The following is a 226,271-nucleotide window of genomic DNA, read 5'->3' as shown; positions in this document are numbered from 1 at the left end:
AGCGAATAGTCGCGGCCATAGGCATCGAGTACTTTCACGGCCTCGGACAGGGTGATGCCGGTGACCGCCGGATCGAACATCACCACGTCCGGCTCCAGCTCGTTCACGGCCGTCTGCAACTGCTCGATATTGGTGGCGCGGGCCGGTCGCACGGCGATGCCGGTATTGCGCAGCAGGCTGATGATCTGCTCCGCTTCCTCGAGCGAGCTCTCGATGAAGAGGATCTTGATGACGTAATCTTTTTTCATGGGGCGTTGAGCTGTCCGTTGATCAGCATGGGCTGTGCGAGTTGGTTTGCATGCTCGTCCGTCACTGATGTTTGTAACGGATTCCGCCACCAGCCGCCAGCGAAAAACCGCATAACAGTGACCGCCGCCTGCTCACACCGGTCGCTTGGAGGCGTCACCACCCACTTCACGGACCAGCCTGGGCACCAGATAGCCCGGCAGGCGCGCGCGCAGGGCATCCATCAATGCAAGCGCACGGGCGTCGTCGACCTCGAAATGCGCGGCGCCCTGCACACGGTCGAGCTGGTGCAGGTAGTAGGGCAGCACTCCACCGGCGAACAGTCGCTCGGACAACCCCGCCAACGCATCGACGTGGTCATTGACGCCGCGCAGCAGCACCGATTGATTGAGCAGCGTGGCGCCGGCGTCGCGCAGGCGGGCGCAGGCCGCGTCGACACTGGGGTCAAGTTCGTTCGCATGATTGACGTGCAGCACCATTACCTTCTGTATCGGCAGCGAACCGAACCAGTTGAGGAACGCGGAATCGATGCGCTCGGGCAACACGATGGGTAGTCGGCTGTGGATGCGCAAACGGATGACCTGCGGCAGCTCGGCCAGGCCTCGGCCCAGCTCCTCCAGCTTGCTGGTGGCCAGCGACAGCGGGTCCCCGCCGGAGAGAATCAGCTCGCTGATCGAGTCGTCCTGGCGCAGATGTTCCAGCGCCTGCCGCCACTGGCCGGCGGCGGCGATTTCCTCGCCATACGGGAAATGCCGGCGGAAACAGTAGCGGCAGTTGATCGCGCAGCTGCCGCTGGCGATCAGCAGCGCACGGCCATGGTACTTGTGCAGCAGGCCATGGGCGGCACGCGCATCCATGTCGCCCACCGCATCAGCCGTGAAGCCGGGCACCTCATCCAGCTCGGCCAGCTGCGGCAACACCTGCAGCAGCAGTGGGTCGCGTGCGTCGCCGTGGCGCATGCGTGCGACAAGGCCGCGCGGCACGCGCATCTGGAAACCCGCGTCCGCGGGCGGCAGGCGATCGGCGAGGTGCTGCAGCCCGAGCAGAGCGAGCAGTTCGCCGGCATCGGTAACAGCCTCGCGCCAGAGCTGGCGCCAGTCGGTCGAGGGTGAGGGCGGTGTAATGCGGGCACCGGGGCTTGCGGTTATCATGGCGGGCCTTGGGCGGGCGCTAGGCCCGTGACAGATACCCATTTTAGCCGTCCTGCGGGGCGGTTTTACCTCCGGAGCAGATAACGCATGGCGACCCTTGGCCTCAATGACGTCAAAACGGGTAAGAAGATCATTCACAACGGTGATCCGTGGCTCATCACCGAAGCGGACTTCGTCAAGCCGGGCAAGGGCCAGGCGTTCACCCGCATCCGCATCCGCAATCTGAAGGACGGCCGCACCACCGAGCAGACGCTGAAATCCAGCGATTCTTTTGAAGAAGCGGATGCCACCGATACCGACATGCAGCTTTCGTTTATCGATGGCATCGGCAAGGACCGCGTATGGAACTTCATGAACATGGAGACCTTCGAGATGACGCCCGCCTCCTTTGCCGCGATGGGCGATGCGTGGAAGTGGCTCAAGGGTGAGGAAGAGTGCGTCGTCACCGTGTTCAACGGCAGCATCATCGCCGTGCAGGCACCGAAGTTCGTCGAGCTGAAGATCACCGAGACCGATCCGGGCGTGCGTGGCGATACCTCGGGCGGCGGCGGCAAGCCGGCCACGTTGGAGACCGGCGCTGTGGTTCGCGTGCCGCTGTTCGTCAATCAGGACGAAATCATCAAGGTCGATACCCGCACCGGTGAGTACGACAGTCGGGTGAAGTGACGAACTGGCGCGCGAACACGGCTCACGCCTTTGCCGGCACATCATCTCCGGCGGAAGCAGAGATCCAGCGGACACCCGTGCGCAGCACACTTCGTCCTTCGCACAAGCAACTGCAGCGACACTGGATGACCAGCTTCACTGCGCTAAACCGCCTCCGGTCTTCGCCGGGGTGGCGGACATGGGGCGGGCGCCACAAGGTGTTCCGCCCCATCTTGTATCCATCCTTTGCAGAGTGAATGAGCGATGAGTCAAACCGTCCCCCAGCCCGTCGACCTGCTGATCGAAGCACGCTGGGTCGTGCCGGTCGAGCCGCACGCGGTGGTGTTGGAGAACCATGCGGTCGTGGTGCAGGGCGACCGCATCGTGGCGTTGCTGCCGATTGCCGATGCGCGCATCGCCTACACGCCGCGCGAGCGTGTCGAGTTACCCGAACACGCGCTGATCCCGGGCCTGATCAATAGTCACACACACAACCCGATGACCCTGCTGCGTGGGCTTGCCGACGACCTGCCGTTGATGGTGTGGCTGCAGCAGCACATCTGGCCGGCCGAGGCGAAGGTGATGGGGCCGGAGTTCGTGCGCGATGGCGTGGAGCTGGCCGTTGCCGAGATGCTGCGTGGCGGCACTACCTGCGCCAACGAAAACTATTTCTTCCCCGACGTGATCGGCGCGACCTATCGGCGCATGGGTTTTCGCGCGGTGGTCGGCCTGCCGGTGATCGAATTCCCGACTGCCTGGGCGAAGAGCCAGGACGAGTATTTCGAGCGCGCCAGCGAGGTGCACGACAGCTTTCTCGGCGACAACCTGGTCAGCACCGCCTTCGCACCGCACGCGCCGTACACGGTGTCGGACGAGAGTTTCGAGCGCATCCGCGTGCTGTCCGACCAGCTCGATATCCCGGTGCACCTGCACACGCACGAGACCGCGCACGAGGTCGAGGACGAGAAGGCCAAGAGCGGCCTGCGCCCGTTCCAGCGTCTGCAGAAGCTGGGTTTGGTCAACGACCGCCTGATCGCCGTGCACATGACCCAGCTGACCGACGGCGAGATCGCCGCCTGCGCCGCCGCCGGCGTGTCGGTCGTGCATTGCCCGGAGTCCAACCTCAAGCTGGCTTCCGGCTTCTGCCCGACAGAGAAACTGCGCCTGGCCGGGGTCAACGTGGCGCTCGGTACCGATGGCTGCGCGTCGAACAACGATCTGGACATGTTCGGCGAGATGCGCACCGCCGCGCTGCTGGCCAAGGCGGTCGCCGGCGACGCGGCAGCGTTCGATGCGGCATTCGCGCTGCGCGCCGCCACCCTCAACGGGGCGAAGGCAATCGGACTGGAAGCGAAGATCGGCTCGATCGAGGTCGGCAAGCAGGCCGACTTCGCCGCCGTGCGGCTGAGCGACCTGGAAACCCAGCCGATGTTCCACGTGATCTCGCAACTGGTCTACGCCACCGGCCGCCATCAGGTCAGCGACGTGTGGATTGCCGGCAGGCACAAACTGGCCGGGCGCGAACTGGTCGATGTCGATACTGCGGCGATCCTGAGCAAGACGCGCGCCTGGCGCGAACGCATTGCTGCCGTCTGAACCGGAGACTTCAATGAATCGCTACCTGATTCTGCTGAACCGTCGGCCCAGCCTTGATCCCGCGATGGTGCCGCTGCACCTGGCGTTTCTGGACGGGCTGCGTGAGGAAGGCCGCGTGGAGCTGTCCGGCGGGTTCAGCGACAAGTCCGGCGGCGCGTACCTGTTGCGCGCGGACGACCTGGCCGAGGCGACCGCGATCGCGCAGCGCGATCCCGCGCATGTCAGCGGCGGCTGGGATATCACGGTGCACGAATGGCTGGCGCATTAAACTCCCGGTGACCATAGAGGATCCCACGATGCAGACCGCGCCCAACGTCAGCCCCGCCGAAATTGCCCGCTTCGACAGCCTGGCCGCGCGCTGGTGGGATCCCGATGGCGAATCGCGACCGCTGCATGACCTCAACCCGGTGCGCGCTGCATATATCGCTGGACGCGTCGACCTGCGTGATGCAAAGGTCGCCGACGTCGGTTGCGGCGGCGGTCTACTCAGCGAAGCGCTGACCCGCGCCGGCGCCAGGGTCACCGGTGTCGATCTGGGCGAGAAGGTGATCGAGATCGCCAGGTTGCACCTGCACGAATCGCACCTCAGCGTCGACTACCGCGTGCTGTCCTCGGCCGAGCTCGCCGACGCCGAGCCGGAAAGTTTCGACGCGGTGTGCTGCATGGAACTGATCGAGCATGTACCCGATCCGGCCGCATTGGTGAATGACCTGGCCGCGATGCTGAAACCCGGCGGCCGGCTGTTCATGTCCACCATCAACCGCACCCCGGCCGCGTTCGGCGCAGCGATCCTGGGCGCGGAATACGTGATGCGCATGCTGCCGCGCGGCACCCATCACTACGCGCAATTCCTGAAGCCGTCCGAACTGGGCCGCCTGCTGCGTCATGCCGGGCTGGAACTGGAAGACGTCTCGGGGCTGGGCTACAACCCGCTCAATCGCAAGGCATGGCTGAGCAAGGTCACCGCGATCAACTACGTGCTCAGCGCCCGCAAACCCGCATGAAACCCCTTCCTGAAAATATCCGGGGCGTGCTGTTCGATCTGGATGGCACCTTGCTCGATAGCGCGCCCGACCTGTACGCCGCCTTGCTCGCGCAGTGCGCGGAAGAGGGCGTACCGCCGCCGCCGTATGCGCCGGTGCGTGAGGTGGTTTCGCGCGGCGCGCGCGCTGTCCTGCGCTGTGCCTTTGCCGATCGCGGCGAGCCGGCACTGGAGGCGCTGACGCCGCGCTACCTGCAGCTGTACCAGGACGTGATGGCACAGCAGACGCAGAGTTTCGAAGGCGTCGACGACCTGCTCGCAAGGATCGAGGCACACGGCCTGCGCTGGGGCATCGTCACCAACAAGGCGGCATTTCTCACCGACGAACTGATCCGGCGCATCGGCTGGGCCGAGCGCGCCAGCGCGGTGGTGTCCGGCGATACCTTGCCGGTGAAGAAACCCGATCCGGCGCCGGTGTTGCTGGCCTGCGAACGCGCCGGCGTGGAGCCTGCGCAGAGCCTGTTTGTCGGCGACGATCGTCGCGACATCCAGGCTGGCGCCGCCGCCGGCCTGTACACGGTTGCGGTGAGCTGGGGTTATCTCGACGGCGGCGACCCGCACAGCTGGGGCGCCGACATCGTGCTGGATCACCCGGCCGAGCTGGCCGGGCTGCTGCAGCTTCAACCGGTCGTCGCATGATCGAGCTGGTCGAACAGAATGCGGTGCTGCAAGGTTTCATCGACAAGTGGCTCGCGGTGCAGCCGCAGCAGCGCGTTGCGCTGGTGTTCGTCGATGGGCGGCGTTATCCCGGCCATGTCGCGCTGGCTGCGCTGGAACAGGAACTGCTTGGCGCTGCCTACGGCATCCGTGAGCCGCAGGTCGCCGCAGCCAAACTCAACTGGTGGGCCGAGGAACTGGCCGGCGCGGCAGCCAGCGGCGGTCGCCATCCGCTGACCCAGGTATTGTTCGACGACGAGCGCGCGCATGCCATCGCCGACGATCTCTGGCTGGCACCAGTGCTGGCCGCGATGGCTCAGCTGGAGCAGGGCACCGCCGCGGATTTCCCCGCACAGCTCGATGCTGCGATGCCACTACACGGCGCACTGGCCGCGCTGGAAACCGCATGGTGGTACGGCGCCGATGTGTCGCCTGCGCGGGCGGCGCGGCTCGCCACGCTCAATCACCTGCTGTACGCGCTGTTACGGCTGGAACAGGACGCCGAGCGCGATCGCCTGCCCCTGCCGATGGCACGGCTGGCCCGGCATGGCTTGAGTCGCACGCAACTGCGCTCACCCAGTGAAGCGCGGGAGCAGGCGGTCAAGGCGCAACTGGACGATTTGCTGGCCAGCTGGCGCGAGTCGGCCACGCTGGCTGGGCCGCTCAGCGTGTTTCGCGCGCTGGAATCGCGTCATGGCAACCAATTGGCCCGACGTGCGGCACACACTGGCGATGCGCTGGCCGTGTTGCAGACGGGACAGCCGCGCACCGGGTTGGTTACTACGCTGCATGCGTGGCAGGCTGCTCGTGCATGGCGCCGGCAACTGACCGAGTCGACCTGAGACGCAGTGTTTCCGTCACGCCACTATTGCGCACCGCTTCGCCTGCCCCAAAATTGATGTGCTTCGCGGCGATCGATTCGCCGATGCCAGGATCCAACGATGCCGAACCAGGAAAATACCGCCCGCCTGCTCCCCGACGTTGCCGTGCACGCGCAGCCCCATCTTGCCGGTGCGCTGGACTGGGTCGGCATGGCCGATATCCAGGTGCCGGTACTGTTTGACGCGGGCGATGGCGAGGTGCAGCGGGCGAGCGCACGGGTCGGTGCTTTCGTCAACCTGAGCCGGCCGGACAAGCGCGGCATCCACATGTCGCGCCTGTATCTGCAGGTCGAGCAGGCGCTTAGCACACAAAAGCTCACCGCCGATTCGCTGCATGCGCTGCTGCGCGGCTTCCTGGACTCGCACAAGGATCTGTCCGACCGCGCCTGCGTGAGCATCCGTTTCGAGCATCTGGTGCGCCGCCCCGCCTTGCGCAGTGCCAACAGCGGCTGGCGCGCGTATCCGGTGTGCATCGAAGCCAGCCTTACCGGTGACGAGTTCCTGCTCGAATTCGGCACCGAAGTGGTTTACTCCTCCACCTGTCCGGCCTCGGCGGCGCTGTCGCGTCAGTTGATCCAGGACCAGTTCGTCAGCGATTTCAGCGCGACTCAGCCGGTTGACCACGCGGCGGTGCTGGCCTGGCTCGGCAGCGAACGCGGCATCGTGGCCACCCCGCATGCCCAGCGCAGCGTGGCGCGCCTGCGCATACGCCTCGTGGCGGGAGCCGGCTTCCAGCTGATCGACTTGATCGACCGCGTCGAACATGCACTGGGCACACCGGTGCAGACCGCGGTGAAGCGCGAGGACGAGCAGGCTTTTGCGCTGGCCAACGGTGGCAACCTGATGTTCTGCGAGGACGCCGCCCGGCGCATCCAGAAGGCGCTGGACGCCGACGGACATCTCAGCGATTTCCACATCCGAGTCGAGCACCAGGAAAGCCTGCACCCGCACGATGCGGTGGCCTATGCCAGCAAGGGTGTGGCTGGAGGCTACGGCTCGACGCCGTGATGTGAGCCCCTTCTCTCCTTCAGGGAGAAGGTTAGGATGATGGGTGGGCGCTCGCGGTAACATTCCATCTTTGCCGAGTTTTCGGCGAACGTCGTGACCTAGCGGCCTCGCTCGCCTGCAAGCGGTCGAGCATCGTGGCCTGGTGTTCGGCATGTCCACGAAACCTGTGATACCGCTGGCTGCACGGGTCCTGCTCGTGCAACGTGTCGGCCTTGCAGGACAGGCCGGGTTCGCGGAAATGCACCTGGTCGTCGATCATGCTCGGCAGCAACCACCGGCCGCTGACGTCGATCACCGATTCCCCGGGTTGGCCATCGAGGTCGCCTCGATGCGGCCATCCTTCACACGCAGGTCGGCGTGGAGGGGGGCGGCCTTCATTGACGAGTTCGGTGTTTTTGACTCAGCCAGTCAGTGGACGTCGGGAGAATCTCCTTGGCAACGGCAATGGGGGTAGTGGAAGTGTTCGGGCACCGGGTCTTCACCACCCGTGCACAATGGCTGGCAGCGTAGTAGCCGCCAGCCAGCCAGCAGGCTGCCGCGCCACGGGCCGAAGCGGGTGACGGCAATCCGTGCATAATCGGAGCAGGTGGGCTGGAACCGACAGCGCGGGCCGAGCAATGGGCTGATCCAGCGCTTGTACAAACGGATCAACCACAGTATCAAATGGGTCAGGACATTCACGTTGCCGGGGCGGCTTGCGGCATGTAGTGGTACAAGTATTCCAGAAGCAGGCTTGCTGGTGTAGAACACATCGGCTATAACACCCGGCCGCCACGGCCAAAAACGGTGAAGGGATATGGCGAAAACGACACGTAGTTCGACCGCCGCCAAGGCGCAGAAAGGGAAGACTCCGGCCAGGGCGCGTGACGCCGGCACCGGCAAGTCGAAGACAACTGCTACAAAGGGGCGGACCGTGAAGAGCGCCAGCAAGACATCTGCAAAGAAAGCCAAGAACAAACCAGTCAGCAAGGCAGCAGCAAGGAAAGTCGTGGCCAAAGCGACCGCTGCCAGAAAGCCGGCCGCCAAGCCGGCGGCCAAGAAAGTCGTCGCCAAACCGCAGGCGAAAAAGGCCAGTCCGGCCAAGAAAGCCGCAGCCAAGAAAGTGGTAATGAAAAAAGTGGCCGCCAAGAAGGTCGCCGTCAAAAAGTCGGCGCCCAGGAAAGCTGCCATCAAGAACACCAAGGTCAAGAACAGCGCCGTCAAGAAATCGGCCGCGAAGCCCACCAAGCCTGTAGCCAAGAAAGCCGCCGCACCGGCCAAGTCGGCGGTGAAGCACGTTGCGAAACCGGTCAGCAAACCGGCCAAGCCAGCCCATGTTGCAGCCAAGTCCGCCGCCAAGCCCGCCGCCAAGCCCGTTCCGGCGCCGGCTCCGGCTCCGGTCGTCAAAAGCGTATCCCCGACACCCGCCAGCACGCTCTTCAAGGGCAAGGTGGCGAGTGCAACCGCCATGGTTACACCGCGAGCCGCTCCGGTTGCCGCGAGTCATGCCTCCTCTCACAAAAATCAGAAAAACTCGTCGTCCTCAATGAATAAACTTGCTACAAAAAAACTCGATAACGGCATCACCCGTGAAGACGGGCGATACGCGCTGCCCTCCACCAGCAACATCACGTTGCCCAAGGGTTATCACCCTTCCAGCAACGAGGAGTACATGAACCCGCAGCACCTGGCCTACTTCCGCAACAAGCTGCGCGACTGGCGCGACCAGTTGGTGGAGGAATCGCGCCAGACCATGGACAACCTGCGTGAGGAGGTGCGTGATGTCGGTGACGAAGCCGAGCGTGCCACTCGCGAAACTGAAAACTCGCTGGAGCTGCGTACCCGCGACCGTTACCGCAAGCTGATCTCCAAGATCGACAAGGCGCTGCGCCGGATCGAGGAAGGCAGCTACGGTTTCTGCGAGGAGACCGACGAGGAAATCGGGGTCGACCGGCTCGACGCACGTCCGATTGCGACGCTGTCGCTGGATGCGCAGGAGCGTCGCGAGCACCTGCAGAAGCAGATGGGCGACTGAGTTCAGCGGGTCATTCGGTAGAACGACAAAGCCCCGCTTCATGCGGGGCTTTGCTTTTCAGCGCCTTGATGTGCGGGTTAGGGAAGGGGGGCGCTCAGGCCAGTGCCTGCTCCGCGTAACCCTTCAGTTTTGCCAGCATCGCGGCCAGACCGTTGGAACGGGTGGGCGAGAGGTGCTTGGCAAGACCAATCGTGGCAATGAACTGCGGCTCGGTGGCGACGATCTCCTGCGCAGAACGATCCGAATACACGCGCAACACCAGCGCGATCAGACCGGAAACGATCGCCGAATCGCTGATCGCCTCGAAGTGCATCCTCGCCGCATTGCCGCTGGGAACCAGCCACACCATCGACTGGCAACCATGCACGCGATAGTCCTCGGTCTTGCATGCTTCCGGAAACGGCGGCAGCTGCTTGCCGAGATCAATCAGGTATTGGTAGCGGTCGGTCCAGTCGCCGAAGAACGCGAATTCCTCGGCGATATCCTGCTGTACCTGTGCGGCGCTGTTGATGGTGATGCTGTTCATGCGGGCATTATCGCGCGGACGAGCTGAATCCGCGCGCGGGCAGTAACTCAACTCTTCTGCACACTCCAGCGCGTGCCTTGGGCGCCATCCTCGATGGCGATGTTCATGGCCGCCAGCTCGTCGCGGATCGCGTCGGCGCGCTTGAAATCGCGGGTGGCGCGGGCGGCGCGGCGCTCTTCCAGCAGTGCGTCGATATGCGCGGCATCCACGACCTGTTCACCGCCGCGCTTGAACCACGCTTCCGCATCCTGCTGCAGCAGCCCGAGCAGGGCGCCGCCACCGAGCAGGGCAGCCTTCGCCTCAGCGGTACCGGACTGACGCGCGGCATCGGCCAGAACGGACAGTTCGGCCAGCGCTTGCGGCGTGTTGAGGTCATCGCACAGGGCCGCCTCGACCCGCTCGGGCACCGGCAAGTCGCCCGCAGGCAGTTTGACATCGGCCAGATCGCGCAGCACGCGATACCAGCCGTCCAGTGTGCTCACCGCTTGCTGGATGGCACTGTCGGACCAATCCAGCGGCTGCCGGTAATGGCCGCTCAACAGCCGTAGTCGCAATGCCTCGGCCGGGTGCAGTTTCAGCAGTTCGTGCACCAGCAGCACGTTGCCCAGCGACTTGGACATCTTGCGGCCGTCGAACGTCAGCATGCCGTTGTGCACCCACCAGCGCGCGAACACCTTGCCGCCATGCGCGCAGGTGGATTGGGCGATCTCGTTCTCGTGGTGCGGGAACAGCAGATCGATGCCGCCAGCATGGATGTCGATGGTGTCGCCCAGATGCGCTGCGCTCATCGCGGAGCATTCGATGTGCCAGCCGGGGCGGCCGATACCCCACGGGCTGTCCCAACCGGGCAGATCCGGTGTGGACGGCTTCCACAGCACGAAATCGCCGGGGCTGCGCTTGTACGGCGCCACTTCGATGCGCGAACCGGCGATCAACTCGTCGGTGTCGCGTCCGGACAGCTCGCCATAGGCGGGAAACGAACTGACATCGAACAGCACGTGTCCCTCGGCGACATAGGCGTGGCCGCTGTCGAGCAGGCTCTCGATCATCGTGATGATCGGGCCGATGTGGGTGGTAGCATGCGGTTCGATGTCCGGCGGAGCCACGCCGAGTCCGGCCATGTCCTCGCGATACGCCTGCGCAAAGCGCTCGGTGATCGTGCCGATCGGTACGCCCTGTTCTTGCGCGGCGGCGTTGATCTTGTCATCGACGTCAGTGATGTTGCGGGCATATATCACGTGCGGGTAGTGCTGGCGCAGCAGCCGGGCCAGCACGTCGAACACGACCGGGCCACGTGCATTGCCGATATGCACGTAGTTGTAGACCGTGGGGCCGCACAGGTACATGGTCACGCGCTCGGGATCGAGCGGGGCGAACGGCTCGGTGCGGCGGGTCAGGCTGTTGTAGAGCGAAATCGGCATCGTGGAATCCGCAGCGTGGGGCCGCGCGAAGGCGGAGCGCGGCCAGCCCGGCATCTTAACAAGGTGTAAGCGCGGTGGAGGGGCCGGGTCGATTCTAAGCGTGTATTCAGCGTGATTTTGCTGGAATGCAGACATTACGTGCATTGGCGCGTCCGATGTTTCTCGATGGGAGGTCGCAATGACCAGGTTATGGCTCTCCGCGCTCGTGTTCGCCTCGATCGCCACCGGCGTCTGCGCACAGGACGTGCGTGGTCCGAACGTTGACGACAATGCCCACTACGGTTGGGCCGATGTTCTGCGCGCCGATCCGGTCCAGGGCATTTCGCGCACGGAAGTGCCGCGCCAGGAATGCTACGAACAGCCGGTGGTACGCCATGAAGGCGGCAACAGCGCGGTAGGTACCGTACTGGGTGCCGTGATCGGCGGCGTGCTGGGCAATACCGTCGGCAAGGGTGATGGCCGCAAGGCTGCCACCGTGGTCGGTGCGGTAGCGGGTGGCGCAGTCGGCAACCGGGTTTCTGATCACGGCAGCGACTATGAAGGCTCGCAGACGCAGTGCCGTCAGGTCAGCGCGATCAGCGAGCAGCGCCGGATCATCGGCTATGACGTGGAATATCGCTACCGCGGCGAGGTCTACACTTCGCGCCTGAACTACGACCCAGGCGAGCGTCTGCGCGTGCGCGTGCAGGTCGACCCGGCCGACTGATCCGTCCCGCCCATCGCCGCCTCAGGGCGGCGATGGTGTTTCTGCCGCCTAATTTCTTGTTGCATGGCAGCGAAATTGTCGCCATCATGCGCACTCGTCACTTGGAATCTGCATGTCCGCAGCCGTCTATACCGCTACCGTACTCACCAGCGCCCGCGCGGCAGCTGGCATGACGTCGCGTGCGCGCCGACCGCTGGATGGATATTCGGCCGGGTAGGCAGTCGCACGCGTTTCATGTGCATGACGAAATAACCCGGCCATCGTGCCGGGTTTTTTGTTTTTGGATTTTGGATTTTGGATTTTGGAGTTATGCATTTCACGCGGATCCCTCCGCGAACCCCCAAACCGGCCAGCTACGGCCGGACTCTTCACCAAGAGCCTCACAACATGACCATCCGTCACTTCATCACCACCCAGGATTACAGCCGCGCCGAGATCGACGCGCTGTTGGAGCAGGCTGCTGCGTTCAAGCGTTCGCCGCGCGGCCAGCAACTGGCCGGCAAGTCCATTGCACTCTTGTTCTTCAACCCGTCGATGCGCACCCGTACCAGCTTCGAGCTGGGCGCGTTCCAGTTGGGTGGCCACGCGATCGTGCTGGCGCCGGGCAAGGACGCGTGGCCGATCGAGTTCGAGGTGGGCAGCGTGATGGACGGCGACACCGAAGAGCACATCGCCGAGGTGGCACGGGTGCTCAGCCGCTACGTCGACCTGATCGCCGTGCGCGCGTTCCCGAAGTTCCAGGACTGGGCGGTGGACCGGCAAGACAAGGTGATCAAGGCGTTCGCGCAGTACGCCACGGTGCCGGTGATCAACATGGAGACGATCACCCATCCCTGCCAGGAGCTGGCCCACGCACTGGCGCTGAAGGAGCATCTCGGCGACCTGCAGAACAGGAAGTACGTGCTCACCTGGACCTATCACCCGAAGCCGCTGAATACCGCAGTAGCGAATTCGGCGCTGCTGATCGCGACCAAGATGGGCATGGACGTGACTTTGCTGTGCCCCACGCCCGATTACGTACTGGACGAGCGCTACATGGCATTTGGCCGTCTGAACGCCGAGCAGAACGGTGGTTCGCTGAAGGTCAGTCACAATATCGAGGAAGCCTATGCCGGCGCCGACGTGGTCTACGCCAAGAGCTGGGGCGCGCTGCCGTTCTTCGGCCGCTGGGAGCAGGAAAAGCCGGTTCGCGAAGCGAGCAGGCACTTCATCGTCGACGAGGCGAAGATGGCGTTGACCAACCACGGCCTGTTCAGCCACTGCCTGCCGCTGCGCCGGAACATCAAGGCCACCGACGCGGTGATGGATTCGCCCGCCTGCATCGCCATCGACGAGGCCGAGAATCGCCTGCACGTGCAGAAGGCGGTGATGGCGGCATTGATCGGGCAGGGCTGAGCAGGACATGTATACGCCGAAGCATTTTGTGGAAACCCGCGTCGAGGCCTTGCACGGGCTGATCCGCGCGTATCCGTTCGCCACGCTGGTGACCCACGCGGCCGACGGGTTGACGGCCAATCACCTGCCGTTCGAACTCGTCGGCGAGGTGCTGCACGGTCATGTCGCCCGCGGCAACGAACTGGCGCAACTGGACGGCGCCGAGGTGCTGCTGGTGTTCCAGGGGCCGGACGGCTACATCAGCCCGAACTGGTATCCGAGCAAGCACGAGACCGGGCGCGAGGTGCCAACCTGGAACTACGCGGTGGTGCACGTGCACGGCCGGCTGCGCGTGATCGACGACGCGGCGTGGCTGCGCCGTCTGCTGGAAACCCTGACCGATCACCATGAGGCGGGCCAGTCGCAGCCGTGGAAGATCAGCGATGCGCCGGACGACCACATCGAGAAGTCGCTGCGCGCTATCGTCGGCCTCGAAGTCGCGGTCGATCGCATCGAGGGCAAGTTCAAGCTGAGCCAGAACCATCCCGCGCGCAACCGTGCCGGCGTGATCGTCGGGCTGCGTGAGCGCGACGGCGATGGCGACGCGGAATTGGCTGCATGGATGACTCAACAAGAGGAATCGAAACCGTGAACCATCAGCATCACTATCGCGTCGAGGTGGAGTGGACCGGCAACCTCGGCAGCGGCACGGACGGCTATCGCAACTACAGCCGCGACCACGTGATCCGCATCGACGGCAAGCCGGCAATCGCCGGTTCCTCCGACCCCACCTTCCGCGGCGATGCCGCGAAGCACAATCCCGAGGACATGCTGGTCACTGCATTGTCGACCTGCCACATGCTGTCCTACCTGCACATGGCCACCGTGGCTGGCGTGGTGGTGACGGCGTATGCCGATGCCGCCGAAGGCACGATGGCCACCGAGGGCAATGGCGGCCGCTTCGTCGAAGTGGTGTTGCGCCCCACGGTGACGATCACTGCCGCCAGCGACCCGGCCAAGGCCGAAGCCACGCACGAGGCGGCGCACCACGCTTGCTTCATCGCCAATTCCGTGAATTTCCCGGTGCGCTGCGAGCCGCGCATCGTCGTCGAATCCGCCTGACCACCCTTCTTTCCAGGATCTGCAAGCCATGAGCAAAGACATCGTCCTCGCCTTCTCCGGCGGCCTCGACACCAGTTTCTGCGTGCCTTATCTGCAGGAGCGCGGCTGGGCCGTGCATACCGTGTTTGCCGATACCGGCGGTGTCGACGCCGAGGAGCGCGCCTTCATCGAGAGCCGCGCGAAGGAGCTTGGCGTGGCCAGCCATGTCACCGTCGATGGCGGCCCGGCGATCTGGTCGGGTTTCGTCAAGCCGTTCGTATGGGCGGGCGAGGGCTATCAGGGCCAATATCCGCTGCTGGTATCCGACCGCTACCTGATCGTCGAGGCCGCGCTCAAGCGCGCCAACGAGCTGGGCACCAAGGTCTTTGCGCACGGTTGCACCGGCATGGGCAACGACCAGGTGCGTTTCGACCTGGCGGTGAAGGCGCTGGGCGACTACCAGATCGTGGCGCCGATCCGCGAGATCCAGAAGGAGCACACGCAGACGCGCGCCTACGAGCAGAAGTATCTGGAAGACCGCGGCTTCGGCGTGCGCGCCAAGCAGCAGGCGTACACCATCAACGAGAACCTGCTCGGCCTGACCATGTCCGGCGGCGAGATCGACAAGTGGCAGGCGCCCGGCGCCGGCGCCGTGGGCTGGTGCAAGCCGCGCGCCGAATGGCCGTCCAAACCGCTGCAGGTGAAGATCGGTTTCGTCAACGGCGAAGCGGTGACCTTTGACGGCGAGAAGATCGCCGGGCACACCATGCTGGCCAAGCTCAACGGCCTGTTCGCGCAGTACGGCGTGGGCCGCGGCCTCTACACCGGCGACACCACGATCGGCCTGAAGGGCCGCATCATTTTCGAGGCGCCGGGCCTGACCGCGTTGCTCACCGCGCACCGTGCGCTGGAAGAGGCCGTGCTCAGCAAGCAGCAGAACCGCTTCAAGCCGGAAGTGGCGCGCAAGTGGGTGGAACTGGTTTACGAGGGCTTCTTCCACGATCCGCTGAAGACCGACCTGGAGGCGTTCCTGGCGTCCAGCCAGTCCACCGTCAACGGCACGGTGACGCTGGAGACGAACGGCGGCAGCGTCGGCGCCGTGGCGGTCGAGTCGAAACACATCCTCAATGCCAAGGGTGCCACCTACGCGCAGTCGGCCGACTGGGGTGTGGAGGAGGCCGAGGGCTTCATCAAGCTGTTCGGCATGAGCAGCACGCTGTGGGCCGAGGTCAATCGCGGATGAGCGCACTGCTCGATGCCACGTTGAAACACCTGGAGGCGCTGGTCGGTTTCGACACGCGCAACCCGCCGCGTGCGATCGACACCGGCGGCATCTTCGACTACCTGCGCGCGCAGTTGCCCGGCTTCACGGTGACGGTGACCGATTTCGGCGCCGGCGCGGTGGCCTTGTGCGCGGTGCGCGGCGAGCCGAAGTACCTGTTCAACGTGCACCTGGACACCGTGCCGGATTCGCCGGCATGGACGGCCGACCCGCATACGCTGCGGATCACCGCCGATCGGGCGATCGGTCTCGGCGCGTGTGACATCAAGGGCGCGGCGGCGGCGCTGCTGGCGGCGGCGAATGCCAGCGATGGCGATCTCGCGCTGCTGTTTTCCACCGACGAGGAGGCGAACGATGCACGCTGCATCGCCGGCTTCCTGCGCGAACCGCATGCCTACGAAGCGGTGATCGTTGCCGAACCCACCAAGGGCGAGGCGGTGCTGGCGCATCGCGGTATCCAGTCGGTGCTGATGCGCTTCGCCGGCCACGCCGGGCATGCATCGGGCGAGCAGAAGCCCAGCGACAGTGCGCTGCACCAGGCCGTGCGCTGGGGTTCGGCAGCACTGGATTTCGTGGCGGCACAGTCGCACGAACGCTTCGGCGGACTCACTGGTTTGCGCTTCAACATCGGCCGCATCGAGGGTGGCATCAAGGCGAACATGATCGCGCCCACGGCGGACGTGCGCTTCGGCTTCCGTTCGCTGCCAACGATGGATCCGGACCAGTTGTTGAAACAGTTCCGCACGCTGGTGGAGCCGCAACCCGCGGAGTTCAGCGAAACCTTCCGCGGCGTCTCGCTGCCGGCCGGCGATACCGCCAACGCCGAGGCGAACCGGCTGGTCGCGCGCGACCTTGCCGACGAGCTGGGCATCCCGGTCGGCAACGCGGTGGATTTCTGGACCGAGGCCGCGCTGTTCTCCGACGCCGGCTACACCGCCTTCGTCTACGGCCCCGGCGACATCGCGCAGGCGCACAGTGCCGACGAATGGGTCGCGCTCGATCAATTGCAGCAGTACGCAGAAACCATCTACCGGATCGTCGAACGTGGAAACGCATAAGCACACCCGCAAGACCATCGTGCGCCTGCTTTCGAGCATGGGTAGCGCGAAGGAAATCCAGCAGTACCTCAAGCGTTTCTCGGAGATCGACGCCAAGCGTTTCGCGGTGGTGAAGGTGGGCGGTGCGGTGTTGCGCGACGAGCTGCCTGATCTCGCCTCGTCGCTGACCTTCCTGCAGCAGGTGGGGCTGACCCCGATCGTGCTGCATGGTGCCGGTCCGCAGCTGGACGAGGAGCTGGCTGCCGCCGGCATCGAGAAGCAGACCGTGGGCGGCCTGCGCGTGACTTCGCCGAAGGCGCTGGGCATCGTGCGCCGCGTGTTCCAGCAGCAGAACCTGAAGCTGGTCGAGGCGCTGCAGTCGATGGACACCCGCGCCACCTCGGTGGCGACCGGCGTGTTCATGGCCAGCTACCTGGATCGCGATGTCTACGGCATGGTCGGCAGGGTCGACAGCATCAACCTGGCGCCGATCGAGGCCAGCCTGCGCGCGAACTCGATCCCGGTGATCGCCAGCCTCGGTGAGACCGACGAAGGACAGATCCTCAACATCAACGCCGATTTCGCCGCGAACGAACTGGTGCGCGTGCTGCAGCCGTACAAGATTGTCTTCCTCACCGGCACCGGCGGCCTGCTCGACGAACAGGGCAAGCTGATCGATTCGATCAACCTCAGCACCGAGTTCGAGCACCTGATGGCGCAGCCGTGGATCAACGGTGGCATGCGGTTGAAGATCGAGCAGATCGCCGACCTGCTGGCTGACCTGCCGTTGACCTCGTCGGTGTCGATCACCCGGCCGTCCGAATTGGCCAAGGAGCTGTTCACCCACAAGGGTTCGGGCACCCTGGTTCGGCGCGGCGAGAAGGTGCTGCGCTTCGATTCGTGGGACGGCGTGGATGGCGCACGCATGCGTGAGCTGATCGAGTCGAGCTTCGGCCGCACGCTGGTGCCGGATTATTTCGAACGCACCCGGCCGTTGCGCATCTACGTGAGCGAAAACTATCGCGCCGCGATGATCCTCACCGAAGAAGACGGCCTTCCCTATCTCGACAAGTTCGCCGTGCTCGACGATGCCCAGGGCGAAGGCCTGGGACGCGCGGTGTGGCAGGTGATGCGCGAGGAGACCCCGCAACTGTTCTGGCGTTCGCGGCACGGCAACCCGGTCAATCCCTTCTATTACGCCGAATCGGACGGTTGCATCAAGCAGCCGCACTGGAAGGTGTTCTGGTACGGCATCGACGACCTCGACACCATCGCCCGCTGCGTGGCGCACTGCGCACAACGGCAACCGACACTGACGGATTGAACCATGGACACGAACAGCAAAAGTATCGGCATCGTCGGTGCGCGCGGGCATACCGGCACGGAGTTGATTCGTCTGATCGCAGCGCATCCGGCGTTGACGTTGAGCTTCGTGTCGTCGCGTGAGCTGGATGGTCAGCGCGTTGACGCACACGTGCCGGAGTATCGCGGTGAGCTGCGTTACAGCGCGCCGGCCCACGAGGATCTGCCCAAGCTCGGTGCGGACGTGGTGATCCTGGCGTTGCCCAATGGCAAGGCCGCCGCCTGCGTGGCGGCATTCGATGGTGCCGGTGTCGACCCGCTGATCCTTGACCTCTCCGCCGACTACCGTTTCGATCCGGCCTGGTATTACGGCTTGCCTGAGCTGATGCGCGAGCAATGGCGTGGCCAGCGGCGCATCAGCAACCCGGGCTGCTACGCCACGGCGATGCAGCTGTCGATCGCGCCGTTGAAGGATCTGCTGGCGGCGCCGCCGGTGTGCTTCGGCGTGTCGGGCTATTCCGGCGCAGGCACCACGCCGTCGGACAAGAATGATCCGGACAAGCTGCGCGACAACCTGATGCCGTATGCGCTCACCGGGCACATGCACGAGAAGGAAGCCTCGTTCCGGCTCGGCGTGCCGGTGGAATTCATGCCGCACGTGGCACCGCATTTTCGCGGGCTCACCGTCACCACCAACCTTTATCTCAGCCGCCCGCTGAAGCGTGAGGATGTGCTGCAGCGCTTTCACTCGGCGTACGACGGCGAGAAGCTGGTCCGCGTGACCGACGAAGCACCATGGGTCAGCCGCATCGCCCATCGGCACCACGCCGAGATCGGCGGCTTCACGCTTTCCGCGGATGGCAAGCGCGTGGTGATCGTGGCGACGCTGGACAACCTGCTGAAGGGCGCAGCGACTCAGGCCATGCAGAACATCAACCGTGCCATCGGTGTGGACGAATACACCGCCATTCCGTTGTGAACGACCCATCCAGGACATCACCATGACCCAGCCGCTCTGGCAAAAATCCGGCGTGCAGATCGACGCGAAGATCATGCAGTTCCTCGCCGGCGACGACGTGCTGCTGGATCGCGAATTCTTCCTGCACGACATCACCGCCAGCAAGGCGCATGTCGAGGGGTTGGCTCACATCGGCGTGGTCAGTGCCGACGAGGCGATGGCGCTGAAGCGTGAACTGGATGCGCTGGCCGGGGACTTTCGCAGCGGCGCGTTCGTGCTCGACGATCGCTACGAGGACGGCCATTCGGCGATCGAGGCACGGCTCACCGAACGGCTCGGCGATGCCGGCCGCCGCGTGCACACCGGGCGCAGCCGCAATGACCAGATCCTGGTCGCCACACGGCTGTGGCTGAAGGAGCAGCTGGCCACGCTGCAGGCGCATTGCCGCGCCATCGCGCAGGTCTGTCTGGATCGCGCGGCGCAGCCAGCCGTGCCGTTGCCCGGCTACACCCACCTGCAGCGCGCCGTGGTGTCGTCCACCGCGATGTGGTTTGCCGGGTTTGCCGAGGGTTTCATCGACAACGCGCTGCGCGCGCAGCAGACGTCAACGTGGATCGATGCGAATCCGCTCGGCACGGCTGCCGGCTACGGCGTCAACCTCAAGCTGGATCGCGAGCACACCACGCAGGTACTCGGTTTCGCACGCATGCAGATCTCGCCGGTCTACGCGCAGCTTTCGCGCGGCAAGTTCGAGATGGCGGTGCTGGAAGCGATCGCCAGCGCGCTGCTCGACTTGCGCCGGCTGGCGTGGGATCTGTCGCTGTTCACCACGGCCGAATTCAACTTCGTGAAGCTGCCGGGCGAGTACACCACCGGCAGCTCGATCATGCCGAACAAGCGCAACCCCGACGTGGTCGAGCTGCTGCGCGCCAGCTATGCCAGCGTCGCCGCGGCGCGTACCGAGATCGAGCAGTTGCTGTCGCTGCCGTCGGGCTATCAGCGTGACCTGCAGTTTTCCAAGGGTTCGCTGTTCCATGGTTGTCGCCATGGCTTGGCTGCACTGGAACTGGTGCCGGACCTGCTGGCACGGATGGAGTGGAATGAGCGCGCCATGCGCGCCGCGATCGAGCCGGCGATGTACGCCACCGACGTGGCGATCGAGCAGGCTGCCGCCGGCGTGCCGTTCCGCGACGCCTATCGCGCGGCGGCGGAAACCGCTGCATCTGCGGGGCAGGGGCGCACACCGGAATGCAGCCTCGCTGCGCGGGTGTCGCCAGGCGCTGGGCACGATCTGCGGCTGGACGAATTGCGCGGGCGCCTGCGCGCGCTCGATGACTGAGCGGAGCCATCGGCATGGCGGCGATCATCCCGGAAAATGCACACGCTGGCCTGCCCGAGCAGGCGTTGCCGCGATGGCGCCGAGCCGTGCTGAAAGTCGGCAGCAACCTGCTCGCCGCCGACGGCGGTGGTCTCACGCTGCGCTACGCCGACGCACTGGCCGGGTTCATCGCCGCCAGCCAGGCCGATGGGCGTCAGGTCGTGCTGGTGTCCTCCGGCGCGGTGGCGGCGGGGCGCGCGTTGTTGCGTCAGCATGCGGCGGACGGCAGCGGTCTCGCAGCGCGACAGGCGTTGGCCGCGCTGGGCCAGGCGCCGATGATCGCGTTGTGGCAGTCGCTGTCCGCGCGGCCGGTGGCGCAGGTGCTGCTCACCCATGACGACCTGCGCAACCGTCGCCGCTACCTCAACGCTCGCGCCACCCTGCGCGAGCTGCTGACGCTGGATGTGCTGCCGGTGGTGAACGAAAACGACACCGTGGCGGTGGACGAACTGAAGCTCGGCGACAACGACAATCTCGCCGCCATCGTCGCCGCGCTGGTCGATGCGGACCTGCTGCTGATCGCGTCCGATGTCGATGCGCTGTACAGCGCCGACCCGCGCCGCGATCCGGCGGCCACACCGATCGGCCACGTTGCCGCGCTGACGCCCCAGATCCTTGCCATGGCCGGCGGCAGCGGCAGTGCGGGTGGCACCGGCGGCATGCGTACCAAACTGGAGGCGGCGACCAAGGCTGCGGCGGCAGGCACTCCCACCGCGTTGTTCAGCGGCCGCGACGCCGCGACTGTGCAGGCGCTGCAGCACGGTCGCCTGCACGGCACTCTGATCGCCGCCGCGTCCAGCCGTATGCAGGCGCGCAAGTACTGGCTGCGGCACGCGCCGGCTGCGCCGGGGCGTATCCGCGTCGACGCCGGTGCCGCAAGCGCATTGGCCGGTGGCCGTGTCTCGCTGCTGCCAGGCGGCGTGCTCGGTGTGGATGGCGAGTTCCATCGCGGCGATCTGGTCGAGATTGTCGATGCCGATGGGCGACCCGTCGCGCGCGGTCTCAGCCAATACGGTGCCGCCGAGGTGCGCCGACTGGCCGGTCGTCACAGCCGCGAGATCGACGGTGTGCTCGGCTACAGCTATGGTGCCGAAGTGGTGCATCGCGACGATCTCGTCACCGTGGGCGAGCACGTCATGCCCGGCAAGGAGACCACCGCATGAACACCATTCGCGAACAGGCGCTAGCTTGCCGTGACGCCGCGCAGGTCGTCGCCGCGCTCGACAGCACGGCCAAGCGTGCGCTGTTGCGCGACATGGCGGCGGCGCTGGAAGCGCAGACCGCTGCGGTGCTGGATGCAAATACGCGCGACATGGCGGACGCCGAGGCGAAGGGCATGCAGGGAGCCATGCTCGATCGCCTGCGGCTGGATGAAGCTCGTGTGGTCAGCATCGCGAACGCGCTGCGCGAGGTGGCCGAGCTGGCCGATCCGGTGGGGGTGGTGACACGCCGCGAGACCCGGCCCAACGGTTTGTCGGTCGAACGCGTGCGCATTCCGCTTGGGGTGATCGCGATGATCTACGAGGCGCGTCCGAACGTCACCGCCGATGCGGCCGCGCTGTGCCTGATGGCCGGCAACGGCGTAATCCTGCGCGGCGGGTCCGAGGCAATCCATTCCAACACGGCGATCGCCGCCGCCTTGAAATCGGCATTGCAAGCACACGGTGTGCCGGTTGCCGCGCTGTCCCTGGTCGAAGATCTGCGCCGCGAGACGATGGTCGAGCTGCTGCAGCTGAGCGACATCGTCGACCTGGCGATTCCGCGTGGCGGCGAAGGCCTGATTCGTTTCGTCGCCGAACACGCGCGCGTGCCGGTGATCAAGCACTACAAGGGCGTCTGCCACCTGTACGTGGACCGCGCCGCCGACCTCGACCTGGCGCTGAATCTGCTGATCGACGGCAAGACCTCGCGCCCCGGCGTGTGCAACGCGCTGGAGACACTGCTGGTGCATCGCGACGTCGCCGAAGCGTTCCTGCCGCAGGCGGCACAGGCATTGCGCGAGCGGGGTGTCGAACTGCGCGGCGACGAACGCAGCCGCACGCTGATACCCGACATGCAGGCCACCAGCGATGACGACTACGCCGCCGAATTCCTCGACCTGATCCTCGCCGTGCGCGTAGTCGACAATCTCGACGACGCCATCGCCCACATCCGCCGCTACGGCTCCGACCACACCGAAGTCATCGCCACCGCCGACGAATCCGCCGCGCAACGCTTCGTGCAGGCGATTCGGTCGGCCGTAGTGATGATCAACGCGTCCTCACGCTTCAGCGACGGTGGCGAGCTGGGCCTGGGCGCCGAAATCGGCATCTCCACCACGCGCCTGCATGCGTACGGTCCTATGGGCGCCGAGGCGCTCACGGTGGAGCGCTTCGTGGTGCGCGGGGAAGGGCAGGTGCGGCATCCGCAGAGTCGGGTCTGAACCCTCGTCGATAAAGGACGGGGGTGGCTGCGCCGTCGCCCGAGCTCCATCATCGTCATGAAAGCGCCGTCGCGGGCGCTTTTTTTATGGGCGGCAGAGTCGAAAGAGCCGTGCCTGGCATCGTCAACGTCATACCCCGGCAACACCGGCTGCGCAGGATGTGGGGCTATCCACCCACCCGGAGATGTCGTGATGAAGTCGAAGCTCTGTTTGACGGTGTTGGCCGCGCTGGTCGCGGCCGGCAATGCCCAGGCCAGCGTGGATCTCGTGGCCACGGGCCAGATCGACGGTCATCTGCGCGACCGCTCGCCGCAGGCGGCTGCGGCGCTGGAGAACGGCGTGCCGGGCAACCTGCTTGGCGGTATCGGTTCGGGCCTGGCCTACGCCGGCTGCGACACCTTTCTGGCGCTGCCCGACCGCGGCCCCAACGCCACGCCGTACAACCGCTGGGTCGACGACACCGCGTCCTACATCGACCGTTTCCATACCCTGCAGATGCAATTGGCGCCGAACCCGGCCGGCAGCGCGCTGCCGTTCTCGCTGACCCCGCGGTTGCGCGATACCACCTTGCTGTCGGACCGCTCCTACCTGTATTACGGCGACGGTCGCAGCGTCGATCTGCCGGATGGCCGCCCACGCCTGGATCATCCGTTCCGTCACTACTTCACCGGCCGTTCGGACAACGCGGTGCCATCGATGAACTCGGGCTGGCCGCTCGATGCGCGGCTGGATCCGGAAAGCATCCGCGTCAGCGCCGACGGCGATACCGTGTACATCTCCGACGAATACGGCCCCTACGTGTATGCGTTCGACCGCAAGTCCGGCCAGCGCACGGCGGCCTACCCGCTGCCCGCCATGTTCTACGTGCCGAAGGTGGCGCCGGTGGGCGACGACGAGATTGCGCTGAACACCGTCGGCCGCCTCGCCAACAAGGGCATGGAAGGCTTGGCGATCACGCCGGACGGCCACACCCTCTACGGCGCGATGCAGAGCCCGCTGCTGCAGGACGGCGGCAAGAATGGCAGCGTCACCCGCATCGTGAAGATCGACCTGCGCACGCGCAAGGTCTCGCAGTACGCGTACGCCCTCACCAATATCGGCAAGGCGAGCAAGCCCAAGTACGGCACGATCAGCGAGATCGTGGCGGTCAACGATCACCAGCTGCTGGTCGACGAGCGCGACGGCAACGGCTTCGGCGACGGTTCGGAGGCCGCCTTCAAGCACCTGTTCCTGATCGATCTGGGCGATGCGCAGGACGTCAGCCAGCTGCAAGGCGAAGCCGAACTGGTTCCCGCCGCGGTGCCCAAGGCCGACTTCCTCGACGTGGTCGCCATGCTCGGCGAGCACGGCATCGCGCCGGCGGACGTGCCGGCCAAGCTGGAAGGCGTGGCGTTCGGCCCGGACATCGAGCAGGACGGCAAGCATCGGCACACGCTGTTCCTCGGTACCGACAACGACTTCCTGCCCACCGTCACCGACGACCTGCACCCGCAGGGCGCAGAGAACCCGAACCGCTTCTACGTGTTCGCCTTCGACGCGCAGGACCTGCCCGGCTACCAGCCGCAGCGCTTCGAGCATTTGCGCTGCCACGGTCACTGAGTAGGAGGAAGACCTGCCCTGCCGGGAGCCTCGTCGTGCTCCCGGTCGGCCCGGTTTATTGGCCTTCGCCGGCCCAGTCCCGCACGGCCTCGGCGAACGCAAGGCAATCCGCAAACCGGTTGTACAGCGGCGCCGGCGAGATGCGGATCACGTCGGGTTCGCGCCAGTCGCCGATGATGCCGTGCTCCATCAGGTACTCGAACAGCGCGCGGCCACGCTCGCGGCCGCCGATCACGCGGATGGACAGTTGTGCACCGCGGCGGCCCGGCTGGCTCGGCGTGACCACTTCCAGGACATCCGCCAACTGGGTCTGCACCAGCCACTCCAGGTAACCGGTGAGTTGCAGCGACTTCGCACGCAATCGCGGCATGCCGGCACGGCGGAAAATTTCCAGCGAAACACGCAGCGGCACCAGCGCCAGGATCGGCGGGTTGGACAACTGCCAGCCATCGGCACCGGGCGTGGGCACGAACTCGGGCCCCATCTGGAAGCGGGTGGTCTTGTCGTGGCCCCACCAGCCCGCGAAGCGAGGCAGCACAGCCTTGGCATGGCGCTCGTGCACGAATGCACCACCGACGGCGCCGGGGCCGCTGTTGAGGTATTTGTAGCTGCACCAGATCGCGAAGTCGGCGTCGCTGTCGTGCAGTTGCAACGGCAGGTTGCCAACGGCGTGGGCGAGATCGAAGCCGACGACGCAGCCGTGCCGGTGCGCCAATTCGGTGATCGCCTTGAGATCGAAGGCCTGGCCGTTGCGGTATTGCACGCCGGGCAGCATCACCAGGGCAATGCGTGCGCCGTGTTCGGTCAGCGCGCGCTCGATCGCGGCGGTGGAGATCAGCCCGTTCGGCTCGTCGGCTTCCAGTTCGATCAGCGCGGTGGCCGGATCGAGGCCGTGGAAACGGATCTGCGATTCCACCGCGTAGCGATCGGTGGGAAATGCGCCGGCCTCGATCAGGATCGCCGGGCGCTCTTTCGTTGGGCGGTAGAAGCTCACCATCATCAGGTGCAGGTTCACGCCGAGCGTATTCATCGCCACCACTTCGCTGGGCAGCGCGCCCACGATCGCGGCGAGGTCGTCGCGCACGAACTCGTGGTAATCCATCCACGGCAGGCGGCCCTTGAAATGGCCTTCCACGCCCAGCTCGCCCCAGTAGTCGAGTTCCGCGTTGACCGCTTCGCGCACCGCGCGCGGCTGCAGGCCGAGCGAGTTGCCGCAGAAGTACACACTGTCGCGCCCTTCATGCGGCGGGATCAGGAACTCGTCGCGGAACGCGCGCAGCGGATCGGCAGCGTCCTGGGCACAGGCCCAGTCGAGGTTGGCTTCAAAGCGTGGGGACATCGGGCGAGCTCTTCGGAGTGGCAGCCGGGCTTATTTCAATTGCGCTGCAATTGCTTCGCAGCCCTTGTCGAATTCGGCCTTCCACGCGGCGCCGGCCTGGGTCTGACTGGGACGCACGCAGCGCAACTGGATCGCGTGGCCGTTCTTGAACCAGTAGTGTTCGGTGTAGCTGAACTCGGTGGCGTTCTCCTGCGCGATGTAGATGTTGCTGTTCGGCCCCGGCGGCAATGCGGCCACCTTGTAGCCGGGCAACGCCATCGCCTTCGCGGTGGCCTCGCTCTTGTATTGATTGAAGCTGTTGACGTCGTTCACCAGTTTCACCGTCACGGTGACGCGGGCGAGGCTGTTCTTGCCGGTGGGCGAGGGGTCGGGCACCTGAAACACCTTCGCTTCGGGATCGCCCTGGGTTTCCATGATGCCGAGCCAGTTGTCCGGCGTGCTGAAGTTGACGCTGCCATCGGCCATGCTGACTTCGGTGGCGTGGACGCCGCCGGCCAACAGCACGGTGGCGGCAAGGGCGATGACGAGAGAGGTGGCGTTGCGCAGGAAACTCATGCTGATTCCTTGGAGATGGAGTCGGGGACGAAGCGATGGCGGGGCAGGCCAAGCCATTCCAGCGCGGTGCCGTGGAACAGCCGGGCGCGATCGGTATCGTTCAGGCCCAGTGCCTCGATGCCGCTGCCGGGCTCCTGCTCCCCCAGCGGGAAAGGATAGTCGGTGCCGAGCATCACCTGCTCGACGCCCGTCACATCCAGCAGATATCGCAGCGCCTGGTCGTCGTGCACGCAGGAGTCGAAATAGAAACGCTTGAGGTACTCGCGCGGGTTGCGCGGGTTGTCGGTGGCGACCAGGTCCGGGCGCATCTTGAAACCGTGCTCGATGCGACCGATCGACGACGGGAAACTGCCGCCGCCGTGGGCCAGCATCACGCGCAGTTTCGGCAGCCGCTCCAGCACGCCGCCGAAGGCGAGGCAGCACGCGGCGCGCGATTGCTCAGCCGGCATGCCGACCAGCCATGGCATCCAGTATTTCGGCATGCTGTCCGCGCCCATCATGTCCCACGGGTGCACCAGCACCGCGGCGCCGAGATCGGCGGCGGCTTCAAAGAATGGGAACAGCTCCGGCGCATCCAGGTTCCAGTCGCCGCAGTGCGAACCGATCTGCACGCCCTGCAGGCCCAGTTCGTCGATGCAGCGTTCCAGTTCGCGGATCGCCAGGTCGGGTGCCTGCAGCGGCACCGTGCCGATGCCGGCGTAGTGGCGCGGGTAGTCACGGCACAGGCCGGCCATGTGGTCGTTCAGATGACGATGCAGCTCCAGCGCCTGATACCCCGATGCCCAGTACGAGAACAGTACCGGCACGGTGGAGATCACCTGCACGCCGACGCCGAAGCGGGCGTAGTCGTCGATGCGGGTCTGCGGATCGAAGGCCGAGTCCCACACCTCGCGAAAGAACCGGCTGTCCTTGTAGATGCGGTGACGGCCATCGGTATGCGTCATCACCGGAAAGCGATCGTCGCCGTACTTGGCCGCCAGGTTTGGCCAGTCACGGGGCAGGATGTGCGCGTGGGTATCGATCTTGAGCATCCGTGCAGTGTAAAACCTCCGCGCCACGGCGTCGCGCTGCGGTTGCACGCTGGCCGCTGCGGGTCTACGCCGGAGGTTGCGCCGCGGTGGCTGCCACTTCCGGCTGACTGCGGTGCATCACATAGGCCAGGGCGTTGATGTTGTCGACCAGCCGGTCGCTGATCCGCGCCAGCAGCTCGCCGGCGGCACGGTCGGGGGCATCCTGCATCAGGGCAACCAGCGTGCGTTGCAGGCTGCGCAGGTCGGGCAAGGCATCGATGGGATGTTGCTCGCGCAGGGCGGCGGCGATCTTCTGCAGGGCGTCCGCGGCGTGTTCGGCGAAGCGGCTGATGTCGGCTTGCGCGGGCAGGGTGGCGACATCGTCGATCACAGCTTCCAGGGTCATCGCGGTGCGTGCCAGCCGATTGCTGTTGGCAAACAGCGCGCGCGCCAGTGCCAGCAGTTCCGGTGGGGTGGCCGGCTCGGTTCGCATGCGGTCGATCGACGCTTGCGCGTTGATGCGCGCGGTGCGCGCGGCGGTGCGCGCGTCGCGATGGGCATTGCGCTGATCGGACCGCGCCAGTGAGCGCAGGTAGCTGGCATATGCATCGAGCATCACCGCCAGCGCTGCGCGTGCGCGACCGCGCTCCCAGGTTGGCCACGCCACGTAGGCAAGCAGCGCCATGCCGCAGCCGAGCGCAGTGTTGATCACCCGGTCCGATACCGCCAGGCCGGGATTGACGCCCTCGAACGAAAGCAGGATCACCACCGTGCCGGTCAGCGCCGCCACCGCGATGCCGTAGTGCGCGGTGGCCAGGTAACGGAACGCCATGCACAGCACCGCCATCAGCGCCAGGTGCGCCCACGGTTCGTCCGGCGTGATGTGCAGCAGTACCGTGGTGAGTACAAGACCGAGCACGGTGCCGAGCACACGCTGCAAGCCGAAATTGAAGGTGGCGGCAAAGTCCGGCCGCAGCACGATGGCCGCCGTCATCGGCAGCCAGTAGCCATGCGGCAACTGCAGCATGCGCGAGATCCACAGTGCGGCACTGAGGCAGACCGCCATGCGTACGGCGTGGCGGAACGCCACCGAGCGCGGGGTGAGGCTGGCGCGCAGCGTGGCCCAGGTGGCGCTGCTGCGCAGGCTCTGGGGCAGCCGGGTTTCCGCCGCGCTGGCACGCAGTTCGCCGCGACTGCCGGCCCAGTCGGCATTGCGCACGGCCGCGGCAAGCTGGCCGGACAAGGCATGGATATGTGCCGGCATTCCGCCGGTATCGCTACTGCCTTCGAACAACGCCTGCTCGCTGGCGCGCAGGGTCTGCAGTGCATGGCTGGCCTGCTCGGGCGATTCGCCCTGTTCCAGCGCGTCGGCGATTGCGGCGAGCACGCGTGCGGCATCATCGCGGAACATGGCATGGGTGGTCGGATCGGCGTGCAGTTCGCCCATTGCGGTGAGTTCCAGCCGGATCCGTTCGGCCAGCTCCAGCAACACGCCGAACGCCTCCATCGCGCGGCCATGGGCGCGATGCCGCCCCAGCAGTGTGTGCTGCAGCGTGGTCATCGCCTCGGTCAGCGCGGGTACGTCGGCATCGTCGTGCGCCTGCTGCCTGGCCAGCTCGGCCAGTCCGGCATAGACACTGGCCAGCGCCTGGCGCTCGGGCCAGTAGCGCTGCAGCGGCCATGCCGCCAGCGAGAACACGGTAAGCAGCAGCCCGCCGGCGAAAATCAGTGTCGCGCCGCCGAGTGCTGCGCCAAACGACGTGGGCGTCGATGCGGTAATCACGAGCAGGATCATGCTGGTCATGCCGACTCGCGCGGTGTCGACGCCGAACACCACCAGCAAGCCACCAAAAAATCCGCATGCGGCGGTGGCGATCAGTATCGGCAACAGTTCGCCGCCGATCAGAAACCCCACCAGCGACGCCAGCCCCGCGGCCAGCGACGCCAGCACCAGTTGCCGCATGCGCTGACGGTAGGGTCCAGGCTGATCGGAGAACATGGTATCCAGCGCACCGGCTGCTACGCCAAGGCCGATCTGCGAGTGTCCCATCGCCATGCCGATGCCCAGCGGCAGCACCACCGCAGCGGTATTGCGCAACACCACGCGCAACGGCACATCCGGCCGTTTGATGACGGTCAGGCTTTCGATCGCATGCGCGCGTAGCGAATAACCGTTGGAGGGCATCGAAGTTTCGCTGGCATCGCGGGAGCGCTGATTCTGCACTATGCGGGCTGAATCCATGTGCGAGCGACTTCAGTCGCGATGTTTTCTGCGCCATGCGCAAGAACGATCGCGACTGAAGCCGCTCCCACAAAAAAACGGTGCCGCATCAGCGAACACCGTTCTTCATGTCGACGGCGCAATGAGTCAGGCTCGACCGGCAAACTCGCCGGTGAGCGTGTTCACCCACACCTTCTCGTCGTTGCTGATGTACTCGGGCACCTGCACCTCGATGCCGGTGTTGAGCTTGGCCGGCTTGTTGCGCTTGGTGGCGCTGGAGCCTTTCATTTCCGGCGCGGTATCGATCACGGTCAGGATCACGCTGGTCGGCACCTGCAGGCCGACCGGTGCATCGTCGATCACCTGCACGTAGTAACCCTCGATGCCTTCCACGATGTAGCCGGCGTTGTCGCCGACCAGTTCGGGCGAGAGCAGGTACTGGGTGTAATCCTCGGCGTCCATGAACACGAACGCGCCATCGTCCATGTACGAGAAATTCGCTGCGCGGCGCACCAGATCCATTTCGCGCAACTCATCGTCGGCGCGCAGGCTCAGGTCGAACTTGCGCCCGCCGGGGATCGAATACAGCGTGAAGCGGAAGGTGACGTTGCCGCCACGCGCGCTGGGCGAGCTGCGCTCGATGTCACGCACCTGGTAGACGGTGCCGTCGTGCTCGACCACGTTGCCTTTCTTGACGTCGGAAGCTTTCATGCGATGGATTCGTATGGAGTGGGGTTGGAAACTGGGAGATTACTTCGGCTGCAACCGCACCGCGCCATCGAGGCGGATGGTCTCGCCGTTGATGTAGCGGTTGCCGAGGATGAAGGCGACCGTGCTGGCGTATTCGTTCGGCTGACCGAGGCGCGCCGGGAACGGGATCGAGGCGCTGAGTGACTGCTGCACGGCTTCCGACATGCCATCGACCATCGGCGTCCAGAAAATGCCCGGCGCAATGGTTGCCACGCGGATGCCGAAACGCGCCAGCTCGCGCGCCATCGGCAGGGTCATGCCGACCACACCGCCCTTGGACGCGGAATACGCAGCCTGGCCGATCTGGCCTTCGTAGGCGGCGACCGAAGCGGTGTTGATGATCACGCCGCGCTCGCCGTCCTCGCCCGCCTCGTTGTTTTGCATCAGTGCGGCGACGGCCTTGGCCACGTTGAAGCTGCCGACCAGGTTCACCATCACGGTGCTGGCAAAGTTGGCCAGCGGCATCGGGCCCTCCTTGCCCAGCACGCGGCCAGCGCCGAGGATGCCGGCGCAGTTGATCAGTACGTTGAGGCCACCCATCGCATCGCGTGCGGCGGCCACGTTGGTGCTCACGCCGTCTTCGGAGGTGACATCGGTGCGGAAGAAACGCGCCGCGTCGCCCAGCTCCTTCGCGGCGGCGTGACCTTTCTCGTCGTTGACGTCGAACAGCGCGACCTTGCCGCCGTGCGCGACGAAATGCTGTGCTACCGCGTGGCCGAGACCGGAGGCGCCGCCGGTGATGATCGCCTTGACCTGATTCAACTGCATGACGGTATCCGGATGCCGAAAAACGCACATAGTAGCGGAGCCGCCCGTCCGCTGTGATCCAGGCTGCCGATCTGCAGGCGCAAGGTGGCGTTCAGCCTGGCGGATCGTTTGACCGGCGCCGTTCAGGAAGGCTTGATAGGCTTCAGCAACGGGAGCCATGTTGATTGGCAGCACGGCCAGCGTTCCCAACCTTTCCAGGGAGACACGTCATGAAAAAGTACCTGATTCTGCTTGCCGGCGGCCTGCTGTGTGCCGCCACTGCGGCGGCGGCCAGCCCGGCGCCGAAGCATGACGATCGCGGCCAGCAGGATGATCAGAGCTGGCATGGTGATCATGGCAACGGCAACGGCAACGGCAACCATGGCAGGCACGGCGACCAGGACAGGCATGGTCGCGGCGACAATGGCCATGACCGTGACCGTGACTGGAATGATCGCGGCGACCGTGGTCATGACCGGGATCGCCAGGTTCGCTACGACCGTGACGACCATCGCGGCTATTACGTGAGGCACGACCGTGGCCGGCACGAGGGCTGGTACAAGCGTGGCGGGTACATTCCGGCCGAATACCGCGACCGTCGCTACGTAGTCGATGACTGGCAGGTCTATCACCTGCGCCAGCCGCCATATGGCTATCGCTACGTGCGTGGTGACGATGGCCAGTTCCTGCTGGTGGCGATCGCCAGCGGCATCATCGCCGACATCCTGCTTTCGCACTGATGCCGGAACCCGATGTGAAATCGCTTCACGGAAATATTCACGTGCGCGAGGCTTCTCAACACAGATAGTGCTTGCAGGGTTGGCGATCTTTCGAGATCGCCAACCCTTCGGAATTCTCCGAACGCATCCCGGCAAGAGCTGCTGTCCGGCTCTCGTCCATCCCTGAGGTGAAGAGTCATGCACAAGCAACGGCGTATGTGGGTGGTCTGTGGCGCATTGTTGATGTTTTCCGTTGCCTCCGCGGTGGCGCAACCGTCGGCTCAGGATTATCGCGACCAGCAGCAGCATCAGGACCAGGGTAAGGATCAGGGCAATCACGGTCGGAACCGGGGTAATCGCGGTCAGTATCAGGACCGGGGGAATCACGACCAGAATCGCGGTAATCGCGGCCATGCCCGGAACTATCGCGGCATGTACGACCGCGGTCGTCATGAAGGCTGGTACAAGCGGGGCGGCTATGTGCCGAGAGAGTACCGTGGCGGCTCCTATGTCGTGACCGACTGGCGCAGCCATCATTTGCGCCAGCCGCCGCGCGGCTATCGTTATGTGCGCAGCGACAACGGGGACTTCCTGCTGGTCGCGATCACTACCGGCATCATCGCGAGCATCCTTGCGAATCATTGATGCGCGAACGTGCGAGCTCGCCGGTACGGTAAGTGCTGACGACAGGCCCGCCAATGGCGGGCCTGTCCTTTTCGGGGGTCAACCCGGCTGAGCGCACAGCAAGCGCTGCAGCGCAATTGACTCGATCATTTTCGGGAAAGCTGTTATCGGTTGCGGCGGAGATGCCGCAGGCTGCAATTCCTTCTGCCATACGCCGACGTCCCACCATTGCCCGAGCTTGTAGCCGCACTGGCGCCACACGCCAGCGGCGCTGAAACCCATCGCTTCGTGCATAGCCACGCTGATCGTGCCGGGTAGAGTGATCACACCGACGGCCTGGTTGATGCCCTGCAATCGCATCGTGTCCAGCAGTACGCCGTAGAGCCGACGTGCGATGCCGCGACGATGTGCGTCGCCGCGTACATAGATCGAGGTTTCGGCAATCCAGTCGTAGGCGGCGCGTTCGCGGAAACGCCCGGCATAGGCATAGGCCAGCACGTCACCATCTTCTTCCCACACCAGCCATGGGTAATGCCGCAGGCGGGTGCGAATACGCTCTCGCATCGCCGCCACGCCGGGCAGCTCGGTCTCGAACGTGGCTACACCGTCGGTGATCGAGGGTGCGTAGATTGCATGAATGGCGGCGGCGTCTTCGTCGCGGGCGATGCGGATAGTGGGTTTCAGCACGTCAGGTATTTCCAGTTGCGCGGTTTGCCTTCGGCCAGCCATTCCAGCGTGGTGGCGATGCGCTTCTGGCGGGTGGCGTCAGTCTTCGCCTCGCCGATCCAGTCGACGTATTCGCGTTGCGCGCTGGGGCTGAAGCTCGTGTAGGTCTTGCGCGCGGCCGCATGCTTTTTCTGTGCGAGCAGGGCAGCCAGATCGTCCGGCAAGGTCGGTGCTGGCTTGGTTGAGGCTTTCGGGCGCGCCAGCTTCACGCCGGCTTCGTTCAACGTCATCGCTTTCTTGATGTGCGCAGCGAGTTCTTTTTGGGACGGCAGATCCTTCAGCGTAGTGAGTTTGCCGAACTGGCCCATGCCGTCCTCAGCCGTGCTGCCGACGACTTGTCTGGACAGCCAGAAGCCGAAGCCACAGTGCTGTTTGAACGCGGCCATCATGCACATCGGTGCGCCGTTGTAGCTGAAGAACGGCATGCTCCATTTCAGGCTTTCCTCGACACTCGGACAGGTGGCGTGCACCACGGCGCGCAGGTGTTCGAGGATCGGCAGGGCGAACTCGGCCGATTTGGCGATATAGGCGTCGACGCGTGGATCGTGGCGGCTCATGGCTTGCTCACAGGTCGCGGATGAAGAAGCGGTCGCAGCTGAAATGTCCGGTGCCGCCCATCGGTGCGCACAGCGCAGTGAAGCCGCTGCGCTTGTACAGCGCCTGGGCCGCATCCATGCCGGTCAGGGTTTCCAGATAGCAACGGGCGAAGCCAAGCGTACGCGCTGCGTCGAGGCAACGCTGCATCATCGCGGAGCCGGCACCGATGCCGCGCGCCTGCGGCAGGAAATACATCTTGCGCAGTTCGCACACGTCCGCTTCGGCGTTCTCCAGCGGTGCGACGCCGCCACCACCGATCACCATGCCGTCGCGCTCGACCACGAAGTAGCTGGATCGTGGCTGCGCATACGCCTCGTACATGGTGTCGACTTCGGCATCGTGGATCGCGAAACCGGGGCCGTCGGCGCCGAACTCGGGCATCACGCTGCGGATGATCGCGGCCATCGCTGTGTTGTCGCACGGTTCGATCGGACGGATATGGAATGTGTCGTTCATGGATTTGCTTCGGGAGTGCGATAGGAGATGCCGTCCTTCATCACGAAGACCGGATGCTGCAGAGCGTCGATCTGCGTGCTGGGGTCGCCACTGAACGCGGCGAGGTCAGCGTCCATGCCGGGAGCGATGCGGCCGAGACGTGGCGACTGGCGCAGAATCTTCGCCGCCACGTCGGTGGCGGCATGCAGCGCCTGTACGGGCGTCATGCCATAGGCCACCATCGCGGCCGGCTCGCGCCAGTTGTCGCCGTGCCGGAACACGCCGACATCGCTGCCGTTGCCGATCGTCACGCCGAGCTTCAACGCGGTGCGGAAAGCCTGCTCGGCTTCGCGCATGCGTTCGGTCGGCGCACTCTTGCCCGGTACGTAATGTTCGAAATATTCGGCGGTGGATTCGACCGCGGTCAGCGTCGGTTCGTAAGCCGTACCGTGTTGCTTGAGCAACTTGAAGGTGGTTTCGCTGGCGCCGTAGCCGTGCTCCACGCTGTCCACGCCGGCTTCTACCGCCATGCGCACGCCGGCGTCGCTGGCCGCATGTACGGCCACCGGACGGCCGAGTTGATGCGCGGTGTCGACCAGCGCTTTCAGCTCCGCGGGCGTGAAGGTGGGCACGGTGGTACCGCCGGGGCCGACGCGATAGTCGCCATAGATCTTGATCCAGTCGGCGCCGCGTGCCGCCTGTTCGCGCACCGCGGCCATCGCGGCATCGACGCCGCTGATTTCCTGCGCGCCACCGGGCAGATCGAGGTCGGGACGGAATCCGCGCGGGCCAGGCCCGTAGCTGGCGGTGGCGACGATCGCGCGGGTCGCCACGAACAGTCGCGGGCCGGGGATCAGCCCTTCGTCGATCGCGCGCTTCACCGATACATCGGCATAGCCGGCGCCTTCGGTGCCGAGGTCACGCAAGCTGGTGAAGCCGGCCAGCAAGGTGGCTTTCGCATGGGCGGCGGCCTCCAGCGTGCGGTAATCCTGCGGCTCGGTCAGCACCTGGTCGTTCCACAGCGTCTCGTTGTACGGATGCAGGAACAGGTGCGAGTGCAGATCGATCAGGCCAGGGATGAGCGTGGCGCCGGGCAGTTCCACGCGCCGGACTCCGGCGGGTACGGTGACGGAGGCGATCGGGCCCACCGCAGCGATGGAACCGTCGTGCACCAGCACGGCCCAGCCGCTATGCGCGGCATCGCCATCGCCGGTCCACACGCGATCGGGCAGCAACAGCCAGTCGCCCTTCGCCGTGGCAGCGCTCGCGGAAAGGCTGCACAACAGGACCAGCAGGGCAGTCGCCGTCCGCCACCAGATCATCAGGCTCGTGCGCATCGCTTCATCCCGTCGGCCGAAAACCGATGATAGCGAGCGGGGTCGGGATTTCGCGAGTGACTCAGGTCATGGCCGTGCGGGCGCGGGTGACCCGGCTGGCCGTGTCCTTGTGCAGCTGCGCGGCCAGCCAGGCGCCAGTAGCGACCAGCAGGTCCAGGTCGATCCCGGTGTTGATGCCCATGCCGTGCAGCATGTAGACCACGTCCTCGCTGGCTACATTGCCAGTAGCGCCCTTCGCGTACGGGCAGCCGCCGGTGCCGGAGACCGAGCTGTCGACCACGCGCACGCCTTCTTCGAGGCAGGCCAGGATATTGGCCAGCGCCTGACCGTAGGTGTCGTGAAAATGTACGGCCAGCGCCGCCATCGGCACTTCCTGCGCCACCGCGTGCAGCATCGCGCGCGCTTTCGCCGGGGTGCCGACGCCGATGGTGTCGCCCAGCGAGATTTCGTGGCAACCGAGTTCGTGCATGCGACGCGCCACGCGCACCACATCGCTGATCGGCACCTCGCCCTGATAGGGGCAGCCGAGCACGGTGGAGACATAGCCGCGCACCTGCACGCCGTCAGCCCGGGCTTGTTCCATCACGGGAAGGAAGCGCTCGATCGACTCGTCGATCGAGGCGTTGATGTTCTTGCGGTTGAATGCTTCGGACGCTGCGGTGAAGATTGCGATCTCGCCGGCGCCGACTTCACGCGCCCGCGCATAACCTTGCAGGTTGGGCACGAGTACTGGATAGCTCACGCCCGGTACCTTGCGGATACCGCGGAACACCTCGGCCGCGTCGGCCAGCTGCGGCACCCATTTCGGGCTGACGAAGCTGGTGGCCTCGATAGTTTGCAGGCCGGTCGAGGACAGCCGGTCGATCAGCGCGATCTTCACCTCGGCTGGCAGCAGGGTCTTCTCGTTCTGCAGGCCGTCGCGGGCGCCGACTTCGACGATGCGGACGTGGTTGGATGGGGTCATGAAGAAGCTCCGAAGAACATGAGGCCGGGAGAAGGTGCCCCGAAGGGGCGGATGAGGGTTCGGTCTTGCCCGAATGTGTCGCGCTGGCCGAACCCTCACCCCAACCCCTCTCGCCCGCAAGGGGACTCCCTCAGGTAGCCACGCGGAGAGAGGCTCAAAAGCTCAGTCGGCGAACCGTACCAGCACGGTGTCGGCCTCGACGAATTCGCCCTGCATGGCACTGATGCTCTCGATGGTGCCGGCGCGCGGGGCTTTCAATGCCAGTTCCATCTTCATTGCCTCCATCACCAGCAACTCCTGGCCTTGTTCGACGACGTCACCGGCCTTGGCTTTCACCAGCACGATGCGGCCGGGCATTGGCGCGATGATCTGGTTGCCGCCGGCGGCGTCCTTCGATTTCCATGCAAAGGCAGCGGCACGGGCGAAGCTGTAGCGCTGGCCGTTGGCATCGTGCAGCAGCACATGGGTGGTGTCGCTGCGCAGGAGCATACGCCGCGATTCGCCGTCGAAACGCGCACTCAGGCTGTCGTCGACAAGGCGCGCGCCGCGCACCTCGCAGGTCGCCTCACCGTGGCGCAGTTGATAGCTGCCGTCGTGTCCATGCGCCTCGATGTCATGGCGTTGTTCGCGCAAGGTCAGCGCGATGATCCGCTTGCCGGCATGGCCGATGCGCCAGGCGTCGGCGCGGGCCCATGGTGAATGAGGATCGGGCGAATGAGGATCGGTTGCGGCGCTGCTCACGCTCAGCTCGTCGTGGAGCAGGGCGGCCGTGGCGGCGGCAAACAGCACATCGTCTGTCGCTGCGACTTCGCCAACCAGGAACTCTTCCAGGTGGCGATCCAGATAGCCGGTGTCGATGCGGCCCTCGACGACGGCCGGATGTCGGGAGAGCCGTTCGAGAAAACCGATATTCGACTTGGGGCCGATGATCTCGCACGCCGCCAGCGCCTCGCGCAGCCGCTGCAGGGCTTGCGCGCGGGTGGCGTCGAACACGATCAGCTTGGCGATCATTGGGTCGTAGAAAATCGTCACCGTGTCGCCTTCGATCACGCCGCCATCGATGCGCACATGTGGCGACGGCGCGGGAAGACGCAGTGTCTGCAGCTTGCCGGAGCCGGGCAGGAAGTTCTGGTCCGGATCTTCCGCATACAGACGCACCTCGATCGCGTGGCCGTGCGCGTGGACCTGCTCCTGGCGCAACGGCAGCGGTTCGCCGGAGGCCACCCGCAGCTGCCATTCGACCAGATCCAGCCCAAGCGTGAGCTCGGTGACCGGATGCTCGACCTGCAGGCGTGTGTTCATCTCCATGAAGAAGAACTCGCCACTCTGCGCGACGATGAATTCCACCGTGCCGGCGCCGACATAGTCGACTGCTTTCGCGGCTGCGACGGCCGCTGCGCCCATGGTTTTGCGACGTGACTCGTCGAGGAATGGCGACGGCGTTTCTTCAAGCACCTTCTGGTAGCGGCGCTGTGCCGAGCATTCGCGCTCGTTGAGGTGGATCACGTTGCCCAGTGTGTCGCCGAATACCTGAAACTCGATATGCCGCGGATGCTCGACATAGCGTTCGAGGATCACCCGCGTGTCGCCGAACGAGCTGGCCGCCTCGCGTTGCGCCGAGGCAAGCGCGTCGGCGAATTCACTCGCGTTGTGCACGATGCGCATGCCCTTGCCGCCGCCGCCGGAGGCGGCCTTGATCATCAGCGGGAAACCGGTCTTGCCGGCCTGTTCGGCGAGGAAGCCGGCGTCCTGGCTTTTACCGTGGTAGCCGGGCACCAGCGGCACGGCATGTTGTTCCATCAGCGCCTTGGCGGCAGCCTTGGAACCCATCGCGTCGATACTCTCCGGCCGGGGGCCGATGAACGCGATGCCGGCGTCCGTGCAGGCGCGGGCAAAGCCGGTGTTCTCCGAAAGAAAGCCGTAACCCGGATGGATCGCCTGCGCACCGGTCTTTTTCGCGACATCGAGAATGACATCGCCACGCAAGTACGAATCGGCTGGACGTGGCCCGCCGATCGGCCACGCCTCGTCGGCCAGCCGCACATGCTGCGCATCCCGATCCGCTTCCGAGTACACCGCGACGGTGTGGATGCCGAGGCGCCGGCAGGTGCGGATCACGCGGCAGGCAATCTCGCCGCGGTTGGCTATCAGTACGCGTTCGAACATGCAGAATCCTTGAAGCCGTTCGTGTCGATGCAAAGCCAGTAAAACTAACAGATTGCGGTGTTGCCGCCGATGCGCGGCGCAGCATGACAACGCGTGTCGGGGCTATTCGCCATCCCAGTAATCGAGCGATTGGGCCTGCCGTCCGAGTACCCGGAATTTTCGCGGCTTGCCGTCCGCATCACGCAGGCTGTCGTCGAAAACGAGGTACTTGCCGGAGTCTGGGTACTCGCAGATGTCCGGGGTTTCGTTGGTGCCGACGGCGAGATAGCGCAGCTCGACGCTGCCGGTGTTGATGATCTGGTGCGCGGTTTCCGGGCCGCCGGGCGGGCAGGCGATGATGTCGCCGGCACGCAGCGGATGGCGCGAGTCGCCGTAGCGCAGCTCGCCGTTGCCTTCGAGGATGAAGAACATCTCTTCTTCCACGCGATGGTTGTGGAACGGGCAATTGCGCTTGCCCGGCGCCACCACGGTGAGGTTGTAGCCGAGCTTGCGCGCGCCGATACGGCTGGCGATTTCGCCCCAGCGGATGTCGTAGCTTTCCGCGTTGCTGCCGGTGGGTGTCATCGCGGGATCGACCGACTGCAATTCGATCTGGTCGAGGTTGATGATGTGTTCGGTCATGCGGTGCTCCCACCGACCCACGCAGGCGCACGCTTGTCGAGAAACGCGCCGAGGCCGTGCTGGCCTTCCTCGGAAATGCGCAGGCGGGCGATCAGCTCGGCGTTGGCCGCGTCGATGCGTTCGGCTTGCGCCAGATCGGCACCGCCGATGCGCAGGGCCAGCTGCTTCGCTTCGCGCTGGGCTTGCGGGCCGGCCTTTGCCAGCAGATACAACTGGCGTTCGATGCTTTCATTCAGTTCGCTGGCTGGCACGGCGGCATGCAGCAGGCCGATGCGCGCCGCGGTGGCGGCATCGAATACTTCGCCGGTGATGAACAGCCGGCGCGCCTCGCGCAGGCCGATCGCGGCGATCACATACGGCGAGATCACCGCCGGCACCAGTCCCAGCTTTACTTCCGACAGCGCGAACTTGGCGGTGTCGACACCGATCGCGATGTCGCAGCAGGCGACCAGGCCGACGCCACCGCCATAGGCGGCGCCATTGACCCGCGCGACGGTCGGCTTGGACAGGAATTGGAGATTGCGCATCAGCCGCGCCAGACGCAGCGAATCCTCGCGGTTTTCCTGCTCGCTGGCGCTGGCCATGCCGCGCATCCAGTTGAGGTCGGCGCCGGCGGAGAAGCAGCTGCCGTTGCCGCTGAGCACCACCGCACGCACGGCCGGGTCGGCGTCTGCCTGGGCGAGTGCTTCGGTGAGTGCGGCGATCAGTGCATCGTCGAACGCGTTGTGGATCTGCGGACGGTTCAGGGTGAGCCAGGCGACCGCACCACGACGTTCGCTGAGGATGGAATCGGTCATCGGTCGTCCCCGCAAAGATTTCCATGATAAACGCTGCCCATCAACGGGACGTGGCCCTGATGCAGCGGAATGGACAAAGGGCTACAATGCGAACAATTCTTATTTGAGAGGCCGCCCCGTGCGCCTGTCCGATTTGCCCAAAGGAGCTCCCGCCGTGGTTGACCGCGTGCACGATGCGCATGCGGATGATCCGATTGCGCAACGCCTGCGTGACCTCGGTTTCGTGGATGGCGAGCCGGTGCGGGTGGTGGCGATCGGACCGATGGGCGGTGATCCGGTGCTGATCCAGATCGGCTACACCCGTTTTGCCCTGCGTCGCGCCGAGGCAGCCCGGGTCAGCGTGCACAGCGAGGTGGCAGCATGAGTGCCTCGACCCTGCGCATCGCCCTGGTCGGCAACCCGAATTGCGGCAAGACCGCGCTGTTCAACCAGCTCACCGGCGGTCGGCAGAAGGTGGCGAACTACGCCGGCGTCACCGTCGAGCGCAAGGAAGGCCGCTTCACCGCGCCATCCGGTCGGGTGCTGCAGATTCTCGATCTGCCGGGTACCTACAGCTTCGAGGCGAACAGCCCGGACGAACAGATCACCCGCGACGTCTGCGCCGGCACCTACCCGGGTGAGGCGGCGCCGGATCTGATCATCTGCGTGGCCGACGCCACCAACCTGCGCCTGCATTTGCGCTTCGTGCTGGAGGTCAAACGCCTTGGCCGGCCGGTGGTGCTGGCGCTGAACATGATGGACACCGCGCGTCAGCGCGGCATCGTCATCGACGTGCCGGAGCTGCAGCGCCGGCTCGGTCTGCCGGTGGTGGAGACCATCGCGGTGAAGCGTGGCGGCGCGAAGGCGCTGATCGAACGGGTTGACGGCGAAGTGCCCACCGCGGCGCTGGCGCAGCCGGATGACGCGGCCAGCCGTGCCGACCTGCATGCGCAGGTGCGCGAAATCCTGACGGCGACCGTGGCGATGCCGCGCACCACGGCGGTGTTCGACGATGCACTCGATCGCTGGGCGTTGCACCCGGTGTTCGGGCTGCTGATTCTCGCGGTGGTGATGTTCCTGGTGTTCCAGGCGGTGTATGCCGCGGGCAAGCCGATGAGCGACCTGATAGGCGGCGGCTTCGGCTGGCTGGGTGAGCACGTCGCCGCGTTGATGCCGGCGGGGCCGTTGCAGAGCCTGGTCACCAACGGCCTGTTCGGCGGCATCGGCACCGTGCTCGGCTTCCTGCCGGTCATCCTGGTGCTGTTCCTCTTTATCCTGATACTGGAGGAATCCGGCTACCTGCCGCGTGCGGCGTTCCTGCTCGATCGCCTGATGCTGTCGGTGGGGCTGACCGGGCGCTCGTTCATCCCGCTGCTGTCGAGTTTCGCCTGCGCGATCCCCGGCATCATGGGCACGCGCAGCATCCAGGATCCGCGCGATCGCCTGGCGACCATCCTGATCGCGCCGCTGATGACCTGCTCGGCACGGCTGCCGGTGTATGCGCTGCTGATCGGTGCCTTCATTCCCATTCGCTACGTGTTCGGCGTGTTCAACCTGCAGGGCATCGTGCTGTTCTTGCTGTACCTGGCGGGCATTCTCGGCGCGATGGCGGTCGGTTGGGTGATGAAACACATCCGTCGCGACAAGAGCGAGCACGCGCTGATGATGGAGCTGCCGTCGTATCGGATGCCTAAGCTGCGCGACGTGGCGATCGGCCTGTACGAGCGCGGCGCGATTTTCCTCAAGCGCCTGACTGGCGTGATCCTGGGGCTGACCGTGCTGATGTGGTTCATTTCCACGTTCCCGTCGCCGCCGGCAGGTGCAACCGGGCCGGCCATCAACTACAGCTTCGCCGGTTACATCGGGCGCGGCCTGCAATACATCTTTGCGCCGATCGGTTTCAACTGGCAGATCAGCCTGGCGCTGATCCCGGCATTCGCCGCGCGCGAGACGGCGGTGGCGGCGCTGGCCACCGTCTATCTGGTCGGCGGTGAGGCGGGTGGTGGCCTGGGTCATGCGCTGGCCGGACAGATCTCGCTGGCCAGCGCGCTGTCGCTGCTGGTGTGGTTTGCGTATGCGCCGCAATGCATGTCCACGCTGGCGGTGATCCGCCGCGAGACCAACTCCTGGCGCAACGTGGCGATCTCGTTCGGCTACATGTTCGGCATGGCTTACGCGGCGTCGTTCATCGTCTACCAGGTGGCGAGGGTGCTGTCATGAGCACGAGCCTGCTGGTGCAGTACGCGGTGATCGGCGTGGTTGTGTTGGCCAGTGTGCTGATCGTATTCCGCAAGCTGGCGCCCAAGCTCACCAACCGTTGGCTGGCGGCAGCATCGATCCGCTTCAGCCGTCCGGAGCGTGCTGGCTGGGTACGTGCGCTGGGTCGCCAGTTGCAGCCCAAGCAGGCTACCGGCAATTGCAGCGACGGGTGCAGCACCTGTGGTGCCTGCGGCCCGAAACGGCCGGCCGCTGCGCAAACCGATGCGGTGCCGCTGGAGTTTCGCCTGCGACAATGACACCGCAGCGCGATTCGTGAAGCGGGCAGGGGCCTGTAAAACCTGAACAAGAAAAAAGCCGGCTTGCGCCGGCTTTTTCGTGCAACTCGAATCGCGCCCCTGGCTTACGCCAGTTCGCGGATCTTCGCGTTGAGACGGCTCTTGTGGCGGGCAGCCTTGTTCTTGTGGATCAGGCCACGGGCAGCGTAACGATCCATCACCGGCTGGGCGATGGTGAACGCGGCGATGGCGCCGGCCTTGTCCTTGGCCTCGATGGCCTTGACGACCTTCTTCAGGGCGGTGCGGACCATGGAGCGGGCGCTGATGTTGCGCAGGCGGCGCTGTTCGGACTGGCGCGCGCGCTTCTTCGCGGACTTGATGTTGGCCAAGGTAGAACTCCGGAATGCAGTGTTGGGGTTGGAAAAAGACGCCAATTATGCGGTCGATTCGCCGTTGCGTCAATCATTTAGGCGACGACTGGCGGCCTGCGGCTGGCTTGTGGTCGATCCGGCGGACTGCGGCATCTGGATTCTGCCACATCGCAGGCTGTCATCCTGCCCGCGGCGGCTGTCAAACTACGCGCCCTCGCCCGGCCGATGCAGAAGGTAACAGAAGGCACATGAAGTCCCCCAGCATGTTCCGCGGGCTGCTCTCGTTCAGCAGCATGACGATGATTTCGCGGGTGCTCGGCCTGGTGCGCGACATGTCGATCAATGCCGCGTTCGGCGCCAACGGCGCCACTGACGCATTCTGGGTGGCGTTCCGCATTCCCAATTTCATGCGCCGGCTGTTTGCCGAGGGCTCGTTTTCCACCGCGTTCGTGCCGGTATTCACCGAGGTGAAGGAAAAGGGCACGCATGCGGATCTGAAAAACCTGATGTCGCGGGTGTCTGGCACGCTCGGTGGCGTGCTGCTGGTGATCACTGCGCTGGGCATCATCTTTGCGCCGCAGGTGACCACGCTGTTTTCGCCCGGCGCGATCGATGAGCCGCGCAAGTTCGAACTCACCGTCGAGCTGCTGCGGCTGACCTTTCCGTTCCTGCTGTTCGTGTCGCTGACCGCGCTGTCCGGCGGCGCGCTGAACAGTTTTCACCGTTTCGGCCTGCCGGCACTGACGCCGGTGATCCTCAACCTGTGCATGATCGTCGGCGCGCTGTGGCTGTCCAAGCGGTTGCAGACGCCGATCCTGGCGATGGGCTGGGCGATCATGGTCGCCGGTGTCCTGCAACTGCTGTTCCAGTTGCCGGCGTTGCGCGGGCTGGATCTGCTGACCTTGCCGCGCTGGGGCTGGAGTCACCCGGACGTGCGGAAGATCATGCGGCTGATGGTGCCGACCTTGTTTGGCTCCTCGGTGGCGCAAATCAACCTGTTGTTCGATACGGTGATCGCCTCGTACCTGATCGTCGGCTCGCAGAGCTGGCTGTCGCAGGCGGATCGTTTCCTGGAGCTGCCGCTGGGCGTGTTCGGCGTGGCGCTGGGCACGGTGATCCTGCCGTCGCTGTCGCGCCATCACGTGACCACCGACAAGGCCGGATTTTCGCGTGCGCTGGACTGGGGCCTGCGGGTCACTCTGCTGATCGCGGTGCCGGCGATGTTCGGGTTGATGCTGCTGGCCGGGCCGCTGGTGGCTACGTTGTTCCAGCACGGCCACTGGACCGCGCACGACACCGATATGGCGACGTTGTCGATCACCGCCCTGAGTTTCGGGTTGCCGGCGTTTGCGCTGGTGAAGGTGCTGCTGCCGGCGTTCTATGCGCGCCAGGACACGCGCACGCCGGTACGCGCGGGTGTGGCGTCGATGCTCACCAATATGCTGCTTAACGTGCTGTTTCTGGTGTTGCTGTTCGAGTTGTGGGCGCCTCCTGCGCTGAGGCAGCTGCCGTGGCTGGACGGCCTGGCGCAGTTGCCCGGCCTGCACATGGCGCTGGGTCTGGCCAGTGCGGTGGCTTCGTACGTCAACCTGTACCTGCTGTGGCATTGGCTGAAGAAGGCCGGCGTGTACCAGCACCAGCCGGGTTGGTCGCGCCATCTGCTGCGCCTGGTGCTGGCGTGCACGGTGATGGTGGCGGTACTGCTGCTGGGACGCTGGTTGTGGCCGGACTGGACCAGCCTGCGTTGGCCGACCCGGCTGTGGCATCTGCTGGTGCTGGTGACGGCCGGTGGCGCGGCCTATGTCGGCATGCTGTTTGCCGGTGGCTTCCGGCTGCGCGACCTGCGTGCCGCATGAGGCCAGCGGGCAGTCTCAACAGTGCTCACGTGACCGTTATACTCAGGCGATGATGAGACTTTCCAGGGATGTTGCGGGCCCTTGTTTGGCGCCGCGCGGCAGCGTGATTGCGATCGGTGCGTTCGATGGTCTGCATCGCGGGCATCAAGCGCTGCTGGCGCAGGTATGCGAGCACGCGCAGGCGCTCGACTGCAGCCCGGTGGTGGTTAGCTTCGAGCCGCTGCCCCGCGCATTCTTTTCCGCCGAACCTGTGCCGCGCCTGTCCAGCGTGCGCGAAAAACTGCGCGGCTTCGCCGCCGCCGGTATGGAGCACACGTTGTTGTTGCGCTTCAACCAGGCGTTGACGGCAATGTCGGCCGAGGATTTCGTGCAGCGCGTGCTGGTCGAACGACTGGCCGCACGCGAAGTATGGGTGGGCGGCGATTTTCGTTTCGGGCACAAGCGTGGCGGCGATGTCGCGCTGCTGGAGCGGATGGGCGCGCAGCTCGGCTTTGCCGCCTGCACGATGCCGCCGGTGCAGCTCGACGGTGCACGCGTCTCGGCCAGCCGCGTACGTGCTTTGCTGGCCGCCGGTGAATTTGCCGGCGCCGAACCGCTGCTGGGCCGACCGTTCGTGATCGACGGCAAGGTGGAGTACGGCAATCAGCTTGGCCGCACGCTCGGCTATCCCACCGCCAACATCCATCTGCAGCAGCGGGTCAGCCCGGTGCACGGCATCTTCGCAGTGCGCGTGGGGCTGGGCGAGGGCGAGTGCAGCTGGCCGGGCGTGGCCAGTCTCGGCGTGCGCCCGACCGTGAACCAGGTCAGCCAGCCGCTGCTGGAAGTACACCTGTTCGACTTCGATGGCGATCTGTACGGCCAGCGCATGGCGGTTGAGTTCGTCGCCAAGCTGCGCGACGAGCAGAAGTTCGACGGGCTGGAGCCGCTCAAGGCGCAGATGGCACTGGACTCGCGCAAGGCGCGCGAGCTGCTGGGCATGAACCCGCGACTGGTCGAATCGTGAGCCGGCTTCCGGCGCGCACCCGTATCGTTTAACTTTGAACTCTTTGTCTGCCAGCTGGCAGACGGCAACATTTCAGTGATGGCACCCACGCAATGACCCACGATTACAAGAGCACGATCAACCTGCCGCAGACGGCGTTCCCGATGCGCGGCGATTTGCCGAAGCGCGAGCCGGGCTGGCTGGCCGAGTGGGAGCGGGTCGACCGTTATGCGCAGATCCAGCAGAAAACCGCCCACCGCGACAGCGTGTTCGTGCTGCACGACGGTCCGCCGTACGCGAACGGCTCGATCCATATCGGCCACGCGGTCAACAAGATCCTCAAGGACATGGTGGTCAAGTCCAAGCTGCTCGCCGGCCATCGCGCGCCGTACGTGCCGGGCTGGGACTGCCACGGCCTGCCGATCGAGATCGCGGTGGAAAAGAAGTTCGGCAAGCCGGGCGACAAGCTCGATGCCGCCGCTTTCCGGCAGAAATGCCGCGAGTACGCGGCCGAGCAGGTCGACACGCAGCGCACCGACTTCAAGCGACTCGGCGTGCTCGGCGACTGGCAAAAGCCGTATCGCACGATGGACTTCAGCTACGAGGCCGACATGCTGCGCGCGCTGGCGCGCATCGTGTCGAACGGTCACGTGGTGCGCGGCGCCAAGCCGGTGTACTGGTGCTTCGACTGCGCTTCGGCCCTGGCCGAGGCGGAGATCGAATATGGCGACAAGATCTCGCCCGCGGTCGACGTGGCCTACGACGCAGTCGACGCGGAGGCATTGGCGGCGAAGTTCGGTGTGGACGCCGGCGATGCGATCGTCGCCATCCCGATCTGGACCACCACGCCATGGACACTGCCGGAAAGCCAGGCGGTGTCGCTGGGTGCCGAGCTGGAATACGCACTGATCGAAGGTCTGCAGCGCGACGGCAAGCGTGTACTGCTGGTGATCGCCAGTGCACTGGTCGACAAGGCGGCGCAGCGTTATGGCCTTGAGCAGGCGAGCGTACTCGGTCATGCGTCGGGCAAGGCGATGGAAGGCCTGAAACTGCGTCACCCGTTCTATTCACGCGAAGTGCCGGTAATCCTCGGCGAACACGTCAGCGCCGAGGACGGCACCGGCGCCGTGCATACCTCGCCCGACCACGGCGTCGAGGATTTCGTGGTGGCGCGCGAGTACGGCATCGGCCTGCTCAACTACATCGAGCCGCGCGGCACCTATCGGGCCGATACGCCGGCCGCCGACCCGCTCGAGCTGGGCGGCATGCATATCTGGAAGGCGAACGACGCCATCGTCGACCTGCTGCGCCAGCGCGGTGTATTGCTGGCGTTCGCAAAGATCGAACACAGCTACCCGAATTGCTGGCGCCACAAGACACCGGTGATCTACCGCACCACGCCGCAGTGGTTCATCTCGATGGAGCAGGCGTCGCTGCGCGAGACCGCGCTCACTTCGATCAAGAACGTGCGCTGGGTGCCGGGCTGGGGCGAGGAGCGCATCGCCGGCATGATCGCCGGACGCCCAGACTGGTGCGTCTCGCGCCAGCGCACCTGGGGCGTGCCGATCGCGCTGTTCGTGCACAAGGCCACGCAGGAGCCGCATCCGGATTCCGTGGCGCTGCTGGAGCAGGTCGCGCAGAAGGTGGAGCAGGGCGGTATCGATGCGTGGTTCACGCTGGATGCGGCCGAGCTGCTGGGCGACCAGGCGAACGACTATGAGAAGGTCACCGACGTGCTGGATGTCTGGTTCGATTCCGGCGTCACCCATTTTGCGGTGATCGGCCAGCGTCCGGAACTGCAGCAGGGCACGGCGTCGCACTACAAGGTGATGTACCTGGAGGGTTCCGACCAGCATCGCGGCTGGTTCCAGTCGTCGCTGCTGACTTCGTCCGCAATCTTCGGCAGAGCGCCTTATCAGGAAGTGCTTACCCATGGCTTCGCAGTCGACGCGAACGGCCGCAAGATGTCCAAGTCGCTCGGCAACGTGGTGGCGCCGCAGAAGGTGATGGATACGCTCGGCGCCGACGTGCTGCGCCTGTGGGTGGCCTCGGCCGACTACCGCAACGAGATGACCGTCTCTGACGAGATTCTCAAGCGCGTCTCCGACACCTACCGCCGTATCCGCAATACGGCAAAGTTCCTGCTCGGCAACCTGGACGGTTTCGATCCGGCCAAACACCTGATCCCGGTTGAAGACAGCCTGCTGCTGGACCAATGGGCGATCCAGCAGGCATGCGACGTGCAGCAGGCCGTGCTGGCCGCGTACGAGCGTTATGACTTCCCGGAAGTGGTGGCGCGCATCCAGAACTTCTGCACCAACGAGCTCGGTGCGTTGTATCTGGATATCACCAAGGATCGGTTGTACACCATGCCGACCGACAGCCGTGGCCGGCGCAGTGCGCAGAGCGCGATGTACCGCATCGCCGAGGCGCTGGTGCGCTGGCTGGCGCCGGTGCTGAGCTTCACTGCCGAGGAAATCTGGCAACAGTTGCCGGGCGAGCGCGGCGACAGCGTGCTGTTTGAAACCTGGTACGACGGCCTGGCCGCCACGCAAGGCTCGCCGGAACAGCGGCGCTACTGGGCCGAACTGCTGGCGATCCGTGACAGCGCTTCGCGCGTGCTCGAAGGCATGCGCAAGGCCGAGCAGATCGGTGCGGGGCTGGAAGCGAAGTTGGTGATCCATGCCGATACCGCCACGCAGGCGCGTTACACCGTGGCTGCCGAGGAACTGCGCTTCTTCTTCATCACGTCCGATCTCGATCTTGTGTCGTTGACGCCACGTCCGGATGGTGCGGTGAAAGTGGAACTGGATGGTGCCGAAGTGTGGGTATCCGCCAGTGTCAGCAATGCCGCGAAATGCGTGCGTTGCTGGCATCGCCGCGACGATGTCGGCAGACATGTCGAGCATCCCGAGTTGTGCGGCCGCTGCGTCAGCAATATCGAAGGCTCAGGCGAGGATCGCCGCTGGTTCTGAGCTTGAAGCCCCTCTCCCCCCTGTGGGAGAGGGGCTGGGGTGAGGGTTCGGCCATGACTCAGCCTCCGCTTCACCCGAGCCCTCATCCGCCCCTTTGGGGCACCTTCTCACCCGCAAGGGGACTCCTTTCAGTCGCCGGAGGGAGAAGGAAGCAAGTACACGAGACCTCTACTCTTATGACCACCAAACCCAACGCACTCATCTGGCTATGGCTGTCCGCCCTCGTCATCGCGCTCGACCAGCTCAGCAAGTGGTGGGCGGTGCAGACGCTGCAGCCGATGGGCGTGCCGCATGCGGTGATTCCCGGCTTCCTCAACTGGACGCTGGCATTCAACAGCGGCGCGGCCTTCAGCTTTCTGGCCGATGGCGCCGGCTGGCAACGCTGGTTCTTCGTGGTGCTGGCACTGGCGATCAGTGCGGTGCTGGCGGTGTGGCTGGCGCGCACACCGCGGCGCGACTGGCGCACCGGCATGCCGCTGGGGTTGATCGTGGGGGGCGCCATTGGCAACCTGGTCGATCGCCTGCATGCAGCCCAGGTCACCGACTTCATCCATGTGTATTTCCGTCAGTGGAACTATCCAGTCTTCAATGTTGCCGATTGCGGCATCAGCGTCGGTGCGGTGCTGCTGATCGTGTTCGGCCTGTTCGCCGGCAAGTCTGCGGACAGCGTGCGATAATCAGCCGGGTCCCCGGCTCTTGTGGGAGCGGCTTCAGCCGCGATATCCCGCAACCGGAGCCTGATCGCGGCTGAAGCCGTTCCCAATGGATTCAACCACCGAGACTCCATGGATATCCTGCTCGCCAATCCCCGTGGCTTCTGCGCCGGCGTCGATCGCGCCATCGCGATCGTCGAGCGCGCGCTGGAGTCGTACGGCGCTCCGATCTATGTGCGCCACGAGGTGGTGCACAACCGTTATGTGGTGGACAAGCTGCGCGCCGATGGCGCGGTGTTCGTCGAAGAATTGAACGAAGTGCCTGACGGCGCCACGGTGATCTTCAGTGCGCACGGCGTGTCGCAGGCAGTGCGCGAGGAGGCCGAGCAGCGTCACCTCAAGGTGTTCGATGCCACTTGCCCGCTGGTCACCAAGGTGCATATGGAGGTCGCGCGACTTGGCCGCATCGGTCGCAGCGTGGTGCTGATCGGTCACGCCGGCCACCCGGAAGTCGAAGGCACGATGGGCCAGTGGAATCCGGCCAACGCCGGCGAGATCCTGCTGGTCGAATCGCTGGAATGCGTAAGCAGGCTCGCCCCGAAATTTCCGCACCTGTTGTCCTATGTCACCCAGACCACGCTGTCGGTGGACGACACCAAGGCGATCATCGAGGCATTGCGTGCGAAGTTTTCCGACGTCGAAGGTCCGCGCAAGGACGATATCTGCTACGCCACCCAGAACCGCCAGGATGCCGTGCGCCGCCTCGCCGACGCGGTGGACCTGATGCTGGTGGTCGGCTCGGTCAACAGTTCCAACTCCAACCGCCTGCGCGAGCTGGCGCAGAAGCAGGGTGTGCGCTCATTCCTGATCGATGGCGCCGAACATATCGAACGCAGTTGGCTCGACGGCGTCTCCCGCATCGGCCTCACCGCGGGTGCTTCCGCCCCGGAGAAACTGGTGCGTGACGTGATCGCACGCCTGCAGTCCTGGGGTGCGGGCGATGTGCGCGAACTTGACGGCGAGCCGGAGAACATCACGTTCGCCCTACCCAAGGAACTGCGCATCGTCGGCGGCAGCTCCGCCAGCCTCTAGGCTGCGCGCTTGCGCCATAGCGCCCCGCACCGTAAAATCTGCGGCTCTTTGCCGGAATAGCTCAGTTGGTAGAGCGGCGCATTCGTAATGCGTAGGTCGTAGGTTCGATTCCTATTTCCGGCACCAGAACTTCAAAGGCCCGCCAACGCGGGCCTTTGCTTTTTTGGATCCCGGGCCGTGCAATGTTTCGTCGTGCGCCCGCAAGACACTGTCGCCCCGATTGAATTTGCGCCCGGGCGTGACCGCGATCATGTTTCCTGTGCCGTTGTTGGCCGCTTGTCGGGCAATTCCTACCGCTTGTCGGCTGGGGGCTGGTCAGGGATAGCCCTCTCAGTACAGTGCATGCAGGGGTATCAGGGAGAATTCCATGCAAGTCTTGTCGCGTCAGCGGGGTGTCTCGCTGATAGAAGTGATGATGTCCGTGTTGATCTTCAGCATCGGATTGATTGGCCTGGCCGGTCTCATGGTCATGTCCACGCGTTCCAATCATTCCGCCTATCTGCGTACCCAGGTGACGTTTCTGGCCAACAACATGGCTGACCGCATGAGCGCCAACCCGCGGGGTGTCTGGGTAGGCAGCTATAACAGCAGTGCCTATCCCGTTGCGGCTGCCACGGTCGGATGTGGTGCGGGCTCGCCCTGCAATTCCGCCAACCTGGCGATTCACGATCAGCAGCTGTGGAGCAGCCAGTTGAGGACGTTCCTGCCTAACCCAAGCGCCAGCATCGACTGCACCGGCACCAGCGATGTCGGTTACGACCCCACCGCACAGCTCGATCTGCGACCGCCATATGGCGGCTTGTGCACGATGAAGATCAGCTGGAGCGAGCAGAACAATGGCAGCATTGAAGATCAGACGAGCAAGCCCTCGATCGCACAACATTTTGACTGGGAGTTCCAGCCGTGATGGTCTTCAAGTTCCCGGGACGGCAGCACGGCCTCACCCTGATCGAATTGATGGTAGCGATGGTGCTGGGTCTGCTGGTGGCCGCCGGCATCGTCACCGTATTCGCTTCCACCTCCAGCAGCAGCAAAGCGCAGAATCAGCTGGCACGGTTGCAGGAAGAAGGGCGTTTTGCGATCACCCGCATCAGTGATGACCTTCACATGGCCAACGGCCAGTACTGCACCAATACCGGTGGCGTTGCCAAGCCGGCAACGGGTGGCACCTACCTTGACCAGCTGCGGTCGCCCAAGGTGTATGCCAAGGATCTTTCCGGCGCGGCCGGTGCGGTGAGCGGCGCCCTGGCAGACGTGACCACGGTATGGGGGGCCGCCAGCGGGTCGGGCGGCACTTATCCCGTCAAGCCGACGGCGTCGTATACCATGCCGTCCTTTTTGTTCATGCGCGGCTACGAATGCGGGCTTACCACCTGCACACCGGTCAATCCCACCACGGCGGGGTTGCCGGCCATGGGCACGGGCAACGGCAACCGGGTCAAGGGTGCCGATGTCATCACGGTGCGTTACGTCAAGCCGGGCAGTGGCTGGGCGATTGGCGGCACGGGCAGCTCGATAGCGGTCAGCTCCAGCGCAGGCACCATCAACACGATCCAGCTGGTGCAAGGTACCGGTGAGCCGCCGGTAACCAATTTCGTGGCGACGGATCTGGCGATGCTGGCTGATTGCTCGAATGCGCAAATCTTCGCTGTCAGCAATGTTTCCTCCGGTGCCCTGTTGACCGTGCCGGGGGCAGCGAACTGGACCGACAGCAATCCCGCCGCGCAGCAGCCGGAATCCGCGCCGAAGCTGTTCAATGTCAATCGCGATTTCCAGACGGTCACGTATTACCTGAAGGTGGTCAGCGTCAATAACGACGGCAACGCGCCGTTCACTGGTGCTCTGATGCGCCGCGTCAATGGTGCCAGCGCGGCCCGGGGCGGAAGCGAGGATGAACTCCTGCGCGGCATCGAGCGGCTCGATTTTCGCTACGGCGTCCAGGATTCCGCCGGCAACACCAGCTTTCTCGATGCCAACGACGTCGACGCGTCCACCGATTGTCCCCCGGCGGAAATCAACGCACTGACTCCATCGACCGGCTGTCTGTGGCGGGGCATCAAGAGCATCGAGGTCAGCGTCCTGATGGACGGTCAGGTGCCGCTCTACACGCTCGGCAGCAACGATCTGAATTACAGCTACAGCGCCGATACCAATACGGGACTGTTGCCACCCAGCGGTCATGCCACCAGGCCCAGTGATCAAGGTTTCCCCGATCAATTGCTGCGACGCGAGTTCACCACGCTGGTGGCGATACGTAACTACAACCCGTGATGCAGCCGCTGGCTATCCGTTGCAGCCGTTGAGAGAGTCCATGGAGTCGAGCATGTCGATGTCGAACAAGTTGCCTTCCATCCAACGACCCGTCCACGCACAGCGCGGTGCGGTGCTGGTGGTGGCGTTGATTTTCCTGATGTTGCTGACCATCCTCGCGATCAGCGCGTCCGGCCGCTCGTTGCTGCAGGAGCGTATGGCCGGTGGTCTGCACAACGCACAGCAGGCCGAGATGAATGCCCAGACGGCGTTGCGCGGCGCCGAGTGGAAATTGTGGACCAGCACCAGCAACGTCGGCTCGCATCTCAACTGTGGCAGCGGCATCTTCACCGATTGCTACATCTTCGATCCGGCCAGCCCGATCACCAACGTTGTCAACTTCCGCACCAAGCCCGGCTGGGTCACGCCCGGGGCTACGACTTACATGGGCGTGGCTGGTGCCACCGACTTCACCACGGGCAACGGCAAGTTGGCGAAGAATCCGTTGTACGTGATCGAGGATATGGGCGTCGAACTCCCGCCAGGAATCAGCGGAACGCTGCATGAGTCCGGTGCCACCGGAGCCAGCAACGGCGGCGCGGGGAGCACCAGTCGCCACATCTACCGCATTACGGCACGCGCCAGCGGTGCCAACGAAAATACTGTGCGCGTGCTCGAAAGCACGTTTGCCGCCAAAAGCAATTGAGTCGGAGTATCCAGGCCATGCTTAGTCTTCATTTTCTTGCCAAGCGCATACCGTCAGCCGTGATGGGTGGCCTGCTTACCCTGACGGGTGGCTTGTCCGCACCGGTGCCGGTGCAGACCTCGCTGTCGGTCATGGCGCTGGTTGCCGCCGGCAGCACTTTTGCATCTGCGCCTGCATCCGCGGCCACGGTGGCCACATCCGGCATCGTGGAACTCAGCCCGACGCCGCCGAACGTGACCCAGGCGGTGTCGCCGAACATCGTGGTGACCTTCGACAACTCCGGGTCGATGGCAAGCAACTACATGGGCGATAACCGGCCGTTCGATGGTGGCAGCTGGAGTGGGCCATGGCGTTGCGCCGGTCTGATCGATCCCCGCGTCACCAGCGCCTCCGACATTCTTTCCCGCGCTATGAATGGCGTGTACTACAACCCGAATGTCGTTTATACGCCACCGGTGAAGGCGGATGGAACCCGCTTTCCGCAAGCAGGAACAGAAAGTACCGGGACCTTCGACATGTCGAAAGTCCCGCTGGACAGCATCGGCATCAATCGGCCGTATCTCCCGGTGCCGATCGACACCACGTCTAGCTATCGCAACAACCCAAATGGATCGCAAGATCCCACCGGTCTGACCAATCTTACCGGCACGGTCAAGATTACCTATCCCTCGACGAAGACCTTGTACGCCACGTTCGGCACATCATGCCCATCGAATGCCGACTCGGGTTCCTGCAATACGCACTCATCAGGGACCACCGGAAGCGGTAACCCCAAGACCAATGTCTATTACGTCAAAAGCTTCGACGGTAGTACGGGTAGTGGAATCAGTACTGTCTATTACGGTGCCAACCTGCAAACCAGGAACAGCTCTTCGAGCAGCTACACGACGGTCACTGGTGACAAGACTAGTGCTACCAGTCAGTACATCACCTGGACGGTCACCGTTACGAACACGTCGGGCACGCCCACTTTAAGCAACGACAATCGCTGGAAATGCGGTTACGGCAGCTCACCCATGGATGGCCTGACGGCGGGCCCGGACGGTGCGGTCTACCCTAACGGTGGCCCTTATTACTACCGTTACAAATCGACGGCGCCAACCATCACAGTTGATGCCTACGGCAACCCTGACGCCGCCGGCTTGGGCAATTTGTACACCACCGGCAACTGGGAAGCCGTGTCCGTCCCCAACACTACGGTCACCATCAATGGCCAGTCGGTGAACCAGTGGCAAAACTTCGCCAATTGGTATGCGTACTACCGCACACGCAACCTGATGACGCGGACAGCGTTGTCGCGGGTGTTCGGTTCGCTCGGCGCTGCGACCGATACCGGCGGCTTCGGCAACAGCATCCGTGTCGCATGGCAGGTGTTGAAGAACGACAATTATTTGTTGCCAAGCAACGCCATCATTACGAGCTTGCTGGATGCCAACGGCTGCGATGCCACTGCGACAAACCCGCTGACGACCCAGCAGCAGACGGGCACGGTGACCACGCCGCCGCCTTGCTATCGCAGCGCGTTCTTCAACTGGATATTCCAGGTCTATGGCAGCAACGACACGCCGAATCGCGCAGCCACCATCCGCGCCGGTGAATTCTTCAAGCGCGGCAACGGCAACACGGGCGGTGCCAATTCCGGCGACCTGCACGACCCGTATTGGGATCCACCCAAGGTCAGTGGTGCCGACGGCCTGGAGCTGGTGTGCCGGCAGAATTACCACATGCTGGTGACGGATGGTTACTGGAACGAGAGTTCGAACTACACGGTGAGCGGGCTCCAGCCGGCCAGTACGGCGATCACCCAGTTGCCCGATGGCACGCCGTATTCGGTGACCGCCGCCGAATCACGGGTGTTCTGGGACGTGCAGGGCGCGAGCGAGTACACGCCCTCGTTGGCCGATATCGCATTCAATTACTGGGCCACGAACCTGCGGCCGGATCTTTACCCGTCCAAGGGGATCGTGCCGCCGTATATGCCGGACACGACGACGGGCGTGATTACCAGCGCCACCTCGCCGACGTTGGAGCAATACTTCAACCCGAAGAATGATCCTGCCAACTGGCCGCACCTCGTGCAGTACATGGTGACTCTGGGAGTGCCCGGCAAGCTCACGTATTCAGCCGACGCGGATTGTGTGGATGCGACCAACGATCTGTGCAAGTTGCGCATGGGGCAGGCCAACTCCACGGGCAAGACGGGTTGGACGGCACCCCTGAACAATGATCCGACGGGCATCGACGATACCTGGCATGCAGCCATCAACAGCCGTGGCGACTATTTCAATGCGGCGAACCCGCAGAACCTGGTCGACCAGCTGACCAACATCCTCACCAACATCACCGCCCGCAACGTGCCCGCCACGACCAGCGCACTCAATACCAGCGTGCTGGTGCAGGGTGCATTGGGTTTCTCGGCGGGCTATAGCTCAGGTGACTGGAGTGGCGTCTTCAAGGCGCTTACCGCCAACGCGGACGGCTCGGTGTCGCTGACGCCGGCGTGGGATGCGGCTGCGGATCTTACTGATCGGACCATCACCGACCCGACCCTGCTTACGGGGGTGAAGTCGCGCCAGATTCTCACCGCCACGGAAAAGGCGGACGGCAGTTTCAATGCGGGCATAGCATTTAGGACATGCACCGATCTGGACAATCTCACCGCCAGCACGGGCAGCGCCTATCTGAGCGCGCAGACGTTGTTGAGCGGTTCTCTGACCTGTGCTGGCGGTACCGATAACGGCCAGGCCCGCCTGGATTATCTGCGCGGCGTGCGCGGGCTGGAAGGCAGTACGTATCGTTCACGCACCAATCTGCTTGGCGCGATCATCAATTCGCAGGCGGTGTTTGTAAGTGCGCCGTCCAGCGGCTATCGCAACACATGGCCGACTGGTTCGCCCGAGGCATTGGCCATGGCGGGGGATTCGACAACCTGTGCCACGACCACGCCGACCACGTGCCATAGCTACGAAAGCTTCGTCAAGGACAATTTGGACCGTCTTCCGGTCGTTTATGTGGGCGCCAACGACGGCATGCTGCATGCGTTCAACGCCAAGGAAGTCATGAATACGGCCACGCCGCCACAGGCGGTACCGGATGCCAACGCGGGCAGGGAGGTGTTCGCATACGTGCCGCGCACGGTGTATCCCAACCTCGCCAACCTGACCGCGAAGAGCAATTTCAAGTTCGCACCGACGGTGGACGCTACCCCGGTGACGCGCGACGTGTTTTTTGGTGGTGCCTGGCACACCATATTGGTCGGCGGTTTACGTTTAGGCGGTCGCGGTGTGTATGCGCTGGATATCACCGACCCGAGCCAGGTCACCGAGGCCAACGCCAGCAGCAAGGTGCTGTGGGAGTTCAGTTCCGATACCAAGCCCAGCACGGAAGGCAACCCGGCCAACCTCGGCTATACCTACGGCCAACCGAATATCGGGCGCCTCAAGAATGGCAAGTGGGTGGTGCTGGTGCCGGGTGGCTATTTCCCCGATTGCAGCAAGTCGGACAAACCCGTTAATTGCACCACTCTGGCGGCTGCGTCCAACGGCTACAGTTCGCTGTTCATCCTGGACGCCGAGACCGGCGCCATGATCAAGGAACTGAAGACCCTCACCACGATCACTGGCGTGACCAGCGGCGGCTTGTCCTCCGTCGTGCTGGGTGACTACAACAACGACCAGGTGGATGACGTGGCATTCGCCGGTGATCTCAACGGCAATCTGTGGCGCTTCGATCTCACTGATGCCGATCCTGCCAACTGGCAGTCGCATGTGACGCTGGCCTACCAACCGGTCACCCAGGGAGCGCAGCCGATCACCGTGATGCCGCGACTGTTCCCCGATCCGGCGACCAACCGCTTCATCGTGGTGTTCGGCACCGGCAAATATATTGGCGCCGCCGACAACACCAGCAACAGCGCGTCCACACAGTCGATCTACGGTATCCGCGACAAGCTCGATAGCAGCAGCGGTACACCCATCACGGCCGTGCACGCCGATCTGCAGCAGCAGACGTTGTATCAGGCAACCTCTGCCAATGGCGTCAATACGGTGCGCGGCCTGACTGACAACGCACTCGCCGTGACCCAGAATGGTTGGTATATCGATCTGAACCTCACCAGTTCACCGGGCGAGCGGGTGGTGGTGACAGCCGGTGCGTTGTTCGACACCAACCGCGCGATCGTCACCACCTTGATCCCGGGCAGCCAGGATCCCTGCACTGCCACCATCGCCGGCGCGCTGATGGTATTGAATGCTGCAACTGGTGGTTCGGGTGGAGGCCTTTCCGGTCCGCCGGCGCCCACCACATGGGGTACGGCGGTCACTGGTGTCAGCGTGGTCGGCGGTCTGGTCAACAATCCGCCAACCGGTGGCTCGGTACCGGTGGCCACGGTGATCGGTGGCGGCAAACTCCTGATTCCAGGCCTGCAACTGCAAGGTGGCGGCAACCTGAACATCGACGATGCCATCTGGCGTCGGCGCGCGTGGCGGGAATTGAACAATGACCAGTAATGCCGGCAGAGGGATACAGGCTATGGCACGTGTACGCGGTTTCACCTTGCTCGAACTGATGATCGTGGTGGTGATCATTGCGATACTCGCGGCTATCGCGATACCCACGTACAGCCGTTACGCGATTCGCGCACATCGGGTGGACGGGCAGGAGTGGTTGTTGCGCATTGCCAATGCGCAGGAGCGGTTCTACGCGACCAATAATCACTATGGTGCATTGACCGAGCTGGGCTACACCAATCCGTTGTCCGAGAAGGGTTATTACAGCGTCAGCATGGATCCCGCCGCGGCCAGCACCACGCAGGTGTTCACCGCAACGGCAGCACCGGTCGGGGGGCAGGCCAAGGACGATTGCCAGAGCCTCACGATCAACAATGCGGGCGTGAAGGCTTCCTTCGGCACCACCACCAACGGCAGCTGCTGGTGAACGCGATGACTCCTATGCCTAGCCACCAACGCGGTTTCAGCCTGCTCGAGCTGATGATCACGCTGGCCGTGGCGGCGATCCTGCTGGTGATCGCCGTGCCAAGCTTTCGTGATCTGATGCATCGAAGCCAGGTCAGTTCGGCCAGCAACGAACTGCTGGCAAGCCTGTCATATGCCCGCGCCGAGGCGATCAACCGCGGTCAGTTGGTGTCGATGTGTCCGAGCGCAAACGGTGCTGCAGCATGCGCCGGCGGCACGGCCTTTGACACGGGCTGGATCGTGTATACCTACCCGACGGGCGCGGCGTCTGCCAATGTGGCCTATGCGGCTTCGTCGATCCTGTTGCGTGCCACGACAGTGCGTACCGGCGTATCCGTGCAGTCGAATAATGCCGCGGTCATCACGTTCGGCCAGCAAGGGCAGCTCAGGCCCAGCAGTCCGGCACTGACCTTCGTGACCTGCTACCGCAACGGCAGCAGCGGTACCGGGCAAAGTACCGCGAAGGTTCCTGGGGCGCAGCTCGACGTGAATGGCTCCGGCAGCGTGACCACCAAGTCGTTGGCAGATGGGGATAGCTGCACGCCGTAATCGCCGCGCATGAGTGACGCAGCTTCCCGGCAAGCTCGGCTTGCCGGGAAGTGATCAACGGCAATCTGTCCAGAGGCAATGCGCCCAGTGCCCTCACTCGCTCACTCCGCTCAATCGCGTGCCAGCCGTTCGGCCAGCCCTGAATAGCGGCGGGTGCGCCGCTCGGTTGCGCCGTCAATGATGGCCGGACTGCCAAGCAGGCTGAACCAGTGGCGCGCGCGGGTAATTCCGGTGTACAGCAATTCGCGGGTCAGCACGTTGCTCGGCTCGGCGGGCAACACCAAGGCCGTATGTTCGAACTCGGAGCCCTGCGATTTGTGCACGGTCATCGCGTATACCGTGCTGACTTCGCCCAGGCGCGAGGGCAGCACGTGGCGGATGCGGGTGGTTGCGCCGGCGCCGGTGCTGGCCAGGAATGCCACCGACAGGCGCGGCTTGCCGCTGTCATCGGGCATGCGCAGGCAGATGCCGACGTCACCGTTGGCGAGGCCGAGACCGTAGTCGTTGCGGGTGACCATCACCGGACGTCCCTCGTACCAGCCAAGGCTGGTTTCGATCAGCCCCCGCGCGTGCAGCGCTTCGGCGATCAGCTGGTTGAGCCCTTCCACACCGTAGGGGCCGTGCCGCAAGGCGCAAAGCAACTGGAAGCGGTTGAACGCCTGCAGCACATCACGTGCCCAGTGATCGTGCGCGCTGGCATCCGCATCGGGTGCAGGACGATCGCACTGGAGCAGTTCCAGATAGTGGCGATAGCCCCGAGGTGCCGCAGCATTGCCAGGGTCGAGGAAATGTTCGTGGTTGCCATCGATGGCCATGCAGGCCAGCTGGGCGTGAGTGGCTGACGACGCCCATGCAAGATCGATTGAAGGCACGCCGAGCAACTCGCGTACCGCGCGAGTGTCCCCGCGGTTTACTGCGCGGGCGAGTTGACCGATGCCGCTGGCGTCGCCGAAACGGTGGCTGTGGCGCAACAGGGCCAGCTGCTGATCCAGCGGCTGTGCATCATCACGCATGAACGAGCGGATGTCGTCGCCGGTGGTCGCGCGCAACCAGTGAGCGGTGGCGTCGTCGTAATGGCCATCGTCGGCGCGGCGGCAAAGGTCGCCCAGCACGGCGCCGGCCTCCACTGAGGAAAGCTGATCCTTGTCACCGATCAGGATCAGTCGCGCTGCCGCAGGCAATGCGGCGAGCACGGCAGACATCATTTCCAGATCGATCATCGATGCTTCGTCGATGACCAGCACATCCAGATGCAGTGGATTGGCGCGGTCGTGGTGGAAGCGGCGCGTATCCGGTCGCGCACCGAGCAGGCGATGCAGAGTGTCGACCTCGGCGGGTATCGCGGCACGCACGATGTCGTCCACGTCCAGCTGGGCCAGTTGCGCGGCGATGGAGGCGTTCAATCGGGCGGCGGCCTTGCCGGTAGGTGCGGCAAGACGGATGCGCAGCGGCCGCGTGTGTTCGCGCAGATGCAGGGTCTGCAGCAGGCCAAGCAGACGCACCACCGTCGTGGTCTTGCCGGTGCCGGGACCGCCGGTGATGACGGTGAATGCACCGCGTGCCGCCAGTGCGCAGGCAATCTTTGGCCAGTTGGGCGCCGAATATGTGGGAGCGGCTTCAGTCGCGATGCTCTCCGGTCGGTTGGCAGCGAAAGCATCGCGACTGAAGTCGCTCCCGCCGGTGCCGGGGAACAATCGCGCCAATTCGTCAGGGAGTTGAGCGGGCACCTCCTGTGATCGGCTCAGCCGTTCGCGGATCGCCGTTGCCACCAGGCATTCGTGATCCCAGTAACGGCGCAGGTACAGCCGCGAGCCATCCAGCACCAGTGGCGCGGTGGCGGGGCGGCCGTCGCGACCGTCGGCGACTAATGGCGAATTCATCAGTGCGACTCGCTGATCGTCGAGACTGCGCAACCGGTTGCGCCAGCTCGATGGCCAATCCTGTTCATCGGCCTGTTCGGCGAGCGCATCAAGATCGAGGCACAGATGGCCGTCGGCCAGCTGGCGACTGAGCAGTGCGGTCAACCACAGCAGCGACGGCGAAGCATTGCTGTCGCGTTCGGCCATGAAGTGTGCCAGTGCAGCATCCAGCGGGCGCAGCCGATGCTGCTCGATGTCCAGGTCGAACATGCGCTCATGCGGCATCGTGCAACCCTCCGTGGCTGAACAGCTGATCCATCGCTTCGATAAGCGCGAACGGCAGGTGCTCGCGATGCACGCCATGTCCGGCATCGTCGACGCCGCGCAGGTACAGGTAAAGCACGCCACCGATGTGCCGCGCATAGTCATAGCCGGGCAGGCGCGCATGCAGTTGTCGGTGCAGCGCCAGCGTGTAGATCGCGTATTGCAGGTCGTAGCGGCTGTGCAGCACCGAGTCGCACATGGCTTCCACGGTATAGGCCGCGTTGTCGCTGCCGAGCCAGTTGGATTTGTAGTCGACGATGTAATAGCGGCCGTCGTGTTCGAGCACGAGATCGATGAATCCCTTGAGCATGCCGTTGAGGCGGTCGGGCAACAGCGGTGGGCGCGGTGCCCCGTTCAATGTGTGGCTGGTGACCAGGTGATCCAGCGCGCGGGTGTCGACCCGATGGGCCTCGAACCAGAATTCCAGCTCGGCGCGGACGGCTTCGGTATCGGTCAGTGCGGCCAGCGAAAGCGCGCCTCCATCGGGCAGCGGCAGCGCCGCGCCAAGGAAAGCCGGCAGCCATGTCGTCAGCGCTTCGCTCCAGGCCTGCCAGCCGTGACGCTGGCAACGATGGGCGATCAGTTCCCTCAGCGTGGATGGCGCGCCGGCAGTGCTGGCGAAGCCTTCATCGGCAGCCCACTCCAGCAGGCCATGCAGGAAGGTGCCGGGTTCGGCACCACGCGGGAAGGTGTGGATGCTGGGCGTGGCATCCGGCTTGATCGGCATGCGTGGCTCGACCCGTTCGGCGCTCACCTCAGCCAGCACATCCTGCTGTGCGGTTTCCGGCGCGGTTTGCCGCGGTGCGTGTTCGGTTTCGGCAACTTTGAGGGCACTGTAGCTGGCGATCCACCATGGCTCGACTGGCTGGCCGCGGTACTCGCGAGCGGACTGGTTCGGCGCGAGCTGGCTGGCGGGCTGATGGCGTGACGTATCCACGACAGCAGGCAAGGTATCGATATGGATGTCTGGATGTCCATTTCGAAGCTCTTCCAGTCGCGTGCGTAGCGCATCCTCGTCGATCGGTTCGCCGCCGGCGAGCACGTAGCCGAACGCGGACTTGTGCAGGCCGGAAGATTTCCGTTGACCGTCCTTGAGGTTGGCAATGCCCAGCCAGCAGGCGTGGCGGGCGCGGGTCAGCGCCACGTACAACAGGCGCAGATCCTCCTGCAGGCGCTCCCGTTCGGCCTGCTCCAGCGCGAACGCGGAGGGTTGCAGATCCAGTGCAGGGCGGTCATCGCGATCGTGCCAGACAAAACTGTCGCTGGACTTCACCTCGCGCAGGCTGCATGCGAACGGCAGCAGCACCAGTGGGTATTCCAGGCCTTTCGACTTGTGGATGGTGACCACCTTGATCAGTGCCGCCTCGCTTTCCAGCCGCACGATCTGCTCGTCGGCGGTGTCGGCCTGGGCATCATCGGCCTGGGCGATCTGGGTGGCGAGATGGCGGATCAGCGCGTGTTCGCCGTCCAGCGTGGCGGCGGCCTGCTGCAGCAGTTCGGCCAGGTGCAGCAGGTTGGTCAACGCACGCTCGCCATCGCTGCGCGCCAGCAGTTGCGCCGGCAAATCGAACAAGTGCAGCAGGTCGTGCAGCATGGCCAGCACGCCATGTCGCAGCCAGCTGTCGTGCAACTGCCGAAAGCGCTCGCTGCTGCGCTCCCAGTGCCGCTCGTCGAGGTTGAGCCGATCGAGTTCGGCATAGCTCTGGCCCAGGGTAGGGCTGGCCAGCGCGGCGCGCATGGCGCGATCGGAGCCGGGCTCGGCGCAGGCGTGCAGCCACAGCAGCAGGTCGCGCGCCTCGGCCGAGGCATACACCGAGTCGCGATCGGACAGGTACACGCTGGCCAGCCCGCGCGCCTGCAATGCGCGGCGCATGTCCGCTGCTTCGGCCCCCTTGCGGACCAGGATCGCGATGTCACCGGCGACCAGTGGAGTGAATATCCCATCCTCGGTGGCGAAGCCGCAGTGCCCTCGCAGGGCTGCATCGAGCCATAGCACCAGCGTGGCCGCGGCGTGTTCGGCCATCAGTTTCTGATAGGCGCCCTTGCTCATCAGTTCGGCATGGGGGGGCACCGCCAATTGCAGGGCAGGCATGGGCTGGCCGTGCAGCAGCAACTGCTCCTTGCGGCCCTGTGCGGTGACCGGCAGGAACGGCAGCCCCTGTTCGCCCTTGCCGAACAGGAACGCGCCTTGCGGATGCCGCTCGGCAAAGTCGAATACGCGATTGACCGCCTTCACCATCGAGCCGGTTGATCGGTAGTTGGTAGCCAGCGTCCAGGTCGGCTTGGCAGCGCTGCTGCGCGCCTGCAGATAGGTATGGATGTCCGCACCGCGAAAGCCGTAGATCGCCTGCTTGGGGTCGCCGATCAGCAGCAGGCCGGTGTCGGCCTGGCGGCCGTAGATGCGCTGGAAGATGCGCCACTGCAGCGGGTCGGTGTCCTGGAACTCGTCGATCAGCGCGACCGGATACTGGGTGGCGATGGTTTGCACCAGCCGTTCGCCGCTGTTGCCGTGCAGCGCGGTGTCGAGCCGCTTGAGCATATCGTCGAAGCCGAGCTGGGCGAGGCGTTGCTTGGTGGCTTCCAGGCGTGCGCTGACCCGCGGCACGGCGTGGGCGAGAATCAGCGCGCGCAGGTCGCCAAGCAGCGCGGCAGGTGCAGGCAGCTCACCGATGGCGGCAAACGCGGCGTGTTCGGGTGGGCTGAATTTTGACTTGGTGGCGCTGACGAGCTTGGCCTGCGCGTAGCGCGCCAGCACAGCCGTATCCACCTCGGCACCGGTGGCCCAGCCGCGCATCGCGAGCAGGTCGCCGGCGAAGTTTTCCGGCTTCATCATGTTGGCCTTGAAGGCGCCAGCCTGCATCGTTTTATCCAACAGCGCTTCGATCGCCTCGGCATCGGCCAGCCACAGCGCACGCGCCTGTTGCTGCGCTTGCCGCAGCGGCGACAGCTGCGCCTGCATCGCAGCAGCGAGATCGGCGACAACGGGCAGCGGATGGCCGTCCAGACGCAGGTTTTCCGCAGGCTGACGCAGCAGCGGGCGTAGCGATGCCTGCAGGTGCTGCGGGGTTTTCCACAGCGAGGTGATCTGCGCGGCATCCGCACTGTCGAGCGCAAAGAACTGCTGGCGCCAGTAGTCGCGCACGGCTTCGGCGAGCAGTTCGCTTTCGTCGCTGGTGGCGGTCTGCACGAAGGCGTGGCCGCTGTCGAAAGCATGCTGGCTGAGCATGCGCTGGCACCAGCCGTGGATGGTGTGCACCGCGGCCTCGTCCATCCATTGCGCAGCCAGCTCCAGCTGGCGCGCGGCGCGGGCGCGGGCATCGGCGTCGGGATATTCGGCGACCAGCGCAGTGAGGAAATCGTCTGCCGCGCCGCGTCCGCGAAATGCCTCGGCGGCCTCGCTCAATCGCGTGCGGATGCGTTCGCGCAGCTCGGCGGTGGCGGCCTTGGTGAAGGTGACCACCAGGATCTGGGGCGGCAGCAGCGCAGCGGCGTGTTCGCCGTGACCGAGTACCAGCCGCAGGTACAGTGCGGCGATGGTCCAGGTCTTGCCGGTGCCGGCGCTGGCCTCGATCAGCTGGATGCCGTGCAGCGGCAGCTGCAGCGGATCGAGTGGGGCGATGCGGCTCATGCGCCGACCTCCGTCGGCAGCACGGCGTCGGCCAGTGCCTGATACAGAGGCAGCCAGTGTTCGAAACCGCCGGCGTGCAACGCGCTGAAATCGGGCCACGCGCGGGCGAGGCAGGCATCCTCATCGCGCTCGCCCGGTATCGGCACGAAACTGTTGCCTTCGTAGCTGAGTGTGGCGGCGGCAACCGGGTTGCGCTCGACCGAGCGCAGCCACGCATAGGCGGTCTTGCGTGCGATCGGCAACGGTGCCTGCATGCCCGCCTGCAACGCCGCCAGCAGCCGATCGAGCCGCTCGGCGGCGTCTTCGCGCGACAGCGCACGCAGCACCGGCTGCGCATCCGCGCTGATCACGCGGGTCTGCATGGCCAGGCCATTGGCATTGGCCAGCAGGTGGATGATCCACGCCGGGATCAGCTTTTCATGGCGCAGCGCGCCGTCCTTCGTCAGCAGCGCGCCGTTGAGCAGTTCCAGCCGGCCATGGCGGCCGGCATCGTCGTGGCGCAGGTCGGTCAGCCAGTCCTCGATCAGCAGGCCTGCGCCGGCATGACGCAGCTCATGCTGTGCGTCGGTCAGCGGCCAGTGTCGGCAGGCCTCATGCCAGCTCGCGGCGAGCGCGCTGATCTGCTCGGTGATCTGCATCTGCACCAGGGCGCCGAAACCGGCCGGCGGCAAGCGGCCTTCGTCGTGCAGGCGCCGGGTGGCGCCGGCGATGCTGCGATCGACGTCGACCACGGCCGGATCGATCGCGGCATGCAGCACCGACTGGCTGGCGCCGTAACGCTGCAGGCCGTCGAGCGCAAACGGCTCGTCGTCGATGGCGTCGTCGCCGGCCTGGCTGAAATACACCTTCAGCCGCTGGTTGAAGAAATACGCCACCGGCTTGCTCAGGAAGCGTTGCAGCTGGCCGATGCCCAGCGCGGTATCGGGCTGCCATGGCGCGAGTGTGGCCGGCGCGGGTGAGGCGGTTGCGCCACGATGAACCTGCTGCCATTCGCGTGCATAGGTGAATACATGCGGCTCGTCGCCCGCGCTGAAATAGCGCCGGCTGAACGGTTGCAGCGGGTACTCGGTGGTGAGCGCGCCGAGCAGACGTGTGCCCGACTGGCCGTCATCCAGCGTGTCGCCCTCCCGATGCCAGCCGGCGGCCAGGTAATCGCGCAGCTGGCCGACCAGCACCGATGGCGGCAACACGCTGTTGTCGCGCGCACTGCGGCCGACCCAGCTCACGTGCAGCGCATCGCGGGCGGACAGCAGGGCTTCCAGAAAGAGATAGCGATCGTCCTCGCGCCGCGAGCGATCGCCGGGACGGCTGTGCCCGGGTTGCGCCATCAGATCGAAGTCGACCGGCGTCTGCTGTCGCGGGTAAGCGCCGTCGTCCATGCCGAGCAGGCAGACCACGCGAAAGGGAATGGCGCGCATCGGCATCAGCGTGCCGAAACTTACCGCGCCGCCCATGAATCGCTGCGACAGCCGGCTCTCGTCGATCGCCTGCAGCCAGTGCTCGCGCACGATGGTGAGCGGGATGGCATCGGCAAAGCCGGCCTCGGTACAGGCCTGTTGCCATTCGTCCAGCGCATCGTCGAGGCGGCCCAGCCGCAGCGCGTCCTGGTCGTCGCTGCGGTCGAAGAAATCGGTCAGCAGGGCGTGCAGGCGCGTGCTCCACCCGGTCGGTGTGGCTGGCGTGCGGAACTCTTGCCAGCAGTGTTCCAGCCGGTCCAGCAGCAGGCTCAACGGGCCGAGCAGAACGGCGTCGAGGCCACCGACTTCGGCGTACGGCGCGATGCCGTCCAGCGACTCGCCGTCACCGACGGCATAGCCGAGCAACATGCGGCGCAGGCCGAAACGCCAGCTGTTCTGCTCCAGCGCCGGCAGTTGCAGGCTGCGCTTCTGTTCGCCATCCAGCCCCCAGCGGATGCCGGTGTCCTCGATCCAGCGTCGCAGCGTGGGCAGGCCCGATTCGTCGAAACCGAAGCGCGCGCGCAGCGCAGGCACGTCGAGCAGATCCAGTATTTCGCTCACGGTGAAGCGCGATTCGGGCAGCGCCAGCAGATGCTCCAGCGCCACGATCAATGGCTCGCTGCCGCGCGCGGATTGATCGGCCACGCTGCAGGGCAGATGACGCGGGTCGCTGGCAGGCAGCCGCCCGAACACCGCCTGCACGTGCGGTGCGTAGGTCTGGATATCCGGCACCATCACCATCACGTCGCGCGGCACCAGCGGCTTGCCGTCGCGCGCGGCGCGCTCGAACATCGCCAGCAGCTGGTCGTGCAGCACCTCCACTTCGCGCTGCGGGCTGTGCGCGATGTGGAAGCGCAGCGAGGCATCGCCCTCGTGCCACGGCCTGCGCTGCGCAGCATCGGCCGGCAGCGGTTCAAGATCGAGAATGGCCTGCTGCACTTGCTGCAGCAGGCCATCGCCATCCACGTCCTGGAACAGGTCGATGCCGCGATCGATGGCGGCGAATTGCTGGCGATAGCGATCCGGCTGGTCGCAGGCATCGAGCAGGCGGATGTAGTCGCGGCCCTGCTTGCCCCAGGCGGCGAGCAGCGGATGGGCGTGCAGATGCAAGTCTTCGTAACGCGGCTGGGCGGGCAGGCCTGGCTTGTCGGGCTGCCGGCGCTGGCTGGCCTTGAGCAGTTCGCGTTCCTCGATGATGTCGGCCCAGTAGTGCCGGCACGGGTTGGCCACCACCAGCAACACCTGGCAGAAACGCGCCAGCGCGGTGAGTGCCTCCAGTGTCTGCTGCGGCAGCGAGGACAGGCCGAACACCACGATGCGCCGCGGCAGCGCCGCGGGTCGCACATCGAGCGACTGCACGCGTTCGACGAATGCCTGGTGCACGGCGGCGCGGTGACCATGGTGCTGCGCCAGGCCGACATCCTCCAGCAGCAGGCGCCACAGTCGCGGTTGCCAGCGCTGATCGGTGGCCAGCGGAGTGCGGCGGGCACGCAGTGCATCGTGCAGTTCGTCGCGACCGTGCTCCCAGTCGTCCAGCCAGTCGGCGCGATAGACCTGGTACTGGTCGAACAGGTCGGCGACGCGGGCAGCCAGCTGATGACGCTTCTGCCAGTCCGGATCGTCGCCGAGGAAATCGCGCAGCGGGGTGAAGTCATCCTCCTGCAGGTGTTGCGGGATCAGCCGCAGCAGTCGCCAGACGAGTCGCGACTTGTCGAACGGCGAGGTCGCCGGTACCGCGTCGCGGCCCAGCACCGCGCGATACGCCGCCCACAGGAACCGACCTGGCAGTTGCACGTCGATTGCTGCGCTGATGCCAAGCCCGCCGCTGGCGGGTGCGCGTGCCAGCGCCAGCTTCAGCCACTGCGCAATGCCGTTGCTCTGCACCAGCATCAGCTCGTTTTCCAGCGGCCGCAACGGCGCGCGCGCCAGCCACGCCGTGAGCAGGTCGCGCAGATCCTCCAGCCGGTTGCCGTGCAGCACCATCAGGCCCGGTTCGATCAGGACAGTGCGGTGAGGCGAAAGGGGCGGGGTCACAGCTGGCGGTGCTCGTCGTCGCTCATGCGGGGATTGTCTCCGAGTGTGTGCAGATTGTCGCCGCCAATGTGGCCGGCGGCCGTCTCAGCGTCTGCGCCGCCGGGCCGGAAAGATCCGGAATGTGAATTCACCCGCCTGTCGATCCGGCAGTCGCCCGTTCGTCGCATTGCAGAACACGGGAGTTCGGCGCGTGCATTCACCGAACTTCCGTGCCCGTCAACGCAAACCCACGGGAGAGACGACGATGCGATTCATGGTGATAGTCAAGGCGAACGAGGACTCGGAAGCCGGCGTGATGCCGAGCGAACAACTGCTGACCGAGATGAGCAAGTTCAACGAGGAGCTGGTGAAGGCCGGCATCATGCTGGCGGGCGAGGGCCTGCAGCCCAGCTCGAAGGGCGTGCGGGTGAAATTCTCCGGCCACCAGCGCACGGTGATCGACGGGCCGTTCGCCGAGACGAAGGAGCTGATCGCCGGTTTCTGGTTGTGGCAGGTGAAGTCGCAGCAGGAGGCGATCGAATGGCTCAAGCGCGCGCCGTTCGACGGCGGCACCGAGATCGAGCTGCGCCAGGTGTTCGAGGCGGAGGATTTCGGCGCCGAATTCACCCCCGAATTGCGCGAACAGGAAGAACGGTTGCGCGCGCAGGTGGCCGCCAAATCATGAGTCGGGCATCAGCCTGGCTTGACCGGAAGACCGACGGAGTATTCCCATGCAATTGACCAACTATCTCATCTTCAACGGCCAGGCCGAGGCCGCATTCAAGTTCTACGAGAAATGCCTGCGCGGCAAGATCGCCATGATGATGCGCTTCGGCGAAGGCCCTGGTTGCGAGCAGATGCCGGCGGAAAACCGTGACTGGCTCATGCATGTGCGACTGGAGATCGGCGACCAGGTGCTGATGGCTTCGGATTGTCCGCCTGACCGTCCTTACGACGGCATCAAGGGCTGCTCGGTGTCGATCCAGATTCACGACAAGGCGGAAGGCGAGCGCATCTTCAACGCGCTGAAGGAAAACGGCACGGTGCAGATGCTGTATGAGAAGACCTTCTGGGCCGAGCGCTTCGGCATGCTGGTCGATCAATTCGGCGTGCCGTGGATGGTCAATTGCGAGAAAGACCAGTAAGCCAGCGCTGGCTGGATCCCAGCGCCGGTTTCACCAGCCCCGGGACGATGGCAGCAAGGCGGGCAGCAAGGTTTCCGACCTTGCGTTCGCGCGATGCAGATGGTGTGATCGGTCGCCATGACTACCGACACCCATCGCACCATCGAAGCGGTCTGGCGAATCGAATCGGCGCGGCTCATTGCCAGCCTCGCGCGCATGCTGCGCGACGTCGGCCTGGCCGAGGAGCTGGCGCAGGACGCGCTGGTGGTGGCGCTGGAGCAATGGCCGCAATCGGGCGTGCCGGACAACCCCGGCGCCTGGCTGATGACCACCGCGAAACATCGCGCGATCGACCGGCTGCGCCGCAGCAAGTTGCTCGAACGCAAGCACGTCCAGCTGATGCACGAACTGGAGTCGGAACAGGAGCAGCAGGTGTCGGCGATCGAGACGAGCCTCGACGACCCCATCGGTGACGATCTGCTGCGGCTGATGTTCACCGCGTGCCATCCGGTGCTCACGGTCGAGGCCCGCGTGGCACTCACCTTGCGCCTGCTCGGCGGCCTCACCACCGAGGAGATCGCGCGGGCGTTCCTGGTGTCCGATTCGACGATCGCCCAGCGCATCGTTCGCGCCAAACGCAGTCTCGCCAAAGCCGAGGTTCCGTTCGAGGTGCCGCGGGGAGACGAGCTTGCCGCGCGGTTGTCATCGGTACTCGGCGTCATCTACCTGGTCTTCAACGAAGGCTATTCGGCCACCGCCGGTGACGACTGGATGCGTCCCGGGCTATGCGAGGAAGCATTGCGTCTGGGCCGCGTACTGGCCGGTTTGATGCCGCGTGAGCCGGAAGTGCATGGGCTGGTCGCGTTGATGGAAATCCAGGCGTCGCGCAGCAAGGCGCGGGTGCGTCCGACGGGCGAGCCCGTGCTGTTGCTGGAGCAGAATCGCGCGCAATGGGATCGCCTGTTGATCGGTCGTGGCCTGCTCGCGCTGGAGCGCGCCGAGAAGCTGGGCGGTGCAGGCGGGCCGTATGCGCTGCAGGCAGCGATCGCCGCCTGTCATGCGCGCGCGCTGACGGCAGATGCGACGGATTGGGCGCGCATCGCGACACTCTATGCGACGCTTGCGCAACTGGCACCATCTCCCGTGGTCGAACTGAACCGTGCCGTGGCCTTGTCGATGGCATTCGGCCCGGCCGCGGGTCTCGCACTGGTGGATACGCTCACCACCGAGCCCTCGCTGGCGAATTACCACCTGTTGCCGACCGTGCGGGGCGATCTGCTGACCAAGCTCGGTCGCTTCGACGAAGCCCACGTGGAGTTCGAGCGCGCCGCGGCGCTCACCCAGAACATGCGCGAGCGCGAACTGCTGCAGGAACGTGCGCGGGTGTGCGCAGCCAAGCCCGCCGTCTGAGTCGGGTGATGCGGGTAAAAGTTGAACGGTGCCGGGCCAAGCCCTTGATCCTTGGGCGAATGAAAATGCTGTTGTCATTCGGGCTTCATTTTCACCACAAAAGGTGAAAACATGGCGACATGAGCCTGCAGCTGACCACCCGCCAATCCAACATCCTGGACTTCATTCGCGATCGTCTTGAACACGCCGGCCAGGCGCCGACGCTGGAGGAGATCGGCCAGGCGATGGGTCTGGCCAACGTCAGCGCGGTGCTGAAGCATGTCCGTTCGCTGGAAGCGAAAGGGCGATTGCAGATCGAGCCGAACCGTTCGCGCGGCATCCGGCTGGTGGCCACGCTGGATCCGGCCGATGCCGACACCATGGAGCTGCCGTTGGTCGGCCGCATCGCGGCGGGCGAGCCGCTGTTTTCCGGCTCGCGGGTCGAGCGCACGCTGCGCGTATCGCGCTGGGTGTTTCCGCTGAAGCCGGATTACCTGGTGCGCGTGGTCGGCGATTCGATGCGCGACGAAGGCATCCTCGACCAGGACATCGTGGGCGTGCATGCCACGCCGGTGGCGCGGCACGGTCAGGTGGTCGCGGCGCGGATCGGCGGCGACCGTTTCACCATCAAGCGGCTGTACTGGCAGGGCGACGTGATCCGCCTGTTGCCGAACAGTCCGGGTTATCAGCCGATCACGCCCGACCCCAGCGACGACTTCGCCATCGAAGGCCTGTTTGCCGGCTTGCTGAGGGGCGCCTGATGGGCGCGCGCGTGGCCTTGTCGAACCTGCTCGATGCGCGCCAGATCTGGCGTGGCCGGGCCATGCCGGTGCCGGCCGGTGACCAGCCGACCGGATGGCTGGCGCTGGACGCCGCGCTTCCCGCCGGCGGCTGGCCCGATGCGGCATTGACGGAGATTCTGCTGCCGGTCGATGGCGTCGGCGAGTTGTCGCTGCTGCTGCCCACGCTGGCGCGGCTCAGCCAGGGCAAGCGTGCGGTGCTCATCGTGGCGCCGCCGTATGTGCCGTGCGTAGCCGGCTGGCAACAGCATGGGGTCGACATGCGGCGGGTGGAAATCGTGGCGGCGCCGCCAGCCGACGTGTTGTGGGCCACCGAGCAATGCCTGCGCTCGGGCAGCTGCGCCGCGGTGCTGGTGTGGCCACGTCAGGCCGACGATCGTGCCTTGCGCCGATTGCAGGTGGCGGCCGATGCGGGAAAAGCGCTGGGGTTTGCGTTTCGCGATCGCAAGCACTTGTCGGCGGCGTCGCCAGCGGCCTTGCGGCTGGAGATCGAAGCCGCGCCGCGCGCCCGGGTGTGGGTACGCAAGTGTCGCGGCGGCGCTGTGCCGCCGCAGCCTTTCGCGCTGTCCCGCTCCCTGCATTGATGGCCGCCGATCATGTTGTGGGCTTGTATACTGTTGCCGCATCTCGCGCTGGATGGCGTTCTGCGCCGCCGCGCGAATCACGATCCGCTGGTGCTGGTGGACGGCGCCGTCAATGCGCGCAGCATCGTGGCGGTCAATGCCTCGGCGCGCGAGGCAGGTCTGCGCGTGGGCCAGCGCCTGATCGCCGCCCGCGCGCTGCTCGTGAAATTCGAGGCGCTGCCCTGCGACCATCAGGCGGCTGATCGCTGGCAGCGATTCCTGGCGGCGGTGGCCTACCGCTACAGCTCAGAGGTGAGCTTGCTGCCGCATGCAATCGTGCTGGAGGTGAGCGGCAGCCTTGGCCTGTTCGGCCCGTGGCCGCGACTCGAGGCGACGCTGCGCAGCGACTTCAGCGCGCTGGGTTTTCGTCATCGCATCGCGGTGGCACCCACGCCGCAGGCGGCCTATGTGCTGGCCGGGGTCGAGGATGGCCAGGCGGTGTTGACGCCCGATCATCTGCATCGTGCATTGCAGTCCGTGTCGACACGCAAGAGCCGCTTGCCGGCGGCTTCGATCGAGGCGTTGTCGGGCATGGGCATCCGCACGCTGGGGCAGTTGCTGAAGTTGCCGCGTGATGGCCTGCGCCGCCGTTTCGGCGTCGAACTGCTGCAGGCGATCGATCGCCTGCTCGGCGATCTGCCGGCCGGGCTCGACACCTATCGTCCGCCGGATGTTTTCGATCTGCGCGTCGAGCTGAGCCACGAGGTGGAGAACATCGCCGCGCTGGTGTTTCCGCTGCGCCGCATGACGAGTGACCTGGCCGCCTACCTGGCGGGCAGGGACGGTGGCGTGCAGCGGTTCGTGTTGCGGCTGGAGCATCGCGAAGGCCGGCTGACCGAGGTGCCGGTGGGCCTGCTCTCGCCCGAGCGTGGCGAAGGCATGCTGTTCGAACTGGCTCGCGGCCGGCTGGAACAGGTGCAACTGCCCGAGCCCGTGCTGGCCCTGCGACTGATCGCGCGTGATCTGCCCGGCTTCGTGCCAGCTGGCCGCGATCTGTTCGACGAACGTCCCGCCAACGCCTTGCCGATCGAGCAATTGCGCGAACGCCTGCGCGCAAAGCTTGGCGATCAGGCCGTTTACCGATTGGGCAGCACCACCGACCCGCGACCCGAACGTGCGCAAGTCGTGTCGCGCGAGGCTTCGACTTCCTCGCTCCTCAAAGCCGCAACCGTCCCTGGTCGCTCCCCACGTGCGCGCCTTCGGCACTACGCTCAGCCCGAACGGAATCAAGTTCGAAGCGCGTCGGGATCAGGTGCGTTCCAGCCCGAATCCGCTGCCGTATACGCCGAGCCGCATCCCCGCCCGACCTGGCTGCTCGATCGCCCGATCCCACTGCGCGGCCCGGCGCCACGCATCCTGGCCGGCCCCGAGCGGCTGGAAACCGGCTGGTGGGATGGCGCCGAAGCGTGCCGCGACTACTACGTGGTCGAGACCTCACTGGGTCAGCACGCATGGGCGTTCTGCCAGCCCGGCGAACAGAGCGGCTGGATGCTGCAGGGCTGGTTCGCATGAACCATGCTTGTATGAGTTCGTACGCCGAGCTGCATTGTCTGTCCAATTTTTCCTTCGGGCGTGGGGCCTCCAGCGCGCGCGAATTGTTCGAGCGCGCCAAGGCGTGCGGCTACAGCGCGCTGGCGATCACCGACGAATGCTCGCTGGCCGGCATCGTGCGTGCGTTCGAGGCATCGCGCGACGCCGGCATGAAACTGATCGTGGGCGCCGAGTTTCAGCTCGACGATGGTCCGCAGCTGGTGCTGCTGTGCGAAAACCGGCAAGGCTATGCCGCGCTCTGCGGATTGATCACGCGTGGCCGGCGGGCGTCGAAAAAAGGCACGTATCGGCTCACCCGCGCCGACATGGTTGACGGCTTGCCGGGCACGCTGGCCTTGTGGATACCCGGGCCGCGGCCCGACATCGCGCACGGGCACTGGCTGCGCTCGACCTTTGGCGAGCGCGCGTGGCTGGCGGTGGAACTGCATCACGGCCCCGATGATGCGGCGCGCCTGCGCGAACTGCAGGCGCTCGGCCACGCACTCGATCTGCCGCTGCTGGCCAGCGGCGACGTACACATGCACGTGCGTCGCCGGCTGGCGTTGCAGCACACGCTCACTGCAATTCGCCATCGCGTGCCGATCGCCGAGGCTGGCGCGCTGATCTTCCGCAACGGCGAGCGCCACCTGCGCCGGCGCGATGCGCTGGCGGTGATCTATCCCGCGGCGCTGCTGCAGGAAAGCGTGCACATCGCCGCGCGCTGCACGTTCCAGCTGGGCGAACTTGAATACCGCTACCCGAAGGAACTGGTGCCCGAAGGCCATACGCCCACCAGCTGGCTACGCCACCTTGCCGGGCAGGGCATGCGCTGGCGCTGGCCGCAAGGTGCCAGCGACAAGGTGTGCCAACTGATCGATGACGAGCTGGCGCTGATCGCCTCGAAGAAGTACGAACCGTTCTTCCTCACCGTGCACGACATCGTCCGCTTCGCGCGCAGCCAGGGCATCCTCTGTCAGGGTCGCGGCTCGGCCGCCAACTCCGCCGTGTGTTTCGCGCTGGGCGTGACCGAGGTGGATCCGGAAATCAACAAGCTGCTGGTCGCGCGTTTCATCAGCGAGGACCGTGACGAGCCGCCCGACATCGACGTCGATTTCGAGCACGAGCGGCGCGAAGAGGTGATCCAGTACATCTACGGGAAGTACGGACGCGAGCGCGCCGCGCTGGCCGCCACGGTGATCTGCTATCGCGGGCGCAGCGCGGTGCGTGATGTGGCCAAGGCGCTCGGTCTTCCGCTGGATCAGGTGGATCAGCTCAGCGATATTTTCGCGCGCGGCTGGGGCGACAGTACGCCGGGCGAGCGGCTGCGCGAGTGCGGTTTCGATCCGGACAGCCCAGTTATCCGCCGCGTGTTGAAACTGACCGATGAACTGCGTGGCATGCCGAGACACCTGTCGCAGCACGTCGGCGGCTTCGTGATCTCCGATGCGTCGCTGAGCGAGATGGTGCCGGTGGAAAACGCGGCGATGCCGGATCGCACGATCATCCAGTGGGACAAGGACGACCTGGACAGCATGCGCATGCTGAAGGTCGATTGCCTGGCGCTCGGTATGCTCACCTGCGTACGCAAGTGCCTTGATCTGCTGCGTACGCACGCTGGCGTGGATCATGCGTTGGCGACGATCCCGCCGGACGACGGCACCACTTACGACATGATCCAGCGTGCCGACACGGTGGGCGTGTTCCAGATCGAAAGCCGTGCGCAAATGGCGATGCTGCCGCGGCATCGGCCGGCGAATTTCTACGACCTGGTGATCCAGGTGGCGATCGTGCGGCCCGGCCCGATCCAGGGCGACATGGTGCATCCCTACCTGCGCCGCCGAAACGGCGAAGAACCGGTGGTCTACCCGTCGCCGGCTTTCAGGGAAGTACTGGAACGCACGCTCGGCGTGCCGCTGTTCCAGGAGCAGGTGATGAAACTGGCCATGGTGGCCGCTGACTTCACTGCCGGCGAGGCCGACAAATTGCGCCGCTCGATGGCCGCATGGAAACGCCATGGCGGGCTGGAGCCGCATCGCGAAAAACTGATGCAGGGCATGCTCGGGAACGGTTATACGGCGGCCTTTGCCGAGCGCATCTTCGAGCAGATCAAAGGGTTTGGCTCCTATGGTTTTCCCGAATCGCACGCGGCGAGTTTTGCGAACATCGTCTACGCGTCGTGCTGGCTGAAATGCCATTACCCGGCAGCGTTCGCCTGCGCGCTGCTCAACGCGCAGCCGATGGGTTTCTACGCGCCGAGCCAGATCGTGCAGGACGTGCAACGTCATCGCGTGGTCGTGCGCCCGGTCGACGTGCGCTGCAGCGACTGGGATTGCACGCTGGAAACCGATCTGCGCCATGCGGCGGAACCGGCCATCCGGCTGGGCCTGCGCATGGTGCGGGGCTTTGCGGAAACCGCGGCGCGGCGGTTGATCGAGGCGCGCGCGAGTGAGGCTTTCGTCGACATTGCCGATCTGTGTGCCCGCGCCAACCTGGATCGGCGACAGCAGGATCAGCTGGCCGATGCGGCGGCGTTGCGCGGACTGGCCGGTCATCGCCATCGCGCCCGCTGGGCCGTCGCCGGTGTCGAGGCACAACTGCCGCTGTTCGGCAACGACAGCCCGGGCGAACCACCGGTCGTGCTGCCGCTTCCCACGCAGGCCGAGGATACGCTGGCCGATTACGCGCGCGTCGGGTTGAGTCTCGGCCCGCATCCGATGCGACAGGTGCGTTCGAGGTTGCGGGCGGCCCGCTGCATCGACGCGAAAGCGCTGCGCATACGACCGCACCACAGCCATGTGCGGGTGGCCGGCATTGTCACCTCACGGCAGCAACCGCAGACCGCCAGTGGCGTGACGTTCCTGACGCTCGAAGACGAATGCGGCCTGGTCAACGTCATCGTGTGGCGTCATGTCGCCGAGGCGCAACGGCGGGTGTTGCTCGAAGCGCGCCTGCTCGCCGTGGAAGGGCAATGGGAAAACGTGGAAGGCGTCAGCCATCTGATCGCGCATCGGCTGATGGATATGAGCCCCCTGCTCGGTGCGCTGGATGCCCGCTCACGCGACTTCCACTGATTTTCGCGATTGATTCGACGGGACGCGCTTCGTGGCGGGTGACGCCGGGATAGAACCCGATGATCAGGATCGCGATCAACCACGGCCACCAGAAACAGCAGGGCGAGCCAGCGGCTGCGCTTCATGGCGAGCACCCGGACGGTTAGTCACATGGACAGGTGCGTGGATGCAACCGCGCAGCCATCGGCCCGGCGACGCGAGAGGTCGCCAAGACGATGACTGGGGTCTTCACTGCCGGGATGGTCGGTGCTGGCCTCGTGATTTCGGTCGCGCCGCAACGTCCGGGGTCAGATTCTTCCCATCAACAGCAGCACCACGACGATGATGAGGATGATGCCGAGACCCCCCACGGGACGATAACCCCACGATCGGCTGTAACCCCAGGAGGGCAACGCACCGATCAGCAGAAGGACAAGCACGATGATCAGCAGTAATGAAAGCGACATGGCTGGTTCCTTGTCTTGAGCGAATACCTCAGGCCAGGTTCGCGGTGGACGGATCTTCGCGCTGAGTACGTGCCTGGCGCGACGCAGCCACCATCGCAGCTTGCCGGTGCAGGAACCGTCAACAGTTTGCATGGGGTCACGGGCGGCTCACGGCGAACTGACGTCGCCTGCATGTGCCCGGCGTGATGCTTGGGGTTCATCCCATCGGAGCGCGTCATGACATCACCCAGACTGAAAGGCCGCAGGATCGCCATACTGGCCACTGACGGCTTCGAGCAATCGGAGCTGACCGAACCGAAACGCCTGCTGGAGGAGGCTGGTGCCAGGACGGACGTGATCGCGCCCGGCGGTGCCGCGCAGATCAAGGGCTGGAGCAAGAAGGACTGGGGCGATTCGGTGAAGGTCGATGTGGCGCTGAAAGATGCGCGGGTCGACGACTACGACGCGCTGGTCCTGCCCGGCGGCGTGATGAATCCCGACTTGCTGCGGCTGGAGCCGGCCGCGATTGTGCTGATCAAGTCGTTCGGTGATGCCGGCAAGACCATCGCAGCCATCTGCCACGGGCCGTGGACGCTGATCGACGCCGGGCTGGTCAAGGATCGCAAGATCACCTCATGGCCGTCGCTTCGCAAGGACCTGGAGAACGCCGGTGCGCACTGGGAGGATCGCGAAGTGGTGTGTGATGGCCAGCTGATAACCAGCCGCAAGCCGGACGATATTCCCGCATTTGCCGAGGCCATCGTCGATGCGCTCGGTGGTGCTTTGGCGTAGTTGCCCTTCGACTTCGGCCCTGCGGGCCTACGCTCAGAGAGGTCGGGCTCTGAAGGATTCCGAACCCCTCACCGTTCACCCTGAGCGTAGCGCAGCGAAGTCGAAGGGCCAGCACCTGAATCAGCCCAGCTCCCCCATCAAGTCATCCAGCCCCTGCCGCAACTCATCCATGCCAGCCCACGGATCCGAGCGCTGTCGCGCCAGCCGTTTCGGTGCGGAGCGGATATCGAAATCATGCCCGCTCTTCAGCTTGCCCAGTTCGCTCCAGCGCAGCGGCATGGCCACTGGCGCGCCGCTGCGTGCACGCAGGGAATACGAAGCCACGCTGGTGGCGCCGCGGCTGTTGCGCAGGTAGTCAACGTAGATCAGGCCGTTGCGCTGCGACTTGCTGGCGGTGGCGATGAACTCCAGCGGGTGCGCCTGTGCCAGCGTGCTGGCAAAGGCGTGCGCGAAGTCCTTCACCTGCGGCCAGGAGCAGCCGGGATTGAGCGGCACCACCACGTGCAGCCCCTTGCCGCCGGTGGTGCGCAGGAACGATTCGAGACCCAGTTGCGCGAGCAGCTTGCGCACCCGTCGCGCGGCGGCCACCACGCGCGCCCACGCCACGTCGGTACCGGGATCGAGATCGAAGACCATCCGGTTGGCCAGGTCGGGCTGATCGATGTTCGCGCCCCAGGGATGAAATTCGAGCGCACCGAATTGCACCAGCTCGATCACCGAGCTGGCATCCAGCGGATAGATGTAGGTCGCCTGCGCGCCGGATTCCTCCTTGAGCTTGGCGCTGCCGACATGCTTCAGCCCCTGGATCAGATGTTTCTGGAAGAAGCACGCCTTGGCCGTGCCCTCCGGGCAACGAATCACCGAGGTCGGGCGATTTACCACGCCGGGCAGGAACCACTTCATCACGCTGGTGTAGTAGTCGGCCACGTCCTGCTTGGTGTAGCCGTCGTCGGGAAATACCACGCGGTCGGGATGGCTGATCACGATGGCGGCTGGCTTCGTCTTGGTAGATGATTTTGGGCGCGCCGCGGCAGACTTGCCGGCCGGCGTGGGCGCGGCACGATCCGAATCGGCGAGGTCGGCGGCGATCTTGTCGGTACGCATGGTCTTCAAGCTCGGTTGGCGCAACAGGTTCTTGTTGCCGATACCGCGGTAATACACCTCGGCCACGGCCGCTGGCTTGACCCAGCGCGCGTCGCGCAACAGCGGGTCGATCGCGGTCAGCTTCACGGTGGGTTTGCGGCTGCCTTTGCCAGCGATGGTCTCGCCCAGTTGCCGCAGCTGCTCGCCGGAAAAGCCGGTGCCGACACGGCCGACGTAAATCCAGCCAGAGGCCACATCCGGATCGGGCCGCGCCAGCAGCAGCGAGCCGAACCCGTTGCGGCTGCCCTTGGGCGGTGTGTAACCGACCACGGCGAACTCGTCGCTTTCCAGTCGCTTGATTTTCAGCCAGTCATCGCCGCGGCCGGCGTGATAGGCGGAGTCGACGCGCTTGGAGATGATCCCTTCCAGTTGCTGCTCGGTCGCCATCCGGAACGCGCCTTCGCCGTCGCCGATCGCATGGGTGCTGAAAGCGAGATGCCTCGGCGCATGCGCCAGCAACTGCTGCAGCAGCGCCTTGCGCTCCAGCAGGCTGACCCGCGACAGGTCGTTGCCTTCGAAGTAGGGCAGGTCGAACAGCATGTAGACCAGCGGCAGTTGCGCTTCGCCGGACAGGGTCTGCTGCAGCCCGTTGAAGTCGCTGTGACCGTGGCCATCCAGCGCGATCAGCTCCCCGTCCAGCCGCGCCGAGCGCAGACCGAGCGATGCCAGCGATTGCATGATGTCGGGCAGCCGGTCGTTCCATGGCAGCGCATTGCGCGACCACAGTTTCACTTCGCCGTCGGCGATCGCGGCGAGGATGCGGTAGCCGTCCCACTTGACCTCATGCAGCCATTGCTCACCGTCCGGCGGAAAATCGCGCAGGCGTGCCAGCTCCGGTTTGAAGAAGGCATTGTCGGCGGGCGCCGTGCGCGCACCGTCCAGCGCGGCGGCCGCCTTGGCCAGGCGCAGTCGCGGCGCCTTCCTTTCTTGGGGAATGGGCTTCTTGCGGGCGATGGACTTCTTCGCGGCGGCTTGGGTGGCAGCCGTCTTCGCAGCGGCGCGGGTACTGCGGATCATCGTCGCATCGAGCAGGTCATCGGCCTCGACGTCGCCGGCAAACGCATCCTTCGCCTTGATCAGAAACCACGCCGGCTGGCGTTCCTTGCGGCCGCTGCGGACCAGATGCCAGCCGCCCTTGAGCCGCGTGCCGAACAGTTCGAAGCGCAGGTGGCCTTTCTGCAACTGGGCTTCGGCATCGCCGGCGGTCGTCCATACGCCATGGTCGAACTGATCGACGTGGCCCTTGCCGTAGCCGTGTTCGATGTCACCCTCGAAGTCGGCGTACGAAACGGGATGATCCTCGACCTCGACCGCCAGACGTTTCACCTGCGGGTCGTAGCTCGGCCCTTTCGGCACCGCCCAGCTTTTCAGCACATCGCCTACCTGCAGTCGGAAATCGAAGTGCCGTCGGCTGGCGTGGTGCAGCTGCACCACGAAGATCGCACGCCGGTCCGACGCGGTGACGTCGTCGGCAGCAGGTTCGCGTGTCTTCGAGAAGTTACGCTTGCGCTGATAGTCCCGCAGGCTGTTCATCGTCATGCGCGCGACGCTAGCGGCTGGATCGTGCGCCCCAGGTGAAGCGTTCATCATGGGCTGGTGCCATTGACAGCATCTCCACAACGCCATGGGAATAGTTCGTCAAGCCCGCGCTGCGGCGGGATCGATCGCGCCGCCGCGGTGACCGGCGGTAGCGAAGAGCCGCGCAAACCATCGCCCTGATCGAAGTTCCACTACGGAGATTGCAAGCCATGGCACGTCCCATTTGGACCGGAACACTTTCGTTCGGGCTGCTCAACGTACCGGTATCGTTGATGTCGGGCGAGCGCAGTGTCGACCTGCATTTCCGCATGCTGGACAGCCGCAGTAACACGCCGGTGCGCTACGAGCGCGTCAACGCGGAAACCGGGGAGGAGGTGCCGTGGAAGGAAATCGTCAAGGCGTTCGAGTACGCCAAGGGCAGCTACGTCGTGCTGGAGCCGGCGGACATCAAATCGGCCTCATCCGAGGGCCGCGAGGTGGTCGAGGTTAAGGCCTTCGTCGATGCGGACTCGATCGGTCCGGAGTATTTCGAGAAGCCGTACATCCTGGTTCCCGGCAAGAAGGCGGAGAAGGGCTATGTGCTGTTGCGCGAAACGCTCAAGCGCACCGGCAGGATCGGCATCGCACGGGTGGTGATCCGCACGCGCGAATACCTGTCGGCGGTGATACCGCGCGACAACGCGTTGATGCTGGTGTTGTTGCGCTATCCGCAGGAACTGGTCGACGTGGAGGACTACAAGATCCCCCAGGGTGCGGCGTCGCAGTACCGGATATCGGCCAAGGAGATCCAGATGGCCGAGCAACTGATTGCGTCGATGAGCGATGAGTGGGCGCCCAACGATTACAAGGACGAGTTTCGCGACCGCTTGCGCAAGGTCATCGAAAAACGCATGAAGTCCAAGGGCGTGGTCACCGCGCCCTCCGACGAGGAAGCCGAGATACCGGAGAATGCCACCACCAACGTGGTGGATTTCATGGCCCTTCTGCAGCAGAGCCTGGCGAGCAAGAAGCGCACGCCGCCGAAGAAGGCGGCTGCAAAGACTGCACGCAAGGCCGCAGTCAAGAAAGGCGCCGTCGCTGCCAAGAAAAAGGTGCCGTCGAAAAAAGCGTCGAAGCGCGCAGCGATCCGCAAGGAGGGCTGAGCCCGGCGATCGAGACGCCGGACGCGTGGATCAGATCAGGTCTGATCCACGCGTCGCAATGCTTCCTCGACGATGCAGTCGGAATGGCCGCAGGCACACGCTCCATCGGCGGTAGGTTGCTGACGTTGCAGACGGCAGTCGTCGCTGCAGTATTGCTGCGGCTCGCTGACCTTGCAGCCGCATCCGGGGTGGGCACAGGGTTCGGTGGGAACTGGTGCATTCATGATTTCTGTCCTCTCGATGGGGCACGACGACATCGCCGCCGGGCAAGCCACATCCTGCCCGGCCGGGTCGTCAGCAGTGCGTGAACCCGGATCGGTCCCGCACGATCTTCCCTGCACGATATTTCCTGTGATCGCACGGGAAACGGGGCAACCCCGTCCCACTGAGCCCGCAAAAAGCGGCGGGCACCTGAAGTGCCCGCCCGCTCCACAAATTGCAGCTCAGCCTATTCGGCGTGGAATGCCTTCTTGATGTCGCGCATCTGGTCGTGGCCATGGCGCACCGTGGTGTAGACATCGGTGATCACCGACATGGTGCCCGGTGACATCTCCTTGTCCTTCATCGCGTCCTCGAACTTGGCCTTGATGTGATCCTCGCCGCGCTCGACTTCATCCACCACCGCCTTGTTGTCGGCCGAGGTGAGGCTGGTGCGCAGGTTCACGAACGTGCGATGGGCCGATGCCAGCACCGTGCCATCGTCCGCGGGCTCGCCACCGAGTGAGCGCACGCTCTGCTGCAGCGCCGATGCGGCAGTGCGACGTTCGCCCGAACGCGCGCGAAACAACGAAATCAGCTGCTCGCTTTTTGCATCCTTGGCTGCTTCGGCGTAACCATCGGCACTGTCGAGCGTGGTTTCGATCAGGCTGTTGAGTGTCTTGATGTCGTGCTTGTTGTTCATCTGATGCTCTCCTTGGGAATTCCGATGGGACCCGTGTCGATGGGGGAACCCGTGGTTGGCAGGGGAATCGCCGTGAAGCAGTGAACGGCATGGCACGTGATGGCTGCGACAGAGATTTGTTCAGGCGTGTTGCAGCTATTCATGTCGTGCTGGCGATGGAATGCGATGCGCCGTTCGCACGGCGACGAAACGCGCTGCCACCCTCACGCACTGGTCACTGCAGCGTCGCGAGAATTAGCGGGGTCAGCCATCGCAGCAGGAGCGGACATGAAGACGCGTCATGTATTCAGCACCCACGATATCGGCGCCGCCGAGTCCGCGGTTCGCGCGCTGCGCCAGGCCGGTCTGGCGGACGACTGCATCTCGCTGATCGCGCAGCACGATATCGAGAACCAGCAGATTCCCGAGGACCGGCAGGACGCCAGCGACGATTTCGGTCGCGGCGGCATCAAAGGTGTGCTGACCGGCGGCGGCAGTGGCTTGCTGGTGGGGCTTGTCGCCCTGGCGGTGCCACCGCTGGGACTCACCCTCGCCGGTGCCGCCGTGATGACCATCGCCGGTGCGGCGGTGGGGGGCTGGGTCGGCATGCTTACGGGCGCCTCCGAACCCGGCGCGGTGCGGCGCAAGTTCGAGGACGAAATCGCCGCCGGCCGCGTGCTTGTCATCATCGATGGGGACGCGGCGTCGCTGGCCGTCGCCGATGCGGCCCTGGTTGCCACGGGCGCCACCGCGCTGCCATTCGACGCTCCCACCGCCGTGTCCTGATCGGGGCAAGTCTGCGCAGCCGGCTGGCATCGTTTCACGCACCGCGTTGCTCGTCGACCGGCGAAGTCTCCTGAAGCACGATCCGTTCACGCCCATGCATGTCCACGCCGCGAAGACGGCAGCGGGATGACACTCGGGCAGCGCGGCCTGCGGCCGTCCATTTGGAGAAGAGCATGGGCAACACGAATATTCCCCAGTTCGGCGCCGCCGATGCCGACAACAGCAGGGACACCCTGACGGGCGAACATCAACTTACGGACGAGCAGCAGCATGCGGCGCACAAGCAGGGCGGCATCGGCCCCGCGCCGGGACGTCCGAAAAATGCGCCTGAGCGCATACCCGGCCAGCTGCGCGATCCCGCAGAGGCCGACGATGTGGAAGGCGGCGGCGACGAGCAGCAGCGGCGCGACGGCGATACCGATGTCGAGCGCCCCGGCAATACGGATGACCCGGAACACGTCAGCGTGGACACGGCAGCATTGGCAGGGCATGCCAACACGGGCCATTCTCCGTCCGATGCCACCTAGGCAGGTGGTGCGAACTGGGGCGCGAGCTTACCCGGGAACGGGATAGGGCCTGTCCCGCAACAGTGCCGCGAGATGTGCGGCGTTGCATGCCAGCGTTCTGATCGTGCTGGCGAGTTTCTTCGGCGTGCGCTTGAGATCCTCGTAGTTGACGCTGCCCGTCGCCTCGCCGACCCAGTAGGCGGAGCTGCCGCCGGGGATGGCATGTCTTTGCATGATTCGCGCCCTTGTTGCCTGATCGTCGGAGCAGGGAAACAATCGGACACGTCGTCACGTGACGAAGAAGGAAACGGCCGGTCGAAGGTGCTCCCGTGAACGAGGAAGCGATCTATCCGCGCTTCGCCAGTCGTGGACGCACGTTCGTCTACGTATTGCCCTGCCGCGACGAGGACATCCTGAAGGTCGGTTTCTCGCGTGACCCGCTGGACCGATTCCGTACGCTGCATCGGCGCTACTTCGAGTTCTTCGACCTGGAGCGCGGCCTGCTTGTCCACACCGACCATCTGCGCGATGCCCGGCGCATTGAGCGTCTGCTGATCACCACGTTCGCCGACTGCCGTGCACCGGCGCCGCTGGTGGTGCCGCCATCGGCGGCTGGACATACCGAGTGGTTTCGCGGCGTGTCGGCGCAAGTGGATGCGCTGGCGCGCCAAGTATGTGCGGAGCAGGGCTTCACCCTGCATGCGCCGCTGAGCTCATGGCTGCGTGACAGATTTGGCGACTGGAGCGAACTGCTGTTTGGCTGGTCCATGCGCATGCTTGAGATGATCGAGTACGAGCACTTCAATGTGCCGCCGGATCAAAGAAGCGGGCGCGCCGACACCGTGTTGCGCGACGTGCTTGATGCCTACGTGGCGCTGGGCATGGCCATGGAGAAGCTGGTCCCGGCGCCCGTGCTCGCCTGGTACCGCAGCGACGACTATTTCGGCAACCGTTGAGCGGGCTTGGTGGGCGCCGGCGTCTGCGCATCGGCACGCGCGCCAAAGCATGCCGCATGGCCGCACTGGCAACCCTCGGGTTGGTCGGATAACGGCGACTCCACCCGTTTTCGACAATGTTCGCTGCAGTAGGCATCGCCAGCGCGAACCGTGCAAACGCATGCAGGGTGGGCGCATTGCGGGTCGGTGGTATTCATGTCATGGCTGCGGCAACCGCGGGTGGTTGCGGCTGCCGTGCGCCGACGGCAGCTCGGGCAAAGGGTCGGCTGGACGTGGCGACATCCTGGGTTTCGGGTTCAGCAAGAAGAGCCGAAGTTGGGCGAATGCCACGTGATTTTCAGGCGCAACGGACCATGGCATCCCGCGGTGGCTGCTGCAGGACTACTCTATCCGGGAGGCCTTCACGGTGAATCGTCGACCCATGGTTGATTCAGGACTCGGATCCGCCGCCGATAACCAGCCTTGAGGCGTTTGCGAATTAGCGGCATCGTTCCTGCGTGGGGTTGGTACGTGCCATTCCCGGCCAGGGCTCGTTGGGGCGAATGTTGCGGGCAAGGCGGGAGCGGCGGCTGGCGCGCCGACACATCGAACGCAGGTGAGCAAATTCACCGACCACGCGACGGGTGCGCGGTCGCAGCGGCTGGGGAGGGTGATGACGAGTAGGAGACAGGCACGTGGCGAGCTTCGCGAGCGCTTCTACCGGAGCGTGGCAGAGACGTTGTCGCTGCTGCACACGGCGCCTGGCTATGACCGTCAGCTTGCGCTGGCCGAAGTGGCAAGGATTCTCGCCGCCACCATGGATCTGCCGCTGGTCTGGATCGGCCGGCGGGAGCCGGGTCAGGCTGCGCTCGATGTTTTGGCGGCGGCGGGTCCGGAGGCCGCCTACGCGGCGAACCTGAAGATCAGCGCCGATGAACGCGAGCCGGGCGGCGATGGTCCCATGGCCAGTGTATTGCGCGCGGGCAAGGCGCGCGCGGTCACCATCGAGGCACTGGAGTTTGCGCCTTGGCGCGAGGCCGCCCGGCAGCACGGGCTGGGATCGTGCATCGCGGCTACTGCCACCATTCGTGACAACGGCCAGCTCACGTTGGCGGCCTACGCTCGCGTTGGTGCCCCGCTGCTCAGCGATGAACTGCTCGACTGGGCCCAGCGGCTGGCCGACGAGCTCGCGCGGTTCTGGGATCACCAGGCGCTGCTTGAGCGCAATCTCAGGATGAATCGTTACCGCGACGCCCAGCGGACGATCCAGCGTGCACTGCTGGATCAGCCGGACCCCGCTGCGGTCTACCGCACACTGGCTGCGGCACTGGCCGATATTGCCGGCGCCGCTGCGGTCGAGGTATTCGCCGCGGAAGGTACTTGCGACCTGCTGCAGCGGATGGCACTGGTCGGCCCGATGGCCGAGGCCATGCAGTTGCTTCCGATGCCCACTCGGCACAGCGATGGACCGGTCATCTTTACCCCCACGCTCGCGTTCATGCAGGGCACGCCGGTGGTGCGGGTGCACCCCGCCGCCCATGCCGAGGCTGCGCCTGCGTGGAAGCTCGAACCGCTTGCGCAAATCGGTGCGGTGGGCTGCTGGCCGCTGTTCGCAGCAGCGGATGCAGCCGGAGCCGTTCGCGTGGCATCAGGCGTCTTCGCCGTGGTTACCACCGAAGCCGATGCTTTCGATGCGGAAATGTGCCTGCTGCTTGACGAGATCGCCGACGCTGCCGGGCTCGCGCTGCGCCAGCACCAGCAGCGCAGTGCGTTGTTGCAGAAGCAGGAGCTGCAGACCTATCTCGCGCTGCATGACGCGTTGACCGATGTTCCCAACCGGCGCGCGCTGGACCAGCACCTTGCCAGCGTGCTGGCTCGGGCCGAGCAGCACGGGCGCATCGTGGCGATCGGCTTGCTCGACCTGGATGACCTCAAGCCGATCAACGACCGCCACGGCCACGCCGCGGGCGACCAGATCCTGGTGGAGGTGGCCGCACGCCTGCGCGGGGCACTGCGTGCCGAAGACTACGTCGCGCGGCTGGGCGGCGACGAATTCGTGCTGGTGTTTGAGGACCTCGAGCGCGAGCAGGATCTGGATTTGCTGCTGGCCCGCGTCTGGCAGGCGTTGCAGCAGCCGCTGTTCATCGACGGAGTCACCTTTCAGCTTTCGGCGAGCCTGGGCGTGGCGCTGTATCCGATCCACGCGCAGGCAAACGGCGAGCAACTGCTCCGATGCGCCGATCAGGCGATGTACCAGGTCAAGGCACGCAAACGACAGCGCGACCGATGGTGGGCGTTGCCAGCCCGGCCGGCGGACGCCGATGCGTCCGTCGGGCATGACGGGCGCGGGCCACCGCCGTACGGGGAGCTGGCGGCAGAGTTGCTGGGGCCGTGGTTCATCGCACTGGAAGCACAACTGCCCCGCATGGCGGAAGGCTATTACGCCGAACTGCAGGCGCACGACGGGCTGGCCAGCCTGCTCGTTGCCTTGCCGCCGGCTGACGTGGCGACCGTCAAGCAGCGCCTGTGCTGGCACCTGTCGCTGCTGCTGCGTCCCGACCTCGACTCGGCCACGCACCAGACGGCGGCGATGCAGGCGGGGTTCTTCCATGCGGCCTGCGGGGTCGAAGAGGTGTGGCTGCTGGAGGCGATCGAGGCACTTCGCGACATCTTCGTCACCACGCTTGGCTCCGGCATCCATCGCGACCACCGGCCGTTGGCCATCGTGCTGCAGCGACTCGCGCTGGATCGGCAATGGCAGCTGGCGAGCATGCGCGAGACGCAGCGCCGCCGGGTTGCGCTACTGGCCAGGCTCAATGCCCTGGCATGGTCAGCCGACGGGTACCTGGAGCTTATCCAGGGTGCGGTCGATGCGCTGATGGCTCATGAGGAGATCATCGCCTGCGCGGTGGGGCGTCCGGATGCGACAGGCCGGCTGACCTACGAGGCTGTGGCGGGCGAGGCATTTGCCGACTACCTGCGCGCGCTGGGGCGTGGCGAGACGTCGCCGATCGGTGTGCAGGGCGGCTCGGCCGAAGGCGGTGGTCCGACTGGCCGCGCCTGGCGCACGGCCACGATCCAGCGGTGCGCGCACTACGGCAGCGACCCGGCCATGCTGAACTGGCGCGAGATCGCTGCCCGCGTAGGCATCGTCTCCAATGTCGCGGTGCCACTGTGTCCGCTGCCACGTACGCCAGCGGCCGTGCTCACCATCTACAGCGCCTATGCCGGCGGATTCCAGAGCGAGGACCAGCAAGCGTTCGTCGAGCAGATCAAGACGGTGCTGGATCTGGCCCTGGCAAGGCTGGCGCCGCCGCGGCCGGGAACCGAGCTGTTGCCGTTCTTCGTGCGCGAACGCTGGCGGGCGATGATCGCCACCGATGCGGTGCAGATGCATTACCAGCCAGTGGTCAGGCTGGCCGATGGCCGCGTCACCGAGCTCGAGGCGCTGGCGCGGTTGCGCGACGACGACGGCAGCATCCTGCCGCCGGCGAGATTCCTGCCGGCGCTGGGCGATGCCGACCTGATCGTGCTGTTCCGGCAGGGATTGCGGCAGGCAACGGCGTGCCGTCAGGCGCTGCTGCGGGCAGGCTATGCGCTGGACGTGTCGGTCAATGCGCCGGCCGCCGCGCTGACCGATCCGCGTTATGCCGAGACGGCGGCCGCCGTGCTGACCAACAATGCCTGCCCGGCCGAGGCGCTGCTGTTCGAAATTCTCGAATCGCCGATCGGCACCGAGCATACGGCGCCCGCCGGCATGGCCGGCATGCAGGCGCTCAAGGCACTCGGCGTGCGCCTGGTCGAGGATGACCTCGGTGCGGGCTACAGCACCCTGATCCGGCTGCGCCAGTGGCCGTTCGATCGGGTGAAGATCGATCAAGCCATCGTTCGCCAGATTGGCGACGATCCACTGCCTACCCTGCGCTTCATCAGGCAGCTGATCCGGCTCGGTCACGACCTCGGTCTGGAGGTCGTGGTGGAGGGTCTGGAAACCCTGGGCTCAGTGGAGGCCGCACTGATTCTGGGCGCGGATCTGGGGCAGGGCTATGTGCTGGCGCGGCCGATGCCGGGCGATGCGCTGGCAGGCTGGCTGGCCGGCTTCGAGGCGGCTTGGGATGCAACGCGTCCGGTCACTGCCGTGGGTGTGCTGGCTGGGGTATTGCTGTGGGAAGAGCAGTTTCTTGCCCTGCCGTCCGGGCCGTCGGCCTGGGCAGCGCATGCGGCGTTGAGCTGTGCGGCGGATGGTTACCTGCATCTCGACGGGCAAACGCCGACGGCATTGCACAGCAGTCATGTCGAGATGCATGCGGCAGCCATCGGCGGCCCGAGGGATCCTGCCTATCGTCAGGCACGCGAGACATTCCTTGCGCCGCTGATCGAGCGCGTACGCGTCGAAGAGCGTCGCCTTGAAACAGGAATGGTCGATACGGGCGCCGGAAACAACGAAGGGCCCGGCGTTGCCGAGCCCTTCGTTGTCGATCAGTGGTGGGCGGTACAAGGATCGAACTTGTGACACCTGCCGTGTGAAGGCAGTGCTCTACCGCTGAGCTAACCGCCCGCCGGGAACGCGAGATTTTAGGGGCAGCTGCGGTTTGGGTCAATGGCTGGCGCTGGCATTTCCTCCGAGGGGCGCGCACGGCGGACTGTTTGGCTGGCTGGGCGGTGGCGCGGATGGAGGGTTGTAAACTCGCCGCTCTTCCAACACCAAAGCGCCCGACCATGGACTTTCTCAGCACTCAACTCGCCCACATCTTGCACGCGCTGCAGAATTTCCAGCTGACGCCGTGGAAGACTGTCGGCCTGCTCGGCTCGGTGATGTTCACCAGCCGCTGGTTCGTGCAGCTGTACTACACCCGCAAGCACAAGCGGGTGGTGATGCCATTGTCGTTCTGGTGGTTGTCGGTGGTGGGCAGTGCGTTGTTGCTGGCCTATTTCACCATCGGAAAGAACGATTCAGTGGGCATCATCTCGAATTTCTTTCCGGCCTTCGTCTCGATCTACAACCTGATCGTGCATCTGCGCCATCACAAGAACAGCATCACCGGCGACACGATTGCGTGACTCGGCCGGGCAGGCATGCAAGCCTGCCCGGGATCGCGGCAGCACCTATTCGGTTTCGTAATCGAGGTTGGAGGAAAGCCAGCGTTCGGCTTCGGCCAGGGTCCAGCCCTTGCGGCGGGCATAGTCCTCGACCTGATCTTTCCCGAGTCGTCCGACCACGAAGTACTGGCTGTCCGGGTGCGAGTAGTACCAGCCGGAAACGGCGGCGGCGGGGTACATCGAGAAACCTTCGGTCAGTTCGATGCCGGTGTTGCGGGTGACATCGAGCAGTTCGAACAGGGTGGCCTTTTCGGTGTGTTCGGGGCAGGCCGGGTAGCCGGGTGCAGGGCGGATGCCGCGGTATTTTTCGGCGATCAGTTCGTCGTTGCCCAGTGTCTCGTCTGGCACGAACCCCCAGAACTCCCGCCGCACGCGCTCGTGCATGTGCTCGGCGAATGCCTCGGCGAGGCGATCGGCCAGCGCCTTGAGGATGATCGACGAATAGTCGTCGTAGTCAGCCTGGAAGCGCGCCAGGTGCTCCTCGATGCCGAGCCCGGCAGTGACCGCGAAACCGCCGATCCAGTCAGGCTTGTCGAACTCCTTCGGTGTGATGAAATCGGCCAGGCAGAGGTTCGGTCGCTCGATCGGCTTGTCGGCCTGCTGGCGCAGGCTGTGCAGGGTGGCGAGTCGTGTCGTGCGGGTGGTGTCGGTGTATACCTCGACGTCGTCGAGGATGTTGGCGGCCGGCCACAGGCCGATCACGGCGCGGGCGGTCAGCCATTTCTCGGCAATGATCCGGTCCATCATCGCCTGTGCGTCATTGAACAGTTCGCTGGCCTGGGTGCCGACCACGGCGTCGGTGAGGATCGCCGGGTAGTGGCCGGCCAGTTCCCAGGCCTGGAAGAACGGCGTCCAGTCGATGTACTGGCGAATGACGGCGAGGTCGTAATCGTCAAACACGGTGACGCCAGGCTGGTTCGGCTGTGGCGGTTCGTATGTCGCCCAGTCGCAGCGGAAACGCTGCGCACGGGCTTTTTCCAGCGGCACCAGTTTCTTGCCGGGGCCGCGGTTGCGATGGCGTTCGCGCACATCGGCGTAGTCGGCACGCACCTTGGCCAGGAAATCTTCGACCAGATCCTTGCTGACCAGCGACTGCGCCACGCCGACCGCGCGCGAGGCGTCCTTCACCCACACGGTGCCAGCCTTGTAGTGCGGCTCGATCTTCAGCGCGGTGTGCGCACGCGAGGTGGTGGCACCGCCGATCAGCAGCGGGATATGGAAATTCTGCCGCTGCATTTCGCGCGCGACCTGGCTCATTTCCTCCAGCGACGGCGTGATCAGCCCGGACAGGCCGATCATGTCGGCGTTCTCGGCGATCGCGGTTTCCAGGATCTTCTGCGCGGGCACCATCACGCCCAGATCGATCACCTCGAAGTTGTTGCAGCGGAGCACCACGCCGACGATGTTCTTGCCGATGTCGTGCACGTCGCCCTTGACCGTGGCCATGATGATCTTGCCGTTGTTCTTGCCCATGTCGCCGGTGCGCAGCTTTTCCGCCTCGATGTACGGCAGCAGGTAGGCCACCGCCTTCTTCATCACGCGGGCGGACTTCACTACCTGCGGCAGGAACATCTTGCCGGCACCGAACAGGTCGCCGACCACATTCATGCCGTCCATCAGCGGGCCCTCGATCACGTCGAGCGGACGCGTCGACATCTGGCGCGCTTCCTCGGTGTCCTCGACCACGTACTGGTCGACACCGTGCACCAAGGCATGACTGAGCCGCTCGCGCACGGGCTTCTCGCGCCAGGCCAGCGTCTCGACCACGGCTTCGCCGCGCTTGCCCTTGTAGTTGTCGGCGATCTCCAGCAGACGCTCGGTGGCGTCGTCGCGGCGGTTGAGCACCACGTCTTCGACGCGCTCGCGCAGCGGCGGGTCGATATCGTCCATGATCGTCAACGCCCCGGCGTTGACGATGCCCATGTCCATGCCGGCACGGATCGCGTGGTACAGGAACACCGAGTGGATCGCCTCGCGCACGATGTTGTTGCCGCGGAACGAGAACGACACGTTGGAGACGCCGCCGGAGATATGGCAGTCGGGAAAGCGCTTTTTAAGCTCGCGCGTGGCCTCGATGAAATCCACCGCGTAGTTGTTGTGCTCCTCGATGCCGGTGGCGATGGCGAAGATGTTGGGGTCGAAGATGATGTCTTCGGGTGCGAAGTCGAGCTTTTCGGTCAGCAGCTTGTAGGCCCGCGCGCTGATCTCCACCTTGCGCTCGCAGGTATCGGCCTGGCCCTGTTCGTCGAATGCCATCACCACGGCGGCAGCGCCGTATTGCTGCACCTTGCGCGCCTGTTCGAGGAACGCCGCCTCGCCTTCCTTCATCGAGATCGAGTTGACGATGCCCTTGCCCTGCAGGCAGCGCAGGCCAGCCTCGATCACCGTCCACTTCGACGAGTCGATCATGAATGGCACGCGGGCGATGTCCGGCTCGGCGGCGATCAGGTTGACGAAGCGGGTCATCGCTGCTTCGGAATCGATCAGCCCTTCGTCCATGTTGATGTCGATGATCTGCGCACCGTTGGCGACCTGCTGGCGGGCGACTTCCACCGCCTCGTCGTAACGGTCTTCCTTGATCAGCTTCTTGAACTGCGCCGAGCCGGTGACATTGGTGCGTTCGCCGACGTTGATGAACAGCAGGTCGGGTGTGATGACCAGCGGTTCAAGGCCGGACAGGCGAGTGTGACGCGACATGTTATGCGGCCTCCACTTGGGTGGTTGAAGGCAGCGCTCGTGGCGCGTGGCCGCGTACCGCTTCGGCAATCGCCTTGATATGTGCCGGGGTGGTGCCGCAGCAGCCGCCGACCAGGTTGAGCAGGCCATCGCTGGCAAAGCTGCCGATCACACTGGCCATGTGTTCGGGGGTCTCGTCGTATTCGCCGAACGCGTTCGGCAGGCCGGCATTCGGGTGCGTGCTGACGAAGCTGTCGGCGATGTTCGCCAGGGTCTGGATATGCGGGCGCAGGTCGTCCGCACCCAATGCGCAGTTGAAGCCGACCGAGAGCGGCTGCGCATGGCGCACCGAGTAGTAGAACGCCTCGGCCGTCTGGCCCGACAGGGTACGGCCGGAGCGGTCGGTGATGGTGCCGGAGATCATCACCGGCATGCGTGCGCCGCGCTGATGGAACAGCTCGCTCAGCGCGTACAGCGCGGCCTTGGCGTTCAGCGTGTCGAAGATCGTCTCGACCATGATCACGTCGGCACCGCCGTCGATCAGGCCGTTGGTGGATTCGGTGTAGTTCTCCGCCAGTTCCTCGAAGGTGACGTTGCGAAAGCCCGGGTCGTTGACGTCCGGCGACAGCGAGGCGGTGCGGCTGGTGGGGCCGAGCACGCCGATCACGAAACGCGGCCGGTCCGGCGTCTTTGCCGTCATCGCGTCACAGGCAGCGCGCGCCAGACGAGCGCCCTCGAGGTTCAACTCGTACGCCAGATGCTGCAGCTTGTAGTCGGCCTGACTGATGCGGGTGGAGTTGAAGGTATTGGTTTCGATCAGGTCGGCACCGGCTTCCAGATAGGCATCGTGCACGCCGCGGATGATCTCGGGCTTGGTCAGCGTCAGCAGGTCGTTGTTCCCCTTGAGGTCGCAACTGGGGTGGTCGTGGGCATGCGCATGACCATCGTGGCCGTGTTCGAAACGCTCGCCGCGAAAGCCGTGTTCGTCCAGTTCGTGCGCCTGCAGCATGGTGCCCATGCCGCCGTCGAGAATCAGGATGCGTTGGCGCAGCGCCTGCTCCAGCAGGGCGACGCGTTCGGGGTGGAGCCAGGGCAGAGTACTCATCAAACGTCCTTTCATGAAACATGGTTTGCGGCAGGCCGAATTCAGGCGGGCTTGCGCGCCAGCAGACTGATCACTTCGAAATGCGGCGCCTTGCGCTCGCGGCTGAGCCGGTTGCAGCTCAGTACGTCGAGGCCGGCGGCGCGGGCGTAGCTGTCGAGCTGTTCGCCGCTGAAGCCGAGATTGCGATGGTCGAACGGTTCGACGGCGGCACGATGGTCGTGCTGACCCAGCGTCACCGCGAGCAGACGGCCGCCAGGGCGCAGCAGTCGCGCCGCTTCGGCCACAGCCTTCGCCGGATGCTCGGCATAAGTCAGTGCGTGCAGCATCAGCACCAGGTCAAAGCGCTGTTCGCCGAGTTCCAGTGCATGCATGTCGCCCTGACGTACCTGCACGTTGGCGAATGACTTGAGCCGCTTTGCGGCGGCCTCGACCACGCGATCGCTTGAATCGACGCAAACGATGGAGTGCGCATGCGGCGCCAGCAGCTCGGCGGTGATGCCGTCGCCGGAGGCGATGTCGAGCACGTCGCCGGTGCCCAGCAACTGCAACAGCGAGCGCGCCAGCGTTTCCCAGGTGCGGCCGGGCGAGTAGTGGCGCTCCATGTCGCCGGCAACGGTGTCGGCCCAACCTTCCTCGCGGGCGCGATTGGCCAGGACGCCGGGCAGGCGCGCGCTGTCTTCGCGCAGCAGCGCATCGTCGATGCTTTCTCGCAGCGAGCCGAGCAGGCTGTGCTGGGCCTCGTCACCTTCGTTGTTGGCGCGGTAATACGCGGACACGCCGGCGCGGCGGTCGCGCACGAGTCCGGCCTCCTTCAATTTGGCCAGATGCGTGGACACACGCGGCTGCGCCAGATGCAGCACCGCGGCCAGCTCGGCGACGGTGAGTTCTTCATGTTCGAGCAGCGCCAGCAAGCGCACGCGGGTGGGGTCGGCCAGCAGCCGGAGCACGCTGGAGGCTGTCGCCAGATCCATCGGGCATCCTTGTATCGCGATAAAGAGATAACAAGTCTGGCCGCGGTTTGTCGGGGCGTCAAGCGGAAGCTGTCTTGAAGGGCAGGCACGACGTCGGCCACTTGGGTCGCTAGAATAGTCGGCTGGCCTGTGGCCTCGCATTCCCGTCTTGATCAGCTGCCTCTGGCGGCGCCAGGAGTAGTTCATGGATTTTCGTTTCACTGAAGACCAGCTGTCGATCCAGTCGATCGCCCGCGATTTTGCGCAGAAACGCATCGTGCCGGTGGCGGCGGAGCTGGATGCCAAGGCCGAGTTTCCGCTGGAGAACATCCGCGAGATGGGCCAGCTCGGCCTGATGGGCATCGAGGTGCCGGAGGAGTACGGCGGTGCCGGCATGGACCCGATTGCCTATGTGCTGGCGGTCATCGAGATCGCGGCAGCCGACGCGGCCACCTCGACCATCATGTCAGTGAACAATTCGCTGTTCTGCAACGGCATCCTCAAGCATGGCAACGAGGAGCAGAAGCAGAAGTACGTGCGCGCGATCGCCACCGGCGAGGCGATTGGCGCCTATGCGCTGACCGAGCCGCAGTCCGGTTCGGACGCTTCGGCCATGCACACCCGTGCCACCAGGAACGCGGACGGCGACTGGGTGATCAATGGCAAGAAGAGCTGGATCACCTCCGGCCCGGTGGCGCGCTACATCGTGCTGTTCGCGATATCGACTCCTGGTATCGGTGCGAAGGGCGTTTCGGCCTTCATCATTGACACCCGGCTGCCAGGCTTCCACGCCGGCAAGACCGAACCCAAGCTCGGCATCCGCGCCTCGGCGACGTGCGAGATCGAATTCGCCGACTACGTCTGCCCGAAGGAAAATCTGCTCGGCGACGAAGGCAAGGGTTTTTCGATCGCGATGGGCGTGCTCGACGCCGGCCGCATCGGCATCGCCTCGCAGGCTGTCGGCATCGCTCGCGCCGCGTACGAGGCGACCTTGCAGTGGTCGCGTGACCGCAAGGCGTTTGGCGCACCGATCGGCACGTTCCAGATGACCCAGTCGAAGATCGCCGACATGAAGTGCAAGCTGGATGCAGCGACGCTGCTGACCCTGCGTGCAGCATGGGCCAAGGGCGAAGCCGAAAAGAACGGTGGCCGTTTCGGCACCGAGGCTGCGGTGGCCAAGCTCACCGCGTCGGAAGCGGCGATGTGGATCAGCCATCAGGCCGTGCAGATCCATGGCGGCATGGGCTACTCGAAGGAGATGCCGCTGGAGCGCTATTTTCGCGACGCCAAGATCACCGAGATCTACGAAGGCACCAGCGAGATTCAGCGCCTGGTGATTGCGCGGGCAGAGACCGGTCTGCGCTGAGCCCGCGCCGCGCTCCAGCGCACCGCCTGCGGCGGTGCTCGCTGGAACGCTCAACCGTGACGCCAAGATCACCCCAGATCTACGAAGGCACCTGCGAAATCCGGCGGTTGGTGATCGCGCGCGCGGAAACAGGTTTGCGCTGAGCTGGAACGCCCCCTCTCCGACGAATGTCGGGGAGATGAAGCGATCTATCGTTCCGGCGGAACCACGGCTTTCACTAGCCGGTTTCGTGGGACTACTCCATCAGGCCGCGGCGTTGGGAAACCACCGGCGCAAACGATGTTTCAGCCGCAGCGAGGGTGCTTCGACAGCGTGCCAAGAGCACCACGCCACCATTACGGTCGCAAGAGTGGCAATGGTGACTGAAGCACCAAACGATGGCTGGCCAGGCCAGAGCCTCACGGTCAACTGTTGCAGGAAATAGGCATACAGATAGATGCCGTAGGAAAGATCGCCAAACCGGTTTGCCGAGCGGATGACCGGGGTGCTCAAGGAACCTAAGACCAGGGTCAGCGGCGCGATTACCGCCCACTCACCGAGGCGGGGCTGGTCGAATGCGACCGCAGTAACGATCACGACGGCAATCGCGCCCAGTAATGCCAGGCGATGGCGTTGAAGTTCTTCGATGTACTGCCGCGCACACACGCCCGTCATGAAGAACGCGGTGTAGAAGAACGAAATGTTGTCGAACGGGTCTGCCTTCGAGTGCCCCGGAAGAGTCTTGACGTACATCAGAGTGACCAGGCCCAGCACCACCACAGACAGCAGCCGGCGACGCATCCCGATGGCGCCGAGGACGGCCAGGTAGGCATAGCATCGTGCCTCGACGGGAATGGTCCACCAGCTGCCGTTGACGGCGGACAGCGAGGGATTGGCCGGCACGGTGTCGAAGACGCCGGGTAGCCGATAAATCGTCTCGAACTTGAAATTGGCAAGGATGAACTTGCGCGTGCCGCTGCCAAAATAATCATGCAGGGGAAGCACCGTGATGGCGGCTGACACCAAGGCTATCGCCACGGCGGCCGCAGCCAGCCCCGGCCATATCCGCAGCAATCGCCGCGAGGCAAAGCGCATCAGGTGCGGGTCGCGGTACCAGCTTTCCGAAACGAGATACCCGCTCATGACGAAAAACATCATGACCGCGACCATGCCCAGCGAGTCGCCGACGGGTGCCGGCTCGGTGCTGCCAAGGAATACGAACTGGTGGGAGAAGAGCACAAGCAGTGCCGCAAAAAGCCGCAGACCATCGAAATTATTGAGCTTATCGTGATCCGGGATCGGTTCACGCATGACGATGGGACGACGTTAGGCCGAAAGCTGACATGGTGCTACCACTGGCGATGTTGGGCGGGATTCTACGCGTTGAAGAGAGTCGCTTGCGACCGGGTGCCAGGGCACTTTTGTTCTGGCAACGTAGCGGGTCACCTGTCGCAAAGTTCGTCGACGCGCGATCAACGATTCTGATGACGTACAAAAAAGCCCCGCAATACCCGCGGGGCTTTCGTTGTCCTAGCGGATCGGATCATGCGCCGCGGCGCGGATCCGAGTCGAACGACTGTATTCCATGGCGTGTCTGCGTGCTCGCTGGCGTATCGCCGTCCAGCTTGTCGCCGAGCAGGCGGCGCACCACCACGTAGAACACCGGGATCAGCAGCACGCCGAGGAAGGTGGCGAACAGCATGCCACCGATCACGCCGGTGCCGATCGCATGACGCGCATTGGCGCCAGCGCCGCTGGAAATGAACAGCGGGAACACGCCGAGGATGAAGGCCAGCGAGGTCATCAGGATCGGCCGCAGTCGCAACCGGGACGCGGTGACCACTGCATCGCGCAAGGTCTTGCCGGCCTGTTGCTGCTCCACCGCGAACTCGACGATCAGGATCGCGTTCTTCGCGGCCAGGCCGATCACCGTGATCAGGCCGATCTTGAAGTAGATGTCATCGGGCAGGCCTCGCAGCAGGGTGAACACCACCGTGCCGAGCAGGCCCAGCGGCACCACCAGCAAGACCGCAACCGGGATCGACCAGCTTTCGTACAACGCGGCCAGCGCCAGGAACACGATCACGATCGACAGCACCATCAGCAGCGTGGCCGCATTGCCGGACAGGATTTCCTGATACGACTGGCCAGTCCAGTCGAAGCCGAAGCCCTTCGGCAGGTCGTTGTTGACGATCTTCTCCATCTCGCTCATCGCTTCGCCCGAGGCATGCCCCGGCGCCGGCGAACCGACGATCTCGACCGCCGAGTAGCCGTTGTAGCGGGTCAGCGACGGTGACGAGACGTCCCAGCGCGTGCGCACCACGTTGGACAACGGGATCATCTGCGGCGTGCTGCTGCCGCTGGCGGTCGGGCCGGGTGTGAAGATGTGCTGCAACGCTTCCGGGCCCATGCGGTACGGCGCGTCGGCCTGCATGATGACGCGCTTGACGCGGCCGCCATAGGTGAAGTCGTTGACGTATACCGGCGCCAGCATCAGGCCGATCGCGTTGTAGATGTCACCGATCGACAGCCCCATCGACTGCGCCTGCACGCGATCCACGTCCAGGTGCAGCTGCGGTGCATCTTCCAGCGAGTTCGGACGCACGCCGGTCAGCAGTTTGTCCTGGCTGGCCTTGCCGAGCAGGGTGTTGCGTGCCTGGGTGAGTGCATCGCGGCCAGCCCCGCCGCGATCCTGCAGGTACATGTCGAAGCCGCCGAACTGGCCCAGACCTTGCACCGTGGGGATATTGACCACGAAGATGCGTGCGTCGTGTACCTGCTGCATCGCACCGTTGGCGCGCTGGATGAACTGCGCAGCCGTCACATCGCGCTTGGCCCAGTCCTTGAGCTTGATGAAGGCCATGCCGGCGTTCTCGCCCGAGCCGATGAAGCTGAAGCCGGTGACCTGCAGCACACCCTCCACCGCGCTGTCCTTGTTGAGGATGTCGCGCATCTGCGCCATCACGGCACTGGTGCGCTGCTTGGTGGCGCCCGGTGGCAACTGGATCACCGATAGCGCATAACCCTGGTCTTCCTCCGGCAGGAAACTGCCGGGCAGGCGCGTGTACAGGAAGCCGCCGAGTACCGCGACCAGCACGAAGGCCAGCATCCAGCGCGGTGCATGCCGCACCGCGCCACCGACATGGCCGGTATAGGTGTGCGTGACCCAGTTGAAGAAATCGTTGAACTTGCGATAGACGATGTTCTTTTTCTTGTCGTGTTCCGGCTTCAGGAAGCTTGCGCACAGCGCCGGCGTGAACGACAGCGCGAGGAACGCGGAGAAACCCATCGACACTGCGATGGTCAGCGCGAACTGCTTGTAGATCACGCCGGTGGCGCCGGGCTGCAGCGACGACGGCACGAACACCGCCGCCAGTACCACGGTGATCGCCACCACCGCGCCGGTGATCTGGCCCATCGCCTTGCGCGTGGCGTCCTTCGGCGACAGACCTTCCTCGGTCATGATGCGTTCGACGTTCTCGATCACCACGATCGCGTCGTCCACCACGATGCCGATCGCCAGCACCATGCCGAACAGGGTCAGCTGGTTGATGCTGAAGCCGAGCACGAGCATGCCCAGGAACGTGCCGAGCAAGGCCACCGGAATCACCAGGGTCGGGATGATCGTGGCGCGGATGTTCTGCAGGAACAGCAGCATCACCAGGAACACCAGGATGATCGCCTCGATCAGGGTGTGCACCACCTCGTTGATCGAGATCTTGACGAAACTGGTGCTGTCGTACGGGCTGAACCAGCTCACACCCGGCGGAAAGCTGGGTGCCAGTTCGTCCATCTTGGCGCGTGCGGCGGTGGCCACGTCCAGCGCATTCGCGCCGGGCAGCAGTTGGATCGCGAACGCGCCGATCGGCTTGCCGTCCCACTGGGTGTCGAAGCCGTAGCCCGCCGCGCCGAAGCTGATCCTTGCCACGTCGCCGAGGGTGACCGTGGTGCCATCCGTATTCGCGCGCAGGATGATCCCGGCGAACTGCCCGGGCGTGGTGAAGCGACCTTCGGTCGACACGGTAGCGTTGAAGCCTTGGCCGGCAGGCGCCGGATCGGCGCCGAGCGAACCGGCGGCGAATTGCACGTTCTGTGCCTTGATCGCGGCCAGCACCTGGGTGGCCGACAGATTGTAGCCCTGCAGCTTGTCCGGGTTGAGCCAGATCCGCATCGCGTATTCGGCACCGAACTGCTGGGTGCTGCCGACGCCGGGCACGCGCGAGATCTGATCGAGCACCTGCGAGCCGACGATGTCGTTGAGGCGGTCGCGGTCGATGCTCGGGTTGTCCGATTTCAGCGCCAGCACCATCAGGAAGCCGGCGTTGGCCTTGGCCACCACCACGCCCTGCTGGGTCACATCGGACGGCAGCCGCGGCGTGGCCAGGGCAACCTTGTTCTGCACCTGCACCTGGGCGATGTCGGGATCGGTGCCGTTCTCGAAGGTGAGCGTGATGCTGGAGCGACCGCTGGCGCTGGACGACGAATTGAAATACAGCAGATGGTCGATGCCGGTGAGCTGCTGCTCGATCACCTGGGTGACGGTCTTCTCGGTGGTGTCGGCGCTGGCGCCCGGATAGCTGGCGGATACCGTGACCGATGGCGGGGCAATCGTGGGATACGACTCCACACCCAGGTTGAGGATGGCCAGTACGCCACCCAGGGAAATCAGGATGGCGACCACCCAGGCGAAGATCGGGCGGTCGATGAAGAAACTCGGCATGGTCTGCGCTCCGTTACTTGCGGCTCGGGGCGGTGCCCGGAGCGTTCGCTGCGGAGGCGGCGCCGGCGGGAGCGGCATGCCATGGGCTGGCCTTGGCCGGCGCACCGTCTTTCACGTTCTGGATACCCGATACCACCACCTGGTCGCCGGCTTTGAGGCCGTTCGTAACCACCCAGTTGCCGCCGCTCATGTCGGTCGTGGTGACGTCCTTGCGCGCGACCTTGCCGTCGCTGCCGACGGTCATCACATAGGCGCCTACTGTGTCGCGCAGCACTGCCGGTTGCGGGATCAGGAACACCTTGTGCTGCTGGCCGAGATTCGCCTTCAGCGTTACATACATGCCGGGCAGCAGGCTGTGCTTCGGGTTCGGAATGGTGGCGCGCAGATTGACCGAGCCGGTGGCAGGATTGACCGTGGTGTCGGAGAAGTCCAGCACGCCCGGCTCGCCGTATGCGCTGCCGTCGGGCAGGGTGACCTGCACGCTGGCCTTGTTCGGATCGGCGAGGGTGACGTTGCCGCTGCTCTGTGCGCTGCGCATCTGTTCCAGCGACGCCACGCTCATGGTGAAGTTCACGTACAGCGAATCGATCTGGTCGACGGTGGTGAGCAAGGTGGCTTCGGCGTTGCCGACCAGCGCGCCTTCGGTGACCTGTTGCTGGCCGGCGCGACCATCGATCGGCGATGTGACGTTGGCATACCCAAGGTTGATGCGGGCAGTCTGCACGTTGGCCTGGGCTGCCTGTACCGCGGCTGCCGAGTTGCGTTCGGCGGCCAGAGCATTGTCCAGGTCCGACTTGGAGACGTAGCCCTTGGGCGCCAGCTCACGCACGCGCTGCGCGGTGATCTTGTCATTGGTATGGGTTGCCTGGGCCTGGGCCAGCGCAGCGGAACTGGCGGCCAGCACGGCTTTCAGCGGAGCCGGATCGATCTGGAACAGCAGCTGGCCTTTCTTGACGTTGGTACCTTCGTCGTAAGTGCGCTTGAGTAGCACGCCGGGTACGCGGGCACGCACGTCGGCACTGCGGTACGGCGACAGTCGTCCAACGAGGTCGCGGGTCAGTGGCGAGCTTTGCGGCTGTGCCGTGAACACGCCCACTTCCGGTGGCGGCATCTGCGGCGGCCCCTGTTCCTTGCCTTTGCTGCAGGCGGCCAGCGCCAGCAGGCTCAGGCACAACAAGGGCGTGCTCAGTAACGAGGACTTCATGGGAGCTCCAGAACTTGCTTGATCGGGGGAATGGGTATGGCAAGGAGCGATGCAGCAATTCCGGAAACCAGATACTGCATCGCGACCTTCGTGTCTTGTGTCATAAGTTGGCCGGACGGTCAGGCGTCTGACCACCGGTGTGCTCACGTGCGGCCGCAGGCGCCATGTCCGGCGCCTTGGACGGCCAGACTATACCGGGCAGTTTACATTTTGTTGGCGGCGAGAATCCAGCCATTGACAGGCCTCGCTGCGATGTGGACAGCCTGACGACGACTCGCCTGTCTGCCCGGAGTCGGGTTACCCGTCACGCCATGGCGTGACGTTTGCTTCGTGGCAGCCGTGATCGCGCGGTCAATGGCCAGGGCGCCAGCCCACCTCGATCAGGATGCGGCCCGGTGCCATGCAGTAGAACATCCAGCCCCCGCGGATCGCCTGCGGTGCCTCCCACAGTTCTGCCTCGGCGGCTCGCAAGCGTTCGTACAGCCGGTCCACGTCGGCCTTGTCCGGCAGGATGAAGCCGATGTGGTAAGTGTTGGCACCGACGCTGCCTGCATCCGCACCACCAAATTTCGATGACGGATGACTGATGACCAGCTCCAGGCCGGCAGAATCGTGCAGGATCGCCAGCCCGTCGCGACCGCGGGTTTCGATGTGTCGAAAATCGAAATGGTGGACGAGGAAGTCGCGGGTTGCCGCGACGTCGGCGACGTGCAGGTCGAGATGATTCAAACGCATGGCAAAGGCTCCCGTTGGATTGAGCCCGCGTGAGAGCCAAGGACGAAGGCCTTGTCGAAACACCCACGCGAGCGCCCGGCATATCGCCGGATCGTCGCCGTGGGTACTCGCGCATGGCGCGGAACAGAGCTTCTCGCCTGAAGGGAGAAGGGGACGGGCTTACCAAAACCGTCCCTGCCTTTTTCGACCCGCGGAGCATAGGCGAGCGTCGGCAAAAAAGTCCAGAAAGCACGAACTGTCGTTTTGGGCGATGCCGTTTCGATCCGTGCCGCGGATGAGAGCGGCACGGATCGAGTTGATCTGCATCGCTGCCCGGGACAATGCAGTGACACACGCATGAACTCAGGCGCGCATTGCACGTGTGCAACCGCACACTCCGGTGCAGACAGCAGCGGTGGTTCACATGAACCCATGCGCATGGGCATGGTGCAAACCGCGCTGCGTGGGTGGATTCGCCATGTCACGCAGCGTATCCTTTCAAGGCTTTTTACCCACCATTCTCAATCCTTGTCTCCACTGACCAGTAGATGCCATGAATGCGACCCATGCGGCGAATGATCCCTCCCTTCCGTCTGTAGTACTTGCAGAGCTGAAAAAGGGCGGTCTGTCGCCCCAGCGTCTGAATGAGGCGCAGGTTTTCTGCCAGGCGTTCTTTGCGCGTATCGACGGCAGCGACGTGGCCCTGCACACACCGGCGCAATGGGCTGCCCTCGTGGGCGGCCTGCTCGAATTCATGCAGCAACGCCAGGGCGGTCGCGCGTCGATCCGCGTACTCAACTCCGCGGACATGCATGCCGGCCGCAGCCTGTTGCAGATCGTCACCGACGACATGCCGTTCCTGGTCGACACGGTAAGCATGATCGTGTCGGCGAAACTGCAGATCCACGCCGTGATCCATCCGGTGTTGAAGGTGACGCGCGATGCTTCCGGCAAGCTGCTGGGCCTCGGCGACGAGGCGGGCGCCGCCGAATCCATCATGCATTTCGAGATCGACCGGGTTGCCGATGACGCCGAGCAGGCACAGCTGAAGAGCTCGATCGAAGCCGCGCTGGATGATGTGCGTGCAGCGGTGAGCGACTGGGCGGCGATTCGCGACAAGGCGTTGGCGATCGCCAACGAGCTGCCGCAACGCCAGCTGCCGCTGGATGCCGCGTCGGTGCTTGAGGCCAGCGAGTTCCTGCGCTGGATCGCCGACGACAACTTCACCTTTCTCGGCTATCGCGAGTACGAAGTCGCCGACGCCGATGGCGACCGCGTGCTGCGTGCGATCGATTCGTCCGGCCTGGGCATCCTGCGCAACAACGAGCGCGTGATGGCGCCGCGTTCCCTGCGCACGCTGGCGGCCAGCGAACTGCCGCAGTCCGGTGCCACCGATGCGATCATCCTGACCAAGACCAACGCGCGCTCGCATGTGCACCGCGCCGGTTACATGGATTACATCGGCGTGCTGCAATTCGGTGCCGATGGCCGGGCGGTCGCCGAGCAGCGTTTCCTGGGCCTGTTCTCTTCCAATGCCTACATGGCGCGTCCGCAGGATGTGCCGCTGGTGCGGCACAAGGTGGAGGCGGTGCTGGCTCGTTCGGGCCTGAAGCGCGATTCGTATTCCGGCAAATCGCTGCGCCACATTCTGGAAATGCTGCCGCGCGAGGAGTTGCTGCAGAGCAGCGAGGACGAACTGTTCGCGACCGCCATGGGCATTCTCGAACTGCGCCAGCGGGCGCGCACGCGATTGTTCATGCGCCGCGACCGCTACGGTCGCTTCTTCACCTGCATGGTGTTCGTGCCGCGCGACCGCTTCAACACCTCGGTGCGCGAGCGCATCGAGGCACTGCTGGGTTCGGCGCTGCACGCCGAGCAGAGCGATTCCTCGGTGCAGATGGGCGAGGCTGCGCTGGCGCGGCTGACCATCGTGCTGCGCCCGAAGATCGGCGACCAGCCCACATACGACCTGGCCGCACTGGAGCAGGGCGTGGCCAGCATCGTGCGCAACTGGCACGACGAGGTGCGCGACGCACTGGTGCAGCAGCGCGGCGACCATGAAGGTGTGGTGCTGGCCAACCGATATGCCAAGTCGTTGCCGGCAGGTTACGTCGAGGATGTCAGCCCGGCAGTGGCTGCCGAAGACGTGTACCAGCTGTCGCTGCTGGATGGCGACAACGCGCTGCGGATGTCGTTCTACCATCCGCCGAAGGCGCCCGAGACGCTGCGCTTCAAGGTCTACCGCTCGGGCGGCGACATCGCCCTGTCCGAGGTGCTGCCGCAGCTGGAGAACCTCGGCCTGCGCGTGCTGACCGAACACGTCTACGACATGCCCGGTGATGCGCCGCGATCGATCCAGGATTTCGAAGTGCAGCCGGTGGGCAAGCTTACCTTCAGCGTCGAGCAGGTCGGTGCGCTGTTCGAGGATGCATTCGAGCAGATCTGGCGTGGCAACGCCGAGAACGACGGCTTCAACCGCCTGGTGCTGGGCGCCAAGCTCGGCTGGCGTCAGGTGGCGATGCTGCGCGGCTACTGCAAGTACCTGCTGCAGACCGGCGCGACGTTCTCGCAGGCGTACATGGAGGAAACCCTCAACCGCTATCCGGCGATCGCCGGCCTGCTGGTGGAACTGTTCCTGGCGAAATTCGACCCGCGCCGCGAGGCACTTTCCGCCGATGAACTGAAGGTGGCCGGCGCTACCCTGGCCACAGAGATGCAGGTGCTGATCCCGGCCAATGTTCAGAGCGCACATCCGGCGTTGATCCACGAACTGAGCGCGGCACTTTCAGCGCCGCGCGATGAACAGGTCCGCACCGTCGAGCACACCATCGGCGTGCTGCTGGAGAACGTCGCCAGTCTCGACGAGGATCGCATCCTGCGCAGCTTCGTGTCGCTGATCCGGGCCACCCTGCGCACCAGTTTCTTCCAGTTGTGGGACGGCGCGCATCGCGGCTACATCAGCTACAAGCTCGATTCGCACATGGTGCCCGAGCTGCCCAAGCCGGTGCCGTATCGCGAGATCTGGGTATGCGCACCGCGCGTCGAAGGCATCCATCTGCGCTTCGGCGCGGTGGCGCGCGGCGGCCTGCGCTGGTCCGACCGGCGCGAGGATTTCCGCACCGAGGTGCTGGGCCTGGTCAAGGCGCAGATGGTCAAGAACACGGTCATCGTGCCGGTCGGCTCCAAGGGCGGCTTTTTCGTCAAGAAGGCGCCTGTCGGCGGCGATCGCGACGCGCAGCTGGCCGAGGGCATTGCCTGCTACCGCCTGTTCATCAACGGCCTGCTCGACATCACCGACAACCTGGTCGAAGGCAAGGTGGTCAATCCGCACGACGTGGTGCGCCACGATGCGGACGATCCCTACCTGGTGGTGGCAGCCGACAAGGGCACCGCCACGTTCTCCGACATCGCCAACGCGATCTCGATCGAGCACAACTACTGGCTCGGTGATGCGTTTGCCTCCGGCGGTTCGTACGGCTACGACCACAAGGGCATGGGCATCACTGCGAAGGGTGCGTGGGAATCGGTCAAGCGCCACTTCCGCTCGCTCAACCGCGATTGCCAGACCCAGGACTTCACCTGCGTCGGCATCGGCGACATGTCCGGTGACGTGTTCGGCAACGGCATGATGCTGTCCGAGCACATCCGTCTGCTGGCCGCGTTCGATCACCGCCATGTGTTCCTCGATCCGAATCCGGATACCGCGCGCTCGTTCGCCGAGCGCCAGCGCATGTTCACGGTGCCGCGTTCGAGCTGGGACGATTACGACAAGTCGCTGATCTCCACTGGCGGCGGCATCTATCCGCGCAGCGCCAAGTCGATCCCGATCTCACCGGAAGTGCGCGCGGTGCTGGGCCTGAAGCCCGACGTCGAGCACATGGCGCCGACCGATCTGCTCAGTGCCATCCTCAAGGCGCCGGTCGACCTGCTGTGGAACGGCGGCATCGGCACCTATGTGAAGTCCTCCGCCGAGACGCATGCCGACGTAGGCGATCGCGCCAACAACGCGCTGCGCGTCAACGGCGCCGACCTGCGCTGCAAGATCGTGGGCGAGGGCGGCAACCTGGGCATGACCCAGAAAGGCCGCATCGAGGCGGCCCAGAAGGGCGTGTTGCTGAACACCGACTTCATCGACAACTCCGCCGGCGTGGACACTTCCGATCACGAGGTGAACATCAAGATCCTGCTCAACGATGCCGTGCAGCGTGGCGAACTGAGCTTCGATGCGCGCAATGCGCAGCTCGCCGCGATGACCGACGAAGTGGGCCAGCTGGTGCTGTGGGACAACTACCGCCAGAACCAGGCGATCACCCTGATGGAACATCAGTCGGTAAGCCGCATCGGCTCGATGGCGCACTTCATCCGTACGCTGGAAGCCGAAGGCACGCTGGATCGCCAGGTCGAGAACCTGCCGTCCGAGGCCGAGCTGACCGAGCGCAAGACGCGCGGGCTCGGGCTTACCCGACCGGAGCTGGCGGTGCTGCTCTCGTACGACAAGATCCGCCTGTTCCAGCAGATGCTGGATTCGGATGTACCGGAAGATCCGTATCTGTCCAAGGAGCTGGTGCGCTACTTCCCCGAGCCGCTGCACGTGAAGTATGCAGAGCACATGCAGCGCCATCGCCTGAAGCGCGAGATCATCGCCACCGCGGTGACCAACTCGACGATCAACCGCATGGGCGCCACCTTCATGATGCGCATGCAGGAAGACACCGGCCAGCGCCCGGCGGCGATTGCCAAGGCGTACACCGCGGCGCGCGAGATCCTCGAGGCGCGCGAGCTGTGGGCGCATATCGAGGCGCTCGACAGCAAGGTCGCCGAGGACACCCAGATCGACGCGATCAAGCAGATCTGGTCGCTGTTGCGGCACATGACGCGCTGGCTGCTCAATCGTCCAGGCGGTTCGCTGGATATCGCCGCGAATGTCGAGCGTTACCAGGCCAGCGTGTCGGCCCTGCGCAAGGCATTGCCGGAAGTGCTGACGCCGACCGGCAAGGGTGATTTCTCGTGCAGCCAGGAGAAATGGGAAGGCCTTGGCATGCCTGCCGAACTGGCCTTGCGGCTGGCCCGCATGCCGGAGCTGCGCGCGGCGCTGGACATGGTCGAGGTGGCGCAGCAGGGCGGTCAGCCGATCGAGAAGGTCGCCGGCGTGTTCTACGAACTGGGCGAGGCGCTGGATCTGGAATGGCTGCGTGACCAGATCGAGGCGCTGCCGGTGGAGGGCCACTGGCACGCACAGGCGCGTGGCTCGCTGCTGGACGAACTCAATCACCAGCATCGCGCGCTGGCGCTGCAGGTACTCGCGTTGTCCGGCGATCGCAAGGACATTTCGCCGGTGCAGGCGTGGTTGCAGCGCGACGACGCCACGCTGCAGTACACCCGCAGCATGCTGGCGGAAATCCTCACCCAGAACGCGGATTACCCGATCGCTTCGGTCGCCGTACGCCGCCTGGCCCAGCTGGCGCAGGTGCCGGTGAGCTGAGTTCGTACGGGCCGGCAGGTTGAATCACGAAGGCGCCGGATCAGACATGGTCTTGCGCCTTCATGCTGTGTAATCTCGGCTGACCTCCGCCACGGATTCTCGCGCATGCGTTTCGCCTTCGTCGCCAGCGACACCAGCATCGCCCAGCAGGCGCGACGCAAGCTGGTGGATCGTTATGGCGACGTGCCGCCCGAACAGGCCGAGCTGATCGTCGCGCTGGGCGGCGATGGATTCATGCTGCGCACCCTGCACGTGCATCGCGCGTTGGAGGTGCCGGTGTATGGCATGAAGCTGGGCCGGGTCGGTTTCCTGATGAACAAGCACAGGCTCGACGGCTTGCCGGAGCGGATCGCACGCGCGCATACGGCCTCGCTGTTCCCACTGCAGATGCAGGTGACCGATGCGGCCGGCAATGAACACACGGCGCTGGCGTTCAACGAGGTTTCGCTGTTGCGGCAGAGCAATCAGGCTGCCCATCTCGAAGTGCAACTCAACGACACCGTGAAACTGGCTGCGCTGGTGTGCGACGGCATCATGGTCGCCACTCCGGCCGGCTCCACCGCGTACAACCTTTCCGCACACGGGCCGATCCTTCCGCTGGACGCGAACGTGCTGGCGCTGACCCCGATCAGCCCGTTTCGACCACGTCGCTGGCGCGGCGCGATCCTGCCGCATCGCACCGAAGTCATTCTGCGCGTGCTCGATCCGGGCAAGCGGCCGGTCAGCGCCACTGCCGATTTTCACGAGGTGCGCGACGTGCGCACGGTGGCGATCCGGCAGTCCGGCGGGCAGGGCGTGCGGCTGCTGTTCGATCCGGAACACAATCTCGAACAACGCATCCTCGACGAACAGTTCGCTGCGGAGTGATACCGGTCGCGTGCTAGATTGATCGGCAACGACCCATCGTCGATCCGCATGTGCCGCCACCCGTGAACAAGCTGTCCTCGTCCACCGACGCCCACGATCCCGCCGCTGCCGGCGATCAGCGGTTGGTCGTCGCGATTTCCTCGCGCGCACTGTTCGATCTGGGCGACAGTCATGCGCTGTTCGAGCGCGACGGGCTAGATGCGTACCGCGAGTTTCAGATCGATCATGAGAACGAGATCCTGCAACCCGGCGTGGCGTTTCCGCTGGTGCAGAAACTGCTCGGCCTGAACAAGCTGGCCGGCGACGTGCCGCCGGTCGAGGTGATCCTGCTGTCGCGCAACTCCGGCGACACCGGCCTGCGCATCTTCAATGCGATCCAGCACTACGGCCTGGAAATCAGCCGCGCCGCGTTCACCAGCGGCGCCCCCACCTCCGACTACATCGCGCCGTTCAAGGCCGACCTGTTCCTGTCCGCCAACGCCGAAGATGTCGGGCGCGCGCTGGCCGCCGGCGTGGCGGCGGCAACGATCCTGCCCAGCACCGCGCCCCCGCGCGCCAGCGAGCAGCTGCGCATCGCGTTCGACGGCGACGCGGTGCTGTTCGGCGACGAAGGCGAGCGCGTGTCGCGCGAGGAAGGCCTGGAAGCGTTCCATCGCAGCGAAACCGAACACGCCGCCGAACCGTTGTCGGTCGGCCCGTTTCGCGGTTTCCTCACCGCACTGCATCGCCTGCAGATCGCGTTCCCGGCCGAAGACTCACCCATCCGCACCGCCCTGGTCACCGCCCGCTCCGCGCCTGCGCACAAGCGCGTGATCCTCACCTTGCGCAAGTGGGGCGTGCGCATCGACGAGGCGCTGTTCCTGGGCGGCCGCGACAAGGGGCCGTTCCTGGACGCGTTCGGCGCCGATATTTTCTTCGACGACTCGCCGGCCAACGTCGAGTCCGCACGCAAGCATGTGGCGACCGGCCATGTGCCGCATGGGGTCAGCAACCGCTGACGCCGTGCGTGCATGAACTTGAACAGGTCGCCTTCAGACGTGAAATACCCGGCTGTCTGATGGTGCCTGCCCGCGATCGTGCATGCCGTAATCGCGGCTGACGCTGGCCACGCGCAGCCGATAGTCGCTGAATGTCGTGGCGCGGCCGCGGGCTTGGGCGATCCTGTGCGGTTCCATGACCCGCCATCGCGCCACCGCTTCCTCGTCGTGCCAGAACGACAGCGACAGGATCTTTCCGGGCACCGTGAGGCTTTGAAAACGCTCGATCGAGATGAAGCCGTCGATGTCGTCGAGCAGGGGCCGAAGCCTCGCTGCCATGTCGAGGTACTCCTGCCGATGCCCATCCGTCGGTGTGAGTTCGAAGATCACGGCGATCATGGCTGCACCGTATTCGCCGCGCGGATGAACGCATCCACGCCTTGGTACAGCGAACGCCGGTTGTGTTCCAGGTGCATCACATGGGTGCCGTGGTCGATGCGCATGCGCCATCTGAGCGGGCTGGCGGTGAACTTCGCCAGGAATGCCGCAGCTCCGGCGTCGTTCGTTACGGTGTCGTAATCGCCGTACACCACAAAGATCGGCACCTTGATGGAGGCCGCGTTGTAGGGATAGTTGCCGCTGGCAGCCACTGCCTCGATGTCCGCCGCCGGGCCGGCGGGAATGCGCAGATCTCCCGGCTTGTCGCCTTCGATATGCGGAACGGAGGCGTCGAATCTGGCTGCCCATCGCTGCGCAACCGCCGGCTCCAGCAAGCTCTGTTCCGGCGGCAGGACGTCCTTGAATCGCAGTTGCTGGTAGCGTGCCTCGGCGGTGATGGTCCACCACGCGGCGTGAACCGGCTCGGCCTTCTCGCCCGGCTTCGGCACGACGGGGCCGAACAAGGTCAGTGAAGCCAGCGCGCCGGGATGGGTAGCAGCAAAGGCGGCGGCCGGGATGGTGCCCCAGGAATGGGCGACCAGATGGACGTGGCCCATCCCGCGTTCCCGTTGCAGATAATCGATCGCTGTGGCGATCTCCCGTGCGGCTTCGGCTGCCCGGGTCACCGGTGCCGCGCCTTCGGCCGCGCCGGCCATCGCTGCGGGGCGACTGGACGCGCCAAACCCCAGGAAGTCGAGGCCGCAGGCGAGAAAGCCCTGCCGCGCCATGAAATCCATCCATGAATCGCCCGGCGCAAATTCGAAGCCGAAGGCCAGCATGGTGGGGAAGCTCGCGCCATGCACGAACAGCACGCTCTGGCCGTTGGCATGGGCCGGGGCCACGCAATGCAGGGCAAGCCGTTGCCCGGGTTCCTGCGCAACCGGCAGGTAGGTGGTGCTTGTGGAAATTGCCGCGATCAATCCGAGTGCGAGTAATGCCGACATGCGTACAGCCTTCATGGTGGGGCGGGGCCGTCATCCTGACGCCCACGCGCCACCGAACGTTTCGCCGGCCGACGAAACATGCACGTGATCATCCGTGCCCGCGGCAGCCACAGCGACGTCAATGAATCCCGCGCCAGCCCTCGAAGCCGGTGAACATCGCTGCCGCCATCAGCAGCAGGCCCACGCAGCGGGTGGCCACGAGCCCCGCGGCAGGCTTGCCCTGCAACCAGAGCCGGGCTCGATCGGCCATCAAGGTCAGGCCGCCGTACACGCACAATTGAGTGAGCGCGATGATGAGCCACATGACCGCTGCCTGCACCCAGATCGCGCCGTACTCCGGGCGCAGGAACTGCGGAAAGATCGCCAGCATGAACAGGTACGCCTTGGGGTTGAGCAGACTGGTGAGCATGCCCTGGCGAAAGGTGGTCGCCCGGGAGCGCACGCTGTGGTCAGGCTGCACACCAAACGAGGACTCGCTGCGGATCAGCGACATGCCGATCCATGCGATGTACAGCGCGCCGCCCAGCAGCAGGGCGTTGAACGCGCCGGGAATCAGCCGGATCAGCACGCTGATGCCCAACGCGGTCATCAGTACGTGGCACACCCCGCCGGCGATGATGCCGGCGACCGCGGCCATTCCCCGGCTGCGGCCACCCGTCAATGCGCTGCCCATGACGAAGGCCATGTCGAGCCCCGGCAGCACGATGATGCCGAAGACCAGCACGAAGAACAGCCACAGTTGTTCGTAGTGGTTCATGGCGACGTACCCATGGTGGCGTCGGATAGCCAGCGCAGGCGCGAGCGCGGTGTCGGATCCATCACCACGCGTTCGGGCGCATTGCGCAGCAGGCCGGTGGCGAATAGCGATTGTTCGGCGGCAGTCAGCCGTGGTGCCAATTGCCTGTCGACGACGGCATCGTCCCTGACTACGCCCAGCCAGACCAGGAACGGTCCGTCCGTGCGGATCGGCAGTTGCGGAAAGTTGTTTGGCACATCCAGCGTCACCAGCACGCCGGCCGGATGCACGCCTTCGATGCGGTAGGTGGAAAACGCGGCCTCTGCCAGTTTCGCAAACGCTTCCTCGCTGCCTTTCTTCACCGTGAAAATCTGCGCCACCACGATGCCCTGCGCACCCTGATCTTCGATCACCGGATCGACTGCCGGCAGCACCGTGATGCCCTGGTCCGGATGCAACGGACGCAACAGCATCACGTTGTCGCTGTCCGGAAGGATCGCGTTTACCTTGACGCGATGTTCCTTCCACAGCGGCCCGTAATAGAAAGCCGCGTTGATGATCGGGCGCGCATTGATGTCCCTGAATCCGCGCAGCCAGGTGAAACGTTTCGGATTGCCCCGCTCGGTGAATTGCCCGAACACCATGGCGCCGAGTTGCTCGAACGCTTCGGGAAAATACGCGTCGAAGTACTTCACGAAGTTCGCCCGCTTGCCGTCTGCGGTGACGTAGCGACGGAACTCGACGACCTCGTAGTCCCGCAGGTGCTGCACGCTTTCCATGAGGGTGGCCTCGCTCGCTGGTTTGTCATGTGCGGCCATCGCCGCACCCGATGCCATGCACACGGCGATACCGAACAACAGCTGCTTGAAGTGCCGCATGAGGATTCTCCCGTTGTGCCGGATGGCTGCGCGTACGGTACGGGGCATACAGGTCAGATTTGGCCCTGATTTACCGATACCATGACCACATGGCCAAACCCACCACCCGCGTACTGGCTGTACTGGATCTGCTGCAGAGCCACGGCCGCATGAGCGGCCCGGAGCTGGCGCAGAGGGTCGGCGTCGATGTGCGTACGCTGCGGCGCTACATGGTGATGCTGGAGGATCTGGGCATTCCGCTCACCACCGAACGTGGCCGCCACGGTGCCTACATGCTGGTCGCCGGGTTCAAGCTGCCGCCGATGATGTTCACCAATGACGAGGCGGTGGCTCTTTCGGTGGGCATGGTGGCGGCGCGTGGCCTGGGGCTGGCCGACGCCGCGCCCGCAGTGGCCAGCGTGCAGGCCAAGCTGGCCCGCGTCATGCCTGACAGCTTGAAGCGCCACGTGAGCGCGATTGCCGATACGGTGAAGGTCGATCTGCAGACGTCGTCAACGACACCCGGCAGCAATGCGGCGTTGATGGCCCTGACCACGGCGGCGCAAAGCCAGCAGCGCGTGAGCATGAGCTACGACTCGGCGCAAGGCAGCCATACCGAGCGGCAGTTCGATCCTTATGGGCTGGTTTATCGGGCAGGTGGCTGGTACGCGCTGGGCATGTGCCATCTGCGCAACGGCTTGCGCTCATTCCGACTGGATCGGGTGGGCAAGGTCACTCTGCTGGATCGACACTTCAAGCGGCCAGCAAACTTCGATGCGCTGGATCAGCTGGTGCAGAGCATTGCGAGCATGCCGCGTGGCCGCACGATCGAGGTGCTGCTGCGTACCGAACTGCAGACTGCACAGAACTCGTTCTCGCTCGCTTTCGGTGTGTTCGAGCCGGTGAAGGACGGTGTGCTGCTGCATACCAGCGCCGATGACCTGGCCTGGTTCGCACGCCGGCTCGCTGCGCTGCCGTTCGATTTCGAGATACGCACTCCCGCCGAGCTGCGCACCGAACTCACGATCTGCGCCGTGCGGTTGCAGGCGCTGGCCGAGGATGGGTCGCGAGGCTGACTGTCGGCCAGCAGCCCGCAGACCGGCGTCGTGCAGGTCATTTTCTGGGCATCCAGATTGGGCTGCGGCGTCCGGGTGCCTTCGCATGAAATTGCGATGATCGGATGGATTGCCGAAAACATTATCGACCCATATGCTCGGGCTTCTCCGAGGGGCGTCGCGACAAGGCGTGTTGCGATGCGGAGAGAAATTCCGGCGAACATTGCGATCTGGTTGCGACAGGAACTGGCTCGTCGTATGTGCACCCGGTTCGAGAAAGTCAAACGATCTTTCTGGAGGGGAAATACATGCCATTTTCCAAACCCTGCGGCCTCAGCCTTGCGCTGTGTGTCGCCATCGGCCTCGCTGCCGCCAGCAGCGTGAATGCCACCGATACCACCGGCCCCGAGGTCACTCCGGCCGTCCAGCACGACACGTTGCATTCGTTGCGCGGCGTGATGCCGCGACCCGATGATTTCAGCAAGAACTCGCACGCCCACCCGGCTCACCCGCTGCCGTTCATCGATGGTCCGGGTAACCCGACCGACAGCGCCGTGCAGGGTTCCGTCACGGGCAGCTTCGCTCCCGCGCTTGGTGCCGGCTTCGACGGTGTGGGCCAGGGTTTCAGCGGGCCGCAGGGCACGTTCACCGTCAACAGCGCTCCACCGGATACCAACGGTGCCGTCGGTGCGACCCAGTACGTGCAGATCGTCAACAGCGCCTTCGCCGTATTCGACAAGTCGACCAAGGCGGTGAGCTACGGTCCGGTAACCACCAACACGCTGTGGGCCGGCTTCGGCGGCCCCTGCGAGGCGGACAACGACGGCGATGCCACCGTGGTCTACGACAAGGCGGCCGGCCGCTGGATCATCGCCCAGTTCGCGGTGACCGCGGCGCCGTACTACCAGTGCGTGGCGGTATCGGCGACCAGCGATGCCACCGGTGCCTACTACCGCTACGCGTTCCCGTACGGCAGCGTCTTTCCGGACTATCCGAAGATGGGCGTCTGGCCGGATGCTTACTACGAGACGTTCAACATGTTCAGCGGCAATACGTTCTCCGGCGCGAAGCTGTGCGCGTACGACCGCAACGCGATGTTGAGCGGCGCCGCGGCCACCCAGCAGTGCTTCCAGCTGTCGTCGAGTTACGGCGGTGTGCTGCCGGCGGATCTTGACGGTGCGACCGCGCCGCCGGCCGGCTCGCCGAACTACCTGATGAACTTCGGCAGCAGTTCGCTGAACCTGTGGAAGTTCCATGTCGACTGGGCCAATACCGCCAACACCACGCTGACGGGTCCGACCAACATTCCGGTGGCTTCGTTCGCCGCGGCCTGCGGTGGCGGTACCTGCATTCCGCAGTCCGGTACCCGTCAAAAACTCGATTCGCTGGCCGATCGCCTGATGCTGCGTCTGGCCTATCGCAACTTTGGCGATCACGAGTCGCTGGTGGTCAACCATTCGGTCAAGGTCGGTACCACACGCAAGAACCCGTACACCGGGGTGCGCTGGTACGAGATCCGCAGTCCGGGCGGCACGCCAGTGGTCTACCAGCAGTCCACCTTCTCGCCGGACACCAGCTACCGCTGGATGGGTTCGGTGGCGATGGACAAGGTGGGCGACATGGCGCTTGGCTACAGCGTGTCCAGCAGCACACTTCATCCGGCGATCCGTTACACCGCACGGCTGGCCAGTGACACGCTGAGCACGATGCAGTCCGAGAACAGCATCATCGAGGGACTCGGCTCGCAGAGCGGCAACAACCTTTCGCGTTGGGGCGATTACAGCGCGATGACCGTCGATCCGGTCGATGACTGCACGTTCTGGTACACCACCGAGTACTTGAAGAACACCGGCTCGTTCAACTGGAACACGCGCATCGCGTCGTTCAAGTTTCCGACCTGTCAGTAAGGGTGACGCGCCGTCCAGCCGCGCAGGCTGGACGGCTGTCGATGCATGACGATAAACGTGGCCACCTTCGGGTGGCCACGTTTATTCAGCGGCGTTGCCGGAAATACGGTCTGATGCGTTCGATGGATCGTCGTGCATACGCGCCGTCACACCATCCGCATGCGCTTCCACCAGCGCGTGACCTTGTCCTCGCGCACGAACGTGAACAGGCCGGCGCCAAGAATGATTGCGATGCCGACCGCCATTGGCCAGTCCAGCCGGTCGTCGAACAGCACATAACCGAGTACCACCGCCCATAGCATCTGGCTGTACTGGGTGGGCGCGACGTGGTTGGCCGGTGCCTTCTGCGTAGCCAGCATCAACAGCACGGAAGCGAGCGCCGCGAGCAGGCCGTAGCCAAGCAGCAGGCCGATCTGCGCAAGGGTCGGCCAGCGGAAATCGGCGAGCATCAACACGCCGGTGAACAGCATCGAGCCCACCATGCCGGCGCCGTACAGCGTGATGCGTTTTTCGTGTGGCCCGGACAGGCGCAGCGCGATCATCGAGATGGCGCCGGCCAGGCCGCAGATGATGGCGGCCAGGTGGCCGATGCCGAGTACCCGAAAGCCCGGGCGCAGCACCACCAGCACGCCGATGAAACCAGCCACCACGGCCGACCAGCGGCGCCAGCCGACATGCTCCTTGAGCACCAGTACCGACAGGATGGTGACGAAGATCGGCAACAGGAAGATCAGTGCGAATGCCTCGGCCATCGGCAGGGCGGTGAACGCGATGACCGCGGCGATGCTGCCGACCGCGCTGGCAACGGCACGCACCAGGTACAGGCCCCGACGCTGGGCGAACAGCACCTCATGCCAGCGGCCGCCGTTGCCTTTGATGAACGGCAACGCGGTCAGGCCCAGTGCGGCGCCGAAGAAGACCGCCTCGTAGGCCGGCAGCGAACCACGCAGCGATTTCACGAACGCATCGCTGAGCGCGTAGGCGGCAAAGGCCATGAAGCCGAGCAGTACACCTTTGAACATGGTTTTCCGGCGATGGGGTGGAAGAGGGGCCGGCCTGGCAGGGTCGGTTTTCGCCCCAGCCCGACTGGCTTCCGGGCGCCTGTGCGCAGCCGGGTCCCGCGCTACAATAACGGTTTTACGCGCCCGCCTCCGGAGCTTCCATGGCTGTCAGTCTGAATCCGCTCGATCTGTACGATGTCCGCTCGCTGCTCACCGACGAGGAGCGCATGGTGCAGGACACCGTTGGCCGTTTCGTCGACGAGCGCGTGCTGCCGATCATCGGCGACTGCTTCGACCAGGCGCGCTTTCCGAAGGAGCTGATCCCGGAGATCGCCGCGCTTGGCCTGCTCGGCGCGACCATTCCCGAGGCATACGGTGGCGCCGGCATGAACGGGGTCAGCTACGGTCTGATCTGCCAGGAGCTGGAGCGCGGCGATTCTGGTCTACGCAGCTTCGCCTCGGTGCAGAGCTCGCTGTGCATGTACCCGATCTACGCCTACGGCAGCGAGGAGCAGAAACAGCAGTACCTGCCGCGCATGTCGGCCGGCGAAGTGATCGGCTGTTTCGGCCTGACCGAGCCGCACGGTGGCTCCGATCCGGCCAACATGAAGACGCACGCGAAGAAGGACGGCGGCGACTGGGTGATCAACGGCGCCAAGATGTGGATCACCAACGGCAACCTGGCGCACATCGCGATCGTGTGGGCGCAGACCGATGACGGCATCCAGGGCTTCGTGGTGCCGACCGACACGGCGGGCTTCAAGGCACAGGAAATCCACAAGAAGATGAGCCTGCGCGCCTCGGTGACCTCGGCGCTGTTCTTCGACAACGTGCGCGTGCCGGACAGCGCGCGGCTGCCAAACGTGAAAGGTCTGAAGGGGCCGCTGGGTTGCCTCACCCAGGCGCGCTACGGCATCACCTGGGGCCCGATCGGCGCGGCGCAGGCCTGCCTCAAGGAAGTGCTCGATTACACCAGGGAGCGAATCCTGTTCGGCAAGCCGCTGGCCTCGAACCAGGCGGTGCAGCTGAAGCTGGCCGACATGGCCCGCCGCATCACCACCGCGCAGTTGCTGTCGTTGCAGCTCGGTCGCCTGAAGGACGCCGGCAAGATGCAGCCGACCCAGGTCTCGCTGGCGAAGTGGAACAACTGCCGCATGGCGATCGACATTGCGCGCCAGTGCCGCGACATCCTCGGCGGCGCCGGCATCACCACCGAGCATGGCGCGATCCGCCACGCGCTGAACCTGGAATCGGTGATCACCTATGAAGGCACCGAGACGGTGCACGAGCTGGTGGTCGGTCGCGAACTGACCGGCATCAACGCATTCTGAACCGGACAAGTTGCACATGGATTCCGATTCGCTGCGCATCGAAACCGAGCGGCTGATCCTCCGCCCCACCCGGGTGGAGGATTTCGACGCCTACGCAGCCAACATGGCGGATGCCGAGGCTGCGCGCTTCATCGGCGGCCAGCAAAGTCGCGCCGCCGCCTGGCGCGGGTTTCTCAGCATGGCCGGCGCCTGGTCGATGCAGGGTTTCGCGATGTTCTCGGTGATCGAGAAAAGCAGCGGCCAGTGGATCGGCCGCCTCGGGCCATGGCATCCGGTCGACTGGCCCGGTACGGAGGTGGGCTGGGGTTTGGCGCGCGCGGCATGGGGCAAGGGCTACGCGCTGGAAGGCTGCATCGCGGCCATCGACTGGACGTTCGACCAGTTGAACTGGGGCGAGATGATCCATTCGATCCATCCGGACAACCATGCCTCACAGGTGCTGGCGAAGCGGCTCGGCTCGACCTGCCGCGGCCCGGGCAAGCTGCCTGCGCCATACGAGGATTCCCCGACCGAAATCTGGGCGCAGACGCGCGAACAATGGCGCCGGCGTCGCGCGCAGTCATGAATGCATCCGCCCACGTCGATACCGCTGTGGTCGTGCGTGAGGTGCTCGCCCTGGCGGTGCCGGACCTGCATCGATGCTGCCGTGATCCCTGGTTCCTGATCGGCAGCGGCGCAGCCTGGCTGGCCGGTGCAAGCGTGACGGTGGCGGATCTGGACGTGCTGACCAGCCGCCGCGACGCTGAAACCCTGATCGGCCACTGGCAGGCGCGACTGCAGACTACGCAGGCATCGGCAGGCGCCGAACGCTTTCGTTCGCGCTTCGCCCGGTTCGGATTTCCTGGACTGGCGGTAGAGGTCATGGGTGGGCTCGAAGTGTCCGGCGAGGCGGGCTGGGAGCCGGTGGCGGTGGCTGAAATCGTCATGGTGGATGTCGCCGGACTGGACGTGTCCACGCCATCGGTGGCCGAACAGATCCGTGTGCTGGAAAGTTTTGGACGTCCAAAGGACCTGCAGCGTGCAGTGCTGTTGAAACGTCTGTGCGAGGAGCGGTTGTGATCACCATCTACGGCATGCGCGCCTCCGGCAACTGCTACAAGCTGCAACTGCTGCTGGACCAGCTGGGCCACGACTATCGCTGGGTGGACGTGGACAGCGCAGGTGGCGAAACACGCACACCCGCGTACCTGGCGAAGAACCCGAACGGCAAGGTGCCGCTGCTGGAGCTGGACGATGGCCGCCGGCTGGCCGAATCCGATGCGATCCTGTGTTACCTCGCCGAGGGCACGCCGTTCCTGCCGGACGATCGCTGGCTGCGCGCACAGACGCTGCAGTGGCTGTTCTTCGAGCAGTACAGTCACGAGCCTTGCATCGCGGTGGCGCGTTTCATCCGCGGCTGGCTGCCACAGGATCACCCGCGCCAGGCTGAAGTGCCGACGCTGTTGCAGAAAGGCGCGCAGGTGCTGGCGGTGATGGAGCAGCATCTCGCCGGACGCGAGTGGTTCGTCGGCGAGCGCTACGGCATCGCCGATATCGCGCTGTACGCGTATACCCATTGTGCCGGTGACGGCGGTTTTGAACTCGCGGATTTTCCAGATATCCGCGCCTGGCTCGCCCGCGTGCAGGCGCAGCCGGGCCACACCCCGATGCGGCGCTGAAAGCGGTCAGCAACACCCACCTTCCACTTTATCGATATCGAGCCCATGTCCATTCCGTTTGCCATCAGCGCCCGCCACAAGGGCTTCAACCGTGCCGAGATCGTCGACCAGAACTTCATCGAGTTCGTGCAGTTGTGGCATGGGGACGTGCGCGCGGTGCCGCGCGCCGATGAGGCGGTGTTGCCGGGCAGCGCGCTCGATGCGCGCGGCTTTCGCGAGCTGTTCGAATCGCAGCTGATCTCGCGCCATCTCGACCTGATGGCGCGCGTGCTGCGGGTGCAGAACAAGGTGTTCTACACGATCGGCTCCAGTGGTCATGAGGGTAACGCGATGGTGGCGCGGCTCGCGCGGCATACCGATCCGGCGTTCCTGCATTACCGCTCCGGCGGCTTCATGGCCGAACGCTTCCGCAAGTTGCCGGGGATGGACCCGGTAACGGATTCGGCACTGAGCTTTGCTGCCAGCAAGGACGATCCCGCTTCCGGCGGTCGCCACAAGGTGTGGGGCAGCAAGCCGTTGTGGGTATTGCCGCAGACGTCGACGATCGCCTCGCACCTGCCCAAGGCGCTGGGCACCGCGGTGGCGATCGAGCAGGCGCGGCGGATCGGCCACCAGCTGCCGATTCCCGATGACAGCATCACGATCTGCTCGTTTGGCGATGCCTCCAGCAACCACGCTACTGCACAGACCGCGTTCAACACGGCGGCATGGACGGCGTACCAGAAGCTGCCCGCGCCGGTGCTGTTCGTGTGCGAAGACAACGGCATCGGTATCTCGGTGAAGACCCCCAGCGGCTGGATCGCGAACAACTACCAGCATCGCTCCAACCTCGACTACTTTTTTGCCGACGGTCTCGATCTGGCCGAAGGTTACGCGCAGGTGCAGCGCGCGGTGGAACATTGCCGCGGCACGCGTCGGCCGACCTTCCTGCATCTCAAGACCACTCGCGTGATGGGCCATGCCGGCACCGATTTCGAGATCGAGTGGCGCAGCATCGAGGAATTGTTCGCGGTCGAAGCGACCGATCCGTTGCTGCGCTCGGCAGGCATCGCGCTGGAGTCCGGGCTGTACTCGAAGGACGAGTTGTTGAACCTGTATGAGGCTACCCGCAAGCGCTGCTTCGCCGCCGCCGAGGATGCGGACTCGCGCCATCGGCTGACCACGCTGGAAGATGTCATGAAACCGCTGGCGCCCTACACGCCGGCCGCAGTCAAGGCCGAGGCCACGCGTGCCGACTACGCCGAGAAACGCCTTGCGGTATTCGGCGGCGAAGCGAAGCTTCCAGAAAACCTGCCTCCGCGGCACATGGCGATCCAGATCGGCCAGGCGCTGCACGACCTGCTGGCGAAGTATCCGCAGGCACTGCTGTTCGGCGAGGACGTGGCGCAGAAAGGCGGCGTCTATACCGTCACCAAGGGTCTCAACAAGACCTTCAAGGGCAGCCGCGTGTTCAACACGTTGCTGGACGAGACGATGATTCTCGGCCTGGCCCAGGGCTACGCGAACATGGGGATGCTGCCGATCCCGGAGATCCAGTACCTGGCGTACTTCCACAACGCCTGCGACCAGATCCGCGGCGAGGCGGCGTCGCTGCAGTTCTTCTCCAACGACCAATACCGCAACCCGATGGTGATGCGGGTGGCTTCGCTCGGCTACCAGAAGGGTTTCGGCGGCCACTTCCACAACGACAACTCGATCACTCCGCTGCGCGACATTCCCGGCCTGATCGTGGGCTGTCCCAGCCGCGGCGACGACGCGGCCACGATGCTGCGCACATTGATGGCGCTGGCGAAAGTCGACGGTCGCGTCTGCGCGTTCCTCGAACCGATCGCGCTGTACATGACCAAGGATCTGTACGAGGCCGGCGACGGCCAGTGGCAGTTCGACTATCCGTCACTGGATCAGGCGATGACGCTGGGCGAGGGTCGCATCTACAACGAGACAGCGAATGATCTGGTGATCTTCACCTTCGGCAACGGCGTGCCGATGGCCTTGCGCGCCGCGCGAACGATCGAGAGCGAGCAAGGCTGGCAGGTTCGTGTCGTCGATCTGCGCTGGCTGGCTCCGCTCAACGATGCGTTTATCGCGGCACAGGCGCGGACGGCCAAACGCATCCTGGTGCTGGACGAAGGCCGCAAGAGTGCCGGCGTGGGTGAGGGCGTGATCACCGCGATCGTCGAGGGTGGCTGCGGTGCCACACCGATGCGGCGAGTGGTCGGTGCCGACACGTTCACCCCGCTGGCCGGTGCGGCCCTGCTGGTATTGCCAGGTGAGGCCGACGTGGCGGCGGCGGCGCGGGAGCTGGCCAAACGCTGAAGCCGTCAGCTGGCCCGGCCAGCGCTACTCGCGCTTTTCCACGACATGCAGGCGGGAGCTGGCCGGTGCGTTTGGCGACACGGTCTCCTCGTGCAGGCAAACGCGGTTGCGGCCGTTGAGCTTGGCGTCGTACATGGCCTGGTCGGCACGTTCGACCAGCGACTCCACATCGTCGCCCTCCCGCCGGATGGCGACGCCGATGCTGACGCTGAGCAGTAGCGGCTCGTCGCTGACCGGAATCTCCAGCCGGTGCACGCGCCGGCACAGGCGGATCGCCACGTGCATGGCCTGTTGCGGCATGGCGCCATCGAGCAAGGCGACGAACTCTTCTCCACCGTAACGGCCGAGCAGATCGGATGGTCTCAATTCGGCGGCCAGTGCCTTGGCCACGGCGACCAGGGCGCGATCGCCCGTGTTGTGGCCCTGGCGATCGTTGAGCAGCTTGAAATGATCCAGGTCGAGAAACAGCAAGGCGATCGGCTGCGGCGATCCGCTTGCCAGCAGGGCACTGGCGCGTTCCGTCCAGGCGCGACGATTGAGTACATTGGTGAGCGCGTCGCGGTCGGCCAGCACACGCACGATGTCACGGTCGTGGCGCAGGATGAGGGCACGGTCGGCCAGGCCCAGCGACAGCACGATCGCCTCGAATGCACCGCCGGCAAGGCTGGCATCGTTGAGCCAGTCCAGTTGGGGCAGGGCGCCGCTGACCTGGGCACTGGTCGACGCGGTAAGCAGCAGCAGCGGCGTCCATCCGATCAGGAAGAACCACGCCTGACGCGAGCCGCGTGCGACAGCGACGATGGCGGCGACCAGCAGTAGCACGGCGCCGATCATCAGCAGCGGATTGAGCAGGATCTGCGCCACTTCGACCAGCAGCGCGATGTGGCTGCAACGCATCAATACCAACTGGATCATGCCGACGGCCAGCGCCATGATCGGCACCCGCAACAGCGGCGCATGACGTTGCAATTCGCAGAACCGCATCATGAACAGCGACGCAAACGCCACCGACAGCGCGACGGCGGCCGGGCCGGCCATCAGGGCGACGCCGGATAACCAGCTCCACTCCAGCGGGTGAAACATGAAGCCGGTCTGGATGCCCTGGATCAACGTGTAGCAGAGGATGTAGCCGGCGTACCACGCATACGCGACGTCACGCAGCATCAGCGCGAAACACAGCGCCATCAGCACCATCGCCAGCATCACCGCAAAGCAGGCGCTGGCGAATACCAGCCACCGTGCATCCTGCCGCAGATATTCGCTCCAGGTCTGTATCTGGAACCGCACCGGTGCACTGAGCATCAGGTTCGGTTCGAACCTGAGCAGGATCAGCGCCGATGCCGCTTGCGTCGCTGGCACACGCCATGCCAGCCGGCCATGACCGTGAAGCGTCTCGCTGAAGTCGTCAAGCGCCAGGGACTGCGTCTCGCCCGTTCCAAGTACGGTGACGGTGCCCATCGGAGGTGGGTAAATCGTCAGCACGCGTTCGTCATTGTTCCATGGCGGCTGCGGCGCGATGACCACCCAGCTGCCGGTGCTGCTGCGCGGAAACTGCTGCAACAAGGATGGGTCGAAATTCTTCAGCAGGCCGGCACGGTATTCGTCCAGCACGGTCTGTGCCGTGTCATCGGTGCGGACTTCACGCCATGCGCCATTCAGCGGAGTCGCCGCATGCGACACGCCCAGACCCAGCAGCCACAGCAAGCCGAGCACAAGGCCGGGCCATGGCCGCCCATGGCGACTTCGTGCCGGTACTGTGATCAGCCTCTCCATTTGCCTCACTCCGTTCAGTCAATCTCTTGCGAGATTGCCAATGAACTTTGCGTACATTTGCCAGATCATTGGGACACGCCGGCGGGTTGTCCGCGCTTGCCGACCACCGGTTCAACTGCCCGCCGACAGGGCACGTCGTAATGGGTAATTGTTGAACCTGCATCACCCGCCGTACTCATGTCAAGCATGGGTCGTGCCAGTGCGCATCCGGGCGATGCAAGACATGACCATGCTCATTGCCAGGACGGACGCCGTGCCCGACGGCTTCGCTGCGCCACGGCTGGCCTGGCCGGCATGAGTCAATCCGGACGCGGAGGGTCACTTCGATAAGATGCGCACGGCGCAGGCCGCTGGTACATGGCGCTCGCGCATGGTCGTGGTTGCAGCCCAAATCGAGCAGAGCGACTGCAGGCGGCAACCGCCAGGCAGGTAGGCAACAACATGCCGAGTATCAGCCCGGCCGGCGCGCGCCCAGCAAGATCAGCACTTCCTGCGCGCTACGGATGCGTTCGGTGGCGCCGGGCAGGTCCAGCGTGATCTTCAGCTTGTCCTGGCCGTCCAGTTTGTATACACGCGGCAGTTGCTGGATCAGCTTGATGATCGCCATGGGATCGATTTCCGGTTTTTCGCGAAACACGATGCGCCCGCCGGTGGCGCCGAAGTCGAGTTTGCGGATACCCAGCGGGGTAGCCATCAGCTTCAGGCTGGCCACGACGAACAATTGCTTCGTGCTGTCCGGGAGCAGACCGAATCTATCGATCATCTCCACCTGCAGATCGCGCAGGTCGTCCTCGCTGCGCGCGCTGGCGATGCGCTTGTACAGGGTCAGGCGCGCGTGCACGTCGCCGAGGTAATCGTTGGGGATCAGCGCGGGCAGGTGCAGTTCGACTTCGGTTTCGTGTTCGCTGCTGAGGTCGAAGTCGGGGATCCTGCCGGACTTCAATGCGCGCACGGCGCGATCGAGCAGTTCGGTGTAGAGGCCGAAACCGATCTCCTGGATCTGGCCGGACTGTTCGTCGCCGAGCAGTTCGCCGGCACCCCGGATTTCCAGGTCGTGCGTGGCCAGGGTGAAGCCGGCGCCGAGTTCTTCCAGCGAGGCCAGCGCTTCCAGGCGCTTCTGCGCATCGGCGGTGATCGACTTGCGGTCGGGCACCACCAGATACGCATAGGCGCGGTGATGCGAACGGCCGACCCGGCCGCGCAGCTGATGCAGCTGCGCGAGGCCGAAACGATCGGCGCGGTCGATGATGATCGTGTTGGCGGTAGGTATGTCGATGCCGGTTTCGATGATCGTGGTGCACACGAGCACGTTGAAGCGCTGGCGATGGAAGTCCGCCATCACGCCTTCCAGTTCGCGCTCCGGCATCTGGCCGTGGGCGATGCGGATGCGCGCCTCGGGCACCAGTTCCTCCAGCTCACGCACGGTGCGCTCGATGCTCTGCACTTCGTTGTGCAGGAAATACACCTGGCCGCCGCGCGACAGCTCGCGTTGCAGCGCTTCGCGGATCGTCGCCGGATCCCATACCGAGATGAAGGTGCGCACGGCGCTGCGATGCGCCGGCGGCGTGGCGATCAGCGAGAGGTCGCGCAGGCCGGCCATCGCCATGTTCAGCGTGCGCGGGATCGGCGTGGCGGTCATCGTCAGCAAGTCGACTTCGGCGCGCAGCTTCTTCAGCTGTTCCTTCTGGCGCACGCCGAAGCGCTGTTCCTCGTCGACGATGACCAGGCCGAGATTCTTGAACTTGATGTCCGGCTGCAGCAGCTTGTGCGTGCCCACGATCACGTCGATCTGGCCGTCGGCGAGCCGCTTCAGCGCGTCGTTCACTTCCTTGCTCGACTTGAAGCGCGACAGCACATCCACGCGCACCGGCCAGTCGGCGAACCTATCGGCGAAGTTGCGGTAATGCTGCTGTGCGAGCAGGGTGGTGGGTACCAGTACGGCGACCTGTTTGCCGGCGGTGGCGGTAGCGAACGCGGCGCGCAACGCAACCTCGGTCTTGCCGAAACCGACGTCGCCGCAGATCACCCGGTCCATCGCGCGCGGTGCGGCCAGATCGTTGAGCACAGCCTCGATCGCGCTTTCCTGGTCGGGGGTTTCCTCGAACGGAAAGGTGCTGCCGAATTCTTCCACCAATTGGCGGTCGATCGGCATGGACTCGCCACCGCGCGCTTCGCGCTGGGCGTAGATCGCCAGCAGCTCGGCAGCGACGTCGCGGACCTTCTCGGCAGCCTTCCTGCGCGCGCGTTCCCACGCATCGCCGCCGAGCGAGTGCAGCGGTGCCAGCTCCGGTGCGGTACCGCTGTAACGGCTGACCAGGCCCAGTTGCGACACCGGCACGTACAGCTTGTCGCCCTTGGCATACTCGATGGTGAGGAACTCGCCATCCATGCCGCCGACGTCCATCGAAACCAGCCCCTGATAGCGGCCCACGCCATGATCGACGTGCACGATCGGTGCGCCGAGGGTGAGCTCGGTGAGATCGCGGATGATGCTTTCCGGATCGCGCGCGGTACCGCGGCGACGCTTGCGGTCGCGCTCGCTGCGCACCCGCTCGCCGTAAAGCTCACGCTCGGTGAGCACGGTGAGCGGTGGTTTGGTCAGCGCGAAACCCTGTTCCAGACCGGCGATGGTGATGGCGAAGCGTGGCGTATCGGTGGCGAGGAAGGACGTCCAGCCGTCCACGATGTCCGGCTTCATGCCGGCGCCGGCCAGCGTCTCGATCAACGCTTCGCGTCGCCCGGCCGAATCGGCGGCGATCAGCACGCGCCCCGGATAGCTGGCAAGGAAATGTCGCAGCGACGTGCCCGGTTCCTCGCCCTTGCGATTGAGCGGCAGTTCCGGCGCCGGCTGGGTGCCGACGGCGATGGCGTGCTCGTGGCCGGCGTCGACCACTTCCACGCGCAGCCGTTTGTTGAGCTGTTCGCGCAACTGCTCCGGCGGCAGGTAGAGCTCGGCCGGCGGCAGCACCGGGCGCTCGATATCGTGCGCGCGCTGGTCGTAGCGTTCGGCGGTCTGGCTCCAGAACTGGTCGGCCGCGTCGCCGGCGCCTTCGCCGAGCACGAACAGCGCATCGTCGGCGAGGTAGTCGAACAGTGTGGCGGTCTGCTTGAAGAACAGCGGCAGGTAGTATTCGATGCCGCCGGGCGTGACGCCTTCCTTCATGTCCTGGTACAGCGGGCAGCGGCGTACGTCGATCGGGAAGCGCTCGCGCAGGTTGCCGCGAAACTCCTTCGCTGCCTCATCAGTGAGCGGGAACTCGCGCGCGGGCAGCAGCTCGATCTTCTCCACCTGCTGCTGCGAGCGCTGGGTTTCCGGGTCGAAGCTGCGGATCGATTCCACCTCGTCGTCGAACAGCTCGATGCGGTACGGCTCGGCCGTGCCCATCGGGAAGATGTCGAGCAGCGCACCACGGACGGCGAAGTCGCCTGGCTCGGCCACTTGTGGCACGTTGCGATAACCGGAGGCTTCGAGCCGGCGTTGCTCGCTGGCGAGGTCGAGCTTCTGGCGCTTGGCCAGCACCAGCCCGGAGCCGGTGATGTGCGCACGCGGTGCGATCCGCTGCATCAGCGTGGCCACCGGCACCACCAGCACGCCGCGTTTCACGTTCGGCAACTGGTACAGCGTGGCGATGCGTTGCGAGACGATCTCCGGGTGCGGGCTGAACACGTCGTAGGGCAGCGTTTCCCAGTCCGGGAAATGCAGCACCGGCAGGCCACCGGCGAAGATCTTCAGCTCGGTTTCCAGTGCTTGCGCGCGCTGGGTGTCGCGCGTCACCGCCACCAGCAGGCCATCGTGCGTGCGCGCCGCCTCGGCAATCAGCAGCGCTCGCCCGGAGCCGTGCGGTGGCGTCCAGTAGCGGCGTTGCTTGGGGGTGGTCGGCAGGGGCGGGTGCTTGATCAGGCTGGACATAGGGGACGCGTGTTCAGGGCGCCGCCATCGAGCTGCGCCGGGGAAAGCGGGCAAGTGTAACGCGACAGCCCCGGCTGGCCGGGGCGGTTTCGGCCATTCGACGCGTTGTCGAAGCCCATGGCTCGGGAAACAGCCGTTCGCCCCAAGCGTGGCTCGCGTCAGCGGGCGTGCGCGGAGAGCAGCCACAGGTGGCCGTGGTTTTGAGGAACGAGGAAGTCGAAGTGCAGACCCGGAGCCCCTTCGACTTCGGCCCGTGGCCTGCGCCCATAGCCTGCTCCCGGGCTCGATCCGGGGGCGAGGCGAATGGGGTGTGGTGCGGGTTGTGCCGCGACTGTCAGAGCTTCAGCGTGATCAGCGCGGTGCCCGGCTCGTCCGGCATCATCCGCTGGACGAAGCCCAGTTCCCGGCACAACTGCAGCATCGGGCGGTTCTCCAGCAGCACATAGCCCCACAGCTCGCCCAGGCCGCGGCGACGGCTGTCGTCGACCAGTCGCTGCATCAGCAGCGCGCCCAGGCCGAGGCGACTCCAGTCCTGTTCCACCAGCACCGAGAACTCGGCGCTGTCGATGGCCTCGTCGACATAGATCCGGCCCACGCCGCGCATTTCCGCGGGCTGCACCGATTCGTCCATCAGCACATATGCAGTCTCCAGCGCCGGGTCGATCCGGCATAACCGCTGCGCCATCGGCGCGGGCAGTTCGGACATTGCATGCAGGAATCGGCGGCGGATGTCTTCCGGCGACAGCCGGGTAAAACAACGCTGCATCGCGGCCACGTCGCCCGCCTCGATCGGACGCAACACCAGCTCGCGGCCATCCTCGGTGCGCACCTGCTCGCCATGCGGCGACGGCGCCACGCGCGGACGGGCGAAGCGTTCGCTGCTGCGCGGGGGCAACGAGGCGAAGCGGGACGGCGCGGAGAAGTCGATGGCAGGGATCATGGCAGCTCCATACTTTTGCGTATTGTGTGCAACGCAACATGAATTTGCAATGACGATTCATTCATTTGACCAAGGCTTGAGCCCGGTACGGGCACGAGCCATGTTGCGGTACGGGATGCTGCTGGCTTGGCAGACAGTCATTGCGGCGCAACGCACAATGCGATCTGGATTTCGATGGAGCAAGGCATGACCCGCAAACAGGCCAGCGGCCTCACCGCTGCACAGCTGGAGACTTTGTGCGGCCATTGGCCCGGGGTGACGCGTGACATCAAATGGGGCGCCGCCCTGGTATTCAGTGTCGGCGGCAAGATGTTTGCGGTAACCCCGTCCGACGGCAGCGAGGGCGGCCGGCTGTCGTTCAAGGTGGCAGACGATCGCTTCCTCGAACTCACCGACCAGCCCGGCATCACCCCGGCGCCGTACATGGCGCGGGCGCACTGGATATCGATCGCCGAGCCGCAGCGCTTCGGCACTGTCGAGCTGGAGGCGTTCATCCTCGATGCGTACATGCTGGCGCGTGCGAAGCTGACGAAAAAACTGCAGGCGGAGTTGGGTCCGCAACCGACAATCAAGGCAAATAAGAAATGAAACAGCATCTCGGCGCATTGGCGCTACTGGTCGCCGACTACGACGAGGCGATTGCCTGGTACACCCGCGCACTCGGCTTCGAGCTGATCGAGGACACCGACATGGGCGGCGGCAAGCGCTGGGTGCTGCTGGCGCCGCCTGGTTCCAGCGAGACCCGTCTGCTGCTGGCCAAGGCGAAGGGCGACGAACAGGCTTCGCGCATCGGCAACCAGACCGGTGGCCGCGTGTTCCTGCTGCTCAACACCGATGATTTCCAGCGTGACTGGCAATGCATGCGCGCCGCCGGCGTGCACTTTCGCGAGGAACCGCGCTATGAGGCTTACGGTACCGTCGCGGTGTTCGAGGATCTGTACGGCAATGGCTGGGACCTGCTGGAACTGAAGCGCTGACGCACTACCAGATCAGGTCGTCCGGCACTTCAAACTGTTTGTAGTACTCGTCGTCCTCGCCGTTGCCACTACCAGCCTCGGCGCGGCCGTGATCAAGCACGATCATCGCCGCATCGCGCGCATACACCTTGTCGGCTGCTATCCGCGGCAACAATTCGTAGCCCTGGTCGTGACGCACGATCACCAGCGAACCACTGGCCAGCTGTGCCCGCAGTGCTTCGTTGACCAGTACGTCCTTGATCGTTTCGCCGTCGGTAAAGCGATAGGCAATCTCACCCTCACGCTTCACCTTGTGCGCCTCGACGATCTGCCGTACCTGCGCATGCGCCTCGTTGACACGCACCTGTGCATTGCGCTCCGCCGCCAATGCGCGATCGCGCTCAGCCTTCTCGGCCTGCAACCGCAGCGCATCAATATGCTCGGCGCTCGGCGTCGCCGGCCCCTTGCCTTTGTGTTTCTTCGCCTGCTCACGCACCACCTGCGCTGCCTTGGCCTTGTTGACCAGACCGGCCTTGAGCAGTTGTTCTTGCAGGGGATTGCGCATGGGATGGTAAGGGCTGGGTTATGTCAGGGGCAGGAATTGTAGCGCGGCGGTTCGTGTGCAACCGTCTGATGGATTGCGCAGGCAAGTCGATCGGTTACAAGTTCGTTTGTCATCGAACGCCATCGATATCAGGGCTCAATCGCCACGACTCAATCCGCAAAGTCCGGCTCGAAGAAACTCCAGCGCACATCAGCGAACTCCGCCTTCATCGCGGCCTCGACGGTGTTGATCGCCTCGATCAGTTGTTGGTCTCCGCTGGCTGGCTGCATGCGTGCCTTTACCGCCACCATCACGTCGGAGCCCATCTGCAGCGTGATCAGGTTCAGCACCTCGGCGACTTCCGGGCGGCTCTTCAGGAAGGCCATCAGTTCGTCGCGGCGGCGCGGCTCCATGCCCTGACCGATCAGCAATGCCTTGACCTCGATCGCGACCAGCACAGCCACCACGATCAGCAGCACGCCGATGGCGATGGTGCCGGCGGCATCGAACATCAGGTTGCCAGTGAGCATGGTCATGCCGACCGCCAGTGTGGCCAGGCACAAGCCGATCAGCGCAGCGAGGTCTTCGCCGAAGATCACCAGCAGTTCGCTGGAACGGGTTTCGCGGAACCACGTCCACAGGTTCTGATCGCCGCGAGCCTTGTTGACTTCCTGCATGCAGCCGCGCATCGAGATGCCTTCGACGACGATGCCGAACACCAACACGCCGAGCGCCAGCCACGGCCATTTCAGCGGCTCGGGATTCGTGAGTTTGTGGATGCCCTCGTAGATCGAGAACATGCCGCCCACGCTGAACAACAGGATCGCGACGAGGAACGACCAGAAGTACAGCGCGCGGCCCCAGCCCAGCGGGAATTCGTCGGAGGGCGGGCGCTTGGCCTGGCGGATGCCGAGCAGCAGCAAGCCCTGGTTGCCGCAGTCGGCCAGTGAGTGCACCGCCTCGGCCATCATCGCGCCGGAGCCGGTGACGATGGCGGCGAACAGCTTGGCCACGAAGATGGCGAAGTTGGCGCCCAGCGCGAGCAGGATGGCCTTGATGGGATTGGCGGCGTGGCCTGACATGTTCGGTTCCTTCGAGGTTGGCCCCGAAGTGTAGGCTACCGAGGGAAATTCCGGCCACCCCACTGGACACGTCGCGAGAGAGGCCGATACAAGGCGCAGCGCACGCGGCATGCTGGCGTTTTCATCCCTTCGAGGAGTTGCTCCATGGTGTTACCGGTTTGCCGCAAGGCCACGCCCGTGCTGTTTGTCGAAACGATTGCTCCGAGCCTCGCGTTCTGGCGCGACCGGCTGGGTTACGCGGTGACGGCGGAGGTGCCGGGCGAGGGCGGGCCGGCGTTCGTGATCCTCGTCGGCAACGGCATCGAGTTGATGCTGCAGACCATCGCTTCGCTGATGGCCGATCCGCATGTGGCGGGGATGCACTGGCGGAGTGATCGCAGCTGCCTGTTCGTCGAGGTGGACGACATCGACGTGCTGGCCGCGGCGCTGGAAGGCTGCGAGATCGTGGCGCCGCGGCACGACACGTTCTATGGCGCCACCGAGATCGGCTATCGCGAACCGGGTGGCCACTTCGTCACGTTCGCGCAATTCCAGGGCTGATTCGGTGGCGGGCTGGCGAAGCGCCCGCCCGCCAGAAGGATCAGTGAATACCGACGCCCACGCCCAGGCCGAAGCGCACGTTGTTGCGGCCCTTGTTCATTTCTTCGGCCGTCCAGACGTGCGATTGCGCCGCGCTGACCAGCGGGAACACATAGTCAGCCTGGCCGACCTTGCCGGCGCGGCTGCCGTTGAGCTTGCCGCTGACCGTCATCAGGGCGCCAGCCGGGTAATCGAGCGGTTCGGCGTAGCCGGGCAGTACCGCGATGAAGCGACCGCTGCCGCTGTCGTTCGCCTTCGGACGCTGCGAGGCATCCAGCGGATAGGAGAGCAGCTCGACCTCGCTGTGGTCGGTGAAATTCATCACCTGCACGATGCGGCCACCCCAGATCACGTCGCCGCCGGCATAGCGTTCGGGTGACTGTGCTACCTGCTGCGGAGTGGCGACAACAGCTTGGGGAGCCGCCTTGTAGATGGGTGCCGGGGCGCAGGCAGCCAGGGTCAGCAAAACCAGCAGGGCAGGCAGGCAGAGCAGGGCGCGGGCAGCGGTACGCATGGCAGACTCCAGTGGCGACGTGACGGGGGAACTCGGGTCAATGGTCGTTACGCTACAACAAGCCGTGTCGGCGCAGCGCGTGCCGACAGCATCAGCGCCTGCGTGGGGGCGGCGGCCCGGGACGCAGCAGCCGTGACGGTGGCAGCGGACTCGGCGCGGGAGGTTCGGCGCCTTCCTGCAGCAGCCAGTCCAGTCTTACTTCGGCCGGGCGCTCCTGCGACAGCAGGCTGGCCAGCGCGCGCAGCGGCTCACGCAGCACGTCATCGAAGTTCCATGGTGCGTTGAGGATCACCATGCCCGAGCCATTGAGGCGCAGCGGTGAATCGTCCGGATGCACCAGCAGTTCGACGCGCAGCACGCGTTTGGCGTCGCTGCGTTGCAGGCCGCGCAGGAACGGTTGCACCTGGCTGCGCAGCTTGATCGGATACCACACGGCATAGACGCCAGTGGGCCAACGCTGCAGCGCCTCCTTCAGCGCCTTTTCGATCAGTTTGTATTCGGCTTCCTGCGCTTCGTACGGCGGGTCGATCAGTACCAGGCCGCGTTTTTCCTTCGGCGGCAGCAGCGCCTTCAGCGCCTCGTAGCCATCGCGTTGATGCACGTGCACCTGCGGATTTCCGCGGAACAGATCGCGCAGCTTGGAGGCTTCCTCCGTGTGCAGCTCGCACAGTTGCGCGCTGTCGTCGGGGCGCAGCAGCCGGGCGACCTGCAGCGGCGAGCCGGGGTAATGCTTCAGTCCCTGCTCGTTGCCTTCGCCACCGAGGATGCTGGCGCGCCAGCGTTGCAGCAGCGGCGGCACCTTTTCGGCCGGATGCAGCCGGGTGATGCCATCCTTGTACTCACTGGTCTTTTTCGCCTCGAAACCGTCCAGCAGGTAGTTGCCACTGCCGGCGTGGGTGTCGATGTAGCAGAACGGCGTCGGCTTGGCCTGCATTGCCTCGATCAGCGCGAACAGCACGGTGTGTTTCAGGACGTCGGCGAAATTGCCGGCGTGATAGGCGTGGCGATAATTCATGGCGGTCACGGCGGGCGGGAAGGCCCAGTATAGATGCGCCGGCGCCCAGCTCCCGGTCATGCATCACACGGCGCATAACCTTTCCTGCACATCAGGCGGTGCAGGCTCGGCGTGTTGCACAGCTGCAACCGGTCAGGCATTCGGCCCGACTGCCCATCAAGCGGAGCACCCTCATGAAGTTCTCACCGAAAATCATTGTTGCGACGGCCGCGCTTGGCCTTTGCATGGCGGCCACCACCGTGTATGCCCAGGATGCCGGAAGCATGAGCCCGGCATCTGCTTCGAGCAGCATGGGGCACATGGACAAGGGCATGATGCACAAGATGCATCGCGACAAGAACGGCAGCATGCACAAGATGGCTGCCTCCGTGACTACGGTCGACGCCAAGACCGGCATGGTCGGCGTGGATGCCGGGGGCATGGCGCTGACCGTGCATTTCCCACCCAAGTCGATGGCGGATCTCAAGGTCGGCGACAAGATCACGCTGCATATGGGCTTCAGCAAGCCTTGAGTCATTTGAACCCATCTCCAGAGTTGAGGGCGTCAGGTCACACCGGTAAGCTCGTCAGATGATCTTCTCGCTGCGCCTGCTCGCCCGTTCACGTCGCCTTCGGGCGATGGGCGTGCTGGCGTGGCTAATGCTGGTCATCAACTCATTGGCCGCTGCACCGATGGGCATGTCGGGGGTGCCTCACTCCCACCCCATGCACGCAACGGTTGCGGCGGCCAGTGAACACGGTCATCACCATGTGGCCGTCAACAAGGCGTCCGGGTCCTGCTGCGACAATCAGGCCGGTTTGTGCGGCGGCATGACAGGTCATGCCTGCAGTTGTACTGCGATGTGCAGCACGACCTTGCTACCCGGGGGGGCTGTTGTTCCGACCCCGACTGCGATCGTCGCCAGCTACGCCATGCCGCTACCCGGCAGCGCGCCATCGTTGAATACCGCCCCTCCATTGCGACCGCCGGCGGTCTGACTCTCCCTCGTTTTTGATGAGCTTTGCTCGTGGTCGTCGCGTGTCGGCGATCGTGGCAATCGGCTGTGATCAGTACGAACGCTCGATATCGCTTGCCCTGGAGAGATTCCATGAACCTGTTTTCCCCGCCCCCGGCAGATCTGTCGCGGCGTCGCTTCGTGCAGGGTGTCGCCTTCGGCAGCGCCCTGGCCGGTTTGGGCCTGCTGCGCCCCTCGAACGTCTGGGCGCTGACCAGCCCCGGCCAGCCCACGGTGCTGAGCGGCACCGACTTCGCGCTCGACATCGCCGAAACACCCGTCAGCTACACCGGCGCCACGCGCCTGGCGACCACCGTCAACGGCGGTATTCCTGGTCCGATCCTGCGTTGGAAGGAAGGCACCACGGTGAACCTGCGCGTGACCAATCGGTTGCGCGTGCCGACCTCCATTCACTGGCACGGCATCATTCTGCCGACCGGCATGGATGGCGTGCCGGGTCTCAGCTTCGATGGCATTGCACCCGGCGAAACCTTTCTCTACCAGTTCCAGGTGCGTCAGGCGGGCACCTATTGGTACCACTCGCACTCGGGCTTCCAGGAGCAGACCGGGCTATACGGCCCATTGGTGATTGAGCCAGCCGGTCCGCATCGCCATCCGGCCGATCGCGACTATGTCGTGATGCTCAACGACTGGACCGACGAAAATCCCGAGCGCATCTACGCCAGGCTGAAGAAGCAGAGCGATTACTACAACTTCGCCCAGCCGACGGTGCCGGATTTCTTTCGCGATGTGCACGAGAAGGGTCTGAGTCAGGCGCTCGCCATGCGCAAGATGTGGAACGAGATGCGCATGAACCCGACCGATTTCGCCGACGTCTCCGGTTACACCTATACCTACCTGATGAACGGTGCGGCGCCGGCCGGCAACTGGACCGGCATCTTCAAACCCGGCGAAAAGATCCGCCTGCGTTTCATCAACGGTTCGGCGCAGACGATTTTCGACGTGCGGATTCCGGGGCTGAAGATGACGGTGATCTCGGCCGACGGCCAGGATGTCGAGCCGGTGTCGGTCGACGAATTCCGCATCTCCGTGGCCGAAACTTACGACGTGATCGTCGAGCCGCAGGACGAGCGCGCCTACACGCTGTTCGCCCAGTCGATCGACCGCTCGGGTTACGCCCGCGGCACCTTGGCACCACGCGCTGGGATGCAAGCGGAAGTGCCCAAGCCCGATCCCGTCCAGTGGCTGGGCATGCAGGACATGATGGGCGCGATGGTGATGGGTGATGCCGGTCACGGCAACATGCAAGGGATGTCGGGGGCTGGCATGGACCATGGTTCGATGCCCGGCATGCCATCCGCTGCTGCACCCGTGGTGCGCCACGCCCGCACCGAATACGGCCCCGGCGTGGACATGCATGTGGACATGCCACGCACCAGCCTCGACGACCCGGGTATCGGCCTGCGCGACAACGGCCGACGCGTGCTGACCTACGCCGACCTGCACACGATCGGTGGTCCGATCGACGTGCGCGAACCCAGCCGTGAAATCGAGCTGCACCTGACCGGCAACATGGAGCGCTTCATCTGGTCGTTCGATGGCGTGAAGTTCTCCGACGCCAAGCCGGTGCATTTCAACAGTGGTGAGCGTCTGCGCATCGTGCTGGTCAACGACACCATGATGAACCACCCGATCCATCTGCATGGCATGTGGAGCGAGCTGGAGAATCCGGACGGCCAGTTCCAGGTGCGCAAGCACACCATCAACGTGCAGCCGGCGCAGCGCATCACCTATGCCGTGTCGGCCGACAATCCCGGCCACTGGGCGTACCACTGCCATCTGATGTATCACATGGAGGCAGGCATGTTCCGCGAGGTGGTGGTGTCATGAAAATGAGTCGCTGTAACACCTCATTCGTTCCGCCGCATTCCGCGTTGCTGGTCGCGCTGCTGCTGGCATTGCCGCTGACGGCATCGGCCCAAAGCACACCTGCCTCGTCCACCGGCACGGTGCCGATGGACATGAGCGCCATGCCGGGCATGGCGGCCCCGACCCAGGTCGGCAGTACCACAAGACCGGCAACGAAAGCGCCCGGCGCGAAGGAGAGGAAGAAATACGCGCCTGCCGAATCCACCTCCTCGTCCCATGAAATGAAGAGCATGAGCGACATGGATCATGATTCGATGCCAGGCATGGACCACGCAGCCATGCCAGGCATGAACCACGCAGCCATGCCAGGCATGAACCATGACGCTGGGCGAGACATGGGTTCGATCCCAGGCATGACCATGGGGCCGATGCAGGGTGGCAGTGCGCCGGCGGATGCACGCAGTGACGATTATTCCGACGGCGTTGCGGGCGGCTCCGTGCACGGGTTACACATGCACGGCAGCGCGCCGTTCGGCATGCTGCTGATTGACCAACTCGAAGCGTTCCACGGCCGCGATGCCAACGGCCAGAGCTGGGAGGCCGAAGGTTGGTACGGTAACGACGAGAACAAATTGTGGGTACGCACCGAAGGCGAGCGCAGCCGCGGCAGGCTCGAAGACGGTGACCTCGAAGCGTTCTGGAACCACAACGTGGCCACGTTCTGGAGCACCCAGCTGGGCTTGCGCCACGATGCCGGATTCGGGCCGGCGCGCGAGTGGGCTGCATTCGGCATCCAGGGGCTGGCAACCTACTGGTTCGACATCGAGGCGACTGCTTATGTCGGTCCCTCCGGGCGTACCGCCGCACGCCTGCGTGCCGGCTACGAACTGCTGTTCACCCAGCGGCTGATCCTGCGGCCGGAGCTGGAAGTCAATCTCCATGGCAAGTCCGATGCCGCGCGCGGCATTGGAAGCGGTCTCACGGATGCGAAGCTGGGGTTGCGTCTGCGTTACGAGGTCCGGCGGGAATTCGCGCCGTACATCGGCGTAGTCTGGACACGCCGCTTCGCTGCCACGGCAGATTTCGTCCGCGACGAGCATCAGGCCGTTTTCGACCGGCAATGGGTGGCCGGCGTCCGTATCTGGTTCTGAGGAAAGGTCATGAAACGATTTATCGTCACCCTCGCGATTCTCTGCGTCATCGTTGTCGCCGTTGTCGGCGCATTCGTCGAGTCGGGCGTCTACAACATCGGTGCCGACGACCACCACACCAAGCCCGTGTACGCGCTGATGCAGACCTTGCGTGCGCGCTCGATCGCGCATCACGCGCGGGACATCAAGGTGCCGAACCTCGACGACCAGCAACTGATCCTCAAGGGTGCCGGCCAATACGCGGCGATGTGCACCGGCTGTCACCTCAAGCCGGGCATGGCCGATTCCGAGATCCGCCCGGGTCTGTACCCGCAGCCGCCGAATCTGTCGCGGGAGCGAATCGAGCCGCGCGAGGCGTTCTGGGTCATCAAGCACGGCATCAAGATGAGCGCGATGCCGGCGTGGGGTGCCAGCCATGACGACGCCACGATCTGGAGCATGGTGGCGTTCCTGCGGAAACTGCCCGGCATGACCCCGGAGCAATACAAGGACATCGTGGCCAGGGCGCCGCCGGATGAAGACATGGACATGGACGATGACAACCAGGGCGAGACGCATCCCCACGATGCGGCGGACATGAAAGGCATGCTCATGCCCGGCGACGCTGCGCACAACGCCAACCCGGAAAAAACACAACCATGATCGCGCTGCCGGGATCGACGTGTCGTTCATCCGGACATGGCCTGCGGCGCATGAACGACCATCAAAGCCAGGTCGTACGACGGGGTTTTCCATCGTTCCGGGACCACGCCGAATGACCCTGTCGAGCATAGCGCCGTGAACCGGCCGCCGTTTTGGATGGCGGCGGAGTCGTGCGCCGTCGACTGTGCCTCCGTCGCGTCGATCGAGGCATTCAATAGCGAGTGCTTCTGCATGGCGGTCGACCCGCAAGCGCTGCATGCATCGCTTGACGCCGTGCTTGCCGAGCACGGGCTGTCCGCAACGCTGGCCGAATCGCACCCGCATTTGTTCTCGGCGCTGCCTGTCTACGTCTCACGTCGGCAGATCGACCAGATGGCCAGAGTGGTCGCCGCCGTCGAGGAGACGACCGCGTTGCCGGTCTACCAGTCGGCCGTGCTGGCATGGGCGCCGGAAATCGCCCGCTTCGATCCGGGCTCGCCGGGTGGATTGCTGGGGCTGGATTTTCATCTGGGTACGGACGGCCCGCGGCTCATCGAAATCAACACCAATCCGGGCGGCGTGTTGCTCAACGCGCTGCTCGGGCAGGCGCAGCGTGTGTGCATGCCCAAGACGACCAAACCGCCTACCGACGCGGCGCGGGTGGACGATGCGGTGCGACGATGCATGCTGACCGAGTGGAAGCTGCAACGTGGCTCCGCGCCGATGGGCTTCGTGGCTATCGTCGATGAGTCGCCGAAACAGCAATACCTTTACGCGGAATTCGTGCTGTTCCGCGAACTCTTTCGCCGGCATGGCTACCGCGCCGAAATTTGCGCGCCCGAGGAACTGCGGCTCGAACGCGGCCACCTGCGGCTGGGCGACAACCGGGTCGATCTGATCTACAACCGGCTGACCGACTTCGCGTTGCAGCAGCCTGCGCACGCCGTCATGCGCACGGCTTATCTGACTGGCGCCGTGGCCGTCAGCCCGCATCCACGTGCGCATGCGCTGTACGCGGACAAACGCAATTTGAGCCTGCTCGGCAACCGCGATTTCCTGGAGTCTGCTGGCGCAAGTCCGACCTCGACAGCGACCTTGAGCGCGGCCGTCCCCGAGACTCGTCTGCTGACGGCACAGAACCGCGACAGCATGTGGGCCGAGCGGCGCCACTATTTCTTCAAGCCAGCTGCTGGTTTCGGCAGCAAGGCCTCCTACCGCGGCGACAAGCTCACGCGTCGGGTATGGGACGACATCGCCGGTGCCAACTACGTCGCACAGGAAGTCGTGGCACCCAGCGAACGGCTTGGCGGGGCAAATACGGCTGCATTCAAGGTCGACATCCGCTGCTATGCCTATCGTGGCGAGGCATTGCTCTACGCCGCACGCATCTATCAGGGGCAGACCACCAATTTCCGGCCTCCCGGTGGCGGTTTTGCGCCCGTGTTGACGGACAAGGACGGTTGAGCATGCCGGGCCTGCGGCCGATTCGGCCACGCAGCAGTCAATCCACCATGCTGTGGCTTTCTGTGGTGCCGAGCAGCTCCGGTTGCTTCGTGCCGCGTTGCTGGCGATTCAGCAGCGGATGCACGAACACCGCGGCGAGGATCACCGCCACGCCGACGTAGAACCAGCGATCCAGTTCGTGTTGCTCGCCGAGCAGCACGATCGCCAGCACGATGGCGTAGACCGGTTCCAGGTTAGTCACCATCTGCGTGCCGAACGCACTCATGTGGCGCAACGCCACCAGTGCCAGCGCAAACGGCAGCAGCGTGCAGCCGAACGACAGCGCCAGCAGCAGCAGCGCGTCGTGCAGGCTCGGCAGCACGAAGGCCGGCCCGGCGTGCGGCAGCAAGGGCGCGAGCAGGGTGAGAAACACGGTGCCGGTGCCCAGTTCGATGAAGGTCACTGTCAGCGGATCGCCGTGTTCCACCAGCCGCTTGTTGAGCGCGCCGAAGAACGCCACTAATAACGCGGACAACACACCGACCGCGATGCCAAGGCGCATGTCGTGCGGCACGCCACCGACCACCAGCACCACCCCGGGAACCACCGCCACGCCGATCATCAGCTCGCGTGGGTCGAACTTGCGCCTGGCGATCCACGGTTCGATGAAGGCCAGAAATACCGGGCCCAACGCAATACACGTTGCCCCGACGGAAGCATTCGACAGCTTGATCGCGGCATAGAAACTCAGCCAGTGCAGCGATACCAGCACGCCGATGCCGGCATAGGCCCAGCGCAGTCGGGCGGGCATCGCAAACAGGCCGCGCCACACCTTTGGTATCAGCAGCAAGGTCACCACCACCAGCAGCATGCGCCACCACACCAGCGGCAACGCCGGCAGCGTGATCAGCTTGCCGAGGATCGCGGTGAAGCCCCACAGCAACACGCAGAAGTGAATCTGCAGACGGGCCTGGCTGACGGGTTGCATGGGGAGTTCGCGCGAAGGGGATACCGGCATTCTAGCGCCGGCATCGGTTGTTCAACGCACGACGGATCGGTTACTTCTTTCGTGGTGCAGCGTTGCGTTTGGCCGAAGGCATCATCTTGCCGGAGCTGCGCAACTGCTGCAGCACGGTGCGGCAGGTATTGTCGGTGTCGTTGTCATGGCTGGGCGCGATCAGCGCGAGCAGGGCGACCGGCGCGGCCACCGCGCCGAGTGCGATGGCGCCGGCACCACGGATCAACAGCGGGCCCTTCTGCACGCCCACGTTCGGATTCTTCAGCGTGCCTTTGACGTACAGCGGCGAACGCAGCGAGAAAACGCGGAAGCCCTTGGTATGCGGTTGCACGTCGAGGTCGAGTTTTTCGCTGGCAAAATCGATCGTGCCGTCCACGTTGATCACTGCGTCGTCGGTGTCGAACACGAACAGGCGCATGTCGAACAACCCTTTGCTGGCGGCCATGTCGCTGGCGGCGCAGTTGATCTTCACCGTCTTGTCGCCGAACAGCTTGCCGATGACGATGTTGCCCACGTTGAGTCCGGCCGTTTCCAGCAGATTCTTGCTGATCGCACCGTCATTCATCAGCAACTTCAGCTCGCCGTTCGCGCTGCCCAGCAACGCGGCGACCGAATTGCCGCGTGCATCGAGCGCCACATCGCCATTGATCTCGCCGAAACTCGTACGCATCGGCGCAAAGGTGGGAAACAACTGCTTGAGCTTGAGATGCCGCGCATTGAGTTTCAGCAGGCCGCGCATCGGTGTCTGGCTGCCGTCAAGGGTGAGGTTGCTGCTGACCGAGCCGCCGGCGAGGCCGAAGCGCAGCGGATCCAGGTACAGCGCGCCATTGTTCATGACCAGGTGCGTACTGAGCGAATCGATCGGCAGCGCCTCGCCGTGCACGATACGGGCGCCGGTGAAGTTCACGTCGGCATCCATCGCCTGCCAGCGCTCCGTGCGGAACGGTTCGACCGGCAGCAGCTTGTCGGCAGGTTGTAGCGTGCCGTCGCCGCGTTGCTGTTTTTCGGTATTTGAATCGGCGCCGATCAATGGCGCCAGATCGGCGAATTGCAACAGGTTCGAATGCAGGTCGCCGCTCAGCTTCGGGCGCGCGCCGCCGGTGACGAACAACAGATTGCCGGCCAGGTCGCTGCCACCCACGCGGCCGCGGAAATCCTGGTAGTTGAAGCGGCTGCCATGGCGATGCAGCTCGGCCTTCAGATGACCCTCGGTGGCGTACGGCGGCGTGTCGGGCAGGGTGATGCCGGTGATCGGGTACAATTTGGCCATGCTGGAGCCGGAAAACCACAGCCGCACGTCGAGCGCGCCCAGCTGCATCGGGTCGGTCAGCGTGCCGACCAGCGCGACGTGGCTGTCGCCGATATGCACGTCGGCCTGCACGGGGAAGGGTTCAGTCGTTTTCTGCAGCGCCAGCATGGCACCGGTCTTGCCGTGGCCCTTGAACGGGCTGCCCTGGTAGCTGCCTTCGGCGTGCCAGCCGAACTGATAGGCCGTCGCCGCGCTGGCGTGGCCGACCTGGTCCTCGCGGTCTTTCCCGGCATCGCGGCCCGCCATGGTTTTCTTTGCCGCAGCGCCGGCGGTCTTGCCCGCCTGCTCGCGCGCATCGGCGGACTGCTGCACCACGATCTGGTCGTACGGGATCGCCTCCTGCAGCGGCTCCACCGTCACCTTGAGTTTCACGCGGCTGACCGCGTCGTCGAGTGTGATGAACCCTCGATCGAAACCGATCGTGCCCAGATTCAACGTCCACGCCGATGGCGTCTGGCCCTGCGGCAGCACAAACGTCCAGGTGGCGCGCGATGACTTGTCGCGCTCCAGGTCGACGGTGGGATGCACCAGCTGCAGTGACGGCACGTCGATGCGGTGAACCAGCAGCGCCAGTGGCGATAGCCAGAAGCGCAACGCATCCAGCTGGGCAAATTGCGGTTGCGCCGCCCAGGCCGGATTGCCGATGCTGACCTTGTTCGCGGTGAACTGCGGCCACGGCAGCAGGGAGGCAAACCAGCCGCCACTGCGGTCGCGCTGCCAGGCCACCGTGAGATCGCCATTGATCGCGAACGGCCGTCCGATCGCCTGGCTCACCTTGTCGCTGATGAACGGCCGCATGCGGTTCCAGTCGAAGGTGGCGATCACGATCACCAGCACCGCGATCAGTGCCAGCAGCACCCCTGCCATCCAGCTCAGCACTTTCCTGCTGCGTTTCATCCGGTCACTCCGCGCATCGACTTCAGACAAATCAACCCTCCGCGCATTTCAGGCGTTGCGGGCACTGCCCATACTCATAACCGGTGGGATGAAAAGGTTATGTGGTGATGCCGGGCTGCTTTCATGCAGTGTTCACGCCAGCGTGCTCGCAAAGGGTTTGGCCAGGGCGTGCTTCTCCGGCGCTGATCGAGCGGCAGCGAAGAAGAAATTGTCCGTGTTGCCCGATGGTGAAGTCCGCCGGTGGCTTGATCAGAAGCCGTGGGCGTCAGACGGCGACCTGGATGTCGACGCAGCGGGTGATCCGGTAGACGGCGGCGGGCGGCAGGTTCAACAGCGCGCTGCCGACACGTTGCGCCTGCAGGTTCAGTCGTTTCAGCAGTGCGGCTGGCAGCGGGCAACGCGGGCCGTAGGTGAACTGGTAGAACATGCCGTCGCTGCGCAGCTGGCGTTCGAACACGCCTTGCACGATGGCAGCAACCTGCAGCGCCGGCATCGACAGCAGTGGCAGTCCGCTGACCACGGCGCAGGCGCGCTCCTCGCCGAACAGTGACTCGGTATTCCCCAGCTGCGCGGCGTCCATGCGCAGGATCGTGGCCTTCGGATAACGCCGGGCCAGCGCATCGGCGAAATGCGGGTCGGCCTCGATCAGCGCCAGCCGATGCGGCGGCACACCACGAGCCAGCAACGCCCGGGTCAGCGCGCCGGTGCCGGGACCCAGCTCGATCACCGGGCCATCCAGCTGGCTGACGTGGGCAGTCATCAGCCGGGCCAACGCTGCACCGGATGGCGTGACCGCGCCGATCCCGCGCGGATCGCGCAGCCATGCACGCAGAAAGCTCAGGGTGTCGTTCAACGCCATGCCACGATTTCCGCAGTGGACCACATGGTTTGCAAGGTAACCGACGCGGCTGAACAGAATGTTTGCCGGGTCGCGCTTGCGGGCATCAGTGGGTCGTCTTGATCGCTGGCGTCGGCTCACGTACCGGAACGTCGATGCTGCACAGGTCGACCTTGCCGGCCGGCAAGGCATAGAACGCGTTGCGGCCATTGCGTTTGGCGTCGATCAGCGTCGCGAAGGTGGGGCTGTCGGTGCGCAGCACTTCAATCGCCGGGCGATCTTTGGCCGGGATATCGGCGGCAAGCCGGACCGACCCGATGGTGATGCGCTGCGCCGGCTTGGTGTAGAAGCCCATCGGCTCGGCACCGCGCGGCAGGCCGGACAGCAGCGGCATGCCTTCGAGCACGCGGCCGGCGATCGCGAGGTTGCGATCCAGCCGGCGCGGCGCCTGGCCGATCACCGCGTACAGCGAACTGCCGCTGCCAGTCTGTGGATCGACGTCGCGCGCCACGCCGACGGCGCCGTAGCAATGGGTCAGCCATTCCTGTCCACTGGCCGGATCGCGCGCGGCCGGGAAGCCCTCGGAGAAGCCGACCTCGGGCGCGTACACATCGCCATCCGGCAACGCGGTCCACGCCAGTTTCGGATCGATCGGGCGGGTATATTCCGGCGGCAGCGTCTTGCTGGCCTTGCCCAGCGAACGGATCTTGCTCTTGTCGCCATTGTCGTCATCGTTGGGATCGCCCCACTGGGTGACGAAATTGTCCTGCACCCGGATGATCGCCAGCCCGTCGAAGTAGTGCTCGCGCACCAGGGTGCGGATGTTCGCCGCATGCAGCGGAGTGAAATCCGGTGCCAGCTCGATCACCACGCGGCCCTGCGGCAGCTGCATGTAGATCAGGTTTTGCGGATCGGGCTTGCGCCACTCGGCCGGTGTGGACTTGGCGAGGATCTCCTTCGCCGTGGGCGTGACCTTGGTCTGTTCGGCGGTCAGGGCCGGAAACGCCAGCAGAGTGCTGGTCAGCGCGAGCAAGGCAACGAGAGGGCGGCGGAGCATGGTGTTTCCCCTGGGCAACGAATGGCAAGACAGGCAACTTAGCAGGACAGGCCCGGGCATGGCACCCAACTGGAGGCATGCGTGGATATTCGCGGCCATGGGGCTGGCATGTGCGTGGCGGGCTTGTGCATGAACGGCAAGGCGAGCCCATGCGCGGCTGGAGTTGGCCGCGACCGCAGCGCGTCGTCTCGAAAACCGGGAGAATCGGGTCTGGAAACAGTCCGCAGAAGGATAAGGTGACGCGCCGTGACCCCCAACGATCGAAAAATCGAAAAGCTGCGTCAGCGCATTCCTTCCTTCACCTGCGTCGTCGGCTGCCACGACTGCTGCGGCCCGGTGACCGCATCCGCGGAGGAGGTGGCAAGGCTGCCGGTCAAAACCGAAAGCGAACACACCGCTGCGCTGGACCGCCTGGACTGCGTCTACCTCGGCCAGCACGGTTGCGAGGTCTACGGCCAACGCCCGCTCATCTGCCGACTGTTCGGAACCACCCCGCGCCTCGCATGCCCCAACGGCAAGCGGCCGGTCTACATGATCGACCCGGGAACCGAGCGGGAAATCCACCATTTCCTGGCCAACACGCGGCAGGTATTGCTGTGAGGTCGAGGGCACCTTCGGCAGGATCACGCGCGACCACATTCGCCACCACTACCCGACTCTGGCCGAGGCACGGTCGGGTGTCTTTGATTACATCGAACGTCCCCCAAGCCCCGCGTACAACGCGGAATCGAGGTTCGGGGTCGGGCCCTCAAGGCCTTGACTCAACAGTCCGCGAAAACGGGGTAGAACCCGATCGGCCTCACCCACTGAAAAGGCAATGTGTTGATAGGAGCGTTGGGCCAGCGGCTCGCCCTCCATGGCCGCGATCCACACACCGCCAAGGAGAAAAAACTTCTCTCGGGACAGCGAGTGATTTTGGCCAGCACTGTCATAGATCTCTCGTGCACCAAGCCCTTGGCACAGAAAGGTGGCCATACGCTCAAGGTCTTTGACGATGAAGGTGATGTGGCTGATGCCTTCCATTGGGGCTAACGCCTGAATTAAGCCGACCCGCGAAGCGGGTTCGGCTTGAATGAATTGTTAGGTGTCTGGCTGCACAGCCGGACATGCCTGCTTGAGTGCAGAAAATGCCAGCGTGTGCATTGACTCATGCCACCTTACGGGATTGGCGCGCACATACTGGTCGAGTACTGCGACCAGTTGCGAATCTGGCATGCCCGTGACGCACGTCTCCAGCCAAGTGACCTTCACCTTTGGTGCTCCAAAGAACGGCGACAGGAACATGCCATCTACAACGCCCATGGCATAGGCAGAGCGCTGAGGTTGGGTCATCTGTAGATAGGCTTGGCCGGTGACGAAGCCAGTCTTGATCTCGTAGGTCTGAGCTGGGGCAGGACCTGTTATCGCGAGCAAAGCCAATAGAAGCAACACGCGTCTCATAACTTCCTCCAGATGCCTAACTACCTAATAGACCGACCTGGGTCGGGTTATACATCTCGCATCAAGCGATACCCGCAGGTGCCAACCCATTGCACCACTTGACGTTGCCGACCCTGCGTCGGGTTATACATCCATCGCAGACCCCGATGAGGATCGTCCCACAATGAGCCTCATCGTGTCTTCGTGACCGGCTGCTTCGGGTCGCATGGCGACCATCGGGGGACCCTACCTACCGGTCATTCGATGGTCACCGGGCAAGGGGCACCATCCGGCCAGGAGCTGTCGGTTGCGGCTTCCACAAAGTTGCCGAATAGCAGTCGTTGGAAGGTTGCTTATTTGGTGCTTGCGGCGCCGCGAGGAAGCCTCCTTCCAGCCTCAGCTTTGTCCGGCTATACCGCTTATGGTTAGCCGGACGCTGCTCCGCGACGTTCCTTCTACATCATGGGGTTGTGCTACCGTTCGCGGAGTCAAGCACAGGATGTATAACCGGACCAACGGGTCCGTATATTCAATAGTTAGGCGCCAAGGACAGGAATGCGCATCCCAACGCAACTACGTCAAACACTGGTCGGCACCACGGTAGTTGGCGCGTTCTTTGGTGTGCTCTGCGCGCTTGGTAGCTTCGCGTTCTACTCCGAGTACGGTCCACGTATCGCAGGTGCGCCGCACGATGCTTGGGCCAATACGCTCCACGCCATCGGTACTTTCTTCTGGGTTACAGTTGGCATCGTTGTCGCGTTCGGCCTCCTGCCATCAGCCATTTCGTACGCGCTTACCAGGCTCTCCCGCAAGGCGTCTAACTCATCGTCCAAGCGGACGCGCGAAAAGCCGCGCGCCGCTTAACTCAGGCGTTAACTCCCACTGCCCATGCGCGAAGCAACCGCTCTTTCCAATATCGTCAATCAATCCGGATTCCCACTGCAACTCGCCATCGATCGCATGATTGGAGAGCGGGCACAGGAAATCCGATGGTCAGTGCTGTATCGCGAGCACGGATGGAAGGCACCAAATGGCGAGTCAGGTTTCGCCGATCTAGTCTTGGAGAACGCGTACAAATCCTCGGTGCTCGTAGTTGAGTGCAAACGGGTCCTCGACTCGGACTGGCTTTTTCTTGAAGAGACTGGGAAGACAAACGAGACACTGCAGACTAGAGCTTGGGTAAATAACACCCCAGATCATGGTAAGGCGTACCACGGATACTTCGACCTTCTAGCAAAGCCCGCATCCCCCAGCTCTATGTATTGTGTTGTCGCAGGGCAAGACACAAAAAGCCGCCCTTTGCTGGAACGAGTCGCTGCCGATATCACAAGCGCTACCGAAGCCATCGCCATCGAAGAGCACCCTCACATGCTGGCGAGGAAATACGGCTTCCGTACCTATTTGGCAGCAATCGTAACCACAGCTAGGCTTTCGGTAACTTCCGTTGATTCATCAAAGATCTCACTAGAGACAGGCGAAGCGCTCGATCTGCAGCATCGCGAGGTACCTTGGATTCGCTTCCGTAAGCAATTGTCCGCAGACTATGCCATCCCCCCACAGGATCTTGATTGGAGTTTCTCGGATCTAGCAACCGCCCGAGAAAAATCTATATTCGTAATCAATGCTAGTCATCTTGCTGATTTTATTAAGTCCTGGGACATCATAGATCGCAGCTTGCGGACTGTAATGTGAGGGCTATCAATTCATTCAAGCCGAACGCGGTTCGCGTGTCGGCTTAACTCAGGTGATGCCCTATGGAGGCTCCAGCAGTTCTTGGCTACGGGGATTTTCATGTTGAACCGTTCATTGAATATGTTCTACGTTGGCCCACCGAGCTAGAAGCGTTTCCCCGCTGCCTCATCGAGAACTGGGTATATCGTCACTGGTCGCAATTTCGCGATGATTGGATGCCTCAAGGGGCTCTTGAATGGTTATACGAGAAGGAAACCTTATCAAACGACGAAATCATGCAGATAGCCCACTTTGAAAACGATCTAAGAACGATGGATTACTGGGGTGATCAATTGTTCGTCGATAAGATGCGCAGGGACACTTGGCTGGCTAATTTCATGCTTGGATATGGAACATCACCTGTACCAATTCTAGTACTGCGGGCCGGCACAGACGTACGTCATCCACGGGCATTAGATGGAGAGAAGATCCTGGAGCCGTTTCAAATCGTTGAAGGACACATGCGCCTGTCATACCTTCGCGGAATGATTCGGCACGACCACGAACTTATAAGAGAGGAACACGATGTATGGGTCGCAACAGCGGGCATCTAGTAAGTCCATCGAGTCCGACGTGCACCATGTGCGCGCGGTTCAATTCCAGCGGTAGATCTTCGCTCTATGACTGAAACTGGTTACTTCTTGGCCGCCGACGTTCTCGGCTTCGGTCGCATCGTTAGAAACTCGAACGAGGCCGCGTTGGAACAGCGTGTTCAACGCTGGTCTGATCTCGTGGAGATGTTGGCCGATCGCCACGAGATTGCCCGCTTCCAACTAATCTCCGACACCCTATTCATTGGAGAGACTTCAACAGAGGGCGGACTCGCCAGACTTCTGAGCTTCTCGCGAGAACTCTTGACTGCTAGCTTGGCGAAGTCGCTTCCTATTCGCGGCGGCATCGTGCACGGCAGGTTTATGTGGGGAAAGCTCACGTTCGGGCAAGCTGTCATTGCGGCGCATCAGCTTGAACAGTCGCAAAACTGGGTGGGCGTCTCTTGCGCAGGCAATCTCCCGCTTATCGAGCGCTTCTGGTCCGTCGATCGTGTGGTTTGCTATCCACCTCCTTTGAAACGGGCACCGATGCAACTGCACCCGGTTGTCGCCTGGGAGGTCCCTAACAGTAGCGAGCTATTGCGCCTTCTAGTAGGCGGCGGTCTCACGAATGAAGGTGAACATGTGACCTGGGAGCTTGGCGAGAAGGCGAACAACACGGCGATGTTTGCTATGTACATCTCACTTCTCCGTGCGCAGGGCCTCGACTGCTCGAATTTCTATGGGTCTCTACCGGTTCAAGCTGTCGAGGCGGAGCTCGCAAAGACTCTGCGATGACATGACGATCGAACCACTCCATCGGCTGGCCGTCATCCAGTCAACTTCACCGTTTGGGCGCCGCCGCTCTGTCAAACCTTGAAGACGGGCCTGCCTGAAAGCAGCCGTTCGCGACCGGCTGTCATGGGTCGACTACGGTCACTCCTGCCGACGCCCTCAAGGCCTACTGACCGCCGAAGGCAAAAGCCCACCAGATGCCTGCATAGCAATCCCAGCGATGCTAAAGCTCATTACTAGCCGAGCCGGATGAAACCAATGTCTGTACACCCGCTCGAAACCAATGTTTGTACAACGCGTACATACATTGGTTTCATGCCCACCAGTCACCTGCGCGCGCAGGCATGACTTCAGGCCCATACACTAGTGTCAAGTTCACACTATGATTCACTCAACGCCAAGTGGCATTGCAGGTGAGCGCCGTGGATGACAGCAGCAGTCAGCTGAAGAAGTTCCAGAAGGAGCTTTCCAGCGGCACCGTGTCGCTGGTGCTGCTGGCCGTGCTGGCCCAGTCGCGCCAGCCGATGTACGGCTACCAGATCGCCAAGCGGCTGGAGGAAGTGGGCGAGGGCGTGCTGGCCGGCAAGCAGAGCGCGTTGTATCCGGTGCTGCGCAATCTGGAAGGCGCCGGCCTGCTCGTCAGCGAGGTCGAGCCTTCCGTCAGCGGTCCGCCACGTCGCTATTACCGCATCACCAAGCCGGGGCGCGAGGTGCTGCGCGAGTGGGTCGCTGCCTGGACGGCTACCCGCGATTCCGTCGATAACGTCTTGCAAGGAGGAGTGTAATGAACGCACCACGCACCATCAATGATTATCTTGACCAGTTGCGCAGTGCCTTGCGTGGCGCCGATCCTGCCCTGGTCCAGGACGCGTTGTACGACGCCGAGGAGCATCTGCGCGCCGAACTGGCCGAACAGCCCGACCGCGATGAAGCGACGATGCTGGAACATGTCGTCGGCAGCTACGGCGCGCCGGACGAAGTGGCGGAGATCTATCGCGATCAGGAGATAAAGATCCAGCGCGCGATCCGCCCGCCGCCGGCGCCGCCACGTCGCTCGCTGGCAGGCCGATTCTTCGGCGTGGCGACCGATCCGCATACTTATGGCGCGCTGTTCTACATGGTGCTCGCACTGGCTACCGGGATCTTCTATTTCACCTGGGCGGTGACTGGTCTGTCACTGTCGGCCGGCCTGGCCGTGCTGATCATCGGCATCCCGTTCATGGTGCTGTTCCTGGGCAGCGTGCGCGGGTTGTCGCTGCTGGAAGGGCGCATCGTGGAAACCATGCTCGGCGTGCGCATGCCGCGCCGGCCGCCGTATCCGTCGCAGCAGGGGCTGCCGTTGATGAAGCGGATCGGTGCGATGTTCACTGATGGCCGTACCTGGGGCACGCTGTTCTACATGCTGCTGATGCTGCCGCTGGGCATCGTCTATTTCACGGTCACGGTGACCTTGCTCAGCGTGTCGCTCAGCTTCGTTGCGGCACCCATCCTGAGGTGGGTATCGGATCAGTTCCACTGGCAGACCGATACGTGCACCGGGGCACCCGCCGGGATCTGTGCCGGTGTCGAGTGGCTGAACAGCTGGAGCGGTTCCGTCACCCTGTGCATCCTCGGCGTCGCGTTGCTGTTCGCCACCCTGCATCTGGTGCGCGGCATGGGCCGGCTGCACGGGCAGATCGCGAAGCAGTTGCTGGTGCGCGGGAGCTGAGCGCCGTCACACCAGTTGCAGATCCTTCGGTTTTGACGCCGGAAAGACGGACTGCAACTGGCTGCCCGACAGGCCCCACACGCGACCGAGCACACCACCGAGCACGTCGCGGTAATTGTTGAGCGCGGGATAGTCGCGGTCCTGCAGCAGGTTCTGCTGGTTGACCACGATCTGTTCGCCGGCGATGCGGCCGCCGTTGACCTTGCCGCCAAGCACCCAGTGCACGGTGCCGTGGCCGTGATCGGTACCCTTGTCGCCGTTCTCGCGGAAGGTGCGCCCGAATTCGGAAATCACCACGACCACGGTGTTGTTCCACTCGTCACCCAACGCATCGGCATAGGCGGCCAGCCCGCCGCCGAGATTGCGCAGGTTGTTGGCGAGACCGCCGGTGACGCTGCCCTGGTTCACGTGGGTATCCCAGCCGCCGATGTCGATGAAGCCGAGCCGGTAGCGGTCGCGCATCAGCGTGGCGATGCGCTGCGTTTCGCTGGCAAAGCCTTTTGCGCTGGGCGCGCCGCGACTGGCGTGAACCATCTCGTCGCGCAGATCCTGCGAGACGGTGTTCGGCAGGGCCAGGCCATCCGCGGTGGCGGCGGCCAATGAGGTGCCCTGATACATCTGGCTGAGGATCGCCGACTGGCGCGCGTCGAAATGCGATTTGGTGTCGCCTTTCAGCGAGATGTTGGGAATGTCCGTGGTCGCGCCCTGAAAACTCAGCGGCAGCGATTTGGTGAACGCGATCGGCGGCGTGCCTGGCAAAGCTCCAGCCAGCCGGGCGAGAAAGCCGGAACGGAAGCCGCCGCGATTTGCGGTGGGTTCGCCGGATTCGATGTTGTCCTGGGTTTCGAAATGGCTGCGCGAAAGATCGTCGGTGCCGGCAAACGGCACGAAGGCGATCTGCTTGCGTTGCCACAGCGGGTAGATCGAATCGCGCAACACCGGGTTGAGTCCCCAGTTCGCATCCAGCGCGATCGCGCTATCGGGATTGCCCGGATCGGGTCGGGCAATCGCCAGCGTGGGTCGCGATGCGTAGTAGAAGTCGCTGCCGTGCGGCACCAGCAGGTTGTTGCAGTCATAGCCACCACGCAGGAACACCAGCAGAAAACGTGGCGCGTTGGCCGGTGTGGCGAACAGTTTCCCGGAGAACGACAGGGCCGGTAACACCGCAGCGGCACTGGCAGCGGCGAGCAGGAATTCACGGCGGTTCATGGCATGCCTCGATGAGGTGATTACGGTTGGCGCGTCAGCGGTAATTGAAATCGGGCGAGGACAGCAGGAACGTGTTCCATTCCGCCGGCGACTGCGCCTTGCCCAGCGCCGTGCGGGTGGCGTCGGACAGATGGGGCTCGATCGCAGCGCGATACAACGGTGTGTTCAACGTGGGTGCGCCGGGACGTGGTCCGGTAGCATCATCGTCACTCATGAACAGGCGATTCCTGCCGCTGCCGATCGCACGCGCCACATCGAAACGCTTGGCCATCTGGCCGGAGCCCGACCAGCTGGCACCGTCGAGTGGCCAGCCATCCGGCGTGATCCGGCCGAATACCGGTTCACCCATCTGGTTGAGCCAGTTGACCAGCGGTGCGGCGTTGCCGATCGGCTTGCCGTCATAGGTGAGCCGGATGGCCGAAACCAGGAACTGGGTCGGGTCCTTGAATTTCTTGCCGTGACTGGCCGCCAGCGCGGGCGAGTCGAACATCGTGCGCAGCACCGCGGCGATGTCGCCATCAGTGCGCTGGAATGTCTGTGTCATCGCCGCCACCAGTGCCGGCGGTGGCTGGTCGGCGACGAAATACTCAGCGAGCTGGCGCGAGACGAACCGCGCGCAGGCGGGCTGACGGGTGATCAGCGTCACTGCCTGTTCGATCTCGTCGTAGCCGCTGCCTTTGATCGTGTGGCCAAGCAAGGTCTTGTCGCTGAAGTCATGCCGGTTCGGGTTGAACACGAACAGGCCATCGCGCACGAAGCCGGCTCGCCCGCGTTCGCCGAAGCGGCCCGGTCGCCCCTCGCGCAGCGGCGCGATGCCGGCACCGGTGAGGATCAGCGCCAGCTGCTGCACGTCCTGCTGGGTATAACCGGCGCCCACGCCCAGCGTATGCAGCTCCATCAGCTCGCGTGCGTAGTTCTCGTTGGTCTTGCCCTTGATGTTCTGTGCGTTGTCGAGAAACTCCAGCATCGCCGGGCTTTTCAGCGTGGCCATCAGCAGCTCGCGGAACTTGCCCAGCGCATGCGGGCGGATCGCGTGCTCGGCGTAATCGGTGGCGACCAGTCGCACCCGTCCCTTGGCCGCGTACACGCTGAAGTGGTTGAGCCAGAACCACACCATCTGTTCCTTCAGCTGATCGCGGCCGTAGATGGCGTGCAGCAGTTCGACCTGTGCGTCCTGCTGATACAGCTTCTTCCGGTACTCCTGCAGGGTTTTCCTGGTGGCCTCCTTGTCGGTACCTTCGGCGGCGTTCTTGAATTGCTGCCGGTGGTCCCGGTAAGCCATCAACAGCTGTGCCGGCGGCGTGCGGACCACGTCGTAGCTGTTGATCAGCGCATCGATCGCCGGCGGCAAGGTGCTGTCGCGCGCAGCGAGCTCTTCGTCCAGGTAGCGGGCGCGGCCGAGCTGCTGATAACGCGCCACGCTGGCCGAGTCGATGCCGAAACCGACGCGCTGCAGCCACGCAACATCGTCATGGCTCAACGGCCTGTTGCTTTGCGCCGATACCGCCAGCGGCGCGAGACTGACCAGCGCAGCCGACAACCAGCGCAATACCCGGGTGATCCCTGAACGACGGATGGCATCTGACGGCATGTGGCATGTCCACGCTGGTTCGGGGCGACAGGCTGATGCCCGGTCCTTCGATTCAACGCAGGGAGGGCCATGTCGGATGACACGACCCGATTTTCCGCATGTTCTTGTCGAGCCGGTCAGAACTCGTCGACAAATTCGATACCGGCGTCGCGATCATTCGCGATCACCTCGGCACTCCCGCGCACGGTGTCGGCAAGCTGGTCATTGGGGGTGTCCACTTCAATGGAATAGACCTGGCCTTCGCTGTCGCTTACCGACTCGCTGGAACTGGAGTCGTCGCGCATGCCGGGGATCAGGTCGTCGATTTCCTCGACGTGCTCGATGCCGTCGATACCGTGCACGGTGGCGATGACAGCATCGGCGTCGGCGCGGTTGCCGATCAGGCGAAAACGGACCATGGGCATGGGGTGCTCCTCAATGCGATGTGCGGGAGGCCATGCTGGCAAGTGCAACGCATGCAGAAGGTGATGCCGTCACGGCAAGGCGGCATCATGGCAAGGGTGATTGACCCGCTATCATGCGACCTGGCCACCCAGACGAACTTCGACACCGATGCCCAAGACCTACGACCGCGACTATTTCGACAAGTGGTATCGCGATCCGCAGCACTCGATTGCCTCGCCGGCCGAGCTCAGGCGCAAGGTGGCGATGGTGGTGGCGCAGGCCGAGTACTACCTCGGCCGGCCGATTCGCAATGTGCTCGATGTCGGTTGCGGTGAGGCGCCATGGCGCGCGTCGCTGCGCGCGTTGCGCCCGGACATCGCCTATCGCGGGCTGGACGCCAGCGAGTATGCGGTGGCGCGCTACGGCCGCAGCCGCAATATCGGCCTGGCGCGTTTCGGCCAGCTGGAACAGCTGCGTTTCGACACGCGCTTCGACCTGATCGTGTGCACCGACGTGCTGCATTACCTGAAGCCGGCCGAGATCCGCGCGGGCCTGCAGGGCATCGGCGAGATGCTGGAGGGCGTCGCGTTTCTGGAGGTGTTCACCAGTCGCGACGATGTGGCCGGCGACCATCATGGTTTCCTGTCGCGCGCTCCGGTTTGGTATCTGCGCGAGTTCGGCAAGGTCGGGTTGCTGCCATGCGGTTCGCATTGTTACCTCGGGCCGAGACTGGAGCGTCACATCGCGGCGCTGGAACGGGCGCAACTGCCGGCCTGATCACGGGGCCAGTCAATTGGCGACGGTCTTGTCCTTGTAACGGCACAGGTCGCGGATCGCACAGTGCGGGCAATCCGGTTTGCGTGCCTTGCATACATAGCGGCCGTGCAGGATCAGCCAGTGGTGCGCGTCCTGCTTGAACTCGGCGGGGATCACCTTCTCCAGTTTGTCCTCGACCGCGCGCACGTCCTTGCCGGGTGCCAGCCCGGTGCGATTGGCGACGCGGAAGATATGCGTATCGACCGCAATGGTCGGCTCACCAAAGGCGGTGTTGAGCACCACGTTGGCAGTCTTGCGGCCGACACCAGGCAGCGCTTCCAGCGCCTCACGACTGTGCGGCACTTCGCCGTCGTGCTGCTCGATCAGCAGCCGGCACAGCGCGATCACGTTCTTCGCCTTCGCGTTGTACAGGCCGATCGTGCTGATGTAACGCTTCAGGCCTTCCTCGCCAACCTTGAGGATCGCCTGCGGCGTGTTCGCCACGGGATAGAGTTTCTTTGTTGCCTTGTTCACGCCGACATCGGTGGCTTGCGCCGACAACACCACCGCGACCAGCAGTTCGAACGGCGTGGTGTAGACGAGCTCGGTGGTCGGATGCGGATTGAGTTCGCGCAGGCGCGAGAACAGCTCGATGACATCGGCGCGCTTCAAGGCTTGGGCTCCTGCTGCCTGGCCTTGGCACGGGCCAGTGCGGCCAGCACGGGGTTGACCGGACCGGCAGCGGCATCGACTGCCGCCTTGCGTGCTGCCAGTTCCGTCTCGCGTTCGGCACGCAGGCGTTCCAGCCGTGCTTCGCGGCGCTGGAAATGCACACGCGCTGCATCGGCATGAGCGATGTCGATCTGCGCTTCCGGCATCGGCAGCAGCACGATGCAGTCGACCGGGCAGGCCGGCACGCACAGCTCGCAGCCGGTGCAGTCGTCGGCGATCACCGTATGCATCAACTTCGCCGCGCCAACGATCGCATCGACCGGACAGGCCTGGATGCATTTGGTGCAGCCGATGCAATCGGCCTCGACGATGCGCGCCAGCGTGCGCGGCTTTTCGGTGCCGTTCTCGGGATTCAGTCGCAGCACCGGTTGCTGCAACAGTGCGGCGAGCTTCTCGATGCCGATCACGCCGCCCGGCGGGCATTGATTGATCTTTGCTTCACCACGCGCGATCGCTTCGGCATACGGTCGGCAGCCGTGATAACCGCACTGCTCGCACTGCGTCTGCGGCAATAGCGCGTCGATACGGTCGGCCAGGGTCATGGCGATATCAGCGAACGGTGGCGCCCGGCTTCGCACCCTGGTCGGCGTCGAGCAGGAACAGGTCGCTGCCGCCGTCGCCGGCCGACAGGATCATGCCTTCGGAGAGGCCGAAGCGCATCTTGCGCGGGGCGAGGTTGGCGATGAACACCACGTTGCGGCCGACCAGTTTTTCCGGCTCGGCATAGGCGGCGCGAATGCCGGAGAAGATTTGCCGCGTGCCCAGCGGGCCGGCGTCCAGTTCGAAACGCAGCAGCTTGTCCGAGCCCTCGACGAACTCGCAGGCATTGACCTTGCCGATGCGCAGATCGAGCCGGGCGAAGTCGTCGATCGCGATCGTCGCTGGCACTGTGGCGGTTTCGTGGCTGGCGGGGACGTTCTCGCTCATGGGCTTGACCGGTTCCTTTGCTTTCTTGTGCTTAATCGGTGCGGCAACGGGCTCGGCGGGGCCGCCAAGCGAATCCTTCGAAGCCTCGACCATTGCCTCGATGCGCTTGGGATCGATGCGACCGAGCAACGGCTCGAAGGCGTGGATGGCGTGGTTGCGCAGCGCGGCGCGGGCGTCGTCGAAGTCGGCTATCGGCGCGGCCAGGAACTGTTCGGCCGCGGCCACGGTGGCCGGCAGCATCGGCTTGAGCATGCCGGCCAGCAGACGGAATGCGGTCAACGCGAACGAGCACACTTGATGCAGTTCATCGCGCAGGCTCTCGTCCCTGGCCATCGCCCATGGTGCCTTGGCCGCGATGTGGCCGTTGACGATGTCCGCCATCAACACGAAGCGGCGGGTGACCTCGGCGAAGTCACCGCTGTCGTACAGCGCAGCGATGCCGTCGTAGTGTTCAAGCAGGGTGTTCCACAACGCAGCTTCCTGGGTGCCGAACTGCGGTGCCAGGCGGCCGCCGAAAAACTTGTGCACGAAGCCGGCGGTGCGGCTGGCGATGTTCACCCACTTGCCGACCAGATGCGAGTTGACGCGTTCCTCGAACGCCTTGAGGTCGAGATCCACGTCGACCGGCGCTTCGCTGAGCATGGTGGCGAAGTAGTAGCGCAGGAACTCCGGATGGATGCCGGCATCGAGGTAGGTGCGCGCCTGGATGAAGGTGCCGCGCGACTTGGACATCTTGGCGCCGTTCACGGTCAGGTAGCCGTTGACGTGCAGCGCGGTGGGCGTGCGGAAGCCGGCGCCGTGCAGCATCGCCGGCCAGAACAGGCCGTGGAAGTTGATGATGTCCTTGCCGATGAAATGGTGCATCTCGGCGCTGCTGTCGGCGGCGAGGAAATCGTCGAACTTCAGACGGGTTTTGTCGCACAGCGCCTTGAAGCTGGCCAGGTAACCGACCGGTGCGTCCAGCCACACGTAGAGGAACTTGCCTGGCGCGTCGGGGATCGGGAAGCCGAAGTAGGGCGCATCGCGCGAGATATCCCAGTCCTTCAGGCCGCCGTCCAGCCATTCCTTCAACTTGGCCACCACGCCGCTGTTCGCCACCGGCATGCCATGCGTGAACTTGCCGGCGAACCAGTCGCGCAGCAGTGCCTCGAACTTGCCCAGTTCGAAGAAGTAGTGCTCGGAATCGCGCAGCACCGGCGTGGCGCCGGACATCACCGAGACCGGGTTGATCAGGTCGGTCGGCGCATAGGTGGCGCCGCAATGCTCGCAGTTGTCGCCGTACTGATCCGGTGTGCCGCAGTTCGGGCAGATGCCCTTGATGTAGCGGTCCGGCAGGAACATTTCTTTTTCGGGATCGAACAGCTGCTGGATGCTGCGCCTGGCGATGTAGCCGGCATCACGCAGGCGTGTGTAGATCAATGTCGACAGCTCGCGATTCTCTTCCGAATGAGTGGTGTGGTAGTGATCGAACGCCACGCCGAACGCGGCGAAGTCCGCCTCGTGGCCCTCGCGGATACCGGCGATGAAAGCCTCCGGCGTCATGCCGGCTTTTTCCGCGGCCAGCATGATCGGCGTGCCGTGCGCATCATCAGCGCAGACATAGACCACCTTGCTGCCGGCCATTCGCTGCGCGCGCACCCAGATATCGGCCTGGATGTAGCCCAGCAGATGGCCCATGTGCAGCGGGCCGTTGGCATAGGGCAGGGCGTTGGTGACGAGCAGGCGACGACTCATGGCAGGCAATCAATCAGGATGACTGCGCATTATGGCATGGCCGTCCAAATCCATGCCTGGTGCGGGCTGCCGCGCGCGTACAAAAACGGAGCGCGCCATCGGCGCGCTCCGGGTCGCACTGATGGAGTCAGCGATTATTCCTGACGTTCCCAGGTCTGGCTGCGGCCGAGCAGGGCGAAGCCGATGTAGCCGTGTACGTCGAGCTTCTGGCCACCGTCCGTCAATTTGAGTTTCACTTTGTAGATCTTGCCGCTCTTGGGATCGAGGATCTTGCCACCGTCCCACACGTCGTCGTCCTTGCTGACGCCCCACATGATGGTCATGCCCTCGATGGGCTTGTCCTTGCGCTCACCATCGCATTTGGTGCAGTTCGGGTGTTCGCCGTCCTTGGCCACGTCTTCGGGCGAGCGGTTCAGCAGCTTCACGATCCTGGCCTGGAACTCGCCGTTGTTCTCGGTGATCTGCACGATCGACTTCGGCTGGTGAGTGCTGTCGTCGATGGTTTTCCATGTGCCGGCCGGCGTGTCATTGGCAGCAATGGCAGTGCCGGCGGCCAGCAACAGGCTGGCGGCAAGGGTGAGGCGAAAAGCATGCTTCATGGTGTTCCTCCCGTACGAAAGCGTATGGATGCGAGACTGGCGAGGTTCCGCGGGGGCGTCAAGCTGCATTGCGCAAACGATCGCAGGCCGTGGCGCGGCGCGATCCGCGCCCTGATCCAAGTCAGCGGATCGCGCCCGGCGGGCTGGCATAATGGGCGCTTCCCGCACATACCCGAGCCGACATGACACAGGCGAATGAAGCCCTGGTTCGCCAGATCCTAGGCGACCTCATCGACACCCATACCGGCGCGCCGCTGGTCGAGGCCGTGCGCGCGATCGGCGTGGACGGCGCGAAGGTGTCGGTGGATCTGCAACTGGGCTATCCGGCGGCCGGTGCGATCGACGATCTCACTGCACGCGTGCGCCAGGCGCTGGAAGCCGATCCCGCGATCGACTCGGCCGCCGTGTCGATCACCAGCCGCATCCACGTGCACAAGGTGCAGGGCACGCTGGGTCCGTTGCCGAACGTGAAGAACATCATCGTGGTGGCATCCGGCAAGGGCGGGGTGGGCAAGTCCACGGTGTCGGCGAACCTGGCGCTGGCGTTGCAGGCCGAAGGTGCGAAGGTCGGCGTGATGGATGCGGACATCTACGGGCCCAGCCAGCCGACCATGCTGGGCGTGCACGGCAAGCCGGCCTCGCCCGACGGCAAGAGCATCACGCCGATGCAGGCGCACGGCATGCCGGTGATGTCGATCGGCTTCCTGGTGGAAGAGGACACGCCGATGATCTGGCGCGGCCCGATGGTGACCCAGGCGATGATGCAACTGCTCACAGACACCCGCTGGGAGCAGCTCGACTACCTGATCGTCGACCTGCCGCCGGGTACCGGCGACATCCAGCTCACGCTGTCGCAGAAGGTGCCGGTGGCCGGCGCGGTGATCGTCACCACGCCGCAGGACATCGCCCTGCTGGATGCGCGCAAAGCGCTGAAGATGTTCGAGAAGGTCGAGGTGCCGGTGCTCGGCGTGGTGGAGAATATGGCCACCCATATTTGCTCGAACTGCGGCCATGAGGAACACATCTTCGGCGAGGGCGGCGGCGAGAGGATGTCCTCGCAGTACGGCGTGCCGTACCTGGGTTCGCTGCCACTGGATATCCGCATCCGCGAGCAGGCCGACAGCGGCAATCCCACGGTGGCGGCGATGCCGGATTCCGACCTCGCCGCGCGCTATCGCGAAATCGCCCGCAACGCCGCCGGTCGGCTGTCGCGGCAGCCGCGCAACAAGTCGCTGGGGCTGGGCAAGATCGTGGTGCAGGGCGCGCCGGCGGCATGATGATGCGACGGGTGCTGTGCCTGTCGGGCAGCCTGCGCCGGATCTCGACGAATACGGCGGTGCTGCAGGCAGCGCGGCAGCTGGCTCCGGCCGGGCTCGATCTCATCTTGTACGAGGGGCTCGCGACGTTGCCGCTGTTCAATCCCGATGACGAGATCGAGCCATTGCCCGCTCCTGCGCAGGCGTTGCGGACTGCCGTCGGCGCCAGCGACGCCTTGCTGATCGCCTGCCCCGAATACGCCCACGGCGTGCCCGGTGCATTCAAGAACCTGCTCGACTGGCTGGTCGGCAGCCTGGAGTTTCCGGGCAAGCCGGTAGCCTTGCTGAATGCTTCCGGCCGCGGTTCGCACCACGCGCAGGACGCGCTGCGCGAGATCCTTCTTACCATGTCGGCACAGTTGCTGGACGAGGCCTGCGCCACCGTGCCGTTGCCGGGCGCCGGTTGCGAAGTGGCCGCGATATTGCGGGACGAAGCACGCTGCGCTGAATTGCGCGCAGTGCTGGCGGCACTCGCCGCGGAGCTGTCCGGCCTCTGAGGCTCGGGCCGTGGTATTTTGCGCATCTTTGGCCGGACGCCGTCCTGGCCGCAGCCGATTCGAGACTGGAGATCGCGTGAGCATCAAACCCGACAAGTGGATCCGTCGCATGGCCGAGCAGCACGGCATGATCGAGCCGTTCGAACCCGGCCAGGTCAAGTTGCGCGACGGCCAGAAGCTGGTGTCCTACGGCACCTCCAGCTACGGCTACGACGTGCGTTGCGCGCGCGAGTTCAAGATCTTCACCAACATCAACTCGACCATTGTCGATCCGAAGGCATTCGATCCATCCAGCTTCGTCGATGTGGAGGCGGACGTATGCATCATTCCGCCGAATTCATTTGCGCTGGCCCGTACCGTCGAATTCTTCCGTATCCCGCGCAAGGTGCTGACTATCTGCCTCGGCAAGAGCACGTACGCGCGCTGCGGCATCATCGTCAACGTGACGCCGCTGGAGCCGGAGTGGGAAGGCCATGTGACGCTGGAGTTCTCCAACACCACACCGCTGCCCGCAAAAATCTACGCCAACGAAGGCGTGGCGCAGATGTTGTTTCTGGAGTCCGACGAGGAGTGCGAGACCAGCTACAAGGACCGCGGCGGCAAGTACCAGGGCCAGCAGGGCGTGACTCTGCCGCGCACCTGAGCACCCGAGCTGAACGGCGTGCGCCCACGGCCCCGCCGTTGCCGCGACACGGCGTTACACTCCACCCGATACCACCCGAACGATTGCAAGGAGACCCGCATGATCCGAATTTCCACATTGCTGACGCGCGCCACGGCCGCGCTCATGCTGGGCAGCCTGCTCGTACTCGCCGGCTGCCATCGCGGCAGTACCAAGGATGAAGTCAGCGCGGCCTCGATGAAGGGGCAGTTTGACGCCACGATCAAGGCCTACAAGGGCGGCCAGTTCCTGATCGACGGTGCAGTGCTTTCTGCGCTGGATACCGGCAGCCATTTTGCCTACCTGAAGGACCAGGGCCAGCTGCCGAAGACCGTGCTGCTCGAACGCAGCGACGACTCGAAGATTCGCAAGCAGCATCTCGAATACATGGCGCGCATGCAGCTCGACTACGGTTTCATCGTGTATTACGACGATGACGGTACGTTGAAGAAGATCAACCCGGTAGCGATGAAGGCACGTCAGCTCGAGGACTATCACGCACCGGCCGCCATGCCTGACCAGATGAAGGGCAAGGACGCTGCCGGCAGCAGCCCTATGGAGCAGCAGCAACAACAGCAACAGCAGCAATACTGATTCCAGCCAAGGCCACAAACGGAAACGCCCGCGTCTCGCTCGCGGGCGTTTCCGTTTCCGGAGCATGGATCCTGGCTGTTACGGGGCGAACGCCTTGCGCAAACCGTCGATCAGCGCTTCTCGTGCCATCGGGCTATATGGCTCGGCGTCCCCGTACCCCCATACCGGTCCTGGCCAGGCTGCGTCGCCTTGATTGCGCGCGACCACATGGATATGCAACTGCCGAACGATGATGCCTAGAGCACCGATGTTGAGCTTCTCGCAGGGAGCAACCAGACGAAGTGCCGCTGCCGCGCGGTTGACCTCCGACCACAACGCGATCTGGTCTCCATCGCCCAAGTCGGCAATCTCGACCAGATCGGCCTGGCGCGGCACCAGAATCAGCCATGGGTAGCGCGCATCGTTCATCAGCAGCACGTCGCACAGGGGCAACGATGTGACCGGGCAGGTATCTTCGGTCAGTCGTGGGTCGAGCACGAAACCGGTGCCGCTCATGCACTGATCAGATGCTGGTCGAAGAAGGCCAGCGTGCGCTGTAGCGCCAGTTGCGCGCTCGCCTCGTGGTAGGGCTTGCTGCCATCGCGGTTGAACGCGTGGCCGGCCGGATAGGTGAAGGTCTCCATCTGCGGCAGCAGTTCGCGATGTTTCGCGACCGCCTCTGGCGGGATGCTGGAGTCCTTCTCGCCAAAGTGGAACATCACCGGCGCCTTCGGCTGCTCATGCAGGAACGGCAGGTTGCGCGCACCGTAATAGCTCACTGAAGGCAGGCCCAGCCGCAGTGCGGCGAGCAGCGCCACGGTACCGCCCCAGCAGTAGCCGACCGTGCCGATCCTGCCGGATGACGAAATGGCTTCGGCGGCGCTGGCGACATCTTCCAGCGCACGTTCCAGGCCCAGTTCGTTGACCAGTTGCTTGCCCTTGGCAGAGCCGGCCTCGTCGTAGCCCAACTCCACGCCGGTTTCCAGGTGATCGAAGAAAGCCGGCGCGATCGCGGTGTAGCCATGTTCGGCGAAGCGATCGACGACGCTGCGCATGTGTGCGTTGACGCCGAAGATTTCCTGGATCACCACGATGCCGCCTTTCGGTTTGCCCTGTGGCTGGGCCAGATAGGCGCCGATGCACTGGGTGCGCGTGGTGGGTAGGTTGATCTGTTGGCCCATGGTGGTTTCCACGTGGTTGAAGAGGCAGAGCTTAGCGGTCCGGCCACTTCGCCGATGCTGACGTATAATCGCCTGTTTCCCCAAACGTTTTCACGGTAACCCAAGCCCATGTCCCAGGCCGCACACAAGATCGGTTTCGTCAGCCTCGGCTGCCCCAAGGCGCTGGTCGATTCCGAGCGCATCCTGACCCAGTTGAAGGTTGAGGGTTACGAAATCGTGCCCAGCTACGGCGAGGCGGATGCCGTGGTGGTGAACACCTGCGGCTTCATCGACGCGGCCGTACAGGAGTCGCTGGATTCGATCGGCACGGCACTGAACGAGAACGGCAAGGTGATCGTCACCGGCTGCCTGGGCAAGCGCGAAGGGCTGATTCGCGAGGCGTATCCGGACGTGCTGTCGATCAGCGGACCGCAGGACTACGTCAGCGTGATGAATGCGGTGCACACTGCGCTGCCGCCGCAACGCAATCGTTTCCTCGATATCGTGCCGGACACCGGCGTCAAGCTGACCCCGAAGCATTACGCGTATCTGAAGATTTCCGAAGGCTGCAATCACCGCTGCAGCTTCTGCATCATCCCGTCGATGCGCGGCAACCTGGTCTCGCGGCCAGTCGACGAGGTATTGCTGGAAGCCGAGCGGCTGGTCAAGGGTGGCGTCAAGGAGTTGCTGGTGATCTCGCAGGACACCAGTGCCTACGGTGTCGACCTGAAGTACGCCGAGCGCGAATGGCGCGGCAAGTCATACCGCACGCGCATGACCGAACTGTGCGAGGGCCTGTCCGAACTGGGCGTGTGGACGCGGCTGCATTACGTCTACCCGTACCCGCACGTGGACGAGGTGATGCCGCTGATGGCGGAAGGGAAAATCCTGCCGTACCTGGACATCCCGTTCCAGCACGCCAGTCCCCGTATCCTGAAACTGATGAAGCGGCCCGGCAACATCGACCGGACGCTGGAGCGCATCAACAACTGGCGCAAGGTCGTGCCGGACCTGACCATCCGCAGCACCTTCATCGTGGGTTTCCCCGGCGAGACCGACGCCGAGTTCGCGGAACTGCTCGATTTCCTGCGCGAGGCAAAACTCGATCGTGTCGGCGCGTTTGCGTATTCGGCTGTCGATGGCGCCAGGGCGAACGAACTACCCGATCCGGTACCGGAAGAATTGAAGGAAGATCGCCTCGAACAGTTCATGGCGGTGCAGGCGGAAATCTCGGCCGCCAAGCTGCAGCACAAGATCGGTCGCACCATCAAGGTGCTGGTCGACGAGGCCGGTAGCGACGGTGCAGTCGCGCGCTCCGCAGCCGACGCGCCGGAGATCGACGGCACGGTGTTGATCGCCGATGGCCAGAGACTGAAGCCCGGTCAGTTCGTCGACGTCGTGGTCGAGGGTGCCAGCGAACACGACCTGCACGCGCGCCTCGCCGGCTGATCGCATGCGCTACCACGCGCCGTCGCGCGAGGCAGTCGATCCGGCGGTGTTCGGCCGGTTGCCGCTGGCGGCATGGCATGAATATGCCGCGCTGCTCGAGGGCGCCGAATGGCCGTCCATCGAGCTACTCAACCGTCGCCTGCCTGCAGGCGCGGCACATCGTTTCGTGGCACAGACGCCGGACTTGCTGGCCGATGGCCTGCACTACGAACAGCGCATCGCCGAGCATGGCGAGATCGCCACCCGCGAAGGCAACTGGCATGACCTGCTCAATGCGCTGGTGTGGCTGCGCTATCCGACGTTGAAGCAGGTGTTGAACCAGCGTCAGATGGCCGAGATCGCCTGCATGGGGCCGAAGCAGCGTTCGCGTGCCCAATACGCGATGACCCACTTCGACGAAGGTGGTGTCATCGTCGAAGTGCGTGATCCGGCGTTGCTGGCGCTGTGGGATGCACACGACTGGTACGACTTGTTCTGGCGCCACCGGCAGGCGTGGCTGGACGGTTCAATACGGCTGGAGCTGTTCGGGCATGCGTTGCTGGAACATGCGTTGAGCCCGGACAAGTTGCTGGTGGGCAAGGCGCTGGTGTTCGAGTCGACCGGCGACGTCGACGTCGATGTCGGAAGAGTGTCCGTCCATTGCGCCGAGGCGATTTTGTCGGGCCGATTGCTGCACGATCCACTGGAATTGCGCCCGCTGCCGCTGTCGGGGATTCCCGGTTGGCATGCTGACAACGCGGATGAGGCATTCCATCGCAGCACCGCCTGTTACCAGCCGCGCCGCGCCGGCCGCGAATATCCGCCAGCCTGTTCGCCATCTTGCTGAAACGTTCCCGACGCAGCTTGCCCCGATCGGCGTTCGCGACTATATACACAGAACAGGGAGCGGATCAGGGGAGCAAGGGCATTGAATATCGCAAGATCGTGGTTTCGCCCCGGATTCGGCAAAGGTTGCCTGCAGTGCATCGCTCTGGGGGTGCTGATGCTGGGTCTGTTGCTGTGCACTGACAGTGCGACGGCAGCTGGCAAGAGCGCTGCATCCGCGTCACCGATCCGCTTCGGCATCCTGCCGATCGGCAGTGCCGCCGAATCACTGGAACAATGGCGACCGCTGCTGGACGATCTGCAGAAGCGGCTGGGCCATCCAGTGACGACAGTATCGGTGGGCAGCTATGCCGGTCTTTCCGACGCGATCGGTGCGCAACGGGTGGATATCGCGTTTCTCTCCGGCAAGCTGGCGGTCGAGGCGGTGACGCATCAGCACATGCAGGTATTCGCCCAGTTTGTGCGCAGCGACGGCGCCAAGGGCAATGTCGCCATGCTGGTGGTACGTGCCGACAGTTCCATCCACAGTCTCGACGACCTGCTGGCCATGCCGGGAGACTGGCGTTACGCGCGCAGCGAGCACCTGTCGGTCACTGGCTATACCGCGCCGGAAGCCTATGTGTTCGCGCCGCACGGCCTCAACTCCGACACGTTTTTTGCCAGCGTGAGGATCGGCGATCATCAGAGCAATCTGCTGGCCGTGGCCAATCGCGAAGTGGACGTGGCCAGCAGCAACAACCCGGACATGGACTTGTTCCGGCGCAACTTTCCGCAGGAAGCGGCACAGCTCAAGGTGCTCTGGCGCTCGTCGCTGATTCCTTCCGGCGTGCTGGTGCTGCGCGATGGCATGCCCGCATCGCTGCGCCGGCAGTTGACCGACTTTCTGCTCGCCTATGGCAAGGGCAGCGGCGAAGCCGGTGTGCGCGAGCGCGCCAACCTGGCGCGCATCCCCGACCTTGGCGGCTTCGCGCCGGAGAACAACCACGTGCTGCAGCCGTTCGTCGACATGCAGTACACGCTGTTGCGGCAACAGGCCGAGCACGGCCAATGGGTCAGCCGGCAGGCGCAGCAGGCAAGGCTGGTGCAGATCGAGAAGGACTATCAGCGCGCTTTGCAGCCGCTGTTGTCGCATTAGGTGCGGACGTCCAAACGATTTCAGCGGGAGTGGATTCCCGCGCGGAAGTATTCGTTCTCGCAGCGCGCTAGTCGTAGTCCACCGCAATCACCGCAAACTCTGCAGGGCCGCCCGGCAGTTCGGCGAGGAACTCATCGTCGACACGCCTCTTCAAGGCGGCCCGGGCCAGCGGCGAGTCGATGCTGATCCAGCCGAGCTTGGCATCGGTCTCGTCGGGGCCGACGATGCGGTAATGGAGGATCTCGCCGGTGTCGGCGTTTTCCAGTTTGATTCGGGCACCGAAGAACACCATGCCGCGATCCCCTGGCGCACCTTCGGCCACCTTGAGTGAAGGGATCCGCTTGCTGAGGTAGCGGGCGCGGCGATCGATCTCGCCGAGCTGTTTCTTGCGATAGATGTATTCCGCGTTCTCCGAACGGTCGCCTTCGGCCGCTGCGGCCGCGAGCGCTTTCACCACTTCCGGGCGCAGCACGTGCCATAGATGATCGAGTTCGGCCTTGAGCCGCTCGAAACCTTCGCGGGTGATGATCGCGGTCGAGCCGGGTGAAGGTGGGCGCCAGCGACTCATGCGGGGCCGGCCAGCTGTCGTCGTTGCGCATCGATCTCGGCGCGCAGTGGATGATTGGGCCATGCGTCGGCAAGCCGATCCAGCAGCGCTGTCGCTTCGGCATGTTGATCGGGGTGTTCGGCGAGCTGGCGTGCGGCCAGCAGGCCGTAATGCGGCGCCTGTGGATCGCGCGGCCAGTGCGCGAGAAAGCCATTGCACAGATGCAGCGCGATCCGGTTGATGCCCAGCCGCGCCGCCAGATCGGCCAGCTCGCCACAGGTACGCGGGTCGTCCGGAACGAAGCCGGCATCAATGCCACAACATTCCTGCAGCAGGCCCAGCGCCCGACGCGATTCGCCCTGTGCGATCAGCGCGGCGATCCAGATCTGGCCGTGCATCAGCAGACCATCACGCAGGTTCTGTCGCTGCAGCAAGCGACGATAGGCCAGGTGCAACGATGCTGGCGCGACCCGATCCCGCATTCGTGCGACCAGCAGCGCGGTGGCGGCGGCCGGGTCGGTATGGGCGAGTGCATCGACTACAGCCAGCAAGGCCTCGTCGGCGTCCTGTCCACCGGCCTTGGCCAGTTTCGGTGCCTCAGGCTCCAGTCCGAAACGTTCGTGACGCTGGTGGATCATCACGCCCATCAGGTGGAACGCGAGCACGATCAGATAGGTATAGGCGAAGGCAAACAGCGGCAACGCCAGCAGCCGTGGCAGCAGCGCGGTGCCGATCGAGGCGAGCGCGATCAGCACACCGAGCAGCAGGTTGATCGCCACGGGTATCAGGTAAGCCGCACCGAAGCTGCCGATGACGCGGCCCCAGTTGAACGGGTTGAGCGCCAGCGCCAGGTTGCCGTCGAACGCCAGCGACATGTCGATCGCCGGCAATGCCAGTGCGGACACGATCAGCACCGGCCACAGCAGGCGCGGAAAGAACACGATGGCGATCACGCAGAAAGCGACAACCAACAGGTGAATTGCAGTGAGTCCCCAGCCACTGGAATCGTTGCCCTCGCTGCCGACATCGGGCGGATCGGCATAGCCGTTGGCGGTGTGCAGCATGCAGTCGGCGGCGTAACGCCAGGTGGCGGCCCATACGAGCGCGCTGGCCAGCGCGCCGACGTACGACGGCAACAAACCGACGTAGTGCAGCAATGCCATGACCACGCAGGTGGGTAGCGCTGCACCGCGAAGGGGATAGCTGAAGCCTGTTCTCAGGCGTTCCTCGAACGGCGTGTCGGCAGCGACTGTTTCAACGCGCGGCATGCCGTCGCGCGCTCAGCGCTTGCCGCCGAAGATGCCGCCCAGCACACCGCGCAGGATCTGCCGGCCAAGCTGGCTGCCGGCGGTGCGCACCATCTGCTTGCCCATGGTTTCGATCATGCCCTGCCGGCGTTTGGTACCGAACAGCGCATCGTGCACGGCGCCGCCCCATGCCGAACCTGCCGCGGGTTCGCCATCGGCCGCCTTGCCGGATGCGCCGGCGGCCACGGTGTCGGCATCGGCGGCCTTGTCGCTGGCACGCTTGGCCAGCATCTCGGCAGCGGATTCGCGATTGATGGTGGTGTCGTATTTCGTGCCAACCGGCGAGCGCTGGCGGATGGTGGCGCGTTCGGCGTCGGTGATCGCGCCGATGCGGCAGCACGGCGTGCTGACCAGCACCTGCTCCACCGGCGTCGGCACACCGCCATTGGCGAGCGTGGAAGCCAGCGCCTCACCGACGGCGAGCTTGGTGATTGCCTCGGTGACATCGAGTTTCGGGTTGGCGACGAAAGTTTCCGCCGCGGCCTTCACGGCCTTCTGGTCGCGTGGAGTGAAGGCGCGCAGTGCGTGCTGGATGCGATTGCCGAGCTGACCCAGGATCACGCCCGGCACGTCGTCCGGATTCTGCGAGCAGAAGTACACGCCGACGCCCTTGGAGCGGATCAGCCGCACGACCTGTTCGACCCGTTGTTGCAGCGCCGGCGAGGCGTCGTCGAACAGCAGGTGCGCCTCGTCGAAGAAGAACACCATCTTCGGCTGGTCGAGGTCGCCCACTTCCGGCAACTGCTCGAACAGTTCGGATAGCAGCCACAGCAGGAAGGTGGAGTACAGCCGCGGCTTCATGATCAGCTGGTCGGCGGCCAGCACGTTGATGATGCCGCGCCCGCTCATGTCCTGGCGCATCAGGTCGGCCAGTTCCAGCGCCGGCTCGCCGAAGAACTGGTCGGCGCCGTCGCCTTCGAGTTTCAGGATCGCGCGCTGGATCGCCGCGATGCTGGTGGTGCTGATCAGGCCGTAATGGGCCGAGATGTCCTTGGCGTTGTCGGCGGCATAGGTGAGCAGCGCGCGCAGGTCGGCCAGGTCCAGCAGCAGCCAGCCCTGGTCGTCGGCGGCCTTGAACACCACCTCCAGCACGCCCTCCTGGGTGTCGTTCAGTTCCAGCACGCGGCCGAGCAGGGTCGGGCCCATCTCGCTGATGGTGGCGCGCACCGGATGGCCGAGCTTGCCGTAGATGTCCCAGAACACCACCGGGTTGGCCTGCGCCTTCCAGTCCGTCAGCTTGAGTTTGTCCAGCCGCGCCTTGAGCTTGTCGCCCGGTTCGCCGGCGGCCATCGAGAGGCCAGCAAGGTCGCCCTTGGCGTCAGCCAGGAAGCACGGCACGCCAAGTCGCGAGAACCCTTCGGCCAACACCATCAGCGAGACCGATTTGCCGGTGCCGGTGGCGCCGGCGATCATGCCGTGGCGATTGCCGTAATGCGGGTCGAGGCTGACGCTGGCATTGTCGTTGCGGCCGATCAGGATGTCAGTCATGGCGTTCAGTCCGTTGGTGGTCGAGCGATTGTAGCCAACCCGGTGATGCCGTCGCGCGGTGACGTGGCCGCATTGAGTCGAAACGCCGCGCCCGCTATGGTGGGCGTTTTCCGCGGGTGAAGTTTCCGATGTCGTTGTGTTCCGTGGTTCGTTCCATGCGCATGGTGCCGTTTGGCGTGGCGCTCGGTCTGCTCGGCGCCTGCGCCAGTGCCGGCAACAGCAAACCCTCGGCTCCGGTCAACGCGCTCTACAGCCAGCTCGATCAGGCCGGCAAGGGCTATGAGACCGCCTTGCAACAGTCGCGCGAAGGCAACCTGGACGCTTCGCAATTGACGCTGACCCGGTCGCTTGACCAGCTGAAGGCCGCTGCGGCGCAATGTGGCAACACCGCGGGCTGCGATACCCAGCGATTCTTCTCGGTATTCGATCGGCTGTTGCGATTGAAGGACGGTGATTTCAGTGGCGACCTGGATCTCAACAGCGATGTGGATCCGGCGCAGAGGTCATTGGCGAGCGGCAAGGCTGGCGCGGCCACCCTGCCGCAAGCGCAGCGCAGCGTGACCCTGCTGCATGGGCAGAAACTGTCGGAACTGATTGCGATGAACGGCCCGGTCAAGGCGGCGCTGGAAATGTGGCTGACCCAGTGGCGCCCCCAGCTGATGGACGCCTACGTCAACTATCAGTACATGCGCTACCAGATGTGGCCCCAGTATGAAAAAGCGGACCTGCCCGAGGCGCTGCTGTTCGGCATCATGGCGAAGGAGTCCGGCGGCAAGGTGCATGCCGTTTCGCGTTCGGGCGCAGCCGGGCCACTGCAGTTCATGTATGCCACCGGCATGCGTTTTGGCCTGACCAGCGACGACGGTTTCGACATGCGCTTCGACCCGGCGGCATCGGCGCGAGCGAATGCCGAATACATCAACGAGCAGTTGAGAATATTCAACAACAATCTCGAGCTCACCATTGGCGCGTACAACGGCGGCGAAGGCCGCATGCGCCGCGCGGTCGGCGATAACACCTCGGTGAGCTTCTACGATCCGCGCATCTACAACCAGCTGTCGCCGGAAACCCGCGACTACGTGCCGTCCGTGCTCGCCGCAGCCTGGCTGTTCCTGCATCCGCAGAGTTACAACCTGCGGTTTCCGCGGATTGACGGTGCGCCCGGCAAGGTCACCCTGAAGCGCCCGGCGTCATTGTCCGAGCTGACCGTGTGCCTGGGCTCGGCTGGCGGCATGAACGATGGCTGGTTCCGTACCTTGCGCAACCTCAATCCCAGGCTCGATCCCCAGGTGATCCAGCCGGTGGGCACCGCGTTGCAATTGCCCAAACCGCTGGAGCAGGCCTACGCATCGCGCTGTGTCGATGGCCCGTGGCCGATTCTCGCCGGCGACCTGCATCGCGCCGTGGTGCCGGTGGTGCCGGCGCCGGTGGTCAGCGCGCCGGCGGCGCCCGAAACCAGCCGTTACAAGGTTCGTCGCGGCGATACCCTGGTCAGCATCGTGCGCAAGCTGCATTGCTCGAGCGTGCAGGAAGTGGCCGAGTTGAACGGGCTGAAGCACCATCGCATTGGCATCGGCCAGGCGCTGAAATTGCCGGTGTGCCGCTGAGTCAGTCAGGCGGTTGCCTGGCGTCAGGCAACCGCGCTTTCCTGCATCCAGCTGTCGACGGCATGGCCACTGCTGTGAACTTCCTTCAGCTCGCGCAACAGCTGCATCACCTGCCGATGCTGCGGCTGCAGGCTGGCGTGCGGAGAGTTCTTGGTTTCGTGGTAAGCCACCGCCAGCCATAACGCGATGCCACGCAGCGCCACCTCGGAGTTGTTCGAGCGGGCGCGCTCATAGCCGGCATCGGTGCCTTGGCCCCAAGGCAGATACCGTGCTTCGGGGGCGGTGCCGTACAGGTGTGGGAAGTCGCTGCGCGAAGCCTGGCCGATCTCGCGCAGGGTAAGCGAACTCAGACGCTCGCAATTGCGTTTGGGCAACGCGCGGACACTGCGCTCGATATCACGGAACTGGCGGCCAAGCTGGCGCGCCCGCATCATCACGAAGAATGGAGTGAGTAGTTGCATGAGTCCCCTCGACGCTTGAAGTCGGCGGCACGCAAGATGCGCGGCGAAGGTGCAAGCGTAGCGAAGCGATTCCCGGAATAGCGCCTAAAGCGTCACAAAAGGACGCGCAACGTCAGTTTTCCGGGTGCGTGGGATATGAAAGCCGTGATTTCTCAGCCGTGCCCGAGCCGCTGGCCGACGTGCACCGCTTGCTGCGGCTGCAGGGCATCCAGCTCGACCATGCCCGCGGGCAATAGCACGATCACGGTGGAACCCATGTTGAAGCGTGCCATCTCGGCGAAGCGCTCCAGTGTGATGTCCTGCCCGGCGAACGACTTGCGCCGGATCGACGAGGCATACGGCGGAATCACCAGCCCGTCCCATACCGTGGCCACCGACGAGACCAGGATCGCGCCGACCATCACCACCACGAACGGGCCGTGTTCGCCCTCGAAGTGACAGACCAGCCGCTCGTTGCGCGCGAACAGACGGGGGATCGCTGCCACCGCGAACGGCGCCACGCTGAAGATGCGCCCGGGCACATGCACGGTTTCCTTCAGCGTGCCTTTCAGCGGCATGTGCACGCGGTGGTAGTCGCGCGGCGACAGGTAGACGGTGACGAAGCGGCCGTCGCGATATGGCTCGGCGGCAGCCTGGTCGCCACCGAGCAGTTCGACCGCGGTGTACTCCTGTCCCTTGGCCTGGAAGATGCGGCCATCGATGATCGCGCCGGACTGGCTGATGCGCCCATCGGCGGGGCTCAGCAGCGCGACCGGATCTGTATCGGCGCGGCGTGCGTCGGCGCGCAGCTTGCGCGTAAAGAACGCATTGAAGTGCTGGTAGGCCAAAGGATCCGGCTGCACAGCCTCGGCCATGTTCACGTTGTAATTGCGCACGATGGTGCCGATCAGCCAGTTCTTCCACGGCGCGAACGTCCAGCGGGTGGCCCGGTAGACGATGCGCGACAGGAAGCGGTGCGGCAGGATGTACTGCAGGAATACGTTGAAAGTCATCGGCCCAGTATAAGGGGTGCCGACCGCTGCAGGCCTTATAATCGCCGGCCATTCCGTTGCACCCTGGATCGCCGTGACCGCCGAGCTTGCCACCATCATCGACTTCATCCGTTATGGCGCCAGCCGCTTCTCGGCCGCCGGGCTCACCTTCGGGCACAGCCACGACAACCCGATCGACGAGGCCACACACCTGATCCTCGCCAGCCTGCACCTGCCGCCGGACATCCCGCCGGCATACGGCGCCGGCCGGCTCACCGCAGCCGAGCGCGAAAACGTGTTGGCGCTGATCGAGCGCCGCGTCAATGAACGTCTGCCAGTGGCCTACCTGGTCGGTGAAACCTGGTTCGCCGGGCTGAAGTTCAAGAGCGACCGCCGCGCCCTGGTGCCGCGTTCGCCGATCGCCGAACTGATCGAGTCGGGCTTCGCGCCGTGGCTGGACGAACGCCATATCGAGCGTGTGCTGGACCTGTGCACCGGTTCGGGCTGCATCGGCATCGCGATGGCCGAGTACAACCCGGAGTGGCAGGTCGACATCGTCGACATCAGCGACGAGGCATTGTCACTGGCGCGCGAGAACATCGTGTTCCAGCACGTCGAGAAACGCGTCAATGCGATCCAGTCGGACCTGTTCGCCGGGGTGCGCGGGCAGCGATATGACCTGATCGTCTCCAACCCGCCGTACGTCACTGACGACGAATACGCGGCTTTGCCGGGCGAGTACGCTCACGAACCGAAGCTGGGCCTCACCTCCGGCGCCGATGGCCTGGACCTGTGCCTGCGCATGCTGGATGAGGCCGCGGACCAGCTCACCGACGATGGCCTGCTGATCGTCGAGGTCGGTGAGAGCGAACATGCGCTGGCCGCGCTGCTGCCGGAGGTCCCGTTCATATGGATCGAGTTCAAAGTGGGACAGATGGGTGTGTTTGCACTGGAACGACGCGACCTGATCGAACACGCCGCGTCCATCCATGCAGTGGCCGCTGCGCGTCGCGCCGGCTGACGAAATTCGTTGCATGGAAATGAATACACCGCGCCTGCGACTGGACGCATTGCATCCGGCAGATGCCGCGGCATTGTTCGGCTATCGCGCCGATCCGGACGTGTCCCGCTTCCAGGGCTGGCGTCCAACCAGCGTGGCCGAGGCTGCGGGCTTCATCGAACGCCAGGCCGGCGCTACGCTGGATACGCCGGACAACTGGTTCCAGCGCGCGATCCGCCTGCACGAGGACGAATCGCTGATCGGCGATCTCGGCATACACCTGCCTGGAGGGGTCGGCGGCTCGATCGAATTCGGGATCAGCATTGCGCCGGCGCATCAGGGCAACGGCTACGCCAGCGAAGCTGTGCGTGCGGTGTTCGACCTGGTGTTCGGTCGGCTCGGGAGGCATCGCACCCATGCCTCGGTCGATCCGCGCAATCTCGCCAGCATGGCCATGCTGCGCGGGCTCGGCATGCGCCAGGAGGCCCATCACCGCGAAAGCCTGTGGTTGCAGGGCGAATGGGTCGATGACGTGATTTTCGCCATGCTGGGCCGCGAATGGCTGGCGCAACAGGCAGCGGAGCGCCATCGCGGTTAAGCTGTGGCGGTTTCCCTATGGACGTCCAAACCTCGTGTCCAGCAACTCCTTCGGCAAACTCTTCACCGTCACCACCTTCGGCGAGAGCCATGGGCCTGCGATCGGCTGCGTGATCGACGGGTGTCCGCCGGGGCTGTCGATCAGCGCGGAGGAGTTTCGCGGCGACCTCGACCGGCGCGCCACCGGCAGGAGCCGCTACACCTCGCAACGGCATGAAGCCGACGAGGTCGAGATTCTCTCCGGCGTGTACGAGGGCAGGACCACCGGCACGCCGATCGCGCTGCTGATCCGCAATACGGATCAGCGCAGCAAGGATTACGGCGAGATCGTGCAGACCTTCCGTCCCGGTCATGCCGACTACACCTATTGGCAGAAATATGGCATCCGCGACCCGCGCGGCGGCGGACGTTCGTCGGCGCGCGAGACCACCATGCGCGTGGCTGCCGCGGTGATCGCCAAGAAGTGGCTGGCCGAGCGTTACGGCGTGCGGGTGCGCGGTTACCTGGCGCAGATCGGCGAGGTTACGCCGGATGCGTTCGACTGGGACGCGGTGGAACACAACCCGTTCTTCTGGCCCGACACGGCCCAGGTGCCGGCACTGGAAAGCTATATCAATGCATTGCGCAAATCCGGCGATTCGGTGGGCGCACGCGTCAACGTGGTGGCCGATGGCGTGCCGCCGGGCTGGGGCGAGCCGATCTACGGCAAGCTCGATGGCGACCTGGCCAGTGCGCTGATGTCGATCAATGCGGTCAAGGGCGTGGAGATCGGCGACGGGTTCGCGGCGGTCAGCCAGCGCGGCAGCCAGCATCGCGACGAGATGAGCATGGAGGGTTTCGCCTCCAACCACGCCGGCGGCATTCTCGGCGGCATCAGCAGCGGCCAGCCGGTGGCTGCCTCGATCGTGCTCAAGCCCACGTCGAGCATCCTGATTCCCGGCCACAGCGTGAACCTCGCCGGCGAGCCGACCGAGGTGGTGACCAAGGGCCGCCACGATCCCTGCGTCGGCATCCGCGCCACCCCGATCGCCGAGGCGATGATGGCGCTGGTGCTGGTCGATCACGCGCTGCGTCACCGTGCGCAATGCGGCGATGTGGGTCACGTGACACCGCGCATCCCGTGATGGGTCGAACACTGCAGCCGGAGCCGTGCCAATGAGCGACAAGCCGCGCGTATGGGTCTCGCGACCCACCTTTCCGGGCATCATCGCCCGGCTCGAACCGCATTTCGAAGTGGCGGTCGAGCCGGAGGAACGCAAGTTCAGTCCCTCCGAGCTGGCGGCCAGGCTGGCGACGCAGGATGCCGCGATCGTGGGCCTGAAGGACCGCATCGGCGCGGCGGAAATCGCCGGTGCGCATCGGCTGCGCATCGTCGCCAACCTCGGCGTCGGCTACGACAACCTCGATCTGGACGCGCTCAGCGCCGCCGGCATCACCGCTTCCAACACCGCCGACGTGCTCAACGAAAGCGTGGCCGACTATGCCTGGGCACTGCTGCTCGGCGCGGCGCGGCGCATGAATGCGGCCGAGCGCTGGCTGCGTGCCGGGCACTGGAAGGCCACCGAGTTCAAGGCGTGGCTGGGCACCGATGTGCGCGGCCGTACCCTGGGCATCCTCGGCATGGGCCGGATCGGCCAGGCCATCGCGCACCGCGCGGTCGGCTTCGGCATGCCGGTGCTGTACCACAACCGCTCGCCGCTGCCCGAGGCGACCGAACGGGCCTGCAACGCGCGCTTCGTCGACAAGCAGCAATTGCTGCGCGAATCCGATTTTCTGGTGCTGATACTGCCGCTGACGCCTCAGACCCGGCATGCGATCGGTGCGCCCGAGCTGGCGCAGATGAAGCCGACCGCGATGCTGGTGAACGTGGCTCGCGGCGGCATCGTGGACGACAAGGCGCTGGCTGTGGCGTTGCGCGAGCGGCGGCTGGCCGGTGCTGCGCTGGATGTGTTCGAGGGCGAGCCTGCGGTGCATCCGGCCTTGCTCGCACTGGACAACGTCGTGCTCAGCCCGCATATCGCCAGCGCCAGTCACGAAACGCGCCGCGCGATGACCGCCCTGGCGGTCGACAATGTACTGGCGTTGTTCGGACATGGCCCACATGCTGGGCGGCCACCGAGCATTCTCAATCCGAACGTGCTGGCTCAGTGACTGAGTCAGCAATCCGTCCTTAGAGCAAAGAGCCCCATCCATGAGTCAGAAGAGCAGTTACAAAGTTGCCATGGTCGGCGCCACCGGCGCGGTTGGCGAGACCTTGCTGGCGATCCTCGCCCAGCGCGATTTTCCGGTCAGCGAGCTGGTGCCGCTGGCGAGCGAGCGTTCGGCCGGAGGCAAGGTCACGTTTGGCGGACAGGACATCACCGTGCAGTTGCTGGACACCTACGATTTCGCGGGTGTCGACATCGCGTTCTTCTCGGCCGGTGGTTCAGTCAGCCGCGAGCACGCGCCGCGGGCGGCGGCGGCCGGCGCGGTGGTGATCGACAACACCTCGGAGTTCCGCTACCAGGACGACATCCCGCTGGTGATCAGCGAAGTCAACCCGCACGCCATCGCCCAGTACACCAATCGCGGCATCATCGCGAACCCGAACTGCTCGACGATGCAGATGCTGGTGGCGCTGGCACCGATCCATCGTGCGGTACAGATCGAGCGGATCAATGTGGCCACCTATCAGTCGGTATCCGGCGCCGGCCGTAGCGGCATGGAAGAGCTGGGCCGGCAGACCGCGGCGCTGCTGAACTTCCAAAGCGTGGAACCGGGCAAGAAATTTCCCGCGCAGATCGCGTTCAATGTGATTCCGCAGATCGACGATTTCCAACCGAACGGCTACACGAAAGAAGAGATGAAGCTGGTGTGGGAGACCCGCAAGATCCTTGAGGACGAGTCGATCCAGGTCAACCCGACCGCGGTGCGCGTACCGGTGTTTTATGGCCACTCCGAGGCCGTACACATCGAAACCAGCGACAAGATCACCGCCGAACAGGCCCGCGAGCTGCTGCGCCAGGCGCCGGGTGTGGTGCTGGTGGACGAGCGCAAGCCCGGTGGCTATCCGACCCCGGTGGGCGAGGCTGCGGGCAACGATGCGGTGTTTGTCGGGCGCATCCGTGAGGATATCTCGCACGAACGCGGGCTCGATCTGTGGATCGTGTCGGACAATATCCGCAAGGGCGCGGCATTGAATGCCGTGCAGATCGCCGAACTGTTGATCGAGGACTATCTCTGAAGATGCGTTGTCTGCAACTCATTGGTGTGATTGGTTTTGTGATGATCTCAGCCGCCTGGGCCAGCCCTGACCAGGCCGGACCGGCAGCATCGTCGCTGCCCTTGGTTCATCAGCGCGTGGTCCGAAGCCAGGCCGAAGTGAAACGACTGGAACGGGATCTGGCCAGGCAGGAATCGGACAGCAAGCAGGCCAGCAAGCGTCTGCAGCAGCAGGATCAGGCCATCGCCGAACTGCAGAAACAGCTGCATGAGCTGCAGGCCGGGTCGTCTGCTGGCCAGCATTGAACCTGTCGTTGCGGTGAGAACACACCGCAGCAATGCACTGCAAGTATTCGCCGCAGCTATTGTTGATTGGCCTGCATATAACTAAAGTGGCACCTCGTTTGCCGCTGTAGCCGCCACGGCGGCGACACCACAAGAGTTGCGCCAAGATCGTTCGGGGGAACACGCATGAATCGTTCGTTGAAGTTGTCGATGCTGATGACACTGGCACTGGGCAGCAGTCAGGCCATCGCATTGGACCTTGGCCAGATCCAGGTCAAGTCGGCGCTGGGACAGCCGCTGCTGGCGGAAATCCCACTCCACCCGGCCAATCCGGCGGAGTTGCAGAATCTCACCGTCCAGCTCGCCTCCAGCGAGGAGTTTGCCCGTGCCGGCATCGTCGGCGGTCGCACCACGATTCCGCTGCATTTCAGTGTGGCGAACATCGCTGGCGGCAAGGTCATTCGCATCACCAGCAGTCAGGCAGTGGACGATCCCTATCTCGATCTGCTGCTCGAAGTGAACAGCAACGCGGGCAGGAGCGTGCGCGAATTCGCCATCCTGCTTGACCCGTCCAGCGCACCGACCGCCGCTCCGGCCGCCGCCGCACCGACGCGGGCGCCAACGCCAGCTCGGTCCGCACAACCACGGGCGACGCAGGCACGCGCCGCGCCGGCCCCCAAAACCGCTGCAACGGTCAGCAACGGCCAGTATGGTCCGGTCGAGCGTGGCCAGACGCTGTCGTCGATCGCACGCAGCAGCGCACCGGCAGGTGTCGATATCCAGCAGATGATGCTGGCGTTGAAGCAGGCCAACCCGGATGCGTTCTACCGCGACAACATCAATGCGCTGAAGAGCGGCGCGGTCTTGCGCGTACCAACCTCCGCCGAGGCGCAGGCCATGACGATCGCCGCTGCGATGGCCGAAGTGCGCCGCCAGAACAGCGACTGGCGCGCCGGGACCCCGGGCAAGCCCGCGGTCGTGGCCGATACGGCGACGCGTGCGTCTGCCTCCAGTGCGCCCAGCAACACGGCCAGTGACGCGGGCGATCGCCTTGCCCTGGTGCAGGCGAAAGATGGTAACAACGCCGGCGCCCCGGGCAGCCAAGCTGCCGGCAAGGGCGACAAGGCTTCCGCCGGCATTCGTCAGGATCTTCTGCGCAGCCAGGAAAGCCTGGCCAGCCTGCAGCAGCAAAGCACCGAGCTGAAAACCCGCCTGAAGGATCTGGCGGACATCAACAGCAAGAATGAACACCTGTTGTCGCTGAAGGACAGCGAGATCGCCGACCTTCAGGCCAAACTGGCCGCCGCGCGCAAGTCCGGTGGCCTTCCGGCCGCCGCGCCGGAAACCGCGCCAACGCCATCGCCGGCAACCAGTGTGCAGAAGACGCCGCTGTCGGAAGCTCGTATGGAAACCGCCGCGGCCAGCACCTCGGCCAGCGCGAACACGGTGCCTGCCGTGACCAGTTCCAGCACCATGACGACGACTCCCGCTGTTGCATCCACGGCTGCCGTGGCCAGCAACACCTCCGCGCCGAGCACCGCCGCCGTCACCCCGGAGCCCGCCAAACCAGCCGCCAAGCCCGTCAGCAAACCCACTCCCGTGTCTGTGGTCGAGCAGCCCTGGTACATGCAGACATGGACCTGGGCCGCGGCTGCCGGTGCGATCGTGCTGCTGGTGCTGTTGGCGCTGCTCGGTCGTCGTCGCAAGCCTGCAACGGCGTCATCGAAGGGTGCATCGTCGCTGGCCGATCGTTTCGGTTCGGCATCGGTCGACCGCGACCTGGTCGACGGCGAGGACGTCGACCAGGAAGAACTGCTGGACCAGTTGGCCGAACATCCGGACGACATCGGCCTGCATCTGGAACTGGTCACGCTGTATTACTCACGGCGCGATATCGAGCATTTCGAGGCGGCTGCCGAAGCCATGCATGCCCACATCACCGATCCGCAGCAGGACGAGTGGCAGGACGTGATGCACATGGGTGAGGATCTGGTGCCCGCGCACCCGCTGTTCGACCACCATCCCGAATTGCCGGTGCATGACGAAACCGAGGCCCGACGCGAGTTTGATATCGATGACTACGCGGACGAAAGCGATGCGCCCACCGTCGTTTCGACGATGCCGCCATTGCCGTCCGGTGCGCCGAAGAAGGTCAGCGAATACAACTTCAACTTCGACCTGACCAAACCGGTTGGCGCCGAACCGCCGCATCCGCCGGCAGCAGGGGACGATGCCACCGTGGTGGCGCCGCTGGCAGCGAATACTCCCGCACCGGATACCCGTGCGGCACCCGCTGCCGAAGCGGCTTCGAGCTGGCATTTCGACGATTCGGACAGCGCGCACCAGACAGCCGGGCAGGGTCAGGATCCGGATGAGTTCAACGACGATCCGATCGACACCAAGCTCGACCTCGCCCGCGCCTATCTGGATATGGGCGACGCCGATGGCGCGCGCGCCATGCTGGGTGAAGTGATGAAGGAAGGCAGCCAGATGCAGCGGGACACCGCCAAGCGTTTGCTTGAGAACCTGCACTGATCGCGGCGGAACTCAGCCTGCAAGGAATCGTCGGGCCGGCCTTGCCGGCCCGATTTCGTTGCGGGCTGCTAATCTGCAGCATCCTTACATCGAGCTTTTGTACCACTTCATGCGTATCGCCCTGGGCATCGAATACGACGGCACCGATTTCTTCGGCTGGCAGCGGCTGACGCAGGGCCCCAGTGTGCAGGCGAAGCTGGAGCAGGCGTTGTCGCGGGTGGCCGCACATCCGGTCGAGGTCAGCTGTGCCGGGCGTACCGATGCCGGTGTGCATGGTCGATGCCAGGTTGTGCATTTCGACACCGAGGCCAGGCGGGACATGCGGGGCTGGATGCTCGGCGCCTGTTCCAACCTGCCTGCCAGCGTGGCAGTGCTGTGGGCGCAGCCGGTACTGGATAGTTTCCATGCGCGCTACGCGGCGCGCAGCCGGCGCTATCGTTATCACATCCTCAACCGGCCGGTGCGCGCGGCACTGGAGGCACGCTACGTCACCTGGGAACGCCTGCCGCTGGATGCCGAACGCATGCACGCTGCCGCGCAGGCGCTGCTCGGCGAGCATGACTTCAGCGCGTTCCGCGCGTTGTCGTGCCAGGCCGCGCATCCGCGCCGCACGATGTTGGCGGTGAGCGTGCGGCGCGAGGGCGAGCAGGTATTCGTCGACATCGAGGCGAATGCGTTCCTGCATCACATGGTGCGCAACATTGTTGGCTCCCTGTTGATGATCGGTCGTCACGAACAACCTATCGAATGGATGGCCGAATTGCTGGCCGGCTGCGATCGCCAGGTGGCCGGGCCCACGGCAGCAGCCTCGGGCCTGACCTTCGTTGGACCGCGCTACGAGACGCACTGGGGCTTGCCGCAGGAAGTGTGTCTGACAGGAGCAGGCCAATGACCCGCATCAAGTGTTGTGGCATGACTCGCGTGGAGGATGCGCTACTCGCCGCGCGCCTCGGTGCGGATGCGATCGGGCTGGTGTTCACTGCGCGCAGCAAGCGGCAGGTGACGCTTGCACGGGCGCGGGAGATCGTCGCGGTGCTGCCGCCGTTTGTCAGCACCGTCGCGTTGTTCATGGATGACGAGGCGAGCCTGGTGCGGCAGGTCATCGAGGAAGTGCGGCCGAGCCTGTTGCAGTTTCACGGCGGCGAACAGGACGAGTGGTGCGCGCAGTTCGGCCGTCCATTCCTGAAAGCCATCGCGATGGGCGAGGGTGCCGCCGCATTGCCACGGCTGCGCGATTACCCGCATGCCACCGGCCTGTTGCTCGATGGCCATGGTTTCGGCGAAGCCGGTGGCAGCGGCAAGGCCTTCGTCTGGTCGTTGCTGCCGGCGGGTCTGGCGCAACCGGTGATCCTGGCCGGCGGTCTGAATCCGGACAACGTCGCTGACGCGCTGCACGCAGTGCACCCATGGGCGGTGGATGTGGCCAGCGGGGTCGAGTCGGCGCCCGGCATCAAGGATCCGGACAAGCTGGCAGCCTTCATTCGTGCGGTGCGGACGACGGACGCGGCATGACCGATACGCCAGCCGCGATCGAGGAGCATGCCGATACGGGCCGGCCGATCGAACTCGGCGACATCATCGGGTTCGATCGGCCGCTGGTGATCCGCGGCCTGTGCCGGGACTGGCCGCTGGTGAAACTCGCCGCCCAGTCGGATACGACGTTTGCCCAGGGGCTGGCCGCGCTCGACAACGGCACCGAGGTCGATGCGTTGCTGATGCCACCAGGCGAAGACGGCATCATCGGCTACAACGCGAACTTCGACGGTTTCAACTACGAGCATCACCGCGTCTCGATCACCCAGGGCCTGCAGCGACTGGCACGGTACAGTCGCCAGGAGAATTCGCCAGGGCTGGCGATGCAGAGCGCACCGATTTCCGCCTGCCTGCCAGGGCTGCTGAACAACCACACCATCCCCTTTCTCGACCGCGCCATCCAGCCGCGCATATGGATCGGGAACAGGGTCACCACACCGGCCCACTTCGACGAATATCACAACGTCGCCTGCGTGATGTGCGGCAGCCGACGCTTCACGCTTTTCGCGCCGGATCAGGCGCCAAACCTGTATGTCGGACCACTGGATTTCGCACCGACCGGCGCGGCGATCAGCATCGCCCGGCTCGATCGCCCCGACGATCCCCGGTTTCCACGGCTGAAGCTGGCGCTGGCCCAGGCGCAGGTGGCCGAGCTGCGCCCGGGCGATGCGATCTATATCCCCCCGATGTGGTGGCATCACGTCGAGTCGCTGCAGCGGATCAACGCGCTGGTGAACTACTGGTGGAAGCACACACCGGCCAACGGCTATGTGCCGGAAACCGCGCTGGGATGCCTGCTTCATTGCATTCTCACGTTCAGGTCGCTGCCGCCGGCAGAACGCGCCGCATGGAAGGGGTTGCTGGACCACTACGTTTTTGACGAGGCAGATCCCGCCGCACACATTCCCGCCGAACGTCGCGGCATGCTCGGTGCTCTCACCCCCGAAATGGTTACGCAACTGAGGGAAACCATTCGCCGCTACTTGTGAGTGCAGCCCGGCCGACGTCGTTGCACATGCGGTCCCGCAGGCTCGGTTCCTGATTTCCCCGACACCGGGGATGCCGCTAAGATGGCTGCTTGCCGCAGTGCGGCATATGTCTTCGCAGGAGCGCACCTCCGCCGTTCCTGCCTTCCGGATCGAATGAGAGCATGAGCAAGATCGTGGATTTCAACGCTTACCCCGATGCGCAGGGTCGCTTCGGCAACTACGGCGGCAGCTACGTCGCCGAAACCCTGATGGCGCCGCTGGCCGAGTTGACCGAGGCGTATCTGCGCCTGCGTGATGACCCGGGGTTCATCGCCGAACTCGACCGCGACCTGAAGCATTACGTCGGCCGGCCCAGCCCGATCTATCACGCCGAGCGCCTGTCGCGGCACGTCGGCGGCGCGCGCATCCTGTTCAAGCGCGAGGACCTGAACCACACCGGCGCGCACAAGATCAACAACACCGTGGGCCAGGCCCTGGTCGCCAAACGCATGGGCAAGCCGCGCATCATCGCCGAGACCGGTGCCGGTCAGCACGGCGTGGCCAGCGCCACGGTGGCCGCGCGGCTGGGCCTGAAATGCGTGGTCTACATGGGCGCGGTCGACATCGAGCGACAGAAGATCAATGTCTACCGCATGAAGCTGCTCGGCGCGGAAGTCGTGCCGGTCACGTCGGGCTCGAAGACGTTGAAGGATGCGCTGAACGAGGCGATGCGCGACTGGGTGACCAACGTCGCCGACACCTTCTACATCATCGGCACGGTCGCCGGCCCGCATCCGTACCCGCTGATGGTTCGCGATTTCAACGCCATCGTCGGCCGCGAAGCGCGCGCGCAGATGCTGGAGGAATACGGCCGCCTGCCCGATGTGCTGACCGCCTGCGTCGGTGGCGGCTCCAACGCGATCGGCCTGTTTCATGCCTTCCTCAACGATGCGGATGTGCGCATCGTCGGCGCCGAGGCGGCAGGCTTGGGTCTGGCCACCGGGCATCACGCGGCGTCGCTGGCCGCCGGCCGGCCCGGCGTGCTGCACGGCAATCGCACCTACGTGTTGTGCGACGACAACGGTCAGATCACCGAGACACATTCAATCTCGGCCGGGCTCGATTATCCGGGGGTGGGCCCCGAACATGCGTTCCTGAAGGATGTCGGCCGCGCCGAGTACGTGGGTATCACCGATGACGAGGCGATGGAGGCATTCCATTTGCTGGCCCGGCAAGAGGGCATTCTCGCCGCGCTCGAATCGAGCCACGCAGTAGCCCAGGCGATCAAGCTGGCGCGCGAGATGCCGAAGGACGGCATAGTGTTGTGCAACCTGTCCGGCCGCGGCGACAAGGACGTGCACACCATCGCTGCACGCGAAGGAGTGCAGGTATGAGCCGCATCGATCGTCGTTTCGCCGCATTGAAAGCGACCCATCGCACCGGCCTGATTCCGTTCGTCACCGCCGGCGATCCGTCACCGCAACACATGGTGGCGTTGATGCATGCACTGGTCGATGCCGGCGCCGACCTGATCGAACTGGGCGTGCCGTTTTCCGATCCGATGGCCGATGGTCCGGTGATCCAGCACGCCAGCGAGCGGGCGATCGCAAAAGGTGTTGGCCTCAACGAAGTACTGGGCTGGGTCGCCGCGTTCCGCCAGCGTGATACGGACACACCGATCGTGCTGATGGGTTACCTGAATCCGGTCGAGATCCACGGCTATGCGCGCTTCGCGCTGGAAGCCGTGCAGGCCGGGGTCGATGGCGTGTTGCTGGTCGATTGCCCACTGGAAGAAGCGGCCGTCTTGAAGCCGCTGCGCGACGCCGGATTGCAGCAGATCCTGCTCGCCGCACCGACCACCGCACCCGCGCGTATGGCGCAGCTGTGCGGTTCCGCAGAGGGTTTCCTGTACTATGTCTCGTTTGCCGGCATCACTGGTGCGGCACACTTGAGTACCGGCGATATCGCTGTGCGTGTGGCGGATATCCGTGCTCGTGCGAGCGCGCCGGTGGCGGTGGGCTTCGGCATCCGCGATGCGACGAGTGCCAAGGCGATTGCCGGTTTCGCCGATGCGGTAGTGATTGGCAGCGCGCTGGTCGAACGGCTGGCCGGGGCGATGGACGCCGAAGAAATAACCGCGCGGACGCGTACTTTTCTCGCGCCGATCCGCGCAGCGCTCGACGCGCACTGAACAACAACGCTGCCCATGGCGGCGCGCACGAATGGCAGGGTGATGCGATGAATTGGCTGCAGAAAATCATGAACCCGCGCACCCGCCCGCAGAGTACGAACGGCGGCAAGGGTTCGGTGCCCGAAGGCGTGTGGGAGAAATGCGGTGGTTGCGGCACCGTGCTGTACCGGCCGGAGCTCGAGCGCAATCTGATGGTCTGCCCGAAGTGCGGGCATCATCACTACATCAGTGCGCGCATGCGACTGGACGCATTGCTCGATGAAGGCTCCGGTCAGGAATTGTGGGCCAGCCTGGAGCCCACCGATCCGCTGAAATTCCGTGACACCAAGAAGTACCGCGATCGCATCACCGCGACCCAGAAAAAGCTCGGCGAGAAGGACGCGATGGTCGCGATGAGCGGCAAGCTCAAGGGGCGCCCGCTGATGGCGGTGGCGTTCGAGTTTGCCTACATGGGTGGCTCGATGGGCTCGGTGGTCGGCGAGAAATTCGCCCGCGCCGCCGAGCGCGCGCTGGCCGATCACAGTGCACTGGTGTGCTTCTCCGCCACCGGCGGTGCACGCATGCAGGAGGCGCTGTTCTCGCTGATGCAGATGGCCAAGACTTCGGCTGCGCTGGCGCGTTTGCGTGATGCCGGCGTGCCGTATATCAGCGTGTTGACCAACCCGACCACCGGTGGCGTGTCCGCCAGTCTGGCGATGCTGGGCGATATCAATATCGGCGAGCCGAAGGCGCTGATCGGTTTTGCCGGCCCCCGCGTGATCGAGCAGACGGTACGCGAGACCTTGCCTGAAGGTTTCCAGCGTTCGGAATTCCTGGTCGACCACGGTGCGATCGACCTGATCGTCGATCGTCGCGAGATGCGCGACAAACTGGCCGATCTGTTCGGCGTTCTGATGAAGGCGCCGCGCGCGGCCTGATGCATGTCGGGTATTGCTGCGAAACGATGCCGCCGTCAGGCGGCATCGTTGTTTTCACCGTGAAGTTTTCCACAGCCACTGTGGACGCATCCCGGTAAAGCCTGTGGACAAGCTCTGTTTGCGGCTTGCCCATCAGGCACTTGCTACGGGCTGATCATGGATTGCGCACGACGAACCTGTCAGTGCCGGCGTGCCTGATTGCAGTTGGCCTGGCAGTTTTCCACAGCGTTTGTGCGCGCCTTCTGTACAAGCCTGTGGACAACACCAGCACGGCCCTTTGTCGACAACCACTTGCTACGCGCTGTCGATGTTTTGCCCAGCGGCGACGTGCTGATGCAAAGTTCTCCACAGCGTCTGTGGAGCACGGCCTGTAAAGCCTGTGGAGAAGTAGGCTATCTGCCTGACCGCAAAGGCGCTTGTGACGGCGTGCGCACGTGCTGCCCAATGCTGGCCCGGTTCGGCAAACTCAGATCAGCGGTGGCATCAGCCACAACGATGCCGTACCAAGGCCGCTGCCGATGGCGATGGCCGCCAGTACATCGCTGGGATAGTGCAGCCCGAGGATCACCCGCGAGGCTGCTACCAGCGCGGTGAAGCCCAGCAACAGCGGCGCAAGCGGCGGATACCACACCAGCGCCACGATGCTGAAACTCACCGCCTGCAGGGTGTGGCCCGAGGGAAAGCTGAATTCATCCAGTGGCGGCACGTGTGCGATCACACCCGGGCAGACGCGGTAGGGGCGCGGGCGCCGCGTCCAGCGCTTGAGCAATCGATAGAGCAGCAGCGCGGTGAGTCCGGTGGCGGCCATGTGTGCGGCGGCGAGCAGTCCGCGATGGCCGCCGAGCAACGCCATGACCACCATCAGCGCGTACCAGAACACGCCATCGCCAAGTCGGCTGATGGCACCGAAGAACAGGCCGACCAGTCGGCGGGTTCCCCAGCGATTGGCCATCACGCAGACACGCCCGTCAAGGGCGAACCGTGGCCCGGGCGAGAGCTCAGGCGTGGGCGACGGTACTCGCATGCTCATGTTGGTTCTCCTGGGCCATCTCGCGCAGCAGGGTTTCGAAATCGCGGATGACCGCCTCCGGCGAAAGTCCCGCCATCTGGACATGGGCTGCACGGCCCATGTGCCGGATCAGGCCCGGGTTGCTGGCCAGCCGGGCCGCCGCGTCGATGAATGCCGCCGCGTTGCCTGATTCGACGCAGTAGCCGTTGACGCCGTCCACGAGATGTTCGCGTGCGGCGCCTTCGGCATACGCCACTACCGGCAGGCCGGCGGCCATGGCTTCGATGATCACGTTGCCAAAGGTCTCGCTGAGGCTGGGGAACAGGAACAGGTCGGCGCTGGCGTAGTGTCGCGCCAGCGCCATGCCACGCTGCACGCCGGCGAAGATGAAATCCGGATGCGCAGCTTCCAGCGCCGCGCGTGCGGGGCCGTCACCCACCCACACATGGCGTGCCTGGGGAACGCGTTGCTGGATGACACGGTACGCCCGTACCGCGAGTTCGAGATTCTTTTCCGGCGCCAGGCGCCCCACGTAAAGCACCACCGGCGTGGCGGCGTCGACGCCCCAGGCGGCCCGCAGTTCGTCATCGCGACGGCATGGATGGAACAGCTGCGTATCAACCGCGCGACGCAACAGGCGCGCATTGGATATGCCCATGTCATGCAGCTCCCGTGCGAGTGCGTCGGTTGGCACGAGGGTTGCCGCCCCGCGCTGGTGGAACCGGCGCAGATAGCCGCGCACCAGCGGCGTGAGCAGGCCGATGCCATAGTGATCGGCATAACGGTCGAAGCGCGTATGGAACCCGCTGACGAGCGGGATGCCCAGTTGCCGGGCGACACGTACGGCGGACCAGCCCAACGGGCCCTCGGTGGCAACGTAGATGGCGTCGGGTCGCTGTTGTGACCAATGCCGGCGCAGCGTGCGAGCCGCAGGCAGGCCGAAGCGCAAGCCGGGATAACGGGGCAGGGCGCTACCGCGCACATGCAGCACGTCGATGCCGGGTTCGTCGAGGTGGGGTTGTGCCTGTCGTGGCCGGATCAGGTCCACGCTGTGGCCGCGACTGGCCAGGCCGGCGGCGAGGCTGTGCACGGTCAGTGCGACGCCGTTGATTTCCGGTGGATAGGTTTCGCTGACGATGCCGATGCGCATGACCTTACCCGTGCTGGCTTGGCCCAGCTTGGTCGGGCGGGGTTGCGGCGGCATGGCGGGTGCGTGACGTTGCGGTGACGTTGGGCAGATCCGATGGGTGGTCCATGTGCCGTGCGCGCGCCTACACTGGCGGGACCTTGTCCCAGTGGAGACTGTTGATGAAACGCATCCTGCTCGCTCTTGCACTGACCACGTTCGCCGCAGGCGCAATCGCCGCCCAGGCTCCCGCCCTGCCAACCACCAAGGCTACCGGCGGCGCCGAGGTCTACATCATTTCGCCCAGCGATGGGGCCACTGTGGGTCAGCATGTCGTCGTGCGCTTCGGCCTCAAAGGCATGGGCGTGGCGCCCGCCGGCATGGCGAAGGAGGGTACGGGTCACCATCACCTGCTGGTCGACGTGAAAGATCTGCCAGCCGCCGGCCAGCCGATCGCGAAGGACGACAACCACATCCATTTCGGTGGCGGCCAGACCGAGACAACGCTCACGTTGAAACCTGGCAAGCACACCTTGCAACTAGAACTTGGTGACGCGAACCATATCCCGTTCGACCCGGCCGTGGTGTCGAAGAAGATCACCATCCACGTGAAGTGAGATCGCGCGGTATGCGCGTGTCGGGATCGCGTAGGGAAGTCAGTGGCCGAGGTAGACCGATACGCCGAGATTGCTCTGCCATTCGGCAGCGGTTCCACCCAGGCGATGATCGAAGCCCGCGTCGACCTGCACGCGCGGGTTGACCATCCAGGTCAGGCCGGCACCCGCAACGGTGCCACTGGCCTGGTTCGCCGAATGCAGCAAGGCAGCTTCTGTGTAGAGCGTCAGTGTTCGGGTCAGCGTGTAGTTGTCGCTGAACGCCATCGTGGTGCTGTCCCGGCCACCGCTGCGCACTTCTTCAAGGTATGCGCCCAGTGAGTTGCGCTGGTTCGCCTGCAGATTGAACTGCGCGCCGAGCAGATACTGGCGCTCGTCGCTGCGGAAATCCTTCGCACCATCGGTGAATTCGACACTGCTCAGCAAGCCCCAGCTGAAGGCCTCGCCAGCCGAGGGCAGGGCGAGTTTCAGGCCCAGCCGGGTGTCACCGTGGCCGCGGCTGCGGGAGTGGATGCCATCGGCGTTTTGTCGAAGATAATTCCATGGCGAACTGCCCAGTTGCAGCTCCACTGGGCCTCCGATGCCGAGGCGTAGCAGGCTGTCGGTGCTGTACTGCGAGCTGACTGCTCCATCGCTGCGGTCGCGGCTCCAGTCTGGCAGCCCCTGTTCGATGGTCATCTCACCCGCTGCCAGCGCGACCGGCGTGAAGCCATAGCCGGGGCGATCATAGCCGGGGTTGTCCGCCAGCGCCGGCAGGGCGATGCCGAACCAGACCCACAGCAGCACGACAAACGAGCGCGATAAGCAACGTGCCGGTTTCGCCTTAGCTCGGTTGCTGCCACCGTATCGGCTAAAATCCATGACTTGCCCCGCACCTTTTGAAAAGACCCCATGACCGTCCGCACCCGCTTCGCTCCCAGCCCCACCGGTTTCCTGCATATCGGCGGCGCCCGCACCGCACTGTACTGCTGGCTGGAATCGCGCCGTCGCGGCGGCGAATTCATCCTGCGCATCGAGGATACCGATCGCGAGCGCTCGACCGATGCCGCGGTGCAGGCGATTCTCGACGCCATGCACTGGCTTGGTCTGGACGCCGATGAAGGCCCGTTTTACCAGACCCAGCGGCTGGATCGCTACAAGCAAGTGGCCGATGAACTGGTTGCCGCCGGCAAGGCGTACTACGCCTACGAGAGCAAGGCCGAGATCGAGGCCATGCGCGAGGCTGCGATGGCGAAGGGTGAGAAGCCGCGCTACAACGGTTACTACCGCGACCGCAACGAGCCTTTCCGTGAAGATCCCAATCGCGTGATCCGTTTCCGCAATCCGAGCGAAGGCTCGGTGGTGTTCGACGACAAGGTCAAGGGCCGTATCGAGTGGGCGAACAACGAGCTGGACGATCTGGTGATCTTCCGTTCCGACGGCTGGCCGACCTACAACTTCGCCGTGGTGGTCGACGATATCGACATGGGCATCACCGAAGTGATCCGCGGCGACGACCACGTCAATAACACCCCGCGGCAGATCAACATCTATCACGCGCTCGGTGCGAAGGTCCCGGAGTTCGCGCACCTGCCGATGATCCTCGACAAGGAAGGCAAGAAGCTGTCCAAGCGCACCAGTGCGGTCAGCGTGATGGAGTATCGCGACGACGGCTTCCTGCCGCATGCGCTGCTCAACTACCTGGTGCGGCTGGGCTGGTCGCACGGCGACCAGGAGATATTTTCGCGCGAGGAAATGATCGCGCTGTTCGACATCGCCGACGTCAACAAGGCCGCTTCGCGCTTCGATACCGAGAAGCTGGCGTGGCTCAACCAGCATTACCTGAAGACCGACGAGCCACAGTCGCTGGCGCCGGAGTTCGCCTGGCATCTGGCGCGCGCGGGCGTCGACACGTCGCATGGCCCGGCACCTGCCGACGTCATCGTGGCGCTGCGCGATCGCGTGCATACGTTCAAGGAAATGGTCGAGAAGGCCATGATCTGGTACGCGCCGATTGCCGAATGGGACGACAAGGCGGTCGCCAAGCATCTGAAGAACGACAGCGCGGTGGCCGTGCTCGAGGCGGCGAAACCGCTGCTGGCCGGGTGCGAGTGGCAGCCGGGGCCGATCCATCAGGTGATCGAGCAGGTGGCTGCCCAGCTCGAACTGGGTATGGGCAAGATCGCCCAGCCGCTACGTGTGGCGATGACCGGCACGCAGGTATCCCCGTCGATCGATCACACGATCTATCTGGCTGGCCGCGTCGAAGCGCTCAAGCGCATCGATGACGCGATCGTCATGGCGCGCGGTTGATCCTCATCATGTCGCTGACGAACTGACGTCGGCATGGACGAATGGCTGGCCAGGGCTACCCAGGGCGTCGATCTCGATGCGCCGGGTGCGTTCTGGCACGTATTCTTCAACCTGTTGAATATGGTGCCGTGGGCAGCCATGTTCTGGTGGAATCTGTTGTTCGTCGCAGTCGGCGCGTTGCTCGGCTGGTGGCGTGGCCGGTTGTCGGAAAGCATCATGTGGGCAGCGGTGCTGGGTCCGATCGGCTGGATCGTGATCCTGCTGAAGCCCCGCCAGCTGCCCCGCACGAAGCCGCCGCCGTTGCCCGCTGAGCGCCGCCGGGCTCGCTAAGGCGGCGGTGTATGATCGAAAAAAGAGGTATGACCCTTGAGCCGTGACGCCACCGACAATCTGCACGCGCACCCCAAGCATCACCACGATGCCAGGGGTTTCGTGCGCGCGGTGGAACATGCCAGCGAGGAGCGCGGCCTGCGGCTGACCCCGCTGCGCAAGGAAGTGTTGGAGCTGATCGCGGCCGCGCACAAACCGGTCAAGGCCTACGACCTCCTTGATCAGCTGCGCGAGAAGCACGGCAACGCGGCGCCGCCCACGGTCTATCGCGCGCTCGATTTCCTGCTCGAAAATGGCTTTATCCACAAGCTGGAATCGATCAATGCGTTCGTCTCCTGCCATCACCCGGCAGAGGCGCACCAGGTGCCATTCCTGATCTGCGATACCTGCTCCAGTGCGCAGGAAGTCTGCGATGAGCGGGTGGCCGAGCTGATCGAGGCACAGGCCAGGGCGCTTGGCTTTCGTCCGCAGGCGCAGACGCTGGAAGTGCACGGCACCTGCAAGCACTGCCACAAGGCCTGAAAGGCACGCTTCCCGGGTATGGCTTCGTGAAGTGTTATAAAGTAACATGGTCATCACCGGGCATAGAGTCACCACGTTTGGCGGCGCCGGGGCAGGCCGATGGATTCCGAGCAGGCGAACAAATCCCGTGCATGGCAGGTAGCTGATCGCATCGGCGCGACAGCTTCGTTCCTGTGCGCGATCCATTGCGCGCTGTTGCCGTTCGTGCTGGTGCTGTTGCCGGTCGTGGGGCTGGAGTTTCTGGCCGACCAGCGTTTTGAACGTGGCTTTGTGCTGTTTGCCTGCGCGTTGGCGCTGGTGGCGTTGATCCGCGGCTTCCGTCGCCATCAGCGACCGTTGCCGTTGTTGCTTGCCGTCCCGGGCCTGGCGTTGCTGCTGCTCGGCGTCACCTACGCCGAAGGCTATTCGGTGATGCTGCACAGCGTGCTGGTGACCTGCGGCGGCCTGTTGCTGGCCAGCGCGCATTTCGTCAACCTGCGCCGGGACAGCGGCCACAGCGATGACCACGTGCACGACGCGCAATGCGCGCACTGAAGGTTGCCGGCATGCGGTGCGTTCGGACAGCGGGTGATTGTGTAACGGCAAGCGCCGTTCCTAGCATGTGCGGATGAGCATGCCCGCCACACACCCGCACGACCATCCGCATTCACACGAACATGCCCGCTCCGGCGATGGGCGCAGTCGCAAGCTGCTGTTCGCATTTGTCCTGACTACCGTGATGATGGTGGTCGAAGTGGTCGGTGGCATGTGGTCCGGCTCGCTGGCCTTGCTGGCCGATGCCGGCCACATGATGGTCGATGCGCTGGCCCTGCTGCTGGCGGTGGTCGGTGCGTGGATGGCCACCAAGCCGGCGGATGCGCGACGCAGCTATGGCTACGGGCGGATGGAAGTGCTGGTCGGCTTCGTCAATGCGCTGAGCCAGTTCGTGCTGGTCGGCTGGATCGTCTACGAAGCGATCACCCGGTTGCTGCACCCAATGCAAATTCTGTCCGGGATGATGCTGGTGGTGGCTATCGTTGGCCTGCTGGTGAACCTTTTGGTGCTGCGCACGCTGCACGGACATGCGCATGACGATGTCAATCTGGCCGGCGCGAGCCTGCATGTGCTGGGCGACCTTCTGGGTTCGCTGGCCGCGGTACTGGCCGCGCTGGCCATCCGCTGGTTTGGCTGGCTGTGGGCCGATCCGCTACTGTCGCTGCTGGTGTCGCTGCTGATCCTCAGCAGCGCCTGGCGCTTGCTGCGGTTGTCCGCGCACATCCTGCTGGAAGGCGTGCCCGACGGCATGGACAGCGCGCTGGTGGAAGCGTCACTGCGCGGCGCCGATCCCTCGATCCGCGATATCCACCATCTACATGTGTGGCAGCTGGCGTCAGGTTCGCGCATGGCCACCCTGCATGCCGAACTGCACGAGCCTGCCAACAGCGCGCAAGCCCTGCAAGCGATCAAGCAGATGCTGCTTGATCGCTTCCACATCCAGCATGTGACAGTGCAGATTGACCCCGGCAAATGCCTGGACCAGATGCGGGACTGTTCGGGCCAAGGCCATCCCTGACTATGGCCGGTCGGGTTGACCTGCTATGATGTCCGATCATTCATCCCACGATTCAAGGAGTTCCCATGGGTAAGGGCGATCGCAAGACCCGTCGCGGCAAGACCTACCGCGGCAGCTATGGCAATACCCGTGCACATACCGTGTCGCCGGCAGTCGTTGGCGCCAAGCCGACCGTGACCAAGCCGGTTGCTGCGAAGAAGGCTGCGCCGAAAAAGAAATCGGCCTGAGCCTGTTGCTCGCGCCGGTTCGACAAGACCCCCCGCCTAGGCGGGGGTTTTTGTTGGTGGGTACGCCGAGGAAGTGTCGATCGCGGATCACGCGCAGCGGCCGTATTCCGTAAGGCCGCGAAACTGAATGCCGCTGCATGATGCATGGCGGCAGGTTTGTATCCATGCAAAACCATGTGTATGATGCGATCCATTGTATTAATGCGTTAACACATCATGAAGCGTCGTTCGCTGGATCCCGAGACCCCTGACGAGTCCGCCGAGCTCAGTCTCTGCGAGGCACTGTTGTCCCTGAAGAATGCCAATGAAATGGCCGCGTTCCTGCGCGACCTGTGCACTCCGGCGGAAATGGAGGTGCTGGTGGATCGCTGGCGGGTGGTGCCGTATCTGCTTGATGGCGTGGCCTATCGGGAGATACACGAGCGCACCGCGGTGAGCATCACCACGATCGGTCGGGTGGCGCGCTATCTCAATCAGGGCAACGGTGGCTATCTTGCCGCGGCGGCACATGCCTCGCGCCGCGGTGTCCCCGGCAAGAAGGCAAGGGCATGAAGGCCCGCGATCGGTTGCGCATCGCGATGCAGAAATCCGGCCGGCTCACCGAGCCGGCACTCGACCTTCTCAATCGTTGCGGGCTGAGCTTTCGCCAAAGCCGCGACAAGCTGTTCTGCTTCGGCGAGGGCGAGCCGGTCGACCTGCTGCTGGTGCGCGACGACGACATCCCCGGGTTGATCGCGCAGGGGGTATGCGACCTCGGCATCGTCGGACGCAATGTGCTGGGCGAATTCCAGCTCACCGCCGGACGCGAGGCCGAGCCGCTGGCCGAGCTTCGCCCGCTCGGCTTCGGGCGTTGCCGGCTGTCGATCGCGGTGCCACAGGAGCTGGATTACCACGAGCCGCAGCAACTGGAGGGCCGGCGCATTGCCACGTCCTATCCGGGCCTGCTCGGCGAATGGTTGCGCACGCATGGCGTGAACGCTGGCGTGGTGACCCTGACCGGCTCGGTCGAGATTGCGCCGAAGCTGGGTACCGCCGACGCGATCTGCGACCTGGTGCAGAGCGGCGGCACCCTGGTGGCGAACCAGCTGCGCGAAGCCGATGTGCTGCTTGAAAGCGAGGCCGTGCTGGCCGGCCCGCTGACCCTGCCGGTGGACGAGCGCGGCGACATGCTGGAGCTGCTGCTGAAGCGGCTGGATGGGGTGATCCAGGTGCGCGAGTCGCGCCTGCTGCTGTTGCAGACCTCACGCCACACGCTGGAAGCGGTCACCCGCCTGCTGCCGGGCGGTCCGCAGCCGACCCTGCTGGCGGTAGCTGGCCAGCCGGATCAGCTGATGCTGCAGGCGCTGTGCGCCGGCGAGGTGAGCTGGCGGCAGCTGGAGGAAATCAAGAAGGCCGGCGCGCGCGAGATGTTCGTGCTGCCGGTGGAGAAGATGCTGGCATGAAGCAGGTTGGCATGAATCGGGCTCGCATGAAGAACTGGCTGGCATGAAACTTCTGGACTGGAACACACTGGATGAAGCGGCACGCCGCGATGCGCTGGCACGGCCCGCGCAGTCGCGCGCGGATGAATTGCGCCGCGGTGTCGAGCGGATCATCGCCGCCGTGCGCGAGCACGGCGACACGGCACTGCGCGAACTCAGCGCGAAATACGACCGCTGCACACTGGACGCGATCGAAGTGGACGAGGCCGAGTTCGCGGCGGCCGAGGCCTTTCTCGATCCGGCCCTGAAGGCGGCGATCCGCGAAGCGGCCGCACGCATCGAACTGTTCCATCGCGCGGCGGCACCGCAACCGGTGGTGGTGGATACCGCGCCCGGCGTGCGGGTGGAGCGGATGTTGCGCCCGATCAGCCGGGTCGGCTTGTACGTGCCGGCCGGCAGCGCGCCGCTGCCGTCGACCGCCCTGATGCTGGGTGTGCCGGCGCAAATCGCCGGTTGCCGCCACGTGGTGCTGTGCTCGCCGGCGCGCGCCGATGGGCGTTGCGACGAGGCGGTGCTGTATGCCGCGCGTCTCACTGGCGTGCACAAAGTATTCAAGCTAGGCGGCGCGCAGGCGATCGCCGCGATGGCCTACGGCACCGCCAGCGTGCCGAAGTGCGACAAGCTGTTCGGCCCCGGCAATGCCTGGGTCACGGAGGCGAAGCTGCAGGTGTCGTCCGACCCGGACGGCGCCGCGATCGACATGCCGGCCGGCCCGTCGGAAGTGCTGGTGATCGCCGACGCCGACGCGAACCCGGTGTTCGTCGCCGCCGACCTGTTGTCGCAGGCCGAGCACGGACCGGATTCGCAGGTGATCCTGCTGAGCCCGTCCGCCGAATTGCTGGATCAGGCGGCCGCCGAGGTCGAGCGCCAATGTGCCGAATTGCCGCGCGGTGCGATCGCCAGCCAGGCGTTGGCGCAGAGCCGGCTGATTGCGGTCGATTCGCTGGCGCAGGCGGTCGAAGTGAGCAACCGCTACGCGCCCGAGCACCTGATCCTGCAAGTGGCCGCGCCGCGCGCCTTGCTCGACGGCATCGACAGCGCCGGCTCGATCTTCCTCGGCCAGTGGACGCCCGAATCGGTGGGCGACTACTGCAGCGGCAGCAACCACGTGCTGCCGACCTACGGTTATGCGCGCAGCTACAGCGGGGTGTCGGTGGCCAGTTACCAGAAGCAGATCAGCGTGCAGGAAGTCAGCGAAGAAGGGTTGCGCAACATCGGGCCCTGCACGGCGACGCTGGCGGCGGCCGAACAACTGGAGGCGCACCGCCGCGCGGTGACCTTGCGATTGGCCACATTGGAGGCACGATCATGAGCGTGCTCGATCTGGCCCGGCCGGAGATCCTCGCGATGCAGCCGTATTCCTCGGCACGGATGGAGGCCAGCGGCGGCGAGGTCTTCCTCAACGCGAACGAGTCGGCGTGGGCCCCGGTGGGCGACGACGGCCTCGGTTGCAACCGCTATCCCGAACCGCAGCCCGCGGCCCTGGTCGACGCGCTGGCGGCACTCTATGGCGTGCGGCGCGAACAGTTGCTGGTCGGCCGCGGCAGCGACGAGGCGATCGACCTGCTGGTGCGCGCGTTCTGCCGGGCTGGGCGTGACGCGATCCTGATCCAGCCGCCGACATTCGGCATGTACGCGGTGTGCGCACGGGTGCAGGATGCGGGCATCGTCGAGGTGCCGCTGGCGGCGGATTTCACCCTGGACGTGGACGCCGTGCTGACAGCACTGACCCCGGCGGTGAAGCTGGTCTTCATCTGCACCCCGAACAACCCCACCGGCCAGCCGGTGCCGCGCGCTGCGGTCGAGCGGCTGGCGCAGGCGCTGAGTGGTCGCGCCTTGCTGGTGGTGGACGAGGCCTATGTCGAGTTCAGCGACGCGGGCAGCGTGGCGGACCTGATCGACCGCTACGACAACCTTGCCGTGTTGCGCACCTTGTCCAAGGCCTGGGCGCTGGCCGGTGCGCGCATCGGCAGTTTGCTGGCGAATGCCGAGGTGATCGCGCTGCTGCGCCGGATCATGGCGCCGTACCCGTTGCCGCTGCCATGCGTGGAGGCAGCGCTTATGGCGCTGTCCGGCTGGGGCCAGGCGAACGCGCGTGAACGCATCGGCATCGTGCGCGAGCAACGCGTGCGCATGCAGACGGCGCTGCGTCGGTTGCCCGGGGTGCGCGAGGTGTTGCCATCGCAGGCGAACTTTCTGGCCGTGCGCTTCGACGAAGCCAGTGTCGTCTATCAAGGTCTGCTTGCCGCCGGCATCGTGGTGCGCGACGTGCGTCGTTACCCGAACCTCGGCGATGCACTGCGCATCACCATCGGCACGCCGGCAGAGAATGATCGGGTACTCGCCGTACTGAAAAGTCCGGCCATGGATGGACGGGGTGTTGCCGAGGGGGCGGCATGAACAAGCGCAAGATACTTTTCGTCGACCGCGACGGCTGTCTGATCGAGGAGCCGGCCGATGAGCAGATCGACAGCTACGAAAAGCTGGCCCTGCTGCCGGGCGTGATCGCCGCGCTGCAGCGTTTTGTCGCGGCCGGCTACGAACTGGTGATGGTGACGAACCAAGATGGCCTTGGTACGGACAGTTTCCCCGAGCCACATTTCAGCGGACCACATGAACTGTTGTTGCACATCCTCGCCTCGCAAGGCATTCGTTTTCGCGAGGTGCTGATCGACCGCAGCTTTCCGCATGAGGGCAGGGATACGCGCAAACCCGGTGTCGGCATGTTGCGGCATTACCTCGCCGACGACGGCTGGAGCCGCGCGGCGTCGGCGATGGTGGGCGATCGCGAGACCGACCTGCAGTTTGCCGCAAATCTCGGCGTGCGTGGCTTCCGCGTGGGCCCGCTCGGCCTCGACTGGGAAGTGCTGGCGCACCAACTGCTGGATGCGCCGCGCACGGCCACGGTGGTGCGCAACACGAAGGAAACCCGCATCATGGTCAGCGTCGACCTGGATCGGGTGGCCGAGCCGAAGGTGGGCACCGGCCTGGGTTTCTTCGACCACATGCTGGAGCAGATCGGCAAGCACGGCGGCTTCGCGCTGGAGCTGAGCTGCGAGGGCGACACGCATATCGACGAGCACCACACCATCGAGGACTGCGCGCTGGCGCTGGGCGGGGCCTTGAAGCAGGCGCTCGGCGACAAGCGCGGCATCGGCCGCTACGGCTTCACCCTGCCGATGGACGAGGCACAGGCCATCGCGGCACTGGACTTGTCCGGTCGGCCGTACTTCGTGTTCAAGGGCAGCTTCCCGCGCGAGCGTGTGGGCGAGGTGCCGACCGAACTGGTGCCGCATTTCTTCCGCTCGCTGTGCGAAAGCCTGGGCGCGAACCTGCATCTATCTGTGTACGGCGACAACGCGCATCACATGGTCGAGGCCTGCTTCAAGGTGGTCGCACGCACGCTGCGCCAGGCGATCCGCCGCGAGGGCAGCGAGCTGCCCAGCACCAAGGGTGCGCTGTGATGAGCGTCGTCCTGGTCGATGCCGGCGGCACCAATATCGGTTCGGTGCGTTATGCACTGCAGCGGCTTGGCGTGGATGCCGCGCTGACCGCGGACGCGGCGACGATCCGCGCCGCCGACAAGGTGATCCTGCCCGGCGTGGGCGCCGCTGGCCCTGGCATGGCACGGCTGCGCGAGCTGGGCCTGGTCGACGTGCTGCGTTCGCTGGAACAGCCCGTGCTCGGCGTGTGCCTGGGCATGCAACTGCTGTGCTCGCATTCGGAAGAGGGTGACACGGAGTGCCTCGGATTGATTCCGGCACCGGTGCGCCGTTTCGCCGAAGGCCCGGGTCTGCGCGTGCCGCACATGGGCTGGAACCGTCTATCCGTGCAGCGGCCGCATCCGCTGCTGGTCGGGCTGGGCGACGACGATCAGGCGTATTTCGTGCACAGCTATGCGGTGCCGGTGGATGATTTCACCCTGGCCAGCACCGATCATGCCGGTGAGTTTTCGGCGATCGTGGCCCGTGGAAATTTCCACGGCATGCAGTTTCACCCGGAGCGCTCGGCGGCCGTCGGCGCGCGCTTGTTGAAGAATTTCCTCAGCCTATGAGCTTTCACGTCATTCCCGCCATCGATCTGCGCGAAGGGCGCGTGGTGCGCCTGCGCCAGGGCGACTACGCCCAGCAGACCACCTATATGCCCGACCCGCGCGAGTTGGCCTTGCGCTACCTGCATGCCGGCGCGCACTGGCTGCATGTAGTCGATCTCGACGGTGCGCGTTCGGGCAACCTGGACAACCTGGCCGTGATCAAGGCGATTGCCGACCACGGCATTGATGTACAGGCCGGCGGCGGTGTGCGCGACGAGGCCGATCTGCGGCGACTGTATGACGTCGGCGTGCGCCGCGTGGTGCTGGGCAGCGTGGCCATCCGCGATCCGCAGCGGGTGGCCGGCTGGCTGGAGTCATTCGGCAGCGACCGCATCACCATCGCGCTGGACACCCGCCTCGTCGGCAACGACTGGTTGCTGCCGAGTGCGGGCTGGACCGAGATCGAAGCGACCACGCTGGACGAGCTGGCGCCCTGGTATGCCGAGCACGGTGCGCGCCACCTGTTGTGCACCGATATCGAGCGAGACGGCATGCTTGCGGGCTTCAACCTCGAACTGTATCGGCACCTGACCGACCGCGTGCCCGAGCTTGCCCTGCAGGCATCGGGAGGCGTGCGCTCGCTTGCCGATATTCGGGCGGCACGCGAAGCTGGCGCGAAGGCCGTGATCCTGGGACGCGCGCTGCTCGAGGGGCACTTCACGCTGGAAGACGCACTGGCATGTTGAGCCGACGCATCATTCCCTGCCTCGACGTGCGCGACGGCAAGGTGGTCAAGGGCGTGCGCTTCCGCGATCACGTGGTGATGGGCGAGATCGTCGATCTCGCGCTGCGCTACCGCGACGAGGGTGCCGACGAGCTGGTGTTCTACGACATCATCGCCAGTCCGGAAGGTCGCAGCGTGGATCGCGGCTGGGTCGAGAAGGTCGCCCGCGTGATCGACATTCCGTTCTGCGTGGCCGGCGGCATCCGCTCGGTGGACGAGGCGCGCGCGGTGCTGCATGCGGGCGCCGACAAGGTCTCGGTGAACTCGCCGGCGCTGGAGCGTCCTGCACTGATCGACGAACTGGCCGCCGCGTTCGGCGTGCAGTGCGTGGTGGTCGGCATCGACTCGCTGCGCGATGCCGACGGCGAATGGCGCGTGCGCCAGTACACCGGCGACCCCACGAAGACACAGGCACTGCCACGCCGAACGCTGGACTGGATGGTCGAGGCGCAGCAGCGTGGCGCCGGCGAGATCGTGCTCAACTGCATGGGCAGCGATGGCGTACGCCAAGGGTACGATCTGGAGCAGTTGTCGATGGCCCGCGCGATCTGCCAGGTGCCGCTGATTGCTTCCGGCGGTGCCGGTACGCCGGAGCATTTTCGCGACGCCTTCGTGCAGGCCGATGTGGATGGTGCGCTGGCCGCCAGCGTGTTCCATTCAGGCGCGATCGCGATCCACGAACTCAAGCATTATCTGCACGGGCAGGGCGTAGCGGTTCGCCTGTGAGCATCAAGGGACAACCAGCGATGAACGATTCCAATACCGACTTGAGCCGCCTCGACTGGACCAAGGGGGACGGCCTGCTGCCGGCGATCGTGCAGCACTGGCTCAGCGGCGAGGTACTGATGCTCGGCTACATGAATGCCGAAGCGCTGGCGCAGACGCAGGTCCGCGGCCAGGTCACGTTCTACAGCCGCAGCAAGCAGCGCCTGTGGACCAAGGGTGAAAGCTCCGGTCATGTGCTGGCGCTGAAATCGATCCGCATCGACTGCGATGCCGACACTCTGCTGGTGCAGGCCGAGCCGCACGGACCGACCTGCCATCGGGGCACGTCAAGTTGCTTCGGCGACCGAGCCGAGGCCGGTCCGCCGCTCGGCTTTCTTGCCGAGCTCAATGCGCTGGTAGCCAGCCGGCATGCCGAGCGTCCGCTGGGCAGTTACACCACCAGCCTGTTCGAGGGCGGTATCCGTCGCATGGCACAGAAGGTGGGCGAGGAAGGCGTCGAAACCGCACTGGCGGCGGTGGTGCAAGACGATGCCTCGCTGCTCGGCGAGGCGGCGGATCTGATCTTCCATCTGACCGTGATGCTGCGTGCGCGTGGCCTGTCACTGGCTGATGTTGCAGCGTTGCTGTCTGCGCGACACACAACGCGCAACCATCGCTGAATCAGTTCAGGGTGAGGCTGCGCGACGGGTTGTCGCGGGCGTGGCCGGCATGAACGGAACTGCCGGGCCGGCGCTGACTCCCTGGCGCCATAGCGCCAGTTGTGCGGCGATACCGCTGCCAATGTCGATCTGCGGCTCCGAGGGAGTGAGCTTGTCCAGCTTTTCCCATCGGCTGATCTCGCCGCTGGCCTGCTTGAACGCGTCGATGAAATCCGGCGTGCGGTTCAAGGCGTCGACCAGCCACGCCTTGCCGAAGTAGGTGATGTCCGAATCGCTGCCACAACCGAATGAGCTGCGATCGGCGCGGGCGGCGGTGAGCAACAGGGTGCCGGGGCCGCGCAGCGGTGGCACGAATCCGCCGGAATAGCAGGCGTTGACCACCACCACTTTCCACTTGAACCGATGCGCTGCCAGGATTCCCGCCAAGTCGTCGGCGCCGAGCTGATCCAGCGGCAGCGGATCCATGTCCACCAGCAGGGTGTGATCCTCACCGCCGTGGCTGGTGATGTACAGCAGCAGGATGTCCTGATCTGGCACCATTACCTTGTCCAGGCCGGCCAGGCCCGCATCCAGATTGCTCCAGCTGGCCAGTGGTCGGGTGGTCAATGTGGCCGGATTGTTCTCCAGCACCAGAGTATGCGTAGTGGCGCCGAAACGTTTCGCGAACAGCGGCGTGGCGTATTCGGCTTCATTGCGAAAGACGTCTTCACCACCATCGCCAGCAAATACCAGCACGTAGAGATTCGGTTTGCCAGCCACGCGCGGAGTCAGTTCGGCGAGCGCATCGTGCATCATCCGCGGTTGTGCGTAGAGCACTTGTTCCGGGGTCGGGCTCTGGACTGGCCAGTCATCGCCATTGCCGGCATTGCCGCCAGCGACCAATAAGGCATCCGCTGTGTCATTGACGGATGCGGCCGGAATGGCGGTTGCAGGTGCCGGGCGCGCGGTGACCGACGGTGCCACCGGATGGCTGGGCCACCACACCATCAACAGCACTCCGGCAGCGAACGCGAGCACGATGGTCAGGACACTACGCATGGTTGCATTCGCGGGTCAGGTCGAAGGTGTGATCGCGTTGAAGTCGCTGAACACGGGATGGCGGGGTGAATCGGGCAACGCCTGCGGCTCGCGGATCAGCCAGCCGGTATGGACGCCGGCCGACTGCGCGGCATCGAGTTCCTCCACGATGTCGGACAGGAACAGGATGTGCGCGGGCTGCTCGCCGATGGCCTCGGCGATGCGCCGATAGGATTCGGCTTCGCGTTTCGGGCCGGTTTCCGTGTCGAAGTAGCCGGCGAACAGCGGGCTCAGGTCGCCAGCTTCGCTGTAGCGGAAGAACAATTGCTGCGCAGGCACCGAACCGGAAGAGTAGACATACAGGCGCAATCCATCGGCACGCCAATCGCGCAGGCGGGCGGCGACCTCGGGGTACATGTGGGCGCGGTAATCGCCGGCGGCATAGCCGTCCTTCCAGATCATGCCCTGCAGCGCCTTCAGCGCGGTGGATTTGCGGTCCTGGTCGATCCACTGCAGCAGCAACTCGATGATGTCCTGGCGACTGGCCTCGACCAGCCCCGCTTCACGGGCCGTCTCGTGCAGCCAATGCTGCACTTCGGGTTGGTTGCCATGGGTTTCGACGAAGGCCGGCAGCCGCTTGCGTGCATACGGAAACAGCACGTCGCGTACGAAGCTGATCGAGCTGGTGGTGCCCTCGATGTCGGTGACGATGGCGCGGATTTCGGTCATGGCCGTTCGATCCGATGCGGCTGCATCCGCGGAAATTGCCCGGCGATATCGTCACCGGTGAACTGCGCAACCCAGCCGTCCTTGTTGGTGAACAGCCGAATCGCCACGAAGTAGGGTGACTCGCTCATGTCGAACCAGTGGCGGGTGCCATCGGGCACGCCGATCAGGTCGCCCTGCTCGCAGAGGATGTCGTAGACCTTGCCGTCGATGTGCAGGGTGAACTGACCGGAGCCGGCGACGAAGAAGCGCACCTCGTCCTCGCTGTGAGTGTGTTCGCTGAGGAACTTCTGCCGCAAAGTGGCACGCTCGGGATGGTCCGGTGCGAGGCTGATCACGTCGACCGCCTGATAACCTTTTTCGTCCATCAACCGGTCGATATCACGGCGATACGCCGCGATCACCTCATCCTGGCTGGCGCCTGGCGCAATCGGCTGGTTCGCCTCCCACTGTTCAAAGCGGACACCGACCTTGGCCAGTGCATCGGCAATCGCGGCGTGCTCGTGGTGCTCCGTCAGTGGCGATTGCGGTTTTGTCTCGTCGAAGATGCGCAGGTGGCTCATGATGCCCTCAACTTTCTCAGGTCCAGCTCGCAGCCCAGCAGAAACTCCAGCGCCTCCAGATGACGCTGGGTCTCGGCCATGTCGCGGCCCCAGGTATAGATGCCGTGGCCGTCGATCAGATAAGCATGCAGCGGCTTGCCGGCGTCCAGCCACGCATCCACCTGGGCAACCAGGTCGGGCATGTGCTGGGTATTCGGAAACACCGGGATCTCCAGCGTGCTCTCGTGCGTGAGATAGCCGGTGATCGCCTTCTGCAATTCCCAGCCCTGCAAACGGATGACGCCGTCGCTGGCGAACAGTCGCGAGGCGACACTCTGCGTGCGCGAATGGGTATGCAGTACCGCGCCCATATGCGGCCATCGCCGGTAGATCTGGGTATGCAGCGCCGTTTCGGCGCTGGGGCGTGCGTCGGTGCCGACGGCGTGGCCGTCGAGGTCGATCAGCATGATGTCTTCGCGCCCGAGCCGGCCCTTGTGCCGGCCGGAGACGGTAATCGCGGCATGATCCGCGTCGACCCGCATCGAGAAGTTGCTGCTGGTGGCTGGCGTCCAGCCGAGTGCCGCCAGCTCACGTGCAGTCTCCGCGATAGAGTCGGCGCATGCCTCGAACAGGCTGGCCGGGATCGTGCCTGGCAGGGTTTGGCTCATGGTGTTTGGACGTCCAAATGAACCTCAACTATACCATGCACCGGATGGGCTATTGCCTGGAATGAGAGCCATTCGCGCCAGTCAGGAAAAATTGAAGTGGCAGGCGTACCATCGGCGCGAGTCCAGTGCAGGGTGCGTTGGATAGATACGACGGAGGCTTGCCCATGTCGAACGAACAAGATATCGAATCGCGTCGCCGATTCCTCAAAGTGGCCGCCGGTACCACCGTGGCTGCCGTAGTCATCGGCGGACTGCCGCGCTTTGCACGTGCCGCCGATCTGCCGGCGCTGACCGAAGCGGACCCGACCGCGAAGGCACTGGGCTATGTCGAGGATGCCAGCAAGACGGCCGATGCGAAGCACAAGGCAGGCGACAATTGCGCCAACTGCCAGTTCTATACCGGCGCCGCTACCGGGCGCGGACCTTGCCAGTTGTTCCCGGGCAAATCAGTTAATGCGAAAGGCTGGTGTGTGTCACATACGCCGAAGAAAGCCTGACCGCATTCGTGGTTCGCGTAATTCAGGAAGGCCGGCGCATCGCCGGCCTTCTTGTTGCGCACGCAACGGCTGCACTCGGAGGCAGAGCGTCGGCGTACTTGCAGAGGGGAGGATGGTGCCGCGCGAGTTGCGGACAAAAGTGCGGCCCGGCGTGTCAGGCTGAGGAGCTTACCCACCTGACGCGTCGAGCCGCGATCCGGGGCCCACTGCCAAGTGATCAACCCGCGGACTGGAGATGATACTCCCGCGATTGAGGAATGGGCGACCCCTCGACCCGATTTGTCTGGACTTCGCTAACAAAGTTAGCGAAAACAAAGAGTTGTCATCGGCTTCGTGAGATTTTTGTGAGATTTGCCAAATTGTCAAGTTGACGGCAGATCGCGTAAATAACCCGTAATTAGCGGAAAATCGGCGAACTTCGACGAAATTCGCTTAGAGGGATTCCACACTCAGGAGGCCGACTGGCGCAGGTAGCTGTGGCGGCGGCCGTAGAGAAAATAGATGGCGAAGCCGAGTAGCGTCCAGATGCCCAGGATCGCCCAGTTGAACCAGTCCAGGCTGAAAAGCAGCGCGAAACAACTGCCGACACCCGCCAGGCAGGTAAACCAGACCCAGGGCACACGGAACGTACGCGGCAGATCCGGCATGGTGTGACGCAGGATCAACACGCCGGCGCAGACTGCCGAAAACGCGATCAACGTGCCCATCGAGGTGAGGTTGGCAAGCAGGTCGAGCGGGAATATCGCAGCCAGCAGCGCAATCACCGCGCCGGTGATCAGCGTGTTGATGTGCGGTGTGCGATATCGCGGATGCACCTTGCCGAAGACCTTCGGCAGCATGCCGTCACGCGCCATGATCATGAAGATTCGCGGTTGCGCGATGATCATGACCAGGATAACCGAGGACAGCCCGATCATGGCGCCGATCTCCACGATCAGCCGCAGCCAGTCGAGTTCCGGATGCGCTGCGACAGCGGTGACCACCGGCTCGGAGGTATCCAGCACGGTGTACGGCACCAGACCCGTCAACACGGCCGCCATCGCCAGGTAGAGCACGGTGCAGATCACCAGCGAGAACAGAATGCCGAAGGGCAGGTCACGTTGCGGATTCTTGCATTCCTGCGCCGCGGTCGAAGTAGCCTCGAAACCGATGTAGGCGAAGAACACCATGGCCGCCCCGCGCATGATGCCGGACCAGCCGTATTTGCCGTCACCCTGCGCTTCGGGGATGAACGGGTGCCAGTTTTCCGGGTTCACATAACGGTAGCCGGCGATCACCACGATCACGATCAGGCCCACCTTGACCAGCACCATCAGGGCATTCAGCCCTGACGATTCGCGAATGCCGATATAGCAAAGCCAGGTCAGCGCCATCACGATCGCCACCGCGGGCAAGTTGAACAGATGCCCGGTCGCGACCAGATGACCGTCGGTGAACGCCAGCGGTGCTTCGGTGAGCGCGATGGGTAGGTGAATGCCCATGTGATCGAGCAGGCTGGTGAAATAACCGGTCCAACTGGCAGCAACCGCGGACGCGGAGATGCCATATTCGGCCACCATGTTCCAGCCGATGAACCAGGCGGCCAGTTCTCCCAACGAGGCATAGGCGTACGAATACGAGCTGCCCGAAATAGGGATAAGTGTCGCGAATTCGGCGTAGCACAGAGCGCTGAAGCCGCTGCAGATCGCGGCAATGACAAACGAGAGCAACACCGCCGGACCTGCATGCTCGGCGGCGGCGGTACCCGTCACCACGAAAATGCCGGTGCCGATGACGGCGCCGATGCCCAGCGCAGTAATCCCCCATGGGCCCAAGGTGCGCCGCAAGGCCGGGCCGTGCGCACTATCGTCGTTGCTGAAATCGGTCTTGCGGGCGAGCAACTGCTTGAGCATGGGCTATCGTCTTCGGAAGCGGGGTGTCGAGATCTACGCGGGTGGCATCACAAACGCGGCGGCCGGCGTGTTGTGCGCCGGCCGTCGTTTGTCAGGGTGTGTTCTGGCGAAGTTTGCTGTGTTGGTAGCCGTAAAAACCGTAGATCAGGAAGCCGATGGCGGTCCAGCTGATCAGCAGTGGCCAGCGCACCGCAAACGCCTGCCAGAACAGGATCAGGCAGGCCGCTGCACCCAGCGGGCAGATGATCCACGGCAACGGCACACGGAACGCGCGCGGCAGCTCCGGACGGGTGCGGCGCAGCACCAGCACGCCGATGCACACCGTGGCGAATGCCAGCAGGGTACCCATCGAAACCAGGTCGCCCAGCACGTCCACCGGAAACAGGCCGGCCAGCGTGGCAGCGATCACGCCCACGATGATGGTGCCGACATAGGGCGTGCGATGCTTTGGATGCAGGCGGCCCAGCGCCTGCGGCATCAGGCCGTCGCGCGACATGGCGTAAAAGATGCGCGGCTGGCCCATCAGCATGACCAGCACCACCGAGCTCAGGCCCGCCAGTGCGGCAAACACCACCAGGATCTTCAGCGAACCCAGCACATAGCTCGCAGTGCCGCCGACAGCGACATTGCCCAGCACATAGTTAAGTGCGGTGGCGACCGGCTCGGGTGTGTTGAGCATGCGGAACGGGGCCACACCGGTCAGCGTGGCGGCCATGGCGATATACAGCAGGGTGCAGACGAACAGCGAGCCGAGAATGCCGATCGGCATGTCGCGCTGCGGATTCTTCGCTTCACCCGCGGCGGTGGAAACCGCGTCGAAACCGATGTACGCGAAGAACACCAGCGTGGCGCCGCGAATGACGCCGCTCCAGCCGAATTTCGAGCCGCCTTCATTCGCCGGCACGAACGGGTGCCAGAGGTCCGTATTGATGTAATTGAACATCACCACGAGGAACAACAGGATCACGACCACCTTGATCGCCACGATGATCGCGTTGACCGTCGCCGACTGGGTGATGCCGCGATAGCAGAGCCAGCTGATCGCCGCGACGATGGCGATCGCCGGAACGTTGATCAGCGTGCCGGTGGTGACCAGGTGCCCGGCCTCGTTGAAGGTGAACGGGGCGGAGGAAAGCGCCGCCGGCAACGTGAAATTCATCCCGGTCAACGAGCTGAGCATGCGTAGCATCTCGTTGAAATAACCGGACCAGCCGACCGCCACGGTGGAAGCCGCGAACAGATATTCCAGTACCAGGTTCCAGCCGACGAACCACGCGACGACTTCGCCCAGAGTCGCGTAGGAATAGGAATATGCACTGCCGGAAACCGGCAGCATCGCAGCGAATTCGGCGTAGCACAGGCCTGCCAGCGCGCAAGCGAAACCCGCCATCAGGAAGCTGATCACCAGCGCGGGGCCTGCAAACTGCGCAGCGGCGGTGCCGGTCAGGACAAAGATGCCGGCGCCGATCACCGCGCCGATGCCCAGCATCACCAGATGGCGTGCGGTCAACACACGTTTCAGCGTGACCTCGCCAGTCGAGCTGCCTTCGACAGGTTCGCCGGCGTCCACATGAGGCATCGCCTCGATGGTGTGAGTGGCAAACAGACCTTTTATCATCTAGCTCCCCTTCAGTGATGTTGCCCGCTTCCGCTCTGTGGCGGTGGATAGGACGGGCAGGGCAATGGCGGGCCAACATAGCCCAGCATTACGGGTTGCACAAGTTTCATTCAGCCGCGGCAAAAGCCGTCACGGCTTGCTTCCACACGATGCCAACGGAAATCCATGCAGCAACCGACTATGTTCATGATCGGGGCGCTTCAGCGCTACCGTGACCAATGGCAGGGTGAGGCGACAACCGTCACCCAGTTCGAAACATTTCTGCATACGCATGCGAATGCTTTCGAGCGTGGCAACACGATGGGTCACTTCACCGGTTCGTGCTGGCTGATCAGCGCCGATGGCGCGCGCGTGCTGCTGATGCATCACCGCAAGCTGGACAAGTGGCTGCAGCCGGGTGGGCATGCCGATGGCGATACCGATCTGGTCCGGGTCGCATTGCGCGAGGCACGGGAAGAAACCGGCGTGGCCGATCTGCGCGTCGAAGGCGACATCTTCGATCTCGATCGACATCGCATTGCGGCGCGCACGAGTGAACCGGAACACTGGCATTACGACGTGCGCTATGTGCTGCGCGCAGGCGCAGATGATCGCTTCGTGATCAATGAGGAATCACATGCGCTGGCATGGCGGCCGGTGGTCGACGTGGCGACCGACACCAGCTTCGACGCTTCGCTGCGGCGGATGGCGCACAAATGGCTGGCGCGGGATCGTCTCGGCGTTTAGCCGTATTTCGCCGGTGCCGGATTCAGATGGCCGCATGCATCGCAGGTGCGCGCTTCGCGTGAGCCGTAGAAGCGATCGAACACCGGCGGGAAATCGTGCTCGATGCTGTCGAGCACGAAGTATTCTTCGAACAGCTTGTGGTTGCAGCGTTCGCAGAACCACAGCAGGCCATCCCGCTCGCCGTCAATGCGGCGGCGTTCGATCACCAGTCCGATCGATGCCGGCATGCGCTGCGGCGAATGCGGCACCCGCGGCGGCAGGTAGAACATCTCGCCGGCGCGAATCGGAATGTCGCGGGCTTGTCCATCGTCCTGCACCTTCAGCACCATCTCGCCTTCGAGCTGGTAGAAGAACTCGGGGCCTTCGTCGTGGTGGTAATCGGTGCGTGCGTTGGGGCCGCCCACGATCATGATGATGAAGTCGCCATCGACGATGCACTTGTTGCCGACTGGCGGCTTCAGCAGGTGACGGTGCTCATCGATCCAGCGTTCGAGGTTGATGGGTGGCAGCAAGGCCATTGCGATGGTCCGAGGTAAAAGCAGCGATCACCTTAGCGCTGTCGTGGTCGCAAAAAAAGCCACGGTGGCTCAGACTTCCAGCGTCGCCAGGTCGCCTTTCTCTTCCAGCCATGCCTTGCGGTCGCCGGCGCGCTTCTTCGCCAGCAGCATGTCCATCAGTTTGGCCGTGCCGTCGTCGTCGCCGATGGTCAGCTGTACCAGCCGACGCGTGTCCGGGTGGATGGTCGATTCGCGCAGCTGCGGCGGGTTCATCTCACCCAGGCCCTTGAAGCGGGTGGTGCTGACCGCGCCCTTCATCTTCTCGCGCTCGATCCGCTGCAGCATCGCCAGCTTCTCGCTCTCGTCGAGGCAATAGAACACCTGCTTGCCCACGTCGACGCGGAACAGCGGCGGCATCGCCACGAACACGTGGCCTTCGCTCACCAGTTTCGGGAAGTGCCGCAGGAACAGCGCCGCCAGCAGGGTGGCGATGTGCAGGCCATCCGAATCCGCATCGGCAAGGATGATCACCTTACCGTAGCGCAGGCTGGACAGATCGTCCTTGCCCGGATCGCAACCGATCGCCACCGCGAGATTGTGTACCTCTTCAGAGGCCAGCACCGAGGTGGACTCCACTTCCCAGGTGTTGAGGATCTTGCCGCGCAGCGGCAGGATCGCCTGGAACTCCTTGTCGCGCGCCTGCTTGGCGCTGCCGCCGGCAGAGTCGCCCTCGACCAGGAACAGTTCGGTGCGGCTGAGGTCGGTGGCGGTGCAGTCGGCCAGCTTGCCAGGCAGTTGCGGGCCCTGGGTGATCTTCTTGCGGACGATCTGCTTGGCGGCTTTCAGCCGCGCGCTGGCGCGTTCGATCGCCAGTTGCGCGATGCGCTCGCCCATGTCGACGTTCTGGTTCAGCCACAGGCTGAAAGCATCGTGGATGACGTTCTCGACCATGCCGGCAGTCTGCCGCGAGGACAGCCGCTCCTTGGTCTGGCCAGCGAACTGCGGATCCTGCAGCCGGGCCGACAGCACGAAGGCGAGTCGCTCCCACACATCCTCGGGAGCGAGCTTCACGCCACGCGGCAGCAGGTTGCGGATGTCACAGAACTCGCGGATCGCGGTGGTCAGTCCGGTGCGCAGGCCGTTGACGTGGGTACCGCCTTGCGCGGTGGGAATCAGGTTGACGTAGCTCTCCTGCACCAGCTCGCCTTCCGGCAACCAGGCCAGTGCCACCTCCAGGCCTTCGACGTCGCGCGCCATGTGGTGCACGAACAGTTCGTTCGGCAGCGCCTCGCTGCCGTCGAGTTCGCCGCGCAAGTAATCGCGCAGGCCATCCTCGTAATGCCACTCGACGATTTCGCCGCTGGCCTCGTCGGTGAGCTTCACGTTCAACCCGGCGCACAGCACCGCCTTGGCGCGCAGCAGATGTTTGAGCTTGCCCAGCGAGATCTTCGGCGAATCGAAGTATTTTGCCTCGGGCCAGAAGTGCAACGTGGTTCCGCTGCGCTTCTTCGGAACCGTGCCGATGATTTCCAGCTCGCTGACCTTGTCGCCGTGCTCGAACGCCATGCGGTATTCGGAGCCGTCGCGGCGGATCGTCACCTCGACCCGGTCGGACAGCGCGTTGACCACCGACACGCCGACGCCATGCAGGCCACCGGAGAAGTTGTAGTTCTTGCCGCTGAATTTTCCGCCCGCGTGCAGCCGGGTCATGATCAGCTCGACGCCGGAGACGCCTTCCTCCGGGTGGATGTCGACCGGCATCCCGCGGCCGTCGTCGCTCACTTCCACCGAGCCGTCGTCGTGCAGCACTACCTCGATGGTTTTCGCGTGGCCAGCCAGCGCCTCATCTACTGAGTTGTCCACGACCTCCTGCACCAGATGGTTCGGGCGGGTGGTGTCGGTATACATGCCGGGGCGGCGTTTGACCGGATCCAGGCCGGAGAGGACTTCGATATCGGCGGCGTTGTAGCGACTGCTCATGCGTGTGTTTCGGATGGTTCAAGACAGCGAAGCATGGGGCGCGCAGGCGGGCAGGGTCAAGCCGATCAGGCTGGATCAGCGATAACCCTGCGCCTGCAATGAGAACAGGTGCGCGTAGTGGCCACCCAGCGCCATCAGCTGTTCGTGGCTGCCGTGTTCCACGATGCGGCCGTCCTGGATCACGATGATCTGGTCGGCCATGCGCACGGTGGAGAAGCGGTGCGAGATCAGGATCGCGATGCGGTTGCCGGCCAGTTCGCGGAAGTGCTCGAAGATGGTCGCCTCGGCGGCGGCGTCCATCGCCGCGGTGGGCTCGTCCAGCACCAGGATGTCGGCGCGCGAGCGCATGAAGGCACGCGCCAGCGCGATCTTCTGCCACTGGCCGCCGGACAGTTCGCGACCATCCTTGAACCACTTGCCGAGCTGGGTCTCGAAGCCGGCCGGCAGGCTGTCGATGAACTCGCTGGCCATGCCTTTATCGCTGGCTTCGCGCCAGCGCGCCGCATCCTCGAAGTGGCTGACATCGCCGGCGCCGACGTTCTCGCCCACGCGCATCTGGTAGCGCGCGAAATCCTGGAAGATCACGCCGATGCGCTGCAACAGGGTGCTTTCGTCCCAGTCGCGCAGGTCGGTGCCGTCGAGCAGGATGCGGCCGCTGTCCGGCGAATACAGCCGCGTCAGCAGCTTGATCAGGGTGGTCTTGCCGGAGCCGTTCTGGCCGACCAGGGCCAGCGATTCGCCGGGCCGGATATGCAGGTTGATGTCGTGCAGCGCCGGTTCTCCGGCGCCGGGATAGGTGAAGCTGACCTGTTCGAAGCGGATGCCGTCGTCGGGCTTCGCACCGCGTTGCGCGATACCGATCGATGGCGGCACCGGCGTTTCCAGATACTCGTACAGGGTCGACAGGTACAGGTTGTCCTCGTACATGCCGCCGATCGCCGACAGCATCGCCGACACCGCCGACTGGCCTTGCCGGAACAACATCAGGTACATCGTCATCTGGCCCAGCGTGATGCGCCCGACCACGGTGGTCGCGGCGATCCACGCATACGCGCCGTACAGCGTGATGGTACCGAGCAGGCCCAGCCCGAAACCCCAGCTTTCGCGACGCACGTGAGGTCGCGGTCGTCGCTGTAGAGCTTGTCGAAGATGCCGCGATAACGAGCCAGCAGGAGCGGACCGAGACCGTAAAGCTTCACTTCCTTGGCATGGTCCTCGCGCGCCAGCACGGTTTCCAGATACAGCTGCATGCGCGTTTCCGGCGAGCGCCAGCGGAACAAGCGGAACGCATCGCCGGAAAATTTCGTTTCGGCGAGGAACGACGGCAACCCGGCCAGCAGCAGCACGGCCACCGCCCAGGGCGAGAACTGGAACAGCAGGGTGCCGTAGCTGACCAGCGAGATCGCGTTCTGGCCCAGCCCGAACGTGCGCGTGACCAGCGACAGCGGCCGGCTCGATGCTTCGCGGCGGGCGCGGGTGAGCTTGTCGTAGAACTCGGAATCCTCGAAGTGCGCCAGCTCCAGGGTCAGCGCCTTCTCCAGGATCATCACGTTGACGCGTTGCCCGAGTTGCGCGCGCAACAGCGACTGGCACAGCGACAGCCCGCGCTGCGCACCAGCGAGTGCCGCCACCAACACGCCTTCCAGCGCCACCCACTCGAACACCGACCGCAGCGACGGGTGGCCGCTGGTTGTCCACAACCGACTGGCGTTCACCACGGCATCGACGATATGCGCACCAACGTATGCCACGCCGGCCGGCAGCAGGCCGGCGATCAAGGTCAGTGACGCCAGCGCGATCGTCAGCGCATGGCTGGTACTCCACACCAGTTCCAGCGCCCGCCCGCTGTAACGGAACACGCCCAGGAAACTGCGCGTGAGTTCGGTCGATTCGGCGGGCTCGGGGGACTGGTGGGGCGGCACGTGAGAAGAGTCGTCAGGTCATCGCGCAGCAGCGCAGAAGTCCTGAGATGGGGTCCATGCCGCTTCGCGCAAGGTGGGGGCGAGCTGCCCAGGCAAGGGTCAATGCAGCTGTACGTCGACGACCTGCTGGGCCGGCTGGTACAGCACCGGGAACAGTTGTTGCAGGTGCGCCACCTTCGGCGCGTCGTTGATGACGATGTAGGGATTGTATGGATGCTCGCTGAAGTAATGCTGGTGGTACGCCTCGGCCGGGTAGAACGCCTTCAGCGGAACCACCTGGGTAACGATCGGTGCCGGGAAGGCTTTAGCCGCGGTCAGCTGCGCGATATAGGAAGCAGCGATCGTCTTCTGCTCGTCGTTGCCGTAGAAGATCACCGAGCGGTACTGCGTGCCGCTGTCCGGCCCTTGTCGGTTGAGTTCGGTCGGATCGAGCGCGACCGAGAAGAACACCTGCAACAGGGTGCCGTAGCTGACCTGTTTCGGATCGAACTGGATGCGCACCGATTCGGCATGGCCGGTATCGCCGTCACTGACCTGCTCGTAGCTTGCCGTGCCGGCGTTTCCGCCGGAATAGCCGGCTACCACCTTGTGCACGCCCCTGACGTGTTCGAACACTGCCTCGATACCCCAGAAGCAGCCGCCGGCAAGGACCGCCGTCTCGTCACTCTGTGCAGTTTTCACAGCATCCGCGGTGGGCGCAGGCAATTTCACGACATCGCTCGCGGCCGCTGTGGGCGTGCATGCGGTCAACCCTGCCAGCATCAGGGCAGCGGTGAGGGGAAGGGCATGGAATACGATGCGACGGATCATGGCTGGCCTCGCTGGCGATGGGGACGCGTGAAGCGATATCGGGCTTGTGTAGTACGTGGGAGCGGTCGTGACGGATGCAACCTGATCCGGCGCGGGTGCTTACAGCTGATGTTTCGCTGCCGGACCAACCATGGTTACCTGCCGCCGGGTTCCCGGCCGGCTAAGATCATCTGTCTGATCTCGACAAGGCGTGACGATGCACGATGCAATCGACCTGCAGGCCTATCTCCGGCGCATCGGCCGGCAAGGCGCGGCCCGTCCCGACATGCCGACGCTGCAGGCCATCGTCGCCGCACATGTGGCGGCGATTCCGTTCGAGAACCTCAATCCACTGCTCGGCCTGCCGGTGAGCCTGGAGCTGGCCGCACTCGAGCGCAAGCTGGTCCGCGAGGGGCGCGGCGGCTATTGCTTCGAGCAGAACCTGCTGCTCGAAGCCGTATTGCGGGCGATCGGTTTCGAGGTGTCGGGGCTGATCGCGCGCGTGCTGTGGACGCGGCCCGAGGATGCGATCACGCCGCAGACCCACATGCTGCTGCGCGTCGAGCTGGCCGGCGAGAGTTGGCTGGTCGATGTCGGTTTCGGCCGACAGACCCTGGTCGGGGTGTTGCGGCTGCAGGCGGATATCGAGCAGGCGACCCCGCTGGAACCGTTCCGGCTGGTGCAGATGGATGGCGACTGGCGCATGCAGTCAATGGTGCGCGGACGGTGGTTGTCGCTGTATCGCTTCGACCTGCGCCCGGTACCGCCGATCGATTACGTCGTGGCCAATCACTATGTATCCACGCATCCAGACTCGAATTTCGTCAACCATCTGAATGTGGCGCGCACGACATCGGATTCCCGCCTGAGTTTGCACAATCGCGAGTTCACCATACGGCGTATTGGCCATGAACCCGACCGACGGATGCTGCACGGCAGCGCCGCGATACGTCGCGTGCTGGAGCAGGAATTCCTGATCACGCTGCCGGCGCACCTGCAGCTCGATCAGCGGCTGGACAACCTGCCGGACAACTTGCCGGTTTAGGCTTCGGGGTCCGCCAGCACGTGGATTTCCGCGTCATCGATGGTCACCACCTGGCCCGCATGGATCTTGCAGGTCTTGCGCAGCTCGATGACGCCATCGACTTTCACCGCGCCGGTGGCGACGATGGCCTTGCCGGCGCCGCCGCTGTCGCACAGGCCGGTCAGCTTCAACAGCATGTTGAGCTCGACGTAAGTGCCTTCCAGTTCAAAGTTGATGGTTTGCATGGGAATCCGTAAAAAAGGGGCGGACAAGGGTGACACGCTTTTCAGGCGGGCGTGTGGCCGTCGTCGAACGCACTGTCGGGCAGCGCCAGAAACGCGAACCACGGCATGTCGTTATCGTCGCCGAAGGTGGCCGCGTCATCGAGGATGCCGAGCAGGATGTTGAAGTCCGCCTCGGCGGCCTGGCGCAACTCGTCGGCGTGCTCGAACAGCAGCACGTAGCCCCAGGCGGGCATCCAGCCGAGGTCGCGCAGACAATCGGCCAACGCATCCCAGTTGTGGCCGAATGTGGCCGGCAGCTGCAGTGATATGGCGAGACGTCGCAGCAGTTCGTCCTTGTCGTGGCAACCGGCCAGGTCGGTGCGGCACACCTGCAGTTCGTCGCGGGCGGCGGTTCTGGCGAGGCGGTCGATATCGTCCACACCGACAAAATACACACCGCTCTGCGTCGGCTTGGTCAGGTCCAGGTCGAAACCGTGCGCGCTCATCGATTCATTCCGAAGCGGCGGAAGCGGCGGTAGTGATCTTCGGTGTAGTACCAGGCCACTGGCGGCGTTCCGCCGGTGATGATGCGTCGTGTACCACGGGTTCGCGCGCCGGGCGTTTCCACCGTGTACTCGTGGTAGTAGCCGCGCGGCTGCTTCGGCAGCAGGCCTTCGTAGTTGCCGAACACCACACCATCCTGGCTGTGCTCGAACGGGCCGCCGCGGGCGATCGCTTCCAGCGTGGCGCGTGCCTGCGCCGGCAGGAAGTCCGGCATCGCGGCCGATGTGTCCTGGCTGGTGGGAGTCGTTGCGACGGGATTGGTGGTGCCGGCCGGTGCAGGCGTGTGCTGCTGCCACAGCACCACGGCGAAGACCAGCGCCGCCAGCAGGATCACGTGATTGAGTCGGCGCATGTGGATTCGCAGAGGTGGGATGGGGTGAGCTTAGTGCGGTCGCGCTTGCCGATAAACCTGCAGATGACAGGCGTCAGCGATTGCGGGATGCTGGCGCACTACCACCCATCCAGCGCAGGAGCTCGCCATGATCGGCTACGTCACTCTGGGCACCAATGACTTGCCGCGCGCGGCGGTCTATTACGACGCCTTGCTGGACGAACTGGGCGCCAAGCGATTGATGGAGACCGAGCGCTATATCTTCTGGGGCGTCTCGATGCAGCAGCCGAGCCTGTGCGTGATCAAGCCGTTCGACGGCGAGCCGGCCGCGATCGGCAACGGCAACATGGTGGCACTGGTGGTGGATGCCCGCGACAAGGTCGACCGTCTGCACGCCAAGGCGCTGGCGCTGGGCGGCAGCGACGAAGGTGCACCGGGCGATCGCGGCGGTGGTTTCTACGCCGGCTATTTCCGCGACATCGAAGGACACAAGCTCAACGTGTTCTGCACCGGCTGAAGCGCGCGCCGGTGGTGCAAATCAATGTATGCCGTCGACGCGCGCCTGCAACGCCATCGCCGCCGCCGGGTTGCGATGCTTGGCGCTGCCGATGAAGAACACGAACACGTCGCGCGGTTTTCCTGCGGGCTGCAAGTCGGCGGCATGCGGCAGCTCGACGATGTCGTTGCCAGCGGCCCAGGTGTGCGCGTGACCGGCCCATCGATCCAGTGCGGCTGGCGCGTAGCCGGTGGGGATGTCATCGGCGCTGCGCATCAGTCGCGCATACGTGAAATCGCCGGTGAGGTCGGCCAGTGACGGATAGTCGGGCGAGTCGGTGAACACGGTCGGCACCGCACGCGCGCGAGCCAGTTCCACATAGCGCGCGCACTGGAAACCCGGGTGGCGGACTTCCAGTACATGCCGCAGCGGCTGGCCATCCAGTTCGCGCGGCAGCGCCTCCAGGAACGCGGCCAGATCATCCGCATCGAAGGGCCGTGACGGCGGCAGCTGCCACAGGATCGGCCCCAGCCGATCGCCCATCTCGGCCAGCCCGCCGTGCACGAAACTGTTTATGCCCTTGCCGGCCTCGGCCAGCCGCTTGCCTTCGGTGATGTAACGCGGCGCCTTCAGCGAAAACACGAAACCGTCGGGCGTTTCCGCCGCCCATTTGGCATAGGTGGCCGGCTTCTGTGCGCCGTAGTAGGTGCCGTTGATCTCGATCACGCGAAGCTGGCGGCTGGCGAACTCCAGCTCGCGCCGCTGCACCAGTCCGGCCGGGTAGAAGTTGTTGCGCCATGGCGCGTAGGTCCAGCCGCCGATGCCGACGCGGATGCTCGGGGTGGCGACGGCGGCATCGGCAAACAGATCGGCTGGCATGGGTTCGGGATCGTGCAGGGTGGTGTTCCATGTTAGGCGGACTTTGCCGGTTTCGTCATGGCCGCGCCCGCGTGCAGTCCGCCGGTGCGCATGACTTCCAGCGCTGGCCTTGCGCCCGGTTTGCCGCGATAGTTGGAAAATTGCCACCAGCGGAGCCTTCGATGTTCCAGCGTTTCCTTTCCCCGCGCCTGGCGGGTTGCTGCGCACTGTTCGTTTTCGCCACGGCTGCCTGGGCTCAGGCGCCCGCCGCCCGCCTGGCGCCGCCGGTGTCGATTCACGACAGCGCCAGGCCGTTGTTGCCACCGCAATTGCAGGACTTCGGCGCCTATGTCGACAGTGCCCGCAAGACTTTCGACGTGCCTGGCATCGCGGTGGCGATCGTCAAGGATGGGCACGTGGTGATGGAGCAGGGCTTTGGCCCGCGCGAGATCGGCAAGCCGGCCCAGGTCGATGCGCATACGTTGTTCGCGATCGCCTCCAACACCAAGGCGTTCACCGCCGCCGCGCTGCAGCAGCTGGACGAGCAGGGCAAGCTCAAGATGGACGACCGGGTGATCGATCACCTGCCATGGTTCCGCATGTCCGATCCCTACGTGACGCACGAGATGCGCATCCGCGACCTGCTGGCGCATCGCAGCGGCCTCAGTCTGGGCGCTGGTGACCTGCTGTACTGGCCGCCGACTTCCTACAGCACGAAGCAAGTGGTCGAGCGACTGCGTGACGTGCCGATCAAGAACGGCTTTCGCAGCGGCTATGCCTACGACAACATCCTGTTTGCGGTGGCGACACTGGTGATCGAACAGGCGTCGGGCCAGAGCTACGCCGACTACGTGCGCACGCACCTGTTCAAGCCGGTCGGCATGGACGAGTCGCTGATCGACAAGACCTACATCAGCGCGGGCATGAACGTGGCGACGGGCCACGCCAAGGCCGATTTCAAGGATCTGCAGCCGGTGCCGCCGATGGCGTGGCTGAATGATCCGGGCGCTGGCGGCATTTATTCCAGCGTGCACGACATGGCCAAGTGGATGAACGTGCAACTTGCCGCGGGCGCGTTGCCCACGAGCGGCGCCGATGGCAAGTCGGAGCGGCTGTTCTCCGAAGACAGCCAGCGCGAGATGTGGAGCGTGCTTACCCCGATCAAGGTGGGCAAGCCGCCGATTCCCGAGCTGGCGCCGTTGATGCCGAATTTCTCCGGCTACGGCGAAAGTTGGTTCCTGTCCGACTACCACGGCCAGAAGCTGGTTTGGCACACCGGCGGCTGGCCGGGCATGGTTTCGCGGGTGACCCTGGTGCCGGGGCAGCACCTGGGCGTGGTGGTGCTGACCAATGCCGAATCAGGTGCCGCGTTCAACGCAGTGACCTATCGCGTGCTGGATGCCTATCTGAACCCGGAAACGAAGACGGATTGGGTAGCCGTCTACGACAAGGCCGTGAAAAAAGCCGAGGCGAAATCCGACGACAGCTATGCCGGGCATCTGGCCGCGCGCGACAAGAACAGCAAGCCCTCGCTCGCGCTGGCGAAGTATGCGGGTACCTACCGTGACCCGTGGTATGGCGATGTCAGCGTGAGCCATGAGAACGGCAAGCTTCGCCTGCGCTTCAGCAAGACCGCGCAACTGGTCGGCACCATGACACCGTGGCAGCACGACACTTTTACCGTGCGCTGGGACGACCGTTCGCTCAATGCGGATGCATTCGTGACCTTCACGCTGGATATGGACGGCCATATCACCGAGGTGCGCATGCAGCCGATCTCGCCGCTGACCGATTTCAGTTTCGATTTCCAGGATCTGCGCATGGTGCCGGTGCAAGCCGGCACGAAAGGCACGCAGAACGATTGACAAGTGGGCTTGCGCCAGGGCTAGCCTGGCGCGTGGTTCACCATGTTTGCCGCCGTGAGGCCCGCGATCGGGATGCCATGGCACCATCTGAAGCAAGGGGAGAGTCATCATGCGCTACCGTTTTTACGCTACCGCCCTGCTTGTACTGGGCTTGCTCGCGGGTGCCGCGCAGGCTCGCACCGACACGGGCGTCACCCATCAGTTCTTCCATGTGCGTCTGGGCGCAACGGCGGTTCCACAGCCGACCTCGGGCCGGTTGTTGCTGTTTGCTATCGATGCCAGGACCGCCGTAGCCGCGGCGAAGGCGGCCTCCGATGGCAAGAGCGATGTGGTCGGAGAGGTCGACGCCAACCCGTTCCGTGCCACCGAAACCAGTGTGGCGGCGCGCGAGATCAGCGATTGGACGCCGGGACAGGCAGTAGACATCGACGCCGATCAGATGGTGTTCCCAGCCGCTTTTTCGCGGTTGCCGCCGGGCGACTATCTGCTGCAGGCAGTGCTCGACGTCAACCACGATTACAACTACCACGGCCGCAGTGGCGGTGATCTGTTGAGCAAGGTGGTAGCGGTGCACTTGCCGGCGACGTCGCCGGTGACGCTCGATCTGGTCGAAACCGTTCCCGCGCGCCAGCCCTGGCAGTTCCCCAGGCGAGCGATGAGCGAGCAATCGATGCGTCACCTGGCCGAGGCGCGTGCACACGCGCAGCCGATCGACTTCAACAGCGCCGGGCTCGGCGCGTTCTGGGGCAGGCCGATCACCATGCGCGGCTGGGTGCTCACGCCGCCTGGCTACGAGAACAACAAGCGGCGCTACCCAACGGTCTATGTCACGCACGGCTACGGCGGCGATGCCACGGTTTTGACCGGCAACGTGGCCATGGTCTACGCCTCGATGGCCGAACGCCAGATGCCGCCGATGATCTGGGTGTTTCTCGACGAGTCGAGCCCGACCGGCACGCACGAGTTCGCCGATTCGGTGAACAACGGTCCGTGGGGGCAGGCACTCACTGCCGAGCTGATTCCGCATCTGGAATCCCGGTACCGCATGGATGGCACCGCGAACGGCCGTTTCCTCAACGGCCATTCCTCGGGCGGCTGGGCCACGCTGTGGCTGCAGACGCGCTACCCGAAAATTTTTGGTGGCACCTGGTCGACCTCGCCGGACCCCAGCGACTTCCACGATTTCACCGGCGTCGACCTGTATTCGCCGAATGCGAACGTGTACCGCCGGGCGGACGGCTCGGCCTTTCCGCTGGTGCGCGATCACGCCAAGGTACTCGGCACGTTCGAGCAGTTTGCCCGGATGGAGCGCGTGCTCGGCCCTTACGGCGGCCAGCTGGCCTCGTTCGAGTGGGTGTTCTCGCCGCGCGGGGCCGACGGTCGGCCGATGCCGATGTTCGATCGCACCAGCGGCGCGGTCGACCCGGCGGTGGTCGCCTACTGGCGCGACCACTACGACATCGCCTGGCGCCTGCAGCATGAGTGGCCGAAGCTGAAACCCGACCTGGACGGCAAGATCCACCTGGTTGTCGGCACCGCCGATACGTTCTACCTGGACGGCGCCGCGCATCGGCTGAAAGCGGTGCTGGACGGTCTGCACGCCAAGGCCGACTTCCGTTTTCTCCCCGATCGTACCCACTTCGATTTGTACGCCGTGGGCAAGGATCGTCAGGGCCTGCTCAAACAGTTCAGCTGGGAGATGTATGCGCTCGCGCGGCCGGATTCGAAGCTGAAGCCGATGACCACGGCAAACGCCGGCGACGGAAAGCACGCTCGCTCACCCTGAGTGGCAGGCCGCAGGCGAGAGACGAGGGACCGCCGAGGTCCCTCGTCCCGCTTGGCAGGGCGGCGACGCCATGAGAGGGAGTCAAGCCTGCCCAGGCTGCCACGGATCGTAGCTGCCGAAATACCATAGGTGACCTTCCGGGTCGTGGCAGCTGTAACCGGCGCCGCCGTAATCCTTCTCGGCGTAATCATCGACGATCACCGCACCCGCCGCCTTCGCCTGCTGATAGTGCGATTTGCAGTTCGCCACGGTCACGCAGGCGCATTGCGTTTCGCGCCCGCCAATTTCGTCGGGCTGGGCGATGTGGCGGCCAAACTCGTTGTCGCGCACTTCGCCGAGCATGACCATGCCGTTGCCCCAGGTCAGCTGGGCATGCTCGATGCCGCCTTGCTCGTTTTCGTAAACGGCGTGCTTCGCGAAGCCGAACGCCTTGCACAGCCACTCGATCGCGGCGTGCGCGTCGCGGTAGCGCAAGCAGGGGATGATGGTGCTGCCGGACTGGTTTGCTGCGACCATGGCGATGACTCCGGGTAGGGGGAGGAGACAGGCTAACGTTGCGGTACATGGCCGTCTTGTAGATTTTCGCACTGCTTGCGGATCGCTCCGCGGCAGGTTCAGTCCAGTGGCAGATGGTTCGGATGCGGGCCACGGCGCGCCGTGAAAGCCGATGGCGACAGGCCGGCGAAGCGGCGGAACTCATGGTTCAGGTGGGCCTGGTCGGAAAAACCGCAGTCGGCTGCGACGGCGCTCCAGTCCACGGTGGCATGCGCGTGGGCGTGCCGCACCACCGCGCGGAAACGCATCAGTCGTGCGTAGTGTTTCGGAGTCATCCCCACCTGGCGGCGAAACAGCTGCAAGAGTCGTCGCTCGGACAGGCCGGTGGCGCGGGCTATCAACGGAATACTGGCCAGCTGCGGCACCCGGTCGAGCATGCTCACGGCGTGATGGACCGCCGCATGCACCGGCGTCATGCGCGCGCGCCGGTGCAGCCATGCTTCCAGCAGCGCCAGCCTTTGTGCCGGTGCCGGCGTGTCCAGCAGACGCTGGCGCAGTCCATCGGCGGACGCTCCGAACAGGTCATGCAGGTTGGTATCCCGCTCGGCCAGCGTGCTCACGTCTTCGCCGGTGAAGGCGTGCACGCCGCCCTGGCGAAATACCACGCCCATCACCCGAACCTGTTCGGAGGTGTCGATGATCTGGCTGCGCGATGACGGACCGCCCAGCACACAGGCTGACGAGCGAGTGCATTCGCGCGTCACGTCGTCGGCGTACACACGGGTCTCATCTTCGTGCAGGTTGATGATCAGCACGGCGCCCGGCTGCGGCAGCACACGCTCGAAGCGATGCGCCGCAACGGGCATGTCCCAGTCCCAGATCTTCTCGATCAGGTCACCGAGTGGTGCGACCGGCGTGCTGCAATGAAAGCCCATCGACATGCTCCTGACGATGCGCCGGAGTGTAGGGGCAGCGCCTCACAGGATGGCAAGTGCCGCTGGCACGGGGTGCGCGTCAATCGTGATCGTCGTGGTTGTCGCCCAGCGGCGGCAGTCTGCGCAGAACCATGCTTTGCGGACTGGTCATCGGCAGCTTGGCCACGCGCAGCCGCTCGAGCATCTCGAACAGCAGGTCGCTCTTCACGCTGCTGACTTCACGCGGGCTGTTGACGTAGGCGGTGCAGCTGAACAGCATCGAGCCGCCGTCGAGGTTTTCCAGCTGCACGGTCGGCGCCGGCATGGCGAGCGTGCCGGGGTGGGTACGCAGCACCTGCAGTATCAATTCGCGCGCCTTGCCCGCATCGGTGTCCAGTGGCATCGGCAACTTGATCTGCACACGGCCCTGCGCATTGGCCAGGGTCACGTTGCGCACTTTCTCGGTGATCAGCTGGGAGTTCGGCACGATCATGGTGGAGCGGTCGCCCATCTGGATTTCAGTGGCGCGCACGTTGATGCGGCGGATGTCGCCCTCGACACCGTTGAGGCTGACCCAATCGCCCACCTTCACCGGCCGCTCGACCAGCAAGATCAGGCCGGAGATGAAGTTCTGCACGATCGCCTGCAGGCCGAAACCGATCCCCAGCGACAGGGCGCTGACGATCCAGGTGATGCTCTTCAGATCCACGTGCAGTGCGGCCAGCGTCAGCACGAACACCAGCATGCCGCCGAGGTAGCCGAGCAGGGTGACGATGGAATCCTGCATGCCCGGTTCCATCGTGGACTTCGGCAGCAGTTGCTCGCGCAGCCAGCGCTTGAGCATGCGCAGCACGAACATGCCGGCAACTAGCACCAGCAGGGCGGTGAAGATGGTGCCCGGCTCGATGGCCAGGTCGCCGAGCTTGAGGCTGCTGAATGTCTGCCCGGCGCTGGTCAGCAGATCCTTCGGACCGGCGCCGAACGGTGTCAGCACGGTCGCCAGCGCCAGCAGGATCAACATCACCCGGCTCGCCCCCGAAAGCAGGGTGGCGGCCTGCTCCAGCGTATGCGGTGCCAGTTCGAACGTGGTCTGCAGCCGCTGGCCGCCGCGCCCGCGCGGCGACAGCAAGGTGTCGATCAGATCGGTCAGCAGATGGATCAACAGATACACGGTGGCCACGATCACGCCGACCCACAGCATCTGCACGGCGACAAAGAACGCCAGCGCGATGAAGCCGGTGATCACGCCCAGCCAGCTGACCACCACGCCCAGCATCGCCGCTGCGGTCAGCAGGCCGATCCATATCGGCCGCTGCTCCACCTCGACGCCGCTCACGACCAGCTCCCTGCGAGCTCGCCGCATGCGCAGCAGAGCCATGCAAATCAGCCCGCTGACGACCAGCGCCATCAGCGCGCGCGTTGCGACCGTGGCCGGAAGGCTGGTGCCGATCGTGCGACTGGTGCGCTCGAACAGCCCGAACAGCAGTGCTGCAGCACCCAGCAACCAGGGAAACGGGCGCAGTCGTTGCGCCACCAGATCCGACAATGCCGGCAAGCGCCACGATGGTCGTCGCACCGACAGCAGCGCGCGCCCCAGCCCGGTCACGTACGCCGCAAACCACACCAGTCGCACCGCCGATGCGGCCAGCGCATCGAGATCGGGGTCGAGGATGTCATTCCAGTTCAGGCCCAGATACACCAGCTGGGCGGCCAGCCCGGTGGTCAGGATGGCAGTCAACGCCACTGCCGTGGCCATTGCGCTGCGGCGCAGATGGCCGTCCGGCACGTGACGTGTGGCCAGCAGCAGCAACAGCCGCTCCAGCAACCAGCGACCGCCGCCCAGCAGCAACGCGGCGGCGATCAGACACAACAGCAACGGCCGGCGATTCGGTGGCTGCCATGCCTCGCGCCATGCTTCGACACCACGCGCGCCAAGTCGCCGCAACCGCACCATGTCGTCGGGGGCGCTGCGCGCCGTATCCACCCAGAACGCCGCGCTGAAGGGCGTTGCCGTGCGTGACGCAAGCCGTGCCTGGAACTGGTCGTTGCGCATGCCGGTGAGCTGCGCGGCCAGCTGCAACGCGTTCTGACTCAGCAGCTGCGCCTGCTTGATCTGTGCGTCAAGGTTGGCCTGCGTTTTTTCCAGCTGCCGGCGTTGGGCGGCGACTTCCGGCGCTTCGGCCGCGGCGCCCTTGGCGGGTGGCGGCCCCAGCACGGCGAGCTGCGCCTGCAAGGCCGCCATCTGCGGCGCCAGGCTGGTGGCCAGTTGGCGGGCCTGGTCCTGCACGCTCAATGCGGTGTTGCGCAGGTCGCCCAGCGGCACGTCGGTACTCTTGTCCTTCAGCGCCGCCTTGACCGTATCGAGTTGACCGCCCAGTTGATCCAGCGTTTGTGCCGGGGTTGCCGCAGGCGCAGTGGCCGCTGGTTGCGGGTCGCTGTTCTGGGCGAACAGCGTGGGACTGCCGAAGGTCAGCAGCAGAAGCAGAAGGTAGCGGAGCAGGGTCGTAGGCATCCGGGCATGATCGGAGCGTGGCTGCGGGCGGTCAATCGTGTCGGGTGAATGGAAGGCAGTCTCCGCGGCTGGCGTTCAGATTTTGGCCCCGCACTTCCCGTACATTGCCTGGCAGGTACAGGCGCGCTTGCTGCGCATGGCGAATCGTTGCATCAGCGAGGGATTGCCGGCGAAGCGCTTGTACGCGGGCGACTCGACCGTGCACAGCGCCACCTTGCCCTCGGCGTTGAAATACAGTCCCCAGCCGTAACGCTTCGGCAGCGGCGAGGCGCGCATGCAGGCGTGCGCTACGGAGAAGAATTCCCAAAATTGTCACAGCGCTCCGGTCGGGCTTCAAGCACAATGACGACACACGCAAGCCCGGAACACCTGATGATCTTCCGCTGGTTCGAATCCCTCATCGACGCGTTCAAGGAACCGGTCGACAGCATGCCGCCGCAGTCGGTGTGGCGCTTCTACGCGTTCTACCTGCGCCAGGTGTGGCCGGTGTTTGCCGCGGCGATCGTGGTGGGTTTTGCGGTGGCGATCGTCGAGGTGTCGCTGTTCGGCTTCATCGGCAGCATCGTCGACATGGCCAAGGGCGCGCCAGGTGCGGCGTTCTTCCACGAGCACGGGCGCACCCTGCTGTGGATGGGTTTCGTGGCGTTGATCGCACGACCGGTGCTGGGCAGCCTGCACGATCTGCTGGTGAACCAGGCGATCGTGCCCAGCCTGACCAACCGCATCCGCTGGCAGAACCATCGCTACGTGATCCGTCAGAGTCTGGGCTTCTTCCAGAACGACTACGCCGGGCGCATCGCCAACCGCATCATGCAGACTGGCGGTTCGCTGCGCGCCTCGGCGGTACAGATTGTCGATGCGATCTGGTACGTCACCATCTACACCGGCAGCGCGATCGTGCTGTTTGCCAAGGCGGATTTCTGGCTGGCGGCGCCGCTGGTCGTGTGGGTGTTCGCGTATGTCGGCCTGTTGGCGTTC

210 protein-coding genes, 2 tRNA genes and 2 pseudogenes (2 of these 214 running past the window's edge) are annotated in these 226,271 nt (G+C 64.7%); 124 read left to right on the top strand and 90 right to left on the bottom strand.

Annotation, left to right across the window (positions count from 1 at the left end):
• Together EAH75_RS07090 and epmB are read right to left on the bottom strand one after the other, a co-directional pair.
• Positions 1–248 carry the start of an EAL domain-containing response regulator gene (locus EAH75_RS07090; RefSeq protein WP_140650091.1) on the bottom strand. The gene continues 1,798 nt to the left of window position 1, outside the view, so only the first 248 of its 2,046 coding nucleotides appear in the window; its start codon is at positions 246–248; its stop codon lies beyond the left edge, outside the window.
• A gap of 132 nt (positions 249–380) precedes the next feature.
• Entirely contained in the window at positions 381–1,397 is a 1,017-nt protein-coding gene (gene epmB / locus EAH75_RS07085) for an EF-P beta-lysylation protein EpmB (protein ID WP_140650093.1), read from the bottom strand.
• Between the two features lie 87 nt (positions 1,398–1,484).
• Here epmB and efp point away from each other — a divergent pair, with 87 nt between their 5' ends.
• From efp to folE2, 7 genes are all read left to right on the top strand, one after another.
• Positions 1,485–2,063, top strand: a complete 579-nt coding sequence (gene efp / locus EAH75_RS07080) for an elongation factor P (RefSeq protein ID WP_140650095.1) — start codon at positions 1,485–1,487, stop codon at positions 2,061–2,063.
• Between the two features lie 243 nt (positions 2,064–2,306).
• A complete protein-coding gene (locus EAH75_RS07075; RefSeq protein ID WP_140650097.1) occupies positions 2,307–3,638 on the top strand; it encodes a TRZ/ATZ family hydrolase in 1,332 nt (443 codons plus the stop codon).
• Positions 3,639–3,651: 13 nt separating this feature from the next.
• Positions 3,652–3,906 carry a YciI family protein gene (locus tag EAH75_RS07070; RefSeq protein ID WP_140650099.1) on the top strand — a complete coding sequence of 85 codons (255 nt, stop codon included), beginning with the start codon at positions 3,652–3,654 and terminating at the stop codon, positions 3,904–3,906.
• A 28-nt stretch (positions 3,907–3,934) separates the two neighbouring features.
• A complete protein-coding gene (gene ubiG, locus EAH75_RS07065; RefSeq protein WP_140650102.1) occupies positions 3,935–4,642 on the top strand; it encodes a bifunctional 2-polyprenyl-6-hydroxyphenol methylase/3-demethylubiquinol 3-O-methyltransferase UbiG in 708 nt (235 codons plus the stop codon).
• Positions 4,639–5,319, top strand: coding sequence for a phosphoglycolate phosphatase (gene gph, locus EAH75_RS07060; protein ID WP_140650104.1), 681 nt, complete (start codon positions 4,639–4,641; stop codon positions 5,317–5,319). Before ubiG ends, gph begins: the two co-directional genes overlap by 4 nt.
• Positions 5,316–6,179 carry a phytoene synthase gene (locus EAH75_RS07055; RefSeq protein ID WP_140650106.1) on the top strand — a complete coding sequence of 288 codons (864 nt, stop codon included), beginning with the start codon at positions 5,316–5,318 and terminating at the stop codon, positions 6,177–6,179. Before gph ends, EAH75_RS07055 begins: the two co-directional genes overlap by 4 nt.
• A gap of 99 nt (positions 6,180–6,278) precedes the next feature.
• Positions 6,279–7,226, top strand: a complete 948-nt coding sequence (folE2, locus tag EAH75_RS07050) for a GTP cyclohydrolase FolE2 (protein ID WP_140650108.1) — start codon at positions 6,279–6,281, stop codon at positions 7,224–7,226.
• Between the two features lie 408 nt (positions 7,227–7,634).
• On the opposite strand, the gene yidD is transcribed toward folE2, so the two are convergent.
• Positions 7,635–7,907 carry a membrane protein insertion efficiency factor YidD gene (gene yidD / locus EAH75_RS07045; protein WP_170212222.1) on the bottom strand — a complete coding sequence of 91 codons (273 nt, stop codon included), beginning with the start codon at positions 7,905–7,907 and terminating at the stop codon, positions 7,635–7,637.
• Between the two features lie 115 nt (positions 7,908–8,022).
• Here yidD and dksA point away from each other — a divergent pair, with 115 nt between their 5' ends.
• The gene (dksA, locus tag EAH75_RS19920; RefSeq protein WP_240046168.1) at positions 8,023–9,240 is read left to right on the top strand and encodes an RNA polymerase-binding protein DksA; all 1,218 of its coding nucleotides are present in this window, start codon (positions 8,023–8,025) and stop codon (positions 9,238–9,240) included.
• Positions 9,241–9,334: 94 nt separating this feature from the next.
• Here the strand turns inward: dksA and EAH75_RS07030 are convergent, their stop codons facing one another.
• Entirely contained in the window at positions 9,335–9,766 is a 432-nt protein-coding gene (locus EAH75_RS07030) for a SufE family protein (protein WP_140650110.1), read from the bottom strand.
• 47 nt (positions 9,767–9,813) lie between these two features.
• Positions 9,814–11,187, bottom strand: coding sequence for a cysteine--tRNA ligase (gene cysS, locus EAH75_RS07025; protein ID WP_140650112.1), 1,374 nt, complete (start codon positions 11,185–11,187; stop codon positions 9,814–9,816).
• Positions 11,188–11,365: 178 nt separating this feature from the next.
• On the opposite strand from cysS, the gene EAH75_RS07020 reads away from it, so the two are divergent.
• From EAH75_RS07020 to EAH75_RS06965, 12 genes are all read left to right on the top strand, one after another.
• Positions 11,366–11,893 (top strand): glycine zipper 2TM domain-containing protein, encoded by a 528-nt coding sequence (locus EAH75_RS07020; RefSeq protein WP_140650114.1) that lies wholly within the window; start codon positions 11,366–11,368, stop codon positions 11,891–11,893.
• Positions 11,894–12,280: 387 nt separating this feature from the next.
• On the top strand, positions 12,281–13,288 hold the full coding sequence (locus EAH75_RS07015) for an N-acetylornithine carbamoyltransferase (protein ID WP_140650117.1): 1,008 nt from the start codon (positions 12,281–12,283) through the stop codon (positions 13,286–13,288).
• Between the two features lie 7 nt (positions 13,289–13,295).
• Positions 13,296–13,919, top strand: a complete 624-nt coding sequence (locus tag EAH75_RS07010; RefSeq protein ID WP_140650119.1) for an FMN-binding negative transcriptional regulator — start codon at positions 13,296–13,298, stop codon at positions 13,917–13,919.
• Positions 13,916–14,389 carry an OsmC family protein gene (locus EAH75_RS07005; protein ID WP_140650121.1) on the top strand — a complete coding sequence of 158 codons (474 nt, stop codon included), beginning with the start codon at positions 13,916–13,918 and terminating at the stop codon, positions 14,387–14,389. Before EAH75_RS07010 ends, EAH75_RS07005 begins: the two co-directional genes overlap by 4 nt.
• Positions 14,390–14,417: 28 nt before the next feature.
• Positions 14,418–15,611, top strand: coding sequence for an argininosuccinate synthase (locus EAH75_RS07000; RefSeq protein ID WP_140650123.1), 1,194 nt, complete (start codon positions 14,418–14,420; stop codon positions 15,609–15,611).
• Positions 15,608–16,708 carry an acetylornithine deacetylase gene (locus EAH75_RS06995; RefSeq protein ID WP_140650125.1) on the top strand — a complete coding sequence of 367 codons (1,101 nt, stop codon included), beginning with the start codon at positions 15,608–15,610 and terminating at the stop codon, positions 16,706–16,708. Before EAH75_RS07000 ends, EAH75_RS06995 begins: the two co-directional genes overlap by 4 nt.
• Positions 16,709–16,745: 37 nt before the next feature.
• A complete protein-coding gene (locus EAH75_RS06990) occupies positions 16,746–18,011 on the top strand; it encodes an acetylglutamate kinase (RefSeq protein ID WP_240046174.1) in 1,266 nt (421 codons plus the stop codon).
• Positions 18,012–18,014: 3 nt separating this feature from the next.
• Positions 18,015–18,968, top strand: a complete 954-nt coding sequence (gene argC / locus EAH75_RS06985; protein ID WP_140650129.1) for an N-acetyl-gamma-glutamyl-phosphate reductase — start codon at positions 18,015–18,017, stop codon at positions 18,966–18,968.
• Positions 18,969–18,990: 22 nt separating this feature from the next.
• Positions 18,991–20,286 carry an argininosuccinate lyase gene (argH, locus tag EAH75_RS06980; protein WP_140804900.1) on the top strand — a complete coding sequence of 432 codons (1,296 nt, stop codon included), beginning with the start codon at positions 18,991–18,993 and terminating at the stop codon, positions 20,284–20,286.
• Between the two features lie 14 nt (positions 20,287–20,300).
• Positions 20,301–21,488, top strand: a complete 1,188-nt coding sequence (proB, locus tag EAH75_RS06975) for a glutamate 5-kinase (protein WP_140804898.1) — start codon at positions 20,301–20,303, stop codon at positions 21,486–21,488.
• Positions 21,485–22,747, top strand: a complete 1,263-nt coding sequence (locus EAH75_RS06970; protein WP_140650135.1) for a glutamate-5-semialdehyde dehydrogenase — start codon at positions 21,485–21,487, stop codon at positions 22,745–22,747. Before proB ends, EAH75_RS06970 begins: the two co-directional genes overlap by 4 nt.
• Positions 22,748–22,939: 192 nt before the next feature.
• Positions 22,940–24,346, top strand: coding sequence for an esterase-like activity of phytase family protein (locus EAH75_RS06965; protein ID WP_140650137.1), 1,407 nt, complete (start codon positions 22,940–22,942; stop codon positions 24,344–24,346).
• A gap of 55 nt (positions 24,347–24,401) precedes the next feature.
• On the opposite strand, the gene kynU is transcribed toward EAH75_RS06965, so the two are convergent.
• The 6 genes from kynU to EAH75_RS06935 all read right to left on the bottom strand — a co-directional run bounded on the left by kynU (position 24,402) and on the right by EAH75_RS06935 (position 30,989).
• Positions 24,402–25,685, bottom strand: a complete 1,284-nt coding sequence (gene kynU, locus EAH75_RS06960) for a kynureninase (protein ID WP_140650140.1) — start codon at positions 25,683–25,685, stop codon at positions 24,402–24,404.
• A 30-nt stretch (positions 25,686–25,715) separates the two neighbouring features.
• Complete coding sequence (locus EAH75_RS06955; protein ID WP_140650143.1) at positions 25,716–26,240, bottom strand: hypothetical protein; 525 nt, start codon at positions 26,238–26,240, stop codon at positions 25,716–25,718.
• Entirely contained in the window at positions 26,237–27,271 is a 1,035-nt protein-coding gene (locus EAH75_RS06950; protein ID WP_140650145.1) for an amidohydrolase family protein, read from the bottom strand. Before EAH75_RS06950 ends, EAH75_RS06955 begins: the two co-directional genes overlap by 4 nt.
• A 64-nt stretch (positions 27,272–27,335) precedes the next feature.
• The gene (locus EAH75_RS06945; RefSeq protein WP_140804896.1) at positions 27,336–29,435 is read right to left on the bottom strand and encodes an FUSC family protein; all 2,100 of its coding nucleotides are present in this window, start codon (positions 29,433–29,435) and stop codon (positions 27,336–27,338) included.
• Positions 29,436–29,618: 183 nt separating this feature from the next.
• Positions 29,619–30,182 carry an elongation factor P-like protein EfpL gene (gene efpL / locus EAH75_RS06940; RefSeq protein WP_140650150.1) on the bottom strand — a complete coding sequence of 188 codons (564 nt, stop codon included), beginning with the start codon at positions 30,180–30,182 and terminating at the stop codon, positions 29,619–29,621.
• 39 nt (positions 30,183–30,221) lie between these two features.
• Positions 30,222–30,989, bottom strand: coding sequence for an SDR family NAD(P)-dependent oxidoreductase (locus tag EAH75_RS06935; RefSeq protein WP_140650153.1), 768 nt, complete (start codon positions 30,987–30,989; stop codon positions 30,222–30,224).
• Between the two features lie 209 nt (positions 30,990–31,198).
• Between EAH75_RS06935 and EAH75_RS06930 the strand changes: the two genes are divergently transcribed.
• Complete coding sequence (locus EAH75_RS06930; RefSeq protein WP_140804894.1) at positions 31,199–31,708, top strand: RcnB family protein; 510 nt, start codon at positions 31,199–31,201, stop codon at positions 31,706–31,708.
• A gap of 177 nt (positions 31,709–31,885) precedes the next feature.
• Positions 31,886–32,332 (top strand): RcnB family protein, encoded by a 447-nt coding sequence (locus EAH75_RS06925; RefSeq protein WP_140650155.1) that lies wholly within the window; start codon positions 31,886–31,888, stop codon positions 32,330–32,332.
• 78 nt (positions 32,333–32,410) lie between these two features.
• Here EAH75_RS06925 and EAH75_RS06920 read toward each other — a convergent pair whose 3' ends face one another.
• The 8 genes from EAH75_RS06920 to EAH75_RS06885 all read right to left on the bottom strand — a co-directional run bounded on the left by EAH75_RS06920 (position 32,411) and on the right by EAH75_RS06885 (position 39,954).
• A complete protein-coding gene (locus EAH75_RS06920) occupies positions 32,411–32,995 on the bottom strand; it encodes a GNAT family N-acetyltransferase (protein WP_240046175.1) in 585 nt (194 codons plus the stop codon).
• Entirely contained in the window at positions 32,992–33,594 is a 603-nt protein-coding gene (locus EAH75_RS06915) for a YdeI/OmpD-associated family protein (RefSeq protein ID WP_140650159.1), read from the bottom strand. Before EAH75_RS06915 ends, EAH75_RS06920 begins: the two co-directional genes overlap by 4 nt.
• A 7-nt stretch (positions 33,595–33,601) precedes the next feature.
• Complete coding sequence (locus tag EAH75_RS06910; protein WP_140650161.1) at positions 33,602–34,090, bottom strand: GNAT family N-acetyltransferase; 489 nt, start codon at positions 34,088–34,090, stop codon at positions 33,602–33,604.
• Positions 34,087–35,406 (bottom strand): metal-dependent hydrolase family protein, encoded by a 1,320-nt coding sequence (locus tag EAH75_RS06905; RefSeq protein WP_140650163.1) that lies wholly within the window; start codon positions 35,404–35,406, stop codon positions 34,087–34,089. The genes EAH75_RS06910 and EAH75_RS06905 overlap by 4 nt, the downstream gene beginning before the upstream one ends.
• Positions 35,407–35,467: 61 nt before the next feature.
• Positions 35,468–36,370, bottom strand: coding sequence for a hydroxymethylglutaryl-CoA lyase (locus tag EAH75_RS06900; protein WP_140650165.1), 903 nt, complete (start codon positions 36,368–36,370; stop codon positions 35,468–35,470).
• Positions 36,371–36,532: 162 nt separating this feature from the next.
• On the bottom strand, positions 36,533–38,536 hold the full coding sequence (locus EAH75_RS06895; protein WP_140650167.1) for an acetyl/propionyl/methylcrotonyl-CoA carboxylase subunit alpha: 2,004 nt from the start codon (positions 38,534–38,536) through the stop codon (positions 36,533–36,535).
• A gap of 102 nt (positions 38,537–38,638) precedes the next feature.
• On the bottom strand, positions 38,639–39,157 hold the full coding sequence (locus tag EAH75_RS06890; RefSeq protein ID WP_140650169.1) for a cupin domain-containing protein: 519 nt from the start codon (positions 39,155–39,157) through the stop codon (positions 38,639–38,641).
• On the bottom strand, positions 39,154–39,954 hold the full coding sequence (locus EAH75_RS06885) for an enoyl-CoA hydratase/isomerase family protein (protein WP_140650171.1): 801 nt from the start codon (positions 39,952–39,954) through the stop codon (positions 39,154–39,156). Before EAH75_RS06885 ends, EAH75_RS06890 begins: the two co-directional genes overlap by 4 nt.
• A 118-nt stretch (positions 39,955–40,072) precedes the next feature.
• Here EAH75_RS06885 and EAH75_RS06880 point away from each other — a divergent pair, with 118 nt between their 5' ends.
• Genes EAH75_RS06880 through EAH75_RS06870 form a run of 3 tightly spaced genes read left to right on the top strand, consistent with a single transcriptional unit; the run spans position 40,073 to position 42,449 of the window.
• Positions 40,073–40,318 carry a FeoA family protein gene (locus EAH75_RS06880; RefSeq protein WP_140650173.1) on the top strand — a complete coding sequence of 82 codons (246 nt, stop codon included), beginning with the start codon at positions 40,073–40,075 and terminating at the stop codon, positions 40,316–40,318.
• Positions 40,315–42,153, top strand: a complete 1,839-nt coding sequence (feoB, locus tag EAH75_RS06875) for a ferrous iron transporter B (RefSeq protein WP_140650175.1) — start codon at positions 40,315–40,317, stop codon at positions 42,151–42,153. Before EAH75_RS06880 ends, feoB begins: the two co-directional genes overlap by 4 nt.
• Positions 42,150–42,449, top strand: coding sequence for a DUF6587 family protein (locus tag EAH75_RS06870; RefSeq protein ID WP_140650177.1), 300 nt, complete (start codon positions 42,150–42,152; stop codon positions 42,447–42,449). The genes feoB and EAH75_RS06870 overlap by 4 nt, the downstream gene beginning before the upstream one ends.
• Positions 42,450–42,553: 104 nt before the next feature.
• Here the strand turns inward: EAH75_RS06870 and rpsT are convergent, their stop codons facing one another.
• Complete coding sequence (gene rpsT, locus EAH75_RS06865) at positions 42,554–42,817, bottom strand: 30S ribosomal protein S20 (RefSeq protein ID WP_140650179.1); 264 nt, start codon at positions 42,815–42,817, stop codon at positions 42,554–42,556.
• Between the two features lie 230 nt (positions 42,818–43,047).
• On the opposite strand from rpsT, the gene murJ reads away from it, so the two are divergent.
• From murJ to EAH75_RS06805, 12 genes are all read left to right on the top strand, one after another.
• The gene (gene murJ, locus EAH75_RS06860; protein ID WP_140650181.1) at positions 43,048–44,655 is read left to right on the top strand and encodes a murein biosynthesis integral membrane protein MurJ; all 1,608 of its coding nucleotides are present in this window, start codon (positions 43,048–43,050) and stop codon (positions 44,653–44,655) included.
• Between the two features lie 49 nt (positions 44,656–44,704).
• The gene (locus EAH75_RS06855; RefSeq protein WP_140650183.1) at positions 44,705–45,658 is read left to right on the top strand and encodes a bifunctional riboflavin kinase/FAD synthetase; all 954 of its coding nucleotides are present in this window, start codon (positions 44,705–44,707) and stop codon (positions 45,656–45,658) included.
• Positions 45,659–45,750: 92 nt separating this feature from the next.
• On the top strand, positions 45,751–48,612 hold the full coding sequence (ileS, locus tag EAH75_RS06850) for an isoleucine--tRNA ligase (RefSeq protein ID WP_140650185.1): 2,862 nt from the start codon (positions 45,751–45,753) through the stop codon (positions 48,610–48,612).
• A 176-nt stretch (positions 48,613–48,788) separates the two neighbouring features.
• The gene (lspA, locus tag EAH75_RS06845; protein ID WP_140650189.1) at positions 48,789–49,289 is read left to right on the top strand and encodes a signal peptidase II; all 501 of its coding nucleotides are present in this window, start codon (positions 48,789–48,791) and stop codon (positions 49,287–49,289) included.
• 108 nt (positions 49,290–49,397) lie between these two features.
• Positions 49,398–50,357, top strand: a complete 960-nt coding sequence (ispH, locus tag EAH75_RS06840; protein WP_140650191.1) for a 4-hydroxy-3-methylbut-2-enyl diphosphate reductase — start codon at positions 49,398–49,400, stop codon at positions 50,355–50,357.
• 50 nt (positions 50,358–50,407) lie between these two features.
• A tRNA-Thr gene (locus EAH75_RS06835) sits at positions 50,408–50,483 on the top strand.
• Between the two features lie 241 nt (positions 50,484–50,724).
• Positions 50,725–51,264 carry a type IV pilus modification protein PilV gene (gene pilV, locus EAH75_RS06830; protein ID WP_140650193.1) on the top strand — a complete coding sequence of 180 codons (540 nt, stop codon included), beginning with the start codon at positions 50,725–50,727 and terminating at the stop codon, positions 51,262–51,264.
• Entirely contained in the window at positions 51,264–52,628 is a 1,365-nt protein-coding gene (locus EAH75_RS06825) for a PilW family protein (protein ID WP_240046176.1), read from the top strand. The genes pilV and EAH75_RS06825 overlap by 1 nt, the downstream gene beginning before the upstream one ends.
• Positions 52,629–52,680: 52 nt before the next feature.
• Positions 52,681–53,313 carry a pilus assembly PilX family protein gene (locus EAH75_RS06820; protein WP_161596189.1) on the top strand — a complete coding sequence of 211 codons (633 nt, stop codon included), beginning with the start codon at positions 52,681–52,683 and terminating at the stop codon, positions 53,311–53,313.
• Positions 53,314–53,330: 17 nt separating this feature from the next.
• Positions 53,331–57,821, top strand: coding sequence for a PilC/PilY family type IV pilus protein (locus tag EAH75_RS06815; RefSeq protein WP_140650201.1), 4,491 nt, complete (start codon positions 53,331–53,333; stop codon positions 57,819–57,821).
• A 22-nt stretch (positions 57,822–57,843) separates the two neighbouring features.
• Positions 57,844–58,248 (top strand): type IV pilin protein, encoded by a 405-nt coding sequence (locus EAH75_RS06810; protein WP_140804892.1) that lies wholly within the window; start codon positions 57,844–57,846, stop codon positions 58,246–58,248.
• A gap of 5 nt (positions 58,249–58,253) precedes the next feature.
• Positions 58,254–58,835, top strand: coding sequence for a GspH/FimT family pseudopilin (locus EAH75_RS06805; RefSeq protein ID WP_241668919.1), 582 nt, complete (start codon positions 58,254–58,256; stop codon positions 58,833–58,835).
• 110 nt (positions 58,836–58,945) lie between these two features.
• On the opposite strand, the gene recD is transcribed toward EAH75_RS06805, so the two are convergent.
• Genes recD through recC form a run of 3 tightly spaced genes read right to left on the bottom strand, consistent with a single transcriptional unit; the run spans position 58,946 to position 68,137 of the window.
• Positions 58,946–60,979, bottom strand: coding sequence for an exodeoxyribonuclease V subunit alpha (gene recD, locus EAH75_RS06800; protein WP_140804888.1), 2,034 nt, complete (start codon positions 60,977–60,979; stop codon positions 58,946–58,948).
• Positions 60,969–64,646, bottom strand: coding sequence for an exodeoxyribonuclease V subunit beta (gene recB / locus EAH75_RS06795; protein ID WP_140804886.1), 3,678 nt, complete (start codon positions 64,644–64,646; stop codon positions 60,969–60,971). Before recB ends, recD begins: the two co-directional genes overlap by 11 nt.
• On the bottom strand, positions 64,643–68,137 hold the full coding sequence (gene recC, locus EAH75_RS06790) for an exodeoxyribonuclease V subunit gamma (protein WP_241668904.1): 3,495 nt from the start codon (positions 68,135–68,137) through the stop codon (positions 64,643–64,645). The genes recB and recC overlap by 4 nt, the downstream gene beginning before the upstream one ends.
• Before the next feature lie 244 nt (positions 68,138–68,381).
• On the opposite strand from recC, the gene EAH75_RS06785 reads away from it, so the two are divergent.
• The 7 genes from EAH75_RS06785 (at position 68,382) to EAH75_RS06755 (ending at position 76,653) form a co-directional block, all read left to right on the top strand.
• Entirely contained in the window at positions 68,382–68,801 is a 420-nt protein-coding gene (locus EAH75_RS06785; protein WP_140804884.1) for a YciI family protein, read from the top strand.
• Between the two features lie 46 nt (positions 68,802–68,847).
• Positions 68,848–69,261, top strand: coding sequence for a VOC family protein (locus EAH75_RS06780; RefSeq protein WP_140804882.1), 414 nt, complete (start codon positions 68,848–68,850; stop codon positions 69,259–69,261).
• Between the two features lie 117 nt (positions 69,262–69,378).
• Positions 69,379–70,650, top strand: coding sequence for an RNA polymerase sigma factor (locus tag EAH75_RS06775; RefSeq protein ID WP_140804880.1), 1,272 nt, complete (start codon positions 69,379–69,381; stop codon positions 70,648–70,650).
• Positions 70,651–70,769: 119 nt separating this feature from the next.
• A complete protein-coding gene (gene lexA / locus EAH75_RS06770; RefSeq protein ID WP_140804878.1) occupies positions 70,770–71,390 on the top strand; it encodes a transcriptional repressor LexA in 621 nt (206 codons plus the stop codon).
• Complete coding sequence (imuA, locus tag EAH75_RS06765; protein ID WP_140650223.1) at positions 71,390–72,013, top strand: translesion DNA synthesis-associated protein ImuA; 624 nt, start codon at positions 71,390–71,392, stop codon at positions 72,011–72,013. Before lexA ends, imuA begins: the two co-directional genes overlap by 1 nt.
• A gap of 12 nt (positions 72,014–72,025) precedes the next feature.
• Positions 72,026–73,564, top strand: a complete 1,539-nt coding sequence (locus EAH75_RS06760) for a Y-family DNA polymerase (RefSeq protein WP_140804876.1) — start codon at positions 72,026–72,028, stop codon at positions 73,562–73,564.
• 11 nt (positions 73,565–73,575) lie between these two features.
• Entirely contained in the window at positions 73,576–76,653 is a 3,078-nt protein-coding gene (locus EAH75_RS06755; protein ID WP_140805068.1) for an error-prone DNA polymerase, read from the top strand.
• Positions 76,654–76,940: 287 nt separating this feature from the next.
• Here EAH75_RS06755 and EAH75_RS06750 read toward each other — a convergent pair whose 3' ends face one another.
• Positions 76,941–77,099 (bottom strand): DUF3309 family protein, encoded by a 159-nt coding sequence (locus EAH75_RS06750; RefSeq protein ID WP_140650230.1) that lies wholly within the window; start codon positions 77,097–77,099, stop codon positions 76,941–76,943.
• 216 nt (positions 77,100–77,315) lie between these two features.
• Between EAH75_RS06750 and EAH75_RS06745 the strand changes: the two genes are divergently transcribed.
• Positions 77,316–77,870: a type 1 glutamine amidotransferase domain-containing protein gene (locus EAH75_RS06745; RefSeq protein ID WP_140804874.1), complete on the top strand. Its 555-nt coding sequence runs from the start codon at positions 77,316–77,318 to the stop codon at positions 77,868–77,870.
• Positions 77,871–77,990: 120 nt separating this feature from the next.
• On the opposite strand, the gene ligD is transcribed toward EAH75_RS06745, so the two are convergent.
• Entirely contained in the window at positions 77,991–80,546 is a 2,556-nt protein-coding gene (gene ligD / locus EAH75_RS06740) for a DNA ligase D (protein WP_140804872.1), read from the bottom strand.
• A 215-nt stretch (positions 80,547–80,761) separates the two neighbouring features.
• Here ligD and EAH75_RS06735 point away from each other — a divergent pair, with 215 nt between their 5' ends.
• Positions 80,762–81,694, top strand: coding sequence for a Ku protein (locus EAH75_RS06735; protein ID WP_140804869.1), 933 nt, complete (start codon positions 80,762–80,764; stop codon positions 81,692–81,694).
• 448 nt (positions 81,695–82,142) lie between these two features.
• On the opposite strand, the gene EAH75_RS06730 is transcribed toward EAH75_RS06735, so the two are convergent.
• Positions 82,143–82,595: a PA2169 family four-helix-bundle protein gene (locus EAH75_RS06730; RefSeq protein ID WP_140804867.1), complete on the bottom strand. Its 453-nt coding sequence runs from the start codon at positions 82,593–82,595 to the stop codon at positions 82,143–82,145.
• 267 nt (positions 82,596–82,862) lie between these two features.
• Between EAH75_RS06730 and EAH75_RS06725 the strand changes: the two genes are divergently transcribed.
• The gene (locus tag EAH75_RS06725) at positions 82,863–83,360 is read left to right on the top strand and encodes a hypothetical protein (RefSeq protein WP_140650248.1); all 498 of its coding nucleotides are present in this window, start codon (positions 82,863–82,865) and stop codon (positions 83,358–83,360) included.
• Between the two features lie 173 nt (positions 83,361–83,533).
• On the top strand, positions 83,534–83,887 hold the full coding sequence (locus EAH75_RS06720; protein WP_140650251.1) for a hypothetical protein: 354 nt from the start codon (positions 83,534–83,536) through the stop codon (positions 83,885–83,887).
• 27 nt (positions 83,888–83,914) lie between these two features.
• On the opposite strand, the gene EAH75_RS06715 is transcribed toward EAH75_RS06720, so the two are convergent.
• A complete protein-coding gene (locus tag EAH75_RS06715) occupies positions 83,915–84,100 on the bottom strand; it encodes a hypothetical protein (protein ID WP_140804865.1) in 186 nt (61 codons plus the stop codon).
• Positions 84,101–84,195: 95 nt separating this feature from the next.
• On the opposite strand from EAH75_RS06715, the gene EAH75_RS06710 reads away from it, so the two are divergent.
• Positions 84,196–84,822: a GIY-YIG nuclease family protein gene (locus EAH75_RS06710; RefSeq protein WP_140804863.1), complete on the top strand. Its 627-nt coding sequence runs from the start codon at positions 84,196–84,198 to the stop codon at positions 84,820–84,822.
• Between the two features lie 652 nt (positions 84,823–85,474).
• Positions 85,475–89,314, top strand: a complete 3,840-nt coding sequence (locus EAH75_RS06705; RefSeq protein ID WP_140650259.1) for an EAL domain-containing protein — start codon at positions 85,475–85,477, stop codon at positions 89,312–89,314.
• Here EAH75_RS06705 and EAH75_RS06700 read toward each other — a convergent pair.
• Positions 89,285–89,359, bottom strand: a tRNA-Val gene (locus tag EAH75_RS06700). The two genes, EAH75_RS06705 and EAH75_RS06700, sit on opposite strands and share 30 nt — an antisense overlap.
• A 161-nt stretch (positions 89,360–89,520) precedes the next feature.
• Here EAH75_RS06700 and EAH75_RS06695 point away from each other — a divergent pair.
• Complete coding sequence (locus EAH75_RS06695) at positions 89,521–89,862, top strand: lipid-A-disaccharide synthase N-terminal domain-containing protein (RefSeq protein WP_140650263.1); 342 nt, start codon at positions 89,521–89,523, stop codon at positions 89,860–89,862.
• Between the two features lie 45 nt (positions 89,863–89,907).
• On the opposite strand, the gene metH is transcribed toward EAH75_RS06695, so the two are convergent.
• The 3 genes from metH to EAH75_RS06680 are packed head-to-tail and all read right to left on the bottom strand — an operon-like array spanning position 89,908 to position 94,653.
• The gene (metH, locus tag EAH75_RS06690) at positions 89,908–92,598 is read right to left on the bottom strand and encodes a methionine synthase (protein ID WP_140804860.1); all 2,691 of its coding nucleotides are present in this window, start codon (positions 92,596–92,598) and stop codon (positions 89,908–89,910) included.
• Between the two features lies 1 nt (position 92,599).
• Positions 92,600–93,682 (bottom strand): homocysteine S-methyltransferase family protein, encoded by a 1,083-nt coding sequence (locus tag EAH75_RS06685; protein ID WP_140650270.1) that lies wholly within the window; start codon positions 93,680–93,682, stop codon positions 92,600–92,602.
• A 41-nt stretch (positions 93,683–93,723) separates the two neighbouring features.
• Positions 93,724–94,653, bottom strand: coding sequence for an ArsR/SmtB family transcription factor (locus EAH75_RS06680; RefSeq protein ID WP_140650273.1), 930 nt, complete (start codon positions 94,651–94,653; stop codon positions 93,724–93,726).
• A gap of 184 nt (positions 94,654–94,837) precedes the next feature.
• On the opposite strand from EAH75_RS06680, the gene EAH75_RS06675 reads away from it, so the two are divergent.
• Together EAH75_RS06675 and EAH75_RS20155 are read left to right on the top strand one after the other, a co-directional pair.
• Positions 94,838–95,998: an acyl-CoA dehydrogenase family protein gene (locus EAH75_RS06675; protein WP_140650277.1), complete on the top strand. Its 1,161-nt coding sequence runs from the start codon at positions 94,838–94,840 to the stop codon at positions 95,996–95,998.
• A gap of 55 nt (positions 95,999–96,053) precedes the next feature.
• Positions 96,054–96,141, top strand: a pseudogene (locus EAH75_RS20155) (acyl-CoA dehydrogenase family protein); the annotation flags it as partial.
• Positions 96,142–96,241: 100 nt separating this feature from the next.
• Here EAH75_RS20155 and EAH75_RS06670 read toward each other — a convergent pair.
• From EAH75_RS06670 to EAH75_RS06655, 4 genes are all read right to left on the bottom strand, one after another.
• On the bottom strand, positions 96,242–97,288 hold the full coding sequence (locus tag EAH75_RS06670; protein ID WP_140650280.1) for an acyltransferase family protein: 1,047 nt from the start codon (positions 97,286–97,288) through the stop codon (positions 96,242–96,244).
• Positions 97,289–97,520: 232 nt separating this feature from the next.
• Positions 97,521–100,697, bottom strand: a complete 3,177-nt coding sequence (locus EAH75_RS06665; RefSeq protein WP_140650283.1) for a multidrug efflux RND transporter permease subunit — start codon at positions 100,695–100,697, stop codon at positions 97,521–97,523.
• Positions 100,698–100,710: 13 nt separating this feature from the next.
• The gene (locus EAH75_RS06660; RefSeq protein WP_140650286.1) at positions 100,711–101,901 is read right to left on the bottom strand and encodes an efflux RND transporter periplasmic adaptor subunit; all 1,191 of its coding nucleotides are present in this window, start codon (positions 101,899–101,901) and stop codon (positions 100,711–100,713) included.
• Positions 101,902–102,252: 351 nt separating this feature from the next.
• Positions 102,253–102,636 (bottom strand): VOC family protein, encoded by a 384-nt coding sequence (locus EAH75_RS06655; protein ID WP_140650288.1) that lies wholly within the window; start codon positions 102,634–102,636, stop codon positions 102,253–102,255.
• Positions 102,637–103,168: 532 nt separating this feature from the next.
• Here EAH75_RS06655 and EAH75_RS06650 point away from each other — a divergent pair.
• From EAH75_RS06650 to EAH75_RS06640, 3 genes are all read left to right on the top strand, one after another.
• Entirely contained in the window at positions 103,169–108,097 is a 4,929-nt protein-coding gene (locus tag EAH75_RS06650) for an NAD-glutamate dehydrogenase (RefSeq protein WP_140804858.1), read from the top strand.
• 105 nt (positions 108,098–108,202) lie between these two features.
• Positions 108,203–108,964 (top strand): NAD kinase, encoded by a 762-nt coding sequence (locus EAH75_RS06645; RefSeq protein ID WP_140650294.1) that lies wholly within the window; start codon positions 108,203–108,205, stop codon positions 108,962–108,964.
• A 62-nt stretch (positions 108,965–109,026) separates the two neighbouring features.
• On the top strand, positions 109,027–109,962 hold the full coding sequence (locus EAH75_RS06640) for a 5'-nucleotidase (RefSeq protein WP_241668902.1): 936 nt from the start codon (positions 109,027–109,029) through the stop codon (positions 109,960–109,962).
• Between the two features lie 33 nt (positions 109,963–109,995).
• Here EAH75_RS06640 and EAH75_RS06635 read toward each other — a convergent pair whose 3' ends face one another.
• The 4 genes from EAH75_RS06635 to EAH75_RS06620 form a co-directional block, all read right to left on the bottom strand.
• On the bottom strand, positions 109,996–110,340 hold the full coding sequence (locus EAH75_RS06635; RefSeq protein WP_140804856.1) for an antibiotic biosynthesis monooxygenase family protein: 345 nt from the start codon (positions 110,338–110,340) through the stop codon (positions 109,996–109,998).
• On the bottom strand, positions 110,337–111,323 hold the full coding sequence (locus EAH75_RS06630) for an alpha/beta hydrolase (RefSeq protein ID WP_161596292.1): 987 nt from the start codon (positions 111,321–111,323) through the stop codon (positions 110,337–110,339). Before EAH75_RS06630 ends, EAH75_RS06635 begins: the two co-directional genes overlap by 4 nt.
• Before the next feature lie 118 nt (positions 111,324–111,441).
• The gene (locus tag EAH75_RS06625; protein WP_140804852.1) at positions 111,442–112,080 is read right to left on the bottom strand and encodes a LysE family translocator; all 639 of its coding nucleotides are present in this window, start codon (positions 112,078–112,080) and stop codon (positions 111,442–111,444) included.
• Positions 112,077–112,937, bottom strand: a complete 861-nt coding sequence (locus EAH75_RS06620; protein ID WP_161596291.1) for an NIPSNAP family protein — start codon at positions 112,935–112,937, stop codon at positions 112,077–112,079. Before EAH75_RS06620 ends, EAH75_RS06625 begins: the two co-directional genes overlap by 4 nt.
• Positions 112,938–113,026: 89 nt before the next feature.
• Here EAH75_RS06620 and EAH75_RS06615 point away from each other — a divergent pair, with 89 nt between their 5' ends.
• Positions 113,027–113,992, top strand: coding sequence for a helix-turn-helix transcriptional regulator (locus EAH75_RS06615; RefSeq protein WP_140804848.1), 966 nt, complete (start codon positions 113,027–113,029; stop codon positions 113,990–113,992).
• Between the two features lie 287 nt (positions 113,993–114,279).
• On the top strand, positions 114,280–115,878 hold the full coding sequence (locus EAH75_RS06610) for a hypothetical protein (RefSeq protein ID WP_140804847.1): 1,599 nt from the start codon (positions 114,280–114,282) through the stop codon (positions 115,876–115,878).
• Positions 115,879–116,024: 146 nt separating this feature from the next.
• Here EAH75_RS06610 and EAH75_RS06605 read toward each other — a convergent pair whose 3' ends face one another.
• Positions 116,025–116,900, bottom strand: coding sequence for a DMT family transporter (locus EAH75_RS06605; RefSeq protein ID WP_140804844.1), 876 nt, complete (start codon positions 116,898–116,900; stop codon positions 116,025–116,027).
• Between the two features lie 140 nt (positions 116,901–117,040).
• Between EAH75_RS06605 and EAH75_RS06600 the strand changes: the two genes are divergently transcribed.
• From EAH75_RS06600 to EAH75_RS06580, 5 genes are read left to right on the top strand one after another with little or no spacing between them, the layout of a single operon-like run.
• Complete coding sequence (locus EAH75_RS06600) at positions 117,041–118,210, top strand: acyl-CoA dehydrogenase family protein (protein WP_140650325.1); 1,170 nt, start codon at positions 117,041–117,043, stop codon at positions 118,208–118,210.
• 16 nt (positions 118,211–118,226) lie between these two features.
• Positions 118,227–118,775, top strand: a complete 549-nt coding sequence (locus EAH75_RS06595) for a GNAT family N-acetyltransferase (RefSeq protein WP_140650328.1) — start codon at positions 118,227–118,229, stop codon at positions 118,773–118,775.
• Positions 118,772–119,269, top strand: a complete 498-nt coding sequence (locus EAH75_RS06590; RefSeq protein ID WP_140650331.1) for a hypothetical protein — start codon at positions 118,772–118,774, stop codon at positions 119,267–119,269. Before EAH75_RS06595 ends, EAH75_RS06590 begins: the two co-directional genes overlap by 4 nt.
• Positions 119,270–119,283: 14 nt before the next feature.
• The gene (locus EAH75_RS06585) at positions 119,284–119,868 is read left to right on the top strand and encodes a glutathione S-transferase family protein (protein ID WP_241668918.1); all 585 of its coding nucleotides are present in this window, start codon (positions 119,284–119,286) and stop codon (positions 119,866–119,868) included.
• Between the two features lie 45 nt (positions 119,869–119,913).
• Positions 119,914–122,184 (top strand): thiamine pyrophosphate-dependent enzyme, encoded by a 2,271-nt coding sequence (locus tag EAH75_RS06580; RefSeq protein ID WP_140650339.1) that lies wholly within the window; start codon positions 119,914–119,916, stop codon positions 122,182–122,184.
• A gap of 24 nt (positions 122,185–122,208) precedes the next feature.
• On the opposite strand, the gene EAH75_RS06575 is transcribed toward EAH75_RS06580, so the two are convergent.
• From EAH75_RS06575 to EAH75_RS06565, 3 genes are all read right to left on the bottom strand, one after another.
• Positions 122,209–123,957 carry a sensor domain-containing diguanylate cyclase gene (locus EAH75_RS06575; RefSeq protein ID WP_140650342.1) on the bottom strand — a complete coding sequence of 583 codons (1,749 nt, stop codon included), beginning with the start codon at positions 123,955–123,957 and terminating at the stop codon, positions 122,209–122,211.
• 451 nt (positions 123,958–124,408) lie between these two features.
• The gene (mfd, locus tag EAH75_RS06570) at positions 124,409–127,867 is read right to left on the bottom strand and encodes a transcription-repair coupling factor (protein WP_140650345.1); all 3,459 of its coding nucleotides are present in this window, start codon (positions 127,865–127,867) and stop codon (positions 124,409–124,411) included.
• Positions 127,868–128,201: 334 nt separating this feature from the next.
• The gene (locus EAH75_RS06565) at positions 128,202–128,807 is read right to left on the bottom strand and encodes a GNAT family N-acetyltransferase (protein WP_140650348.1); all 606 of its coding nucleotides are present in this window, start codon (positions 128,805–128,807) and stop codon (positions 128,202–128,204) included.
• Positions 128,808–128,993: 186 nt separating this feature from the next.
• On the opposite strand from EAH75_RS06565, the gene EAH75_RS06560 reads away from it, so the two are divergent.
• Positions 128,994–129,395, top strand: a complete 402-nt coding sequence (locus EAH75_RS06560) for an MmcQ/YjbR family DNA-binding protein (protein ID WP_140650351.1) — start codon at positions 128,994–128,996, stop codon at positions 129,393–129,395.
• Positions 129,392–129,784 carry a VOC family protein gene (locus EAH75_RS06555; protein WP_140650355.1) on the top strand — a complete coding sequence of 131 codons (393 nt, stop codon included), beginning with the start codon at positions 129,392–129,394 and terminating at the stop codon, positions 129,782–129,784. The genes EAH75_RS06560 and EAH75_RS06555 overlap by 4 nt, the downstream gene beginning before the upstream one ends.
• A 4-nt stretch (positions 129,785–129,788) precedes the next feature.
• Here EAH75_RS06555 and EAH75_RS06550 read toward each other — a convergent pair whose 3' ends face one another.
• Complete coding sequence (locus tag EAH75_RS06550; protein WP_140804840.1) at positions 129,789–130,328, bottom strand: DUF2058 domain-containing protein; 540 nt, start codon at positions 130,326–130,328, stop codon at positions 129,789–129,791.
• Between the two features lie 149 nt (positions 130,329–130,477).
• Positions 130,478–131,389: a cation diffusion facilitator family transporter gene (locus tag EAH75_RS06545; RefSeq protein ID WP_140650361.1), complete on the bottom strand. Its 912-nt coding sequence runs from the start codon at positions 131,387–131,389 to the stop codon at positions 130,478–130,480.
• A 144-nt stretch (positions 131,390–131,533) separates the two neighbouring features.
• Here EAH75_RS06545 and EAH75_RS06540 point away from each other — a divergent pair, with 144 nt between their 5' ends.
• Positions 131,534–131,929, top strand: a complete 396-nt coding sequence (locus tag EAH75_RS06540) for a VOC family protein (protein ID WP_140804838.1) — start codon at positions 131,534–131,536, stop codon at positions 131,927–131,929.
• 40 nt (positions 131,930–131,969) lie between these two features.
• On the opposite strand, the gene EAH75_RS06535 is transcribed toward EAH75_RS06540, so the two are convergent.
• The gene (locus EAH75_RS06535; protein WP_140650368.1) at positions 131,970–132,482 is read right to left on the bottom strand and encodes a Slp family lipoprotein; all 513 of its coding nucleotides are present in this window, start codon (positions 132,480–132,482) and stop codon (positions 131,970–131,972) included.
• 91 nt (positions 132,483–132,573) lie between these two features.
• A complete protein-coding gene (locus EAH75_RS06530; RefSeq protein ID WP_140650371.1) occupies positions 132,574–133,497 on the bottom strand; it encodes a 23S rRNA (adenine(2030)-N(6))-methyltransferase RlmJ in 924 nt (307 codons plus the stop codon).
• Between the two features lie 173 nt (positions 133,498–133,670).
• Here EAH75_RS06530 and EAH75_RS06525 point away from each other — a divergent pair, with 173 nt between their 5' ends.
• From EAH75_RS06525 to EAH75_RS06505, 5 genes are all read left to right on the top strand, one after another.
• Entirely contained in the window at positions 133,671–134,009 is a 339-nt protein-coding gene (locus EAH75_RS06525; RefSeq protein WP_140650374.1) for a hypothetical protein, read from the top strand.
• Between the two features lie 58 nt (positions 134,010–134,067).
• A complete protein-coding gene (locus EAH75_RS06520) occupies positions 134,068–134,475 on the top strand; it encodes a hypothetical protein (protein ID WP_140650378.1) in 408 nt (135 codons plus the stop codon).
• Positions 134,476–134,585: 110 nt separating this feature from the next.
• A complete protein-coding gene (locus tag EAH75_RS06515; RefSeq protein ID WP_140804836.1) occupies positions 134,586–136,343 on the top strand; it encodes a copper resistance system multicopper oxidase in 1,758 nt (585 codons plus the stop codon).
• Positions 136,340–137,473 carry a copper resistance protein B gene (locus EAH75_RS06510; RefSeq protein ID WP_140804834.1) on the top strand — a complete coding sequence of 378 codons (1,134 nt, stop codon included), beginning with the start codon at positions 136,340–136,342 and terminating at the stop codon, positions 137,471–137,473. The genes EAH75_RS06515 and EAH75_RS06510 overlap by 4 nt, the downstream gene beginning before the upstream one ends.
• Positions 137,474–137,482: 9 nt before the next feature.
• The gene (locus EAH75_RS06505) at positions 137,483–138,115 is read left to right on the top strand and encodes a c-type cytochrome (RefSeq protein WP_140804832.1); all 633 of its coding nucleotides are present in this window, start codon (positions 137,483–137,485) and stop codon (positions 138,113–138,115) included.
• A gap of 26 nt (positions 138,116–138,141) precedes the next feature.
• Here the strand turns inward: EAH75_RS06505 and EAH75_RS19725 are convergent, their stop codons facing one another.
• Complete coding sequence (locus tag EAH75_RS19725; RefSeq protein WP_170212690.1) at positions 138,142–138,348, bottom strand: hypothetical protein; 207 nt, start codon at positions 138,346–138,348, stop codon at positions 138,142–138,144.
• On the opposite strand from EAH75_RS19725, the gene EAH75_RS06500 reads away from it, so the two are divergent.
• A complete protein-coding gene (locus EAH75_RS06500) occupies positions 138,347–139,558 on the top strand; it encodes a hypothetical protein (RefSeq protein ID WP_241668901.1) in 1,212 nt (403 codons plus the stop codon). The genes EAH75_RS19725 and EAH75_RS06500 overlap by 2 nt on opposite strands.
• Positions 139,559–139,595: 37 nt before the next feature.
• On the opposite strand, the gene EAH75_RS06495 is transcribed toward EAH75_RS06500, so the two are convergent.
• The 4 genes from EAH75_RS06495 to EAH75_RS06480 all read right to left on the bottom strand — a co-directional run bounded on the left by EAH75_RS06495 (position 139,596) and on the right by EAH75_RS06480 (position 144,656).
• Positions 139,596–140,525, bottom strand: coding sequence for a DMT family transporter (locus EAH75_RS06495; RefSeq protein WP_140804830.1), 930 nt, complete (start codon positions 140,523–140,525; stop codon positions 139,596–139,598).
• 70 nt (positions 140,526–140,595) lie between these two features.
• Entirely contained in the window at positions 140,596–142,761 is a 2,166-nt protein-coding gene (locus tag EAH75_RS06490) for an AsmA family protein (RefSeq protein ID WP_140804829.1), read from the bottom strand.
• 265 nt (positions 142,762–143,026) lie between these two features.
• Entirely contained in the window at positions 143,027–143,620 is a 594-nt protein-coding gene (locus EAH75_RS06485; protein ID WP_140650399.1) for a class I SAM-dependent methyltransferase, read from the bottom strand.
• Positions 143,621–143,705: 85 nt separating this feature from the next.
• The gene (locus EAH75_RS06480; protein ID WP_140804828.1) at positions 143,706–144,656 is read right to left on the bottom strand and encodes a peptidylprolyl isomerase; all 951 of its coding nucleotides are present in this window, start codon (positions 144,654–144,656) and stop codon (positions 143,706–143,708) included.
• A gap of 246 nt (positions 144,657–144,902) precedes the next feature.
• Here EAH75_RS06480 and EAH75_RS06475 point away from each other — a divergent pair, with 246 nt between their 5' ends.
• Positions 144,903–145,256 carry a YkgJ family cysteine cluster protein gene (locus EAH75_RS06475; protein WP_140804826.1) on the top strand — a complete coding sequence of 118 codons (354 nt, stop codon included), beginning with the start codon at positions 144,903–144,905 and terminating at the stop codon, positions 145,254–145,256.
• An 87-nt stretch (positions 145,257–145,343) separates the two neighbouring features.
• Here EAH75_RS06475 and EAH75_RS06470 read toward each other — a convergent pair whose 3' ends face one another.
• On the bottom strand, positions 145,344–145,679 hold the full coding sequence (locus tag EAH75_RS06470) for a VOC family protein (protein ID WP_140804824.1): 336 nt from the start codon (positions 145,677–145,679) through the stop codon (positions 145,344–145,346).
• Positions 145,680–145,736: 57 nt separating this feature from the next.
• The gene (locus EAH75_RS06465) at positions 145,737–146,096 is read right to left on the bottom strand and encodes a hypothetical protein (RefSeq protein ID WP_140804822.1); all 360 of its coding nucleotides are present in this window, start codon (positions 146,094–146,096) and stop codon (positions 145,737–145,739) included.
• Positions 146,097–146,630: 534 nt separating this feature from the next.
• Between EAH75_RS06465 and EAH75_RS06460 the strand changes: the two genes are divergently transcribed.
• The 6 genes from EAH75_RS06460 (at position 146,631) to EAH75_RS06435 (ending at position 150,839) form a co-directional block, all read left to right on the top strand.
• Positions 146,631–146,939, top strand: coding sequence for a hypothetical protein (locus EAH75_RS06460; RefSeq protein WP_140804820.1), 309 nt, complete (start codon positions 146,631–146,633; stop codon positions 146,937–146,939).
• Positions 146,940–146,963: 24 nt separating this feature from the next.
• Complete coding sequence (locus EAH75_RS06455; RefSeq protein ID WP_140804818.1) at positions 146,964–147,767, top strand: hypothetical protein; 804 nt, start codon at positions 146,964–146,966, stop codon at positions 147,765–147,767.
• Between the two features lie 62 nt (positions 147,768–147,829).
• On the top strand, positions 147,830–148,360 hold the full coding sequence (locus EAH75_RS06450) for a hypothetical protein (protein ID WP_140804816.1): 531 nt from the start codon (positions 147,830–147,832) through the stop codon (positions 148,358–148,360).
• Positions 148,361–148,426: 66 nt separating this feature from the next.
• Entirely contained in the window at positions 148,427–149,134 is a 708-nt protein-coding gene (locus tag EAH75_RS06445; protein WP_140804814.1) for a hypothetical protein, read from the top strand.
• A 419-nt stretch (positions 149,135–149,553) separates the two neighbouring features.
• Entirely contained in the window at positions 149,554–149,916 is a 363-nt protein-coding gene (locus tag EAH75_RS06440) for a PadR family transcriptional regulator (protein WP_140650487.1), read from the top strand.
• Positions 149,916–150,839, top strand: coding sequence for a sensor domain-containing protein (locus tag EAH75_RS06435; protein WP_140804812.1), 924 nt, complete (start codon positions 149,916–149,918; stop codon positions 150,837–150,839). The genes EAH75_RS06440 and EAH75_RS06435 overlap by 1 nt, the downstream gene beginning before the upstream one ends.
• 6 nt (positions 150,840–150,845) lie before the next feature.
• Here the strand turns inward: EAH75_RS06435 and EAH75_RS06430 are convergent, their stop codons facing one another.
• The 3 genes from EAH75_RS06430 to EAH75_RS06420 form a co-directional block, all read right to left on the bottom strand.
• Positions 150,846–152,048, bottom strand: coding sequence for a DUF1501 domain-containing protein (locus EAH75_RS06430; protein WP_140804810.1), 1,203 nt, complete (start codon positions 152,046–152,048; stop codon positions 150,846–150,848).
• 34 nt (positions 152,049–152,082) lie between these two features.
• A complete protein-coding gene (locus EAH75_RS06425; RefSeq protein ID WP_140804808.1) occupies positions 152,083–153,639 on the bottom strand; it encodes a DUF1800 domain-containing protein in 1,557 nt (518 codons plus the stop codon).
• 116 nt (positions 153,640–153,755) lie between these two features.
• Complete coding sequence (locus EAH75_RS06420) at positions 153,756–154,043, bottom strand: hypothetical protein (protein WP_140650500.1); 288 nt, start codon at positions 154,041–154,043, stop codon at positions 153,756–153,758.
• A 148-nt stretch (positions 154,044–154,191) separates the two neighbouring features.
• Here EAH75_RS06420 and EAH75_RS06415 point away from each other — a divergent pair, with 148 nt between their 5' ends.
• Positions 154,192–154,800, top strand: coding sequence for a class I SAM-dependent DNA methyltransferase (locus EAH75_RS06415; protein WP_140650503.1), 609 nt, complete (start codon positions 154,192–154,194; stop codon positions 154,798–154,800).
• A 12-nt stretch (positions 154,801–154,812) separates the two neighbouring features.
• Here the strand turns inward: EAH75_RS06415 and nth are convergent, their stop codons facing one another.
• From nth to EAH75_RS06395, 4 genes are all read right to left on the bottom strand, one after another.
• The gene (nth, locus tag EAH75_RS06410) at positions 154,813–155,451 is read right to left on the bottom strand and encodes an endonuclease III (RefSeq protein WP_140650506.1); all 639 of its coding nucleotides are present in this window, start codon (positions 155,449–155,451) and stop codon (positions 154,813–154,815) included.
• Entirely contained in the window at positions 155,448–156,053 is a 606-nt protein-coding gene (locus tag EAH75_RS06405) for an RnfABCDGE type electron transport complex subunit B (RefSeq protein ID WP_140650511.1), read from the bottom strand. Before EAH75_RS06405 ends, nth begins: the two co-directional genes overlap by 4 nt.
• A gap of 7 nt (positions 156,054–156,060) precedes the next feature.
• Entirely contained in the window at positions 156,061–158,172 is a 2,112-nt protein-coding gene (gene metG, locus EAH75_RS06400; protein WP_140804806.1) for a methionine--tRNA ligase, read from the bottom strand.
• A 134-nt stretch (positions 158,173–158,306) separates the two neighbouring features.
• A complete protein-coding gene (locus tag EAH75_RS06395; RefSeq protein WP_140650518.1) occupies positions 158,307–158,771 on the bottom strand; it encodes a DUF2147 domain-containing protein in 465 nt (154 codons plus the stop codon).
• A 182-nt stretch (positions 158,772–158,953) separates the two neighbouring features.
• Here EAH75_RS06395 and apbC point away from each other — a divergent pair, with 182 nt between their 5' ends.
• The 4 genes from apbC to EAH75_RS06375 all read left to right on the top strand — a co-directional run bounded on the left by apbC (position 158,954) and on the right by EAH75_RS06375 (position 161,839).
• Positions 158,954–160,048, top strand: coding sequence for an iron-sulfur cluster carrier protein ApbC (gene apbC / locus EAH75_RS06390; RefSeq protein ID WP_140804804.1), 1,095 nt, complete (start codon positions 158,954–158,956; stop codon positions 160,046–160,048).
• On the top strand, positions 160,045–160,584 hold the full coding sequence (locus EAH75_RS06385; protein ID WP_240046178.1) for an NADPH-dependent FMN reductase: 540 nt from the start codon (positions 160,045–160,047) through the stop codon (positions 160,582–160,584). The genes apbC and EAH75_RS06385 overlap by 4 nt, the downstream gene beginning before the upstream one ends.
• A 76-nt stretch (positions 160,585–160,660) precedes the next feature.
• A complete protein-coding gene (gene dcd, locus EAH75_RS06380; protein ID WP_140650523.1) occupies positions 160,661–161,227 on the top strand; it encodes a dCTP deaminase in 567 nt (188 codons plus the stop codon).
• A 99-nt stretch (positions 161,228–161,326) separates the two neighbouring features.
• Positions 161,327–161,839 (top strand): hypothetical protein, encoded by a 513-nt coding sequence (locus EAH75_RS06375; RefSeq protein WP_140650526.1) that lies wholly within the window; start codon positions 161,327–161,329, stop codon positions 161,837–161,839.
• A 78-nt stretch (positions 161,840–161,917) separates the two neighbouring features.
• Here EAH75_RS06375 and EAH75_RS06370 read toward each other — a convergent pair whose 3' ends face one another.
• Complete coding sequence (locus EAH75_RS06370) at positions 161,918–162,334, bottom strand: HIT domain-containing protein (protein ID WP_140804802.1); 417 nt, start codon at positions 162,332–162,334, stop codon at positions 161,918–161,920.
• Positions 162,331–162,999 (bottom strand): dienelactone hydrolase family protein, encoded by a 669-nt coding sequence (locus tag EAH75_RS06365; RefSeq protein ID WP_140804800.1) that lies wholly within the window; start codon positions 162,997–162,999, stop codon positions 162,331–162,333. The genes EAH75_RS06370 and EAH75_RS06365 overlap by 4 nt, the downstream gene beginning before the upstream one ends.
• A 108-nt stretch (positions 163,000–163,107) precedes the next feature.
• Between EAH75_RS06365 and rimO the strand changes: the two genes are divergently transcribed.
• The 3 genes from rimO (at position 163,108) to phnD (ending at position 166,387) form a co-directional block, all read left to right on the top strand.
• Positions 163,108–164,427, top strand: a complete 1,320-nt coding sequence (gene rimO / locus EAH75_RS06360) for a 30S ribosomal protein S12 methylthiotransferase RimO (RefSeq protein ID WP_140650535.1) — start codon at positions 163,108–163,110, stop codon at positions 164,425–164,427.
• Positions 164,428–164,431: 4 nt separating this feature from the next.
• Positions 164,432–165,253, top strand: coding sequence for a DUF3025 domain-containing protein (locus EAH75_RS06355; RefSeq protein WP_140650537.1), 822 nt, complete (start codon positions 164,432–164,434; stop codon positions 165,251–165,253).
• An 81-nt stretch (positions 165,254–165,334) separates the two neighbouring features.
• Entirely contained in the window at positions 165,335–166,387 is a 1,053-nt protein-coding gene (gene phnD, locus EAH75_RS06350; protein WP_240046179.1) for a phosphate/phosphite/phosphonate ABC transporter substrate-binding protein, read from the top strand.
• A 67-nt stretch (positions 166,388–166,454) separates the two neighbouring features.
• Here the strand turns inward: phnD and greB are convergent, their stop codons facing one another.
• The 3 genes from greB to EAH75_RS06335 are packed head-to-tail and all read right to left on the bottom strand — an operon-like array spanning position 166,455 to position 169,729.
• Positions 166,455–166,955: a transcription elongation factor GreB gene (gene greB / locus EAH75_RS06345; protein ID WP_140804798.1), complete on the bottom strand. Its 501-nt coding sequence runs from the start codon at positions 166,953–166,955 to the stop codon at positions 166,455–166,457.
• Entirely contained in the window at positions 166,952–168,202 is a 1,251-nt protein-coding gene (locus EAH75_RS06340; protein ID WP_140804796.1) for a hypothetical protein, read from the bottom strand. Before EAH75_RS06340 ends, greB begins: the two co-directional genes overlap by 4 nt.
• A gap of 12 nt (positions 168,203–168,214) precedes the next feature.
• Positions 168,215–169,729, bottom strand: a complete 1,515-nt coding sequence (locus EAH75_RS06335) for a helicase HerA-like domain-containing protein (protein ID WP_140650546.1) — start codon at positions 169,727–169,729, stop codon at positions 168,215–168,217.
• 128 nt (positions 169,730–169,857) lie between these two features.
• Here EAH75_RS06335 and EAH75_RS06330 point away from each other — a divergent pair, with 128 nt between their 5' ends.
• Positions 169,858–171,336: a lytic transglycosylase domain-containing protein gene (locus EAH75_RS06330; protein ID WP_140650549.1), complete on the top strand. Its 1,479-nt coding sequence runs from the start codon at positions 169,858–169,860 to the stop codon at positions 171,334–171,336.
• A 23-nt stretch (positions 171,337–171,359) separates the two neighbouring features.
• On the opposite strand, the gene EAH75_RS06325 is transcribed toward EAH75_RS06330, so the two are convergent.
• Positions 171,360–171,797 carry a hypothetical protein gene (locus EAH75_RS06325; protein WP_240046180.1) on the bottom strand — a complete coding sequence of 146 codons (438 nt, stop codon included), beginning with the start codon at positions 171,795–171,797 and terminating at the stop codon, positions 171,360–171,362.
• Between the two features lie 152 nt (positions 171,798–171,949).
• Positions 171,950–172,789 (bottom strand): archaetidylserine decarboxylase, encoded by an 840-nt coding sequence (gene asd / locus EAH75_RS06320; RefSeq protein WP_140650552.1) that lies wholly within the window; start codon positions 172,787–172,789, stop codon positions 171,950–171,952.
• Between the two features lie 73 nt (positions 172,790–172,862).
• Between asd and prmB the strand changes: the two genes are divergently transcribed.
• The 13 genes from prmB (at position 172,863) to accD (ending at position 185,995) form a co-directional block, all read left to right on the top strand.
• Complete coding sequence (gene prmB / locus EAH75_RS06315; protein WP_140650555.1) at positions 172,863–173,789, top strand: 50S ribosomal protein L3 N(5)-glutamine methyltransferase; 927 nt, start codon at positions 172,863–172,865, stop codon at positions 173,787–173,789.
• 13 nt (positions 173,790–173,802) lie between these two features.
• A complete protein-coding gene (locus EAH75_RS06310) occupies positions 173,803–174,366 on the top strand; it encodes a GNAT family N-acetyltransferase (protein ID WP_140650559.1) in 564 nt (187 codons plus the stop codon).
• 34 nt (positions 174,367–174,400) lie between these two features.
• Positions 174,401–175,489, top strand: coding sequence for a chorismate synthase (gene aroC / locus EAH75_RS06305; RefSeq protein WP_140804794.1), 1,089 nt, complete (start codon positions 174,401–174,403; stop codon positions 175,487–175,489).
• 31 nt (positions 175,490–175,520) lie between these two features.
• The gene (locus EAH75_RS06300) at positions 175,521–176,516 is read left to right on the top strand and encodes a 2-hydroxyacid dehydrogenase (protein ID WP_140650567.1); all 996 of its coding nucleotides are present in this window, start codon (positions 175,521–175,523) and stop codon (positions 176,514–176,516) included.
• A 40-nt stretch (positions 176,517–176,556) separates the two neighbouring features.
• Entirely contained in the window at positions 176,557–177,588 is a 1,032-nt protein-coding gene (locus EAH75_RS06295) for an aspartate-semialdehyde dehydrogenase (RefSeq protein WP_140650572.1), read from the top strand.
• A 41-nt stretch (positions 177,589–177,629) separates the two neighbouring features.
• Positions 177,630–177,872: a BREX-1 system adenine-specific DNA-methyltransferase PglX gene (locus tag EAH75_RS06290; RefSeq protein ID WP_240046181.1), complete on the top strand. Its 243-nt coding sequence runs from the start codon at positions 177,630–177,632 to the stop codon at positions 177,870–177,872.
• 165 nt (positions 177,873–178,037) lie between these two features.
• Positions 178,038–180,386 carry a FimV/HubP family polar landmark protein gene (locus tag EAH75_RS06285; RefSeq protein ID WP_140650579.1) on the top strand — a complete coding sequence of 783 codons (2,349 nt, stop codon included), beginning with the start codon at positions 178,038–178,040 and terminating at the stop codon, positions 180,384–180,386.
• A gap of 109 nt (positions 180,387–180,495) precedes the next feature.
• The gene (gene truA / locus EAH75_RS06280) at positions 180,496–181,278 is read left to right on the top strand and encodes a tRNA pseudouridine(38-40) synthase TruA (protein ID WP_140650582.1); all 783 of its coding nucleotides are present in this window, start codon (positions 180,496–180,498) and stop codon (positions 181,276–181,278) included.
• The gene (locus EAH75_RS06275) at positions 181,275–181,898 is read left to right on the top strand and encodes a phosphoribosylanthranilate isomerase (RefSeq protein ID WP_140650585.1); all 624 of its coding nucleotides are present in this window, start codon (positions 181,275–181,277) and stop codon (positions 181,896–181,898) included. Before truA ends, EAH75_RS06275 begins: the two co-directional genes overlap by 4 nt.
• Positions 181,895–182,908 (top strand): cupin-like domain-containing protein, encoded by a 1,014-nt coding sequence (locus EAH75_RS06270; RefSeq protein WP_140650588.1) that lies wholly within the window; start codon positions 181,895–181,897, stop codon positions 182,906–182,908. The genes EAH75_RS06275 and EAH75_RS06270 overlap by 4 nt, the downstream gene beginning before the upstream one ends.
• Before the next feature lie 161 nt (positions 182,909–183,069).
• A complete protein-coding gene (trpB, locus tag EAH75_RS06265; RefSeq protein WP_140650591.1) occupies positions 183,070–184,281 on the top strand; it encodes a tryptophan synthase subunit beta in 1,212 nt (403 codons plus the stop codon).
• Entirely contained in the window at positions 184,278–185,078 is an 801-nt protein-coding gene (gene trpA / locus EAH75_RS06260) for a tryptophan synthase subunit alpha (protein ID WP_140650595.1), read from the top strand. Before trpB ends, trpA begins: the two co-directional genes overlap by 4 nt.
• 47 nt (positions 185,079–185,125) lie before the next feature.
• A complete protein-coding gene (gene accD / locus EAH75_RS06255) occupies positions 185,126–185,995 on the top strand; it encodes an acetyl-CoA carboxylase, carboxyltransferase subunit beta (protein ID WP_140650598.1) in 870 nt (289 codons plus the stop codon).
• Positions 185,996–186,461: 466 nt separating this feature from the next.
• Here accD and EAH75_RS06250 read toward each other — a convergent pair whose 3' ends face one another.
• A complete protein-coding gene (locus tag EAH75_RS06250; RefSeq protein ID WP_140804792.1) occupies positions 186,462–187,025 on the bottom strand; it encodes a phosphatase PAP2 family protein in 564 nt (187 codons plus the stop codon).
• Positions 186,994–188,154 (bottom strand): glycosyltransferase family 4 protein, encoded by a 1,161-nt coding sequence (locus EAH75_RS06245; protein ID WP_140805062.1) that lies wholly within the window; start codon positions 188,152–188,154, stop codon positions 186,994–186,996. The genes EAH75_RS06250 and EAH75_RS06245 overlap by 32 nt, the downstream gene beginning before the upstream one ends.
• A 158-nt stretch (positions 188,155–188,312) precedes the next feature.
• On the opposite strand from EAH75_RS06245, the gene EAH75_RS06240 reads away from it, so the two are divergent.
• Positions 188,313–188,747 (top strand): DUF4399 domain-containing protein, encoded by a 435-nt coding sequence (locus EAH75_RS06240; RefSeq protein ID WP_140650604.1) that lies wholly within the window; start codon positions 188,313–188,315, stop codon positions 188,745–188,747.
• A gap of 39 nt (positions 188,748–188,786) precedes the next feature.
• Here EAH75_RS06240 and EAH75_RS06235 read toward each other — a convergent pair whose 3' ends face one another.
• Entirely contained in the window at positions 188,787–189,605 is an 819-nt protein-coding gene (locus tag EAH75_RS06235; protein ID WP_240046182.1) for a transporter, read from the bottom strand.
• 30 nt (positions 189,606–189,635) lie between these two features.
• Here EAH75_RS06235 and gltX point away from each other — a divergent pair, with 30 nt between their 5' ends.
• The 15 genes from gltX (at position 189,636) to hisIE (ending at position 201,350) form a co-directional block, all read left to right on the top strand.
• Positions 189,636–191,036 (top strand): glutamate--tRNA ligase, encoded by a 1,401-nt coding sequence (gene gltX, locus EAH75_RS06230; RefSeq protein ID WP_140804790.1) that lies wholly within the window; start codon positions 189,636–189,638, stop codon positions 191,034–191,036.
• A 33-nt stretch (positions 191,037–191,069) separates the two neighbouring features.
• The gene (locus tag EAH75_RS06225; RefSeq protein ID WP_140804788.1) at positions 191,070–191,366 is read left to right on the top strand and encodes a hypothetical protein; all 297 of its coding nucleotides are present in this window, start codon (positions 191,070–191,072) and stop codon (positions 191,364–191,366) included.
• A 36-nt stretch (positions 191,367–191,402) separates the two neighbouring features.
• Positions 191,403–191,888 (top strand): transcriptional repressor, encoded by a 486-nt coding sequence (locus EAH75_RS06220; protein WP_140650613.1) that lies wholly within the window; start codon positions 191,403–191,405, stop codon positions 191,886–191,888.
• 99 nt (positions 191,889–191,987) lie between these two features.
• Positions 191,988–192,422 carry a MerC domain-containing protein gene (locus tag EAH75_RS06215; RefSeq protein ID WP_140650616.1) on the top strand — a complete coding sequence of 145 codons (435 nt, stop codon included), beginning with the start codon at positions 191,988–191,990 and terminating at the stop codon, positions 192,420–192,422.
• 73 nt (positions 192,423–192,495) lie between these two features.
• A complete protein-coding gene (locus EAH75_RS06210; protein WP_140650619.1) occupies positions 192,496–193,440 on the top strand; it encodes a cation diffusion facilitator family transporter in 945 nt (314 codons plus the stop codon).
• Positions 193,441–193,505: 65 nt separating this feature from the next.
• Positions 193,506–193,667, top strand: coding sequence for a 30S ribosomal protein THX (locus tag EAH75_RS06205; RefSeq protein ID WP_113724308.1), 162 nt, complete (start codon positions 193,506–193,508; stop codon positions 193,665–193,667).
• Between the two features lie 216 nt (positions 193,668–193,883).
• Positions 193,884–194,219 (top strand): YerC/YecD family TrpR-related protein, encoded by a 336-nt coding sequence (locus EAH75_RS06200; RefSeq protein ID WP_140804786.1) that lies wholly within the window; start codon positions 193,884–193,886, stop codon positions 194,217–194,219.
• Complete coding sequence (hisG, locus tag EAH75_RS06195) at positions 194,216–195,109, top strand: ATP phosphoribosyltransferase (protein ID WP_140650625.1); 894 nt, start codon at positions 194,216–194,218, stop codon at positions 195,107–195,109. Before EAH75_RS06200 ends, hisG begins: the two co-directional genes overlap by 4 nt.
• 43 nt (positions 195,110–195,152) lie before the next feature.
• Positions 195,153–196,460, top strand: coding sequence for a histidinol dehydrogenase (gene hisD, locus EAH75_RS06190; protein ID WP_140804784.1), 1,308 nt, complete (start codon positions 195,153–195,155; stop codon positions 196,458–196,460).
• Entirely contained in the window at positions 196,457–197,548 is a 1,092-nt protein-coding gene (gene hisC / locus EAH75_RS06185) for a histidinol-phosphate transaminase (RefSeq protein ID WP_140804782.1), read from the top strand. The genes hisD and hisC overlap by 4 nt, the downstream gene beginning before the upstream one ends.
• Complete coding sequence (gene hisB, locus EAH75_RS06180) at positions 197,545–198,612, top strand: bifunctional histidinol-phosphatase/imidazoleglycerol-phosphate dehydratase HisB (RefSeq protein WP_140804780.1); 1,068 nt, start codon at positions 197,545–197,547, stop codon at positions 198,610–198,612. The genes hisC and hisB overlap by 4 nt, the downstream gene beginning before the upstream one ends.
• Positions 198,612–199,202, top strand: a complete 591-nt coding sequence (hisH, locus tag EAH75_RS06175; RefSeq protein ID WP_140650639.1) for an imidazole glycerol phosphate synthase subunit HisH — start codon at positions 198,612–198,614, stop codon at positions 199,200–199,202. Before hisB ends, hisH begins: the two co-directional genes overlap by 1 nt.
• Entirely contained in the window at positions 199,199–199,927 is a 729-nt protein-coding gene (gene hisA, locus EAH75_RS06170; RefSeq protein WP_140804778.1) for a 1-(5-phosphoribosyl)-5-[(5-phosphoribosylamino)methylideneamino]imidazole-4-carboxamide isomerase, read from the top strand. Before hisH ends, hisA begins: the two co-directional genes overlap by 4 nt.
• Positions 199,921–200,691, top strand: a complete 771-nt coding sequence (gene hisF, locus EAH75_RS06165; RefSeq protein WP_140804776.1) for an imidazole glycerol phosphate synthase subunit HisF — start codon at positions 199,921–199,923, stop codon at positions 200,689–200,691. The genes hisA and hisF overlap by 7 nt, the downstream gene beginning before the upstream one ends.
• 20 nt (positions 200,692–200,711) lie before the next feature.
• Positions 200,712–201,350: a bifunctional phosphoribosyl-AMP cyclohydrolase/phosphoribosyl-ATP diphosphatase HisIE gene (hisIE, locus tag EAH75_RS06160; RefSeq protein WP_140650648.1), complete on the top strand. Its 639-nt coding sequence runs from the start codon at positions 200,712–200,714 to the stop codon at positions 201,348–201,350.
• A 6-nt stretch (positions 201,351–201,356) separates the two neighbouring features.
• Here hisIE and EAH75_RS06155 read toward each other — a convergent pair whose 3' ends face one another.
• The 4 genes from EAH75_RS06155 to EAH75_RS06140 are packed head-to-tail and all read right to left on the bottom strand — an operon-like array spanning position 201,357 to position 204,303.
• Positions 201,357–202,388 (bottom strand): C13 family peptidase, encoded by a 1,032-nt coding sequence (locus EAH75_RS06155; RefSeq protein ID WP_140650653.1) that lies wholly within the window; start codon positions 202,386–202,388, stop codon positions 201,357–201,359.
• A gap of 15 nt (positions 202,389–202,403) precedes the next feature.
• Complete coding sequence (mtnC, locus tag EAH75_RS06150) at positions 202,404–203,096, bottom strand: acireductone synthase (protein ID WP_140650657.1); 693 nt, start codon at positions 203,094–203,096, stop codon at positions 202,404–202,406.
• The gene (locus EAH75_RS06145; protein WP_140650661.1) at positions 203,093–203,656 is read right to left on the bottom strand and encodes a 1,2-dihydroxy-3-keto-5-methylthiopentene dioxygenase; all 564 of its coding nucleotides are present in this window, start codon (positions 203,654–203,656) and stop codon (positions 203,093–203,095) included. Before EAH75_RS06145 ends, mtnC begins: the two co-directional genes overlap by 4 nt.
• Positions 203,653–204,303: a methylthioribulose 1-phosphate dehydratase gene (locus EAH75_RS06140; protein ID WP_140650666.1), complete on the bottom strand. Its 651-nt coding sequence runs from the start codon at positions 204,301–204,303 to the stop codon at positions 203,653–203,655. The genes EAH75_RS06145 and EAH75_RS06140 overlap by 4 nt, the downstream gene beginning before the upstream one ends.
• Before the next feature lie 164 nt (positions 204,304–204,467).
• Between EAH75_RS06140 and EAH75_RS06135 the strand changes: the two genes are divergently transcribed.
• On the top strand, positions 204,468–204,800 hold the full coding sequence (locus tag EAH75_RS06135; protein WP_140650670.1) for a high-potential iron-sulfur protein: 333 nt from the start codon (positions 204,468–204,470) through the stop codon (positions 204,798–204,800).
• A 449-nt stretch (positions 204,801–205,249) separates the two neighbouring features.
• On the opposite strand, the gene EAH75_RS06130 is transcribed toward EAH75_RS06135, so the two are convergent.
• On the bottom strand, positions 205,250–206,692 hold the full coding sequence (locus EAH75_RS06130; protein ID WP_140650674.1) for an amino acid permease: 1,443 nt from the start codon (positions 206,690–206,692) through the stop codon (positions 205,250–205,252).
• A 91-nt stretch (positions 206,693–206,783) separates the two neighbouring features.
• Positions 206,784–208,310, bottom strand: coding sequence for an amino acid permease (locus EAH75_RS06125; protein WP_140650678.1), 1,527 nt, complete (start codon positions 208,308–208,310; stop codon positions 206,784–206,786).
• 165 nt (positions 208,311–208,475) lie between these two features.
• Between EAH75_RS06125 and EAH75_RS06120 the strand changes: the two genes are divergently transcribed.
• Positions 208,476–209,036, top strand: a complete 561-nt coding sequence (locus EAH75_RS06120) for an NUDIX hydrolase (RefSeq protein ID WP_140650682.1) — start codon at positions 208,476–208,478, stop codon at positions 209,034–209,036.
• Here EAH75_RS06120 and EAH75_RS06115 read toward each other — a convergent pair.
• The 5 genes from EAH75_RS06115 to msrA form a co-directional block, all read right to left on the bottom strand.
• On the bottom strand, positions 209,033–209,554 hold the full coding sequence (locus EAH75_RS06115; RefSeq protein ID WP_140650686.1) for a 3-hydroxyanthranilate 3,4-dioxygenase: 522 nt from the start codon (positions 209,552–209,554) through the stop codon (positions 209,033–209,035). The genes EAH75_RS06120 and EAH75_RS06115 overlap by 4 nt on opposite strands.
• A gap of 69 nt (positions 209,555–209,623) precedes the next feature.
• A complete protein-coding gene (gene parE, locus EAH75_RS06110; protein WP_140804774.1) occupies positions 209,624–211,513 on the bottom strand; it encodes a DNA topoisomerase IV subunit B in 1,890 nt (629 codons plus the stop codon).
• Between the two features lie 75 nt (positions 211,514–211,588).
• A complete protein-coding gene (locus EAH75_RS19910; RefSeq protein WP_241668900.1) occupies positions 211,589–212,626 on the bottom strand; it encodes an ABC transporter ATP-binding protein in 1,038 nt (345 codons plus the stop codon).
• Entirely contained in the window at positions 212,509–213,435 is a 927-nt protein-coding gene (locus tag EAH75_RS19905) for a hypothetical protein (RefSeq protein ID WP_241668899.1), read from the bottom strand. The genes EAH75_RS19910 and EAH75_RS19905 overlap by 118 nt, the downstream gene beginning before the upstream one ends.
• A 99-nt stretch (positions 213,436–213,534) precedes the next feature.
• Positions 213,535–214,245, bottom strand: a complete 711-nt coding sequence (gene msrA / locus EAH75_RS06100) for a peptide-methionine (S)-S-oxide reductase MsrA (protein ID WP_140650692.1) — start codon at positions 214,243–214,245, stop codon at positions 213,535–213,537.
• Positions 214,246–214,441: 196 nt separating this feature from the next.
• Between msrA and EAH75_RS06095 the strand changes: the two genes are divergently transcribed.
• Positions 214,442–215,269 (top strand): arylamine N-acetyltransferase family protein, encoded by an 828-nt coding sequence (locus EAH75_RS06095; protein WP_140650696.1) that lies wholly within the window; start codon positions 214,442–214,444, stop codon positions 215,267–215,269.
• Here EAH75_RS06095 and EAH75_RS06090 read toward each other — a convergent pair.
• Genes EAH75_RS06090 through EAH75_RS06080 form a run of 3 tightly spaced genes read right to left on the bottom strand, consistent with a single transcriptional unit; the run spans position 215,266 to position 216,388 of the window.
• Positions 215,266–215,493, bottom strand: a complete 228-nt coding sequence (locus EAH75_RS06090; protein WP_140650699.1) for an RNA-binding S4 domain-containing protein — start codon at positions 215,491–215,493, stop codon at positions 215,266–215,268. The genes EAH75_RS06095 and EAH75_RS06090 overlap by 4 nt on opposite strands.
• Before the next feature lie 41 nt (positions 215,494–215,534).
• Positions 215,535–215,978 (bottom strand): barstar family protein, encoded by a 444-nt coding sequence (locus EAH75_RS06085; RefSeq protein ID WP_140804772.1) that lies wholly within the window; start codon positions 215,976–215,978, stop codon positions 215,535–215,537.
• Complete coding sequence (locus tag EAH75_RS06080) at positions 215,975–216,388, bottom strand: ribonuclease domain-containing protein (protein WP_140804770.1); 414 nt, start codon at positions 216,386–216,388, stop codon at positions 215,975–215,977. Before EAH75_RS06080 ends, EAH75_RS06085 begins: the two co-directional genes overlap by 4 nt.
• A 127-nt stretch (positions 216,389–216,515) precedes the next feature.
• Between EAH75_RS06080 and EAH75_RS06075 the strand changes: the two genes are divergently transcribed.
• Positions 216,516–216,884 (top strand): VOC family protein, encoded by a 369-nt coding sequence (locus EAH75_RS06075; RefSeq protein WP_140804768.1) that lies wholly within the window; start codon positions 216,516–216,518, stop codon positions 216,882–216,884.
• 21 nt (positions 216,885–216,905) lie between these two features.
• Here the strand turns inward: EAH75_RS06075 and EAH75_RS06070 are convergent, their stop codons facing one another.
• The gene (locus EAH75_RS06070; protein ID WP_140804766.1) at positions 216,906–217,742 is read right to left on the bottom strand and encodes a DUF72 domain-containing protein; all 837 of its coding nucleotides are present in this window, start codon (positions 217,740–217,742) and stop codon (positions 216,906–216,908) included.
• A 161-nt stretch (positions 217,743–217,903) separates the two neighbouring features.
• On the opposite strand from EAH75_RS06070, the gene EAH75_RS06065 reads away from it, so the two are divergent.
• Positions 217,904–219,586, top strand: a complete 1,683-nt coding sequence (locus EAH75_RS06065; RefSeq protein WP_140804764.1) for a serine hydrolase — start codon at positions 217,904–217,906, stop codon at positions 219,584–219,586.
• 109 nt (positions 219,587–219,695) lie between these two features.
• Positions 219,696–221,372: an alpha/beta hydrolase gene (locus EAH75_RS06060; protein ID WP_140804762.1), complete on the top strand. Its 1,677-nt coding sequence runs from the start codon at positions 219,696–219,698 to the stop codon at positions 221,370–221,372.
• Positions 221,373–221,453: 81 nt separating this feature from the next.
• Here the strand turns inward: EAH75_RS06060 and EAH75_RS06055 are convergent, their stop codons facing one another.
• The 4 genes and pseudogenes from EAH75_RS06055 to EAH75_RS06040 form a co-directional block, all read right to left on the bottom strand.
• Complete coding sequence (locus EAH75_RS06055) at positions 221,454–221,888, bottom strand: VOC family protein (protein ID WP_140650724.1); 435 nt, start codon at positions 221,886–221,888, stop codon at positions 221,454–221,456.
• A gap of 98 nt (positions 221,889–221,986) precedes the next feature.
• Positions 221,987–222,802, bottom strand: coding sequence for an AraC family transcriptional regulator (locus EAH75_RS06050; protein ID WP_140650728.1), 816 nt, complete (start codon positions 222,800–222,802; stop codon positions 221,987–221,989).
• Between the two features lie 79 nt (positions 222,803–222,881).
• The gene (locus tag EAH75_RS06045) at positions 222,882–225,293 is read right to left on the bottom strand and encodes a DUF3772 domain-containing protein (RefSeq protein WP_140650731.1); all 2,412 of its coding nucleotides are present in this window, start codon (positions 225,291–225,293) and stop codon (positions 222,882–222,884) included.
• Positions 225,294–225,368: 75 nt separating this feature from the next.
• A pseudogene (locus tag EAH75_RS06040) lies at positions 225,369–225,584 on the bottom strand (DUF6157 family protein); the annotation flags it as partial.
• An 84-nt stretch (positions 225,585–225,668) separates the two neighbouring features.
• On the opposite strand from EAH75_RS06040, the gene EAH75_RS06035 reads away from it, so the two are divergent.
• A protein-coding gene (locus tag EAH75_RS06035; protein WP_170212224.1) for an ABC transporter ATP-binding protein crosses the window boundary here: on the top strand, positions 225,669–226,271 show its start. The gene runs 1,239 nt beyond the window's last position; 603 of the gene's 1,842 nt are visible here — the first part of the coding sequence; it begins with the start codon at positions 225,669–225,671; its stop codon lies beyond the right edge, outside the window.

The sequence above is a fragment of the Rhodanobacter glycinis genome (assembly GCF_006438785.1).
Lineage (GTDB): Bacteria > Pseudomonadota > Gammaproteobacteria > Xanthomonadales > Rhodanobacteraceae > Rhodanobacter > Rhodanobacter glycinis_A.
Note: the sequence above shows the minus strand (reverse complement) of the source record. Positions and strands in the feature narration are given on the sequence as shown.

What these genes read in the sequence shown, in the direction of transcription:
- gph (WP_140650104.1), top strand. Translation starts at nt 4,639, where the DNA reads ATGAAACCCCTTCCTGAAAATATCCGGGGCGTGCTGTTCGATCTGGAT.
- trpB (WP_140650591.1), top strand. Translation starts at nt 183,070, where the DNA reads ATGAGCAAGATCGTGGATTTCAACGCTTACCCCGATGCGCAGGGTCGC.
- EAH75_RS06650 (WP_140804858.1), top strand. Translation starts at nt 103,169, where the DNA reads ATGAATGCGACCCATGCGGCGAATGATCCCTCCCTTCCGTCTGTAGTA.
- EAH75_RS06235 (WP_240046182.1), bottom strand. Translation starts at nt 189,605, where the DNA reads ATGGATTTTAGCCGATACGGTGGCAGCAACCGAGCTAAGGCGAAACCG.
- hisA (WP_140804778.1), top strand. Translation starts at nt 199,199, where the DNA reads ATGAGCTTTCACGTCATTCCCGCCATCGATCTGCGCGAAGGGCGCGTG.
- EAH75_RS06285 (WP_140650579.1), top strand. Translation starts at nt 178,038, where the DNA reads ATGAATCGTTCGTTGAAGTTGTCGATGCTGATGACACTGGCACTGGGC.
- EAH75_RS06335 (WP_140650546.1), bottom strand. Translation starts at nt 169,729, where the DNA reads ATGACTGACATCCTGATCGGCCGCAACGACAATGCCAGCGTCAGCCTC.
- EAH75_RS06990 (WP_240046174.1), top strand. Translation starts at nt 16,746, where the DNA reads ATGGGTAGCGCGAAGGAAATCCAGCAGTACCTCAAGCGTTTCTCGGAG.
- EAH75_RS06270 (WP_140650588.1), top strand. Translation starts at nt 181,895, where the DNA reads ATGACCGATACGCCAGCCGCGATCGAGGAGCATGCCGATACGGGCCGG.
- EAH75_RS06720 (WP_140650251.1), top strand. Translation starts at nt 83,534, where the DNA reads ATGGGCAACACGAATATTCCCCAGTTCGGCGCCGCCGATGCCGACAAC.
- EAH75_RS06215 (WP_140650616.1), top strand. Translation starts at nt 191,988, where the DNA reads ATGGATTCCGAGCAGGCGAACAAATCCCGTGCATGGCAGGTAGCTGAT.
- EAH75_RS06685 (WP_140650270.1), bottom strand. Translation starts at nt 93,682, where the DNA reads ATGAGTACTCTGCCCTGGCTCCACCCCGAACGCGTCGCCCTGCTGGAG.
- ligD (WP_140804872.1), bottom strand. Translation starts at nt 80,546, where the DNA reads ATGAACAGCCTGCGGGACTATCAGCGCAAGCGTAACTTCTCGAAGACA.
- EAH75_RS06810 (WP_140804892.1), top strand. Translation starts at nt 57,844, where the DNA reads ATGGCACGTGTACGCGGTTTCACCTTGCTCGAACTGATGATCGTGGTG.
- EAH75_RS06420 (WP_140650500.1), bottom strand. Translation starts at nt 154,043, where the DNA reads ATGCCCATGGTCCGTTTTCGCCTGATCGGCAACCGCGCCGACGCCGAT.
- greB (WP_140804798.1), bottom strand. Translation starts at nt 166,955, where the DNA reads ATGAGTCGCTGGCGCCCACCTTCACCCGGCTCGACCGCGATCATCACC.
- EAH75_RS06500 (WP_241668901.1), top strand. Translation starts at nt 138,347, where the DNA reads ATGGCGGTCGACCCGCAAGCGCTGCATGCATCGCTTGACGCCGTGCTT.
- recB (WP_140804886.1), bottom strand. Translation starts at nt 64,646, where the DNA reads ATGAGCCGCATCGCCCCACTCGATCCGCTGCAGCTGCCGCTGCACGGC.
- EAH75_RS06200 (WP_140804786.1), top strand. Translation starts at nt 193,884, where the DNA reads ATGAAGCGTCGTTCGCTGGATCCCGAGACCCCTGACGAGTCCGCCGAG.
- EAH75_RS06590 (WP_140650331.1), top strand. Translation starts at nt 118,772, where the DNA reads ATGAATGCATCCGCCCACGTCGATACCGCTGTGGTCGTGCGTGAGGTG.
- EAH75_RS06080 (WP_140804770.1), bottom strand. Translation starts at nt 216,388, where the DNA reads ATGCGCCGACTCAATCACGTGATCCTGCTGGCGGCGCTGGTCTTCGCC.
- EAH75_RS06210 (WP_140650619.1), top strand. Translation starts at nt 192,496, where the DNA reads ATGAGCATGCCCGCCACACACCCGCACGACCATCCGCATTCACACGAA.
- EAH75_RS06460 (WP_140804820.1), top strand. Translation starts at nt 146,631, where the DNA reads ATGCGCATCCCAACGCAACTACGTCAAACACTGGTCGGCACCACGGTA.
- EAH75_RS06695 (WP_140650263.1), top strand. Translation starts at nt 89,521, where the DNA reads ATGGACTTTCTCAGCACTCAACTCGCCCACATCTTGCACGCGCTGCAG.
- EAH75_RS06275 (WP_140650585.1), top strand. Translation starts at nt 181,275, where the DNA reads ATGACCCGCATCAAGTGTTGTGGCATGACTCGCGTGGAGGATGCGCTA.
- EAH75_RS06945 (WP_140804896.1), bottom strand. Translation starts at nt 29,435, where the DNA reads ATGCCCTCCAACGGTTATTCGCTACGCGCGCATGCGATCGAAAGCCTG.
- EAH75_RS06405 (WP_140650511.1), bottom strand. Translation starts at nt 156,053, where the DNA reads ATGACCCTGGCCGACCGTATCGACGCGCTATTGCCGCAGACGCAGTGC.
- EAH75_RS06290 (WP_240046181.1), top strand. Translation starts at nt 177,630, where the DNA reads ATGATCTCAGCCGCCTGGGCCAGCCCTGACCAGGCCGGACCGGCAGCA.
- EAH75_RS06580 (WP_140650339.1), top strand. Translation starts at nt 119,914, where the DNA reads ATGTCCATTCCGTTTGCCATCAGCGCCCGCCACAAGGGCTTCAACCGT.
- metH (WP_140804860.1), bottom strand. Translation starts at nt 92,598, where the DNA reads ATGTCGCGTCACACTCGCCTGTCCGGCCTTGAACCGCTGGTCATCACA.
- EAH75_RS06995 (WP_140650125.1), top strand. Translation starts at nt 15,608, where the DNA reads ATGAGCGCACTGCTCGATGCCACGTTGAAACACCTGGAGGCGCTGGTC.
- EAH75_RS06545 (WP_140650361.1), bottom strand. Translation starts at nt 131,389, where the DNA reads ATGTCAGGCCACGCCGCCAATCCCATCAAGGCCATCCTGCTCGCGCTG.
- EAH75_RS06135 (WP_140650670.1), top strand. Translation starts at nt 204,468, where the DNA reads ATGTCGAACGAACAAGATATCGAATCGCGTCGCCGATTCCTCAAAGTG.
- EAH75_RS06295 (WP_140650572.1), top strand. Translation starts at nt 176,557, where the DNA reads ATGAGTCAGAAGAGCAGTTACAAAGTTGCCATGGTCGGCGCCACCGGC.
- EAH75_RS06530 (WP_140650371.1), bottom strand. Translation starts at nt 133,497, where the DNA reads ATGAATTATCGCCACGCCTATCACGCCGGCAATTTCGCCGACGTCCTG.
- EAH75_RS06250 (WP_140804792.1), bottom strand. Translation starts at nt 187,025, where the DNA reads ATGAGCATGCGAGTACCGTCGCCCACGCCTGAGCTCTCGCCCGGGCCA.
- EAH75_RS06675 (WP_140650277.1), top strand. Translation starts at nt 94,838, where the DNA reads ATGGATTTTCGTTTCACTGAAGACCAGCTGTCGATCCAGTCGATCGCC.
- EAH75_RS06060 (WP_140804762.1), top strand. Translation starts at nt 219,696, where the DNA reads ATGCGCTACCGTTTTTACGCTACCGCCCTGCTTGTACTGGGCTTGCTC.
- EAH75_RS06435 (WP_140804812.1), top strand. Translation starts at nt 149,916, where the DNA reads ATGAACGCACCACGCACCATCAATGATTATCTTGACCAGTTGCGCAGT.
- EAH75_RS06750 (WP_140650230.1), bottom strand. Translation starts at nt 77,099, where the DNA reads ATGTCGCTTTCATTACTGCTGATCATCGTGCTTGTCCTTCTGCTGATC.
- EAH75_RS06955 (WP_140650143.1), bottom strand. Translation starts at nt 26,240, where the DNA reads ATGAGTTTCCTGCGCAACGCCACCTCTCTCGTCATCGCCCTTGCCGCC.
- hisD (WP_140804784.1), top strand. Translation starts at nt 195,153, where the DNA reads ATGAAACTTCTGGACTGGAACACACTGGATGAAGCGGCACGCCGCGAT.
- kynU (WP_140650140.1), bottom strand. Translation starts at nt 25,685, where the DNA reads ATGTCCCCACGCTTTGAAGCCAACCTCGACTGGGCCTGTGCCCAGGAC.
- EAH75_RS07055 (WP_140650106.1), top strand. Translation starts at nt 5,316, where the DNA reads ATGATCGAGCTGGTCGAACAGAATGCGGTGCTGCAAGGTTTCATCGAC.
- EAH75_RS06745 (WP_140804874.1), top strand. Translation starts at nt 77,316, where the DNA reads ATGACATCACCCAGACTGAAAGGCCGCAGGATCGCCATACTGGCCACT.
- EAH75_RS06550 (WP_140804840.1), bottom strand. Translation starts at nt 130,328, where the DNA reads ATGCGCAATCCCCTGCAAGAACAACTGCTCAAGGCCGGTCTGGTCAAC.
- EAH75_RS06600 (WP_140650325.1), top strand. Translation starts at nt 117,041, where the DNA reads ATGGCTGTCAGTCTGAATCCGCTCGATCTGTACGATGTCCGCTCGCTG.
- EAH75_RS06965 (WP_140650137.1), top strand. Translation starts at nt 22,940, where the DNA reads ATGAAGTCGAAGCTCTGTTTGACGGTGTTGGCCGCGCTGGTCGCGGCC.
- EAH75_RS06415 (WP_140650503.1), top strand. Translation starts at nt 154,192, where the DNA reads ATGCCCAAGACCTACGACCGCGACTATTTCGACAAGTGGTATCGCGAT.
- EAH75_RS06455 (WP_140804818.1), top strand. Translation starts at nt 146,964, where the DNA reads ATGCGCGAAGCAACCGCTCTTTCCAATATCGTCAATCAATCCGGATTC.
- EAH75_RS06630 (WP_161596292.1), bottom strand. Translation starts at nt 111,323, where the DNA reads ATGTCGGCATTACTCGCACTCGGATTGATCGCGGCAATTTCCACAAGC.
- EAH75_RS06575 (WP_140650342.1), bottom strand. Translation starts at nt 123,957, where the DNA reads ATGGAGAGGCTGATCACAGTACCGGCACGAAGTCGCCATGGGCGGCCA.
- rimO (WP_140650535.1), top strand. Translation starts at nt 163,108, where the DNA reads ATGTCCCAGGCCGCACACAAGATCGGTTTCGTCAGCCTCGGCTGCCCC.
- EAH75_RS06895 (WP_140650167.1), bottom strand. Translation starts at nt 38,536, where the DNA reads ATGTTCGAACGCGTACTGATAGCCAACCGCGGCGAGATTGCCTGCCGC.
- EAH75_RS06935 (WP_140650153.1), bottom strand. Translation starts at nt 30,989, where the DNA reads ATGCAGTTGAATCAGGTCAAGGCGATCATCACCGGCGGCGCCTCCGGT.
- EAH75_RS06950 (WP_140650145.1), bottom strand. Translation starts at nt 27,271, where the DNA reads ATGCTCAAGATCGATACCCACGCGCACATCCTGCCCCGTGACTGGCCA.
- EAH75_RS06300 (WP_140650567.1), top strand. Translation starts at nt 175,521, where the DNA reads ATGAGCGACAAGCCGCGCGTATGGGTCTCGCGACCCACCTTTCCGGGC.
- EAH75_RS06815 (WP_140650201.1), top strand. Translation starts at nt 53,331, where the DNA reads ATGCTTAGTCTTCATTTTCTTGCCAAGCGCATACCGTCAGCCGTGATG.
- hisF (WP_140804776.1), top strand. Translation starts at nt 199,921, where the DNA reads ATGTTGAGCCGACGCATCATTCCCTGCCTCGACGTGCGCGACGGCAAG.
- EAH75_RS06665 (WP_140650283.1), bottom strand. Translation starts at nt 100,697, where the DNA reads ATGCCGAGTTTCTTCATCGACCGCCCGATCTTCGCCTGGGTGGTCGCC.
- EAH75_RS06915 (WP_140650159.1), bottom strand. Translation starts at nt 33,594, where the DNA reads ATGAGCCGCCACGATCCACGCGTCGACGCCTATATCGCCAAATCGGCC.
- EAH75_RS06855 (WP_140650183.1), top strand. Translation starts at nt 44,705, where the DNA reads ATGATGAGACTTTCCAGGGATGTTGCGGGCCCTTGTTTGGCGCCGCGC.
- EAH75_RS06130 (WP_140650674.1), bottom strand. Translation starts at nt 206,692, where the DNA reads ATGCTCAAGCAGTTGCTCGCCCGCAAGACCGATTTCAGCAACGACGAT.
- EAH75_RS06585 (WP_241668918.1), top strand. Translation starts at nt 119,284, where the DNA reads ATGCGCGCCTCCGGCAACTGCTACAAGCTGCAACTGCTGCTGGACCAG.
- apbC (WP_140804804.1), top strand. Translation starts at nt 158,954, where the DNA reads ATGACACAGGCGAATGAAGCCCTGGTTCGCCAGATCCTAGGCGACCTC.
- EAH75_RS06820 (WP_161596189.1), top strand. Translation starts at nt 52,681, where the DNA reads ATGTCGATGTCGAACAAGTTGCCTTCCATCCAACGACCCGTCCACGCA.
- EAH75_RS06145 (WP_140650661.1), bottom strand. Translation starts at nt 203,656, where the DNA reads ATGAGCCACCTGCGCATCTTCGACGAGACAAAACCGCAATCGCCACTG.
- EAH75_RS06715 (WP_140804865.1), bottom strand. Translation starts at nt 84,100, where the DNA reads ATGCAAAGACATGCCATCCCCGGCGGCAGCTCCGCCTACTGGGTCGGC.
- EAH75_RS06560 (WP_140650351.1), top strand. Translation starts at nt 128,994, where the DNA reads ATGACCCGCAAACAGGCCAGCGGCCTCACCGCTGCACAGCTGGAGACT.
- EAH75_RS06775 (WP_140804880.1), top strand. Translation starts at nt 69,379, where the DNA reads ATGACTACCGACACCCATCGCACCATCGAAGCGGTCTGGCGAATCGAA.
- EAH75_RS06615 (WP_140804848.1), top strand. Translation starts at nt 113,027, where the DNA reads ATGGCCAAACCCACCACCCGCGTACTGGCTGTACTGGATCTGCTGCAG.
- EAH75_RS07020 (WP_140650114.1), top strand. Translation starts at nt 11,366, where the DNA reads ATGACCAGGTTATGGCTCTCCGCGCTCGTGTTCGCCTCGATCGCCACC.
- EAH75_RS06605 (WP_140804844.1), bottom strand. Translation starts at nt 116,900, where the DNA reads ATGTTCAAAGGTGTACTGCTCGGCTTCATGGCCTTTGCCGCCTACGCG.
- EAH75_RS06395 (WP_140650518.1), bottom strand. Translation starts at nt 158,771, where the DNA reads ATGAAGCATGCTTTTCGCCTCACCCTTGCCGCCAGCCTGTTGCTGGCC.
- EAH75_RS06505 (WP_140804832.1), top strand. Translation starts at nt 137,483, where the DNA reads ATGAAACGATTTATCGTCACCCTCGCGATTCTCTGCGTCATCGTTGTC.
- hisB (WP_140804780.1), top strand. Translation starts at nt 197,545, where the DNA reads ATGAACAAGCGCAAGATACTTTTCGTCGACCGCGACGGCTGTCTGATC.
- EAH75_RS06890 (WP_140650169.1), bottom strand. Translation starts at nt 39,157, where the DNA reads ATGACCGAACACATCATCAACCTCGACCAGATCGAATTGCAGTCGGTC.
- asd (WP_140650552.1), bottom strand. Translation starts at nt 172,789, where the DNA reads ATGACTTTCAACGTATTCCTGCAGTACATCCTGCCGCACCGCTTCCTG.
- EAH75_RS06055 (WP_140650724.1), bottom strand. Translation starts at nt 221,888, where the DNA reads ATGGTCGCAGCAAACCAGTCCGGCAGCACCATCATCCCCTGCTTGCGC.
- EAH75_RS06095 (WP_140650696.1), top strand. Translation starts at nt 214,442, where the DNA reads ATGCACGATGCAATCGACCTGCAGGCCTATCTCCGGCGCATCGGCCGG.
- EAH75_RS07030 (WP_140650110.1), bottom strand. Translation starts at nt 9,766, where the DNA reads ATGAACAGCATCACCATCAACAGCGCCGCACAGGTACAGCAGGATATC.
- EAH75_RS06670 (WP_140650280.1), bottom strand. Translation starts at nt 97,288, where the DNA reads ATGCGTGAACCGATCCCGGATCACGATAAGCTCAATAATTTCGATGGT.
- EAH75_RS06090 (WP_140650699.1), bottom strand. Translation starts at nt 215,493, where the DNA reads ATGCAAACCATCAACTTTGAACTGGAAGGCACTTACGTCGAGCTCAAC.
- hisC (WP_140804782.1), top strand. Translation starts at nt 196,457, where the DNA reads ATGAGCGTGCTCGATCTGGCCCGGCCGGAGATCCTCGCGATGCAGCCG.
- EAH75_RS06520 (WP_140650378.1), top strand. Translation starts at nt 134,068, where the DNA reads ATGATCTTCTCGCTGCGCCTGCTCGCCCGTTCACGTCGCCTTCGGGCG.
- proB (WP_140804898.1), top strand. Translation starts at nt 20,301, where the DNA reads ATGGCGGCGATCATCCCGGAAAATGCACACGCTGGCCTGCCCGAGCAG.
- gltX (WP_140804790.1), top strand. Translation starts at nt 189,636, where the DNA reads ATGACCGTCCGCACCCGCTTCGCTCCCAGCCCCACCGGTTTCCTGCAT.
- EAH75_RS06680 (WP_140650273.1), bottom strand. Translation starts at nt 94,653, where the DNA reads ATGGATCTGGCGACAGCCTCCAGCGTGCTCCGGCTGCTGGCCGACCCC.
- EAH75_RS07075 (WP_140650097.1), top strand. Translation starts at nt 2,307, where the DNA reads ATGAGTCAAACCGTCCCCCAGCCCGTCGACCTGCTGATCGAAGCACGC.
- feoB (WP_140650175.1), top strand. Translation starts at nt 40,315, where the DNA reads ATGAGTGCCTCGACCCTGCGCATCGCCCTGGTCGGCAACCCGAATTGC.
- ispH (WP_140650191.1), top strand. Translation starts at nt 49,398, where the DNA reads ATGGATATCCTGCTCGCCAATCCCCGTGGCTTCTGCGCCGGCGTCGAT.
- EAH75_RS06735 (WP_140804869.1), top strand. Translation starts at nt 80,762, where the DNA reads ATGGCACGTCCCATTTGGACCGGAACACTTTCGTTCGGGCTGCTCAAC.
- EAH75_RS07010 (WP_140650119.1), top strand. Translation starts at nt 13,296, where the DNA reads ATGTATACGCCGAAGCATTTTGTGGAAACCCGCGTCGAGGCCTTGCAC.
- parE (WP_140804774.1), bottom strand. Translation starts at nt 211,513, where the DNA reads ATGAGCAGTCGCTACAACGCCGCCGATATCGAAGTCCTCTCCGGCCTG.
- hisH (WP_140650639.1), top strand. Translation starts at nt 198,612, where the DNA reads ATGAGCGTCGTCCTGGTCGATGCCGGCGGCACCAATATCGGTTCGGTG.
- EAH75_RS06510 (WP_140804834.1), top strand. Translation starts at nt 136,340, where the DNA reads ATGAAAATGAGTCGCTGTAACACCTCATTCGTTCCGCCGCATTCCGCG.
- EAH75_RS06140 (WP_140650666.1), bottom strand. Translation starts at nt 204,303, where the DNA reads ATGAGCCAAACCCTGCCAGGCACGATCCCGGCCAGCCTGTTCGAGGCA.
- EAH75_RS06355 (WP_140650537.1), top strand. Translation starts at nt 164,432, where the DNA reads ATGCGCTACCACGCGCCGTCGCGCGAGGCAGTCGATCCGGCGGTGTTC.
- EAH75_RS06075 (WP_140804768.1), top strand. Translation starts at nt 216,516, where the DNA reads ATGATCGGCTACGTCACTCTGGGCACCAATGACTTGCCGCGCGCGGCG.
- argC (WP_140650129.1), top strand. Translation starts at nt 18,015, where the DNA reads ATGGACACGAACAGCAAAAGTATCGGCATCGTCGGTGCGCGCGGGCAT.
- EAH75_RS06115 (WP_140650686.1), bottom strand. Translation starts at nt 209,554, where the DNA reads ATGGCCTTGCTGCCACCCATCAACCTCGAACGCTGGATCGATGAGCAC.
- EAH75_RS06625 (WP_140804852.1), bottom strand. Translation starts at nt 112,080, where the DNA reads ATGAACCACTACGAACAACTGTGGCTGTTCTTCGTGCTGGTCTTCGGC.
- ubiG (WP_140650102.1), top strand. Translation starts at nt 3,935, where the DNA reads ATGCAGACCGCGCCCAACGTCAGCCCCGCCGAAATTGCCCGCTTCGAC.
- ileS (WP_140650185.1), top strand. Translation starts at nt 45,751, where the DNA reads ATGACCCACGATTACAAGAGCACGATCAACCTGCCGCAGACGGCGTTC.
- EAH75_RS06805 (WP_241668919.1), top strand. Translation starts at nt 58,254, where the DNA reads ATGACTCCTATGCCTAGCCACCAACGCGGTTTCAGCCTGCTCGAGCTG.
- EAH75_RS06780 (WP_140804882.1), top strand. Translation starts at nt 68,848, where the DNA reads ATGCAATTGACCAACTATCTCATCTTCAACGGCCAGGCCGAGGCCGCA.
- EAH75_RS06885 (WP_140650171.1), bottom strand. Translation starts at nt 39,954, where the DNA reads ATGACCGATTCCATCCTCAGCGAACGTCGTGGTGCGGTCGCCTGGCTC.
- EAH75_RS06490 (WP_140804829.1), bottom strand. Translation starts at nt 142,761, where the DNA reads ATGAAACGCAGCAGGAAAGTGCTGAGCTGGATGGCAGGGGTGCTGCTG.
- efp (WP_140650095.1), top strand. Translation starts at nt 1,485, where the DNA reads ATGGCGACCCTTGGCCTCAATGACGTCAAAACGGGTAAGAAGATCATT.
- EAH75_RS06610 (WP_140804847.1), top strand. Translation starts at nt 114,280, where the DNA reads ATGCCATTTTCCAAACCCTGCGGCCTCAGCCTTGCGCTGTGTGTCGCC.
- EAH75_RS06330 (WP_140650549.1), top strand. Translation starts at nt 169,858, where the DNA reads ATGTCGTTGTGTTCCGTGGTTCGTTCCATGCGCATGGTGCCGTTTGGC.
- accD (WP_140650598.1), top strand. Translation starts at nt 185,126, where the DNA reads ATGAATTGGCTGCAGAAAATCATGAACCCGCGCACCCGCCCGCAGAGT.
- hisG (WP_140650625.1), top strand. Translation starts at nt 194,216, where the DNA reads ATGAAGGCCCGCGATCGGTTGCGCATCGCGATGCAGAAATCCGGCCGG.
- EAH75_RS06905 (WP_140650163.1), bottom strand. Translation starts at nt 35,406, where the DNA reads ATGCGCACGAGCCTGATGATCTGGTGGCGGACGGCGACTGCCCTGCTG.
- EAH75_RS06595 (WP_140650328.1), top strand. Translation starts at nt 118,227, where the DNA reads ATGGATTCCGATTCGCTGCGCATCGAAACCGAGCGGCTGATCCTCCGC.
- EAH75_RS06155 (WP_140650653.1), bottom strand. Translation starts at nt 202,388, where the DNA reads ATGCGTAGTGTCCTGACCATCGTGCTCGCGTTCGCTGCCGGAGTGCTG.
- EAH75_RS06655 (WP_140650288.1), bottom strand. Translation starts at nt 102,636, where the DNA reads ATGCGTTTGAATCATCTCGACCTGCACGTCGCCGACGTCGCGGCAACC.
- EAH75_RS06325 (WP_240046180.1), bottom strand. Translation starts at nt 171,797, where the DNA reads ATGCAACTACTCACTCCATTCTTCGTGATGATGCGGGCGCGCCAGCTT.
- msrA (WP_140650692.1), bottom strand. Translation starts at nt 214,245, where the DNA reads ATGATCCGTCGCATCGTATTCCATGCCCTTCCCCTCACCGCTGCCCTG.
- EAH75_RS06760 (WP_140804876.1), top strand. Translation starts at nt 72,026, where the DNA reads ATGTTGTGGGCTTGTATACTGTTGCCGCATCTCGCGCTGGATGGCGTT.
- EAH75_RS06635 (WP_140804856.1), bottom strand. Translation starts at nt 110,340, where the DNA reads ATGATCGCCGTGATCTTCGAACTCACACCGACGGATGGGCATCGGCAG.
- EAH75_RS06645 (WP_140650294.1), top strand. Translation starts at nt 108,203, where the DNA reads ATGCGTTTCGCCTTCGTCGCCAGCGACACCAGCATCGCCCAGCAGGCG.
- epmB (WP_140650093.1), bottom strand. Translation starts at nt 1,397, where the DNA reads ATGATAACCGCAAGCCCCGGTGCCCGCATTACACCGCCCTCACCCTCG.
- lspA (WP_140650189.1), top strand. Translation starts at nt 48,789, where the DNA reads ATGACCACCAAACCCAACGCACTCATCTGGCTATGGCTGTCCGCCCTC.
- EAH75_RS06065 (WP_140804764.1), top strand. Translation starts at nt 217,904, where the DNA reads ATGTTCCAGCGTTTCCTTTCCCCGCGCCTGGCGGGTTGCTGCGCACTG.
- EAH75_RS06785 (WP_140804884.1), top strand. Translation starts at nt 68,382, where the DNA reads ATGCGATTCATGGTGATAGTCAAGGCGAACGAGGACTCGGAAGCCGGC.
- EAH75_RS06365 (WP_140804800.1), bottom strand. Translation starts at nt 162,999, where the DNA reads ATGGGCCAACAGATCAACCTACCCACCACGCGCACCCAGTGCATCGGC.
- dksA (WP_240046168.1), top strand. Translation starts at nt 8,023, where the DNA reads ATGGCGAAAACGACACGTAGTTCGACCGCCGCCAAGGCGCAGAAAGGG.
- EAH75_RS06245 (WP_140805062.1), bottom strand. Translation starts at nt 188,154, where the DNA reads ATGCGCATCGGCATCGTCAGCGAAACCTATCCACCGGAAATCAACGGC.
- EAH75_RS06050 (WP_140650728.1), bottom strand. Translation starts at nt 222,802, where the DNA reads ATGGGCTTTCATTGCAGCACGCCGGTCGCACCACTCGGTGACCTGATC.
- EAH75_RS06515 (WP_140804836.1), top strand. Translation starts at nt 134,586, where the DNA reads ATGAACCTGTTTTCCCCGCCCCCGGCAGATCTGTCGCGGCGTCGCTTC.
- EAH75_RS06825 (WP_240046176.1), top strand. Translation starts at nt 51,264, where the DNA reads ATGGTCTTCAAGTTCCCGGGACGGCAGCACGGCCTCACCCTGATCGAA.
- EAH75_RS06485 (WP_140650399.1), bottom strand. Translation starts at nt 143,620, where the DNA reads ATGGCGTTGAACGACACCCTGAGCTTTCTGCGTGCATGGCTGCGCGAT.
- EAH75_RS06370 (WP_140804802.1), bottom strand. Translation starts at nt 162,334, where the DNA reads ATGAGCGGCACCGGTTTCGTGCTCGACCCACGACTGACCGAAGATACC.
- EAH75_RS06730 (WP_140804867.1), bottom strand. Translation starts at nt 82,595, where the DNA reads ATGAACAACAAGCACGACATCAAGACACTCAACAGCCTGATCGAAACC.
- EAH75_RS06085 (WP_140804772.1), bottom strand. Translation starts at nt 215,978, where the DNA reads ATGAGCGCGCACGGTTTCGACCTGGACCTGACCAAGCCGACGCAGAGC.
- recD (WP_140804888.1), bottom strand. Translation starts at nt 60,979, where the DNA reads ATGCCGCATGAGCGCATGTTCGACCTGGACATCGAGCAGCATCGGCTG.
- EAH75_RS06725 (WP_140650248.1), top strand. Translation starts at nt 82,863, where the DNA reads ATGAAGACGCGTCATGTATTCAGCACCCACGATATCGGCGCCGCCGAG.
- EAH75_RS06525 (WP_140650374.1), top strand. Translation starts at nt 133,671, where the DNA reads ATGAAGTTCTCACCGAAAATCATTGTTGCGACGGCCGCGCTTGGCCTT.
- EAH75_RS06930 (WP_140804894.1), top strand. Translation starts at nt 31,199, where the DNA reads ATGAAAAAGTACCTGATTCTGCTTGCCGGCGGCCTGCTGTGTGCCGCC.
- EAH75_RS06425 (WP_140804808.1), bottom strand. Translation starts at nt 153,639, where the DNA reads ATGCCGTCAGATGCCATCCGTCGTTCAGGGATCACCCGGGTATTGCGC.
- EAH75_RS06310 (WP_140650559.1), top strand. Translation starts at nt 173,803, where the DNA reads ATGGAAATGAATACACCGCGCCTGCGACTGGACGCATTGCATCCGGCA.
- EAH75_RS06970 (WP_140650135.1), top strand. Translation starts at nt 21,485, where the DNA reads ATGAACACCATTCGCGAACAGGCGCTAGCTTGCCGTGACGCCGCGCAG.
- cysS (WP_140650112.1), bottom strand. Translation starts at nt 11,187, where the DNA reads ATGCCGATTTCGCTCTACAACAGCCTGACCCGCCGCACCGAGCCGTTC.
- EAH75_RS06340 (WP_140804796.1), bottom strand. Translation starts at nt 168,202, where the DNA reads ATGCCGCGCGTTGAAACAGTCGCTGCCGACACGCCGTTCGAGGAACGC.
- metG (WP_140804806.1), bottom strand. Translation starts at nt 158,172, where the DNA reads ATGAGTCGTCGCCTGCTCGTCACCAACGCCCTGCCCTATGCCAACGGC.
- EAH75_RS07015 (WP_140650117.1), top strand. Translation starts at nt 12,281, where the DNA reads ATGACCATCCGTCACTTCATCACCACCCAGGATTACAGCCGCGCCGAG.
- EAH75_RS06540 (WP_140804838.1), top strand. Translation starts at nt 131,534, where the DNA reads ATGGTGTTACCGGTTTGCCGCAAGGCCACGCCCGTGCTGTTTGTCGAA.
- EAH75_RS07070 (WP_140650099.1), top strand. Translation starts at nt 3,652, where the DNA reads ATGAATCGCTACCTGATTCTGCTGAACCGTCGGCCCAGCCTTGATCCC.
- EAH75_RS06120 (WP_140650682.1), top strand. Translation starts at nt 208,476, where the DNA reads ATGCAGCAACCGACTATGTTCATGATCGGGGCGCTTCAGCGCTACCGT.
- EAH75_RS06385 (WP_240046178.1), top strand. Translation starts at nt 160,045, where the DNA reads ATGATGATGCGACGGGTGCTGTGCCTGTCGGGCAGCCTGCGCCGGATC.
- EAH75_RS06465 (WP_140804822.1), bottom strand. Translation starts at nt 146,096, where the DNA reads ATGAGACGCGTGTTGCTTCTATTGGCTTTGCTCGCGATAACAGGTCCT.
- mtnC (WP_140650657.1), bottom strand. Translation starts at nt 203,096, where the DNA reads ATGACCGAAATCCGCGCCATCGTCACCGACATCGAGGGCACCACCAGC.
- folE2 (WP_140650108.1), top strand. Translation starts at nt 6,279, where the DNA reads ATGCCGAACCAGGAAAATACCGCCCGCCTGCTCCCCGACGTTGCCGTG.
- EAH75_RS06870 (WP_140650177.1), top strand. Translation starts at nt 42,150, where the DNA reads ATGAGCACGAGCCTGCTGGTGCAGTACGCGGTGATCGGCGTGGTTGTG.
- EAH75_RS06925 (WP_140650155.1), top strand. Translation starts at nt 31,886, where the DNA reads ATGCACAAGCAACGGCGTATGTGGGTGGTCTGTGGCGCATTGTTGATG.
- murJ (WP_140650181.1), top strand. Translation starts at nt 43,048, where the DNA reads ATGAAGTCCCCCAGCATGTTCCGCGGGCTGCTCTCGTTCAGCAGCATG.
- EAH75_RS07000 (WP_140650123.1), top strand. Translation starts at nt 14,418, where the DNA reads ATGAGCAAAGACATCGTCCTCGCCTTCTCCGGCGGCCTCGACACCAGT.
- EAH75_RS06535 (WP_140650368.1), bottom strand. Translation starts at nt 132,482, where the DNA reads ATGCGTACCGCTGCCCGCGCCCTGCTCTGCCTGCCTGCCCTGCTGGTT.
- EAH75_RS06240 (WP_140650604.1), top strand. Translation starts at nt 188,313, where the DNA reads ATGAAACGCATCCTGCTCGCTCTTGCACTGACCACGTTCGCCGCAGGC.
- EAH75_RS06900 (WP_140650165.1), bottom strand. Translation starts at nt 36,370, where the DNA reads ATGACCCCATCCAACCACGTCCGCATCGTCGAAGTCGGCGCCCGCGAC.
- EAH75_RS06045 (WP_140650731.1), bottom strand. Translation starts at nt 225,293, where the DNA reads ATGCCTACGACCCTGCTCCGCTACCTTCTGCTTCTGCTGCTGACCTTC.
- trpA (WP_140650595.1), top strand. Translation starts at nt 184,278, where the DNA reads ATGAGCCGCATCGATCGTCGTTTCGCCGCATTGAAAGCGACCCATCGC.
- imuA (WP_140650223.1), top strand. Translation starts at nt 71,390, where the DNA reads ATGGGCGCGCGCGTGGCCTTGTCGAACCTGCTCGATGCGCGCCAGATC.
- EAH75_RS06205 (WP_113724308.1), top strand. Translation starts at nt 193,506, where the DNA reads ATGGGTAAGGGCGATCGCAAGACCCGTCGCGGCAAGACCTACCGCGGC.
- pilV (WP_140650193.1), top strand. Translation starts at nt 50,725, where the DNA reads ATGCAAGTCTTGTCGCGTCAGCGGGGTGTCTCGCTGATAGAAGTGATG.
- EAH75_RS06620 (WP_161596291.1), bottom strand. Translation starts at nt 112,937, where the DNA reads ATGCGGCACTTCAAGCAGCTGTTGTTCGGTATCGCCGTGTGCATGGCA.
- EAH75_RS06450 (WP_140804816.1), top strand. Translation starts at nt 147,830, where the DNA reads ATGGAGGCTCCAGCAGTTCTTGGCTACGGGGATTTTCATGTTGAACCG.
- hisIE (WP_140650648.1), top strand. Translation starts at nt 200,712, where the DNA reads ATGAACGATTCCAATACCGACTTGAGCCGCCTCGACTGGACCAAGGGG.
- EAH75_RS06910 (WP_140650161.1), bottom strand. Translation starts at nt 34,090, where the DNA reads ATGAACGACACATTCCATATCCGTCCGATCGAACCGTGCGACAACACA.
- EAH75_RS06375 (WP_140650526.1), top strand. Translation starts at nt 161,327, where the DNA reads ATGATCCGAATTTCCACATTGCTGACGCGCGCCACGGCCGCGCTCATG.
- argH (WP_140804900.1), top strand. Translation starts at nt 18,991, where the DNA reads ATGACCCAGCCGCTCTGGCAAAAATCCGGCGTGCAGATCGACGCGAAG.
- EAH75_RS06470 (WP_140804824.1), bottom strand. Translation starts at nt 145,679, where the DNA reads ATGGAAGGCATCAGCCACATCACCTTCATCGTCAAAGACCTTGAGCGT.
- EAH75_RS06445 (WP_140804814.1), top strand. Translation starts at nt 148,427, where the DNA reads ATGACTGAAACTGGTTACTTCTTGGCCGCCGACGTTCTCGGCTTCGGT.
- EAH75_RS06480 (WP_140804828.1), bottom strand. Translation starts at nt 144,656, where the DNA reads ATGCTCCGCCGCCCTCTCGTTGCCTTGCTCGCGCTGACCAGCACTCTG.
- EAH75_RS06660 (WP_140650286.1), bottom strand. Translation starts at nt 101,901, where the DNA reads ATGAAGTCCTCGTTACTGAGCACGCCCTTGTTGTGCCTGAGCCTGCTG.
- mfd (WP_140650345.1), bottom strand. Translation starts at nt 127,867, where the DNA reads ATGTCCAGCCTGATCAAGCACCCGCCCCTGCCGACCACCCCCAAGCAA.
- EAH75_RS06070 (WP_140804766.1), bottom strand. Translation starts at nt 217,742, where the DNA reads ATGCCAGCCGATCTGTTTGCCGATGCCGCCGTCGCCACCCCGAGCATC.
- EAH75_RS06555 (WP_140650355.1), top strand. Translation starts at nt 129,392, where the DNA reads ATGAAACAGCATCTCGGCGCATTGGCGCTACTGGTCGCCGACTACGAC.
- EAH75_RS19725 (WP_170212690.1), bottom strand. Translation starts at nt 138,348, where the DNA reads ATGCAGAAGCACTCGCTATTGAATGCCTCGATCGACGCGACGGAGGCA.
- truA (WP_140650582.1), top strand. Translation starts at nt 180,496, where the DNA reads ATGCGTATCGCCCTGGGCATCGAATACGACGGCACCGATTTCTTCGGC.
- EAH75_RS06225 (WP_140804788.1), top strand. Translation starts at nt 191,070, where the DNA reads ATGGACGAATGGCTGGCCAGGGCTACCCAGGGCGTCGATCTCGATGCG.
- EAH75_RS06705 (WP_140650259.1), top strand. Translation starts at nt 85,475, where the DNA reads ATGACGAGTAGGAGACAGGCACGTGGCGAGCTTCGCGAGCGCTTCTAC.
- EAH75_RS06125 (WP_140650678.1), bottom strand. Translation starts at nt 208,310, where the DNA reads ATGATAAAAGGTCTGTTTGCCACTCACACCATCGAGGCGATGCCTCAT.
- EAH75_RS06755 (WP_140805068.1), top strand. Translation starts at nt 73,576, where the DNA reads ATGAGTTCGTACGCCGAGCTGCATTGTCTGTCCAATTTTTCCTTCGGG.
- EAH75_RS06430 (WP_140804810.1), bottom strand. Translation starts at nt 152,048, where the DNA reads ATGAACCGCCGTGAATTCCTGCTCGCCGCTGCCAGTGCCGCTGCGGTG.
- EAH75_RS06565 (WP_140650348.1), bottom strand. Translation starts at nt 128,807, where the DNA reads ATGATCCCTGCCATCGACTTCTCCGCGCCGTCCCGCTTCGCCTCGTTG.
- efpL (WP_140650150.1), bottom strand. Translation starts at nt 30,182, where the DNA reads ATGAAAGCTTCCGACGTCAAGAAAGGCAACGTGGTCGAGCACGACGGC.
- lexA (WP_140804878.1), top strand. Translation starts at nt 70,770, where the DNA reads ATGAGCCTGCAGCTGACCACCCGCCAATCCAACATCCTGGACTTCATT.
- EAH75_RS06495 (WP_140804830.1), bottom strand. Translation starts at nt 140,525, where the DNA reads ATGCAACCCGTCAGCCAGGCCCGTCTGCAGATTCACTTCTGCGTGTTG.